At 39.4% G+C, this 230,686-nt stretch carries 205 protein-coding genes, 4 pseudogenes, 1 riboswitch and 1 other annotated feature (1 of these 211 cut by a window edge); of the genes and pseudogenes, 39 read left to right on the top strand and 170 right to left on the bottom strand.

The window, feature by feature from the left end; translation table 11 throughout:
- The 22 genes from trxB to cysK form a co-directional block, all read right to left on the bottom strand.
- Positions 1 to 530: the 5' portion of a thioredoxin-disulfide reductase gene (gene trxB / locus H8700_RS06560; RefSeq protein ID WP_249304453.1), read on the bottom strand. It extends 391 nt beyond the left edge of the window; only the first 530 of its 921 coding nucleotides appear in the window; its start codon is at positions 528 to 530; its stop codon lies beyond the left edge, outside the window.
- A 17-nt stretch (positions 531 to 547) separates the two neighbouring features.
- Entirely contained in the window at positions 548 to 1,858 is a 1,311-nt protein-coding gene (gene hemL, locus H8700_RS06555; RefSeq protein WP_249304450.1) for a glutamate-1-semialdehyde 2,1-aminomutase, read from the bottom strand.
- An 82-nt stretch (positions 1,859 to 1,940) separates the two neighbouring features.
- Entirely contained in the window at positions 1,941 to 2,906 is a 966-nt protein-coding gene (gene hemB / locus H8700_RS06550; protein WP_249304448.1) for a porphobilinogen synthase, read from the bottom strand.
- A 45-nt stretch (positions 2,907 to 2,951) separates the two neighbouring features.
- Positions 2,952 to 4,460 (bottom strand): uroporphyrinogen-III C-methyltransferase, encoded by a 1,509-nt coding sequence (cobA, locus tag H8700_RS06545; protein WP_249304446.1) that lies wholly within the window; start codon positions 4,458 to 4,460, stop codon positions 2,952 to 2,954.
- A 20-nt stretch (positions 4,461 to 4,480) separates the two neighbouring features.
- Complete coding sequence (gene hemC / locus H8700_RS06540; RefSeq protein WP_249304444.1) at positions 4,481 to 5,917, bottom strand: hydroxymethylbilane synthase; 1,437 nt, start codon at positions 5,915 to 5,917, stop codon at positions 4,481 to 4,483.
- Positions 5,918 to 5,919: 2 nt separating this feature from the next.
- The gene (locus H8700_RS06535; protein ID WP_249304442.1) at positions 5,920 to 7,092 is read right to left on the bottom strand and encodes a glutamyl-tRNA reductase; all 1,173 of its coding nucleotides are present in this window, start codon (positions 7,090 to 7,092) and stop codon (positions 5,920 to 5,922) included.
- Positions 7,093 to 7,229: 137 nt separating this feature from the next.
- Entirely contained in the window at positions 7,230 to 7,643 is a 414-nt protein-coding gene (locus H8700_RS06530; protein WP_022141980.1) for a M67 family metallopeptidase, read from the bottom strand.
- Between the two features lie 65 nt (positions 7,644 to 7,708).
- Positions 7,709 to 8,515 carry a thiazole biosynthesis adenylyltransferase ThiF gene (gene thiF / locus H8700_RS06525; protein WP_249304440.1) on the bottom strand — a complete coding sequence of 269 codons (807 nt, stop codon included), beginning with the start codon at positions 8,513 to 8,515 and terminating at the stop codon, positions 7,709 to 7,711.
- Positions 8,515 to 8,724: a sulfur carrier protein ThiS gene (gene thiS / locus H8700_RS06520; RefSeq protein WP_022141978.1), complete on the bottom strand. Its 210-nt coding sequence runs from the start codon at positions 8,722 to 8,724 to the stop codon at positions 8,515 to 8,517. The genes thiF and thiS overlap by 1 nt, the downstream gene beginning before the upstream one ends.
- Before the next feature lie 17 nt (positions 8,725 to 8,741).
- Positions 8,742 to 9,059: a thioredoxin family protein gene (locus tag H8700_RS06515; protein WP_022141977.1), complete on the bottom strand. Its 318-nt coding sequence runs from the start codon at positions 9,057 to 9,059 to the stop codon at positions 8,742 to 8,744.
- A gap of 87 nt (positions 9,060 to 9,146) precedes the next feature.
- Positions 9,147 to 9,392, bottom strand: coding sequence for a sulfurtransferase TusA family protein (locus tag H8700_RS06510; protein ID WP_022141976.1), 246 nt, complete (start codon positions 9,390 to 9,392; stop codon positions 9,147 to 9,149).
- Positions 9,385 to 10,245 carry a ferredoxin-like domain-containing protein gene (locus H8700_RS06505; RefSeq protein ID WP_249304438.1) on the bottom strand — a complete coding sequence of 287 codons (861 nt, stop codon included), beginning with the start codon at positions 10,243 to 10,245 and terminating at the stop codon, positions 9,385 to 9,387. Before H8700_RS06505 ends, H8700_RS06510 begins: the two co-directional genes overlap by 8 nt.
- A gap of 12 nt (positions 10,246 to 10,257) precedes the next feature.
- A complete protein-coding gene (locus tag H8700_RS06500; RefSeq protein WP_249304436.1) occupies positions 10,258 to 11,481 on the bottom strand; it encodes an O-acetylhomoserine aminocarboxypropyltransferase/cysteine synthase family protein in 1,224 nt (407 codons plus the stop codon).
- 14 nt (positions 11,482 to 11,495) lie between these two features.
- Complete coding sequence (locus H8700_RS06495) at positions 11,496 to 13,133, bottom strand: sulfate adenylyltransferase subunit 1 (RefSeq protein ID WP_249304434.1); 1,638 nt, start codon at positions 13,131 to 13,133, stop codon at positions 11,496 to 11,498.
- Between the two features lies 1 nt (position 13,134).
- On the bottom strand, positions 13,135 to 14,034 hold the full coding sequence (cysD, locus tag H8700_RS06490) for a sulfate adenylyltransferase subunit CysD (RefSeq protein ID WP_249304432.1): 900 nt from the start codon (positions 14,032 to 14,034) through the stop codon (positions 13,135 to 13,137).
- 48 nt (positions 14,035 to 14,082) lie between these two features.
- Positions 14,083 to 14,397, bottom strand: coding sequence for a 4Fe-4S dicluster domain-containing protein (locus H8700_RS06485; protein WP_022141971.1), 315 nt, complete (start codon positions 14,395 to 14,397; stop codon positions 14,083 to 14,085).
- Positions 14,381 to 16,081 (bottom strand): adenylyl-sulfate reductase subunit alpha, encoded by a 1,701-nt coding sequence (locus tag H8700_RS06480; protein ID WP_022141970.1) that lies wholly within the window; start codon positions 16,079 to 16,081, stop codon positions 14,381 to 14,383. The genes H8700_RS06485 and H8700_RS06480 overlap by 17 nt, the downstream gene beginning before the upstream one ends.
- Positions 16,082 to 16,175: 94 nt before the next feature.
- Positions 16,176 to 17,240, bottom strand: a complete 1,065-nt coding sequence (locus H8700_RS06475) for a sulfate/molybdate ABC transporter ATP-binding protein (RefSeq protein WP_249304429.1) — start codon at positions 17,238 to 17,240, stop codon at positions 16,176 to 16,178.
- Positions 17,241 to 17,258: 18 nt separating this feature from the next.
- Entirely contained in the window at positions 17,259 to 18,110 is an 852-nt protein-coding gene (locus H8700_RS06470) for a sulfate ABC transporter permease (protein WP_249304427.1), read from the bottom strand.
- Between the two features lie 118 nt (positions 18,111 to 18,228).
- On the bottom strand, positions 18,229 to 19,083 hold the full coding sequence (gene cysT / locus H8700_RS06465; protein ID WP_249304425.1) for a sulfate ABC transporter permease subunit CysT: 855 nt from the start codon (positions 19,081 to 19,083) through the stop codon (positions 18,229 to 18,231).
- Positions 19,084 to 19,104: 21 nt separating this feature from the next.
- Positions 19,105 to 20,112 carry a sulfate ABC transporter substrate-binding protein gene (locus H8700_RS06460; RefSeq protein WP_249304424.1) on the bottom strand — a complete coding sequence of 336 codons (1,008 nt, stop codon included), beginning with the start codon at positions 20,110 to 20,112 and terminating at the stop codon, positions 19,105 to 19,107.
- A gap of 17 nt (positions 20,113 to 20,129) precedes the next feature.
- Positions 20,130 to 21,068, bottom strand: coding sequence for a cysteine synthase A (gene cysK, locus H8700_RS06455; protein WP_249304422.1), 939 nt, complete (start codon positions 21,066 to 21,068; stop codon positions 20,130 to 20,132).
- 546 nt (positions 21,069 to 21,614) lie between these two features.
- Between cysK and H8700_RS06450 the strand changes: the two genes are divergently transcribed.
- Complete coding sequence (locus H8700_RS06450) at positions 21,615 to 22,940, top strand: MATE family efflux transporter (protein ID WP_249304420.1); 1,326 nt, start codon at positions 21,615 to 21,617, stop codon at positions 22,938 to 22,940.
- A gap of 86 nt (positions 22,941 to 23,026) precedes the next feature.
- Here H8700_RS06450 and H8700_RS06445 read toward each other — a convergent pair whose 3' ends face one another.
- The 18 genes from H8700_RS06445 to H8700_RS06360 form a co-directional block, all read right to left on the bottom strand.
- The gene (locus H8700_RS06445; protein WP_249304418.1) at positions 23,027 to 23,554 is read right to left on the bottom strand and encodes a hypothetical protein; all 528 of its coding nucleotides are present in this window, start codon (positions 23,552 to 23,554) and stop codon (positions 23,027 to 23,029) included.
- A 151-nt stretch (positions 23,555 to 23,705) separates the two neighbouring features.
- A complete protein-coding gene (locus H8700_RS06440) occupies positions 23,706 to 24,413 on the bottom strand; it encodes a zinc metallopeptidase (protein ID WP_022142638.1) in 708 nt (235 codons plus the stop codon).
- A 233-nt stretch (positions 24,414 to 24,646) separates the two neighbouring features.
- The gene (locus tag H8700_RS06435) at positions 24,647 to 25,216 is read right to left on the bottom strand and encodes a hypothetical protein (protein WP_249304416.1); all 570 of its coding nucleotides are present in this window, start codon (positions 25,214 to 25,216) and stop codon (positions 24,647 to 24,649) included.
- The gene (locus tag H8700_RS06430; RefSeq protein WP_249304413.1) at positions 25,204 to 25,698 is read right to left on the bottom strand and encodes an RNA polymerase sigma factor; all 495 of its coding nucleotides are present in this window, start codon (positions 25,696 to 25,698) and stop codon (positions 25,204 to 25,206) included. Before H8700_RS06430 ends, H8700_RS06435 begins: the two co-directional genes overlap by 13 nt.
- 492 nt (positions 25,699 to 26,190) lie before the next feature.
- Positions 26,191 to 27,381: an FAD:protein FMN transferase gene (locus H8700_RS06420; protein WP_249304410.1), complete on the bottom strand. Its 1,191-nt coding sequence runs from the start codon at positions 27,379 to 27,381 to the stop codon at positions 26,191 to 26,193.
- A complete protein-coding gene (locus H8700_RS12195; RefSeq protein ID WP_283242216.1) occupies positions 27,378 to 27,509 on the bottom strand; it encodes a hypothetical protein in 132 nt (43 codons plus the stop codon). The genes H8700_RS06420 and H8700_RS12195 overlap by 4 nt, the downstream gene beginning before the upstream one ends.
- A 107-nt stretch (positions 27,510 to 27,616) precedes the next feature.
- Complete coding sequence (gene trmD / locus H8700_RS06415; protein ID WP_249304765.1) at positions 27,617 to 28,372, bottom strand: tRNA (guanosine(37)-N1)-methyltransferase TrmD; 756 nt, start codon at positions 28,370 to 28,372, stop codon at positions 27,617 to 27,619.
- An 88-nt stretch (positions 28,373 to 28,460) separates the two neighbouring features.
- Positions 28,461 to 28,967 carry a ribosome maturation factor RimM gene (rimM, locus tag H8700_RS06410; RefSeq protein ID WP_249304408.1) on the bottom strand — a complete coding sequence of 169 codons (507 nt, stop codon included), beginning with the start codon at positions 28,965 to 28,967 and terminating at the stop codon, positions 28,461 to 28,463.
- A 633-nt stretch (positions 28,968 to 29,600) separates the two neighbouring features.
- A complete protein-coding gene (locus H8700_RS06405; protein WP_022142630.1) occupies positions 29,601 to 29,831 on the bottom strand; it encodes a KH domain-containing protein in 231 nt (76 codons plus the stop codon).
- A gap of 32 nt (positions 29,832 to 29,863) precedes the next feature.
- Complete coding sequence (gene rpsP / locus H8700_RS06400) at positions 29,864 to 30,109, bottom strand: 30S ribosomal protein S16 (RefSeq protein ID WP_022142629.1); 246 nt, start codon at positions 30,107 to 30,109, stop codon at positions 29,864 to 29,866.
- A 97-nt stretch (positions 30,110 to 30,206) separates the two neighbouring features.
- Positions 30,207 to 31,559: a signal recognition particle protein gene (gene ffh / locus H8700_RS06395; RefSeq protein WP_022142628.1), complete on the bottom strand. Its 1,353-nt coding sequence runs from the start codon at positions 31,557 to 31,559 to the stop codon at positions 30,207 to 30,209.
- 284 nt (positions 31,560 to 31,843) lie between these two features.
- Positions 31,844 to 32,212: a YlxM family DNA-binding protein gene (ylxM, locus tag H8700_RS06390; protein ID WP_249304407.1), complete on the bottom strand. Its 369-nt coding sequence runs from the start codon at positions 32,210 to 32,212 to the stop codon at positions 31,844 to 31,846.
- Positions 32,213 to 32,235: 23 nt separating this feature from the next.
- A complete protein-coding gene (locus H8700_RS06385; RefSeq protein ID WP_249304405.1) occupies positions 32,236 to 32,547 on the bottom strand; it encodes a hypothetical protein in 312 nt (103 codons plus the stop codon).
- A 146-nt stretch (positions 32,548 to 32,693) separates the two neighbouring features.
- Entirely contained in the window at positions 32,694 to 34,106 is a 1,413-nt protein-coding gene (locus H8700_RS06380) for an oxaloacetate decarboxylase subunit alpha (RefSeq protein ID WP_022142625.1), read from the bottom strand.
- 115 nt (positions 34,107 to 34,221) lie between these two features.
- On the bottom strand, positions 34,222 to 35,364 hold the full coding sequence (locus H8700_RS06375; protein WP_022142624.1) for a sodium ion-translocating decarboxylase subunit beta: 1,143 nt from the start codon (positions 35,362 to 35,364) through the stop codon (positions 34,222 to 34,224).
- 16 nt (positions 35,365 to 35,380) lie between these two features.
- Complete coding sequence (locus H8700_RS06370) at positions 35,381 to 35,743, bottom strand: biotin/lipoyl-containing protein (protein ID WP_022142623.1); 363 nt, start codon at positions 35,741 to 35,743, stop codon at positions 35,381 to 35,383.
- A gap of 72 nt (positions 35,744 to 35,815) precedes the next feature.
- Positions 35,816 to 36,508, bottom strand: coding sequence for an OadG family protein (locus H8700_RS06365; RefSeq protein ID WP_249304403.1), 693 nt, complete (start codon positions 36,506 to 36,508; stop codon positions 35,816 to 35,818).
- Between the two features lie 14 nt (positions 36,509 to 36,522).
- Entirely contained in the window at positions 36,523 to 37,956 is a 1,434-nt protein-coding gene (locus tag H8700_RS06360) for an acyl-CoA carboxylase subunit beta (RefSeq protein ID WP_249304401.1), read from the bottom strand.
- A 184-nt stretch (positions 37,957 to 38,140) separates the two neighbouring features.
- Here H8700_RS06360 and H8700_RS06355 point away from each other — a divergent pair, with 184 nt between their 5' ends.
- Positions 38,141 to 39,397: a D-alanyl-D-alanine carboxypeptidase family protein gene (locus H8700_RS06355; protein ID WP_249304399.1), complete on the top strand. Its 1,257-nt coding sequence runs from the start codon at positions 38,141 to 38,143 to the stop codon at positions 39,395 to 39,397.
- A 43-nt stretch (positions 39,398 to 39,440) separates the two neighbouring features.
- On the opposite strand, the gene H8700_RS06350 is transcribed toward H8700_RS06355, so the two are convergent.
- The 37 genes from H8700_RS06350 to miaB all read right to left on the bottom strand — a co-directional run bounded on the left by H8700_RS06350 (position 39,441) and on the right by miaB (position 80,478).
- Positions 39,441 to 40,817, bottom strand: coding sequence for an aminopeptidase (locus H8700_RS06350; protein ID WP_249304397.1), 1,377 nt, complete (start codon positions 40,815 to 40,817; stop codon positions 39,441 to 39,443).
- 114 nt (positions 40,818 to 40,931) lie between these two features.
- A complete protein-coding gene (locus tag H8700_RS06345; RefSeq protein WP_249304394.1) occupies positions 40,932 to 41,978 on the bottom strand; it encodes a zinc dependent phospholipase C family protein in 1,047 nt (348 codons plus the stop codon).
- Between the two features lie 106 nt (positions 41,979 to 42,084).
- Positions 42,085 to 43,032: a nucleoside recognition domain-containing protein gene (locus H8700_RS06340; RefSeq protein WP_249304392.1), complete on the bottom strand. Its 948-nt coding sequence runs from the start codon at positions 43,030 to 43,032 to the stop codon at positions 42,085 to 42,087.
- Between the two features lie 94 nt (positions 43,033 to 43,126).
- Positions 43,127 to 44,269, bottom strand: a complete 1,143-nt coding sequence (locus H8700_RS06335; protein ID WP_249304390.1) for a PP-loop family protein — start codon at positions 44,267 to 44,269, stop codon at positions 43,127 to 43,129.
- Between the two features lie 40 nt (positions 44,270 to 44,309).
- Positions 44,310 to 44,879, bottom strand: coding sequence for an NUDIX hydrolase (locus tag H8700_RS06330; RefSeq protein WP_022142616.1), 570 nt, complete (start codon positions 44,877 to 44,879; stop codon positions 44,310 to 44,312).
- A 105-nt stretch (positions 44,880 to 44,984) separates the two neighbouring features.
- Entirely contained in the window at positions 44,985 to 45,935 is a 951-nt protein-coding gene (locus H8700_RS06325) for a DUF5688 family protein (RefSeq protein ID WP_249304388.1), read from the bottom strand.
- Between the two features lie 650 nt (positions 45,936 to 46,585).
- Positions 46,586 to 47,974 (bottom strand): NADPH-dependent glutamate synthase, encoded by a 1,389-nt coding sequence (gene gltA / locus H8700_RS06320; RefSeq protein WP_022142614.1) that lies wholly within the window; start codon positions 47,972 to 47,974, stop codon positions 46,586 to 46,588.
- Positions 47,975 to 48,091: 117 nt separating this feature from the next.
- A complete protein-coding gene (locus tag H8700_RS06315; protein WP_249304386.1) occupies positions 48,092 to 48,976 on the bottom strand; it encodes a sulfide/dihydroorotate dehydrogenase-like FAD/NAD-binding protein in 885 nt (294 codons plus the stop codon).
- Between the two features lie 73 nt (positions 48,977 to 49,049).
- Positions 49,050 to 49,532, bottom strand: a complete 483-nt coding sequence (locus tag H8700_RS06310) for a CYTH domain-containing protein (protein ID WP_249304384.1) — start codon at positions 49,530 to 49,532, stop codon at positions 49,050 to 49,052.
- A gap of 19 nt (positions 49,533 to 49,551) precedes the next feature.
- The gene (locus H8700_RS06305) at positions 49,552 to 49,737 is read right to left on the bottom strand and encodes a hypothetical protein (protein ID WP_249304382.1); all 186 of its coding nucleotides are present in this window, start codon (positions 49,735 to 49,737) and stop codon (positions 49,552 to 49,554) included.
- 47 nt (positions 49,738 to 49,784) lie between these two features.
- Positions 49,785 to 51,047, bottom strand: a complete 1,263-nt coding sequence (gene hisIE / locus H8700_RS06300) for a bifunctional phosphoribosyl-AMP cyclohydrolase/phosphoribosyl-ATP diphosphatase HisIE (protein ID WP_249304380.1) — start codon at positions 51,045 to 51,047, stop codon at positions 49,785 to 49,787.
- A 45-nt stretch (positions 51,048 to 51,092) separates the two neighbouring features.
- Positions 51,093 to 51,686, bottom strand: a complete 594-nt coding sequence (hisB, locus tag H8700_RS06295) for an imidazoleglycerol-phosphate dehydratase HisB (protein WP_249304378.1) — start codon at positions 51,684 to 51,686, stop codon at positions 51,093 to 51,095.
- A gap of 77 nt (positions 51,687 to 51,763) precedes the next feature.
- Entirely contained in the window at positions 51,764 to 53,056 is a 1,293-nt protein-coding gene (hisD, locus tag H8700_RS06290; protein WP_022142608.1) for a histidinol dehydrogenase, read from the bottom strand.
- Positions 53,057 to 53,078: 22 nt separating this feature from the next.
- Positions 53,079 to 53,720 carry an ATP phosphoribosyltransferase gene (gene hisG, locus H8700_RS06285; protein WP_249304376.1) on the bottom strand — a complete coding sequence of 214 codons (642 nt, stop codon included), beginning with the start codon at positions 53,718 to 53,720 and terminating at the stop codon, positions 53,079 to 53,081.
- A 15-nt stretch (positions 53,721 to 53,735) separates the two neighbouring features.
- Positions 53,736 to 55,001: an ATP phosphoribosyltransferase regulatory subunit gene (gene hisZ, locus H8700_RS06280; protein WP_022142606.1), complete on the bottom strand. Its 1,266-nt coding sequence runs from the start codon at positions 54,999 to 55,001 to the stop codon at positions 53,736 to 53,738.
- Positions 55,002 to 55,036: 35 nt separating this feature from the next.
- Entirely contained in the window at positions 55,037 to 56,257 is a 1,221-nt protein-coding gene (gene ilvA / locus H8700_RS06275; protein WP_249304373.1) for a threonine ammonia-lyase, read from the bottom strand.
- Between the two features lie 134 nt (positions 56,258 to 56,391).
- Positions 56,392 to 57,330: a signal recognition particle-docking protein FtsY gene (gene ftsY / locus H8700_RS06270; protein ID WP_249304371.1), complete on the bottom strand. Its 939-nt coding sequence runs from the start codon at positions 57,328 to 57,330 to the stop codon at positions 56,392 to 56,394.
- Between the two features lie 12 nt (positions 57,331 to 57,342).
- Positions 57,343 to 60,906, bottom strand: coding sequence for a chromosome segregation protein SMC (smc, locus tag H8700_RS06265; protein ID WP_249304369.1), 3,564 nt, complete (start codon positions 60,904 to 60,906; stop codon positions 57,343 to 57,345).
- An 18-nt stretch (positions 60,907 to 60,924) separates the two neighbouring features.
- Positions 60,925 to 61,614 (bottom strand): ribonuclease III, encoded by a 690-nt coding sequence (rnc, locus tag H8700_RS06260; protein ID WP_249304367.1) that lies wholly within the window; start codon positions 61,612 to 61,614, stop codon positions 60,925 to 60,927.
- Positions 61,615 to 61,731: 117 nt separating this feature from the next.
- A complete protein-coding gene (locus tag H8700_RS06255; protein WP_022142601.1) occupies positions 61,732 to 61,965 on the bottom strand; it encodes an acyl carrier protein in 234 nt (77 codons plus the stop codon).
- 14 nt (positions 61,966 to 61,979) lie between these two features.
- Positions 61,980 to 62,987: a phosphate acyltransferase PlsX gene (gene plsX, locus H8700_RS06250; protein WP_249304365.1), complete on the bottom strand. Its 1,008-nt coding sequence runs from the start codon at positions 62,985 to 62,987 to the stop codon at positions 61,980 to 61,982.
- A gap of 57 nt (positions 62,988 to 63,044) precedes the next feature.
- Complete coding sequence (locus H8700_RS06245) at positions 63,045 to 63,998, bottom strand: MraY family glycosyltransferase (RefSeq protein ID WP_022142599.1); 954 nt, start codon at positions 63,996 to 63,998, stop codon at positions 63,045 to 63,047.
- Between the two features lie 65 nt (positions 63,999 to 64,063).
- Positions 64,064 to 64,840, bottom strand: a complete 777-nt coding sequence (locus H8700_RS06240; protein ID WP_249304363.1) for a CheR family methyltransferase — start codon at positions 64,838 to 64,840, stop codon at positions 64,064 to 64,066.
- A 115-nt stretch (positions 64,841 to 64,955) separates the two neighbouring features.
- Positions 64,956 to 66,053 carry a 30S ribosomal protein S1 gene (rpsA, locus tag H8700_RS06235; protein WP_022142597.1) on the bottom strand — a complete coding sequence of 366 codons (1,098 nt, stop codon included), beginning with the start codon at positions 66,051 to 66,053 and terminating at the stop codon, positions 64,956 to 64,958.
- On the bottom strand, positions 66,034 to 66,882 hold the full coding sequence (gene ispH / locus H8700_RS06230; protein ID WP_249304362.1) for a 4-hydroxy-3-methylbut-2-enyl diphosphate reductase: 849 nt from the start codon (positions 66,880 to 66,882) through the stop codon (positions 66,034 to 66,036). Before ispH ends, rpsA begins: the two co-directional genes overlap by 20 nt.
- Before the next feature lie 23 nt (positions 66,883 to 66,905).
- Positions 66,906 to 67,574: a (d)CMP kinase gene (cmk, locus tag H8700_RS06225; RefSeq protein ID WP_022142595.1), complete on the bottom strand. Its 669-nt coding sequence runs from the start codon at positions 67,572 to 67,574 to the stop codon at positions 66,906 to 66,908.
- Between the two features lie 21 nt (positions 67,575 to 67,595).
- A complete protein-coding gene (locus H8700_RS06220; protein ID WP_249304360.1) occupies positions 67,596 to 68,831 on the bottom strand; it encodes a BaiN/RdsA family NAD(P)/FAD-dependent oxidoreductase in 1,236 nt (411 codons plus the stop codon).
- The gene (locus H8700_RS06215; RefSeq protein WP_249304358.1) at positions 68,824 to 69,300 is read right to left on the bottom strand and encodes a CinA family protein; all 477 of its coding nucleotides are present in this window, start codon (positions 69,298 to 69,300) and stop codon (positions 68,824 to 68,826) included. Before H8700_RS06215 ends, H8700_RS06220 begins: the two co-directional genes overlap by 8 nt.
- Positions 69,301 to 69,315: 15 nt before the next feature.
- Positions 69,316 to 69,864: a CDP-diacylglycerol--glycerol-3-phosphate 3-phosphatidyltransferase gene (pgsA, locus tag H8700_RS06210; RefSeq protein WP_022142592.1), complete on the bottom strand. Its 549-nt coding sequence runs from the start codon at positions 69,862 to 69,864 to the stop codon at positions 69,316 to 69,318.
- A 1-nt stretch (position 69,865) separates the two neighbouring features.
- On the bottom strand, positions 69,866 to 71,221 hold the full coding sequence (gene rimO, locus H8700_RS06205; protein WP_022142591.1) for a 30S ribosomal protein S12 methylthiotransferase RimO: 1,356 nt from the start codon (positions 71,219 to 71,221) through the stop codon (positions 69,866 to 69,868).
- 25 nt (positions 71,222 to 71,246) lie between these two features.
- Positions 71,247 to 72,092: a bifunctional methylenetetrahydrofolate dehydrogenase/methenyltetrahydrofolate cyclohydrolase FolD gene (folD, locus tag H8700_RS06200; RefSeq protein ID WP_249304356.1), complete on the bottom strand. Its 846-nt coding sequence runs from the start codon at positions 72,090 to 72,092 to the stop codon at positions 71,247 to 71,249.
- A 129-nt stretch (positions 72,093 to 72,221) separates the two neighbouring features.
- Positions 72,222 to 73,883: a nucleoside kinase gene (locus H8700_RS06195; RefSeq protein ID WP_249304355.1), complete on the bottom strand. Its 1,662-nt coding sequence runs from the start codon at positions 73,881 to 73,883 to the stop codon at positions 72,222 to 72,224.
- 39 nt (positions 73,884 to 73,922) lie between these two features.
- A complete protein-coding gene (locus H8700_RS06190; RefSeq protein WP_249304353.1) occupies positions 73,923 to 74,636 on the bottom strand; it encodes a tRNA (adenine(22)-N(1))-methyltransferase in 714 nt (237 codons plus the stop codon).
- On the bottom strand, positions 74,636 to 75,892 hold the full coding sequence (gene rpoD / locus H8700_RS06185) for an RNA polymerase sigma factor RpoD (RefSeq protein ID WP_022142587.1): 1,257 nt from the start codon (positions 75,890 to 75,892) through the stop codon (positions 74,636 to 74,638). The genes H8700_RS06190 and rpoD overlap by 1 nt, the downstream gene beginning before the upstream one ends.
- 80 nt (positions 75,893 to 75,972) lie before the next feature.
- Entirely contained in the window at positions 75,973 to 77,754 is a 1,782-nt protein-coding gene (gene dnaG, locus H8700_RS06180; RefSeq protein WP_249304351.1) for a DNA primase, read from the bottom strand.
- A gap of 140 nt (positions 77,755 to 77,894) precedes the next feature.
- Positions 77,895 to 78,947, bottom strand: coding sequence for a deoxyguanosinetriphosphate triphosphohydrolase (locus H8700_RS06175; protein ID WP_249304349.1), 1,053 nt, complete (start codon positions 78,945 to 78,947; stop codon positions 77,895 to 77,897).
- Positions 78,948 to 79,005: 58 nt separating this feature from the next.
- On the bottom strand, positions 79,006 to 80,478 hold the full coding sequence (gene miaB, locus H8700_RS06170) for a tRNA (N6-isopentenyl adenosine(37)-C2)-methylthiotransferase MiaB (RefSeq protein ID WP_249304347.1): 1,473 nt from the start codon (positions 80,476 to 80,478) through the stop codon (positions 79,006 to 79,008).
- 362 nt (positions 80,479 to 80,840) lie between these two features.
- On the opposite strand from miaB, the gene H8700_RS06165 reads away from it, so the two are divergent.
- Entirely contained in the window at positions 80,841 to 82,250 is a 1,410-nt protein-coding gene (locus tag H8700_RS06165; RefSeq protein WP_249304345.1) for an NCS2 family permease, read from the top strand.
- A gap of 137 nt (positions 82,251 to 82,387) precedes the next feature.
- Here the strand turns inward: H8700_RS06165 and H8700_RS06160 are convergent, their stop codons facing one another.
- The 9 genes from H8700_RS06160 to H8700_RS06120 form a co-directional block, all read right to left on the bottom strand.
- Complete coding sequence (locus H8700_RS06160) at positions 82,388 to 82,675, bottom strand: hypothetical protein (protein ID WP_249304343.1); 288 nt, start codon at positions 82,673 to 82,675, stop codon at positions 82,388 to 82,390.
- Positions 82,676 to 82,714: 39 nt separating this feature from the next.
- Entirely contained in the window at positions 82,715 to 83,812 is a 1,098-nt protein-coding gene (locus H8700_RS06155; protein ID WP_249304340.1) for a glycosyltransferase family 2 protein, read from the bottom strand.
- A gap of 14 nt (positions 83,813 to 83,826) precedes the next feature.
- Positions 83,827 to 85,395, bottom strand: coding sequence for a lipopolysaccharide biosynthesis protein (locus H8700_RS06150; protein ID WP_249304339.1), 1,569 nt, complete (start codon positions 85,393 to 85,395; stop codon positions 83,827 to 83,829).
- A 41-nt stretch (positions 85,396 to 85,436) separates the two neighbouring features.
- Positions 85,437 to 86,411, bottom strand: coding sequence for a glycosyltransferase family 2 protein (locus tag H8700_RS06145; RefSeq protein ID WP_249304337.1), 975 nt, complete (start codon positions 86,409 to 86,411; stop codon positions 85,437 to 85,439).
- A 102-nt stretch (positions 86,412 to 86,513) separates the two neighbouring features.
- Positions 86,514 to 87,089: a xanthine phosphoribosyltransferase gene (locus H8700_RS06140; protein WP_249304335.1), complete on the bottom strand. Its 576-nt coding sequence runs from the start codon at positions 87,087 to 87,089 to the stop codon at positions 86,514 to 86,516.
- Positions 87,090 to 87,319: 230 nt separating this feature from the next.
- On the bottom strand, positions 87,320 to 87,955 hold the full coding sequence (locus H8700_RS06135) for a sugar O-acetyltransferase (RefSeq protein ID WP_249304333.1): 636 nt from the start codon (positions 87,953 to 87,955) through the stop codon (positions 87,320 to 87,322).
- Positions 87,956 to 87,957: 2 nt separating this feature from the next.
- The gene (locus tag H8700_RS06130) at positions 87,958 to 89,139 is read right to left on the bottom strand and encodes an MFS transporter (protein ID WP_249304331.1); all 1,182 of its coding nucleotides are present in this window, start codon (positions 89,137 to 89,139) and stop codon (positions 87,958 to 87,960) included.
- A gap of 718 nt (positions 89,140 to 89,857) precedes the next feature.
- Positions 89,858 to 91,222 (bottom strand): MATE family efflux transporter, encoded by a 1,365-nt coding sequence (locus tag H8700_RS06125; protein WP_249304329.1) that lies wholly within the window; start codon positions 91,220 to 91,222, stop codon positions 89,858 to 89,860.
- A 152-nt stretch (positions 91,223 to 91,374) separates the two neighbouring features.
- The gene (locus H8700_RS06120) at positions 91,375 to 92,730 is read right to left on the bottom strand and encodes an MATE family efflux transporter (protein ID WP_249304327.1); all 1,356 of its coding nucleotides are present in this window, start codon (positions 92,728 to 92,730) and stop codon (positions 91,375 to 91,377) included.
- 370 nt (positions 92,731 to 93,100) lie between these two features.
- Between H8700_RS06120 and H8700_RS12615 the strand changes: the two are divergent.
- A pseudogene (locus H8700_RS12615) lies at positions 93,101 to 94,112 on the top strand (IS110 family transposase).
- A gap of 179 nt (positions 94,113 to 94,291) precedes the next feature.
- Here the strand turns inward: H8700_RS12615 and H8700_RS06110 are convergent.
- The 3 genes from H8700_RS06110 to H8700_RS06105 all read right to left on the bottom strand — a co-directional run bounded on the left by H8700_RS06110 (position 94,292) and on the right by H8700_RS06105 (position 98,941).
- Positions 94,292 to 94,549: a DUF5640 domain-containing protein gene (locus tag H8700_RS06110; protein WP_249304324.1), complete on the bottom strand. Its 258-nt coding sequence runs from the start codon at positions 94,547 to 94,549 to the stop codon at positions 94,292 to 94,294.
- Positions 94,550 to 95,004: 455 nt separating this feature from the next.
- Positions 95,005 to 95,235: an InlB B-repeat-containing protein gene (locus tag H8700_RS12555; RefSeq protein WP_155219561.1), complete on the bottom strand. Its 231-nt coding sequence runs from the start codon at positions 95,233 to 95,235 to the stop codon at positions 95,005 to 95,007.
- Positions 95,216 to 98,941, bottom strand: coding sequence for a M64 family metallopeptidase (locus tag H8700_RS06105; RefSeq protein WP_249304322.1), 3,726 nt, complete (start codon positions 98,939 to 98,941; stop codon positions 95,216 to 95,218). The genes H8700_RS12555 and H8700_RS06105 overlap by 20 nt, the downstream gene beginning before the upstream one ends.
- 194 nt (positions 98,942 to 99,135) lie before the next feature.
- On the opposite strand from H8700_RS06105, the pseudogene H8700_RS06100 reads away from it, so the two are divergent.
- A pseudogene (locus tag H8700_RS06100) lies at positions 99,136 to 100,401 on the top strand (IS110 family RNA-guided transposase).
- Between the two features lie 352 nt (positions 100,402 to 100,753).
- Here the strand turns inward: H8700_RS06100 and H8700_RS12190 are convergent.
- The 14 genes and pseudogenes from H8700_RS12190 to glmM form a co-directional block, all read right to left on the bottom strand.
- Positions 100,754 to 102,475, bottom strand: coding sequence for an ammonium transporter (locus tag H8700_RS12190; protein ID WP_283242214.1), 1,722 nt, complete (start codon positions 102,473 to 102,475; stop codon positions 100,754 to 100,756).
- 456 nt (positions 102,476 to 102,931) lie between these two features.
- Positions 102,932 to 103,708, bottom strand: coding sequence for a hypothetical protein (locus H8700_RS06085; protein WP_249304316.1), 777 nt, complete (start codon positions 103,706 to 103,708; stop codon positions 102,932 to 102,934).
- 151 nt (positions 103,709 to 103,859) lie between these two features.
- Positions 103,860 to 104,192 (bottom strand): DUF6142 family protein, encoded by a 333-nt coding sequence (locus tag H8700_RS06080; protein WP_249304314.1) that lies wholly within the window; start codon positions 104,190 to 104,192, stop codon positions 103,860 to 103,862.
- Positions 104,170 to 104,688: a VanZ family protein gene (locus H8700_RS06075; protein WP_249304311.1), complete on the bottom strand. Its 519-nt coding sequence runs from the start codon at positions 104,686 to 104,688 to the stop codon at positions 104,170 to 104,172. The genes H8700_RS06080 and H8700_RS06075 overlap by 23 nt, the downstream gene beginning before the upstream one ends.
- 165 nt (positions 104,689 to 104,853) lie before the next feature.
- Positions 104,854 to 107,292: a phenylalanine--tRNA ligase subunit beta gene (pheT, locus tag H8700_RS06070; RefSeq protein ID WP_249304309.1), complete on the bottom strand. Its 2,439-nt coding sequence runs from the start codon at positions 107,290 to 107,292 to the stop codon at positions 104,854 to 104,856.
- Between the two features lie 171 nt (positions 107,293 to 107,463).
- Positions 107,464 to 108,483, bottom strand: coding sequence for a phenylalanine--tRNA ligase subunit alpha (gene pheS / locus H8700_RS06065; RefSeq protein ID WP_022142568.1), 1,020 nt, complete (start codon positions 108,481 to 108,483; stop codon positions 107,464 to 107,466).
- Between the two features lie 92 nt (positions 108,484 to 108,575).
- Positions 108,576 to 108,822: a binding site (T-box leader), on the bottom strand.
- 23 nt (positions 108,823 to 108,845) lie between these two features.
- Positions 108,846 to 110,216 (bottom strand): UDP-N-acetylmuramoyl-tripeptide--D-alanyl-D-alanine ligase, encoded by a 1,371-nt coding sequence (locus H8700_RS12450; protein WP_249304760.1) that lies wholly within the window; start codon positions 110,214 to 110,216, stop codon positions 108,846 to 108,848.
- Between the two features lie 93 nt (positions 110,217 to 110,309).
- Positions 110,310 to 111,329: pseudogene (locus tag H8700_RS12445) on the bottom strand (D-alanine--D-alanine ligase family protein); the annotation flags it as partial.
- A gap of 126 nt (positions 111,330 to 111,455) precedes the next feature.
- Positions 111,456 to 113,126, bottom strand: coding sequence for an NlpC/P60 family protein (locus H8700_RS06050; RefSeq protein WP_249304306.1), 1,671 nt, complete (start codon positions 113,124 to 113,126; stop codon positions 111,456 to 111,458).
- 37 nt (positions 113,127 to 113,163) lie between these two features.
- Positions 113,164 to 113,769, bottom strand: coding sequence for a ribosome biogenesis GTP-binding protein YihA/YsxC (yihA, locus tag H8700_RS06045; RefSeq protein ID WP_249304304.1), 606 nt, complete (start codon positions 113,767 to 113,769; stop codon positions 113,164 to 113,166).
- A gap of 128 nt (positions 113,770 to 113,897) precedes the next feature.
- On the bottom strand, positions 113,898 to 115,202 hold the full coding sequence (gene clpX, locus H8700_RS06040; protein WP_249304302.1) for an ATP-dependent Clp protease ATP-binding subunit ClpX: 1,305 nt from the start codon (positions 115,200 to 115,202) through the stop codon (positions 113,898 to 113,900).
- Between the two features lie 19 nt (positions 115,203 to 115,221).
- Positions 115,222 to 115,809, bottom strand: a complete 588-nt coding sequence (gene clpP, locus H8700_RS06035) for an ATP-dependent Clp endopeptidase proteolytic subunit ClpP (RefSeq protein ID WP_249304758.1) — start codon at positions 115,807 to 115,809, stop codon at positions 115,222 to 115,224.
- An 88-nt stretch (positions 115,810 to 115,897) separates the two neighbouring features.
- Positions 115,898 to 117,184, bottom strand: a complete 1,287-nt coding sequence (gene tig / locus H8700_RS06030; protein WP_022142562.1) for a trigger factor — start codon at positions 117,182 to 117,184, stop codon at positions 115,898 to 115,900.
- A gap of 259 nt (positions 117,185 to 117,443) precedes the next feature.
- Entirely contained in the window at positions 117,444 to 118,790 is a 1,347-nt protein-coding gene (gene glmM / locus H8700_RS06025) for a phosphoglucosamine mutase (RefSeq protein WP_249304300.1), read from the bottom strand.
- A gap of 329 nt (positions 118,791 to 119,119) precedes the next feature.
- Between glmM and H8700_RS06020 the strand changes: the two genes are divergently transcribed.
- On the top strand, positions 119,120 to 119,464 hold the full coding sequence (locus H8700_RS06020) for a helix-turn-helix domain-containing protein (RefSeq protein WP_022142560.1): 345 nt from the start codon (positions 119,120 to 119,122) through the stop codon (positions 119,462 to 119,464).
- A gap of 11 nt (positions 119,465 to 119,475) precedes the next feature.
- Here the strand turns inward: H8700_RS06020 and H8700_RS06015 are convergent, their stop codons facing one another.
- Positions 119,476 to 120,240 (bottom strand): polysaccharide deacetylase family protein, encoded by a 765-nt coding sequence (locus H8700_RS06015; RefSeq protein ID WP_249304298.1) that lies wholly within the window; start codon positions 120,238 to 120,240, stop codon positions 119,476 to 119,478.
- A gap of 309 nt (positions 120,241 to 120,549) precedes the next feature.
- Between H8700_RS06015 and H8700_RS06010 the strand changes: the two genes are divergently transcribed.
- From H8700_RS06010 to H8700_RS06000, 3 genes are all read left to right on the top strand, one after another.
- A complete protein-coding gene (locus tag H8700_RS06010) occupies positions 120,550 to 122,991 on the top strand; it encodes a glycoside hydrolase family 94 protein (RefSeq protein WP_249304296.1) in 2,442 nt (813 codons plus the stop codon).
- A 202-nt stretch (positions 122,992 to 123,193) separates the two neighbouring features.
- Positions 123,194 to 124,681 carry a leucine-rich repeat domain-containing protein gene (locus H8700_RS06005; RefSeq protein ID WP_249304293.1) on the top strand — a complete coding sequence of 496 codons (1,488 nt, stop codon included), beginning with the start codon at positions 123,194 to 123,196 and terminating at the stop codon, positions 124,679 to 124,681.
- Positions 124,682 to 124,826: 145 nt separating this feature from the next.
- A complete protein-coding gene (locus H8700_RS06000; protein ID WP_249304291.1) occupies positions 124,827 to 126,341 on the top strand; it encodes a leucine-rich repeat domain-containing protein in 1,515 nt (504 codons plus the stop codon).
- Between the two features lie 75 nt (positions 126,342 to 126,416).
- Here H8700_RS06000 and H8700_RS05995 read toward each other — a convergent pair whose 3' ends face one another.
- The 10 genes from H8700_RS05995 to H8700_RS05950 all read right to left on the bottom strand — a co-directional run bounded on the left by H8700_RS05995 (position 126,417) and on the right by H8700_RS05950 (position 137,127).
- Positions 126,417 to 127,034, bottom strand: coding sequence for a histidine phosphatase family protein (locus H8700_RS05995; RefSeq protein WP_249304289.1), 618 nt, complete (start codon positions 127,032 to 127,034; stop codon positions 126,417 to 126,419).
- Positions 127,035 to 127,144: 110 nt separating this feature from the next.
- The gene (locus H8700_RS05990) at positions 127,145 to 127,654 is read right to left on the bottom strand and encodes a dihydrofolate reductase (protein WP_249304287.1); all 510 of its coding nucleotides are present in this window, start codon (positions 127,652 to 127,654) and stop codon (positions 127,145 to 127,147) included.
- A 169-nt stretch (positions 127,655 to 127,823) separates the two neighbouring features.
- Positions 127,824 to 129,110 carry a GTPase HflX gene (gene hflX / locus H8700_RS05985; protein WP_249304285.1) on the bottom strand — a complete coding sequence of 429 codons (1,287 nt, stop codon included), beginning with the start codon at positions 129,108 to 129,110 and terminating at the stop codon, positions 127,824 to 127,826.
- 15 nt (positions 129,111 to 129,125) lie between these two features.
- Positions 129,126 to 130,307: a tetratricopeptide repeat protein gene (locus H8700_RS05980; RefSeq protein ID WP_249304283.1), complete on the bottom strand. Its 1,182-nt coding sequence runs from the start codon at positions 130,305 to 130,307 to the stop codon at positions 129,126 to 129,128.
- Positions 130,308 to 130,593: 286 nt separating this feature from the next.
- Positions 130,594 to 130,968: a BlaI/MecI/CopY family transcriptional regulator gene (locus H8700_RS05975; protein ID WP_022142552.1), complete on the bottom strand. Its 375-nt coding sequence runs from the start codon at positions 130,966 to 130,968 to the stop codon at positions 130,594 to 130,596.
- A 123-nt stretch (positions 130,969 to 131,091) separates the two neighbouring features.
- Positions 131,092 to 131,526 carry an RrF2 family transcriptional regulator gene (locus tag H8700_RS05970; RefSeq protein ID WP_022142551.1) on the bottom strand — a complete coding sequence of 145 codons (435 nt, stop codon included), beginning with the start codon at positions 131,524 to 131,526 and terminating at the stop codon, positions 131,092 to 131,094.
- A gap of 270 nt (positions 131,527 to 131,796) precedes the next feature.
- Positions 131,797 to 132,531, bottom strand: a complete 735-nt coding sequence (locus H8700_RS05965) for a LytR/AlgR family response regulator transcription factor (RefSeq protein ID WP_249304282.1) — start codon at positions 132,529 to 132,531, stop codon at positions 131,797 to 131,799.
- A gap of 59 nt (positions 132,532 to 132,590) precedes the next feature.
- Positions 132,591 to 133,367, bottom strand: coding sequence for a pyruvate formate-lyase-activating protein (pflA, locus tag H8700_RS05960; protein ID WP_249304280.1), 777 nt, complete (start codon positions 133,365 to 133,367; stop codon positions 132,591 to 132,593).
- A 138-nt stretch (positions 133,368 to 133,505) separates the two neighbouring features.
- Positions 133,506 to 135,734 (bottom strand): formate C-acetyltransferase, encoded by a 2,229-nt coding sequence (pflB, locus tag H8700_RS05955; protein ID WP_249304278.1) that lies wholly within the window; start codon positions 135,732 to 135,734, stop codon positions 133,506 to 133,508.
- Between the two features lie 136 nt (positions 135,735 to 135,870).
- Positions 135,871 to 135,949: riboswitch (ZMP/ZTP riboswitch) on the bottom strand.
- Between the two features lie 86 nt (positions 135,950 to 136,035).
- Complete coding sequence (locus H8700_RS05950) at positions 136,036 to 137,127, bottom strand: GGDEF domain-containing protein (protein WP_249304274.1); 1,092 nt, start codon at positions 137,125 to 137,127, stop codon at positions 136,036 to 136,038.
- A 130-nt stretch (positions 137,128 to 137,257) separates the two neighbouring features.
- On the opposite strand from H8700_RS05950, the gene H8700_RS05945 reads away from it, so the two are divergent.
- On the top strand, positions 137,258 to 138,058 hold the full coding sequence (locus H8700_RS05945; RefSeq protein ID WP_249304269.1) for a hypothetical protein: 801 nt from the start codon (positions 137,258 to 137,260) through the stop codon (positions 138,056 to 138,058).
- A gap of 100 nt (positions 138,059 to 138,158) precedes the next feature.
- Positions 138,159 to 138,758 carry a dipicolinate synthase subunit B gene (locus tag H8700_RS05940; protein WP_022142170.1) on the top strand — a complete coding sequence of 200 codons (600 nt, stop codon included), beginning with the start codon at positions 138,159 to 138,161 and terminating at the stop codon, positions 138,756 to 138,758.
- Positions 138,759 to 138,854: 96 nt separating this feature from the next.
- Here the strand turns inward: H8700_RS05940 and H8700_RS05935 are convergent, their stop codons facing one another.
- From H8700_RS05935 to H8700_RS05920, 4 genes are read right to left on the bottom strand one after another with little or no spacing between them, the layout of a single operon-like run.
- Complete coding sequence (locus tag H8700_RS05935; RefSeq protein ID WP_249304266.1) at positions 138,855 to 140,264, bottom strand: CdaR family protein; 1,410 nt, start codon at positions 140,262 to 140,264, stop codon at positions 138,855 to 138,857.
- Between the two features lie 21 nt (positions 140,265 to 140,285).
- Positions 140,286 to 141,173 (bottom strand): diadenylate cyclase CdaA, encoded by an 888-nt coding sequence (cdaA, locus tag H8700_RS05930; RefSeq protein ID WP_249304264.1) that lies wholly within the window; start codon positions 141,171 to 141,173, stop codon positions 140,286 to 140,288.
- 53 nt (positions 141,174 to 141,226) lie between these two features.
- Positions 141,227 to 142,234, bottom strand: a complete 1,008-nt coding sequence (locus H8700_RS05925) for a hypothetical protein (RefSeq protein ID WP_249304262.1) — start codon at positions 142,232 to 142,234, stop codon at positions 141,227 to 141,229.
- Positions 142,212 to 142,643, bottom strand: a complete 432-nt coding sequence (locus H8700_RS05920; protein WP_249304260.1) for a hypothetical protein — start codon at positions 142,641 to 142,643, stop codon at positions 142,212 to 142,214. Before H8700_RS05920 ends, H8700_RS05925 begins: the two co-directional genes overlap by 23 nt.
- 258 nt (positions 142,644 to 142,901) lie before the next feature.
- On the opposite strand from H8700_RS05920, the gene H8700_RS05915 reads away from it, so the two are divergent.
- Together H8700_RS05915 and H8700_RS05910 are read left to right on the top strand one after the other, a co-directional pair.
- A complete protein-coding gene (locus H8700_RS05915; protein ID WP_249304257.1) occupies positions 142,902 to 144,674 on the top strand; it encodes a peptidase domain-containing ABC transporter in 1,773 nt (590 codons plus the stop codon).
- Between the two features lie 37 nt (positions 144,675 to 144,711).
- Positions 144,712 to 145,902 (top strand): PqqD family protein, encoded by a 1,191-nt coding sequence (locus H8700_RS05910; protein WP_249304254.1) that lies wholly within the window; start codon positions 144,712 to 144,714, stop codon positions 145,900 to 145,902.
- 127 nt (positions 145,903 to 146,029) lie between these two features.
- Here the strand turns inward: H8700_RS05910 and H8700_RS05905 are convergent, their stop codons facing one another.
- From H8700_RS05905 to H8700_RS05820, 18 genes are all read right to left on the bottom strand, one after another.
- Positions 146,030 to 146,413, bottom strand: coding sequence for a hypothetical protein (locus H8700_RS05905; protein ID WP_022142177.1), 384 nt, complete (start codon positions 146,411 to 146,413; stop codon positions 146,030 to 146,032).
- 310 nt (positions 146,414 to 146,723) lie between these two features.
- Complete coding sequence (locus tag H8700_RS05900; protein WP_249304250.1) at positions 146,724 to 148,175, bottom strand: nicotinate phosphoribosyltransferase; 1,452 nt, start codon at positions 148,173 to 148,175, stop codon at positions 146,724 to 146,726.
- Between the two features lie 244 nt (positions 148,176 to 148,419).
- Positions 148,420 to 148,683 (bottom strand): heavy-metal-associated domain-containing protein, encoded by a 264-nt coding sequence (locus H8700_RS05895; RefSeq protein ID WP_249304248.1) that lies wholly within the window; start codon positions 148,681 to 148,683, stop codon positions 148,420 to 148,422.
- Complete coding sequence (locus H8700_RS05890; protein WP_022142180.1) at positions 148,680 to 149,162, bottom strand: hypothetical protein; 483 nt, start codon at positions 149,160 to 149,162, stop codon at positions 148,680 to 148,682. Before H8700_RS05890 ends, H8700_RS05895 begins: the two co-directional genes overlap by 4 nt.
- Positions 149,163 to 149,276: 114 nt before the next feature.
- Positions 149,277 to 151,058 (bottom strand): S8 family peptidase, encoded by a 1,782-nt coding sequence (locus H8700_RS05885; protein ID WP_249304246.1) that lies wholly within the window; start codon positions 151,056 to 151,058, stop codon positions 149,277 to 149,279.
- Positions 151,059 to 151,120: 62 nt separating this feature from the next.
- Complete coding sequence (locus tag H8700_RS05880) at positions 151,121 to 151,408, bottom strand: DUF2325 domain-containing protein (protein ID WP_022142182.1); 288 nt, start codon at positions 151,406 to 151,408, stop codon at positions 151,121 to 151,123.
- A gap of 36 nt (positions 151,409 to 151,444) precedes the next feature.
- The gene (locus tag H8700_RS05875; protein WP_249304243.1) at positions 151,445 to 152,023 is read right to left on the bottom strand and encodes a DUF3793 family protein; all 579 of its coding nucleotides are present in this window, start codon (positions 152,021 to 152,023) and stop codon (positions 151,445 to 151,447) included.
- Positions 152,024 to 152,182: 159 nt separating this feature from the next.
- Complete coding sequence (locus H8700_RS05870) at positions 152,183 to 152,389, bottom strand: hypothetical protein (protein ID WP_249304241.1); 207 nt, start codon at positions 152,387 to 152,389, stop codon at positions 152,183 to 152,185.
- A gap of 102 nt (positions 152,390 to 152,491) precedes the next feature.
- The gene (locus H8700_RS05865) at positions 152,492 to 152,941 is read right to left on the bottom strand and encodes a transcriptional repressor (protein ID WP_249304239.1); all 450 of its coding nucleotides are present in this window, start codon (positions 152,939 to 152,941) and stop codon (positions 152,492 to 152,494) included.
- Positions 152,942 to 152,996: 55 nt separating this feature from the next.
- Positions 152,997 to 153,134 (bottom strand): FeoB-associated Cys-rich membrane protein, encoded by a 138-nt coding sequence (locus tag H8700_RS05860; RefSeq protein ID WP_022142185.1) that lies wholly within the window; start codon positions 153,132 to 153,134, stop codon positions 152,997 to 152,999.
- A 45-nt stretch (positions 153,135 to 153,179) separates the two neighbouring features.
- Positions 153,180 to 155,357: a ferrous iron transport protein B gene (feoB, locus tag H8700_RS05855; protein WP_249304238.1), complete on the bottom strand. Its 2,178-nt coding sequence runs from the start codon at positions 155,355 to 155,357 to the stop codon at positions 153,180 to 153,182.
- A 122-nt stretch (positions 155,358 to 155,479) separates the two neighbouring features.
- On the bottom strand, positions 155,480 to 155,701 hold the full coding sequence (locus tag H8700_RS05850; RefSeq protein ID WP_022142187.1) for a FeoA family protein: 222 nt from the start codon (positions 155,699 to 155,701) through the stop codon (positions 155,480 to 155,482).
- A 21-nt stretch (positions 155,702 to 155,722) separates the two neighbouring features.
- Positions 155,723 to 155,935 (bottom strand): FeoA family protein, encoded by a 213-nt coding sequence (locus tag H8700_RS05845; protein WP_022142188.1) that lies wholly within the window; start codon positions 155,933 to 155,935, stop codon positions 155,723 to 155,725.
- Positions 155,936 to 156,075: 140 nt separating this feature from the next.
- Positions 156,076 to 156,969: a recombinase family protein gene (locus H8700_RS05840; protein WP_249304236.1), complete on the bottom strand. Its 894-nt coding sequence runs from the start codon at positions 156,967 to 156,969 to the stop codon at positions 156,076 to 156,078.
- A 217-nt stretch (positions 156,970 to 157,186) separates the two neighbouring features.
- Positions 157,187 to 157,993: an ABC transporter ATP-binding protein gene (locus H8700_RS05835; RefSeq protein WP_249304232.1), complete on the bottom strand. Its 807-nt coding sequence runs from the start codon at positions 157,991 to 157,993 to the stop codon at positions 157,187 to 157,189.
- Positions 157,993 to 158,964 (bottom strand): ABC transporter permease, encoded by a 972-nt coding sequence (locus H8700_RS05830; protein WP_022142191.1) that lies wholly within the window; start codon positions 158,962 to 158,964, stop codon positions 157,993 to 157,995. Before H8700_RS05830 ends, H8700_RS05835 begins: the two co-directional genes overlap by 1 nt.
- Positions 158,965 to 158,987: 23 nt before the next feature.
- On the bottom strand, positions 158,988 to 160,016 hold the full coding sequence (locus H8700_RS05825; RefSeq protein WP_249304229.1) for an ABC transporter substrate-binding protein: 1,029 nt from the start codon (positions 160,014 to 160,016) through the stop codon (positions 158,988 to 158,990).
- A gap of 156 nt (positions 160,017 to 160,172) precedes the next feature.
- Positions 160,173 to 161,888 carry a type 2 periplasmic-binding domain-containing protein gene (locus H8700_RS05820; protein ID WP_249304227.1) on the bottom strand — a complete coding sequence of 572 codons (1,716 nt, stop codon included), beginning with the start codon at positions 161,886 to 161,888 and terminating at the stop codon, positions 160,173 to 160,175.
- A 259-nt stretch (positions 161,889 to 162,147) separates the two neighbouring features.
- Here H8700_RS05820 and H8700_RS05815 point away from each other — a divergent pair, with 259 nt between their 5' ends.
- The 3 genes from H8700_RS05815 (at position 162,148) to H8700_RS05805 (ending at position 166,380) form a co-directional block, all read left to right on the top strand.
- Entirely contained in the window at positions 162,148 to 163,722 is a 1,575-nt protein-coding gene (locus tag H8700_RS05815) for a glycoside hydrolase family 43 protein (RefSeq protein WP_249304225.1), read from the top strand.
- 46 nt (positions 163,723 to 163,768) lie between these two features.
- Positions 163,769 to 164,632, top strand: coding sequence for an AraC family transcriptional regulator (locus tag H8700_RS05810; protein WP_249304223.1), 864 nt, complete (start codon positions 163,769 to 163,771; stop codon positions 164,630 to 164,632).
- A 215-nt stretch (positions 164,633 to 164,847) separates the two neighbouring features.
- Positions 164,848 to 166,380 (top strand): sodium/proline symporter, encoded by a 1,533-nt coding sequence (locus H8700_RS05805; RefSeq protein ID WP_249304221.1) that lies wholly within the window; start codon positions 164,848 to 164,850, stop codon positions 166,378 to 166,380.
- A 284-nt stretch (positions 166,381 to 166,664) separates the two neighbouring features.
- Here H8700_RS05805 and dusB read toward each other — a convergent pair whose 3' ends face one another.
- The 13 genes and pseudogenes from dusB to rho form a co-directional block, all read right to left on the bottom strand.
- Complete coding sequence (gene dusB / locus H8700_RS05800) at positions 166,665 to 167,684, bottom strand: tRNA dihydrouridine synthase DusB (protein WP_249304218.1); 1,020 nt, start codon at positions 167,682 to 167,684, stop codon at positions 166,665 to 166,667.
- 13 nt (positions 167,685 to 167,697) lie between these two features.
- Positions 167,698 to 168,480: a type III pantothenate kinase gene (locus H8700_RS05795; RefSeq protein WP_249304216.1), complete on the bottom strand. Its 783-nt coding sequence runs from the start codon at positions 168,478 to 168,480 to the stop codon at positions 167,698 to 167,700.
- An 11-nt stretch (positions 168,481 to 168,491) separates the two neighbouring features.
- Positions 168,492 to 168,860, bottom strand: a complete 369-nt coding sequence (locus tag H8700_RS05790) for a DUF6145 family protein (protein WP_249304213.1) — start codon at positions 168,858 to 168,860, stop codon at positions 168,492 to 168,494.
- Positions 168,847 to 169,848 carry a biotin--[acetyl-CoA-carboxylase] ligase gene (locus H8700_RS05785; protein WP_022142202.1) on the bottom strand — a complete coding sequence of 334 codons (1,002 nt, stop codon included), beginning with the start codon at positions 169,846 to 169,848 and terminating at the stop codon, positions 168,847 to 168,849. Before H8700_RS05785 ends, H8700_RS05790 begins: the two co-directional genes overlap by 14 nt.
- A gap of 21 nt (positions 169,849 to 169,869) precedes the next feature.
- Positions 169,870 to 170,862, bottom strand: a complete 993-nt coding sequence (gene argF / locus H8700_RS05780; protein WP_249304210.1) for an ornithine carbamoyltransferase — start codon at positions 170,860 to 170,862, stop codon at positions 169,870 to 169,872.
- A 15-nt stretch (positions 170,863 to 170,877) separates the two neighbouring features.
- Positions 170,878 to 171,798 (bottom strand): SPFH domain-containing protein, encoded by a 921-nt coding sequence (locus tag H8700_RS05775; protein ID WP_022142204.1) that lies wholly within the window; start codon positions 171,796 to 171,798, stop codon positions 170,878 to 170,880.
- Between the two features lie 66 nt (positions 171,799 to 171,864).
- Entirely contained in the window at positions 171,865 to 172,317 is a 453-nt protein-coding gene (locus H8700_RS05770) for an NfeD family protein (RefSeq protein WP_022142205.1), read from the bottom strand.
- A gap of 114 nt (positions 172,318 to 172,431) precedes the next feature.
- A complete protein-coding gene (locus H8700_RS05765; protein ID WP_022142206.1) occupies positions 172,432 to 173,226 on the bottom strand; it encodes a TrmH family RNA methyltransferase in 795 nt (264 codons plus the stop codon).
- 143 nt (positions 173,227 to 173,369) lie between these two features.
- Positions 173,370 to 174,446 (bottom strand): peptide chain release factor 1, encoded by a 1,077-nt coding sequence (gene prfA, locus H8700_RS05760; RefSeq protein ID WP_022142207.1) that lies wholly within the window; start codon positions 174,444 to 174,446, stop codon positions 173,370 to 173,372.
- Between the two features lie 41 nt (positions 174,447 to 174,487).
- Positions 174,488 to 175,339: a peptide chain release factor N(5)-glutamine methyltransferase gene (prmC, locus tag H8700_RS05755; protein ID WP_022142208.1), complete on the bottom strand. Its 852-nt coding sequence runs from the start codon at positions 175,337 to 175,339 to the stop codon at positions 174,488 to 174,490.
- A gap of 316 nt (positions 175,340 to 175,655) precedes the next feature.
- Positions 175,656 to 176,558, bottom strand: a pseudogene (locus H8700_RS05750) (DUF1385 domain-containing protein); the annotation flags it as partial.
- A gap of 151 nt (positions 176,559 to 176,709) precedes the next feature.
- Positions 176,710 to 176,916 carry a 50S ribosomal protein L31 gene (gene rpmE / locus H8700_RS05745; protein WP_022014073.1) on the bottom strand — a complete coding sequence of 69 codons (207 nt, stop codon included), beginning with the start codon at positions 176,914 to 176,916 and terminating at the stop codon, positions 176,710 to 176,712.
- A 136-nt stretch (positions 176,917 to 177,052) separates the two neighbouring features.
- Positions 177,053 to 178,507 carry a transcription termination factor Rho gene (gene rho, locus H8700_RS05740; RefSeq protein WP_249304206.1) on the bottom strand — a complete coding sequence of 485 codons (1,455 nt, stop codon included), beginning with the start codon at positions 178,505 to 178,507 and terminating at the stop codon, positions 177,053 to 177,055.
- A gap of 435 nt (positions 178,508 to 178,942) precedes the next feature.
- On the opposite strand from rho, the gene H8700_RS05735 reads away from it, so the two are divergent.
- Genes H8700_RS05735 through H8700_RS05725 form a run of 3 tightly spaced genes read left to right on the top strand, consistent with a single transcriptional unit; the run spans position 178,943 to position 181,564 of the window.
- A complete protein-coding gene (locus H8700_RS05735; RefSeq protein WP_249304204.1) occupies positions 178,943 to 180,094 on the top strand; it encodes an NAD(P)-dependent malic enzyme in 1,152 nt (383 codons plus the stop codon).
- Positions 180,084 to 181,031: a tRNA modification radical SAM protein MnmL/YtqA gene (mnmL, locus tag H8700_RS05730; RefSeq protein ID WP_249304202.1), complete on the top strand. Its 948-nt coding sequence runs from the start codon at positions 180,084 to 180,086 to the stop codon at positions 181,029 to 181,031. Before H8700_RS05735 ends, mnmL begins: the two co-directional genes overlap by 11 nt.
- An 11-nt stretch (positions 181,032 to 181,042) precedes the next feature.
- On the top strand, positions 181,043 to 181,564 hold the full coding sequence (locus H8700_RS05725) for a DUF4364 family protein (RefSeq protein ID WP_022142213.1): 522 nt from the start codon (positions 181,043 to 181,045) through the stop codon (positions 181,562 to 181,564).
- A 119-nt stretch (positions 181,565 to 181,683) separates the two neighbouring features.
- On the opposite strand, the gene tyrS is transcribed toward H8700_RS05725, so the two are convergent.
- Entirely contained in the window at positions 181,684 to 182,907 is a 1,224-nt protein-coding gene (gene tyrS, locus H8700_RS05720) for a tyrosine--tRNA ligase (protein ID WP_022142214.1), read from the bottom strand.
- Between the two features lie 596 nt (positions 182,908 to 183,503).
- On the opposite strand from tyrS, the gene H8700_RS05715 reads away from it, so the two are divergent.
- The 14 genes from H8700_RS05715 (at position 183,504) to H8700_RS05650 (ending at position 200,831) form a co-directional block, all read left to right on the top strand.
- Positions 183,504 to 185,681 (top strand): NAD-dependent epimerase/dehydratase family protein, encoded by a 2,178-nt coding sequence (locus H8700_RS05715; protein WP_249304201.1) that lies wholly within the window; start codon positions 183,504 to 183,506, stop codon positions 185,679 to 185,681.
- Positions 185,678 to 186,613, top strand: a complete 936-nt coding sequence (locus H8700_RS05710) for a hypothetical protein (protein WP_249304200.1) — start codon at positions 185,678 to 185,680, stop codon at positions 186,611 to 186,613. Before H8700_RS05715 ends, H8700_RS05710 begins: the two co-directional genes overlap by 4 nt.
- 37 nt (positions 186,614 to 186,650) lie before the next feature.
- The gene (locus H8700_RS05705) at positions 186,651 to 189,086 is read left to right on the top strand and encodes a hypothetical protein (protein ID WP_249304199.1); all 2,436 of its coding nucleotides are present in this window, start codon (positions 186,651 to 186,653) and stop codon (positions 189,084 to 189,086) included.
- A gap of 93 nt (positions 189,087 to 189,179) precedes the next feature.
- A complete protein-coding gene (locus tag H8700_RS05700; protein ID WP_249304198.1) occupies positions 189,180 to 190,991 on the top strand; it encodes a DUF2194 domain-containing protein in 1,812 nt (603 codons plus the stop codon).
- Complete coding sequence (pelF, locus tag H8700_RS05695; protein ID WP_249304197.1) at positions 190,988 to 192,427, top strand: GT4 family glycosyltransferase PelF; 1,440 nt, start codon at positions 190,988 to 190,990, stop codon at positions 192,425 to 192,427. The genes H8700_RS05700 and pelF overlap by 4 nt, the downstream gene beginning before the upstream one ends.
- A gap of 11 nt (positions 192,428 to 192,438) precedes the next feature.
- A complete protein-coding gene (pelG, locus tag H8700_RS05690; RefSeq protein WP_249304194.1) occupies positions 192,439 to 193,893 on the top strand; it encodes an exopolysaccharide Pel transporter PelG in 1,455 nt (484 codons plus the stop codon).
- Complete coding sequence (locus H8700_RS05685; RefSeq protein WP_249304192.1) at positions 193,894 to 194,286, top strand: DUF2304 domain-containing protein; 393 nt, start codon at positions 193,894 to 193,896, stop codon at positions 194,284 to 194,286.
- Complete coding sequence (locus tag H8700_RS05680) at positions 194,283 to 195,497, top strand: glycosyltransferase (RefSeq protein ID WP_249304190.1); 1,215 nt, start codon at positions 194,283 to 194,285, stop codon at positions 195,495 to 195,497. The genes H8700_RS05685 and H8700_RS05680 overlap by 4 nt, the downstream gene beginning before the upstream one ends.
- A 77-nt stretch (positions 195,498 to 195,574) precedes the next feature.
- A complete protein-coding gene (locus H8700_RS05675; RefSeq protein WP_249304187.1) occupies positions 195,575 to 196,387 on the top strand; it encodes a glycosyltransferase family 2 protein in 813 nt (270 codons plus the stop codon).
- A gap of 71 nt (positions 196,388 to 196,458) precedes the next feature.
- Positions 196,459 to 197,865, top strand: coding sequence for a DUF4874 domain-containing protein (locus tag H8700_RS05670; protein ID WP_249304184.1), 1,407 nt, complete (start codon positions 196,459 to 196,461; stop codon positions 197,863 to 197,865).
- Positions 197,866 to 197,979: 114 nt separating this feature from the next.
- Positions 197,980 to 198,432 (top strand): S24/S26 family peptidase, encoded by a 453-nt coding sequence (locus H8700_RS05665; RefSeq protein WP_022142225.1) that lies wholly within the window; start codon positions 197,980 to 197,982, stop codon positions 198,430 to 198,432.
- A 6-nt stretch (positions 198,433 to 198,438) separates the two neighbouring features.
- Complete coding sequence (locus H8700_RS05660) at positions 198,439 to 199,251, top strand: glycosyltransferase family A protein (protein ID WP_249304182.1); 813 nt, start codon at positions 198,439 to 198,441, stop codon at positions 199,249 to 199,251.
- Positions 199,248 to 200,489: a nucleotidyltransferase family protein gene (locus H8700_RS05655; RefSeq protein ID WP_249304179.1), complete on the top strand. Its 1,242-nt coding sequence runs from the start codon at positions 199,248 to 199,250 to the stop codon at positions 200,487 to 200,489. The genes H8700_RS05660 and H8700_RS05655 overlap by 4 nt, the downstream gene beginning before the upstream one ends.
- Complete coding sequence (locus tag H8700_RS05650) at positions 200,490 to 200,831, top strand: PqqD family protein (RefSeq protein ID WP_249304177.1); 342 nt, start codon at positions 200,490 to 200,492, stop codon at positions 200,829 to 200,831.
- Here H8700_RS05650 and H8700_RS05645 read toward each other — a convergent pair.
- A complete protein-coding gene (locus tag H8700_RS05645) occupies positions 200,828 to 201,415 on the bottom strand; it encodes a metallophosphoesterase (protein ID WP_249304175.1) in 588 nt (195 codons plus the stop codon). The two genes, H8700_RS05650 and H8700_RS05645, sit on opposite strands and share 4 nt — an antisense overlap.
- Before the next feature lie 431 nt (positions 201,416 to 201,846).
- Between H8700_RS05645 and rfbA the strand changes: the two genes are divergently transcribed.
- Complete coding sequence (gene rfbA, locus H8700_RS05640; RefSeq protein ID WP_249304172.1) at positions 201,847 to 202,722, top strand: glucose-1-phosphate thymidylyltransferase RfbA; 876 nt, start codon at positions 201,847 to 201,849, stop codon at positions 202,720 to 202,722.
- Between the two features lie 15 nt (positions 202,723 to 202,737).
- Positions 202,738 to 203,757, top strand: coding sequence for a dTDP-glucose 4,6-dehydratase (gene rfbB, locus H8700_RS05635; protein WP_022142231.1), 1,020 nt, complete (start codon positions 202,738 to 202,740; stop codon positions 203,755 to 203,757).
- Between the two features lie 96 nt (positions 203,758 to 203,853).
- Here rfbB and H8700_RS05630 read toward each other — a convergent pair whose 3' ends face one another.
- From H8700_RS05630 to H8700_RS05605, 6 genes are all read right to left on the bottom strand, one after another.
- Complete coding sequence (locus H8700_RS05630) at positions 203,854 to 204,570, bottom strand: ABC transporter ATP-binding protein (protein ID WP_249304756.1); 717 nt, start codon at positions 204,568 to 204,570, stop codon at positions 203,854 to 203,856.
- 39 nt (positions 204,571 to 204,609) lie between these two features.
- Positions 204,610 to 205,458, bottom strand: coding sequence for a hypothetical protein (locus H8700_RS05625; protein WP_249304168.1), 849 nt, complete (start codon positions 205,456 to 205,458; stop codon positions 204,610 to 204,612).
- A 14-nt stretch (positions 205,459 to 205,472) separates the two neighbouring features.
- Positions 205,473 to 206,930, bottom strand: coding sequence for an ABC transporter permease (locus tag H8700_RS05620; protein WP_249304166.1), 1,458 nt, complete (start codon positions 206,928 to 206,930; stop codon positions 205,473 to 205,475).
- On the bottom strand, positions 206,927 to 208,708 hold the full coding sequence (locus H8700_RS05615; RefSeq protein WP_249304164.1) for an efflux RND transporter periplasmic adaptor subunit: 1,782 nt from the start codon (positions 208,706 to 208,708) through the stop codon (positions 206,927 to 206,929). The genes H8700_RS05620 and H8700_RS05615 overlap by 4 nt, the downstream gene beginning before the upstream one ends.
- Positions 208,686 to 210,509 (bottom strand): permuted SH3 domain-containing protein, encoded by a 1,824-nt coding sequence (locus H8700_RS05610; RefSeq protein WP_249304162.1) that lies wholly within the window; start codon positions 210,507 to 210,509, stop codon positions 208,686 to 208,688. Before H8700_RS05610 ends, H8700_RS05615 begins: the two co-directional genes overlap by 23 nt.
- A gap of 87 nt (positions 210,510 to 210,596) precedes the next feature.
- On the bottom strand, positions 210,597 to 210,827 hold the full coding sequence (locus H8700_RS05605) for a hypothetical protein (protein WP_249304160.1): 231 nt from the start codon (positions 210,825 to 210,827) through the stop codon (positions 210,597 to 210,599).
- Here H8700_RS05605 and H8700_RS05600 point away from each other — a divergent pair.
- On the top strand, positions 210,813 to 211,460 hold the full coding sequence (locus H8700_RS05600; protein ID WP_249304158.1) for a stage II sporulation protein M: 648 nt from the start codon (positions 210,813 to 210,815) through the stop codon (positions 211,458 to 211,460). The genes H8700_RS05605 and H8700_RS05600 overlap by 15 nt on opposite strands.
- Positions 211,461 to 211,471: 11 nt before the next feature.
- Here H8700_RS05600 and H8700_RS05595 read toward each other — a convergent pair whose 3' ends face one another.
- The 6 genes from H8700_RS05595 to H8700_RS05570 all read right to left on the bottom strand — a co-directional run bounded on the left by H8700_RS05595 (position 211,472) and on the right by H8700_RS05570 (position 222,478).
- Entirely contained in the window at positions 211,472 to 212,839 is a 1,368-nt protein-coding gene (locus H8700_RS05595) for an HD domain-containing phosphohydrolase (RefSeq protein ID WP_249304156.1), read from the bottom strand.
- A complete protein-coding gene (coaE, locus tag H8700_RS05590) occupies positions 212,826 to 213,440 on the bottom strand; it encodes a dephospho-CoA kinase (protein ID WP_249304154.1) in 615 nt (204 codons plus the stop codon). Before coaE ends, H8700_RS05595 begins: the two co-directional genes overlap by 14 nt.
- On the bottom strand, positions 213,440 to 216,343 hold the full coding sequence (gene polA / locus H8700_RS05585) for a DNA polymerase I (RefSeq protein ID WP_249304151.1): 2,904 nt from the start codon (positions 216,341 to 216,343) through the stop codon (positions 213,440 to 213,442). Before polA ends, coaE begins: the two co-directional genes overlap by 1 nt.
- Before the next feature lie 575 nt (positions 216,344 to 216,918).
- A complete protein-coding gene (locus H8700_RS05580) occupies positions 216,919 to 217,242 on the bottom strand; it encodes an anti-sigma factor family protein (RefSeq protein WP_249304150.1) in 324 nt (107 codons plus the stop codon).
- Positions 217,243 to 217,359: 117 nt separating this feature from the next.
- The gene (locus tag H8700_RS05575) at positions 217,360 to 220,734 is read right to left on the bottom strand and encodes an SbcC/MukB-like Walker B domain-containing protein (protein WP_249304148.1); all 3,375 of its coding nucleotides are present in this window, start codon (positions 220,732 to 220,734) and stop codon (positions 217,360 to 217,362) included.
- Positions 220,735 to 221,320: 586 nt separating this feature from the next.
- On the bottom strand, positions 221,321 to 222,478 hold the full coding sequence (locus H8700_RS05570) for an exonuclease SbcCD subunit D (RefSeq protein WP_249304145.1): 1,158 nt from the start codon (positions 222,476 to 222,478) through the stop codon (positions 221,321 to 221,323).
- A gap of 447 nt (positions 222,479 to 222,925) precedes the next feature.
- Between H8700_RS05570 and H8700_RS05565 the strand changes: the two genes are divergently transcribed.
- Positions 222,926 to 223,444 (top strand): FliH/SctL family protein, encoded by a 519-nt coding sequence (locus tag H8700_RS05565; protein WP_249304143.1) that lies wholly within the window; start codon positions 222,926 to 222,928, stop codon positions 223,442 to 223,444.
- A gap of 55 nt (positions 223,445 to 223,499) precedes the next feature.
- On the opposite strand, the gene H8700_RS05560 is transcribed toward H8700_RS05565, so the two are convergent.
- Together H8700_RS05560 and H8700_RS12185 are read right to left on the bottom strand one after the other, a co-directional pair.
- Positions 223,500 to 224,087, bottom strand: a complete 588-nt coding sequence (locus H8700_RS05560) for an HD domain-containing protein (protein ID WP_249304141.1) — start codon at positions 224,085 to 224,087, stop codon at positions 223,500 to 223,502.
- A 16-nt stretch (positions 224,088 to 224,103) separates the two neighbouring features.
- Entirely contained in the window at positions 224,104 to 224,235 is a 132-nt protein-coding gene (locus H8700_RS12185) for an NUDIX hydrolase (RefSeq protein ID WP_283242213.1), read from the bottom strand.
- Positions 224,236 to 224,407: 172 nt separating this feature from the next.
- On the opposite strand from H8700_RS12185, the gene H8700_RS05555 reads away from it, so the two are divergent.
- Complete coding sequence (locus H8700_RS05555) at positions 224,408 to 224,917, top strand: CarD family transcriptional regulator (RefSeq protein WP_249304139.1); 510 nt, start codon at positions 224,408 to 224,410, stop codon at positions 224,915 to 224,917.
- A gap of 39 nt (positions 224,918 to 224,956) precedes the next feature.
- Here H8700_RS05555 and H8700_RS05550 read toward each other — a convergent pair whose 3' ends face one another.
- The 3 genes from H8700_RS05550 to acgA form a co-directional block, all read right to left on the bottom strand.
- On the bottom strand, positions 224,957 to 225,181 hold the full coding sequence (locus tag H8700_RS05550; RefSeq protein ID WP_249304136.1) for a macro domain-containing protein: 225 nt from the start codon (positions 225,179 to 225,181) through the stop codon (positions 224,957 to 224,959).
- Between the two features lie 4 nt (positions 225,182 to 225,185).
- Positions 225,186 to 225,797 carry a 4Fe-4S binding protein gene (locus tag H8700_RS05545; protein ID WP_249304133.1) on the bottom strand — a complete coding sequence of 204 codons (612 nt, stop codon included), beginning with the start codon at positions 225,795 to 225,797 and terminating at the stop codon, positions 225,186 to 225,188.
- Positions 225,798 to 225,955: 158 nt separating this feature from the next.
- The gene (gene acgA, locus H8700_RS05540) at positions 225,956 to 226,099 is read right to left on the bottom strand and encodes an ACGX-repeat peptide (protein WP_249304130.1); all 144 of its coding nucleotides are present in this window, start codon (positions 226,097 to 226,099) and stop codon (positions 225,956 to 225,958) included.
- Between the two features lie 282 nt (positions 226,100 to 226,381).
- On the opposite strand from acgA, the gene H8700_RS05535 reads away from it, so the two are divergent.
- Positions 226,382 to 226,939, top strand: a complete 558-nt coding sequence (locus H8700_RS05535; protein ID WP_249304126.1) for a nitroreductase family protein — start codon at positions 226,382 to 226,384, stop codon at positions 226,937 to 226,939.
- Between the two features lie 179 nt (positions 226,940 to 227,118).
- Here H8700_RS05535 and H8700_RS05530 read toward each other — a convergent pair whose 3' ends face one another.
- Together H8700_RS05530 and H8700_RS05525 are read right to left on the bottom strand one after the other, a co-directional pair.
- A complete protein-coding gene (locus tag H8700_RS05530; protein ID WP_249304123.1) occupies positions 227,119 to 230,310 on the bottom strand; it encodes a type I restriction endonuclease subunit R in 3,192 nt (1,063 codons plus the stop codon).
- Between the two features lie 19 nt (positions 230,311 to 230,329).
- Entirely contained in the window at positions 230,330 to 230,539 is a 210-nt protein-coding gene (locus tag H8700_RS05525) for a hypothetical protein (protein WP_249304121.1), read from the bottom strand.
- Positions 230,540 to 230,686: the final 147 nt, after the last annotated feature.

Raw genomic sequence — 230,686 nt, 5'->3', positions numbered from 1 at the left:
TCTCTTCTATGGATCAGATAAACATTTTTACAAATATTAGAAAGATATAATGCATCTTCTAAGGCGACATCACCGCCTCCGACAACTGCAACAGTCTGGTCTTTAAAGAACGCTCCGTCACAGGTTGCACAATAGGATACACCTGCACCGGTTAATTCTTTTTCCCCTTCTGCCTGAAGCATTTTGTGATGTGCTCCCGTAGCAAGAAGCACGGCTTTTGCTTCGATCACATCTCCGTTTTCCAATACGACTTCTTTTGTCGTTCCATGATTTTCTATCTTCTTTACTGCATCTTCTAAGAAAGGAACTCCTAATGCATCTGCATGTTCACGGAATTTTACCGACAGGTCATAACCATTTTCTCCATATAGTCCGAGATAATTGTCAATCCGGTCTGTTGTAACGATCTGACCGCCACTAAACATTTCTTTCTCGATCACAACCTGATCAAGCATTGCTCTTTGTGCATAAACTGCGGCAGATAATCCTGCCGGTCCACTACCTATGATCACTAAATCTTTTTTCTCCATAATAAACCTCACTTTTTTTAGCGTTTTTGGCTCGCTGCATATTGATCGATCACCTGTATCGTCTTTTCTACATCTTCTTTATGATGTGCCACTGATACAAACATTGCCTCAAATTGCGATGGTGCAAGATGAATTCCACGTTCTAAGAAAAAACAGAAATAATCGGCATATTTCTTCCGGTCTGATGTCTGTCCGCTTGCAAAATCAACAACTTTTTCTTTGGTAAAAAAGACACTCATTAACGAACCGATCTGATTAACACATACCTGATCCTTAAAAGCATTCCGATATGCATCTGCCAATGTCTTTGTAGTCTGTTCGATCTGTGTATAGATCTCAGGATGCTCAAATAAGCGTTTCAATGTGACAAGTCCTGCCGTCATAGCGATCGGATTCCCGGAAAGCGTTCCTGCCTGATAGACATTACCAAGCGGTGCAACACATTCCATGATCTCTTTTCTACCGCCATATGCACCGACAGGCATTCCACCGCCAATGATCTTTCCAAGCGTTGTCAGATCCGGTGTAACACCAAAGAATTGCTGTGCGCCACCTGGAGCTAATCGAAAGCCTGTGATCACTTCATCAAAGATCAATAATGCATCATTTTCTTTTGTAATCTTTCGTAAATATTCCAAAAAACCTTCTTTTGGCTGCACAACACCCATGTTAGCCGCTACCGGTTCCACGACAATGGCTGCGATCTTTCCTTTGTATTCTTCAAAAAGCTTTGCAACCGAATCACAATTGTTATATTCTGCGATCAGGGTATATTGTGTATATCCGCTTGGAACACCGGCACTATCGGGAACTGCCTGCATCAAAACACCGGAACCTGCTTTCACAAGCAATCCATCCGAATGACCATGATAACAGCCACGGAATTTGATGATATAATCTTTTCCGGTAAATCCTCTTGCCACACGGATCGCACTCATGACTGCTTCTGTACCGGAACTTACCATACGTGTCATTTCCATTGATGGCATCATTTGGGCGATCAATTCTGCAATCGCACATTCTTTTCTTGTCGGTGCACCAAAAGTCAAGCCATCCTGACAGGCTTTTTGTACTTCGTTGATCACTTCCTCATCCGCATGTCCTAAAATACCCGGTCCCCAGGAGCAGACATAATCAATATATTCATTTCCATCTTCATCAAAAATATGTGATCCTTTTGCTTTCTTAATAAAAACCGGATTTCTTCCTACTGCCTGATAAGCACGGACCGGAGAGTTTACTCCTCCTGGGATTCTTTTTTTTGATCTTTCAAATAATTCATCGGACTGTGTCATCGTATTCACTCCATTTCCTGTTATTCTATCCATTTTTATAGACTTATTTTATCGTTTTTACCATTCTTTATCCAACCTGATACAAACGATCCGTCAATTGCAATTCAAAACTTTTTTACTCTTCATCAAGCCATTTTGCGACATCCAGTGCATGATAAGTAATAATAATATCCGCACCGGCACGCTTCATCGCAGTCATGTTTTCCATAACGATCCTTTTCTCATCGATCCAGCCATTCTGTGCCGCTGCTTTTACCATCGAATATTCACCGCTGACATTATAAACTGCCAGAGGAAGCGAAAAACGGTCTCTTGCCTGACGGACAATGTCAAGATAAGCAAGTGCCGGTTTGACCATGATCATATCAGCACCCTCTTCGATATCAGCTACGCATTCACGAAGAGCTTCCCTTCCGTTCGCACAATCCATCTGATAGGTTCTGCGGTCACCAAACGAAGGAGCAGAATGCGCTGCATCACGGAATGGTGAATAATATCCTGACGCAAATTTTGCACTATATCCTAAAATGATCGTATCTGTATAACCATTTTCATCAAGGCTCTTACGCAGTATTGCGGTATGACCATCCATCATATCGGACGGTGCGATCATGTCAGCACCGGCCTTTGCCAGAGAAACCGCCATTTTGGCTAATAATGGCAATGTTTCATCGTTTAAGATCTTTCCATCTTCTACCAGACCACAATGACCATGTGATGTATATTCACAAAGGCAGACATCTGCGATCACAATAAGATCAGGTGTCTTTTGCTTGATATAACGAACGGCTCTTTGCGTAATACCGTCTTCATTATAGGCTTCACTGCCACAGGCATCTTTATGCTCCGGGATACCAAAGATCAGAATGGCTTTGACACCGGCTTTTTGAATTCTGTCTAACTCTTCCTCAAAACGATCGATCGTATATTGATAAATACCCGGCATCGAATCCACCGGAATCTTCTGATTCGTTCCTTCCTTTACAAATACAGGATAGACTAAGTCATTTTTCGTCACCACTGTCTCACGGATAAGATCTCTGATCGCATCCTGACTTCTTAATCTTCTTAATCGTTTCATCGAATTCCTCCTATCACACTAATCTGTATATAAACTTTTATTCTGTTATTCATCTTGATTTTCTATCCGATAACATTCTTCTAACGCCTCTGCCATATGAGAAAGGTCACATAGCATTGGCATACATTCTGTCTGTATTCCATATTCCAAAAGCTTTTTGGCTGTCACATGACCGATTGCGGCTATCCTGACTTTCTGTTTCTTTCGTTTGTTTTCCCAATCTGCTATATGCTCTTTTCCAAGTGCATTTACAAAGGCTTCCGCACCGGATGCACTAAAGAATGTGATTACGTCCATATCCTCTAAATACTTCCAGTTTTCGGTCTTTTTTCCTATTACATCATAAATCGCAAGATTTGTTACGTCAATGTTGTTTTCTTCTAAGATAGTAAGCATCTGACTGCTGCCTTTTACGGCACGTGCAAGCAGCAGTTTCTGCGTCGGCTGCATTTGCTGCGAAAGGCCCTCTGCCAGAGCTTTTGTCGTATACTTCTCCGGCATATAGTCTGCAAGAAATCCCATTCTTTCCAACGCTTCTTTTGTACCGCTTCCAACAACCGCAAATCGAACATTTGCTAATCTTCTATGATCGATCTTTAACTGCTTCATCTGCTCAAAAAAAAGTCTGATCGCATTCTGGCTTGTAAAAGCGATCCATTGGTATGTTTCAATTCGTTGCATTTCTTTTTTTAATTCCTGCATCTGTTCTGTAGCAGCAAGCTGCATATGTAACAGGGAATAGACATTTGCACCTTTTTCTTCAAGACAATGCTTTGTTTTTTTTCGCATTATGCTTGTACCGACTATGCCGATCTTCTTTCCTGCTAATACTCCGATCTGATCCGATACAAATGCATACTTTGCATTTTCTCCGATAACAATGATCGCAGGAGAAGAAAGTTTTGCAAGATGTACCTCTTTTACAATCGTTTCTAAAGTAGCCCGTACTACTTTTTGTGATGGCATGGTACCATTTGCGATCACCGCAGCCGGTGTATCCTTTGGCATTCCTTCTAAAAGAAGTTTCTGTGTAATCTCTTCTAAATGCGATAATCCCATTAAGAACACACTTGTTCCGTCTTCTCGATGAATATGCTCTAACGAATCCGCTTCTTTACTGCATGCATGACCGGTAAAGACATGAAAACTTCTGCTGTCTTTCCTGTGTGTGACCGGGATTCCGACAAGCTCCGGTACCGAAACAGCCGACGTAATGCCCGGAACGATCATAAAAGGAATCTTTGCTTCCTGCAAAGCTAACACTTCTTCTCCGCCTCTGCCAAAGACAAAAGGATCGCCTCCTTTGAGCCGTACTACGTTTTTATACTTTCGTGCCGTTTCTATAAGAATCCGGTTGATCTCGTCCTGTTTCTTATAATGATATCCGGCTCTCTTTCCTACATAGATCTTTTTGCAATCTTCTTTTACTTCTTCTAAAAGTTCGCCTGTTCCCAGTCTGTCATAGATCACGGCATCACATTCTTCTAAAAGAGTCTTTCCTTTACAGGTCAAAAGTCCGGGATCACCGGGACCTGCGCCAACCAAATAAACCATCTCTTCTGCCTTTCTGTCTCTTATGCTTTACAAATCTTATTGATCATATCTTCCCATTCTGTTTTCTTTCCTTCCATCTGCCGATAGATCAACTGTTCATTTATTACTGTCATGAGCCGGAGATCTAACGTATCTTCACTTCCCATATCGGCAAGCACTCCGATCGGTTCATGACAGCCTGCTCCAAGTTTTTCTAAAACAGCTCTTTCGATCATAAGCTGTGTAAATGCTTTTTTGTCACTGACTGCCTGTGCCATCGTGTATGCCTTTGTCTGCTCTTTCGTCTCTATTGCAATGATTGCCTGTCCTGCTGCCGGCAGCATTTCGTCGATTGTAAAATAACGATATTCCAGATCCGGTTCCTGTAACAGTCCTTGTCTTTCAAGACCTGCTGCTGCCAGAATGACGGCATCATATTGTCCCTGTCTTAATTTTTCAATTCTTGTTCCTACATTTCCACGCAGATCTTTACAGACAACATTTGGAAAAAGTTTCTCTAATTGCCATTTTCTTCGCAAGCTCCCCGTTCCTGCTACAAAAGTTTCTTCTGTAGCAAACGATCTGCCTTTTTTCGTAACAAGTACATCCTGTATACAGGCTCTTGGTAACGTGCCGGCTATCGTAAGTCCCTCTTTGCATGGATTTGGCATATCTTTTGCACTATGTACTGCCATGTCGATCGTGCCATCTGCAAGCGCCTGCTCAATCTCTTCAACAAAAACAGCTTTTCCACCAAACGATGTGATCGGAACATCTCTTCTTTTATCTCCTTTTGTTGTTAAGACCACCACTTCCCATTGGTAATCGGGAAATGTACTCTTGAGACTCTCGATCACCATATCGGTCTGTTTTCTTGCTAATGCACTTCCTCTTGTTCCGATTCTGATCACTTTTGATCCTAATTTCCGATCCATCATTTTTTCAAAAATCTCCCTGCGTTCTTCTTCCTTTTGCATCAAAACTTTTTGACGTTCTTTTCCCATTTCTTTTGCTATCTGTCCGTAATCTTTTCGAATCGCATCATTGATCTCTTTCTTAATATGAGAAGCTAACAGCGGGCTGTTGCCACCGGTAGAAACTGAGATCACAACATCCTCCTGCCGGATCACTGCTGGAAAATAAAAGTTGCAATCCTCTTTGACATCTACAACATTGACTAAGATCTTTTGTTCTTTACAGACGGTTGCAAATTCAGTATTCACATTCGGATCATTTGTTGCCATGATCACAACATCCCTATCGATAAGGTCGCTTATTTGTATCGTTCTTTTAATAATCTTTAATTTGCTTTCTTTTCCTTCTAATGCTAAAAATTCCTCACAAAACGTCGGAGAGATAACCGTAACAACCGCACCGAAAGAAAGCATCATCTTTACTTTGCGCAGTGCAACTCTGCCTCCTCCTGCGATCAGACAATTCTTATCGTCCATTTGTATCATAAAAGGGAAAAATGCCATATCTAAAGCTCCTTTCGTTCCGTAGACTGTTCCTGTGCCGTACCGATCACATCTAAGATCTGTGCAAAACAGTTATGGTCTACATGGTCTTTTAACCGATATAAAAGCCATGATGCACTTTTGTCCTGTAACCATGCTGTCTGCTCTTTCTTTTTCGCATAGAAATCCCGCATTAACAGCGTTTTTTCCATCTCATCTGTTTTTTCCTGTATATACAATTCCACTTTTTTAGCTTCGGACAGTTTCTTTTGATTGTTATGCTTTGCAAGCGATTCGATATAATCCATGTTTTCTATGACACAATCAGAAAGTGTGCCGATCTCTTCTTCGATATCCCTTGGCACTGCAAGATCCAAGAAAAGACGCATCTTACTCTCTTTAAGATACTTTTGTACTTTTGATGCCACGAACGTATAATGAGGACTGTTTGTCGCACTGATGACCACATCTGCCCAATCGACATAGTCATACCGCTCTTCATAATGCACCCATCTTATCTGCTTAGTATCAGCAAAAGCAAGACCCTGCCTGTGATGTTTTCTGGTTGTTGCAACGATCTGTACGGTCTGGCAGGCATCGACAATGTCTTTCATGATAATGTTTCCCATCTCTCCTCTTGCTCCGACTAACAGAATATGTGGCTCTTTTTTCTCCTGACAAAACGAAAGAACCGCCCCGGTTGTCAACGTACCAACCGATACCGGAAGTTTTGTCAACTGATATTGGCTGGCGATCTCTTTTGCAAGATGTAAAGCCCCCTGAAAAATAATATGAAGCGTGGGATCTAACATATCATGCGCTTTTGAGAAAAGATACGCAGCCTTGATCTGATGAATGATCTCTACTTCGCCAAGTACAGCCGAATCCAGACCACAGATCACACGGTACAAATGGCGGATCGCATTTTCCTTTTCATACCGCATGATATGTTCATAAAACAATTCCTCTTTTCCGGGTTTTTGTGCTAACCATATTCTTTCGATCACAGACATTGTATCTTTTGAACCGGCTGCATAGATCTCACAACGGTTACAGGTCATCAACAGGATCACGCCATCAATAGATACTTCTTTTTGTATCCGGCTAAAAAAAGCTTCCTGCTCTTTTTCCTGCATAGAAAAAGCTTCTCTGCTTTCTGTCTTTAGCTGTTTGTAATTTATGCTGATGCAATACATAACCTGCCTCCGTTGTTTCCTCTTTGCTGTTATTTCAATCCTTTGAACGTTCTTCACTGTCATAGATTCTTACACAATATTTTATTTTATCAAAAATCGAAAAAAAGGGCAAAGCCAATGCTTTGCCCCTCCTGTAATTATTCTATCACCAGTTCTTCTTTCGTTACATTCTTCTCTTCATCGATCCGGAATGCATTGAAAACCGGATTTTCAAGATCCATCAAAGATAAGATCAGATAATTGACTTTTGAATCATATGCCAGTCTTTTATCTTCTTCAGATGGTCTTGATGGTGATTCCGGATGAGAATGAAAGTTGCCAAGAAGTTTTAAACCATTCGCACGCATATCTTTTACCGCTGCAAGCTGTTCTTTCGGATCCATCGAAAAATGTTCGTTGCTCTGGTCAATGTTCGTTAAAAGATATACTTTCTGAATACTTCTTTTGTCGCCTTCTATCGTACCTCCGATCAAACCACATGCCTCATTAGGAAGTCCCTCTTTGCAATGTGCCAAGATCTTTTCATAATCTTCTTTCTTTAAATATAACATGATAACCTCATTTCCAAATCATTCTGTCAAACACGCTGACAGGCCGATCCTGTCTGTGATCCTGTCTATTTGCCATCACATTCTGCCTGCTCATAGTCGATCAGCTCTGTAATGGTAGGATGATCACCACAAACAGCACATTTGCCATTAGCTTTTGGAAGTACAACGGTATGAAATTCCATCTTTAATGCATCGTATGTCAAAAGCTTTCCTGTCAAAAGATCACCGACACCGATCAGATACTTGATCGCTTCCATTGCCTGAAGACTTCCGATCACGCCGCCCATAGCACCGATGACACCAGCCTGCTTACAGGTTGGAACAGCATCCTTCGGAGGTGGATTCTTAAATACACAACGGTAGCATGGTCCTTCTCCCGGTACATAGGTCATAAGCTGGCCTTTGAAACGGATAATACCTGCATGTGAGAATGGTTTCTTTGCCATAACACAGGCATCATTGATCAAAAACTTAGCCGGGAAGTTATCGGTTCCGTCAATAATGAAATCATAATCTTTGATCAGATCCATTACATTTTCTGAAGTTACAAATTCACGGTATGTATTGACTGTTACATCCGGATTCATTGCATTCATTGTCTCTTTTGCTGATTTTACTTTTGCTTTTCCTACATCAGCTGTTCCATGAATGATCTGTCTTTGTAAGTTTGACAGATCGACTTCATCTGCATCAACGATACCGATCGTTCCGACACCTGCTGCTGCAAGATACATCGCAGCAGGAGCACCAAGGCCACCTGCTCCGATAATAAGCACTTTGCCGCTTAAGAGCTTCTTTTGTCCCTTAACACCAACTTCCTGTAAGATGATGTGACGGGAATAACGCTCCATCTGTTCATTCGTAAATGCCATTAAAAAGCGCCTCCTCCCATGAAATACAGAAATTCTACTGTATCATTTTCATTTAACTGTGTTGTTTCAAAATCATCACTTTCCACAAACTCATCATTTACGGTAACTGTGACATATTCCGGGTTTTCTACTTTTTCATCCACAATAAGTTTTGCGATTGTAGTTCCCTGTTCGATTTCTTTTTTCTCACCTGCTACTGTTACTTTCATGATCCTTGTCCTCCTGATTAAATATATTTTTTTACAACTTCTTCTAATGCCGGTCTTTTTACAAGACCTCTGATCCTGTCCACTTCTTTTCCGCTCCGGAAGAAAAGAAGAGTCGGAGAAGCAGCTACTTCATACTTTTGCGCCAGATCGGCATCAAAATTTACATTAACCTTTACGACTTTAAGCTGATCCTCATAGTCATCTTCAATCCCGCCAAGGATTGGTGATAACTGCTTACAAGGAATACAACTGTCGGAATAAAATTCGACTACAACCGGAAGTTCCGATTGCAATACTTCGCTTTCAAATTCTTCTGTATTGACTCTCTTTGCCATACAATTTCCTCCTTGTCTGTCTTTTATTCATCACCGCACCCTGCAGCGAATCTGACAAAATCCATCTTCGATAAGAACGTTTTGTTCTTACTCTTCTACTTTCTTTACGATCAGATCATATGTACCGTTTTCATTGTCGATCAGCTTTAAGATCTGCTGTCCTTCTTCTTTAAAGCTTCTTGGGACATTCTGAACCGGTTCTCCGTCGTTCATGGTAACAGCTAAGATCTGTCCTACTTCAATCTCTTCCATTGCTACTTTTGCTTTTACAAATGTCATCGGGCAGACAACATCGGTAATATCTACTCTCTCATCAATTTCAAAATCAGCCATTATATGCCTCCTTTAATGTTTCTTTAAATTTGTCAATACCTACACGTTCGATCGTATACCGGAATCGTTCGCTTGGATTTGCATGATCATCAAAGAACTGGATCGCTGCATCGGTCACACGGAATAAAGTCTCTTCTGATGTGATCACAGGTAACAGCTCTTCTCCTTTGTGAATGCGGTTTCCAAAAAGTCCGCCAAATGATACCAGATATCCTGTCTGTGTATCCCATGCATCGGTCGGACAGGCTTTGGCACAACGACCACAGTAGTTACATTTGCTTTCTTCTACCGAAACTTTGCCATCCTGAATCGTGATCGCACCGGTACGGCAGGCCTTTTCACAGACACCACACTGGATGCAGGCATCTTCTTTCCAACTAACTGTCATTGCCCCCTTGATTCCTACATCATTTTCTTCCGCTTTCAGACAGTTGTTCTGACAGCCGGTTACACCAAATTTGAATTTATGTGGCAATTCTCTTGCAAAGTAACGCTTATCAAGTTCCTGTGCAATATGATTCGAATCAATGTTACCACTTGGACAGACCTGATTCCCCTGACAAGCTGTTACGGTACGGACACGAGGTCCGCAAACACCCGGCTTACAATCTCCTTTGGCTAACTCTTCCTTCACTTCCTCAATATCATTTAACTTGATAAAAGGAATCTCAATACTCTGACGTGATGTCAGATGCACATGACCATCACCGAATTTTTCTGCAACTTCTGCGATTTTTTGCAGGTTTTTGGATGTTAAGTTTCCACCGACTACTGCTAAACGAAGAGAAAAGTTATTTTTTTGTTTCTGGCGCATAAATCCGCCTTTTTTCAATACTGCATAATCTACTGCCATTGAGGTACCTCCTTATTTTTCCAATGCATTTTTGAAATCTTCTATCAGATCTTCAATATCTTCAATTCCCAGACTGATACGGATCAGATCATCAAATACACCGGCTTCCTCTTTTTCTTTTTCTGTACTATGGGCATTTAATGTTGACTCCGGATGAATGATCAATGTTTTGGTATCACCGATATTGGATACGATCTTTGGAATTGTAAGAGCATTGATCACATCAAATGCTCTTTCTTTGGAACCGACACGGATCGTTAAGATCGCACCATATCCATTCTCTAATACCTCATTGGCGATAGAATGCCACTTGCTGTCAGGAAGTCCCGGATAATTCACTTCTACATCATCATATTGTGCTAAGAACTCTGCTAATGCTTTGGCATTCGAACACGCACGCTCCATACGAAGTCCTAATGTCTCCATACCGAGCATATTATAAAATGCTGTCTGTGGAGCAATGCATGCACCGGTATTACGAAACAGTCCATTTCGAAGCTTAGCCGTATAAGCAAACTTTCCAAACCTGACATATTCTTTCATGCCCGGATAACGTTCCTTATCCCATTTGAACTTTCCACTGTCTGTGATCACACCACTGATTGCATCACTGTTGCCATTGATATACTTCGAAGTTGAATTAACTACCACATCTGCACCAAGTTCGATCGGGCGCACCAGATAAGCTGTCGCTACGGTATTATCCATCACCAGCGGGAGTCCGTGATCGTGTGCAAAATCGGCAAGCTTTTTAATATTTACCACATCTAACTTTGGATTACCGATCGTTTCTGCAAAGATCACTCTGGTATTTTCATTGATGACTTTTTCCATGTCTGCTTCATCTTCGACATCAACAAAATGTGTTGTAATACTAAACGCTTCAAAATCATGAAATACATCGATCGAACCGCCATACAGACTCGAGCTTGCTACAATCTCCTGACCGGCATTGACAATATTAAGAAGTGCATTTGTGATGGCTGCCATACCTGATGCACAGGCGATCGAAGCAATTCCTTTTTCTAATGCTGTCATCTTGTTTTCAAAAGCCACGATCGTCGGATTGTTGATCCTTGTATATGAGAAACCGTTTGCTTTATTATGAAACAGTTTCTCATGCTGCTGTGCATTCGGCTGATAGAACGCACTGGACTGGTAAACCGGGGTTAATGTCGCACCGGTTGCTTCATCTCCCATCTTGCCACTATGTAAAAGTGCTGTATTAAACTTCATCGGTTTCCCCTCCACTAAATATAATCCCGCTCATGCACAAATATATCAGAATATGCTGATTCTTTTGCAATGAATTTTGCAACTTCATTTGCTGCAAGACCGGTCTTGTTCCAATCACTGATATAATGTTCATCCTTATTTGTGATCGTATCTGCCTGTTTTTTATCAACTAACAATAATACAACAAGTCCTGCTCTATGTAAATGTTTGATCACAAGATCAATGTCTTCGTTTGGTGTCGGAGCATACAGATAGGTATGTCTTCCCTGAAGGCTGAGTGCTTTTTCTACATCTTCCACAAAAGCGCGATCAATCGTACCTTCCTTGATAAACTCTACGGTAACTGCCTTTTGTCCTTTCATTGCAGCACGTACCTTGCGGTCGATTCTGCCTTCATATAATCCATGCTCTTTTGTATCAATACTTTCGACAACGCCACATGCAGATGTCATATTGGTAATACGGTCGATTAAGATCAATTCACCTAATGTCTTATGCTTTTTAAACTCATCAACAACGATCTGATCGGCTAATGTGATCTTACATACAGCAATTTCGTTTTTACCGAGTGTGCTGACTTCTTTCTTTGCACCGGTATTGACATCAATCGCATATTCGATACTGCTTACTACAGCAGGGATCATCTTAGTACCAAGCTTAAAGAAGAAGTTCTTTCCGGTTCTCAGTTCTTCGTCATCCATCCATAAAAGAGTGGCTGTGATCGAAGAAGCTGTCAAAAGAGAAGCATCTACTGAAAGAACACATCCTCTGGACACATCCACTTCACGGTCTAACTGGATCGTAACCGGCTGTCCCTTTTTAGCAACTTGACTTTCCTTGTCTCCGACATGAATGCTTTTGACTTTCGCTGTCTCATTGCTTGGAAGCGTTGTCACTTCATCGCCTACATGAATCTGACCATCTTCAATCTGTCCCTGAAAACCACGGAATGTATGATCCGGACGACAAACTCTCTGTACCGGCATATAAAAGCCTTTTTCATGATCATCTTCTGTGATATCAATATTTTCTAAGTAAGAAAGTAACGTTTCTCCCTGATACCATTTGATGTTTTCGGATGGCTTTGTAACATTATCGCCTTCTGTTGCCGATACCGGGATCAGCTTGACATTTGCAAGCTGTAATTCTTTCGTAAGTTCTTCTACCTGCTTTTCAATCTCACGAAAACGTTTCTCATCATATCCGACAAGATCCATTTTATTGATTGCAAAGACAAAATACTTAATTCCCATCAAAGAACAGATTCTTGCATGTCTTCTTGTCTGTACTAAAACGCCCTGTTTGGCATCAATTAAGATAACCGCAAGATCAGCAAATGAAGCGCCCACTGCCATGTTTCTGGTATATTCTTCATGTCCCGGTGTATCGGCTACGATAAAGCTTCTTTTATCTGTTGTAAAATAACGATATGCAACGTCGATCGTAATACCCTGTTCTCTTTCTGCCATCAGACCATCCAATAAAAGAGAATAATCGATCGCACCACCACGGCTTCCTACTTTACTGTCAAGCTCTAATGCTTTTTCCTGATCGGTATATAACAATTTGGAATCATATAAGATATGGCCGATCAAGGTTGATTTTCCATCATCCACGCTTCCGCATGTAATAAATTTTAATAATCCACTCATCTTAGAAATAGCCCTCCCTCTTTCTACGTTCCATACTTCCTGCTGCTTCATTATCAATGACTCGTGTCGTTCTTTCCGAAGAAACCGCACTCAATGTCTCATCAATGATCTCATCTAATGTCGTTGCTGTTGACTCGCATCCTCCGGTCAACGGATAACATCCGAGAGTACGGAAACGTACACTCTTATGTTCTACCTTTTCACCCGGAAGCAGTTTCATACGGTCATCATCTACCATGATAATGTTTCCATCACGGTAAACAACCGGACGGACTTTTGCAAAATAAAGAGAAGGGATCTCAATATTTTCACGACGGATATACTGCCAGATGTCTGTCTCTGTCCAGTTTGAAAGCGGGAACACTCTGACTTCTTCTTTTTTATTGATCTTAGAGTTATAAAGCTTCCACATTTCAGGGCGCTGGTTCTTTGGATCCCATGCATGATGTTCGTTTCTGAAAGAAAAGATTCTTTCTTTGGCTCTTGACTTTTCTTCATCTCGTCTTCCGCCACCGAACGCTGCAGTAAATCCATACTTATCAAGTGCCTGCTTTAATGCCTGCGTTTTCATGATATCGGTATAAGCAGCACCGTGATCAAACGGATTAATTCCCTGCTTTACACCTTCTTCATTGATATATTCCAACATTTCAATGCCAAGCTCTTTGGCTCTGCGGTCACGAAACTCAATCATCTCTTTAAATTTCCATGTTGTGTTGACATGTAAAAATGGAAATGGAGGCTTCTCAGGATAAAATGCTTTCATTGCTAAATGCAACATAACCGAACTGTCTTTTCCGATTGAATACAACATAACCGGCTTTTCACATTCCGCTGCCACTTCGCGAATAATATAAATCGCTTCTGCCTCTAATTCATCCAGATGTGATAATTCACCCATTTTACTTACCATCCTTTCTAAGTTCAAGCATCTGTATCTGCATATGGATCAATATTTATTAGATTCCTTTGTATTGATCACGATCTGCTCTTTTGTATCATCTCTTCTTGCTATATTCCAGATCAACCGGTCTTTCTTTGAATCCACTGTCAGCTTACTTCCCATGCCGCCAATGTCTGCTCCCAAAAAAAATGTGATTGCTCCAAAATGGCATTCCTTAACGCAGGAAGCACATCCCCAGCAGTCTTTAGGATATTTCATATAAGCTTTGCCTTCTGTCGTTTCTTTGATCAGGCTTCCCGGACAGACTGCCATGCACGCTTTACAGCCTTTACAAAGATCTGCATTAATTGCTATGCTCATATTCTTCCTCCCTTCCTACCAGATCACGGAAAATGATCTTTAATTTGCCATCTTCCATTCTGGAATTCACATATTTTAACCAGGCATCACTCTTTTGAGGGTAATCTAAATTTTCGGCAAAACTGTGCCATCTCGTTTCTTTTCTGGCTTTTAGATGCGCGATCACCGACAGACAGACGGTTAATCGTTCTTTCAATTCATAGACAAACATCAATTCATGCATATCTTTCGCTCCGATATCCTGACTCAGTTCGATCAGATGATCGATCTTTTCTTTTGCAAGCGTAAGCTGCTTTTCATTGAATTGATAATGTGTCGAAATACCTCCTGCATATTGATCCATTACTTTTTGCATCGCTTCTTCCAGGCTTTCTACATCAAACAGATCATTTTGCCTTGCAAGATACGCATTATACTGTTCTATCTTTTCTTCAAACAGACAATCTGCTTTTTGCTGATCACAAGGATCATTTCTTTGTTCTTCTTTTAATGTTGCTACAATATGCTTTGCCGCAATCTCGCCTTCTACCATTGCTCCGGTCACATACTTTTGAGGACATCCGCCTGCCACATCACCGGCTGCATATAAACCTTGAATCGTTGTCTGGCGATTCGTATCTACCCAATAACCGCTTGCGGTATGACCACCAACGATATAAGGCTCTGTTCCTTCGATCTCTACATTCTGTTTGCTCGGATCTTTCTTAGCTTCTAACCACTTTAATGTCTGGCTCGGTGCCATGTTTAAGTATGCTTTCTTTAAAGATTCATCCTGTTCTTTACTGATTCCTTCTGTTCTAAGATAGCAAGGACCTCTGCCTTCTAAGTTTTCCATCACGGTTCCATATACTCGTTCCGAAGTTGTTAAACCGTATTTATCTTCATATACTTCACCTTTGGCATTGACCTGTTTTGCTCCAACGCCCTGTGCGATCGTTCCGGTCGGCGCAATCGTATCTTTACAGCGAAGTGCGATAAAGCGCATCTCAAAGGTTGTCATCTCTGCACCGCTTTGGATTCCCATTGCAAAACCCGCTCCGGTGTTAAATGGCGGATACCACATCTTATGACGTGAAAATCCCGGATTGTTTGGTCTGTATAAACCTGCTGCACCACCGGTAGCACAAAGTACCTTTTTGGCTCTGATCTCGTATGCGGTATTGTCTTCGATTGAGAAGCCGACCGCACCTAAGATCTGACCTTCTTCTACGATATAATCGGTAATATTCAAATGATTCAATACTGTCACATCAGGAAGTGCTTCTACTGCTTTTGCAAGTAACGGTTTCATATTTTCACCGTTGATCTTAATATTTCGGTTTCCTCTGGCAACATACTCACCATTTTCATCCTTTAAGATCACAAGTCCGAGGTTTTCCATCTTCTTTGTCACGCGGTTTAAACCTTCTGACATGGTCATTAGCAGATCTTCTCTGACAATATTATCCGCATCTTTCTTCGCGTAATCTACATAGTCTTCCGGCTTGCGTCCCTTGACAATGTATGCATTGATTGCATTGACTCCTGCTGCGAGACAGCCGCTTCTTTTGATATTGGCTTTTTCAGCAATGATCACAGAAAGATCGGACTCTTCTCTGATCGTCAATGCTGCATAACAGCCTGCCGTGCCGCCACCTATGATCAGCACATCTGTGCTTAAAACTTTTCTTTCTTCTATTTGCATGATAACCTCCATTTGAAAGTATCGCCAACTTTCCTCTTAACCGGTAAATTTCAGGAATACGATTTTTCCTGTCCTTTTCATATGATCATAATGATTAAATATAGAATACATCGGATGTTTCCTGCATTTCCATATTTTCTAACAAATACGTCTGATTCGCATCAAAGACATACAACCGGTAGATCAAAACGTGTACGGTCTCACCAACCGATATCAGATCCTTTTCTAATGACCGTTCGCCCACCACATCAATACCATTGATATTGACCGTAACATCTATACGGTTTCCGCGAAAGACAACGTCTGTCACAACGCCTGTCTCAGCAGCACTGATATAGCGGTCTAACTTGCCACTCTTTGATATCTTGATAAATTCCGGTCGGATCACGGCTTTCTTGGCATTTGCAATCCGCTCAAAGCCTTTGAGCTTTTCATATTCTTCGACAACAGAAGATCGTCCGATAAACTTGGCAACAAAAGGCGTTGCCGGTGATTTGTAGATCTCGATCGGTGTTCCTTTCTGTTCGATCGTTCCATGATTGGTAATAATGATCTCGTCTGCCACTTCTACTGCTTCATCCTGGTCATGTGTTACAAAAATACTTGTAATTCCAAGTTTTTCTACCATTTCCCGAAGCCAGTTTCGAAGTTCTGTTCTGACTTTTGCATCAATCGCTGCAAACGGTTCATCGAGTAAAAGCACCTGCGGATTAGGAGCTAACGCTCTTGCAAAAGCGACTCGCTGTCTCTGTCCACCGGAAAGCTGGTTCGGATATCGCTTTTCCATGCCCGATAAGCCGGTTAATTCTAACAGTTCCGTGACTCTTTCCTTGATCTGCTTTTTGGGAACCTTTTGTAAGCGGAGTCCAAATGCTACATTTTCAAAAACAGTCATATAACGAAACAGTGCATAATTTTGAAAAACAAATCCGATCCCTCTTTGAGATGCCGGAATATCATTGACTCTGACTCCGTCAATATAAATATCTCCTGCATTCGGATTTTCCAGTCCTGCGATCATACGAAGAAGTGTGGTCTTACCGCTTCCTGAAGGTCCAAGCAAGGCAACTAATTTTCCTTTTTCTATTCCAAAACTCACATTATCGGAAGCAAGGAAATCGCCATATTTCTTATAGATATTTTTCATTTCAACATACATGATCGAATCCTCCTTCCTCTATTGTTCTATATGTTTTCTTTCTAATATATTTCTGATGATCAATATGATCACGGCAATGATCACTAAGATCGATGATGCGGCAAATGCTGCCGTGATCGACTGATCCGTCCCTGACATATACAATGCATCAATCTCTAATGGTAAGGTAAATGTTTCTCCTCTGGTCTTTGATAACGCATTGACAGCACCAAACTCTCCTAATGCTCTTGCCGTACAAAGGATAATACCATAGAGTAATCCCCATTTCATCTGCGGAAGTGTGATCTTTCGAAAAATCGTAAAACCACTTGCCCCCATCAATGCAGCCGCTTCTTCTTCATCTTTTCCCTGTGCATTCAGCACCGGAATGATCTCTCTGGATACAAACGGAAAAGTAACAAAGATCGTTGCAAGTACCACACCCGGTATTGCAAATGTAATACGGACATTCGTTCCGAAGAACTGATTAAATGCCCGGATCACCGGATAAAACCATCCAAGTCTGCCAAACGTCATCAGGTAGGCAAGACCGACAATAACCGGAGAGATTGAAAACGGAATATCGATCAGGGTTGCTAAGATCTGCTTTCCACGGAATGAAAACTTCGTCAAAAGCCATGCTGCACAAATACCAAAAAAGGTATTGATCACAACTGCAATCACAGTTGCCAGAAAAGTGACACCCAATGCACTTCTGACATACTCTGTCGAGATCGAACGGATATAGAAACCAATTCCTTCTTTTAAAGAATTCACAATCACGGAAACCAAGGGGATGATCAACATACATGTGATAAAGAGAACAGTAATCGTAATACAACACCTTTTCGTTCTCTTTTTCTTTTTCTCAAGTTTCTCCTGTTCTGTCATCGCAATGTCACCTCTTTCTAATTATATAATTCCTATCTAATTAGTCAACTTTTTCCTCAAAAAAAAATTGAATTTTCTTATTTTCAATTGTATTTTGACTGTTTACAGACTCTCTTTTCTATAACAGATTCGTTCTTGCCGATTGTCTTGCCTGTACGATATTGACAAACAAAAGCAATATAAATGAAATAACTAACATGACCAATGCAATCGCTGTCGCACCGGCATAATCAATATAACTTAACTTTTGCATGATCACATAAGAGATTACCTGCGTCTTATCTTTTGCACTGTTACCGGAAATATAAATGACACTGCCATATTCACCGATCCCTCTTGCAAAAGCCAGACCAAAACCGGTTAATAATGCAGGCTTTAGTTCCGGGAAAATAACAAGGAAAAATGTTTTTACCGGACTTGCACCTAACATATAAGCCGCTTCTTCATATTGCTCATCGAGCTTTTCTAACACCGGCTGTACTGCACGGACAACAAATGGAATTCCTACAAATACCAATGCGATCACAAGACCGACCTTTGTATAGGACACTTTCATTCCAAGCAGAGCAAATCCTTTTCCAAAAAATCCGTTTTCGGAATACAGTTTTGAAAGTGTGATACCGGCTACTGCTGTCGGCAGTGCAAAAGGAAGTTCAATAAAACCATCCAAAAGCTTTTTGCACGGAAAGTCATATTTAACTAACGTCCATGCGATCACAAGGCCGAAAACAGCATTGCACACAGCAGCTGCAAAAGAGCAGCCAATACTTGTAAAGAAAGCATTTCTGACATTTGGCTTCCAAAGCAGGGCAAAAAACTCTTTTGGAGAAATCCCAAGAGAATGCACCAGCACCGAAGCTAACGGGATCAAAACGATCAACGAAAGCATTGTAACAACAATGCCCAGTGTCAGATGAAACCCAGGTATCACACGGGCTTTCTTTGCTTTTTTTCTTTTCTTAACCTGATCCATCTTTCTTATCCTCAGTTTCTGTTAATACTCGTAAATTTTATCAAACCATGCTCCATCATCAAAATACTTCTGATACGCTTTGTTCCATCCACCATAATCTTTAATCGTCCAAAGATCTACCGACAGATCAAATTGATTCGAAAAGTTTTGTAACACATCCTGATCCGATGGACGAAAACCACTCTTTCCGATCAATTCCTGTGCTTCTTTGCTATATAAATATTGCAAATATGCTTTGCTCACTTTCTTGGTATGATTTGCCCTTGCATTATCATCAACAACTGCTACACTTGGCTGTGCCAGTATACTGACAGATGGTGTGATCATTTCATACTTTCCGGGATACGAAGCCATGGTTGTGATTGCTTCATTTTCCCATTGGATCAAAACATCGCCTTTTCCATTTTCCACAAAGGTTGTGGTAGAACCTCTTGCGCCGGAATCCATTACTGAAACATTGGCATATAATTTTTTCATAAATGCTTTTTCTTTTGCTTCATTATGTAATTTTGATTTCGCATAACTTAAACCGGCAAGAAAGTTCCAGCATGCACCGCCACTACTCTTTGGGTCCGGTGTGATCACTTCTACACCTTTTTTTGTCAGGTCATCCCAGTCTTTTATCTTTCGGGGATTTCCTTTTCGAACAAGAAAAACGATCGTCGATGTGTATGGTGCACTGGAGCGGGCAAATTCCCTTTCCCAGCCTTTATCGATCAGTCCTGTGTTCTCGATCAATGTAATATCATGTTCCAGCGCAAGCGTGACAACATCGGCATTACATCCTTCGACAACAGATCGTGCCTGACTGCCCGAACCGCCATGTGACTGGATCACTTCTACTTTTTTACCGTATTTCTTCTGATAGAATTTTTCAAACAGTTTGTTGTATTGCTCATAAAATTCCCTCGTCGGATCATAAGACACATTCGTGATCGTTACGGTATCTGACTTTTTCCTGCCACAGCTGCATAAAAACAGAGCTGCAAGCAGGCAAAAAACAAACCAAATTTTCTTTTTTCCAAACATCCGATCAACCTCAAAAATTATTCATCTACAGTAAATAAAGAAGTAGACAGATATCTTTCTCCGGTATCCGGTAATAACACTACAATGTTCTTTCCTTCGTTTTCAGGACGTTTTGCTAACTGTGTTGCTGCATAAAGTGCTGCACCGGCTGAAATACCAACTAAAAGTCCATCACTTTTTGCTACTTTTCTTGATGTCTCAAAGGCATCATCATTTTCTACGGTAATGATCTCATCTAACAGGTCGGTCTGTAAAACATCCGGTACAAACCCGGCTCCAATACCTTGAATCTTATGAGGTCCCGGCTTGCCGCCTGAAAGAACCGGTGAGCTTGCAGGCTCTACGGCAACGATCTTGACATTTGGATTCTTTTCTTTTAATCCAAGACCTGTACCTGTGATCGTTCCACCGGTACCGACAGCAGATACGAAGATATCAACTTCCCCATCGGTATCTTCCCAGATTTCTTTTGCTGTTGTTACTTTATGGATTGCTGGATTTGCTTCATTCTCAAACTGCTGTGGGATGAACGCATTTCCATATTCTTCCTTTAACTCTTCTGCTCTCTTAATCGCACCTTTCATACCATCTCTTCCCGGTGTCAGAACGATCTGTGCACCAAGTGCAGAAACGATCTTACGACGCTCCACGCTCATGGTGTCCGGCATTGTCAAAATAAGATGCAAGCCTTTTGCTGCCGTAACAAATGCAAGACCAATTCCTGTATTTCCACTGGTAGGCTCTATGATAACCGTATCCTGATCGATCGCACCATCTTTGATCCCCTGTTCGATCATAGCATAAGCAACACGATCTTTTACACTGCCTAACGGATTAAAATATTCTAACTTTGCAATGATAGAACTTTTTAAATCATTTTCTTTTTCATAATTTGATAACTCCAATAAAGGAGTATTTCCGATCAACTCTGTCAACTGCTTTGCGATTTTTTTCATAAATACCACCATTCCTTTCTAAATGAATCTTATACTTTGTAAAGCAGAATGTATCTTTCTGCTTTTTTTTAATTTTGATGTTTCAAATAATACCATATAATTCCTACTAGGTCAATAGGTTTATAGGAATATTATAAAAAAAAGTTTTATGACTGAACTGAAAAGTTTCTTTCAGCTTCAGCAAATAGTTGTATTTTCTACCTCGGCAAATAGTTTTATTCCGCTTCGGCAAATAGTTTTATTCCACTTCGGCAAATAGTTTTATTCTTGACATTTTCTTCTAAACTGGTACAATAAGCTCTGAAAATGAGTAGTGGATTTTTCCGGACGAAAGATCAGAATTTTTAACAGACCGATTTTCAAAAATTCTGATGCATTCTATGCAAGTCATCTTTTCGCCACACAACGCTAAGAACAAAGTAACGTTGTGTGGCTTTTTTTAATTCCTGTATCATAGCAAGGCAGCTATAAAAATCCAGACCATTTAAAAAATACACCATTAATAAGAAAGCGGTATCGAAAAAATACCAGATGAGGGATCATGATATGAACGAAAACTTTATGAAAACCAAACCGGTACTTCCATTGCTTTTGTCAATGTCTCTTCCTATGATGTTGTCTATGCTTGTCAATTCTCTTTACAATATCATTGACAGTTTTTTCGTAGCAAAGATCAGCGAAGATGCAATGACAGCACTTTCTTTAGTCTTTCCGGTACAGAACTTTATTAACGCTGTCAGCATCGGCTTTGGTATCGGTATCAATGCTGTAATTGCGATCTGTATGGGAGCAAATGAAGTCAAAAAAGCCCATACTGCCGCAACCATCGGACTTTTTCTTGCGATATGCCATGCGATCGTATTGACTGTCGGAAGTATTTTTCTGATGCCATCTTTTCTAAAAATGTTTACAACCAGCCAGAGTGTGCTTTCGCTTGGCATACAATATTCTAATATTGCGTTTTGCTTTACGATCGTCAGCATGACCGGTATCTCTTTTGAAAAGATCTTTCAGTCGGTCGGTAAAATGACGGTTACAATGATCAGTATGTGCTGTGGCTGTATTACCAATATTATATTAGATCCTTTTATGATCTTTGGACTCGGTCCTTTTCCTGCTATGGGTATCAAAGGTGCTGCCCTGGCAACCGGTATCGGACAGACCGTAACATTAGTGATCTATCTTCTTATCTTTATACTCCGCCCATTGTCTGTCCATATCCATCCAAAATATTGGAAAGCAGATAAAAAAACAATTGGCAAATTATATGCGATCGGTATTCCTGCCACATTAAACATGGCACTGCCTTCGTTATTGATCTCTTTATTAAATGCGATCCTTGCTGCCTATTCCGAGGTTTATATTCTGGTACTCGGAATCTATTATAAATTACAGACTTTTTTATATCTTCCGGCAAACGGGATCATTCAGGGAATGCGCCCTGTGATCGGCTTTAATTATGGAGCAAAAGAGCACAAACGTGTACAGCAGATCTACCGGATCGTTCTGATCATGAATGGTATGATCATGCTTTTTGGTACGGTCATCTGTCTTGTGATTCCGGACCGTCTGATCGGTCTTTTTACAACAAACCCGGATACGATCCGTATCGGGCAGACTGCACTTCGTATCATCAGTCTCGGTTTTCTCTTTTCTACTTTTTCGATCACCGCATCCGGTGCATTAGAAGGATTAGGAAAAGGGATACAATCTCTGATCATATCCCTTTGCCGTTATCTTCTTTTTATCATTCCGGCAGCTTTTATCCTGTCACATCTGTTTGGAGCCGTTGGTGTATGGCATGCGTTCTGGATTGCGGAACTTTTCACTGCATTTGTTGCGATCGCTTTGCGTCATGCGATCCATGAATAAAAATACATCATCCACAATCCTTTTGGAAACATTGCCATGTGATCGTTGCATAGCACATCAAAAGCCCATGCTCCTTTTCCGGCATTCTACACAACGTTTCTATTGATCAATATAAACGCATAAAAAAGTGCAAAGCCAGCGCTTTGCACTCCAAGAATTGCTAAAGCAATTCTTGTTGATATACCACTACTGTACGAGCATTTTCCTATTCCATAAAAAAGTGCAAAGCCAGCGCTTTGCACTCCAAGAATTGCTAAAGCAATTCTTGTTGATATACCGCTACTGTATGAGCATTTTCCTATTCCATAAAAAAGTGCAAAGCCAGCGCTTTGCACTCCAAGAATTGCTAAAGCAATTCTTGTTGATATACCACTACTGTACGAGCATTTTCCTATTCCATAAAAAAGTGCAAAGCCAGCGCTTTGCACTCCAAGAATTGCTAAAGCAATTCTTGTTGATATACCGCTACTGTATGAGCATTTTCCTATTCCATAAAAAAGTGCAAAGCCAGCGCTTTGCACTCCAAGAATTGCTAAAGCAATTCTTGTTGATATACCACTACTGTACGAGCATTTTCCTATTCCATAAAAAAGTGCAAAGCCAGCGCTTTGCACTCCAAGAATTGCTAAAGCAATTCTTGTTGATATACCACTACTGTATGAGCAATTTCCTATTCCATAAAAAAGCCTGTCATATAGAAATCACACAATGTAATTTCTGATATGACAGGCTTTTGTAAGCAGAACATATAACGAATTTTTTCACTTAATCATCATTAGATCTTCTCCCAAATAAAAGTACCAGTCTGAGAAGCTGTAACAATGTTGATACTGCGGCTGAAACATAAGTCATGGCTGCGGCACGCAAAACCTTTCTTGCACCTCTCCACTCTTCTTCATATAATGTACCATTGGACTCTAAGATCCGTAATGCTCTGTGGGAGGCATCAAATTCAACCGGTAATGTAACAATCTGGAACACAAAAGTAAACGCAAATAAAATAATACCGATCTGGATCATCTGAAAAGAACTCAGGATAATACCAAGTAATATCACAGGCCATGACAGTTTAGAACCGATATTCACGATCGGTACGATCGCTGTACGGATCTTGATCGGCACATAACCTTTATGGTGCTGGATCACATGACCACATTCATGTGCGGCAACTCCGACCGCCGCTACAGACGTAGCATCATAGACACTGTCTGACAGGCGGACTACTTTGTTTCTCGGATCGTAATGATCGGTCAGGTTTCCACTGATCCGCTCAATTCGAACATCGGTAATCCCTGCCTGATATAAAATCCGTTCTGCGACTTCTCTTCCTGTAATATGTCCCATTGTCCCCACACGACTGTAGCGTTGAAATGTCCGGTTGACATTTGCGGATGCAAGCATACATAATAATGCACCTGCAATGACTAAAATATACGTTGGATCAATATACGGATAATAATATCCCATTCCCATATTCTCTTCCTCCTTACACTTCTATCTGATACATTTTGATGACATCATAATAATCTTAATACCACTCATTGTATATGCTGCCCTTTCAAAATTCAATACATTCACATAATTTTCATAAAGTCTTTGCATTCCATGTCTGTATCCTGCCTGTATGCTTTCTGGTTATACTCTTTTTTATCCTGCCGGATCGTTTCGTGTATCAGATCGAACAGGGCGATCCGTTTTCTTCTTTTTTATAATTGTTCGATCGTTTGCTGTGTCAGATGCCATCCACCAGAGCGTCTTTCATATTGATAGGAAGTCCGGTCTTCATAAAGACGGATGGAAACCGAACCATATTTACAGATTGTCACAGTCTCGATCGTAATCTTTGCTTTTCTGATTCCGATAACGCTTTTACAAAGAGAACTGCTTGTAGACTTTTTCCCCTTTTGATGCAACTGATCGATCTGCTTTTTAGTCAGTCCCTGCTCCTGCCCGGCATTTTCATATAATTCTTTTTCTTCTGTCGCAGTCATTGTTTCTGTTTGCATATCCTTCTTTTGCTTTTTTTCCTGTTGTATCGTCTGTTCATAAAGCAAAGATGCTGTCGGTCTTGCATATGCGAAATAATACAATCCGGCAAGAAACAGGATCAAAGTCGTCGGAATGGCGATCATAAGAAATGTATGATGATAGACCTTATCTTCATCAAACACTCTTTTTTTCGTCTGCTCGATCAAATATGCATCCGGTACGATCTGCTTTTTTAATTGTTTCATTTCTGCAAAAAGTTTCTCCTCTTCCTTCGTTATCTTTCCCATTGTCCCTCTCCTTTCTGACGAAGCATATCACGTCCTCTTTGCAACCGCTTTCTGACAGTCGATTCTGATATCCTTAGAATGTTAGCGATCTCTTTTGTTGTCATCTCTTCCATATAATATAATACGATCACTTTGCGGTACTTCTCAGAAAGCGTATATAGCATTTCATGCAAATGTTCCGATCCGTTATCGTTTTCCTCTTTTGTTTGTTCTACCAGATAGTCGATCGTTTCTTTCTTCGTTGGCTGGTATTTTTGTTCATGATAATATTTCTTTTTGCATTGGTTTAAGACTACCCGGATCAGCCATGCTTTTAAATGTTCTTCACTTGCAAAGGTCTTCTTCGAACGAACTAACGCTAAAAATGTTTCCTGAAAGACATCTTCCGCATTTTCCTGTACCCGGTTGCAATGAATCCATGCCAGCCGCCATATTGTATCTGCATGTGTTTCTACTGCTTTTTCAACCTCGATCTTATTCAAAATCCTCACCTCACCTGTTTCTTTCTCCCACTGTATATCATTTCTCCGTAACACCCGTATTCATAGTGATAAACAGCGTTTCAAACAATCCTGTCGATGCATCTTCTTTCCCGTTCTATAAAGAACTACTTTTTCTTTGTCTGAATGTGACATTTTATTTTTCTTTTTTTATTTTTTCTGATATTCCTGTCATTTTTTCTTTCTATAATACTCTTTTTCGCATTCTATATAAAACAGAAAAAAGCGTCAAATACTGAGGTGTCCTCTCAAAACGAAATCTGACATCACATCATCCAAGGACAGCACACAATTTCTGACACTTTTTCCTACAGAATTATCCTTTCTATACTTCCCGATAATAAGGGCAGATATCTTCATATTGCCCATTTTCCGGACGGAAACCATTCCTGATCGTACCAAGCTGGATAAAACCAAGTCGTTCATACAAATGTCTTGCATGCACATTGGTTGCACTCTTTTCTTTTTGATCGATCACTTCTGTTTATATAAATATTTTGAAAACCCTTTGCTATAATGCATTTTTTCATCCTTTGTGATAAAAACAGCTTCGACACCATCTATGTTATTGATAAATGCAAGTCCTTCTTTCTTTCCCATTGCAAAGCAGGAAGTCGAAAGTCCATCTCCATCAACTGACTTTTTCGAAAGAATCGTAACCGCCATCAGATCGTTGTCATACGAATAGCCGGTTTTCGGATTCAGGATATGATGATACAAGGTACCATCCTTCGTCTTAAAATATCGTTCGTAAATGCCGGACGAAACAATTGATAATCCATCAACCGAAACCGCAGCAATCGTTTCATTCCGATCGGCAAACGGCTGTTGGATGCCAATATGAAACGGTGTTTTTGGATCTTTCTGCCCGATACATAAGACATTGCCGCCCAGATCGATCACTGCACTTTTGACACCTTTTTTTTCCAGATACGCTTTTAACTCATCCGCAATAAATCCTTTGGCAATACCGCCCAGATCGATTCCCATGCCCGGCATTTGAAAGGTCAGCTTTTGATCGTCTAATGCAATTTTCTGATAATCGACATATGCCAATGCTTTTTCTATTTTCTGTTCGTCAGGAACTGTTGGCTTTTTGACGGTAAAATCCCACAAAGAAGAAACAGGTTCGATCGCAATATCAAACCTGCCATCTGACTTTTTCGAATATTCCAAGCCTTTTTTTACAATACGCTCTAACAATGCCGAAATTTCAAATGTGATCGAACCATCCTGACAAATACTGTATTTTACCGTGTTTTCTTTTGTTTTCTTCTGCTCGATCTGCTTTACGATCGACTCGCATTGCTCTTTTGTATAAGATCGTTTCTTTGTAAAAGAATCTTTTAGATCCATTGCCCGCTCTACTACCGTAAGATATAGAGCTTCTATTTGATTGATCTGATATAATTCACTGTTTTTGGAAGTCCGGCTAAAGACCTGTTCATAATCGGCACATTTTGATACACAGGTATCTAATGTCTTTTGTGTTCCCCCCTGATACACTGTAATCGTATAGGTTGTATTAAAAGCGAATCCGCTGGTTGTAAGAGACGATGTTTCTTTTGCACAACCGGTGAATAACGAAATGATCAGGATACCTATAAGCTGCATACTGACCAGCCGATGTATTATTCTTTTTTTAATATAAAATCTGATTTTCATTTTGCTAATTCCTTTTCCTGTTTATTTCTGTCGCTTTTTCTTTCTAAGACTCCTGAAGAAATTTTTCTTTCCTGTTTATTCCTGTCGCTTTTTCTTTCTAAGACTCCTGAAGAAATTTTTCTTCCCATTTATTTCTGTTGCTTTTTCTTTCTAAGACTCCTGAAGAAATATTTCTTCCCATTTATTTCTGTTGTTTTTTCTTTCTAAGACTCCCTGAAGGAATTTCTCTTCCCATTTATTTCTGTTGCTTTTTGTCTTCTAAGATTTCTTTGACTAATTCCTGCTCTTTTGCTGTCAGATCTGCCTTTTGGATCAGATCCGGTCTTCTTTGCGCTGTTCGTATCACAGACTGCTCACGATACCATTGTGCAAGAAGTTTATGGTTTCCTGACAATAACACAGGAGGCACTTTTTTCCCATTCCATTCTTCCGGTCTGGTATATTGCGGATATTCTAACAGATCATCGGAAAAGGACTCTGTCTGGGCTGAAATATCATTATTTAATACCCCCGGAACAAGACGTGAGATCGTATCCATCATCACCAATGCCGGAAGCTCTCCACCGGTTAATACATAATCTCCGATCGATACATAATCTGTTACAATTTCTTCCAATACACGTTCATCGATTCCCTCATAATGACCACACAAAAAGACCAAATCTTCTTCGTTTGCCAGTTCTTGTGCCATTTTCTGCGAAAATGTTTCTCCCTGCGGAGAAAGATAGATCACTCTTGTCTTCTTTTCTTTCAATACATATTCCTGATCGATCGCCTGATAACAACGATAGACCGGAGCTGCCTGCATCACCATACCTGCACCGCCACCATAAGGATAATCATCTACACGATTATGCTTATTTTGTGCATAGTCCCTGATATTGACTGCATTTAGTGCAATGCGACCTGCCTTGATCGCACGTCCGGTAATGCTTACTTCCATTGCATTTTCTATCATTTCCGGGAAAAGTGTCATTACATGAAATCGCATCATTTTCTCTTTTTCCTTTCCTATGTTATTGCTCTTATACTCTGTTTTCTTCACGGATATCATTTTTATAATAAAAACTTTATCCACATTAATCAAGTAATCCTTTCATAATATGAACAATTACCTTCTTTTCTTCCACATTCACTTCTTTGACGCAGTCATCAATAACCGGAAGCAGCACTTCTTTTCCTTCATGCTGTACACTATAGACCAGATTCGCACCTGTTTCAATCACATCTTCCAGACTACCAAAAAGATTTCCGTCTTCTGTATAAACATTTGCACCGATAATATCTGCAAGATAATATTCTCCTTCTTCCAAAGGAAGTGCATTTTCACGTGTAACTAACAGATCTTTTCCTTTGTATCTCTCTATATCATTAATATTATCAATGCCCTTAAACTTCACGATCACTAAGTTTTTAAAATAACGAACATTAGAAACCTCTACTTTGATCTTCTCTTTTCCGGCATCAATATATGCTTCTTTCAAATAATCAAAACGCTTTACATCATCCGTTGTAGGAAAAATCTTAACCTCTCCACGAATACCATGTGTATTTGCAATCACTCCAACACGAAAAAAATCTTCCATATCCAAACCTCATTTCTATCCTATTCACAACACTTCCTCATTTCCCAATCAATGCCACACATAACTTTCAAGCTTGTTTCTGCTTTATTATGCTGCGTCATAGAGTTACTTCTATGTTCTGCTTCTATTTTTCTTATTGTCTTTTGAAACACTGTTTCGCCCGGTAAGGAAATTTAAGATTTTTTGCTTTTTTGCTATTGATTGTGGGCACTCTCATCTGATATAGGGGCAGGGCCAGTCCTGATGTACATTGCTGTTGGGACTCTCTAAGCCCGTCGCCACTTGCGCAGCAAAAAAAGTTTTACTTTTTGCTGCGCTATGTGTGCGCTACGTGGCTTTGCGAAGCGAGAGCGTGTCCCACACAGTAATGCTACTCAGGCTGAGTCGCCCCTATAGTTATGACCCGTGCCCACTGAGCAAAAAAGCTAAAAAATCAAATTTCCTAACCAGCCGTCGTTTCTGTTCAAAAGACAATAGGAAAATAGAAGCAGAATCGAAAATTTATTTATGGCGCAATATAATAAAACAGAAACAAGTTCATAAAAATAAGGTGCGGCATTGATTGGAAAATGTTTTGTTTTTCTTTAGAAACAAAAACGCCTATGCGTGTGGCACAGGCGTTTTGGACAGTAGCTACTGTCCAATTTCTACAACTACTTTCTTATCAGTTTTAGAAGCAGCTGCTTTTACCATTGCACGAATGGCTTTTGCAATGCGCCCCTGTTTACCGATTACTTTCCCCATATCATCGGGATCTACTTTAAGTTCTAAAATGATTTCGTTGTCTTTGTCAGTCTCTGTAACAGTGACCTCTTCCGGGTGGTCAACAAGCGACTGAGCAAGAACTTCAACTAATTCTTTCATTACCTGAAACCTCCCCACTCACAGATACGAAATTATTTTTCGATACCTGCTTCCTTTAATAATTTGCCAACTGTCTCTGTTGGTTTTGCACCATTAGCTAACCATTTCTTAGCCTTTTCTTCATCAAACTTGAAAACGCTTGGCTCCTGGTTAGGATCGTAAGTACCGATTTCTTCGATGAATCTACCATCTCTAGGTGCTCTAGCATCAGCTACAACTACTCTATAGAAAGGTGCTTTCTTCTTACCCATTCTTCTTAAACGAATCTTTACTGCCATGTCATTTCACCTCCTTAAATCTTTCTGACATCCTATCTATATCGAAATTCTTATCTTTACATTTGTAATGACAGAATCTGATAACAAATTTAAATTTTTAAAACCCAAACGGCATCTTTGGCATAGAAAATCTTCCTTTTTTCTTTCCTTTGCCACCCATCATTCCTGACATCTGCTTCATCATTTTCTTGGACTGTTCATACTGTTTCATCAATTTGTTAACTTCTGAAATATCCACTCCGGCTCCTTTTGCAATACGACGTTTGCGTGACGGATTGATAATCGCAGGATTTCCTCTTTCCTCTAATGTCATGGAATAAATGATTGCTTCGATATTCTTAAAAATACCATCGTCTATTTCTAGATCACTTGGGAGTCCCATGCCCGGAAGCATACTCAAAATACTTTGAATACCGCCAAGTTTTTTCATCTGAGCCATCTGGTCTAAGAAATCATTGAAGTCAAATTCCGCTTTACGGAACTTTTTCTCCATTTCTTTTGCTTTATCCTCATCAATCTCGGCTTCTGCTTTTTCAATCAGCGTAAGCACATCACCCATACCTAAAATACGGGATGCCATACGATCCGGATAAAACTGTTCGAGATCAGATAACTTCTCACCCATACCAATATAAAGAATCGGTCTGCCGGTTACTGCCTTGATTGACAACGCAGCACCACCACGGGTATCACCATCTAACTTCGTCAGAATCACTCCATCAATCCCAATCTTTTCATTGAATGTTGATGCTACATTTACCGCATCCTGACCGGTCATCGCATCTACTACTAAGATACTCTGGTCGATCTCAACATTTGATTTGATTTCCTGAAGTTCTTCCATCATGTCTTCATCTACATGAAGACGACCGGCAGTATCGAGAATAACAACATTATTCTTATTCTTTGCCGCATGCTCGATCGCAGCTTTTGCAATATCAACGGGTTTATGATTTATTCCCATCGAAAAAACTTCAACACCCTGCTTTTCTCCATTGATCTGCAACTGTTCAATTGCAGCCGGACGATAAATATCACAAGCAACCAATAAAGGATTTCTTCCTTTTTTCTTAAGTTTCCCTGCAATCTTTGCTGTCGTTGTTGTTTTACCTGCACCTTGAAGACCACACATTAAAATAACGGAAATCTCATTGGAAGGTTTCAGCGCGATCTCTGTCGTTTCACTTCCCATCAGATGAACCAGCTCTTCATTTACAAGCTTGATCACCATCTGACCCGGTGTCAGACTGTTTAAAACATCCTGACCTACTGCTCTTTCCTGTACTGTCTTAACAAAGTTCTTTACTACTTTAAAGTTTACATCTGCTTCTAAAAGAGCCATTTTCACTTCTTTTAGAGCTGCTTTTACATCATCTTCTGTTAAGCGACCTTTGCTTCGAAGGTTTTTAAAAACATTTTGCAGTTTTTCTGTTAAGTTATCAAATGCCATAAATACCTCCCTGTCTCTTACTGATTGATATACGTTTCATTAAAATACAATCACTTCTGCTTTATAACACAGCGATTTTTATATTCAAAAACGATATTTTAACAGCACAAGTGATAGTATAACGAACCGCCGCCAACTTGTCAAGTGTTTTTCTTGACAAAATTATTTTTTGTGATTTTTCGTGATTTTCCTTATACTTCTTATTGATCTTTAAACATTTTCATAATAGGAAGATTTTTTACAGCTCTATCTTCCTTTTTTATATCCTTTTTTGAAATATTACTTTACTCTTCTAGGATTTTTTGAAGCATTTCATTGATCTTTTCTAAATGATTGTTTTCTTTTTCTAAGGGAAGTTCCTGTAACTGTTGATGAATTTTCTTTGCTAATTTCTTTTGTTTTTCAAACTTTTCTACAAGACCAAGTCTTTCCTCATATTCCCGTAACTGTTTTGTGGATCTGCGGATCGAATCGTATACACCTTGTCGGGAAATTCCTTCTTCCTGAGCAATCTCTGTAAAATTATAATCTTCCAAAATGCATGCCTCAAACATTCTTTGCTGGTTCTCTTTTAAAAGAGCTCCATAGAAATCATATAATATAGATAGTTCTACTCTTTCCTCTATCCGGTCGTCCTTCTTATTCCCATCCATTTTGTTTAATCCTTTTCTGGTATTTAATCATTCGCTTTACGTGGATTGATCTTAAAAGAAAAATCAGGGTCATTGATATTGACACGGATCTCTTTTCCGGTATCGCAGACAATACGTGTAAAATCATTCTCGATCTGGCTGCATTTATAAACCTTACCCTTTGTAAAACCTTCTTCTGAAATATGACTTAATGCATAATTAATAAATGTATTGGATGCGATCAATGTTCCTGTTGCTTTGTTAAAACGGGAACCTTCATTATCTTTCTTAGCTCCCTCACCTGAAACGAATGCATCCGCTAATTCGTTGATCAAATTTTCTTTTATATCTTCCATTGTAATCCTCCCTTTTTTGGTAATTATCTCACTCTTGCTATCTTAACAAACAAAAGAACAGCGTGTCAAACGAAAAAAACATTTTCTGACACGCTGCCAACTTTTTTCATAATTATTCTTTTTTCTTTAGGAATTGTCCTATTTTTTTATACAGGATATGCTTTGCTTTCTGTATCTGCTACGGAAGCATCTACTTTCTGCTGCTGTGCCTCACGGTATTTGAAGAACTCTGTTGCAACCTGTGGGAATAATGCATAAGATAATACATCTTCATCCTGTTGCTTGTACTGAGCCATTTCTTTTTCAATATCAGCAAGCTGTGGCTTGATCAAATCTGCCGGACGACATGTGATTGGCTCTGCATCACCAATACATTTCTTCTGTACTTCCGGATTAAATGGTTTAACAGTCTTTCCGAATTCACCCATCAGGATCTTTTTAGACTCTTTTGTTACCATCTTATATCTCTCACCTGATACCACATTCAATACAGCCTGTGTACCTACGATCTGAGAAGAAGGTGTAACAAGTGGTGGTTCACCAAAGTCTTTACGAACTCTTGGCACTTCCTCTAATACAGCTTCATACTTATCTTCCTGTCCCATTTCCTTTAACTGGGATACAAGGTTACTAAGCATACCGCCCGGTACCTGATAACGTAATGTCTGGATATTTACACCAAGCACTTTTGTATTCATAAGACCTGACTTTAATGCTTCTTCACGCATTGGACGGAAATAATCAGCGATCTCAGCTAATTTAGTCTGATCAAGACCGGTATCATAAGGTGTTCCCTTAAATGCTTCTACCATAACTTCTGTTGCCGGCTGGCTTGTACCCATTGAGAATGGTGACATTGCTGTATCAATGATATCACAACCTGCTTCTACCGCTTTCATATAAGTCATAGAAGCAACACCGGATGTATAGTGTGTATGAAGGTCGATTGGAATATCGCAGGATTCTTTTAATGCCTGTACTAATTCTGTTGCTTTAGCAGGAACTAAAAGACCGGCCATATCTTTGATACAAAGTGACTTTGCACCCATATCTTCGATCTTTTTCGCCATATCTTTCCAATAATCCAATGTATATGCATCGCCCAATGTATAACAAAGAGCAACCTGTGCATGTCCGTTTTCTTTATTTGCAGCATTTACTGCTGTCTCTAAGTTACGGATATCATTTAAACAGTCAAAAATACGGATGATATCAATACCGTTTGCGATAGACTTCTGTACAAAATATTCTACAACATCGTCTGCATAATGGTTATATCCTAAGATATTCTGACCACGGAATAACATCTGTAATTTTGTGTTCTTAAATCCATCTCTTAACTTACGAAGTCTCTCCCATGGATCTTCTTTTAAGAAACGAAGAGAGGCATCAAATGTAGCACCACCCCAGCACTCAACGGCATGGTAACCTACTTTATCCATTTTGTCTACGATTGGAAGCATCTGCTCTGTTGTCATACGTGTAGCAATCAGAGACTGATGCGCATCACGAAGGATTGTCTCCGTGATCTTTAAAGGTTTCTTTTCTATCTCTGCCATGTTTCCTCCATTCTGCTGCCCTATGACAGCATATGATTCACAATTATTTTATTCAGCATTTTCTGCTGTTTTCAAGTACATCGGTATGTATGCTGTATATGCATACTCTTTTCTCTTATACACCAAAGATTGCCATAAATACACCGGCTGCTACTGCTGTACCGATAACACCTGCTACGTTAGGTCCCATAGCATGCATTAACAGGAAGTTGGTTGGATCTGCCTCCGAACCGACTTTCTGTGATACACGTGCTGCCATCGGCACCGCGGATACACCTGCTGAGCCGATTAATGGATTGATCTTTCCTCCGGTTACCTTGCACATAATCTTTCCGAACAGAACACCGGCTGCCGTTCCAACTGCAAAAGCAACTAAACCGAGTGCTACGATCTTTAATGTTGTCATCTTTAAGAATGCTTCTGCACTTGTAGTAGCACCAACTGATGTACCAAGTAAGATAACAACGATGTACATTAATGCATTAGAAGCCGTCTCAGCAAGCTGGTTTACATTACCTGCCTGCTTAAATAAGTTACCAAGCATCAGCATACCAACTAATGGAGCTGTTGTCGGTAAAAGAATGCACACAACAAGAGTTACGATGATAGGGAATAAGATCTTCTCTAACTGTGATACAGGGCGAAGCTGTGCCATCTTGATCTGACGTTCCTCTTTTGTTGTAAACAGTTTCATGATCGGAGGCTGAATAATAGGAACTAATGACATATAAGAATATGCCGCCACCGCAATCGGTCCCATATATTCTGTCTGTCCCAGCTTTCCACATAGGAAGATAGATGTCGGACCGTCCGCACCACCGATAATAGAAATTGCTGCTGCTGCTTTGTCATTGAATCCCATTAAAATGGCAATCAGATAAGCAGTAAAAATACCAAACTGTGCCGCTGCTCCTAAAAGGAAGCTTGCAGGGTTTGCGATCAGCGGACCGAAGTCTGTCAACGCACCTACACCTAAAAAGATCAAAGAAGGCAGGATACTCCATTCGTCCAACTGATAAAAGTAATACAATAATCCACCATTTGCGCCATCCGCAGGCTCTGCTATGATATCAGGATAAATATTTACCAAGATCATACCAAAAGCGATCGGGATAAGAAGCAATGGTTCATAATCTTTTTTAATCGCTAAGTAGAGAAAGATGCAGCCGACAATGATCATAAGATAATTGCCAAGTGTCAGATTTGCAAGAGCTGTCTGACCTGCCAGGTTCTCTAACGTGGTAATAACGTAATCCAAAGTTAGTCCCTCCTAATTAATTTAAAGATGCGAGTACTGCTCCTGCTTCTACAGAATCACCTGCTGCTACATTGATGGATGCAATTGTACCATCCTGAGGTGCAACAACTTCATTTTCCATTTTCATAGCTTCAAGGATCATGATCACATCACCCTTCTTTACAGCCTGTCCTGCACTTGCTTTTACAGATAAGATCTTGCCAGGCATTGGAGCGTTTACGGCAACGCTGCCCTGTGCGCCTGCCGGAGCTGCTGCCTTTGGAGCTGCTGCTTTCGGTGCTGCTGCTTTTGGAGCTGTAGCTGTTGTTGCTGCTCCTGTTCCTTCTTCTACTGTTACATCATATACAGTACCATTTACAGTAATTGTGTAATTTTTCATGATTTTTCCTCCATATACTCATTCATTCGTTGAGAATTTCTTCTCTCTTTGCTACTTTACTTTCCTGTCGTATTAATAACGACGAACAATAGAACGAACTACCAAACCATCTGTAGATTCGTTTTCGCTTGCTGCAGCGATCGCTGCTGTGATAACAGCAACCAGTTCCAGATCATCTGTAAGATTTTCTTCTACAACCGGTGCGGCTGCCACAACAGTTTCAACCGGCTTTTCTTCTTTCTTTTGTGCCTTGCCGATAAACTTAAAGCAACTGATGATCAAAGAAATAAAGATCAGTACCGCAAATACGATTGCCATACTCATTACCGTATTCAATCCTGCTTTACCCATTGTCTCTCCAATGGTCTTATACTCTTCTACTTTCCAGTCGCTGATCTCACCTTTTTCATCATATGTGACAGTGAAAACCAGCTTACTGCCTTTTTCTGTAGAAACAGTCTCTTTTACAGATGCTGAATCAGAAGCTGCTGAGTATTCAGTATCCTCTATCTTCTTAAAAGCACCATGCTTTTTCTGCATCTTTGTATACTCTTTGTATGATGTAACTTCATCCTCTGTCATCTGACTTTCATACTGCTTTACAGTAGATGCAAAGTCATAACCAAACCACTGAGACACAAATGTTTCAGTATTCTTTGTCAAATCAGATTCATTCAGGTTCTTGTTTACTTTTGTCAGACTGCAGCCTGCCAATAAAGCAAGACAAGAGATCATACAAAGCAATAAAGCTATTCTCTTTTTCATATGACTCTCCTTACTTAAATTGTTCCATGTTTCTTGCCAATAGGATATTCACTCTTTGTAAATAACATCTCAAATGCATAAAGAACCTGCTTTCTTGCTGCTTCCGGCTCGATCACAGAATCAATATATCCTCTTGCCGCTGCTGCCTCTGTACCGGACTGGGCTGCAAATTCAGAAGCCTTTTCATTCAGGTTGACATCCTTATCATCTGCATACATGATCTTGGCAGCTACATTGGCATCCATCATTCCGATCTGTGCTGTTGGAAGGGCAAATACCATATCTGCTCCAATATGTTTTGAATTCATTGTGATATAGGCTGAACCATATGCTTTGCCTACGATCAGATTTACTTTTGGCACATCAGCTTCCACAAATGCTGCTGTCAATTTGGCAGCTGCTGTTGCGATTGTTGTTTCTTCTTCCACTGATGTTGCATATCCTTCTACATTTGTCAAAGTAAGTACAGGAATGTTAAATGCATCACATTTCTTTACAAAGTCTGCTGCTTTCTCACAACCGGCTGTTGTAAGACGACCATCAAATTTCTCTACTTCTTTACCATTCTCATCAAAAACAGCAGTACGATTTGCGATCGCTCCAACTGTCATACCGTCAAAACATACAAAACCTGTTACCATTTCTTTTGCATATCCTGCTTTTAATTCTAAGAAGAAATTGTTGTCACTCATATCTTCCAAAGCAAGTGCAGCATCTGCTGCTTCTGCTGCGAAGTCAGGGACAAGACGGTTTAAATCATCCATACATTCATCAGAACCTGCTGTATCATTGTTGTTCTCCGGAAGAATAGAAACCAACTCACGAATCGCATTTAATACTTCTGTCTCACCTTCCAGAATAACATCTACATTTGATGCAGCCTTCTGGAAATCGGCAGATGCAGTATCTAACTTATCTGTATAGTTGCCCTCTAACGTGTTTGGTGAGCTCACAAAAAGCTTACCATTCTGTGCTTCCATAAATGTAAAGTCACTCATTGCTGTCATAACAGCCACTCCGCCACCACAGTTACCAAAAACGGCACTGATCTGTGGAACGATACCGGATGCTTTTGCTTTCATCTTGTAGATTTGTCCAAAACCCGCAAGTGCGTCCGTAGACTCCTGAAGACGCATACCTGCACAATCGATCAGCCCGATAACAGGAACTCCTGTCTTTACAGCCAACTCATATACATGTGCGATCTTCTTTGCATGCATCTCACCAATTGATCCATTCAATGATGATGCATCCTGACTATAAATATAGGCAGGTGTACCTGAAACCAAACCATAGCCGGTAATAACACCGTCTGCAGGTACTGATTTCTCTTGCATGTTGAAATCCGTACTTCTCTTTGTAATTGTTGCACCAATTTCAACAAAACTGTTTTCGTCAACTAAAGACGCAATACGGTCTCTTGCTGACAAAGCATTTGTGTTACTCATGTTCAGCCCTCCAATATAGTAGTATTTATTTGGCATAAGCCAATTTATAAAACAAATTTACACCGAGCTTATTCTATCTCTTTTGAGAAAAAATAGCAATACTTTTCTGAAAAATACTTAGGAATTGTTTTACACAAAATCTCATATACATAATCAAACGCTTTTGCAGAAATGAGGCATTTTTATGCAAAAAATAATAAGTTATTTTTTACTTTTTTTCAGTCTGCTTCTGCTCTTTTTGGTTACAACCCGTTCTCTTAACTCCAGCCTGCGGACATATCCGCCATTTTCTAACACAAAACAGACAAAAGCGATTGCAACAAAAAAAATCTCCGGCTCTTCCTATGTAAAAAAACAGGATATAAAACTTTCCTCCTTAAACGCCAAAGCCTGTTGTCTGATGGATGCGGCTACCGGTCGTGTTTTATACGGCAAACAGGAAGATAAAAAGCTTCCCATGGCAAGCACCACCAAGATCATGACCTGTATCCTTGCTTTGGAAAATGCCGAGAAAAATGACAGGATTCCTGTTTCTTCCTATGCAGCTTCAATGCCGGATGTACAACTCAACATGCAGACCGGTGATACGTTTTATCTAAAAGATCTTCTGTATTCTTTGATGTTAGAATCCCATAACGATACTGCTGTTGCAATCGCAGAAGCCATCGGCGGCTCTGTCAAAGGATTTGCTGCCATGATGAATCAAAAAGCTTCCGAACTCGGCTGTACCCGGACACATTTTGTCACACCAAACGGTTTAGATGACAAACAACATTATACAACTGCCAAAGAATTATGTATGATCGCACGATATGCCATGCAAAACAAACAATTCCTGCAGATCATTCAGGCAAAATCTCACTTGTTCTCTAATTGCAACAACACACGTCAATATCAGGTACATAACCATGACGTTTTTCTTTCTTCCTATGCCGGTGCACTCGGTATCAAAACCGGATTTACCAACCGTGCCGGATATTGCTTTGCCGGTGCTGCAAAAAAAGACGGACATATACTGATATCAAGCGTGCTTGCCTGTGGCTGGCCGCCCCACAAAACGTATAAATGGAATGACACGAAAGTCTTGATGGATTATGGTTTTTCCCACTTTCAAAATGTAACTGTTTCCATTCCATCTTACGATTCTGTCATTCCGATTCAAAACGCTGTTAAGAACACGCTTTCCCTGACCTCTTCGATTCCATCCCAAATAACTTATCCGTTATCCTATGATGATACTTTAACGATTCAGCGACAAATCCCAAAAAATCCTTCTGCTCCGATCCGACAGGGCGATATCATAGGATATGATACGATATCGGTCAACCGGACCATTTTAGAAAAATATCCGATCATTGCAAAAGAGACGATCCGTTCACGTTCTTTTTCTTATTTTGCAAAACTTCTATTACAATGCTTTTTCTTTAACAGTCTAACATAAATGTGCTAAAGCCAAACGGATAGCAGCAAGCTGTCATTATGCATTATGCATTTTGCAGAAAAGCTACATAACATTTCTGTGCTTCATAAACATCTGCTTTGCTCGTTACTTCCCATGGTGCATGCATACTAAGAACAGCAACACCGCAATCAATCACATTCATACCATACAGGGCTGCAATATATGCAATCGTTCCGCCACCGCCTGCATCAACTTTTCCAAGCTCTGCTGTCTGGTAATGTGCATGATTCTGATCAAAAATATTGCGAAGCTGTGCTAAATATTCTGCATTTGCATCATTCGACCCGGATTTTCCACGACTTCCTGTATATTTTGAGATAACCATACCACTTCCACAATAAGAAGCATTCTTCTTATCAAAGGAAGCTGCATATAACGGATCAAATCCGGCATTGACATCAGATGAAAGCATTTTACTGTTCTTTAATGCACGACGAAGTGTCAATTCCTGATATTCCCCGGTCAATGCCATAACTTCTGCCAGGCTGTTCTCAAAAAAACGGGAACGCATTCCGGTAGCACCCACACTTCCGATCTCTTCTTTATCTACCAAAAGACAGCAGGAAGTTCTTTTTGGTGCATCGACAGCTAACATAGCATCTAATGATGTAAATGCACAAACTCTGTCATCCTGTCCATATGACAGGATCATACTGCGGTCAAATCCAAGTTCTCTTGCCTTGCCTGCCGGTACGATTTCTAACTCTGCAGAGATAAAATCTTCCTCTTCCATTCCATATTCTTTTGAAAGGATTGCAAGAACACCTTTTTTTACGGCATCTTTTTCTTCTGATTCTAATGGTATGCTTCCTACTAAAAGATCGAGATTTTCTCCTTCAATCACTTTGCCTGCCTTCTTTTCCATCTGTTCTCCTGCTAAATGGATCAAAAGATCTGATACACAAAATACCGGATCTTCTTCCTTTTCACCGATATGGATCTGCACACTGCTTCCATCTTTTTTGACTACAACTCCGTGGATTGCCAAAGGCAAAGTCACCCATTGGTATTTTTTAATTCCACCATAATAATGTGTATCCAAATATGCCATATCACCATCTTCATACAACGGATTCTGCTTGACATCGAGTCTTGGGGAATCAATATGTGCGCCGAGAATGTTAAGTCCTTTCTCCATCGGTTCTGTACCAATGCAAAAAAGTGCTACTGCTTTTTGCATACATACCGCATAAACCTTATCACCGGATTTTAATCTCTTTTTCTGTTCCATTACTTCTTCTAAACTTTTGTATCCTGCAAGTTTTGCTCTTTGTACGATATCTTTTACGCATTCACGCTCTGTCTTACAGTCAGACAAAAATTGCATATAATCGGCACAAAGCTTTTCTAACTCTTCTTTCTCTTTTTCATTGTAATTCTTCCAAACATTTTCTCTCATAAAAATCCTCCATTCCTGTTATAATGTACTCTCGGTATCTTCTCAAAACGAATCCTTTCGGATGGATTTCCGATGTACTGTTTCCATTTTCTCGTCATATACACCGTATACACACTACAAAATGATCCTATCGACGTTCTTTGGCTGTTCGACAGGCAAACCGCTATGATAGGAATAACAGCCTGTCTTAGCAACACAGTCAACGATCAGATCATGCCATGCTTTTTGATCTGCCTGACCATTATACACCTGTTTGGAATAGTTGTTCATTATTTTTTGCAAGAGTTTTTGAAAATAAGGCTGCCATACCTGTACATAATGATCATATTGCTCTAATGCCTCTTCATATATTTCCCAGACAGATGCTTTCGATACGATATTCAGATTCCATGGATGATACCATGTCGCATTCCTTCCATTCATAATACCATGCTTTCCTACATACGCATCCTCCACAAACAGATTGCTGAAAAGTCCATCCTCCCAGATTGGGAATTCAAACTTCGACAGATATTTTTTCCGTCTGCCTGTCCTGTCAAAAAACTGTGGAACAATATGCTGCATCATAAACATCGAATCCAAAACCGCTTCTTTTTTCAGATTCAGATGATAACAACAACTGACTGACTGTGCAATCATTTCTGCGACAGAAGTCTTTTCTTTTTTTTCTGCGTGCATCGTCTTTTCCGGATAAAATGCACTGGGCATGATTCCAAGCTTTTGCGCGATCAGGTTTGCATCAATGGCTGCTTCGAGCCTGAAATGAATTCCCATTGTAGCTTTTGGTGCATACGGATCAGCAGGATCATATCCTGTTCTGGCATAAACATACGGGTGCAAAGAAGTATCTAACGTATAATGTGCTAACAGTCCCATCAGATAACTCAGTCCGACCTCAACTGCCTCTTTTTCTTCCTGCTGTCTGATCACATCCGCAAGACATGCCATAAAACGTCCGCATTTTTCTACATGCATACGTTCTCCTAAATTCTTATCATATGTACTAAAAAGCATTGCGGGATTATATAAAAAAAGATCCGGTCCCTGACAGCCCATCTCAAAAATCCCCTGATGCTTCCGGCAGACTGACAGCATACCACACTCCTGCCACTTTTTCTTTCCTTCCCATCCAAAAATAATATGCGATGCAAATGCTCCCATAACAGCCTCCCTTTATCTTCTATGTACTCTTAGTATCTTCTCAAAACGAATTTTCTCGAACGTTTTTTTCGTTTAGAAAATTCCGAGAGTATATTTCTTCGGACTGTCAGAGAATGAAAAATAAGATAAGCGCAAGTATACCGGCAATAACTGCCTGACGGAATTTCACATAAAGATAACGTCTGACAGAAAGATCCGTATTGCTGATAACACTTGCTGTCTGTGCTGCACCCGAAAACCCGCCAAAAGCACAAAGACTGACTAACGCTGCATCTTTTATACATTCAGCAAGTGGTGCATGTGCTATCATACTTGCTCCTGTTGTAATCTCTAACAGACCAATCATAATCCATTTTATTATAGCAGAAAACGGTAACCAATCCGCAACGATTTTAGCAAAAATCGAAAATAAAATAATATATCCCCCCACTTTTGTGATCGTAACAAAAGAATCCAGAATACACTCATCCAGTGCTTCCACCAATGATGGGGATTCTTTTTGCTTCTTTTGTTTACCGTCGTTATTATGTCTTGGTATTGCATTTTTTATACTTCTTTTTTTCATGGTATGCCGTTCGATCAGGCTTCCTAAATATCCGGCTGTATAGATCAACACCAAAACCGTGATAGGAAAAGACAGGTGCATACACTCGACTCCGATAAATTCAATCAGAAACATCGGACTTGCATTATTACAAAAACAAAGCAGATATTGTGCTTCTGCTTTATCAAGCTGTTTTTCTTCATACATTTGCGCAACTGTTTTTGCTCCGATCGGATACCCGGAAAGCATACCGATCAAAGCCGGATAAGATGCCGGTCTTGAAATGTGAAACATTTCTGTAAAAAACGGTGCTGCCATTTTATTGATGGAATCCGTGATGTTTTTCTTTACAAAAAAACCGGATACGATCATAAAAGGGAGCAATGCCGGAAGAACGGTCTGAAACCATAACAACAATCCGGTCTTTGCTCCCTGACAAACCGTTTCCGGGGAAAAAACAAAAAACACGATCACTAAATACGCAAAAAGAATTCCTATTTTACGCTTCATAGACGTTACCTGCCATGAACCCTTGCTCTATTTATATGAAAATATCACAAAAAGTATGATCACAAATAATGCCAGGTCACAAAATAACCTGTTCCTATTGATATTCATCCGCAAAGAAATGTTTCACACCGTCTTTCTTATATGCAATGACTGTGCTCAGATTAACATTTTCCACACTCTTAAAAATATTGCTTTCCACATAAGGATTTGTCTTCTTTAACTGCGCGATCAGATTTTTAATCTCCATACGCTTTGAACCGACACTGCCATCCTCACGACAGGTTGTACAGGTATCCGTAAAACGACAGGCACACTGAATAAAATGAAGATCATTGTAATCACGCCATTTTTTAATATCATCCTCCCGGATCAGATACAACGGACGGATCAGCTCCATTCCTTCAAAGTTTGAACTGTGTAACTTCGGCATCATTGTCTGTACCTGACCACCATACAGCATCCCCATTAATATAGTTTCGATCACGTCATCATAATGATGACCGAGTGCGATCTTATTACAACCAAGCTCTTTTGCCTTACTGTAAAGATATCCTCTTCTCATACGTGCACACAGATAGCATGGAGACTTTTCAATCTCATAAACCGCTTCAAAAATATTACTTTCAAAGATTGTAAGCGGAATTCCCATTATTTTTGCGTTGTTTTCGATCATCTGACGGTTCATCGGGCTGTAACCGGGATCCATAACCAAAAAGACAAGTTCAAATTGAAACTTATTATGTCTTTTGATCTCCTGAAATAATTTTGCCATTAGCATCGAATCTTTTCCACCCGAAATACAGACAGCAACTTTATCTCCCTCCTGTAACAGATCGTATGTGTTGATCGCTTTTGCAAATTTACTAAACAATTCTTTATGAAACTTCTTTTGTATGCTTCGTTCAATATCTGCTTTCCGGTCGGTACTGCTTTCTTCTTCCGCCTGCATCATCTCTAACAGATATTTCGAATAGCCGCCTTCGAGTTCATAAGCATCCCGTCCATTTTCGCATAACAATTCCACCGCTTCTTTACTGACCATGCCTCTTTTACAATAAACAGCGATCTTTTGATCCTTGGGAATCTCGTTGATCCGCTCTTCTAACTCTTCCATCGGTATATTAACAGATTTTTTTACATTTCCATATTGAAATGCTGCTTTATCTCTGATATCTAATAAGAAGTATTCCTGTGTTCCATTAAGTTCTTTCCATGTGATCTCTTTGTGTTCTGCCATTTGTGTACCTCAAATCTTTTTAATTTTCCATGATCCATTGCTACGCATTGTCCTGACGACTCCACAGATAACAATATGCCTGTGTTCTGGCAGCAAAAGGCTGTGTTGCGATCAATTGTCTGACCTCTTCTTTTGTATACCAGCGTGCTTCAATCTCTTCAACTGCTGATGTACTTTGATGAAATGCTCCGCTCGCAATACCAACAACACATACATTGGTTTCATTAGAAAAGCCAATCGCGCTATAACTCATCGGAATGATATCACAGACTCTATCTAATGTCAGTCCGGTCTCTTCTCTCAGTTCACGGGCAGCACTCTGCTGTGGTTCTTCCCCCTGATCGATCAACCCGGCCGGAAAGTTATAAACCCATGCACCTGTCGCAAGACGAAATTCTCTGTTCAACAAAATCTTCTCATTCTTTTTATCATGCATAATAATCACAACTGCATCTGGCTTTTTACCTTGTAATTCTTCATGTGTCTGAATGTTTGGATTTCTACTGATCATCTCATAGACTTTCTGACTTCCATCCGAAACCCGGTATGTAATATCATAGCGATGAATAAATTTTCCGGTTAATACTTTTTTTATCGATTCAAATTTCATAATGAGCCTCATTTCTATTTTCATTTCAACTTTTCTCATTATATGACAGCTTTTTTTATACGTCAATCAACAAGTTTGCTATCAATCTACGCTAAGATCACATACTTATCCACAGATTTCCTGTTCGTTAAAACATAATTCTATCTTATGTGCTTTACTGTCATAGCAATAGACTGAACCTGATAAAATTTCTTCTTTGGGTACACAAGTTGCATTGACTTCCCATACCATTTGTGCTAACTCCTCCTGTGACAGATCTTGCTGCATTGGTATTGCTAATACTTCATGAATACTGCTTGGTAAGATATAATAATCACCTTTGAGTCTGTCAGCAATCTTTTCTAATACATTCTGATACAAAATCACTGCAGCACCATTGATCCCCATTGTATTTGTGACAACATAAGGTTCCTGTTTTGCCTCTGTCAGGTTTGGTGTAATAGAAAATCCTTCCCATTCGTTTACATTTTCTTCCATCATTTCTGTCATCATCGCATACATCGTACAGATCTTGACCGGAAACAACCTTGGTGTATTCTGCCTTGCCAATTCAAATAACTGTTCTGTGTCGACATTCCATTTCTTTGCTATTTCTCTGGTAATCCTGACAGACCCCAGTTCTTCTTTTGTCTGCTGCATCACAATATGAAATGTGACCATCATATCCATGAAAGGCAGATATGGTACTTTGGATGCAATGCGTTTATTTCTTGAAAAAGAAACCAGACGAAAAACAATCCTTTCTTTGCATGATGCAAAATCAAGATTAAAATTGATCTTTTCTCTTTCTTCCAGTGATCTGTAATATGCTTCTGCAATTGCAACTACAATCTCTTCGATAGAATCTCCTGTTTTGTAACTTTCATAATATTGCTGTAAATAAAAATTCGGTGATATCTTTTCTCCTTCTACAATAATATTTAAAGCATCATAGACAACTTCATTGTTTTTCACAACCGTATTGACCTGCACGATCGCATCCTGTGCAAATTGTTCTTCTATTCTGTTTACGATAATTTCACAAAAGGCCTGATACGTTTCTCTTTGTTTTCCCATACATTTTTACTCCTTTTCCTTGTTAAATCCCACCCGGATACGCTATGATCCATAAACCAAAGTAATACCTGTAAGAAATTCTTTTCTTTCGTAACAAATAACGTTTCCTTATGAATGTGTCTTATTATTTACGATCATGTTATACAAAACAACTAAATCATTTTGGGGAGAGTTGATCTTTGATCATTGCAAGATATTTGCACGCTTGATTTAGAACAGATAAGCTCCGATAGAACTAATACCTATATAGAATGTAACCGCTCCGGTTACACTATAGAAAAAATAGATCTAATAGATTGCAGACTCTGTATGTATTCTGCATATAAGAATTTCTATGCCAAAAGAATAGCATATCTTTTTCTCTTAAACCAAGAGCAACTTTATACGAATTTAAACAAAGGAAAAAAGCACTATTCACAAAAAAGCACAAGGAAAAGGAGGAATTTTCCAACTTTTTCTTGTGCAATCTTTCTTTTTTCTATACTGTCTTTTGTAGAATCTGTCTATTGACGATTAAGAATTCCAAGGTTTAAAGCCACCCGGAGTATTTCCTCCCGGTCCGTTTCCACCCGGTGTATTGCTACCCGGTCCACCCAAAGAACCATCTGTCATATTTGTACTTGTAAAAGTATCGTCATAACAGTCTTTCTTTACTTACTTAAATATTCATGAATACCTTTGGCTGCTGCTTTTCCTGCACCCATAGCAAGAATAACCGTAGCAGCTCCTGTTACGGCATCTCCACCTGCATATACTTTTGCTTTTGAAGTCTGTCCGTTCTCTTCTTCTGCCACGATACATTTTCTCTTATTGATATCGAGTCCTTTTGTTGTAGAAGAGATCAATGGATTTGGACTTGTACCAAGTGACATGATCACGGTATCTACGTCTAATGTAAATTCAGAGCCTTTTACTTCGATCGGTCTTCTACGTCCTGATTCATCCGGCTCACCGAGTTCCATACGGATGCATGTCATACCTTTTACATTTCCCTCTTCATCTTCTAAGATCTCTACCGGGTTTGATAAAAGATCAAATATGATTCCTTCTTCTTTTGCATGATGTACTTCTTCTACTCTGGCAGGAAGTTCCTCTTCACTACGACGGTATACGATATGAACCTCTGCGCCAAGACGAAGTGCTGTTCTTGCGGCATCCATTGCTACATTACCACCACCGACTACAGCCACTTTCTTTCCTGCGATGATCGGTGTCTCATAAGTATCATCAAACGCTTTCATCAAGTTGCTTCTTGTTAAATATTCATTTGCCGAAAATACACCATTTGCATTTTCACCCGGAATACCCATGAATCTAGGAAGTCCGGCACCGGATCCGATAAAGACTGCATCAAAACCTTCTTCGTCTAAAAGCTCATCAACGGTTGTGGCTTTACCGATCACAACATTTGTCTCAATCTTAACGCCAAGTGATTTGACATTCTCTACTTCTTTATCAACAACTTTGTTCTTTGGAAGACGGAACTCAGGAATTCCGTAAGATAATACACCACCTGCCTTATGTAAGGCTTCAAAAATCGTGACATCATAGCCAAGTTTGGCAAGATCTCCGGCACAGGTAAGACCGGCAGGACCGGATCCGATCACAGCAACCTTTTTGCCATTCATCTTCTCTGCTTTTGTTGGCTTGATACCCATTTCTCTTGCTGTATCTGCTGTAAAACGCTCTAACTTACCGATTGATACAGCATCTCCCTTAATTCCACGAATACATTTTGCTTCACACTGGCTTTCCTGCGGACATACACGACCACATACAGACGGAAGAGCTGAATACTGGCTGATCACCTGATAAGCTCCTTCTACATTTTCTTTTACTAATTCACTAATAAATCCCGGAATATTGATATTAACAGGACATCCTTTTACACATTGTGGATTTTTACACTGTAAACAGCGGGATGCTTCTGCAACTGCTTCTTCTTTATTATAACCCAGGCAGACTTCGTCAAAATTTGTTGCACGAACTTTTGGCTCCTGCTCACGAACAGGCACTCTTTTTAATACATCTACTTCCATGATTTTATCCTTTCTTTCTGATCCGGTTTCTTCTGTAACGTTCGGATACCGGATATAGTTCTTTCTTAATCTACACTTTCTTTTTGACTATTTCCCAGCAAGCTATACTGCATCGTCTTAGCCATTGCAATGACCACATCCGCCATGATGTGTATCGCCTTCTTTGAGTTTTAACATAGCACGGCCTTCTTCTGTTTTATACATTCTCTGGCGCTGCATTGCCTGGTCAAAATCAACTAAATGACCATCAAATTCCGGACCGTCAACACATGCAAATTTAATTTCATCACCAACTTGAAGACGACATGCACCACACATACCGGTACCATCTACCATGATTGGATTCATGCTGACGATTGTTGGAATATTTAACTCTTTTGTCAAAAGACATACGAATTTCATCATGATCATCGGACCAATTGCAACCACTTTTGTATATTCCTTGCCCTGGTTCTTCACAAGTTCATTGATCTGATCACATCCATTTCCTTTGAAACCGTAAGATCCATCATCTGTTGCAATATATAAGTTTGCTGCTACTTCTCTCATAGCATCTTCTAAGATCATAATATCCTTTGTACGGGCACCAATGATAACATCCACATCAACACCATGCTCTTTCATCCATTTTACCTGTGGATATACCGGAGCAGTACCAACACCGCCACAGACGAAAAGAATCTTTTCTTTCTTTAATTCTTCTAATGGCATTTCAATCAGTTCAGAAGGACATCCTAAAGGTCCCACAAAATCCATGAACGACTCACCTACTTCGTATTTTGCCATTTCTGTTGTCGATGCGCCAACTGTCTGGAATACGATGGTTACAGTTCCTTTCTCACGATCATAATCACAGACTGTCAAAGGAATTCTCTCTCCTTTTTCATCCATTTTGACAATAACAAACTGTCCAGGCTGACAGGACTTAGCTACTCTTGGTGCTTCAATATCCATAAGCCAGATATTGTTAGCAAGATACTCTTTTTTTAAAATCTTATACATAATGAGCCTCCATCTTTCTTTTTGTTTCTTCGCAAGCGGATCATTCTATACCCTTGCTTTTCCTTGCGAATTTTTATTGAAATACATCCAGACTATCACATTGTGATAAAAAACTGTTTGTATATCTTTTATCTTTACTTACATTTTCTCCAAACCATGCCGGTGGAATAAAAGAGTCTGCATCCTGTTCACTGGCAAACTCTACTTCAACAAAGCATAAGCCCTCAAGCTTTCCATGAAACCGATCAAGTTCCGCCATATGCCCATCTTCTAAACGGATCAGATATCTTGTCTTTTCGATCAGATTATGATCGATCTTTTCCCTTAAATGGAGATATCCTTCTTTCGTCAGCGAAACTTCCACTTCCCGGTTGATATGCATATCTTTGACTGCTGCCTGTGCCCTTGCTTTATACGTCAAAATATATTCTTCATTGCTTTTGCGTATTCTGACAACCGGATTGATACATAGATATCCCTGTTCAATCTCTTTTTTCGGATATTGTTCTAATTGTTCCGGCAGTCTTTTTATCTGAAATTTCTTTTCAATCTCCATGCTTTCTTGTCCCTGCCTTTTAGGAATCTGCTTTTTCCTGATTGGCAGCTTCTGTCTTTGCAATCTTGTTTTTACGTAATTTAATTCCACATAAAATTGCTACAAAAGCCATAGCGCCAAATATAAGATATTTGATCAGGTACCATAAAAAAGCACCACCAAATGTAAAATCACTGATTCCCTTTGCTAATAAAGCTACTAACATTGCTTCACCCTGCCTTCCCGATCATACACATTATTCCTTTGATCTGCTTAACGTCTGTTTACAAGTTCCTTTGTAATATCATTCCAGTCAAGACCACATTCCGCCATCAGAACCATCATGTGATACAGAAAATCCGCAATTTCATATTTCAACTCTTCTGCATCCGGATTTTTCGCCGCAATAATGATCTCTACTGCTTCCTCGCCGCATTTCTTTAAGATCTTATCAATACCTTTATCAAACAGATAGTTTGTATACGAACCCTCTTTGGGATTGTTCTTACGTGACATGATAATATCATAATCATCCATCAGAACCGTCAAAGGATTGGTAGAAACATAATCCTTTTTTGCAAGTTCTTTAAAGAAACAGCTTCTGTTTCCGGTATGACATGCTGCTCCGATCTGACGGACCTTTGCTAGTATTGTATCATTATCGCAATCGATCATCAAGGACTTTACATACTGGAAATGTCCGGAAGTTTCCCCTTTGAGCCAGAGTTTCTTACGGCTTCTGCTATAATATGTCATTTTCCCGGTATCAATCGTCATCTTATAAGAATCTTCATTCATATAAGCCACCATCAACACTTCGTTTGTGCGGTAATCCTGCACAACCACAGGAATCAGTCCATTATCAAGCAATTTAAAATCAGAAAAATCAATCAGGCTTTCAAATACTTCCACATCCACATTTTTCTTTTTCAACGCTTTTTTTGCTTTATAGATATCTTTATCTTCAAAATAGTTCGTAAGAACCGCACTAACCGTATCATATGATAAGATTTCTGCTAAGTCATTACGTATCAGACCATCACGAACCATGACCCTCATCTTTGTCTGAGCGATCGTATCCGAAAAGCTTGGTGTCGTGTCAATATGCTTTAATACCGCTGTTCCGATTCCGAGTTCATAATACTCATCTAACTGCTCTGCTGTCATAAAGTCAGCACGCATATCCACTTCCAGCGCAAGCTTGTCTTTTGAAAAACGGTCTGTGATCTCTTGAAGCTCTTTGTCAACCGGAAGCAAAGCTTTACGCATCACAACCATAGAAGCACCTGTGTACAGTGCCTTTTTTGCATCCTCAAAGCGCGCCACATAAATTCCGACATAGAACGGAATGTCGATCTTTTTTTCAATCTGACGAACCGTTGCTAAAAATTCTTCGCGTGACTTTTCATCTCCGGTAAAATTATACAGATATAAACCATCTGCCCCTTCACAGGCATAGCGGTCAGCCAGACTGATCACGCTCCCCGGCATCTCGTTTTCCGCATTAATAAATGGGATCAGTTTCTTTTGACTCATACTCTCCTCCATTCTGTGTTTTCCACTGTTTCATTCCTTATGCTTTTAAAGACTGCCTTTTGTAGAAAGGACATCCGAAATACGTTCATCGTATGATGTCGCTTCATCAAGTGCTTTTGCAAACGCTTTAAAAGCAGCTTCAATGATATGGTGATTATTTTGTCCATCTAACATTTTTAAATGTAAATTCATTCCTGCACTATAGCTTACCGCATAGAAGAATTCATGTACCATTTCTGTATCAAACTCCCCAACTTTTGGCACGGTTAAAACAAGGTTTTCCTGTAAATACGGACGACCGGACAGATCCAGTGCACATAAGACCAGTGTCTCATCCATCGGTAAGATAAAGTTTCCAAAACGTCTGATCCCTTTTTTGCCTCCGACAGCCTCTAAGATTGCCTGTCCGAGTACAATGCCGGTATCCTCTATCGTATGGTGCGAATCGACTTCTAAATCTCCTTTTACATCAACTTCCAGATCAAACAGACCATGTCTTGCAAAACTGTTTAACATATGATCAAAAAAGCCAATACCGGTCTGAATCCTTGCTTTTCCCGATCCATCCAGATTTAATTTGATCGTAATATCAGTTTCTCCTGTCTTACGTGTAACTGTCACGCATCTTTTTTCATCCATAATATTCCTCACTTCTAAACTATATTTTACAGTATACTCTATCCGGAGCGTGCTATTCCGACAGCTTTACTTCTGCTTTATTTTTCAAAACGGACAGCGATCGAATTAGCATGTGCTGTCAGCTTTTCTGCTGTCGCAAAATCTTCAATATCCTGATGAATAAGTTCCAATGCTTCTCTCGAATAAGAAATGATACTTGATTTCTTAATAAAGTCATCCACAGAAAGCGGTGAGAAGAATTTTGCGGTACCATTGGTTGGAAGTACATGGTTTGGACCGGCAAAGTAATCGCCAAGCGGTTCACTGCTGTATTCTCCAAGGAAGATTGCACCTGCATTACGGATACGTGTCATCGTATCAAACGGGTTCTTTGTAACGATCTCTAAATGTTCCGATGCAATCTCATTTGCGGTGTCGATCGCTTCTTCCATATCTTTTGCTACTAAAATATAACCATAGGCATCCAATGATTTCTGAATAATCTCACTTCTTGAAAGCACCTTGACAAAGCCGTCCACCTCGTCGGATACCTTCTTTGCGAGTTCTTCGCTTGTTGTAACTAAGATCGCGGATGCCATCTCATCATGCTCTGCCTGTGATAACAGATCGGCTGCAACATAACGCGGATTTGCTGTTTCATCTGCAAGAACTAAAATCTCACTCGGACCTGCGATCGAATCAATGCTGACATGACCATAGACTGCTTTTTTGGCAAGAGCAACAAAAATATTACCCGGTCCTACGATCTTATCTACTTTTTTAATACTCTCTGTACCATATGCCAAAGCACCGATTGCCTGGGCACCACCAACTTTATAGACTTCATCCACTCCAGCTTCATTTGCAGCAACTAAAGTGATCGGATAAACCTTACCGTCTTTTCCGGGCGGTGTTGTCATCACAATGCGGTCAACACCTGCTACTTTTGCCGGAATAATATTCATTAATACAGAAGACGGATAAACTGCTTTTCCACCAGGAACATAGACACCGACACGCTCTAATGCTGTAATCTTCTGACCAAGCAATGTACCGTCAGGCTTACTGTCAAACCAGCTGTAACGAACCTGTTTTTCATGATATGCTTTGATATTAACGATTGCTTTGCGAATCACTTCAATCAAATGCTCATCCACTTTTGTATAAGCTTCTTTAATCTCTTCTTTTGTTACACGGAATGTCTTAGTTGTAATATCAACACCATCAAATTTCTTTGTGTATTCAAACAGTGCCTTGTCTTTATTTTTCTTGACATTTTCTAAGATCTCATTGACCGTTGCTTCAAACTTTCCATACTGGTTTGGACTTCTCTTTAAGAGATTTTCCAAAATACCGGCCTTTTCAGTTTCTGTTAATTTTACAATTCTCATATCCTTTGTTCCCCCTTATCTTCTATTCCGGAATCACTTTCTTTAAGTCTTTCAAAAGCTTTGTGATGCGCTCATGCTGCATCTTCATGCTCACTTCATTAACAACAACTCTTGCAGATAATGGGCAAATTTCTTCTAACACTTCGAGTCCATTCTCTCTTAATGTGGAACCGGTCTCTACAATATCCACGATCACTTCTGAAAGTCCGACGATCGGTGCTAATTCCACAGATCCGTTTAGTTTAATGATCTCGACGGTCTGATGTTTTTTATTATAAAAATAGTCTTTTGCAATGCTTGGATATTTACTTGCCACACGGATCAGTGATCCGTTGTTTAACTGCTCTTTGGCACTTGCCGGCCCTGCTACACACATACGGCACTTTCCACAATTCAGATCCAATACTTCATAAAGCTTTCTTCCGGCTTCTAAGATCGTATCTTTTCCCACGACACCGATATCTGCCGCACCAAGCTCTACATAAGTCGGTACATCACTGGCTTTTGACAAGAAAAACTTAAATCCAAGTTCTTTATTGACAAAGATCAGCTTTCTGGTCTTTTCATCTTTCATTTCTTCACAGGTAATACCGATCTGTTCTAATAATGCAAGCGTCTGCTTTGCTAAACGTCCCTTTGCTAAAGCGAATGTTATATATTTCATACGTAATCTCCATTCTTATTTGTTGCCTTTTATTGTATAGGTCTCCACTTTATTTACCGCTTCCAGATAGATCAATTCTTCCACATCAGCTCTTTTTGCATATTCTAAATATTCTTCTACGCTTTTTGCAGAAGCCTTTCGAAGCATCTGAATGCATCTTCCTTCCTTGCGATATTTCTGTGCAAGTCCGATTGCTTCTTTACGTAACGACTGTGGATACAATAAAATACCGCCTCCAAGCGTGGTATCTTCAAAAAGATTTTGTCTTGTCAACGCTAACATCAACTGATCGATCACGATTGCAAGACCGATTGCCGAAGCTTTTTTACCAAATTGCTGCACCAGTCCGTCATATCGTCCACCGGTTGCCAATGCTTCGCCATTTCCATATGTATATGCTCTAAAGATCACACCGGTATAATAGCTGTACTGGCTTAACATACTAAAGTCAACGGTTACATAATCCAGACAACCATAACAGCCTAAAATTTCTTCTACTTTTTGTAAACGTTCCAACGCCTGTAAAACGCGTTCATTCTTTGTACGTTCCTTGACAAATTGAACACATTCTGTCAAGTCTCCTAACAATTCAGGGAGCTTTTCAAAGATTTCTTTTAAAGAATCAGCGACTTCCAGACGTCCTACAAATTCCTGTGCACCAAAAAAGTTCTTACTTACAATCAGTTCCCGGAGTTCCTGTGCTTCTGACTGTGAAATGCCGGCTTCTTCTACCAGGCCACGGAAAAGATCGGCATGACCGACTTCCAACTGAAATTCTTTTAATCCGCATTGCTTTAAGCACTCCACCGTCATAGCGATCATTTCAGCATCAGTATCCGATGTATCATCATGAAAACATTCTGCACCAACCTGTGTCACTTCCTGAAGCTTTCCCTTATACGGCGGCGTATTAACAAATGTCTTTCCGGTATAACATAAACGGATCGGCATTGTTTCGTCACGCCAGTATTTTGCAACACAGCGTGCAATAGAAGGTGTGACATCCGGTCTTAAAACCAATGTGTTATTGCCACGGTCAAAGAATTTAAACATTTCTCTTGACTGTACTGTACCACGTTCTTTGCTAAAGATATCAAAGTATTCAAAAGCCGGTGTCTCAATATCCTGAAAACCATGTGTCTTTAAGATATGATGGACTTCTTTCTTGACATGCATTTTTCTGGCACATTCTCTTCCATACACATCACGGACCCCACCGGGCGTGTGCAGTAATTCCTGTCCTTCCATGTTTTCCTGAAACTCATCTCTGATCTGATTCATAGTATTTATGCTCCTCCTTTGGATGTATCAACCGGCTATTCATAAATTCCTGTAGGACTTTCCTCCTTCGGAGTATAGCCTTCTTTTTTCAAGCGGTCGATAATCTCTTTTTTGTGATTCTGCCCAAATGCTTCCATTGTAATGCGAAGTTCTACTGCTGCATTTCGGTTAATGCTTACAAACTGGTTATGCTCTAAACGGATCACATTACCTTTCATTTCGGCAATGACATTTGCCACTTTACCTAACTCACCCGGTCTGTCAGGAAGCTGTACCGATACGGTAAAGACTCTTCCTCTCTGGATCAGTCCATGCTGTACAACAGATGATAATGTGATAATGTCCATGTTACCGCCACTTAAGATCGATACAACTTTCTTGTTTTTACAATCCAGATGTTTTAATGCTGCTACAGTCAGCAAACCTGAATTTTCAACTAACATTTTATGATTTTCCATGATATCAAGGAAATTGACGATCAATTCCTGGTCTTCGATCTGAATGATATCATCAATGTTCTTCTGAATATATGGGAACACAATATCTCCCGGTGTTTTTACTGCCGTACCGTCAGCGATTGTATTGACTTCCGGTAAGGTTACAACTTCGCCTTTCTCTAAAGAAGCCTTCATACAGCTTGCTCCTGCCGGTTCTACACCGATCACTTTGATATTCGGATTTAACAGTTTCGCAAGCGTTGACACTCCGGCTGCAAGTCCGCCACCACCGATCGGTACTAAAATAATATCTACTGTCGGCAATTCTTTAAAGATCTCCATTGCGATTGTTCCCTGTCCGGTTGCTACTGTCTCGTCGTTAAACGGATGCACAAAGGTAAGACCTTTTTCTTTTGCAAGTTTTAACGCATACTGGCATGCTTCATCATACACATTGCCATATAAAACCACTTCTGCTCCATAGCTCTTTGTACGGTTTACTTTGATCAAAGGAGTGGTTGTTGGCATAACGATCGTAGCCGGCACACCATAGATCTTTGCTGCGTAAGCAACACCCTGTGCGTGGTTTCCCGCAGATGCTGTGATCAGACCTTTCTTTCTCTCTTCTTCGCTCAATGTGCTGATTTTATAGTAAGCACCTCTTACTTTATAAGCACCTGTATATTGCATATTTTCCGGTTTTAAATATACTTTATTTCCGGTCTGTGCCGAAAAGTATTCACTATAAATAAGATTGGTAGGTAATACCACTTCTTTTACTTTTTCAGAAGCTTCCTCAAATTTTTCTAATGTCAACATATGGTTTCCTCCATTCTGACCATTCTATCATATCTAATATATAGGAAAACAGTGGATCTGTAAACCTGTCCGCTTTCTGATCCTTCCGTCATCCCCTTTTTACCATGTGGTTTTGAAAACAGTTATCTTTTATTTTACTCCATATGCTCTGATGTTGTAAAGAGTGCATCTACAAAAGCATCCGCATCAAATTTTTGCAAATCTTCAATCTTTTCACCGATTCCGATATATTTCACCGGAATATGCATCTCTGACTGAATAGCGATTGCAATGCCGCCTTTGGCTGTTCCATCAAGCTTTGTCAAGATAATACCTGTGATGTCGGCTACTTCACCAAACTGCTTTGCCTGTGCTAAAGCATTCTGTCCTGTTGTACCATCCAAGACAACGAGTGTCTCTCTATGTGCCTCAGGATATTCTCTGTCAATGATCCGGTTGATCTTACGAAGTTCTTCCATCAGATTCTTCTTATTATGAAGTCTTCCCGCTGTGTCACAGATCAATACATCTGCTTTTCTTGCTTTTGCTGCGTTGACTGCATCATAAACAACTGCTGCCGGATCACCGCCTTCCTGTCCTGCAATCAATTCCACATTGGCACGGTTTGACCATTCTGTGAGCTGTTCGATCGCAGCAGCACGGAATGTATCCGCTGCGGCAAGAATAACTTTCTTTCCCTGTGCTTTTAACTGTCCGGCTAACTTGCCAACAGAAGTTGTCTTGCCGACACCATTGACACCAATCAGTAAAACAACTGATTTTTCATGCTCAAACTCATAGGCAGTCTCTTCTACACGCATCTGCTCTTTGATCGAACGGATCAAAAGCTCTCTGCATACGGAAATTTCTTTGATCTTTTGTTCTTTGACCTTTTCTCTCAGATCATCAATGATCTTTTCTGTTGTAGCTACTCCGATATCTGCCATGATCAATACTTCTTCTAATTCTTCATAAAAATCTTCATCAATTTCAGAAAAACCACTGAAAATAGAATCAATTCCTGATTTTAAATTATCTCTTGTCTTAGTCAGGCCACTGATCAGTTTACCCAAAAAACCTTTTTTCTCGCTCATCTCTTTCCTCCTCTAATCGGCAATCTCTTTTTCATCCAACAGATTGACGGATACTAACGTTGATACGCCCTTTTCCTGCATCGTAATACCATAAAGGATATCTGCTGCATTCATCGTACCACGACGATGTGTGATCACAATAAACTGTGTATCTTTTGTAAGTTTATGTAAATATTCCGCATAACGGTCTACATTCGAATCATCCAGTGCTGCCTCAATCTCATCTAACAGACAGAATGGAGAAGGTTTTAAACTTTGTATTGCAAAAAGTAATGCAATCGCTGTCAATGCTTTTTCTCCACCGGAAAGCTGCATCATATTTTGTAATTTCTTTCCGGGCGGCTGTGCTACGATACGGATTCCGGCAGTCAGAATATCTTCTTCCTCCGTTAATTCCAATGTACCGCGGCCACCACCAAAAAGCTCTTTAAACACCTGATCAAATCGTTTACGTATCTCAGCAAATTGTATTTCAAACTGCTTTCGCATCTCCGTATCAAGTTCTTCAATAATACCGACCAATACCTCCGCAGCCTCCACGAGATCATCATGCTGACCATTCAAAAGAGTGTATCGTTCTTCTACCTCTTTAAACTGTTCGATTGCATTGATATTGACATCTCCTAAGGCTTTCATCTGATTTTTTAACCGGCTGATCTGGTTTTTCATTTCCGCAAATGATACATCCACTTTTACCTGAAGCTCTTCTGCCTTATGATAGGTCAGTTCATACTGCTCCCACATATAGTTTGTCCGGCTGTCAAGACGCTCGGCAATCTTTTCTGCCTGGTTATGCAAACGGAAACATTCGCGATCCAATGCACTCTTCTTTTCTGCAAGTTCTTCATGTTTTGCAAAAAATCCTTTATGCAATTCGTTACAGGCATCTCTTTCTTTTGTTACTTCTTCGATCAGAACTTTTAATTTAGAAATCTCTTCCCGTTCGTCTTCCATCTGCTTTTCTTTTGCAAGAATTTCCTGTTCTTTTTGCAGCACCTGTCTGTCAGCATCTTCTCCGTTTCTGGCAACCTCTTCTAATTCCCGGTTCAGTTCTGACATCGAATGTTCCAGACGTTCGATATTATCACACAAGAACCGGCACGACTGCGTCTTTTGGTTCATCGTCAATGTCATAGACGATTTTTTCTGACTTTCTTCCTGCCATAATGCTTTCTTTTGTTCTAACTCCTGATTATATTTTTTATTTTCTTCTTCACAGTGCTGTCGTTCCTGTTCATTCAAATGCATCTTCTGATTGATTGTTTCCATATCCTGATGCAGTGTATTCTTACGTTCTTCTATCCTGTTACTGTCAATCTGGATCAGATCGAGTTTTTCCTGATTTTTCTCCAGATCTTCTTTGGCACGATCATAATGCAATCTGGCTGTATTTTGCTTTAAACTAAGCTCCTGTCTGATATTTCTGTGATCTGCCATCTTCTTTTCGATCTCTTCGGACTGCTTTTCTTTTTGCGTCATATCAAGAGACAATTCTTTTAACGCTTTTTTAAGTTCTTCGGAACGTTTTTCAAGATCTTCCATTTCCCGTCTGCGGCCTAGCAGATTGTTACTGTTACGGAAAGCACCACCGGACATTGAACCGCCGGGATTCAACAGATCTCCTTCTTTTGTCACAATACGGATCGTATGATGATATTTCTTTGCTAATGCAATCGCATGGTCAATATGATCCACAACAACAAATCTTCCAAGCAGATATTCAATCAGATTCGAGAAACGTTCTTCACCGGATACCAAAGTAGATGCCATACCGATCACACCCGGCTCTGCCATCAGATTACCTGACAGATTCACAGGTTTCGCCCGCATATTTGTAAGAGGAAGAAACGTAGCTCGTCCATATTTGTTTTTCTTTAAATGTGCAATCATTGCTTTTGCTGTCTGCTCATTGTCAGTAACAATATTCTGGATACTTCCACCCAATGCAGTCTCAATTGCAAGTTCATATTCTTTCTGTACACGAATGATATCCGCGACAACACCGATAATTCCCGGATATTGCTTTTTTTGCTCCATCACACGCTTAATACTCTGACCAAATCCGTCATAACGCTCGGTTAGGTTTCTCAATGATTCTAAACGGGAATGTTCCATATGATAACGTTGCTGCGTATCACGGTGTTCCCGTCTTAAATTGTCCATTTCTCTGTCTAAATGCTCCTGCTGTCTTTGATGCTCCTGATAAATATTATCCATTTCAGTAAGCTTCTTTGTAACATCATCATAAACGGACTTTTCTTTTTCTAATGTTTCTGTCAAAACAGCCGCTTCTGACTTGTTCTCCAGAATGCGTTTTGTCAATTTCGCTTTTTCTAAATTATTCTGCTCTAAAAGCGTTTTCATACGCTGCTGTTCTGATACTACATTGGTATTATCATTTAAAAATGTGATCTTCTTTTTATTATTTTCTGCAATTTTATCTTCTAAGATTCTAATCTGTTCTGACAGCTCTACTGCTTCTTTTTCCATTGCCTGCTGACTGCTCTGTAATGAGGCGATGCTTTGTTCTAACTCTTCTTTTTGTGCAAGATACTCTTCTTTTTCTTTTCTTGCACGTTCTAATCTCTGATTCAAAGAGTCTACAAGATCATGTGTATGCTCTTTGTTTTGTCTGACTGCATGGATCTGTTCCTGCAACACCTTAATATCACTTTCTGACTGTGTCAGAAGCATCTTATCTGTCGTAAGCTGATCTTTGTGCTGATCGATCTTTCTATTATATTCTTCTAACTTTTCTTCTACTTTGCGGTATTCTTCTTTTGTCTGATCTAACTCTTTTCCGGCATCTTCGAGATCTTTTGCCGCAATTTCCTGTTTCTTTTCGACTTCTTTGATTTCTTCCTGCATACGGTTATATTCTTCTAAATATAAATTGATATCCAGATTACGAAGTTCGTCTCTATAAGCCAGATATTCCTTGGCTTTTTCCGATTGCTCCCTTAACGGATCTACCTGTTTTTCTAATTCGGATAAGATATCCTCGACACGAACAAGATTTTGTCTCTCTTCTTCCAGATTCTTTTCTGCTGCTGCTTTTCTTTTCTTGTATTTTACGATTCCGGCAGCTTCATCAAAAAGCTCACGTCTTTCCTCCGGTTTACCACTTAAAATCTTATCAATCTGTCCCTGTCCGATGATCGAATAGCCCTCTTTACCGATACCGGTATCAAAAAGAAGCTCCTGTACATCTCTCAAGCGGCAGGAAGCACCATTTAACAGATATTCGCTTTCACCGGAACGATATACACGCCGGGCGATCTTGACTTCTTCATATGGCACATTTAATTTATGATCTTCATTGCTGATCGTAATCGCAACATAGGCAAACCCCTGTGGTTTACGAAGCTGTGTTCCGGCAAAAATGACATCTTCCATCTTTGCACCACGAAGCTGCTTGGCACTTTGCTCACCAAGAACCCAGCGGACCGCATCTGCTACGTTACTTTTTCCACTTCCGTTTGGTCCAACGATCGCAGTGATCCCATTATGAAATTCAAACAGCATTTTATTGGCAAATGATTTAAAACCGTGAACCTCCAGACTTTTTAAGTACATCTTTGTTCTCCTCTACTTTTATTTCTTATCCTCCAAAAGCAGAATTGCTTCATAGGCAGCCGCCTGCTCCGCTTTTTTCTTCGTTCGTCCTACAGCAGTAGTAAGCTGTTTTCCATCAATAAGCACACCGACTTCAAAGGATTTATTATGATCCGGGCCCTCTTCTTTCAATAAGACATATTCTAATTTCTTTAAATCCCTTTGCACGATTTCCTGCAAATAAGTCTTGCTGTCATAAAACAGGGACTTCTTTTCAATATCTTTTAAGATAAATTCTTCTACATAACGCTGCGCACTTTCAAAGCCTCCATCCATATAGACCGCTCCGATCGTCGCTTCCATTGCATCTGATAAAATAGAATCTCTTTCTCTTCCGCCCGTCCTGTCTTCGCCCCTGCCTAATTGCAAATAGTCTCCAAGGCAGATTTCTCTTGCACATAACGCAAGTGTCGGCTCACATACATAGCTTGCACGGATACGCGTCAGATCTCCCTCCGGCTGATCCGGGTGATTCCGAAAGATCTGCTCACTAGAGATCAATTCTAAAACTGCATCTCCTAAAAATTCCAGTCGTTCATTACATTCCTGCTTTTTCAATCGTATTTCATTTGAATAAGAACTGTGTGTCAAAGCAGTCACAAGCAGCTCCGGATCTTTAAAAGAATATCCGATTCTTTTTTCAAATTCCATTCTTTTTTCCTGTTTCATAATTCACCTCATATCATGTGTTCTCTATAACGAACAATACCCTGTCTGCGGAACTCAAAACGCATACAGGGCTTGCAAAATACATTTTTTGCTTATCCCATACAATGTAACAAAAGTTTAGATATCTTCACTTTGCCCGATTGCCTGATAAGCCTGCTCAACAGTTTCAATCATTTCTATTGCATTTTCGTCTATGACAACATCAAATTCTTCTTCAATTGCCATAATGATCTGAAAAATTTCAAGTGAGTCTGCACCCAAATCATCAACGAATGACATTTCCGGCAAAACGTCTTCCGCCTGTACCCCCAACACTTCTGATATGATCATTTGCAGCTTTTCAAATCCCATATGCATTCACCTTCTTAATCTGTTATGATATTTTCCTTGATCTTTTCATTGATTTCTTCTTCACTAAACTGAATACACTGAATGATCGCTTTCTTAATATCATCTGCACCAGAGCTTCCATGTGCTTTCACAACAAGACCTTTCAATCCTAATAATGGTGCTCCACCCTGATCTTCGCCGATAAAGCCTTTTACAACCTTCTTTAATGCCGGTTTGATCAAAAGACCACCAATCTTGCTGCGAAGAGACGACATCAAACCTGCTTTAATCTCATGCATCAATGTATTGGAAAGACCTTCATATAATTTCAAAATAACATTTCCGACAAAAGCTTCACAAACAATGACATCTGCATCACCGTTTGGAATATCTCTTGCTTCAATACTGCCTACAAAATTAATATCTGTGCATTCTTTTAATAAAGGATATGTCTCCTTTACTAACATATTCCCTTTTTCTTCTTCTGCGCCAATATTTACAATCGCTACTCTTGGATTTTTAATGCCGACAATATGCTCCATATAGATCGAACCCATTTTTGCAAATTGTACCAAATGAGAAGGACGTGCATCCACATTTGCTCCACAGTCAATCAATAATGAAGGGCCTTTTGCTGTTGGGATCAATGGTGCTAACGGTGCTCTTTCAATTCCTTTGATCCTTCCCACAACAAACTGGCCTCCAACTAAGATTGCACCGGTACTTCCTGCCGATACAAAAGCATCCGCTTCTCCTCGTTTTACGAGATTCAATCCGACAACGATGGAAGAATTTTTCTTCTTACGGATCGCCATAACCGGTGGTTCATCAAAACCGATCACATCATCTGCCTGCACGATTGAAATGCGGCTTTCATCATAAGAATATTTTTGTAATTCTTTTTTGATATCTTCGGTACGTCCGGTCAGGATAATAGAAATTTTATCCGATACCTTTAATGCTTCGACCGCACCTTCTACCGTAACTTCAGGTGCATTGTCTCCTCCCATCGCATCTACTACTACTTTTATATTTTCACTCATGTGTCTAAGCCTCCATTCATATTACATCTCTAAAAAAATATTGTACTAAAAAAATGTTTATCGTGCAACGACCAGATAGGCAAACAATACAAACAGGATCTGAATAATACAGAAACGGAATACAACCTGTGTATCAGACCATCCTTTTCCTTTTCTTGCATGATCATGTAACGGTGTACGAGTATTCTTCAAAACAGCAATTTTCAAAAAGCGGAGCAAAAAGATCTTAATCAGACCAATACCACCATCTACGATCAAAACTGCCGCCAGCAAAATGTAAACAAACGGATGTCCGGTCTTCATTGCGATCACAGCAATATAAAATCCCAATGCTCTGGAACCGGCATCACCCATCAACATACTGCTTGGTTTAGAATTAAAGCACAGATAAGCTAATAAAACAGCTACGAAAATAAATAATGTGGCTGCATATTTTCCTAGAGGTTGTAAAAACAGCAACGCAAACGCTGTCATCGTAACACAACAAAGACTCGCGCAAAGCCCATCCACACCATCGGAACAATTTGTCACATTGATCGATACCCAGATCAATATTACCCCCAATACAAAAAAAACTGCCACGGGAATTTCATATTCAAAACTTCCGATATGTATCTTTGTCGGGTTATAATTGACAAAATTCCACATCGTCAAAAGGGCTAAGACAAGATCGATCGCTCCTTTTTTATAATCACTCCATGGATTCTTAGATGCATCATCGAGATATCCGCTAAGCATCATTGCAAATAACAAGATACAATAAACAACATATTCTCTGTCAACAGGCAGCACCAATAGTGTTACAAGAATAAATACCGCTGTCAGGATCAGTCCGACACCGCGGATCTTTCCTTTTGAAAGTGCACCATTGATCGCATATTCTCTTCCCTGGTCCTTCGGAAGAAAAGAAAACGGAAAACGCAGGCATAAAAATGTTAAAACAAATGCCACAAGCATGCCAATCATTATAACCTGATTGGCTGACATGAAATCAACTAAGAATTGATACATCTTATAATCTCCTTCGTATTACTTTATATATTCTTATTTCTAAAACACATTCAGTCTTTTTACTATTATTCTTTTTTATAGAAGAACGATTTATAGGTTGAGAAGCTGTACGTAGCCGGAGAAATGATCTGTTCGGTACTTCCCACAAAAAGAATACCATCCTTTTTCAATGCATCATTGAATTTCTGATACATTACCTGCTTTGCTTCTTCTGTAAAATAGATCATAACATTACGACATACGATCAGATCACAGCGATCAGGATATTTATCTTTGAGCAGATTATGCTGGCTGAATTTTACACATTTCTTGACTTCATCCTTGATCTGAAACTTCTTATCTGTAATCTTCGTAAAATACTTGTCCTTAAACTCTTCCGGAAGACCTTTCAGGCTTTTTTCATCATAAATGCCAAGCTGTGCTTTTTCTAATACCTGCTTATCAATATCCGTAGCAATAATCTGTATTTTATTCAATGGGATGAATTTTGATAAGACCATAACCAATGTATATGGTTCATCACCTGTCGAACAGGCAGCACTCCATACTTTGATCGTATTGCCAAATTTTTTTAACAGGTAAGGAAAGATATCCGCTTCCAATAACTTCCACTGTTCCGGATTACGATAAAACTCTGAGACATTGATTGTAAGATATGCCACAAATTCTTCTAACATATCTTTGTTCGTCTTTAATACCTGGATATATGCTTCATAAGAAGTAATCTTTGCTTTTGTGATCAAAGCATCGATCCGTCTTTTCATCTGACGCTCTTTATAGCAGCTTAGATCAATTTTTGTCAGTTGAAACACTTTCTCCTTAAATACTTCATAATCTCCCATAAACTTTTCTCCTTTTCCATGAACATAAGCTAAAAAACACGCCAACCTGTATAAACAGATTGGCGTACTTTCACATTGCATCTGCCTGAAATCTTTCCACGCTTTGCAATTTTAATTATTCTTCTGTGTCAGCAACAACTTCTTCTGCTTCATCAGAATCATTTAATAAAGCTTTCATGCTTAAGCTGATCTTATGCTCATCTTTCTTGAAGTCTACAACTTTAGCTTCTACTTCCTGACCAACCTTTAACACATCAGAAGGCTTATCAACATGATCTTTTGAAATCTGTGATACATGAAGTAATGCATCTACACCCGGCTCTAACTCAACGAATGCACCGAAGTCTGCCATTCTTGCCACTTTACCTTTCACAACAGAACCAACGCCATACTTCTCCTCAGCATCTAACCATGGGTTCTGATCTTCGAATTTTAAGCTAAGAGCAATCTTATCATCTTTGATATCTTTAATAAGGACTTTTGTCTTATCTCCAACATTAAATACTTTCTTAGGATTTTCAACACGTCCCCATGACATTTCTGAAATATGAAGAAGACCATCTGCTCCGCCCAAATCAATGAATGCACCAAAGTCAGTAAGATTCTTTACAGTACCTTCTACAACATCACCAACATGGATCTTAGCAAATAATTCTTCCTGAAGTTTCTTCTTCTCAGCAACTAATAACTGCTTTCTGTCACCGATAATTCTTCTCTTCTTAGGATTGAATTCGCTGATCACAAATTCGATTTCCTGTCCGGCATACTTTGTAAGATCCTTTTCATAAGAATCTGAAACAAGACTTGCAGGAATAAATACTTTTGTTTCATCCACAACAACACTTAAACCACCTGATAATACAGCAGAAACAGGAGCTTTTAATACTTCTTTGTTTTCAAAAGCTTCTTTGATACGTTCGTTGCTCTTTTCCATTGCAAGACGTTTGTAAGTAAGGAGAACCTGGCCTTCGCCATCATTTACCTTTAAGACTTTTGCCTTCATCGTATCTCCCTCTTTTACTACAGTAGTAAGATCGATTGGCTGATTGCTGTACTCATTTCTTGTAATGATACCATCAGCTTTGTAACCGATGTTGAGAACGATTTCATCTTCCTTAACGCTGATAACTGTCCCTTCTACAATCTCCCCATTGTGGATTGTTACTAATGATTCTTCCAATAACTGTTCAAATTCATTGTTCATGTCTGACATATGATTGAACCTCCTTAATAATATTATTTGGGGTTGAAGCCCCGGCAGTAATACCCACGCTACGAAAGGACTGAAAAAGATTCAAATCCAGGTCATCAAGTGTCTGTATAAAATGTGTGTTCAAGCACTCCTTTTTGCATATTTCATAAAGCTTCTGGGTGTTCGAACTGTGTTTTCCACCTATCACTATCATCGCGTCGGAGTTCCTCGCAATGGTCCCCGCTTCTGTCTGACGCACTTCGGTAGCGTTGCAAATTGTATTCATAACAAGTATATCATAACTCTTTTTTAATAAAATATCAACTATATCTTCAAATTTCTTGTAATTAAATGTCGTTTGTGCCACAATACAGATTTTTTTCGGTTCTTTCTGTGTATATTTTTGTGCCTCTTCAAGCGTTTCAATCACGCTACAGCAATTATCACACCAACCACAGATTCCCTGTACTTCCGGGTGCTTTGCACTGCCTACTACGATGATCTCATATCCTTCGTTCCACTTTTCATGAACGATATTATGGATCTTTTTTACAAACGGGCAGGTCGCATCCACGATGGAAATTTCTTTTTTTTCTAACGCATCCTGCATCTGTTTTGTGATACCATGCGAACGGATGATCACAACAGCATCTTTTTCTTCTTTCAGCTCATCAATAGAATGAAGCACCTGCACACCTTTCGATTCAAGATCCTGCACAACCTGTTCATTATGAATGATCGGCCCTAATGTGTAGACCTTTGTATTCTTTTTTGCTTCTTCATACACCATATCGACGGCTCTTTTGACTCCAAAACAGAATCCTGCACTTTTTGCAACCGTTACTTCCATTCTTCTATCCTCTTTTATACTTTTTATTTTGCACTTTTTTCTTTATATAGATCCATAAATTTCCGAACCACTTCTTCGATCGTCATATCGGAAGCATCTACTACCACGGCATCATCTGCTTTTTTTAATGGTGCTACTGCACGGTTCATATCCTGCTTGTCACGGGCAATGATATCTTTTTCGATCTGCTCGAAATCACACTCGATCCCTCTTTCCTGCTGCTCTTTATATCTTCTTCTTGCACGTTCTTTAGAGCTTGCAGTCAGATAGATCTTTAACGGTGCATCCGGTAAGACACAGGTTCCGATATCACGTCCATCCATGATCACATTCTGTGTCTTTGCTAAATTTCTTTGAAGATCTAACAATTTTTCACGTACTTTTTTATATTTTGAAGTGTCCGAAGTCATCATGCTGACTTCTTCCGTGCGGATAAATGCGTTGACATTCTCTCCATTTAACAGAACCTGCTGTTCGCCGTTCTCATACGCAAGCGATACATCAATATCTTTGCATGCTTCCCCGATCTTTTCTTCATCGGAAGCGGCAATACCGTTTCTTAAAAAGTAAAGTGCCATAGAGCGATACATTGCTCCGGTATCTACATAGATAAAGCCAAGTCTTTTGGCAACCTCCTTTGCGATCGTACTTTTTCCTGCTCCTGCCGGACCATCAATAGCAATACTAAACATTTTTTCTTCCTTCCTTTTCTTTTATTGTACCGATAAGCCTGCCAGATATCCGGTAGACCATGCGATCTGTAAATTATAACCACCTGTTTTTGCATCCAGGTCTAACACTTCTCCTGCAAAATACAAATTTGCAACTTTCTTTGATTCCATTGTTCCCGGATTGATCTCTTTAATGGAAACTCCCCCTCGTGTAATGATCGCTTCATTATATCCTCTGAGACTTTCGATCGTAAACGGAAATTCTTTGATCAATTGCACAAGTGTTTTTCTTTCTTCTTTTGTGATCTCATTGACTTTCTTATCTTCCGGGATTCCCGATAACAAAACAATGACCGGGATCATTTTTGCCGGAAGAAGCTTTCCTAAACTGTTCTTAAAAAAACTGTTACTTGCATTCTTAAAATCACGCAGGATCCTTTCATCAAGCTGCTGCTTAGATAAAGCCGGTTTCAGATCGATCGATGCCTGATATTGCGACACATCGTTTCCACTGATCAGGCTGCTTGCCGATAACACAATCGGTCCACTCACACCAAAATGCGTAAAAAGCATTTCTCCAAGTTCATCATAAACTGTTTTTTTGCCTTTTTTGATCGTTAATGTTACATTTTTTAAAGCAAGTCCCTGCATTTGCATAATATAATCTTCTTTGACATTAAAAGGGATCAGGGACGGATAGGTTTTCTCAACGATATGTCCGCTTTCTTGTGCAAAACGATACCCATCTCCTGTCGATCCGGTCGATGGATACGAAATGCCGCCTGTTGCCACGATCACAGCATCTGCCAATATTTCTTCCAGCTTATGGTCACGACTGACACATACCCCATAACATGTCCCCTCTTTACACAGGATTTTTTTCACTTCTGTATGTAAATATATAGTAACACCTCTTTTTTTCATTGCGCTGTAAAGCGTTCTGATCACATCGGATGAATGATCGGATGCCGGAAATACACGGTTTCCACGTTCTGTTTTCAAAGACAATCCTTCTTTTTCCAAGAAATCCTGCATTAAAAAGCTGTCCCATGTATAAAAAGCACTATATAAAAACTTCGGATTTCTCGTTACATGGGATAGCAGGCTTTCCACATCACTGTCATTTGTTACATTGCATCTGCCTTTTCCTGTAATATAGATTTTCTTTCCGAGTTTTTCATTTTTTTCAAACAGTGTAACCTTATGCCCTGCCTGTGCTGCACTGATCGCAGCCATCATTCCTGCAGCTCCACCGCCAACAATTACTACTTTACTCACTTTGTGTAATCCTCTCTAATGCAAATCGAATCGCTTCATTTACTGCTTGCATTCTGACATCCTTACGGTCTCCGGTAAAATGAAACTCTTTTACAGCAGGTTCATCCTGATACCAGGTACCGATATAAACCGTTCCGGCTTTTGTTCCGTCTTCTGCATCAAACGGACCCGCATATCCGGTAACAGATATGGTAATTTCTGATTCTGTAACCGTATGCACCCCTTTTGCCATCCATTCTGCTGTCTGTCTGCTGACTGCCGTATGTGCTTTTAACACTTCCCTGGGCACATGCAGTACCTTTTGTTTGACACGGTCAGAATACGTGATATATCCTTCTTCGAACACTTCAGATGCTCCTGATACATCAACGATCGTTGCTGCTACCAGACCGGCTGTACAGGATTCAGCTGTTGAAATATGCATTTTTCTTTTTTTTAGTTCAAAAACAAGAGTTTCTTTTGCATCCATACTTTCCAACCTCTTTTACATATTCCCATCATCTAAGACTTTCCAGTTCTTATACAGATAATCGATCAACGAAACAACCGTTAAAATGATTGCGGCATAGATGAAAACATATTCTACGATATCGATCACAGTTCCCGAAAAATTCAGAATTAATAAAACAGACATCAGCATCTGTACAACTGTCTTGATCTTTCCCCACCAGCTTGCCGCGATCACGACACCGGCATCGGATGCAACCAGACGAAAACCACTGATGATAAAATCACGGCTGATTATAATGATAACGCCCCAGACCGGCATTGGATTGGATGCATCTGCTACAAAACATACTAAAGCAGAGCAGACCAAAAGCTTATCTGCAAGCGGATCCATAAATTTTCCGAAATTCGATACCAATTCATATTTTCTTGCAAGATAACCATCCAATGTATCCGTCAGACTTGCCACAATAAAGATCGCGACTGCGATCACATTCGAATACGGAACAAAATCAGTTAACATAAAAAACACAAAAAAAGGAATCAGGATCACTCTGATCATTGTTATTTTATTTGGTAAATTCATTTTAAGCCTCCACTCCTTCGCTGTCATCCTCAACGACTTTTCCAATTAAATCATACTCGTCTGCACCAATAATTTCAACTGTAATAAAATCACCGGAGATCAGATTCCATTCACTCTCTACAAAAACATATCCGTCAATGTCCGGTGCATCCATATAAGTTCTTGCAATATAGACACCCTCTTCCGGAAGTCTGCCTTCGATCATTACCTCCATTACACGGCCGATCTGCTCTTTACAATATGCAAAAGCAATCTGCTGCTGAATCTCCATGATCTCATTTTTTCTGACTTCTTTGATCTCTTGCGGCACTTGCTGTTCAAATTCTGCTGCCTTTGTGTCTTCTTCCCGTGAATAGGTAAAAACACCCAGACGTTCGAATTTCATTTCCTTTACGAATTCCTTTAAGATATCAAAATCCTGCTGTGTCTCTCCCGGAAATCCGGTGATCAGCGTAGTTCGTAATGCAATATCCGGTATTTCCTCATGCAGTTTTGATACAATTCTTTTTATCTCTGCCTGATCGGTATAGCGTCCCATTCTTTTTAAAATGTGATCGGATCCATGCTGGATCGGTATATCCAGATAATGGCAGACTTTGGGAAGACGTTTGATCGCATCGATCAATTCATCCGTAATCTCTTCCGGATAGCAATACAAAATACGGATCCACTTTAATTCGTCAATTTCTGACAGTTTTTCTAACAATAACGGAAGAGACTTTTCCCCATACAGGTCTTTTCCATATAAGGTTGTCTCCTGTGCAACTAAGATCAATTCTTTCGCACCGTTGTCAACAAGGTGTCGTGCCTGTGCAAGAATATCTTCCATTGCCACACTGCGATATTTTCCACGAACTTTCGGAATGATGCAATAGGTACAACATTTATCACATCCTTCGGCAATCTTTAAATAGGCAAAATATCCCCCCGACATACTGTCTCTGTCATGCAATGGTTTTGGAAGATAATCAATACTTTCTAAGCATTCCTTTGTTTCTCCTTCATGCAAAAGACATTCGTCGATCGCTTCATTTAAAGCTTCATAGCTCATCGTACCAATGATCACATCTACTTCCGGGATCTGTTCACGGATCTCTTTATGATAACGCTGTGCAAGACATCCACAGGCTACTAGCAGCTTGCATTTGCCATACGTTTTGAATTCCCCCATATTGATCAATGTATTAATACTTTCTTCTTTTGCATCTCCGATAAAACAGCAGGTATTTACTACGATAATATCTGCTTCCTGCTCATTATCAATAATGCAATGCCCGGCTTTTCTAAGACCGGTGATCATCATTTCGCTGTCCACCAGATTCTTATCACATCCTAATGATACAAAATAAATATTCAACGCTTTTTTCCTCGCATTCTTTTGTTTAATCATTCCTCTTTGCAGATTCTACGCAATTATGCAATAGCATTGCGATCGTCATAGGTCCTACGCCACCCGGAACCGGTGTGATCGCACTGACTTTATCAAAAACAGCATCATAATCAACATCGCCGCAAAGCTTTCCGTTTTCATCGCGGTCCATCCCGACATCGATCACAACAGCACCGTCTTTAACATATTCTTCATTGACCATCTTTGTCTTACCGATCGCTACAACTAAGATATCTGCTCTTTTAGCTACTTCTTTCAGATTCTTTGTGTGCGAATGTGTTACGGTTACCGTTCCATTCTCACGCAAAAGTAAAAGTGCCATCGGTTTTCCGACAATATTACTTCTGCCAATGATCACGCATTCTTTTCCATCAATTGAAATATCGGAACGCTTTAACAGTTCAATGATTCCTGCCGGTGTGCAGGATACAAAACCTTCCTGTCCGATACTCAGGGCACCGACATTTTCCGGATGGAAACCATCTACATCTTTGCTCGGATCGATCGCTTTAATCACTTTGTCTTCATCAATATGCTTTGGCAATGGAAGCTGAACTAAAATGCCATTGACTTCTTTTTTCTTATTCAGCTCTTCTACAAGAGCAAGTAACTCTTCCTGTGTTGTCTCTTCCGGCAGTTCATAGGAAAATGATTCAATTCCTACATATGCACAGGCTTTCTTTTTATTTCCTACATATACCGTAGAAGCCGGATTGTTTCCGACCTGGATCACTGCTAATGCAATATTTTTTCCTACTTTTTTCATTTCAGCAACCTGCTGTTTGATCTCATCTTTGATTTCCTTAGAAATCTTTTTTCCATCAATTATCTTTGTCATGTTGTTCCTCTTTTCTCTTTGTTGTCTTTCTTTTACCGGATAACAGTAAAAAGCCTGTTACTCTCTTCCCTGCTGTTATGTTCCGGCAATATAGATCTGTTTTTCGTTCCCCTGTAACTTATGCAAATATCATACACGAAACACACTGCCACCGACAAACTCACGCATCAGTGAGTTCTTTGGTATATCTTCACTGCTGATACCGATAAAATAATCTAAGAATTTAAGCAGACGTTTTGCTTCGATATATTCCGGCACATTTTTGGGGATCCCAAAAAGAATAGACTCGGCATACGGCTTTAACACAGCCAGTTCATAGATCAGTGCCGAATTAAACATTACGTCTGCCTCTTCCTGGAACGGGAAGATATATTTGTCTTCTCCACGACGTACCGATGACCACATCGCAATCGTCTTTTCTGCTGTCGTTCCTCTGGTTCTTGCATCACGTACCATACGTCTGATCAATCTTCCGTCTGTCGTTGATATCCTATTGTGTTCATCAATATTGATCTGTGTTAATGCACTGATATAGATTTTAAACTTACTTTCTTTCGGGAGAGAATATGATAACTTATCATTCAAACCATGTATTCCTTCGATAACAAGAATATCATTTGGACCGAGTTTACGATAATCTCCATTATATTCCCTTCTTCCTGCCACAAAATTAAATATAGGAAGTTCTACCCTTTCTCCTGCCAGCAGTCTGGTCATATCTTCATTGAATTGCTCTACATCAATTGCTTCTAAGCACTCGAAATCAAAGTTTCCATTCTCATCAACCGGAGTATCTTTCCTGTCTTTAAAATAGTTATCCAGAGCGATCGGATGCGGATGTAAGCCATGTGTTCGAAGCTGGATCGACAGACGATGGGAGAACGAAGTTTTTCCGGAAGAAGAAGGTCCTGCGATCATAATAAACTTTTTCTTTCCTTCTGTTGCAATCTTTTCTGCAATCTCTGCAATCTTCTTTTCCTGTAGTGCTTCCTGTACTAAGATCAGATCCTGTGCACCACCATGAGCGATCACATCATTTAATGCACCAACCGTATCGACATCTACCATCCTGCCCCAGCATGCTGCTTCCTGCAAGGTTGCAAACAGCTTCGGACGATCGACAAATTCACCTAACCGATCCGGCTGTTTTTTATTTGGAATTTGCAAAAGGAATCCCTTATCATATGGTTTTAAAGCAAAATATTTTAAAATACCACAAGACTGCGGCATATAACCATAATAATAATCTTCAAAACCTTCCAATGTATAAATATTAACCTTTGATACGCGTCTGTATTCAAACAATTTCTTTTTATCATACATTTTGTGACGTTGAAAGAGCTTTAATGCTTCTGAAGTATCGACAGAACGTTTTTCAAAAACAGCATCTCTATCTACCATTTTGTGCATAAACTGTTCCACCCGTCTAAGAAGTTCTTCTGTGATCGTAATACCATCTGCCTCACAATAAATACAATCTCCTAAAGAATGTTTAATAAAAACATTACGAAGCTTAGACGGATCTGCTACCGAATAAAATGCCTTTAGCATCATTAAAGATACACCGCGATCATATGTTTTATGACCGCTTCCGGTTGCAGTTGTCAAAAACTCAATTGTACAGTCTTCTTTGATTTTTTTTGCTAATTCTACTAATCTACCGTCTTTTTGAGCCAAAATAATGTCATATTGATACTGATCGGCAAATTCTTTTGCTATCTCACCATATGTAATCCCAACCGGATATGTATTTGTCTGTTTTCCTACTGTTACATTGACTAACTCTCCCATAATAAACCTCCGTTCCAAAGACAAAACAGCTTTTTACGATCAATCTTTCTTTATACGCTGCTGTACTGTATGGATCTGTTCTAATTCTTTTTTCAGACCGGCATATTGTTTCATGGCATTGGCTGATAGTGTTTTCTGTGCCATTCCCTCTAAGATCCTGCTGACTCTTTTTTCTTCTTTTTTTAGAAATCCGATAAAAAAAGGATCTTTATCTTCTATCAGACAATGCCCATAGATATAATCTTCTTCCCGCTGATATTGTTCTTTTTCCTTTTCTTTAGCTTTTACAGCACGGATAATAACATAATACTTTCCCTGATCCAGTAACATCTCTTCATGAGCAATACAAAAACCCATACCATGTAAGCATTTTCGTACCAGAAAGATTTCAGACTGCGGTGACAAGACAAGCTCTTTTGCACTTTTTGTCACTTCTTCTTTTGCTTCTAAAATCTGACAGATCAAAGCACCACCCATTCCACTGATCAAAAGCGTATCTGCTTCGTCTGCATCCAGCATTTGTAATCCGTCTGACAAACGAAGCTCCATATGCTCTTCTACGCCATAGGACAGCATATGCTCCTTTGCTCTTTCTAAAGGTCCTTCATTAATATCCATTGCTATGGCTTTTGTAACCTTTTTATGACGAATCAGGTAAATCGAAGTAAATCCATGATCGCAGCCGATATCTGCTACCACCCCGCCTGACAGCACATTGTCAGCTACTCTTTGTAAACGTTTTGATAAATGCATTATTCCAGATAATCCTTTAACTTACGACTGCGGCTTGGATGTCTTAACTTACGGAGTGCCTTAGCTTCAATCTGACGGATACGTTCACGCGTAACCTTAAACTCTTTTCCGACTTCCTCTAATGTTCTCGCTCTTCCATCTTCCAGTCCAAAACGAAGTTTTAATACCTTCTGTTCACGTTCTGTCAATGTTCCCAGCACTTCTTCTAACTGCTCTCGAAGCAGTGTAAAGGCCGCTGCATCTGCCGGTACCGGAACATTATCATCCTGAATAAAATCTCCTAAATGACTGTCTTCTTCCTCACCGATCGGAGTTTCTAAAGAAACCGGTTCTAATGAAATCTTTTGGATCTCTCTGACACGTTCTACCGGCATATTCATCTGTTTCGCAATTTCTTCCGGATATGGTTCTCTTCCCAATTCCTGCAAAAGCTGTCTTTGTACACGGACAAATTTGTTGATCGTTTCTACCATATGAACCGGAATACGGATCGTTCTTGCCTGATCTGCAATCGCTCTCGTGATTGCCTGACGGATCCACCATGTAGCATAAGTACTGAATTTATAACCTTTTTTATAATCAAACTTCTCTACTGCTTTGATCAGTCCAAGATTTCCTTCCTGGATCAGATCAAGAAACAACATTCCTCTTCCTACATAACGCTTTGCGATACTGACAACCAATCGAAGGTTTGCCTCAGCTAACTTCTTTTTGGCTTCCATATCGCCCTCTTCCATTCTCTGGGCAAGTTCTACTTCTTCTTCTGCTGTAAGCAACGGAACCTTACCGATCTCTTTTAAATACATACGAACCGGATCTTCAATACTGATTCCTTCCGGTACGGAAAGGTCAATCTTTTCAATCTCTTCATCATCAGGAATATCATCGCTGTTCTCCATCTCTAACATAATATCTTCATCGGTTTCTTTTCCTTCCGGAATACGAAGAACATCTACGCCTTTACTCTCTAAAAAGTCGATCACTTTTTCTGTTTTTTCTTCGTCTAACATCACATCATTAAAGAAATTATTGATCTCAGTTAATTCCAAAACGTTTCTCTTTGACTCAGCTAATTTTTGCAAAGCAACGAGTTTCTTTAAGAATTTTGCTTCTTCATCCTGACTCTTTTCTTCTTTTTTGCCTGACTTCTTATCTGATGTCTTCTTGTCTGATGTTTTCTTTGCAGCAGGCTTTTTTGTTTTTTTCTTTTCTTCTGTCTCTAAAACCTCATCTGTCTGTTTCTTCTCTGTTGCCATACTGTTCCTTCCTTTCCTGTATGTAATCATTTTTTCTTAATTTTTCTATGTCAAAAGCATTGCACACTTTACGCTATACTTTAACCATCTTTCAAGGAAATATGCAATCGTTCTGCATTCTGCCACTTTTTCTTTTCCTGAATAAGTTTTTGCAATTCACTCATGTCGGATAAATTTTTGATCCTATGATCAATACTGTATTCTTTGATCCGGACGATCAATTCATTGAGTGCTTTTTCTTTTTCTTCTTTTGTCATATCTGTTTTGAATTCTGTCTGAAACATATTTGCAACGACATTCTGGCTTTCCACATCCTGAAAATGATTAATGATCTTTGCCGGAACCAGTGCCTTTTCTTCTAACTGCTGATACAAAAGTCTTGCAACCACTAAAAAGTCCTCTTCAAAAAAGTCATCCGGTGTGACAAGCTCTTTGATCTGATCATATAAATCAGGTTCATTGATCAGCCATGTCAAAAACAACCGGTAGGAATAGCGAATCCCGCTTTCCTGTTTTGTCTCTCTTTTCGCAGTTTCATTCTGTCTTGCTGTCTGCGTGCGGTATCCTTCCGGAACACTGTTGCCATATCGTATTACCAGACTCTTTAAATCGTCTCTTCGAATATTATATTTTGCTGCAACCGCTTCTAAATAATTATCACGTTGCACTTTGTCAGAAAAGACTAAAAGTTTTCTTGCAATCTCATGATAAAAAGCTGTCATCTGATCCGGATCGGTCATATCATAATTCTTGCGAAGCACTTCTATTTCAAAGAAAAAACTGTTTTGTGCGTCCTCTATCCTCTTTTCAAACTCATCAGCACCTAATGCTTTGATAAATTCATCGGGATCTTTATAAGGATCCATATGAATGATCTTACACCGAAGACCAACATCCCTAAGAATGGGAATTGCCCGAAGCGCAGCCTTAACTCCGGCACCATCACTGTCGTAAGTTAAAAGTACTTCATCGGTATAACGTCGAAGCAGATTCGCCTGCTGCTGTGTAAAAGCTGTTCCTAATGATGCCACTGCATTTTGAAAACCTGCCTGATGCAATGCGATCACATCCATATATCCTTCACAAAGCAGCATATTACTCTTCTTGCCCTGTTTGGCATAATTAAGTCCGAAAAGATTACGGCTTTTGTCAAATACTCTTGTCTCAGGTGAATTCAGATATTTGGGTTTGGCATCGCCCATGACTCTGCCGCCAAATCCGATCACGTGATTTCCGATATCCATAATCGGAAACATAACTCTGTTCCAAAATTTATCATATACTCCACGCTCGTCCATCTTAAAAAGTCCGGTTTCTTTTAATACCTGATCGGAATATCCTTCTTTTTTCAGATATTGATATAATTCACCGCCACCCTGACCGGCATATCCGAGTCCAAAATGTACGATCGTTTCATCTGAAAGTTCACGTTTTTTCAAATAGTCGTATCCTATTTTTCCCTGTGACGATTTCAATTTTGCAAAAAAGAAACGGGCTGCTTTTGTATTGATTTCTAATAACGTTGTGCGTATACTTTCCTGTCTTCTTTGCTCTGCTGACATCTCCGTTTTAGGAAGTTCTATTCCGGCACGTTCTGCCAGACTTTGCATTGCTTCCGGAAAAGAATAATTTTCATATTCCATTAAAAACGTGATCACATTTCCACCTACACCACAGCCAAAACATTTATACATCTGTCTGGCAGGATTCACGGAAAAAGAAGGAGACTTTTCATTATGAAAAGGGCACAGTCCTACATAACCACTGCCGGAACGTTTTAATTTCACATAGTTTCCTATCACCTCGACAATGTCATTTCGTGATCGTACTTCTTCAATTTTTTCTTCTGAAAACCATGCCATTTCCTTTATTTCCTCCCTGATAAAAGTCTCTAATGTAGTTATTCGACAAGAAAAATCATTTTCCTTTTTTGTTTTTCTTTTATACAAGATTATTTTTATGCTGTATGCCTTACCGGGTCTTCCTGTCATTTTTCGCCACTTTACCGATGTTCTACACTTAGTATACTCCATGATTTCGGTATCATAATTTCCTTATATAAATTAACCGAATAACGGTCACTCATACCGGCGATAAAGTCACATACTACTCTTTGTTCCGCTTCTCCCCTGTCGATCAGAGTCAAAAACTCTTCCGGCAGTTCATTGATATGACCTGAAAAATATTCATAAAGCTGTCCGATCATATGCTCTACTTTCTTTTCTTCTCCTTTTGCAGCCGGATTGGTATATACCCTCTGAAAAAGGAATTGCCTTAATGCATACATTGCATTTTGCATCATATCTGACATCAGGATATCACCCTTTTCTTCACTATGATTGACGATATCGTGCACCAGATTATTTAAACGGCTGTTCGTTGTATTGCCAAGAATACCGGTCAGTTCCCGAGGGATCTCTTTTTCTTTAAGAATACCTGCCCGGATCGCATCATCAATATCCGAATTTATGTAGGCAATCTTATCGGAAAGCCGTACAATCTTGCCTTCTAATGTCATTGGCATACTGTTTGTCTGATGATTTAGAATGCCATCCCGCACTTCTTTTGTCAGATTCAGACCGGCCCCGTCTTTTTCAAGGACTTCGACAACACGCACACTTTGTTCATTGTGATGAAAACCGCCCTGCTCTTTTGTGATCTTATGAAGTGCCCTCTCTCCGGCATGACCAAACGGGGTGTGCCCAAGATCATGACCGAGCGCAATTGCTTCGGTCAGATCTTCATTCAGGTAAAGTGCTCTGGCTATCGTTCTGGCATTCTGGGCAACTTCAAGAGTATGTGTCAGACGGGTTCTGTAATGATCACCTTCCGGTGCTAAGAAAACCTGTGTTTTTTGTTTCAAACGTCGAAATGCTTTACAATGAAGGATGCGATCCCGGTCTCTTTGATAATCGGTACGGATATCACATTGTTCTTCTTTGCGATCTCTTCCAAGAGACTGATCCGCAAAAGATGCATGTGGACTCAAAATACGATGTTCTCTTGCTTCCTGTTTCTGACGCAGATTTTGTCTGCCATGACTCGTCTGACTCATACAAACCTTCCTTTCTGTCAAAACAATGCTTTCGCTATGATACCAACAACGGTTCCATCTATTCTTCTATCCTCTCTCCCATATAATAAAATCCCTTGCTTTCTACCAAACGCACCGATACTAACTTACCGATCAGATCCTTATTACCCGGAAAATGTACCAGATAGTTTCTGCCGGTTCTTCCGGTCATCAGGTTTGCATCATGCTGGTTTTGCTCTTCTACTAAGATCTGCTGAATTGTCCCAACATCTTTTTGTGTCTTTTTTGCTGAAATATCCTGCACCAGTTCAAGCAGACGGTCAAAACGTTCTTTGACGACATTCTGAGGCACCTGATCCTCTTTTGCCGCTGCCGGCGTACCGGTTCTTTTGCTGTAAATAAAGGTAAATGCACTGTCATACTCTACTTTGCGCACAACATCCAATGTTTCTTCAAAGTCCTGCTCTGTCTCTCCGGGATAACCGACAATGATATCTGTCGTAAGCGCAATATCCGGTATCGCACGTCTGATCTTCTCAACCAGGAAAAGATAATCTTCCTTTGTATAATGACGATTCATATCTTTTAAAAGTCTGGTACTTCCTGACTGTAACGGCAGATGAAGCTGTTTACAGATTTTCTGAGACTTTGCCATCACTTCGATCAGTTCATCTGAAAGATCCTTTGGATGGGATGTCATAAAGCGGATTCTTTCTAATCCTTCTATCTTTTCCACTCTTTCTAATAATTGTGCAAAGCTGACAGGATGCTCTAATGTCTTTCCATAGGAATTGACATTCTGACCAAGAAGCATCACTTCTACAACACCATCTTTTACCATGCACTCAATCTCTGCTATGATATCTTCCGGTTCTCTGCTACGTTCTCTGCCTCGAACATAAGGAACAATACAATAACTGCAAAAGTTGTTACAGCCAAACATGATATTGACACCGCTTTTAAACGAATATTTTCGTTCATTAGGCAGATCTTCTACGACTTCAGTTGTTCCATCCCAAATGTCAATGATCATCTTCTTACTTTCCGGTCTGTCAAGAAGCTTTAAAGATAAAAGTTCGGCAAGTTTAAAGATGTTATGCGTTCCAAAGATAATATCTACGTTACGATAGCTTTGCTTAATCTTATCGACAACAACCTTCTCCTGCATCATACAGCCACAAAGAGCAATGACCATATGCGGATTCTTCTTTTTATATTTCTTTAACTGTCCTAATCGTCCATACACTTTCAGATTGGCATTTTCCCTGACCGTACAGGTATTATATAAGACAAAGTCCGCTTCTTCGGAATCTGTCATTTCATATCCGATCATTTCCATGATACCGATAATCTTTTCGGAATCGCGTGCATTCATCTGACAGCCAAACGTTGTAATACAGGCAGTCAGAGGACGGCCTAATTCTTTTTTCTTTTCTTCCATCCAAAGTTGCAATTTCCGTATAAAATAATATTGTCTGTCTGCTTCCGGCTCCGGTGGCGGTAATGTAATATCCATCTTTGCAACTTTTTCTTCTATTTCTAAATAATCCATGTATTTCCTCCGTTATATCTATCTTGTCGTTATCATAAAGGGTTTCAGAATCTTATCCGGCATCCGGCTTTTTACCGGTCATTCGATCGCAACAGACACCTTTCCCATTCTGATCACACTCGTATCTTTAAGTATAACAAATTCCTTAGATAAGGTCAAAATATCGCAACTTGTCATTTCCTTAAAAAACTATAAAATACATTGTATTTTGTCTGTAAATATGATAAAAATTACTTATGTCTTTTTGAATTTTTAAGGTTAACTTAAGATTAAAAGACGCCCTATACTACAGAATGAAAGATGATGTCTGCGTCGCCTGCATGATCTTTCCAACACACAAGCGACGCAGAAAAGAGGAATTTATGGAAAAATTTATGGAAAAATATTTCAAGTTACAGGAACGTGACACGACTGTCAGAACAGAAATATTAGCCGGCCTGACTACTTTCATGGCGATGGCTTATATCCTGATGGTCAACGCAGGAATGTTTAGCGAATTGAAAGTCGTATCGTATAATGCGATCTACATTGCAACTGCAATTTCTGCGGTATTTGGCACTTTATTCATTGGTCTTGTCGCAAACCTTCCATTAGCACAGGCTTCCGGCATGGGCTTAAATGCATTCTTTGTCTACACAGTCTGCTTTGAATTCGGACTGACTTATGCAAATGCATTAACTTTAGTATTACTTGATGGTATTATCTTCATTATCTTAACAGCTACCGGTCTTCGTGAAAAAATCTTTAATTCAATCCCTGATTGTGTAAAGAAAGTAATTCCAGCCGGTATCGGTTTATTTATCGCATTTATCGGGCTTCAGGATGCCGGTCTTGTTGTAGCGAGTGACAGCACTTGTGTATCACTTGCTTCCTTTAATGTATTCAACGGTTCGGCAAAATGGTCAACAATTATGCCATTATTAGTTACTCTGATCACATTATTTATTATTGCGATCTTATCTGTAAATAAAGTAAAAGGAGCTATCCTTTATGGTATTCTCAGCGGAAGTGTAATATATTATATTCTCGGAGCTCCTATTAAAGGATTCTACAGCTCCATCACAAGCAGCTTTAACTTTAACCCGGCTGCATCTTTCCATGACTTTGGAACAGAGGCATTTTGTAAAGTATTTACACAGGGATTTGACTATTCCGGTTATCTCGCAAAACACTCTGTAGCATCTTTAGTGATCCTGATCATCACAACTGCTTTAGCATTCTGCTTAGTTGATATGTTTGATACATTAGGAACATTATACGGTGCATGTTCCCGTGGTAACTTATTAACAAAAGAAGGGAAGATTCCTAACTTTGAAAAGGCAATGTTCTCTGATGCCGTAGCAACAACTGTCGGTGCTGTATGCGGTACTTCTACTGTTACAACTTTCGTAGAGTCTTCTGCCGGTGTAGCAGAAGGTGGACGTACCGGTCTTGCTGCTGTATCTACTGCTGTATTCTTCTTCATTGCAATGTTCTTAAGCCCTGTAGCCCAGTTAATCCCCGGTGCTGCTACAGCTGCCGCATTGATCTATGTCGGTGTATTGATGATGAAATGTGTTGTCGATATCAACTGGCTTGATCCTGCTGTTTCTGTACCGGCTTTCCTTACATTAGCTATGATGCCAATGACATACAATATCAGCTACGGTATTGCTTTTGGTCTGATCGGTTATGTTATCATCTCTGCTTTCACAGGAAAGATCAAAGAAATCAAGGTAGGCACATGGGTTGTCGCAATCTTATTTGCTGTTATGTTCTTATTAACACACTAAGATTAAGATGTTAACTTCATCCTATTTAAGAATATTTTGAGATTAAAAACTCCCTGGTAAAATCTGATCCAGATTTCTACTAGGGAGTTTTTTCATACGCACATCCATTCATATTTTCTGCTCTTTAGGATAACTCATTATTCTTCTTCCTGTTCTAACCCATGCAGATATACCTGATTGATCGCCTGCTGGGCAGTTTCCATTTCATGTTTTTTGATAAGGCGATTCCTGTCTTCTAAAATGGCTAACATTTCATCTACAACCATTTCCTCACACGGCTCTGTCATTCGATAAAGATAGCCAAGCATACGTGTTGCGGTATAGTCGGTTGTCATATATTTATATGCGATTTCTTTGCACAATGCTTCGTCAAAGCCTTTCTTTACTAATTCCCGGTATACGATTTTACTTTTATCTGTTGGCATAGAAATCCCCCTTAGCTTATTTCTTTTTTATGATTGTATTCATTTTTCCTGTTGCGTCTGAATACAAAAGAGATTTTTGAAAAGTATAAGTATTAAACGATCTCTTTTTGATATCTCTTTTCCACTGATCGCAAATGCATACATTTCCAGAAAACATTTTGTAACATATGCCCTGGTCTTTTTCTTTTGTCCGGTCTCTCCTGCTGAAAAATAAAACCGGATCGCATACTTTTCGTAATCGACGGCACAGCGTTTCGCTGCTGCAATGCATTGATTCTGCTGTAAGAAATGAATTCTCTTTCTTTGTACTTTCAGGCTGTCAGTCACTTTTTTAACAGTCAGGCGACTGCCCATAATACTTCCTTTCCTTTGCATATAAAAATATAATTTTTCTGTACATAATACAATCTTTTTCGCTTTTCTAATGGCATAAAGAGAAAATTCCACATCCTCAAAAAGAGTTCCTTCTTCAAATCGCAATAACGGTTCCCCGGCAAAAAGCTCTTTCCGATATAGTTTATTCCAGACAACTGTTTCCGTTTCAAAATTTTTATGATACCAGGCTTCTAACATCTGTTGGCCGGTATATTGTTCTATCATTTTACTATCGTGATGTTTTTTAGTCCGTTCTGTTCTTTCAAATAATTCCTTTTGCTGTCTATATTGCTGCTCCTGCTGCACATATAGACATTCTGCTAAAGGAAACTGCTCTTTCTTTCCATTCCGATGCATCGTAGTTTTTCTTTCATCTAGTTTCTGATATCTGCCAACAGAAATATCTGCCTGATATCGTACTATGTTCTGATAAAGGATTTCTAAAAATCGCGGTCCTACGAAATCATCTGAATCTACAAACGCAATATACTCTCCCGCTGCATTTTCAATTCCAAGATTTCTGGCAGCAGAAAGTCCGTAGTTTCCTTGTTTTTCATAAGAAAGACACTTGATCCTTTTATCTTTTGCCGCTAACTTTTTCCTGATACGATCCGTCTGATCTGTCGAACCGTCATCAACGATCAGAATTTCAATATCAGAATAGGTTTGATCTTGCAGACTTTTGATACAGCGTTCTAAATAATTTTCAACATTATATGCCGGTACGATCACACTGATCAAAGCATTCAACTGATTTTCCATAATAATCTCCTTTTTTATCTCCTTTTCATTTCATCCTGATACTTTTGCTGTCTTTTCTGCTCTAACAGCATTTTCACTTTTTGTATTGCCACCTGAAACGCTTTGCATCTATGATAACATAGTAAAAAGAGCAGATTCGGAACAAGAATACAGATTAGAAAACGTACCAAAAAAGTAACCGCTATCGTTCCATTTCCGGACTTTGATGCCATGTCACATAAAATATGTGTGATCCACCATACAATGGCTGTAATTGCAGCATAGGGAATCATTTTCTGATAATACGTTCTAACCGGCAGATGCAAACGGTAGTGGTACAACACATACGGCTCTACCCAGATTGATACAAAGAGCATACTGACTACTGTACCGGCAAAAACACCCATAACGCCATATTTTTGTACAAGCAGAAGGGATATGATAATATTCAGCACGGCTTCTGCAATTGATTTATACCGGTCAAAATAAAATAATCCCAACGAGTCGTGAAAGACCTGTGTTGCTTTTCGTATGCCAAGCAGATAAAAACGAAGCGATAACAAAAATACAATCGGCATGGCAAAACAATATTCTTTTCCAAAGCTGATCGCAATAAACGGATTGATCACTTCATAAATGCCAATCGTGATCACGCTGCACATCCATTGTCCGATAAAAAGCGTTGTCTCAAACACTTTTCTGACTCTCTTTTCATCCTGTGTCACGCCGAGATTTCCGACGCTTGCTGCAATTCCCTGGAAAACCTGTGTTAAGATCTGGTTTAAGGATTCAATCACTAAAAAATAATTCGAATATTTTCCCACTTGCACAATTCCGACAAATGCAGAGATCAAAAGATTATCCGTATTATTGATCACAACCTCACCAAGCTTGTGCATCATCATTGCTTTGATATTTTGAAAAATTCCTTTTCGATCTTCTTTATTCAGCGGTTTTGTTTCTTTTTCTTTTAAAAACGGGTATAACTTCTCTGCCTTATAACTGATCAAGAGATTGCAAGCAATCGTAACAACTATCTGTACCACCAGATATAAAATAAAATTTCCGGTAAAAATTAAGATCAGGATCTGTAAAAAATCCTGTATGAACCAGGAGATTGTCTGATAGGATACTCCTATATAGATCAACTGATGTGCATCCATCAGCATTTTTTTATAGATCCAAAGATAGGAACAAACTGCATTTGTTACATAGAGCAGGAAAATAGGAACTACATATTGCATCGAACCGTAATCTTTGATCAATGTGCCCAAAAACGGAATTAAGATCATACCAAAACAGGCAACCGCTCCGGCAATTCCAATATAAAAATGGCGGAACAAACGCATCAATGATTTCTGCTTTTCAATATCTCCATCCGCAACCGGTTGATACAATGCAAATGTAATTGCCGTTCCAACCCCCATTTCCGATAATGATAATACCTGAATGATATCAACGAACAGACCATTGATCCCTACATACGTGCTGCTTAACTGATGCGTAAAAACAATACGAAGCACATATCCCATAATAATCGCTAAAATTCTACAAATTACAGATACTGTAGTATTTTTCGCTGAATATTCTGTCCTGCTCTTCATAATGCCTCCCCATCCATCTCTGAAATATACAATTCCCTGGTCTATCGGTTTCTTAAAAAGCAGACAAAGCGATATTCCCATGCATACAAAAGAATGCTGATCGAAGCACTCAAAGTACAGATTTTCATAACGAAAGTTGCTTCTTTTGCCTGCATATATGCCTTTTTATACATGCGTACAATCTGCTGTAGTTCTTTTTGCTTCGAATAAGACTGCTTTCCGCTCTTACTGACCGCAGCTAAAAGTCCGAGAATGTCATACATATAATAACAGGTAAATAAACTTTTTTCATTCGGAAAAGCTGTCATCCACTTGTTATAATACTGCTCAAACATTTTTTGCGCATTCAAATAAGGCTCTATACTTTTTTTTCTGTCACGGACGTAATTTTTTTGTATGTAATGATACATCTTTTTACTGCCACAAACCACATTGTCTGTCTTTTCAAGAACCTTGCATATAAAGTCATAATCTTCTGCAAAATCGAGTTTTTCATCAAAAAAAATGTCAGTAAGCAGTTCCCGTAAGAAAAGCTTATTCCATACATATGCATTCAAAAAACTGCGCCGGTGTAATGTAAGGATGGATTCATTCCGGTCTAGTAAGATCACATCCTTAGGATACACGGCAAGTGCTTTTTCTTTTTTTTCATAGGAAACAAAGCCATTGCACATCGCTATGGATGCATTCTTTTCTTCTAACAAAGAAACCAAATAGGCATACATTTCTTTTTCCATATGATCATCGGCATCACAAAAGCCGATATACTCACCGCCTGCCAGCCGTATCCCTTCATTTCTGGCTGCTGACACACCCTTTTTTTCTGAACGGATCACCTTGATCCGCCGATCTTTTTTTTGTAATTCCTGACATAACCGATAAGAATCATCTGTAGAGTAATTTTCCACAAGAATCACCTCTAAATCAGAATAAGTCTGTGCTAATATGCTGTCTACACACACTGTCAGCGTATCTGCTGCATTATGTACCGGTATAATTATACTGACTTTCTTCATCCTGTCACCCCAATAACCCCATTGTTCTTCCTGTCTTTTTCTATAACATCTGATGCAATCTTAAAATCGCACTTACCCCAAAAACGAACTTACAAAATACTTCTAACGAAATGTTACTGTTCCATTCTTAGCATCCATTTCTTCTACAATCGCTAACGATTCTAATTGATAACCTGCTTCACGGATTTCTTTTCCGCCACGCTGGAATCCTTTTTCAATCGCAATCCCAATACCTGAAACAGTAGCACCTGCATTCTCAATAATAGAGATCAAACCACGCAATGCACATCCATTGGCTAAAAAATCATCAATGATCAGAATATTATCTTCCGGTGAAAGAAAGCGCTTTGATACCAGAACCTGATTAACACATTTATGGGTAAAAGACTCTACCTGAGCTACATACGTTTCCCCATCAATATTGATGCTTTTTGATTTTTTTGCAAATACAACCGGTACATTAAAATGTCTTGCCACAATACAGGCAATTCCAATTCCCGATGCTTCTATTGTAAGTATTTTATTGATCTTTTTACCGGCAAATCTTTTTTTAAATTCTTCACCCATCTGATCAAACAGATTAATATCCATTTGATGATTTAAAAAACTGTCTACCTTTAATACGTTTCCTTCTTTTACCACACCATCTTTTAAAATTCTTTCCTCTAAAAAGTTCATTGTTCCAATCCTCCGCAATCTGTCTAATATACTCTCAGAAGTTTCTGAGTGAATTTTTTCGAGTGTACATGTCTTATATTCTAAAAATCTCTCTGTTTCTTTCCTTCCTATATATCTGATTTCAAGAATATACCTATCAAATTTTAATTATTTTTATCATATCACATGAAAAAACAAATATCCACTCTTCAATAATATAGGACAGAATTCATTTCAATGTATTAAAACTTTTATTTCATATCAATTTTTTCTAAGATAGCATTCCATGCTTCCGTATCTATTTGTTCATCATGGATCAATATTCTTTGATCTTCTTTCGTAATCTTTCGAAGTACACGGCAAGGGTTTCCTACCGCAATTGACCATTCCGGAATATCTTTCGTAACAACACTTCCCGCCCCGATCACAACATTATCACCGATATGCACTCCCGGACAAATTACTGTGCTTCCGCCAATCCATACATTATCACCAATTGAAACTGCTTTTCCATATTCAAATCCTGTATTACGTGTTGTAGGATAAATAGGATGCCCTGCTGTATAAATTGCCACATTTGGTGCCATCATACAATTATCGCCGATCGTTATTTTCGCAACATCGATCATAGTGCAATTGTAATTTGCAAAAAAATTCTTTCCTACTTCAATATTTTTACCATAATCACAATGAAATGGCGGATTTACAAATGTATCCTCATCACATTTTCCAAATAACTCTTCGACAATTCTATGCAAACCACCAAAATCAGAGCAATCGTGCGTATTTAACTTTTGAATTATTTTACGACATTTTTTTTGCTCTTCATATAAACTATCATCACAAATATATGCCTGACCTGCTAAACTTCTTTTCTTATAATCCATATTCATTTATCTCCTTTTTTCATAATTACTAATCCAATTACCAAAAGAATCGGAAAAATGATTGCAGCCAGTATACCGGTTTTTAGATTATCCGAACATGCACTTGATACCATACCAACTAAAGTCGGGCCTCCGGAACAACCTAAATCTCCCGCTAATGCCAACAAGGCAAATAAAGCAGTACCCCCATTTTTTAACAATGCAGCAGCCTTACTAAAACTTCCCGGCCACATAATCCCGACCGATAAGCCGCAAATCGCACAGCTTGCAAGAGAAACAATTGCATTCGGGATCAGTGCAATACACAAATACGATACAACACAAAGAATTCCACTAAATATCATAAAACGATCCAGATCGATCCTGTCACCGAATTTTCCATAAAATGCTCTGGCACTTCCCATTAAAATAGAAAATGCCATCGGACCTGCTAAATCTCCTATGGTCTTACTGACTTTTAGTCCCTGCTCTGCAAAAGTGGATGCCCATTGACTGACTGCCTGTTCACTCGCTCCTGCACAGACCATCAAAAGCATCAGCCCCCAAAAAATTTTATTCTTGCACAGATCTAATATTGTCATTCCCTTCTCACCTTCTTCGATCAAAGGCGCAATCGGAGAACACACAAAAAGAACTATATTGGCGATCGGTACAATTGCCCAGATACAGGCAAGTATCTTCCAGGATGTTATTCCAAATACTCCAAAAAAGATTGTGGAACCAAGTACAACCCCTACTGTTCCCCAGCAATAAAAGGAATGTAATAAACTCATTGCCTTTTCTTTATTTTTCGTTGGACAGCTTTCCATGATCGGACTGATCAAAACTTCGATCAAGCCGCCACCTACCGCATAAAATACCACCGAGATCAGCAAGCCGCTATATGCATCCGGTAAAAGTTCCGGCAGGAACACCAGACCAAACATACCTGCCGCCGCAAACACATGGGCAAGAATAATTGACACTTTATATCCAATCTTATCGACAAATCCTGCCGATAACAGATCTACTAACAGTTGGATCCCAAAATTAATCGTAATCAGCATTGTGATCTTTCCAAGTGGAATATGATAACTCTTTTCAAACGTCAAAAAAAGAAGTGTCACAAAATTATTTACAATAGCCTGTACGATATATCCTATAAAACATGCATACATAGTGTGTTCATATCTTCTTTCGTTCATAACACCCTCCTGTCCTATACTATATCCCCTCAAAGGCATCTTCATTTCTAACAGTATACTGTATCTTTCCTGCCATAACTTGAATTATCATCACCATTTCTAACATTATTTTGACATTTGCTGTCCCTCATTCAAAAAAACAACCATTTACTCCCACTCCATAACCTCTGTTTTTCATCCTAATGTGCCTAAAACTTAATCATGCATCCTATCTGATACATTTCCTTTCCTGTTTCTATTTTATTATTCCCTTTTGGGTTGACACGACGGACGGTTAGAATATCTGATTTTTAAGCTTTTTTGCTGATTGGGCGCGGGTCATAACTATAGGGGCGACTCAGCCTGAGTAGCATTGTTGTTTGGGACACGCTCCCGCTTCGCAAAGCCACGTAGCGCGCACATAGCACGGCAAAAATCGTTCTACTCTTTTTGCCGCGCAAGTGGCGACGGGCTTTGAGATTCCCAAACAGCAATGTACATCAGACCGGTCCTGCCCCTATATCAGATGAGAGCGCCCATAATCAGGGCAAAAAAGCAAAAATCTTAGACATTCTTACCGGGCGAAACAGTGCCCCAAAAGGGAAAATAAATAGAAACGGGAATGCAAAGACCATAGATAGGATGCATTGTAAAACTTCGCAGACACATTAGGATGAAAACAATGCTATGAGTATGGGAGCAAATGGTTGTTTTTATAGACAGACAGCGAATGACAAAATTATACGACGAGATTTGTGATCCATACACCTTTTTTGACGAGGATGTAACCTACGATGACTTTGATCATATCTGCGGATTGTACGATTGCATAAATGGCTAAGATCGGAAGGCCGCTCCATTTACACAGGATAAAGGCCAGGGAGACTGATACAACCCATGTAAAAACGCTGTCAAACAGAAATGTAATTACAGTTCTTCCACCCGAACGAAGGGTAAAGTACAGGACATTTAAGAACCCCTGTAACGGGAAGAATATCGCTGTTATGATGATAAACCATTGTCCGAGATAGCGTACTTCATCGGAAGTATCATACATTTGGGGAAATATACCGGAACAAAGGATCAAAACAACCGTCAAACCAACACACAGAGCAGCCGTAAACCACCTCAGGCTGTTTGATGTTTTCTTTGCCTCCTCAAACTTAGATGCACCAAGATATTGTCCGACAATGATTCCTACTGCATTACCCATTGCGATGAATACAACATTTAACAGGTTACAGATTGCATTGGAAATATTTAATCCGGCAACAATCTGTAACCCCTTCATTGAATAGCATTGCGTTAAGACCGCAATGCCGCCTGACCACAAAAATTCATTAAAAAAGATTGGCAAACCTTTTATAATGATATTTTTCATACTGTGTAAGGGAATGCATATAGTTTTGTATATTCCACGTAAAAATTCATATTTATTGACCGATGCATGCGTCCAGATCACCACGATGAACATTTCAACAAAACGTGCCATAACCGTTGCGATTGCTGCTCCGCGCACTTCAAGTCTTGGAAATCCACACTTGCCATAGATCAACAGATAGTTAAAAACAATATCGACCGCAACAGAAGCAATTCCACCGATCATCGGTTTGATACTTTCTCCCATTTCTCTAAGACTTCCTGCATAGATCTGTGTAATTGCAAAAGGGATCAGACCAATCATCATAATATCCAGATATTGCATCCCATATTGTAATGTCTTTGCCGCATCAATATCTTTTGCCGTGCCATGCAAATACAGGCTGATCATCTGACTTCCCATCGTAAAAAAGGCGAGCAGACCACAAAAAGTAATTACTGCCGTGATCCAGACTTTTAATCGAAAGACATTCTGGTATCCTTCTTTATTTCTCTGCCCATAATATTGTGCTCCATAAATGCCCGGTCCGGAAAGTCCTCCAAAGACAGCCAGGAAAAAGACAAAGATCAATTGTCCTACAATCGACACCGCTGTCATACTTTCCGTCCCAAGACTTCCAACCATCAGATTATCTACCAGACTGACCGCATTGGTAATACCATTTTGTATCATCATAGGCACAGCAAGCAATAGTGCCTTTTTATATACTGATTGTTTTTTCATATCGTTCTTTCTTCCTCTCTTTTCTATCGGACTGTTTCAGACCATGTCTTTCTTCAAAGTACATTGCATCACAGACAACATATGTTTTTCTATTATACTGTCCTACTCTGTTTTTTACAACGTTCTCGGTTTTATGCCTAAAGATCAACAATTTATTGCACATTTTGCTGTTTCATTAACTTTTTCGTTGTTTTATGCACACAATACAGACAGGTTGGAAAAATGTAAAAGCACGCTGACACCCATGCTGTCTGATCTGCAAAGCAGATTGCTGTATAGCCGAAAGAGCCAACAAAGCAAAGGCTCACGATCGAACGTGCAAGCATCTCCGTCACACCGGAAATGACTGCACGCATCGAATGGCCAAGTCCCTGTGTTACCATTCTGCTGACATTTAAGATTCCAAGGCTCCAGTAGAAGAAGCCCATACATCGTAAATATTTTCCCGATGCATCCAATACATCAACTGCTTCTTTGCCCACAAAGATCATGGAAAGCGTTCTTCCGGCAAAGATCATAATCAATCCTGCCACAATGCCATATACAACCGCTACAAGCATACTTTGCCAAAGACCTTTCCGGATACGGTCCGGTTTGGCAGCACCATAATTCTGACTACAGAAAACAGAGGCTGCCGTACCGATCGCATCAAACGGACACATAGTAAACTGTTTGATACGCATACCAGCTGTAAATCCTGATACACAGACACTTCCCAGACCATTGTTTGCCGACTGCATCACCATACTGCCAATCGCTGTGATCGAAAACTGTAATCCCATCGGAAGCCCCATCGAAAGCAGCTCTTTGATAGGAGCAAAGCGTAAGTGGCGGTTCTCTTTTTTCAGGCACAAAAAATCTAAGCGATGTAATATAAAAAGCAGACACAAAATACCGCTGACAGCCTGTGATGTGATCGTCGCGATCGCTGCACCAGCACAGCCCCATTTTAAGACAAGAATACAAAATGCATCCAAAAAAATATTCAAGACAACAGATATTGCTAAAAAAAGAAATGGTGTCTTGCTGTCTCCTACTGATCTTAATACACTAGATAAATAGTTATATAACAATGTAAACGGCATACCTAAGAAAATAATGATCAAATAGGCATATGCATTTTGATAAATATCTTCCGGTACCGATAAAATGTGTAAAATCTGCGGACATAACAAAGAACATGCTGTCGTCAGTATAACAGCGATCACTATCGTCAAAAAAGCACCGTTAAAAATAGAATTACGCATTCTGTCTGAATCATTTGCACCATAATATTTTGCGATTGGTACACCAAACCCTGCACAGCTTCCCATACAGAAACCAAGCACCAGAAATTGGACGCTGCTGCTCGCCCCTACACTTGCCAACGCTTTTGCACCAAGACACTGCCCGACAATTGCAGCATCAATGATATTGTATGTCTGCTGCAACAGATTTCCCAACAATAAAGGAAATGCAAATTGAATCATCAGTTTCAACGGATTTCCACTTGTCATTGATTTTGTCATAAATCATTTCTCCTAGTATAATAATGATGTAGTCAATCAAGACTACTTGGTTAATAAGTTTCTATAAATCAGATAACAGAAGAAGGGGTTCTTCCTTTATCAGATGTTATCCGTAATAATGATCATGTCTGACGGTTCCTGATAGACACCATCGAAAACATAAGGTATTATCTCTTAGGATAGGGCAAAGAATGTATTTCTCCTTGGGACACTGATTATCAGTGGATACCTGTAATTAAGTCAATTAGTCCATTCGACAGGGTTTTATGTTTTAGCTGGTTGGGAGCCGGAAGGCTATACCCGAATAACGTGCTAGGTTGTGTACCTGCCAGGTTGGAAATGGATTCCTATCAGAAAGGAGCTATTGCTCATGTCAAACAAAATTTTCTTTAATCTCGATGATTTATTCATCTCTGTTGGTATTGATGTCGGTGCTGATTTTTCATGGATGTCTATAGCACTTCCAAACCAACAATTCGTAGGAAAACCTTACAAAATCCTACATAACAGTATTGATTCCCTTACAACCGCTGTTTCTAAAATAAAAGAAGCAGAAGAGTTATATTCTTTGGAAAGTCGCATTTTCCTCGAATCCACGGGAATTTATCATTACCCACTCTTCTGCTATCTTCGTGATAAGGGTTTTAACTGCTCGGTTATTAATCCTATCATCACTAAGAATAACACAAACATCAACACACGAAAAGTACATAATGATCGTTTTGATTCTAAAAAAGCTGCTTTAGTTGGCTTGAAACCTGATTTAAAGGTTTCGCTTATGCCATCAGACCTTGCTCTAAACTGCCATAATTCAGGCGGCAACTGATGCAAATCAGTTTGGCTACATCATAGAAAGCAACATCAAGCGTATTCGCCTTTATATCAGCTTCATACGTAAATATGATGAAGAAATCAACGGCATTCTTGAATCGCTCCATAAGCTTGTTGATTCAAATGAAGATAGCAAATTTGTCAGGCAGATTCATTTGATTGAAACATTTAAAGGTGCTGGTTTCTTGTCTGCTGTATCCATTATGGGTGAGATTGGTGACTTTTCAGCATTTTCAAAGCCCAAACAACTTTTCGCTTATTTGGGTCTTGATCCAGCAGTAAAGCAATCCGGTAAATTTGAAGGCACCAAGGTTCAAATGTCTAAGCGTGATTCTGCCATAGCTAGACGTGTGATTCACACATTAACCCTACAAAGCATCAGTATCTCCCGTAATGGAGAAGCTAAAAATCCAGTTCTTCGCGAATACTATCTCAAGAAGTGTGACTCAAAACCAAAGCTCGTAGCAATGGGCGCTGTTTCACATAAGGTATGCAATATGATATTTGCAATACTCAGAGACAACAAACCATTCAAAATCATTGCTCCTTAGGAGCATATCAAACAATACAATGCTGCCAAATGCGACATGACTGCATAAAATACTATGAACCCAATGAATCAATATCTTTCAAAAAACGATATTTTCACCAAGGGGAAAGTCCGCCCTTTTTTAGTCAAAAAACAAAATAATTTTTTTCACATCTAACTATTGACATTTATTAGCTGGACTTAATCATTCGACGATTTCCTATATGAAGAACAAATGGGCATTCTTCTTGATAGCTGATTGTCCTTGATTTCATAGGTAAAATCATAATCTGCAAGGATGAGGAGCATTGCACCGCTGCCTTTGCCATCAAATTCATAGGCAGTAGTCCCATCAAAATCCCATTTGCCGGCAAGCGCATCTGTTCTGCCGGAGCAGCCTTTACAAATCAGCACAATAATCAGAACAACAAAAAGGAGTGCTAATAACGAAACAATCACAGCTCTTTGCCTTTTTCTTCGCTTTATTGCGGTTTTGCGTGTAGGGGAGAGATACCTGCCTTTGCTTGACTGAGCTTGTCTTTTGTATTCTGTTTGATTTGATGTGCGGGCAATCCGTTCGGTGTCAGTTGGTTTTTGGGAAATTTGCCGAGGCTGCTTATTGTTTTGCTATGCTTGATTTTGAACACTATTCTCTGACGAAGGCGAAGGTGCTTTGTCAAATGTTCTGAGTATTTCTTCAATTTCTTTTTCTTGTTCGTCCATTTGATTTCTCCTTGTTCGATTTCTTTCCGAAAATCGGCAAAGCGCTTTTTTTGCCGCCTTTCGGAAAGGGACTTCCGAAGAAATCCTTTTCGTAAGGAAAAGGCGGCAGCGGAAGCTCCGCTACCGCCATCCTTAAATGGTTAGCTATCTGTTATTTCACAGATTTTCTTTTTTAGTATAAACAGTAGTTGTCACAACTCCGAAGCCGCTGACGAACAGCAGAGCGATCCACAGCCACTCATACTGTTGTCGCCGGTCTGCGGATTCTGAACATCATCCGAAGGCTTGGTGGTATCGTCAGACTTGGTAGGAGCGGCAGGTTTGGTTGCCTTCTGACCTTCTTCGATAGTCTGAGTCGTTACTGCAGAGCCACCGGCAGAATCAAAGGTAACGGTATAGTTTTTATTTCTTTGTTGTAACAGTCTTAGCTTTTGACCAGCCTGAATAAATCCTTATGGATTTGCCGTTAATCTTAACTTTCTTATAGGTGCGAACTCTTACATAATACTTTTTCTTGCCCGAAAGCTTTGAAATTTTCTTTGATACTGTTGTATTCTTGCCTACTGTTACGGTCTTAGCCTTGCTGAATTTACTTGAGGCACTGTACTGTACCTGATAGCCTGTTGTCTGTGTAGCCTGCTTCTTCCACTTTACTGTAAACTTCTTTGAACCTGCTTTAAGTGAGGAAATACTTGTTGCCTTTGGCTTGATTGTGAAATAAAGCGTCTTTGTTCCGCTGTATTTACCCTTAAAGGTAATCTTTACTGCGTACTTGCCAACATACTTTCTGCCTTTTGCATAAGACACAGTATAGTCAGTATTCTTAACAAGTGTCTTTCCTGTTCTGTCCTTAACAATAACCTTAGGTGTTCTAACCTTTCCGTTATATGTTAATGATGTTGCTTTAAGCTTTATGCTTGATGCCTTTGGAATTACTGTTGTTGAAAGAGTTTTCTTACATACCGAACAGTAATTTACTATCTTGCCGTTTGCTGTTGGGGTTGCCTTTGTTACGGTTTGCTTTGTGGTGTGGGCAATCTTAGCAATATTGCCCCAAGATGCAAGGTCGGTTATTTCCTTTGTACCGAGTACATCTTCATAGAACTTGCCACAACCTTCGCACTTGTAGTATGCTTCCTTACCGCCCTCTGTGCAGGTGGCAGCTTTCGCAGCAACCAAAGTCAGATTGTGAGTGTGCGGTACAGTTTTGTAATATCCGCAGGTGTCGCAAACATTGTCAGAACCGTAATCGTGAGCCGCTTCGTCCTTTTTGTCGTGGCAACGAGAACATTCATGCCAGTGGTTAGTATCATCAGACTTCCATTCTGTGCCTGCGGTATGTCCGAGAGCCGGAATCTTCACACTGGTTTTATCGGTAATTTCTACCGATCCTGTTGCATCTGCGAACCACTTGTCACAGCCATCGCAGGTGTAGTATGCGGAATTGCCCGCAGTAGTGCAGGTGGCAGCTTTCGCAGCAACCAAAGTCAGATTGTGAGTGTGTTCTTCGTTTTTATTTTTGTAATAATATGTAACAACCGTTCCGTCCGAAACAATAGGCTTATTCAAGCCGTCAACCTTTATAAATTCATAATCATAAAGTGTTTTTGCCGGTGTTAAATCAAGCTTTGTGCCGTATGGCACGGTAAATGTTCCGCCGGCAGTGTTTGGAATTTCAGAGCCGTCCTCAAATTTATACTGAATTGAAACGGTTGTGTAGCGCTGTGTTTCCGTATTGTCGTCTGCAAGCACATTTCCGTTTTCATCGAGCACCTGAAATGCCACGGTATCGCCGCTCTTAAGCTGTGCATCAGACGGAATTTGATAAATAAGCGAGCAACTCTTTAAGCCTGAATTAAAGTCGCTTTTGATGTGATCCAAAGCACCGAGCGGCCAGAAATTTGCCTTATCATTCCAAACAGGAATGTCAAAGGTTTGTACTGTTTGAAGCGGATTCCCCGATGAATCGGTCGCAACGCTTCCGTCGGAGTGCTTAATCCACATTTTGAATTTTAATTGTCGTGCATTTTTATCTGAAATGTTTTGAATAACAGTTCTAAGCTCGATTTTTTTACCGTTCATATTAGTATTAAATCTGCTTTTGCTGTTGCCGCTCAAAAGTCGGTCATTGCGATTATATGTGTAATTATAATATGAACTTGTTTCAAGGTCGGTAAAATCAGACGGCTTTGAATAAGCGCCCGTATATTCCTTAACCTCGGGAGTTGCAACATAAAGGTCTACATCCTTAACAAGCTGAGACATTCGCTTGAAGCCCTGCAAACGGCAAACCTCACAGAATTGATAGTTTGTGTCTCTCATTATGCACTCATAATTTGAAACAAGCATTTTTGAGCCGTAAGCATTGCGGCAGGTATATGTGTTTCTAAAACCTAAAAGCTGTCGCCATTTTATCTTTTCCGGGTCTTCAACCGAGGAAAGATTGAGTGATTTAAGTTCCTTATCGTCAAGCAAATATCCGTTACTGTATTCATCACCGAGACCGAGCAAACCGTGTCCAAACTCGTGTGCAAAAGTTTTTGACGCACGATAACTGTCTGATGGCGAAATGAAATAATGGAAGCCGTATTCACGGTTATTATAAGCACCGCCGAAATCTGATTTTGTGTTTACAACCATAGCGAACTGAGCAATATAATCGTGAACATAATAATAAGGCTCATATTCCGAACCGGACGGAATTGTGTTTGGATCACACTTTTTTTTGATATGAGCATCGTGAATTTTCTCGATAAATTCAGGACCGATACATCTCTCAAAAATATGATTTTTCCACTGACTTCCGTGGAGATTATTAGAAATAACAGGCGAATTATATTTGTCGACTATAACATCAAAGAAGGTGCTTCCACCATTGTCAAAAGTCGATTCGGAAGCTGTGCAAAGAGCGTAAACATTGAATCTGTCGGCATAACTGCGATACGGTTCATATTTCATAGCGTCCTGCCAAAGTCGTTTGACATCATTGATGAATTTGCCCTGCTGACTTTTTGTGTATCCCTCGCCGCAAACGACAACAACCATATTTTCCGTGTCGCTACGTGTTTTTTGGATGGTATAAACAGGGATGGTAGGATTAGAATATTTTCCGTCATTTGAATACCACGGGCCGAGGGTGAGCTGAATGCTTTGCTCGGTGCTGACATTCCAATCGGGATTTGCGTCCTCGGCAGGTTCCGAAATTGTATAATCATCCTCTTGCTTATTTGGAGCAGAGCCGATATAAGGACTGCTTTGTGAGCCGCTGCCGGAAGTTATAACAAAATATTCGGAATCGAGATAAAATGCAGGTCTTACGCCCAAATCGGAATACCGCGGAGCATAACGACCGACCTGACCCGATGAACTGATATAACGCATATCGTGATTGCAATCGGTAACAGGAGTGCGAAGCCAATAAGGCCAAGCCATACCGTCATTATTATACGCAACATAATAACCTTTGAGATTTTTCCACACGGCATTAGCCTGCTTTACATCAAGAAGAAAAACCTTTTCGGTTGTAGTTTCAAAATATGAACTGTCGTAGTTTGCCACCGCTTCCGAAATATCGGTGTAGTATAACAAATCCGAATTTGCGTCTCCATCAACTATGCCCTTGTTGTATTCGGGATGAGAAACGAGAGAACGCTGGGTAACGGTTTTCATTGCCGCAATTTCAGATTTTGAAAAAGCGTTGAGAAAACCCGCTTTTTCGTTGTACGCTCCCACACCGCTTACATATCCGTCTTTCGGAGGGTTGCCGCAAAGCCAATCGACTTTGCCTTCAGCTGCGGTCGAATTTAACCAAGAACGCATATTGCTGTCTTTCCAATAGTTAGAACCGTAATCATCACGCTTATAGCTTCTGCTGTGTGATTTTGAATTGCTGTTGTCATTTGTTTTGGCATCATATGCAAGGGTGTCAACAATTTTGTCTGCAAGCATAAGCGGTCCGTTATTGTCAATGCTTACACATCGCCAAAGAATTGAGGCATTGTTATACGCGCCCATTTTAACATAGTCGCCAACTTTAATATCGGGCTTTGATGCCGCCTGAATGGTCATCGGAAAAACGGAAATTGCCATGCACAATGCCAAGAATATTACGGTTATTTTTTTCGTCATTAAGGAACCTCCTAGTATAATAATGATGTAGTCAATCAAGACTACTTGGTTAATAAGTTTCTATAAATCAGATAACAGAAGAAGGGGTTCTTCCTTTATCAGATGTTATCTTAAATAATTATCTTGTCTGACGGTTCCTGATAGACACCATCGAAAACATAAGGTATTATCTCTTAGGATAGGACAAAGTTGGTATTGATGTCGGTGCTGATTTTTCATAGATGTCTATAGCACTTCCAAATCAACAATTCGTAGGAAAACCTCACAAAATCCTACATAACAGTATTGATTCCCTTACAACCGCTGTTTCTAAAATAAAAGAAGCAGAAGAGTTATATTCTTTGGAAAGTCGCATTTTCCTCGAATCCACGAGAATTTATCATTACCCACTCTTCTGCTATCTTCGTGATAAGGGTTTTAACTGCTCGGTTATTAATCCTATCATCACTAAGAATAGCACAAATATCAACATACGAAAAGTGCATAATGACCGATTTGATTCTAAAAAAGCTGCGTTGGTTGGTTTAAAACCTGATCTAAAGGTTTCTCTTATGCCATCTGATCTTGCCTTAAACTGTCGTAACCTGTGTCGCGAATACTATGATCTAATGGATAACCGCAGTGCTTATGTGAATAAGCTTCAGGGCGAATTACGCATGGCGTTTCCTCAGTATCTTGGCATCTTTTCCAAGGTTACTATCAACACTTCTCTTACATTGTTGGAAACTTATACATCTCCATCAGCTTTTCTTGAAGCAGACAAGCAAGAGATTATTGATATCATCAGATCAACCGCTCGCTTTGGGCTTACATATGCTCAAAATAAGTATAATGCCATAATTCAGGCGGCAACTGATGCAAATCAGTTTGGCTACATCATAGAAAGCAACATCAAGCGTATTCGCCTTTATATCAGCTTCATACGTAAATATGATGAAGAAATCAACAGCATTCTTGAATCGCTCCACGAGCTTGTTGATGCTAATGAAGATGCTGACTTTGTCAAGCAGATTCATTTGATTGAAACATTCAAAGGTGCTGGTTTCTTGTCTGCTGTATCCATTATGGGCGAGATCGGTGACTTTTCAGCATTTTCAAAGCCCAAACAACTTTTCGCTTATTTTGGTCTTGATCCAGCAGTAAAACAATCCGGTAAATTTGAAGGCACCAAGGTTCAAATGTCTAAGCGTGATTCTGCCATAGCTAGACGTGTTATTCACACATTAACCCTACAAAGCATCAGTATCTCCCGTAATGGAGAAGCTAAAAATCCAGTTCTTCGTGAGTACTACCTCAATAAGTGTGGCTCAAAACCAAAGCTCGTAGCAATGGGAGCTGTTTCACATAAGGTATGCAATATGATATTTGCAATACTCAGAGACAACAAACCATTCAAAATCATTGCTCCTCAGGAGCATATCAAACAATACAATGCTGCTAAATGCGACATAGCTGCATAAAATACTATGAACCCAATGAATCAATATCTTTCAAAAAACGATATTTTCACCAAGGGGAAAGTCCGCCCTTTTTTAGTCAGAAAACAAAATAATTTTTTCTCATTTAATTATTGACATTTATTAGCTGGACTTTATTTTTATCCCTACTTCTCATTAAAATTTTTTCTTTTCGGGAAATCTTTTTTACGAAAGCAAAACCCGACAATTCTTTCTGCCGAGTTTGGCGTTAATCAATTATACTCTTTTTCCTTATCATTCACAATAGTTTTTTCGCGAAATCAAAAAAACTCCTATTCACCCGATTGTTTCTATACAACCGGGCAAAAAGGAGTTTTATATTATGCTATGCGTATTAATCATCACCCTGTAAAGCATCAAATCCTACTTCACCGGTACGAACCTTTACAACATCCTCCACATCAAATACGAAGATCTTACCATCACCGATATTACCTGTATAAAGTACTTTCTTCGCTGTCTCAATGACCTCGTCAACAGGAACTGCGCTGACAACAACTTCGATCTTGATCTTAGGAAGTAATACAACATCCAGTTCCGCACCACGATATTTTGTCGTCATACCCTTCTGTGTACCACAGCCAAGTACCTGTGTTACAGTAAGACCACTGACACCGATCTCATTCAATGCATACTTCAGATCATCAAACTTGCTCTGCTTACAAATAATTGTAACCTTAGAAAGTTTAGGTGCATTGGTATCGACTTCGACCGGCTTTTTCGTAGCCGCAGGAGTTGTTCTCTTAACCACTTCTATTGCTTTGTCAACCGGAACATCACCAAGTAATGTCTCAATTGATGTACCTGCTGAGTAGAACATATTGCCGGCTGGCATAAAGTCTGCATAAGCAGAAGATAAACCATGTTCTTTTACATCTAAGCCCATTAATTCTTCTTCTTCTGATACACGAAGGCCTACGGTTGCTTTGATCACTAAGAATACAATTGTGATCGTTACTGCTGTCCATGCTGCTACGGAAAGAATACCAACACACTGAAGTCCTAACTGCTTAAATCCACCGCCATAGAACAGACCATTGATCTCACTGCCCGGAGCAGTCTTTGTTGCGAAAAGACCTGTTGCAAAAGTACCCCAGATACCATTCATCATATGTACGGCAACTGCACCGACCGGATCATCTACTTTCAACTTATAATCTAATAACCATACACCAAATACAACCAAAAGTCCTGCAACTGCACCGATCACGGTTGCGCCCATTGCATCTGTTACATCACAAGGAGCCGTGATTGCTACCAGACCTGCTAAAGAAGCATTCAGACACATTGAAACATCAGGCTTACCATATTTGATCCATGTAAAGATCATACATACTACTGTTGCGATTGCCGGAGCGATCGTTGTTGTTACGAAGATGGATGCCAACTGATCTACAGATGTAGCAGCTGCACCGTTAAATCCATACCAGCCAAGCCAGAGGATAAATACACCAAGTGCACCGATTGTTAAGTTATGACCCGGTATAGCATGTGGCTTTCCTGTTCTCTTACTGAACTTACCAATACGAGGTCCGAGGATTGCTGCACCGATCAATGCTGAGATACCACCTACCATATGGATTGCACATGATCCTGCGAAGTCGTGGAAACCTAACTGGGATAACCAGCCACCGCCCCAGATCCAATGTGCTTCTACCGGATAGATAAATGCGGAAATCACTGCTGAATAAATACAATATGATAAGAATTTTGTTCTTTCTGCCATCGCACCGGATACGATTGTAGCGGTTGTCGCACAGAATACTAAGTTAAATACAAAACTTGACCAGTCAAAATCCTTATAAGAAGTAATAATGTCAAATCCCGGTTTACCGATCAGACCGACAAAATCTTCACCTAATAATAAGCTAAAACCGATAAGAATGAACATTACTGTACCAATACAGAAGTCCATCAGATTCTTCATAATAATGTTACCTGCATTCTTTGCTCTGGTAAAACCAGCTTCCACCATTGCAAATCCTGCCTGCATCCAGAATACCAATGCAGCACCGATCAGGAACCACACACCAAATATTACACTGTTAGCATCCATAATAATTGCCTCCTTCATTATCCACTATCGTTTCATATTTTTCCCAATTAACTCCGGCATTTCGCCAAGATCATTCGGTGTTCCAAAAAGGGACTTTCTGTTCTTTTTCAAGTCTTCCTTTCTGGCTTTTCATAAATTGTTGTCCGGACATATTATGAAAGCTGCGTCATAATCTCATTCTTTTTATCAGTATGAAATTCCAATCGCATATCACGCATCTTTTCAGAGTGCTTTTACTTCAAGTAAAACAGAAAAGGTGCCACGGAACTCCGTGACACCTTTGTCATACTCATTATTATATACAAAAGTTTTCATCTGTCAACAGTTATTTTTTAATTTTTTTGATTTTATTTTACTTAATGATATTAAGAATATCCACAAAAAGCAAAAAAACGGTATCTGACACGCTGTCTTTCTATGCCTGTTTTTTCAATTCAGTAAAAACAATTCAGCCCTTTATTCACTCTTTTTAAAATCCATTTTCTTGTTGTTATCCATCATATATTTTGCAAACTGTGTGGCATATTCGATATGCTTTGTCGATGTTGCGATCCCAAGAACCGGTTTGTCTAACTGACCGCCCATCTGACGATATTTCTGACTGTCACTTAAATAAATACCGCAATTATATTCTGTCTTATCACTGGCTTTTGTATCAGAGGCTTCTGTCTTTGTATTATTCAAAATATCCTCACCGGTGATATATTGCGTCTTGAATTGGTATTTTTCATCATAGTTTTTGTAAAAAGCAACTTTTTTACTTGTATTGGAATCAAAAAAATACTCTGATTCCCCCCACTTTTGGAATGTCTTTTCGTCCGCAATCAAAATATCAGCCGTTCCGGCATAAAAATAGGCCTGAAGCTGCTTATCATCCGGTGAGACATCAATTTTTACAACTTCATCTTTTGGATCCATGCCAAGATATTTGCCGATCGCACTTTCTAAGGCAGGCACATCTTCTTCATTGATAATATCTTTTTGTACCGCAATATAAAGGGAGGTCGCCGCTTTCTTTGTCGCTGCCTGAATCGCCCCTGCTATTAACAAAACCGCAACCACAATGACAACGATCAATCCTTTTAAATAATATTGCTTAAAATATTCCCATTTTCCTTTTTTCGATAAATTTTCCACATCCTCACGATTCGTTTCTTCTGTCCGCTTACGATAAATCTCGGATTTATCATTCTTTAACTTTTCCTGATCTTCTTTGGAAAATTGCATTGCCATATGAGATTCCTCCTTTGCATATTAATGTACTCTCGGAATTTTCTGAACAAAAAATTCGAGAGTACATATTATATTGACCTATGGAAAGAAAGTCTATCGCACCTCTCTTGATTTATCTACCCAAATAATTCGCATTCTTTTCTAATACTTTTTATAGGATCATTCCATAAATATACAGGACAAAATAAAACACAACCGAAAGTCCGTTGACAACCGATGCGATCGTCGGAAACAATGGACGGATATTTTCCTGATGCAGGCTTGCCCATGCCGCTAAAAAACCGATTCCACTAATGATGATACAAATAAAGCCACCGAGACCGATCAACAATCCGGCTTTTCCTTGTTGTGTTCCGGAAAGGATACAAAAGGCGAAAAACAAAACAATAGAAAGAAAGCCAAGCCCGGTAGCAATAATTGCTAACATCGGATGCTTTTTATCTGTAAGATGTAATGATTTTTTATTTCTTCTCTTTTTGCTCATAAAAACCCTCTTTTCCTTTTTTGTGTTGTTTTTTTCTATGTTTTGCATAGATATGATATGCCTTTTTACAGATACAGAACCCTGCATAACCGATCATTCCGCCACAAGTATTCAAAATAATATCATCGACATCACAGGAACCAAGCTTTGATACGAGCTGTACCAGTTCCACGCAAAGCGATGCCAATGCACTGATCAAGGTGATCCGAAAGAAGCCCCATCTATGATTTGATAAGATCGGTAATACAAAGCCTAACGGCATAAAACAGATCACATTGCCTGCAAGATTTAACATAACATACAAAAACCCGATCGTATCTATATAATTCAGATATCTCTTGATCTCAGCAAGCGGGACCAAATTATAATGATATGTCCGGCTTGGTGTTCTGCCAAGCTGCTCGCTGAAAAAAAGAAAATATACCATCATAAATAAATAGATAATAAATCCCATCCAGGACAGAATATGAAGCATTCTTCTATGTTTTTTCTTCATGATAATCCCCGTTTCTATCTTCTTCTATTTCATACTGCCTTTATACAGTTTCCGGCATATACAATGCCGGAAACTGTATAAAGGCAGTGCCAAATGAAATCCAGCACTGCCTACATCTTTTGCTTATTTTGTATTATATACCATTGTCTTAACTTCGTAAAGAGCTTATTTACGCAAAGAAGCTCCCATTTCTTCTAATGTGGTAATGATCTTATTCATAGCATTTGTTACTTCCTCATCTGTTAAAGTACGGTCTTTTGCACGGAATACGATCTTATATGCGAGAGACTTATAACCTTCCTGGATCTGTGCACCTTCATAAACATCAAAAAGTTCATAACTTTCAACTAATGTACCTCCCTTTTTACGGATCACTTCTTCTACCTGACCGGCTAAAAGCTCTTTCTTCATCATCAGACTGATATCACGCGTCATTGCCGGGAATTTAGCAACTCCGGTGTATTTGACAGCTTCTTTTGGCATGGCGATCAATTCAGCAAGATCCACAACCGCAACATATGCTCTCTGACCGATTGCAAAATTCTTTAAGACAGTTGGATGAACTTCACCAAAATATGCGATCTCTTTTCCTTCATATATAACTTTAGCCTGTCTTCCCGGATGTAAAAAGCTCTTCTGTGCTGCAGGATCATATGTTACCGTACCTTTGAGGCTTAAACGTGTTAAAATCTCTTCGATCACACCTTTCATCGCATAGAAATCACCTTCTCCATACATTCCCATAGTAAGCTGAACACGTTCATCCGGAAGTTCTGTTAATGGAAGCTGCTTTGGAAGATAAACATTGGCAAGCTCATACAGACGCACATCTTTATTACGGCGATTATAGTTTGTTGCCAAAGATGTCAGCATGCCTCCTAATGCGGAAGTACGCATCACGCTGTAATCCTCACCAAGCGGATTGTTGATCACAATGCTCTTTCTAAGCACATCATTCTGTGCAAGATTTAACTTATCATATACTTTCGGACTTTCAAAAGAATAGGTCATTCCCTCGCAGAAACCATATGCTTCTACTACATTGCGGACTTTATTTTCAAGGATCAGCTTATCTGACAGTCCACCCATCGTGGCCGAGCTGGAAGGAAGTGTCATCGGGATCTTATCATATCCGTAAAAACGTGCTACTTCTTCCGCAAGATCTGCAAGACGCTCTAAATCCTGTCTCCATGTCGGGATAAATACTTCTTTCTTCTCACGGTCAACCGGAAGATCGATCTTTTCAAAATAACCAACCATTTCATCTTCTGAAATATCTGTACCAAGTAATGCATTGATCTTTTCTACACTATATGGAATTGTAAATGGCTCTTTCTTGACCGGATAATAGTCAATCGCACCACCGACAACAGTTCCTGCACCAAGTTCTTCGATCAACTGACAAGCACGATCCATTGCTTCCATTGCATTGTTTGGATCAAGCCCCTTTTCAAATTTTGCCTGTGCATCGGTACGCATACCAAGTTTTTTACCGGATAGGCGGATATTAGTTCCATCAAAAGTAGCCGCTTCAAAAAGCATGGTCTGAACATCATCTGTGATCATAGAGTTTTCTCCACCCATGATTCCGGCAATACCGATCGGCTTTTTACCGTCACAGATCATCAGCATGGTATCATCTAATACTCTTTCCTGACCATCTAAGGTTGTAAACTTCTCATCTTTTTGTGCTCTGCGCACTACGATCTGGCTGTCTTCAATCTTATCCAGATCATATGCATGCATTGGCTGTGCATATTCTTCCATCACATAGTTGGTAATATCAACGATATTATTGATCGGACGAATGCCAACAGAAGCAAGTCTTCTTTGCATCCATTCCGGAGAAGACGCAAGCTTGATATCTTTTACCACACGGGCTGTATAACGTGAGCAAAGCTTGTTATCTTCTACTTTTACTTTGATATAATCATTGACATCTTCATCATTACCTGTCTTTGTAACAACCGGTGGCACAAAGTCTTTTCCGAAAGTAGCTGCTGCTTCTCTGGCGATACCAAGCATACCAAAGCAGTCTACACGGTTTGATGTGATCTCATATTCAAAAGAAACATCATGTAATCCTAAAAGCTCTATTGCATCGGATCCGACCGGTGCATCCTTATATTCAGGATTATCACTCAGGATGTAAATGCCATCTGCTGCCGCATCAGGATACATATCTGTCGTTGAGCCTAATTCGTCAATCGAACACATCATACCAAAAGAGTCTACTCCACGAAGTTTTCCTTTTTTGATCTTCATTCCATTTTCGGCTGCTCCGTCTTTGTGCGTAGCAGCAACACGACCGCCATCTAATACAACAGGCACTTTGTCTCCTTCTTTGACATTCGGTGCTCCGGTAACGATCTGTACTTCATTTCCTTCTTCATCAATCTGTACCTGGCAGATCACAAGTTTATCTGCATCAGGATGTTTCTCAATCTTATTGATCTTTCCAACAATGATCTTGTCTAAGTTTTTATCAAATTCCGTAAATCCTTCTACCTTTGTTCCTGAAAGTGTCATCGCATCTGTATATTCCTGTGCTGTGCAATCCAGGTCCGGTACATATGCTTTAATCCATGATAACGATGTATCCATAATTTCCTCCGTTCTGAAATGTGTTCCATTCTGCTTTCTTTTCTCTATACGCCTTACGCTAATACAATCAGCATACTGCATTTTTACCGATCCTGTTCTAAATTACTTTGTCAATCGCTTTAGCAAACGGAACCATTTTCCTATTCATTTATACTGTCTTTTCTGTCTTTATTAGAACTGTTTTAAGAATCTTGTATCATTTTCATATAACAGTCTCATATCATCAATTTCATAATTAAACAAAGCAATACGCTCTAAGCCGATACCAAAAGCAAAGCCGGTATATTTCTCCGGGTCGATCCCGCTCATTTCTAAAACATGAGGATGAACCATACCACATCCTAATATCTCAACCCAACCGGATCCTTTACAGAAACGACATCCTTTTCCACCACACTTAAAGCATGTAACATCCATTTCTGCACTAGGCTCTGTAAACTGGAAATGATGTGGACGGAATTTAACTTTTGTGCCTTCACCAAAGAGACGGACCGCAAATTCCTGTAACGTTCCTTTTAAGTCAGCAAATGTGATATTCTTATCAATAACAAGTCCTTCTACCTGATGGAATGTCGGTGAATGTGTTGCATCAACTTCATCCGAACGGAATACGCGTCCCGGTGCGATCATACGGATCGGAAGCTTTCCTTTCTCCATTTCATGTACCTGAACCGAAGAAGTCTGGGAACGAAGCAGAATATCTTTAGTGATATAGAATGTATCCTGCTCATCTTTTGCCGGATGGTTTGCCGGAATATTCAATGCTTCAAAGTTATAGTAATCATATTCTACTTCCGGTCCTTCCACAACCTGATACCCCATTCCTACGAAGATATCTTCTACTTCTTCTAATGTGATCGTATTCGGATGACGGTGTCCCTGTGATAATTTCTTACCCGGAAGGGTTACGTCGATCGTTTCACTCTTTAACTTTTCTTCTAATAATTTCTTTTCAAAAGTTTCTTTCTTCTCTTCTAATTTTGCTTCAATCTTAGTACGTGCTTCATTGACTAACTGACCGACTTTCGGTCTGTCTTCCGGAGCAACATCCTTCATTCCTTTTAAAACAGATGTCAATTCTCCTTTTTTCCCAAGAAAAGCAACACGGATATCATTTAACTTTTCTAACTCTCCTGAAGCTTCAATCTGCGATAACGCTTCATCCATAATCTTTGATAATTTTTCTTTCATGATCATATATCCTTTCATTTGATTTTCCCACAAAAAAAGGCTGGCTGCTTCAGGCAGCCAACCTTTCTTTGCGATACGCTACAGCCTGTGCCGGCAGGGACGAATTTCTCCGCGGTACCACCCTGCTTCTTATGTGTACGATCGTATGATCGTGAATCATCATAAACTCTTCTTTACAGATAACGTTCTGTCTACGGCATCTCCTACACAGATTTCCTTCAAAGATGCGGCTTGCATGGGAATTTCATTTTATCCGGGAACACAAGAATGCTTTCAGCCGATGACATTCTCTCTCTTCATGAATCGGATCAAACTACTATACATGTTCATAGCCGTTGACTTATTTACATTTCATTACTTTATCACATTTCTTTTAACATTGCAACAATCTTTTCAAAATGCATTCCGTGAGAAGCCTTCACTAAGATCGTATCTCCTTCTTTGACAAGTGAAGGCAGCATTTCCATCGCTTCTTCCTTTTGTGCAAAATAAAAGACACTTGTCTCTTTACCTGCTTTTTCTAATGCATTTGCAATCTCTTTTGCTAAAGAACCGACGCATATAAACAGATCAATACCTTTTTGTACAGCATATTCTCCTACTTCATAATGCATTTTTCTCTCTTTTGTGCCGAGTTCAAACATATCACCAAGAATGGCAACTTTTCTTCCGGAAGCATCGGATAAGACATCAATCCCTGCTTTCATCGAAACGGGATTGGCATTATAGCAATCATCGATCAACGTAAAATGTGCTGTTTCTTCAATACTGCTATGTCCTCCTACCGGGCGGAATGCACGAATGCCCTTTGCGATCTCTTCTGTTGTCATTCCCATATCCAGGCCGATCGCAATCGCTGCTAATGCATTAAGCACCATATGCTTTCCCGGTACCGGTACAGTCACTTCAAACTGTTCGTCCGGCGTAACAACCATCATTTTTGTTCCTTTTAGTCCAAGATTTTCAACCTTTTCGGCACGCACACAGTTGTCTTTCCCATTGCCAAAGAATGTGATCTGTCTTTTTCCATCACTCTGAACCGTGATCAGTTTATCATCGTCACCATTCAGATAAATATGACCATTCGGATTCATATGAGTAAAGATCTCTGTCTTTGCTTTTAAGACACCATCCCTGTCATGCAGGTTTTCCAGATGACACTGTCCGATGTTTGTGATCACACAACTGTCCGGCTGCACCATCTTTGTCAATCGTGTCATTTCGCCAAAATCACTGATTCCCATTTCAACAATTGCGATCTCATGCTCTTTTCTCAAACGAAAAAGAGTTAAAGGTACACCAACTTCATTATTAAAGTTACCTTTCGTCTTTAGCACATGAAAATGCTGTGATAAAACTGAGGCGATCATTTCTTTTGTCGTTGTCTTGCCCACACTTCCGGTAATACCGACCACTTTTACCGGGCACAAGGTCCTATACAGTTCAGCCATGTCTTTTAATGCCTGATAGCAGGAATCCACAACAATATAAGGACGTGTCTTGTCTTCTGGTTCTTCTTCCGACATACAGCATAATGCACCATCTGCATACGCACCATCAACAAAGGTATTGCCATCGACACGTTCTCCTTTGATCGCTACAAAAAGGCTGTTTCTTTCCACGGTTCTGCTATCAATCGTTACCATGGATATTTCTTCGCTTTTTGCACTTTCATTTCCAAAGTATCTGCCATGACACACTTTTGCAATCTTTTCTAATGTCATTTTCTGCATCGGAGAAGTCCAGACAGGGAGCATATCACTCTGTGAATATTGCCCGCTCTTATTTATTGTTTTTTTTTTGCCTTCGTACTTTTTTAAAGCAATTCCAATGATCTGTTCACAAAGTTCTCCGTATTCCACACCTACTGCCTTTGCTTCCTGTGGCAGAAGACTTGTCGGTGTCATACCCGGAAGAGTATTTGCTTCAAGACAATACATGTTGTCATTTGCATCTAATAAAAAATCAATACGGGCATAGACTTCCAGCTTGAGGATATGATATACCGCAACTGCATACTCCTGCATTTTCTTTGTCAATTCTTCTGACAATTCTGCCGGGCAGACATCATTTGCCATACCGGACTGGTATTTTGTCTTATAATCATACCAGCCTGTCTTCGGAATGATCTCAATGATCGGAAGACTTTTCCCAGCGATCACACCAACCGAAAATTCACGGCCTTTGATAAACTCTTCTACCACCAGCTCTTCTTCATAAGCAAAGCCAACTTCTAATGCTTTCTGATACTCTTCTTCATTATGGGCAATACTTACACCAACGCTTGATCCGCCACAGCAAGGCTTGACAATGCATGGATATCCGATTCCCGCCGGGACTGTTGTTTCCTGACCTTTTGTAACACTAAATCCTTTTGGTGTCGGAATCTGTCCTGTCATAAAAATTTTCTTTGCCATTCCTTTATCCATCGCAAGAGCACTGCCAAGATAACCGGAACCGGTATAACGGATTCCTAACACATCAAATGCCGCCTGTACTTTACCATTCTCTCCATCTGCACCATGCAGTCCCATATAGACAATGTCTGCTGCTTTACAGATTTCTATTACATTTGGTCCAAAAAAGCAACTGATATCATCGGTACGCAGCTTCTTGATCTTTTCAATATCAGGATCTTCCGCCTGAATCGCGGCTTCACCCGGAATCAAGGAGTCTTTTTTATCAAAAATCGTATGAATGTCATATTCCTTCGGATAGCCTAAAAAAACATCCAGCAAAATCGCCTTGTGTCCTCTGGCACGGAGTGCTTCACACACTTTTGTACCGGATATAATAGAAACATCTCTTTCTGTACTTAATCCACCGGCTAATACTACAACTTTCATAATCATCCTCATTTCTCATTTTATTTTATAAGCATTCCTTTACATTAAACCCGCTCTCGAGTCCTAAAAGGTAAATGTAAAGTTCTCTGTCACTTACCTTTCTTTCGGACTCATTATATCTTACCACTACTTGCATGGTCGTGCAATCAGAACGGTACAGCTTGTATGATAATCGTAGTGTACAACTCTTCCATAACTGCTGCTTGCAGATACATTCTTGCCATTTCCGACATACATTTCAATATGACTGATATTACGATATCTTCCATTTTTTTCATACGAATAAAATATCAGGTCACCCGGAAGCAGTGTTTTATATGATGCTGCCTTTTTAAATAATACCTTTTTATGGTTGGTACACCAGTAACCAATGCCTGCTGCTACCGGCGACCATCCTCTTCTCTGTCCGAAATACTGTCCGTATTGACGATACACTCTTGATACCAATGAACTACAATCATAATACTTCTTTGACATTCTTCTTGCCTGGCTGTATGTTGTCTTTCGCTTTGATATCTGAATTGCCTTTCTCGTTGCCTGATATGCCTTTTTCTTGGCGATCTGTACAAGGACACGGAATGTCTTTCCATCCGAAGTCACCTCAATATAACCATATCCGACTTTTTTGGCCTTGATCTTTCCGCTTTTACTGATCGTCATTAATTTTTTATTCAGAGAACGGAATGAAATCTTACTATACCCTTTTTGTAAACCTGCAATTGACAGATTCTTTGATGCACCTTTGTACATCGCAACCGCATTTTGTGTAAATCTTGGGTTTGATACGATTACATCAATCTCTACCTGCTTTCCGTCTACAACAAGATAAAGCTTAACAATACCTGCTGCCTTCGCATAGATTGTATTATTATTTTTAAAATATGCTTTTGTTCCTTTTGGCTGTGTATTCTCTATTGTACTGTATGCACTGCACCCACGCAGCGATACCTGTTTGGAAAGTCCTTTTGCCAGAATCACTCTTTTTTGTGTAAAAGAAGGATTTGTTACAATAAATTGCATAGGAAGATCTGCCGTATCATCATTTGCAGCAGTAAAACGTACTGTGATATTGCAAGTGCCGACTTTCTTTGGAACTACTGCTTCTGCAGCATCCGCTATTGCTGTATTGTCAGAAATATAAGAAATTTTTTCCGAACCCAGTGCGGTATATCCAAGCACTTCTGTCTGATATGGTGTGGTATTGACTGCTCGTGCAACAACCGCATTCTTTAAAGACAATGCTTCCACCGTGATCTGAGCAACCAAAAATGTCTTATTATTTTTTGTTACATGGACATCAACCGTTTTCAGACCTCTTACTACAACCTGATAGTCCTGATTAAATACCGCTCCCTGATTGGAAAACGTATATTTCTCCTGATAAGGATTGTAATAATCAAATGCGGCAAGACGAGTAGCGGAACCATATGCCATGGTCAGCTTTTCCACTTCATGAACAATGATCATAACCTGACAATCCAGCGTTTCTTCTTCATTTTTTATTGAAACAAGTGTGATCTGTGCAGTTGTGGTACCGGCATTCTTTGCCTCTAGAATATGTTTGTTACTAACTACAATGCTGTTGCTGTTTTCCGGTGTCACGATCGTTATTTTTTGAATCCGGTAGGTTGGATCAGAAATCTCTTCGTCCATATCTACGCTTGCACCGGCATACATATGAAGTGTTTCATGTGCCAGAACACCCTGTGCTGCACTTACTTTTGCTGTCCCGCTAAATCCAAGAACAAAAAATATTCCAAGCAGTATACATAAAAATCCTTTTGTTTTTTGATACATTTTTCTCTTCCTCCTGTTATGGTAAATTTAATAGTTATTACATTTGTTCTTCTGTAAATGCCTCATACACCATATCAATATATTCCCAAATATCATCACGCCCGCTTTTGCTGACTGCCGAAAAAGGAATGACCGGTGTTCCCTCGATCACACCTAATGCATTCTTGATTTCTTTGATCAGATTTGCTTTCTGGGATCTTTTTACTTTATCTTCTTTTGTTGCGATAATGATTGGATTAAATCCATAGTTGATACACCAGTCATACATCTGTTTGTCATTTTTATTTGGCTTGTGACGGATATCTACCAATAGAAAAACCAAGCGGAGTACTTTTGAGTTTTCCAGATAGCCATCTATCATCTTTCCCCATTTTTTTACCATTTCCGGCGATACTTTTGCATAGCCATATCCCGGCAGATCCACAAAATAAAGCTGTTCATTAATATTATAAAAATTGATCGTCTGTGTCTTGCCCGGCTGTTGTGATGTTCTTGCATAGGACTTTCTGTTCATTAATGCATTGATCAAAGAAGACTTTCCTACATTCGATCTTCCTGCAAAAGCAACTTCTAACATTTTGTTGTCCGGTATCTTGCTGGTAATACCGCACACTGTCTCTAAATTTACGCTTGTTACCTGCATTCTGTTCTCTCCTTTTCCTGATAAACCTAAAAAGAGGGAGCTGATTGCTCCCTCTTTTATTGAATAGGATAATATTCATACTGTAGCGGGATATCAGCAGAAAATTGCACTATATGACTGATACACTTTTATGCAATCTCATCTTTCTTATCTGATTCTTTCTTTCCCTTTTTCTTTGGAAGCATCTTGACTTCATCATCCTGTGTGATCAGTTTTGGCTGTTCCTCTCCATCCACAGATTCTTTTGTAATAATGCACTCCTTTACATTATCATCCGATGGCACCTCAAACATTGCATCCATCATAACAGATTCCATGATCGCACGAAGTCCACGTGCCCCGGTTTTACGTTCAAAAGACTTTTTAGCAACTTCTTTGATCGCATCTTCTTCAAATGTCAGTTTAACATCATCCATTTCAAAAAGTTTTTCATACTGCTTTGTGATCGCATTCTTTGGTTCTACTAAGATCTTACGCAAAGCTTCTTCGTCCAAAAGATCGAGTGATACTGTAACCGGTACTCGTCCGATCAACTCCGGAATCAGTCCAAACTTCACAAGATCTTCCGGAAGAACCTGTTTGAAAAGCTCTCCTACATTATCATCAACATGCTCAGAAAGTTCTGCATTAAAACCGATTGATTTCTTACCGATTCGTGTGCTGATGATATTATCCAGACCATCAAATGCACCGCCGCAGATAAACAAGATATTCGTCGTATCCAACTGGAAAAATTCCTGATGCGGATGCTTTCTGCCACCCTGTGGCGGAACGCTTGCAACCGTACCTTCTAAAATCTTTAACAATGCCTGCTGTACGCCTTCACCGGATACATCACGCGTGATAGAAACATTTTCCCCTTTACGTGTGATCTTATCGATCTCATCAATATAAATAATACCATGCTCGGCACGCTGCATATCATAATCTGCTGCCTGAATGATCTTTAACAGAATATTTTCAACATCTTCACCTACATATCCGGCTTCTGTCAATGCGGTAGCATCTGCGATCGCAAATGGGACATTTAAAATCTTTGCTAATGTCTGTGCTAAGAAAGTCTTTCCGGAACCGGTTGGTCCAAGCATGATAATATTACTCTTTTGTAACTCTACATCCATACTTTTTTGTGACATAACTCGCTTATAATGATTATAAACGGCTACGGACAGCACTTTCTTTGCTTCATCCTGTCCGATCACATATTCATCCAGGAATTCTTTGATCTCACGAGGCTTTAAAAGATTGATATCAGAATCAACATCAAAGTCACTCTCATTTGTACCAAACTCTTCTTCTAAAATTTCTGAGCATAATTCGATACATTGGTCACAAATATATACCCCCTGACCGGCAATCAGCTTGTGAACCTGATTCTGTGTCTTTCCGCAAAAAGAACACTTCAGAGTGGTTTCTTCTTTTTTCCCTGCCATTCTTACCTCCGTATAGAAACTATTTTCTATTTGTTACAATTTCATCGATCAGACCATATTCTTTTGCTTCCTGTGCTGTCATATAGTTATCGCGCTCTGTATCTGCTGCGATAACATCTAATGGCTTTCCTGTGTTTTCTGCAAGAATACGGTTTAACTGATCTCTTGTTTTTAAAATCTGCTCTGCTACAATACGGATCTCGGTTTCCTGTCCCTTTGCTCCGCCTGATGGCTGATGGATCATGATCTCAGCATTTGGAAGTGCAAGACGTTTTCCTTTCGCACCGCCTGCTAACAGAAATGCCCCCATACTGGCTGCCATTCCCATACAGATTGTAGAAACATCACATTTTACATAATTCATTGTGTCATAAATTGCAAAACCGGCACTGACACTTCCTCCCGGACTGTTAATATATAAATGAATATCCTTTGTAGGATCCTGAGATTCCAAAAATAATAACTGTGATACAATCAAACTGGCTATATCATCATTTACTTCATTTGAAAGCATGATAATTCTATCCTGTAATAATCTGGAATAAATATCATACGAACGTTCTCCACCACTTGTTTTTTCGATAACATATGGAATACTATATGCCATATCCGACACCCCTTTCAAATTAAATTCAATAAAAACGCCAATCATAAATCGAACTTCCGACACTTATGACTGGCGCACTACTTACAAATTATTTTTCGACTGCTGCGTCAACAACAAATTCAACTGCCTTTTGTACAGCCATATCTAAAGCAATCTGCTTCTTTTCTTCTTCGCCAACAAGCTCTTTTAACTTATCAGCTTCCATCTGGTACATCTTAGCCATGTTCTCGATCTCTTTCTCGATATCTTCTTGCGTTGCTTCAATCTTTTCAGCTTCCACAACAGCTTCTAATACAAGACGGCTCTGGATACGTTTTAAAGCCTGTGGCTTTAATTCTTCCTGCATCTTCTGTGGAGTAAGACCTGTAAACTGCATATACTGCTCTAAAGAAAGACCCTGTGACTGAAGACGCTGTGCAAATTCCTGTGTCATCTGACGTGTCTGTGCATCTACCATCTGCTCAGGAATTTCCATTGTTGCGTTCTCGATAATCTTTTCGATGACCGCATCTTCTTTTTCTCTCTTGATATCATCTTCTTTTGTCTTAACTAATTTTGACTTTACTTCTTCTTTGTATGCATCTAATGTATCGCACTCTGATACATCCTGTGCAAAGTCATCATCTAACTCAGGAAGCTCTTTTACTTTGATCTCTTTAATCTTTACTTTGAATAATGCAGGCTTACCCTGAAGTTCTTCTGCCTGATACTGCTCTGGGAATGTCACATTAACTTCTACATCATCGCCAATGTTCTTTCCGACTAACTGATCTTCAAAGTTATCAATGAAAGAATGAGAACCTAATACTAATGTGTAGTCCTCAGCTTTTCCGCCTTCAAACTGCTCACCGTCTACATAACCGTCAAAGTCGATCACAACAGTATCTCCGTCCTGTGTCGCTCTGTCATCAATTGTGATCATGCGGGCATTTGACTCTCTTACTCTGTCGATCTCAGCACTGATCTCATCTTCTGAAACTTCTGCTTCTTTCTTTTCTACTTCAATCCCTTTATAGTCACCAAGTGTAACATCCGGCTTAATTGCAACTGTTGCTGTGAAAATGAAAGGCTTTCCTTTTTCAGCCTGCTCTACAGCGATCTCCGGCTGAGCTACGATCTCTAATTCACTTTCCTTTGCTGCTGATTCATAAGCATCAGGGATAATGATGTTTGCTGCATCTTCTACGAAGATTCCCGCACCATACATTTTCTCGATCATGGCACGAGGAGCTTTACCCTTACGGAATCCCGGCAAGTTGATCTTATTCTTACTCTTCTGATATGCTTTGTTGAGTGCTGCTTCAAATTCATCCGCAGCTACTTCAATTGTAAGCTTAGCCATACTCTTTTCTAAGTTTTCTACCTGTACACTCATTCTTATATTTCCTCCTTAATATCTCCACGGGACTTGCCCGTAACTAACAAAATAAACATAGCATCTTCGATGCATGAAGCTGCTTCGCAACTTCCGTTTTAAAACACAGACTCGAAAAACAAAACATTGTTTTTCTCGTTAAGCTATCACACCTTCGGCGTTGCATCTTCGATGCATGAAGCTGCTTCGCAACTTCCGATAGCTTATAATATAGCATGATATACACTATAAAAGCAAGGGATTTTTGGAAAAATTGTCGCTACTTTTCTACAACATGTCCCTTTTCTTCTAAGACTTTGATCACCTCATCCACATATCGGTTGCAAAGCTCTTCGGTATCGGCTTCTACCATAACTCGGATCACAGGTTCGGTTCCGCTCTCACGAAGCAAGATACGCCCGTTATCCCCAAGTGCTTCTTCAACTTTCTTTGTCGCAGCGATCACGTCTGCATCATTTCTTGCGGCCGGCTTATCTGCCACACGTACATTTTTTAATACCTGCGGATATGCCTTTAAATCTTTTCTAAGTTCTGAAAGCTTTGCTTTCTTTTCAAGCATTACTTCCATTAACATTAATGAAGTAAGAACACCATCTCCGGTGACTGCATATTTACTGAAAATAATATGACCGGATTGTTCACCGCCAAGAGAATACCCATGCTCTGTCATATTTGCATTAACATATTTATCACCGACTGCTGTCTTTTCATATTTGATATTCTGTCGATCTAATGCTTTATATAAACCAAGGTTGGACATGATCGTTGTAACAATTGTATTTTCATTTAACTCGCCCTTTTCTTTCAGATAGCAGCCGCACAAATACAGAATCGCATCACCATCTATCACTTCACCCTTATCATCTACAGCCAGACAACGATCAGCATCGCCATCATAAGCAAAACCGACATCCAGATTATTTTCTCTGACATATTTTTGAAGATTTTCAATATGTGTCGAACCGCAATCACGATTGATATTCGTTCCATCCGGATTCATTCCGATCGCAAAGGTTGTCGCACCTAATGCATCAAATACACCTTTTGCTACCGAATAAGAAGAACCGTTCGCACAATCTAAACCCACTTTTACATTCTTAAACGATCTGGTTGCCAATGACATCAGATAACCGATATATCTGTGTCGACCTACTGCATAATCTACCGTACAGCCGATTGCATCCTTTGTTGCAAACGGAATCGTATCCTCCTTACTGTCAATATATGCCTCTATCTTTTCTTCAATCTCTGCTTCTAGCTTATGTCCTTTTCCGTTAATGACTTTCAAGCCATTATCATAATAAGGATTGTGGCTTGCCGAGATCATGATTCCACAGTCAAACTGCTCTGTACGCACCACATAAGATACACTTGGTGTTGGTGTAACATGAAGCAGATACACATCTGCACCGCTTGCTGTCAATCCTGACGATAAAGCGTCTTCAAACATATAGCTGGAACGTCTGGTATCTTTACCGATCACGATTTTTGCCTTATGCTCCTGTCCATAGTACCATCCTAAAAAACGTCCTACTTTATATGCATGTACTACATTCAGATCTACATTTGCTTCACCACGGAAGCCATCTGTTCCAAAATATTTCATTACTGTTCCCCCCTGTAATTTATTTTCCGAAATCCGTTTTTGATTCCTTTTATTCTTTCTACTAAAAAAGCAACAATTTATTGTATCATATTCTTTATACGAAAGCAAATTTTCCTCTTTTATCAGTTCTATCCTTTTTTTTGTTAATTTTTAAATTAAAAATTTTCCTCTTGCATATTCTATGCTGCCTTATGTGCTTTCAACACATACCACATATAACATGGCATATTATATTATTTCAACCTGTTTATTGTGGTACATTTTCTTTCGATACTTGCTAAAATTTCTATAAAACATTAAATACAGTCAACACAAAAGAGGAATGATCCATGAATAAAAAATATCAATTAACCTGCAAGGAGTTTGGTCTCCGCCTCGCTAAGATCCGGGAAAGCCGTAGTGTCAGTGCCCGTCAGATGAGCCTTGATATCGGTCAGAACAAAAATTATATCAATTCTATCGAATCAGGAAAAAATTATCCAAGCATGGTACATTTTTTTGATATTTGTGAATATCTGCATATTACACCACAGGCTTTCTTTGATACAGGGAATGAACAAACATTTTCTGTAACAACAGAAGATTTTTTGCATGCTATTTCCCATCTGTCACCCCAGAAGTACCATCACCTTTATCTGCTGGCATGCGATCTTTGTGAAGAAGATTCTGAATGAACATTCCGTTGTTAATATTCACCAAAATGGCAATTCTTCTTCCGGTTTGATATCACATCAAAAGAATAACCGTTCTGTTTCAGCTCCGTAATGATCACCGGCAATGCCAGCATAGTTGCCTTACAACTTGCTGCATCATGCAATAAAATAACCGGATCATCATACTTTTTATAGTCTTTTCGAAACTGGCACAAAATACTTTCTACCGACGGACATCCGACACAATCTTCCCCGCTTACATTCCAGTCGACATATCCGATCCCCTCTCCTTCCATTCTTGCAATCAGGTTTTTCTTAAATCCCTGTACATATGCATTGGCACTCCCCCATGGAAAACGAAAATATTTCGGAGTATATCCCAGTTTCTTTTTGATCTCTTCTTTAGTCTGCTTTAAATCCCTATAATAACTTTCCTCTGACTGATAAATCTTATCGGCATCGTGCGAATAGGTATGCATTCCTATTTCGTTTCCGTTTTGGATCGCTTTTTTTGTCACCTGTACCAGATCGCCGTCTAACTGTTCCCCGATTACAAAAAAGGTAGCCACTGCATGATTCTTTTCTAAAATCTCCAGATAGTTTTCTGTCAAAACACTGGGACCATCATCAAAAGTAAGATACGCAGTCTTTTTTTCAATCGGTGCTTTCGTCACCTGTGCCATAGTCTTTTGGGGTGTATGCTGTCTGGTCAGCAAAATGCCCAAAAGCATACAGGCAGCCCCCATCCACACAACTGCCATCAGGATAAAAAAAAGATATCTACCTTTTGATCTCATATCGTTTTGCCTCCCTTGTGTACTTTTGCTCCATTCCTGCCACTCTTAATAAAGATATGTCCTTTTTAACAAAATAGAACATTTCTTATATTTTCGTACTTTTTTGCCAAACTGCTTTTGCAAAACTTTCCAAAGCGAAATTTTCGTTTGCACAATAAATAATTTTCGTTGTGAAAACGTCCGTTTTTCCTTGCTTTTTCCTATCATTTCATATATAATTTTAGGCGAATATTGCGTCATTACAGAATGACATCCAGTCAGAATTCACAAAAATATATATTGCCTTATGGGGCGGAATGGAGGATATTTATGAAATTCGGTTATTTCGATGACCCAAATAAGGAGTATGTCATTACAACTCCTAAGACACCACTTCCATGGATCAATTACTTAGGAAGCAGCAACTTCTTTTCTTTGATCTCTAATACCTGTGGTGGATACAGCTTTTACAAGGATGCGAAACTTCTTCGCCTGACACGTTATCGCTACAATAATGTTCCAACAGATGAGGGTGGACGTTATTACTACATAAAAGATGGCGATACCGTATGGAATCCGGGATGGCAGCCTGTAAAGACAGAGCTGGATTCGTATGAATGCCGTCATGGTATGGGTTACAGCCGTTATACATCAGAAAAGAATGGTTTAGAGGCATCGTTACTCGCATTCGTTCCTGTAGATGAAAATTGTGAAGTCAACCAGCTTACTTTTACAAACAAATCAGACAAAGCAAAGGAATTCAGCGTATTTTCATATATTGAATTCTGTCTTTGGAATGCAATGGATGATATGACAAACTTCCAGCGTAATTTAAATATCGGTGAAGTCGAAGTAGTCGGATCTACGATCTACCATAAGACAGAATACCGTGAGCGTCGTAATCATTTCGCTGTATTTTCCGTAAACGCTCCTATCGATGGTTTCGATACAAGCCGTGATGAGTTCCTTGGTGCTTATCGTGGTGTTAATGATCCTCAGGTTGTTGCCGAAGGAAAATCACATAATTCGATCGCAAGCGGCTGGTCTCCGATCGCTTCCCAGCAGATCAACGTAACATTACAGCCGGGTGAATCTAAGAGCTTTATCTATGTATTAGGTTATTGCGAGAATCTGGAAGACGAAAAATTCGTTGCTCCTAATGTGATCAATAAAAAACCTGCTGACGAACTTCTTGCCAAGTTCCAGACAAATGAGCAGGTAGAAGCTTCTCTTGCTGCATTAAAAGCAAACTGGGAAGATCTTCTTTCTAAATTCACAGTACATTCTGATGAAGAAAAGTTAGACCGTATGGTAAATATCTGGAATCAGTATCAGTGTATGGTTACATTTAACATGTCACGTTCTGCTTCATATTATGAATCAGGTATCGGCCGTGGAATGGGCTTTAGAGATTCCTGCCAGGATCTTCTCGGTTTCGTTCATCTGATCCCGGAAAGAGCGCGTCAGAGAATCATTGATATTGCTTCTACCCAGTTTGAAGACGGAAGTGCTTATCATCAGTATCAGCCATTAACAAAGAAAGGTAATGCCGATATCGGTTCCGGCTTTAATGACGATCCGCTCTGGCTAATCGCAGGTACTTCAGCTTACATCCGTGAAACAGGTGATACCAGCATCTTAGAAGAAATGGTTCCGTTTGATAATGACGAAAGCAAAGCTGTTACATTAATGGAACATTTAAAACGTTCTTTTGATTATATCGTAAATCATAAAGGTCCACACAACCTTCCATTGATCGGTCGTGCTGACTGGAATGACTGCTTAAACTTAAACTGCTTCTCAGAGCATCCGGGTGAATCCTTCCAGACATTCGGTCCTAGTGAGGGTCCTGTAGCAGAATCTGTATTTATCGGTGGCATGTTCGTTATGTATGGTAAAGAATATGCAGATCTTTGTGCTTACACAGGCGATCAGGCCGAAGCAGACCGCGCTATGAAGGAAGTAGCAGCTATGAACGATGCCGTATTAGATGGCGGCTGGGATGGTGACTGGTTCGTTCGTGCTTATGATGCACAGAGCAATCCAATCGGATCTAAGAGTTGTGAAGAAGGTCAGATCTATATTGAGCCACAGGGCTTCTGTGTTCTTGCCGGTATCGGTGTAGAAACCGGAGAAGCAAAGAAAGCTTTAGATTCTGTAAAAGAAAAACTCGATACAAAATATGGTATCGTACTTCTTCAGCCACCTTATACCAGATATCATGTTGAACTTGGTGAGATTTCTTCTTATCCACCTGGATATAAAGAGAATGCCGGTATCTTCTGCCACAACAACCCATGGATCTCTTGTGCAGAGACTGTGATCGGTCGTGGTAACCGTGCATTTGAAATCTACAAAAAGACCTGCCCTGCATACATTGAGGATATCAGCGAAATTCATTGCACAGAGCCTTATGTATACTCTCAGATGATCGCAGGTAAAGATGCTCACTTCTTTGGACAGGCTAAAAACAGTTGGCTTACCGGTACTGCTGCATGGACTTTCGTCAATGTATCACAGTACATCTTAGGTGTGGTTCCTACTTTAAACGGTCTTAGCATTAACCCTTGTATCCCTTCCGAAATGGGTACGAAATTCACAATGACACGTAAATACCGTGAAGGTGTTTACAATATCACTGTAGAGAATCTAAACAAAGTGGAAAAAGGTGTTACAAAACTGATCGTAGATGGCAAAGAGCTTACAAACACAACTGTTGTTCCTTATGAAAAGGGCAAAGCAGAATATAACGTAACAGTTGTTATGGGATAAAAATTCTCCTAATAAATCATAAACTTTATTTCATCATAGAGTGGTACTTAAAAAGCAGATCAAAATAGAAATGTTTTGGTCTGCTTTTTCGTATCACATTGTTTCTTTTATTTATTTTATTGTGCATTTCCTCCTTCTGTTATATACTAAGAATAACAATATTTTACATATTTAGCTGATACACAGCAGAATGGAGGGGCTTATGAAAAAGAAATTCTATTCTATTATTGTAACACTTTTAATGTTACTTTTTGTTCCTGTTACGATACAGTCTACCACAGCAAAAGCCAAAACTTTTTCTGGGAAATGCGGTCAAAATGCTTCTTGGAGTTATGACACCAAAAAATACATTTTGACCATTCACGGAAAAGGAACTGTCAATCAGGCAATTGAATTACCCCCGGATGAAGAATATCCGGATACTATTGTCATTCAAAAAGGAATCACCTCCCTAAAATGCACAAAAGATGGGATTTCTCCATTGCTTACCTGCCGTGTAATAGAATGTCCGTCCTCTTTGACCTCTATTTCTTTTGGCGCATTTAATAAAATATCCGTAAGCGAAATTTACCTTTCTAAAAATCTCAAAGGTATTGGTAATGGTGCATTCTTCGGTATTGAAAATTGTGAATCCATCTCTATGCCAAAATCAAATCCTTACTATTGCTGTAAAAATAATATCCTTTTTTCAAAAGATCTAAAAAGGCTGATCTATTATCCAACCGGACTTGAACATAAAAAATATACTATTCCACAAAAAGTCATAAAAATCATGCCTTTAGCTTTTGCACAAAATACAAATCTGAAAGAAATTGTTCTGCCAAAGAATCTTCGATCCATCGGTGGAGGTGCATTCTTTCATTGTACACGTCTTCAGAAAATCAATCTTACTGCAAAAACAAACATAGATGCACTTCCTGATTTTGATGCCTCCAAATATATTGCAAAAAATAATATTATCTTAGACTGTCATGATGAAACACTGATTAAGTATTTGGAATATTCTTCTGATCCACGCAAAAACAGAAGCTGTTATCTTGGAGTCTTTGAAGGAACCTCCATCCAAAAAATCACTATTCCTGATAAAGTAACTTTCCTGCCTTCCAATACATTCCTTCCACTTTCGGCAGAAGATGCGGATGATATCCTAACCAAACCACTGCAGGAAATAACATTGGGAAAATCTTTTACAGGAAGGATCAATACCGGTGGAACTCCTTATAGTAAAAAATCTCTTATGCTGTATGACCTTCCGCTCAAAAAAGTTCACATTGCAAAAGAGAATAAAAAATATATTGTAAAAAACAATATCCTGTACAGTAAAAACAGCAAAACTCTGTATCAGGTTTTAAGAAGTTATAACAAAGATAAGCTGATCATTCCTGCAAAGGTACAACGAATTGCCAAAGGTGCTTTTATGAATTCTCCTTTTTCCTTAGAAACCATTTCTATCAAAGGAAATTTGCAATCCATCGATGCCTTTGCTTTTGCAGATTGTAAAGCATCACGATTAACTGTCAAAAAAAATATTCAGACCATCGGACGGGCTGCTTTCGCTAGTACAAATATCGAAACCTTTCAATGTAAAGGCAAAATTCAAACCATAAAAAAAGACGCATTTGCTGCCTTAAAGAATCAGGATGTTCTATATCCTAAAAGTGTGCAAAACTACATAAAAAAATCATACTAAAGGATTCTGCTATATAATTCATATCTCATAAATAATATATAGCATATTTTTATCTTTTTCATAACATTATCATTATCTACAATTTATGGTATAATTCAGCAAACTATTAAATATTAATTTATTACTTCACTGAATGGAGGAGCCTATGAAAAAATATTATTTTCTGATGATTACATTATTGATTATTTTTCTGCCTGCAAGTACAGCTCATGCAAAAACATTATCCGGGAAATGCGGTAAGCAGGCACGATGGGTATATAATACCAAAACAAAAAATCTTACCATAAAAGGAAAAGGGTGCATTGATAAAAAGATCATAATAAAAGATCCTGCTTCCAAAAGAACCTCCTTTGAGACAAATGTCATTAAAATCCATAAGGGTATTACCGACATAAACTCCAATCAGCCTTTTTCTAAAGTTGTCTGCCGTGACAGTGTCTGGCTTCCTAAAACCATAAAAAAGCTTCGCACGGGCTCACTATGTTTTGCAAGCTCCTATCTTAGCGCAGTCATTCTTCCCAAAAACATAAAAAAGATTGAGACGGGAGCCTTCTTTTCACCTGATGGTTTTTCCAGAGTTTATCTGGATTCCAAAAATAAATATTACTGCGTCAAGGAACATGTTTTATACACAAAAAATAAAAAAGAGCTTGTTTATTATCCAAGCAGCAAACAAAACACAACCTTTCGGATCCCCAAAAGTGTTACCATCATTCGACCTCTTGCTTTTGCCGGAAATCTCTCCTTAAAAAAAGTCATTCTACCTAAAAAGATAAAAAAAATCGGCGGTGGTGCTTTCTTTTATTGCAAAAACCTGTCTTACATTAATCTGAAAAGTGATACGAAAATCAAATCACTGCCAGACTATGATGCAACTAAAAATGATCTTTTGCACTCTTACGATGATTCTGCAGAAGATGTTTCTAAAACCACTTCCAAAAAAGAATCCCATTATTATCATTATGGTGTTTTTGAATACACAGCATTAAAATCAATTGTTATACCGGACAGTATTACTACTCTTCCACCAGACACATTTAATATGAATCAGACTTATGCCAAACATCCCAATGATGGTCCCGGCATTCCGGAAGATGGAGTTCAGATTCCTGCTCCTATTCAAAGTATTACAATTGGAAAAAATTTCACAGGTGAGATCAATAGCGATGACCTTTCTTATTCTTCCAATTCCCTGGTGCTTTATCCTATTCTCATCAAAAAAATCATTGTAAACAAAGCTAATCCGAAATACTGCTCCACAGATAACACGCTTTTTAGCAAAGATATGACAACACTTTATCAAATAGCAGCAGATAATCAGACCTGCGACTATATTGTTCCACAAAATGTCAAACGGATTGCGCATGGTGCTTTTATGAGGCACACCCTTACGACACAGGAATATTTTAATGTAACGATCAACCATGATATGGAGTCTATTGGTGATGCTGCGTTTTATAAATCTGATATAGGCTCAATTACAATAAATAGTCATATAAAACGAATCGGTAAATATGCTTTTAGTCAAACGCAATTATATGAGTTCATTTGTAATGGTACCATCGATTCCCTTGAATCCCATGCACTTCCCTATAAAAAAATTCTAACAAAACTGGTTCTTCCCGATTCTTTCCGGCTTGATCCTTCTGTTTTTAGTTAATAATAATACCCCCCTCCTGCAAAGCAAATCCATCTTCAATCCTTTTGCTTTGCAGGAGGGGGCTTTTCTTCTTTCTTACTCTGCATCTTTTGCATAGATCTTATCTTTTTCAACAACCGTTCCAATGCCATTCGTCACATCTACAATGCTGACAGAACAGTTTGGTGGCACACATCCGCGCCAGATGTCTTCCTTATCTTCATAAAAATGACTCAAAAGGCATCGTGAAGCTGCTCCATGTGTCGATACTAATATATTGAGTTTATCATAACTTCCATCTTTCACCAATGATTCAAAGAAAGCTCCGGTTCTTTTGACCACATCGGGGAAGGTTTCTCCATGTGGCGGTCTGATACAATGCATCGGATCATGATAGAATTTGTCGATAAATTCCTGTGGCACTACTTTACTGTCACGGATCGATTCTCCTTCCCAGTCACCAAAGGACATTTCCTGAATCCTCTCGTCAGTAATGATCGGAACGGCACGATTTGCAAGAACAAGCTGTGCTGTCTGCTTTGCCCGAAGCAGTGGACTGCTGATTGCTATGTCAATCGGAACATCCTGCATACCTTTTCCGGTCAGTGCAGCTAACCGGATTCCTTCCTGATCTAACATAATATCTCTTTGTCCCTGCATTCTTTTTTCTTTATTCCATTCAGTTTCTCCATGACGGATAATATATAATCTCATGTGTATCCTCTTTTCTGTCAAGTCAATTCCTATGATTCATTTAACAATTTTTACGAAATATTTTTCTAACAGTCTGATTATAATATCTGTTTTTCTTCATTCAGCTACTACTAACTATGGTTAGGAAGTGAATCCTTTCTTTGATAGATCGTAAAATAATATTCCAGATCGTAATACGTCTGTTCATCGGAATCATGTGTCATAACCCAGTCATCGTCTTCATCCAGATTCGGAAAGAACACATCTGCTTCATAACGATAATCTACTTTTGTAACATATGCTTTCTTACAATATGGCAAAAAATCACGGTAGACTTTCTCACCACCGATAATAAAGATATCTTCATCGTTATATTCTTTCAAACGCTCTAATGCTTCTTCCTTGCTATGCACGATAATCGCATCACCAAAGGTATAATCTTTTTGGTGTGTCAAAACAATATTGGTACGGCCTTTCAATGTAGTACCGCCGGGCAGTCCTTCCATTGTCTTTCTGCCGCCTAAGACTACTTTTCCTGTCGTATTTTCCTTAAACATCCGTTTGTCACCGGGAATGCTGACTAAAAGTTCCCCCTTGTTGCCAATTCCCCAATGTGCATCCACACAAACGATTAAATTCATCTCTGTTCACCATCCTATCTGCTGTTACCTTGCTATCTCTCTTCTAACTACCCACCAAAAATCTCCATACAAAAAAGCACTTTTTGAACTGTCTTTCTATAAAGGAAATCTCCTTAGGAAAGTTCCTTAGGAAATCTTCTTAGGTAGTCTCCTCAAGCTGTCTTACTTCTTACTCTTCCCAAGGTTCTTTTGTGCGTTCCTTTGGTTCTTCAAAAAGATAGAGGTATTCCCGGTCAATATATGCTTTCATATAAACACCCTCATTTTGATATTCTTCTTCAAGAACCTGTCCATATTTACGAAGAAGATTTGGTTTCTCACCCTCTTCATAAGAAAATACCTTTTCTAACAACACTTTGTTCGCTTTTAAAACATTACTGATGCTTTCTAACATTTCTTCGATTCCCTGTCCGTATTTGGCAGAGATCCGTACTGTCTTATCGGCATGAAGATCTTTTAAACTTTCGGATGCTTCATAACGATCGATCTTATTAAATGCCGTCACGATCGGCTTATCGCCGACTTCTAACCGGTTTAATGTATCATAGACCGTATGCATCTGTGCATCCATATCAGGATTTGAACAATCCACCACATGCAATATCGCATCCGCATACTTTGCTTCTTCTAATGTCGAACGGAACGCCTGTATCAGATGATGTGGGAGCTTTCTTATAAAACCTACGGTATCCGTAAAGAGCATTTCTTCTCCGTTTTCCAGTGAAAACTTTCTTGTCGTCGGATCTAATGTAGCAAAAAGCTTATCTTCCGAAAGGACACCTGCACCGGTCAGATGGTTGAGTAACGTAGACTTCCCGGCATTGGTATATCCTACGATCGCTACGACCGGAATCGGATTTTCCTGTCTTTTCTTTCTGGTAACTTCACGATTCTTTTGTACCTGTGCCAGCTCTTTTCGTACAAACGTGATCCGTTCACGGATCAATCGACGATCCATCTCTAATTTCTGCTCACCGGGGCCTCTGGTTCCGATACCACCGCCAAGTCTTGAAAGTTCGGATCTGCCTCCGACTAAGTGGGAAGCACGATAACGAAGCTGTGCTAATTCTACCTGAAGTTTACCTTCACTGGTTGACGCTCTTTTTGCAAAGATATCCAGGATCATAACGGTTCGATCAATGACTTTGACACCGATCTCTTCCTGTAAGTTGTTATATTGTGCCGGTGTCAGTTCATCGTCACAGACAACACAGTCTGCATCATATTTTTCAACTAACTCTTTTACTTCCTGTATCTTTCCTTTTCCAATATAAGTTGCTGAATGGACCTTTTCGCGGTTCTGGATCACTTTTGCTAATGTGACAGCTCCGGCAGTCTGTCCGAGTTCTTCTAATTCATCCAGTGACTGTTCTGTATCATCATTTTCTGCCGTCGCAACACCGACTAAGATGATCTTTTCTTCCTGCTCGGCTGTATCATGCATCATATCGCCCATAGGATCCCTCCTTTTTTATTTTAAGGTAATAAAACGAAGTTCTTTTTGCATTCCGGTATCGTTCGGATACAGCTTCATATATTCTTTGGCTGCTTTTTTGGCTTCTGTTCTCTTCTTTTGACGCTCATATAAAAGCACCTGATTCTTCTTTAACATCTGGCTGGCATCGGTACTTCCATAAGAAACCCCCTTATCCAATGCCTGCTGTGCTTTCTCATATTCTCCCTGTTCCACATAAACAGATGCTAACCGGTTATAGACATCAACTGTAAGATCCTGTTTTTTTTCTTTGATATACTTTTCAAATGTCTTTACCGCTTTATCATATTCTTTTGCTTCTTTTTGCAAAATACCAAGATAATACAGGCTTTCCTTGCAATTTGCATCATAAGACATACTATAATATTCCTGTGCCTTTTTTGAATTTCCTTCATAATAATAAGCACGTCCGATCACAAGCAGATTTTCTGCCTTTTTAGATGAAATGCCAATCAGACCATCCAGCACTTCTTTTGCTGCATCGGTCTGGCCTTTTTCTTCATAGACAGAGTACAATGCAAAAGAAACCTCATATGCTGTCTTATCTGCCTCTAATGCTTCCTGATACACTTCTATCGCCTGATCATAATCTTTTGTGCTAAGATAGACATTTGCCAGTCCCATATATGCATCCGTATCTTTTTTATCTGACTGAATGATCTTCTTATAATCTGCTTCGGCTTTTTTCGTATCATTCAGATAGTTTGCAGCTAATGCCTGCGTATATAAAATGTCATTATTCATATCATCAAAATATGTGATCTCTAATGCTTTATCGCAATATTCCACGACACTCTTATAATTTCCAAGACCATACTCGGCAACAGCAATCCCATAATAAAGCTGCTTGTTGTTCTCTTTTGAAATCTTATTGTCTGTATCCTGTACAACCTTTGTCAATGTTTTCTTCGCTTCTTTGAAACGTCCCAGATGATTTAAGGACATTCCATATCCAATATAATAATCCATCTGTTCATCATTGGCTTTGATCGCCTTTTCAAAATAAGGAAGTGCCTTTTCGTATTTGCCGGCACTGGCAAGATCCATCGCATCCTGATAAGCACTGTCTGCCTTTCCACAGCCGGTTAAAGCAAGTACCAGTCCGAATGCTAATACTGCTTTTTTTATCGTTCCTTTTTCTATGTTATTTCTTTTCATTGTTACCCTCGTTTCCATGATTTGCTAAAATACACACTCCAAATAATCATATCATATTTCCGAACAAAAAAAAAGCTGTTACACAACGATCCTTCCGTTCTCCGACAGCAATGCATTCTCGCCTGCACTTACCTGTCAAAAAGATTCATCCGTCTCTCTTTGTCTAACAGCTTTCCTGTTTTTTTACATTTTATGAAGCCTTAACAAAATCACTTAACCGGGACATTTTTTCTCTCCAGCCATCCCATTACAGCCAGATCAATTTTTCCGAATGATCCTGTCAGCCTTATTTATTCTGAATGGCATCCACTAAGGCTCTTCTTTCTGTCGGTGTAAATGTACTTGGATCTAACAGCTCATCAACAAACTCATTAACATCTCCATCATCCCAGAAACGCATTTCCTGTGCAAGTTCCTGACAACGATATTCTTTTTTGCTGATCAGGATACGATAGCAATAATATCTTCCGTCTCTATACTGCTCTAAGTAACCTTTTAATACAAGTTTTCCCAAGAAAGTAGAAACCGTCTGTGATTTCCATTCTTTCCCATATCGTCCGTTTGCTTCTGCCAGTATATGTGCCAGTCTTGTGCCGTCTCCAAGATTCCAGACACATTTCATTGTAATTTTTTCGCTTTCTGTTAAACCTTTTACTTTCATCTTTAAATCCTCCAATCATTTGTTCTTTTTCTATTTTTATACCTTCCATAGAATGCACATATCGTCTATAAATCATAGCAAAACAAATTGGATTTTTCAATGTGATTCACAGAATTTTAACAACTATATTGAATAATTATCACCTGCGCTACACTGCCATTCCACAAGATCTGCCAACGTAACATTATCAACTACACTCTTAATCGCATCGTTGAGTCGGGTCCATAGGATTAAGGTAGCACAACTTGACTGTCTTTCGCAATCATTTTCCTCATAGTCCAGACAAGATACAGGAGCAAGGCTTCCTTCTGTTAAACGAAGAATCATGCCAACAGTGTATTCTTTCGGTTTTTTTACCAAAAGGTATCCCCCCTGCGGTCCACGAATACTACGCACATAACCTGCCTTATGCAGAACCGATATGATCTGCTCTAAATATTTGTCTGAAATCCCCTGTCTCGATGATATATCCTTGATCCTTACCGGACCGGCTTCATTATGCATTGCAATATCGATCATCAGACGCAAAGCATATCTTCCTTTCGTTGAAATCTTCATATAAATCTCTCCATTTCCTATTTCTTTTCTCAATCTCTATAATATTAGTATGAAATATATGATAACTGTTTTTATCTATATTGTCAACTAAGAAAAGCCAATGCATATATCTCCGATCAACCATCTGTAAAATGCAAAAAATAAAAAAATGCAAAGCCAGCGCTTTACTATATATACCACTACTGTACGATCAGTTTTCTATTCCATAAAAAACCTGCCCCTTTTCATATCCGTTCCGATATGGTAGGGGCAGGTTATATCCGTATATTGCTATTTATCATTCTCTTTTTGCAAAGAATCCTTTAGGTATTCTTCGTATTTCTTTACGATCAGTTTACGGCCGCTCTTACGGATAGGAATCATATTATCATTTAGCATGATAAAGTCCGAGTCAATCAGTCCTGCAACATATTGTAAATTTACGAGATAACTTTGATGGCAGCGTAAAAAGCGTTCATCTTTGATTTCTTCTTCAAAAGCGTCTAATTTACTGTAAACTTTTACAGCGCCCTGCGTTGTTGTATGAATATATACGACTTTATTGTCCGATTCCATATAAATAATATCTTTATAAGGGATCACAACAAGTTTACGCTTTGATTTTACTTCAATAAAATTCTGATTCTTCTGTGGATGCTTCTGGATATAATAATCAATCATTGCCCCGATCCGTCCGGATTCATATGGTTTTAACAGATATCCCATCGCATGTATCTCGTATGCTGCAATCGCAAAATCCTTGCTGGATGTACAATATACAATCTCTGACTTCGTATCCACTGCACGAATCCGTCTTCCTGCTTCAATTCCATCAATCTCATCCATCATAATATCGAGAAAGATCAGATCATATGGATGGTTACTATATCCTTCTACTAATGTTTCGGCGTTTTCATATGTGTCTACCTGAAAATCAAGCCCCCTGTCTGTCATCAGAAAGCAGACAATCTCTTTTAACATCTTACAATCCAGTCTGCTATCCTCACATATCGCTGCTTTTATCATTTTTCGTACCTCTTCTTAAAGTCCTTAAAGTCAAGTATATAGTATCAGACAGCGTATGGTCAAGCTCTTTTTATGCTTTCTGCCTTTTTTGCATTACAAGCCTGCATGACAATATTGTATGCTTCTTTTGCTTCCTCTTTTGTAAGCTGGCGAAGGTCTCCTAACGGATAGGAAATTCCTAATGCATCGTATTTTACTTTACCCATGGAATGGTACGGAAGCATCTCTACTTTTTCTACATGGGATAATTGTGCCAAAAAAGATCCCAATGCTTCTAATTCTTCTTTCCGGTCAGTAATTCCCGGTACGACTACATGACGGATCCAGATTGGGATTTCTTTTTGATCCAGATATTTTGCAAAAGACTGACTATGCTTTGCACTGTGCGTAGTCAGCTTCTTATGTGCCTCTTCTTCCATATGCTTGATATCCAGCATGACTAAATCTGTTACAGAAAGAAGAGTATCTATCTTTTCCATCTGCTGCCCTGTCTTCTCATTTTCTTTAACCGGAAACATAATGCCGGAAGTATCTAAGCAGGTGTGAATTCCTTTTTCTTTTGCTTTATAAAAAAGCTCCGTCAAAAAATCAATCTGCAGCATCGGTTCTCCACCGGTTGCCGTAATCCCTCCGGTCTTATAAAAACTTTTGTTTCTCTCAACTCTGTCAATAATCTCATCTGCTGTCATGGTATGAGCTGCATCCTGCATATTCCAGGTGTCCGGATTATGACAATACTGACAACGCATCGGACATCCCTGAAAAAAGACAACAAAACGCACGCCCGGACCATCTACTGTACCAAATGATTCTAATGAATGAATATATCCTTCCATCTCATTTTCCTTTCCGTACTGACCAATCAATCTGTAAAGAAAACCAGACAACAAAAAATTGTCTGGCTTTCTGCTTTTTATTTCTCCACAAAGTAACTATAACCATGCATACGACAGCAATTTTTTGATTATAATTCTTTACATACGCTCATGGAATGTTCTTGCGATCACTTCATCCTGCTGTTCTTTTGTCAACTTAATAAAGTTTACGGCATATCCTGATACACGGATCGTAAGCTGCGGATAGTTTTCAGGATGTTTCTGTGCATCTAACAGGGTATCACGATTTAATACATTGACATTCAAATGATGACCGCCCTTGTGTGCATAACCATCCAATAATGCTACTAAGTTATCTTTTGCATTTTCTTCATCTTTTCCTAATGCATCCGGTACGATCGAGAACGTATCAGAAATACCATCCTGCGAATCCATAAACGGAATCTTAGCAACACTGGCAAGTGCAGCGACAGCACCATGTGTATCTCGTCCATGCATTGGATTTGCACCCGGTGCAAATGGCTCTCCTGCTTTTCTTCCATCCGGCGTAGCACCTGTATTTTTACCATAAGATACGTTCGATGTGATCGTTAAGATTGAAGTTGTCTGAATACCACCACGATAAGTATGATTTCCTCTTACATACTGAATAAATGTGTGCAGAACTTCTTTTGCGATATCATCGACTCTGTCATCATCATTTCCATACTTAGGAAAATCACCTTCTACTTCATAATCAACAACTAATCCGTCTTCATTACGGATCGGCTTTACTTTCGCATATTTGATCGCAGATAAAGAATCGGCTACAACGGAGAATCCGGCAATGCCTGTTGCAAACCAGCGTTTTACATGCTTGTCATGCAAAGACATCTGTAATCTCTCATAGCAGTATTTATCATGCATATAATGAATTACATTTAATGCATTAACATAGACACTTGCAAGCCATTTCATCATATCCTTGTATGCATCCCATACTTTATCATAATCAAGATATTCATCTGTGATCGGACGATATTTTGGTCCTACCTGCTTGCCACTGATCTCATCCACACCACCATTGATCGCATATAATAAGCATTTTGCAAGGTTAGCACGTGCACCAAAGAACTGCATCTCTTTACCGATACGCATAGAAGATACACAGCATGCGATACCATAATCATCACCATGTACGACACGCATCAAATCATCATTTTCATACTGGATTGCAGAATGCTTAATCGAAATATCGGCACAGAATTTCTTGAAAGCGTCCGGAAGCTGCTCTGACCAAAGTACCGTAAGGTTTGGTTCAGGTGCGGCACCAATATTGTTCAATGTGTTCAAATAGCGGTAAGACATCTTCGTCACCATATGACGGCCGTCAATACCGACACCCGCGATAGATTCAGTAACCCATGTAGGATCACCTGCAAAAATGGAATTATACTCTGGTGTACGTGCAAATTTGATCATACGCAATTTCATGATGAACTGATCCACAATCTCCTGGATCTCTTTTTCTGTATATGTTCCCTCTGCAAGATCACGCTCTGCATAGATATCTAAGAATGTCGATGTTCTTCCCAGACTCATTGCTGCACCATTCTGCTCTTTTACTGCCGCAAGATAAGCAAAATAAACAGCCTGTGTTGCTTCTAATATATCATTTGCCGGCTGTGAAATATCGCAGCCGTATATCTTAGCAAGCTCTTTTAACATACCTAATGCACGAATCTGCTCCGATAATTCCTCGCGCTCACGGATCACATCAGAATACATAATCGTTCTTGTAGAATTTAATTGTTCCTTTTTATCTTCAATCAGACGGTCAACACCATATAAAGCTACACGACGATAATCACCGATAATACGTCCACGTCCATATGCATCCGGCAGACCTGTGATGATATGAGCACTTCTGCACGCTCTCATCTCCGGTGTATATGCATCAAAAACACCCGCATTATGTGTTTTGCGATGTGTTGTAAAATATTCTACTACTTCCGGATCTACTTTATATCCATTGTCTTCACAAGCTTTGATTGCCATGCGGATACCGCCATATGGCTGAAGAGAACGCTTGAATGGCTTTTCTGTTTGAAAACCAACAATCTTTTCTTTGGATTTGTCTAAATATCCCGGTCCATGTGATGTAATTGTAGAAATCACCGATGTATCCATATCCAATACGCCACCGGCCTCTCTTTCTTTCTTCGAAAGTTCCAGTACCTCGTCCCACAGATCAAGCGTATCCTGTGTCGGTCCTTCCAAAAATGCTTCATCGCCATCATATGGGTGATAGTTTTTCTGAATGAAATTACGGACATTGACTTCTGTCTGCCAAGCTCCTCCTTCAAAATTTCTCCACTGATTTTCCATAATTTGTAACCTCCTACTCTATGCTGTATTATGTGCATTATCCAGATACAATGAGAATCCGGTCCTGTTAGGATAAAATACTCTCATCTGATAACGGATTACGTTATACGCCGAAAAAAAAAAACGACTATCTGGACTAAATCGCCCAGACGGTCGGCATCTTCTCGTTATACTTCATGTGGTATACTCCACTTCCGTCAGTCATATAACATGCTTTGATAATACTAATCTTTACTTCTTTTGTCAATCTTTTTTTACCGGAAATATTTGAGAAAAAAACTCATAGAATTATATGAGAAAATTAGTCATGATCAACAATACAATTCTTTCCGGAACGTTTGCCAAGATACAATCGCCTGTCAGCAACACGGAAAGAATGCATGAACTGCTCTCCTTCTGTGGAATCCGCGAGTCCCATTGTAATCGTAATCGTTACTTTCTCACCCTTTGTACTCTCTATTTCGGCTGTTTGAACTTCTTCTAACAACTGTATACCAACTCTTTTTGCCTGTTTCTTGGTACAGACCGGCATCAGGATCAGAATTTCTTCTCCTCCCCAGCGACAGACAAAATCACTGCCCCGTACAAATTCTTTGAAAATTTTAGAAACAGCTACCAAGACTTTATCTCCAGTCTCATGACCATATGTATCATTTACTTTTTTAAAGTCATCAATATCTGCAATGATCACGGAATATACTTCTTCTTTCGCATCAAGTTCTGTATATTTATTTCGCAAATAACGACGATTGACAAGACCTGTCAGTGCATCACGCATAGACATTTTCTTAAACTCTATGTTCTGGCTTTTCAGACGATTCTCTAACACATTGATCCTTGACATAAAAGTAGCTGAAAAAAGAACCAATGCACAGGCACAGGTGACAAAATTAAGCCAGTTGATCAATTCATAAGAAAAGTCTCTGTCTGTTCCAAGGATCGGATCATGAAAACTTGATATCAGCACAGATACAAGAAATGCAGCAAGTATAATTGCCAGAAAGCGAATGATCGCAATCTGCTTTTTCTCCGTAGAAAAAATATACGATGCAAAATAACTTGCAGCAAGCAGACCGATCAGATACAGATTAAATCCATATCCGAGTCCAAATATATAAGTAGCTGCCACATAATATCCTACCACTTCACCAAAACAAAGATAATACGCCATATCATATTTTTTCTTTTTTGCACTAAAATAACACAAAAAATAAATCAATACGCTCAGAATATTAACCATACTCATCGGGTTCATTCCAAATAGGGTAAAATACAGCGCAATCATGACAAAATGATATAAACCAAGTAAAAAAATCATAAAATATTGAATCTGCTGTGTTTTTAAATCAACACGATAATTTCCTGATAAAAAAGATTTTATTCCCCGAAACATTTTTTCTCCATTTCATTCCAATTTTAATCATACAATATCATTATATTATAGCAATTTTCCTTTTTCTTTGCAACATTCCTCCCCTTTTTCATATATTATCCATAACAATACCTATATCAAGGAGCCTTCCATGAACCACTCTTTTTCCTGTCATTGTGCACAAGATGAAAGACAGCGTTTTTTGCAGGATATCCTGCTCCAAAAAGGGTATCATGCTGTTGCTGCAGAACTCGCAAGCGAACAGGAATTAGCCTGCAATGAAGTATTATCCTGTAAAAAGATCATTCTGCTTCCTGTGCCGGTATCAGAAGTAATGTTAAAAAAAATGATTCCTTTCTTTTCAAAAAAACATATCATTCTCGGAGGAAATCTTCCCAAAAATTTTGTCACCTATTGCAATGAACATGAGATTGCCTGTCTGGACTATATGAAAATTCCTGAAATTGCGATTGAAAACGCAGTTGCAACAGCCGAAGGAGCTATCTTTCATGCGATACAGATCAGCAAATACACATTACACCAGAGTAACTGTCTTGTCATTGGATTTGGAAAATGTGGTGAGATTCTTGCCGATCGACTATATGGATTAAAAGCAGATGTTACGGTTTCCACACGCGACGGCAGGCATAAAGCAAAAGCTCGTTCGTATGGATATGATGTCCCGGAAGTGATCCCATATGAAACTTTTGCCTTTCTATTTAATACCGCTCCGGCAAAAGTGATCACCCCTTCTGTGATCGACCGATTATCTCCCGACACAGTTATCATCGACATTGCATCACATCCCGGCGGTGTGGATTATAATTACTGTATCAAAAAAGACATTGAAGCCAGACATTGTCCCGGTCTTCCGGGGAAGCTTTCTCCAAAAACTTCTGCCGAGATCATTTATAAAAATATATGTGACCTGCTTCAAAATATGACAAGGTAAGATTTAAAAAAAGACTGTCTGCTATTGCGCACCCGGCAGACAATCTGCAAAATTTCATTTTATGATAAAAACAGTGCGCAGAAATGAGGATAATTTAATCATGACAGATACAGCATCTACACCAAAAATTACATTAGGATTTGCCATTTCCGGTTCTTTTTGTACGTACCAGAAAATCCTGACCATATTAGATTCTCTTCGAGAAATGCCATGGGATATCATCCCGATTTTTTCCGAAAAAAGTGCAACCTTAGATACCCGGTTTCAAACAGCCACATCATTTGTTAATCAGGTTGAAAAGCTCACCGGACACAAAGGGATCTTTACTATACAGGAAGCAGAACCGATCGGTCCAAAAGGATATCTGGATGCTTTGATCATCGCTCCCTGTACCGGTAACACACTTGCGAAACTTTGCACCGGCATTACGGATTCTACCGTTTTAATGGCAGCCAAAGCACATCTTCGCAATGAAAAGCCCCTGATCATCTCAATCTCTACAAATGATGCCTTAGGCATTAATTTTCAAAATATCGGAAAGCTTTTTACATCAAAAAACATTTTCTTTGTACCTTTTGGGCAGGATAATTACCGCAAAAAAAGCCATTCCATGATCGCACATACCGAATTGATACCCGATACGATCTTAGAAGCATTAAACGGACACCAGATCCAGCCGGTGATCCGATCCCCCTTTTAGGAGTCATATATGACTAGATCCTATCCGAGAAAAAAGGCAAAGTGTATGACTGTATCAAACACTTTGCCTTTTTCATAGGGCACAAAACTGCACCATTTATTCGCTTTTATCCTCCTGGGGAGTTTGCGTTGGTTTCTCTGTCTTTGCCGGTTCTTTTGTCTTTGACGGTTCTTTCGTCGCTTTGGCAGATGGCTTTTTCGTTGGTGTTGGTGTTGCTGTCACTTCTGCATTTGATTTGTTCTTGATCAAAACATGAACATAAACTTCTTCTACGATCTCACAGTCTTTTAAACCGGAAAAATCAACTGGAAGTTGGTATGTCCCGGCTCCTAAAGCACCACAATCGACAGAAGCGGTAATATCATCTGCCTCCAGACCTTTTACATAAGATTCCTTTCCGGAAACCACAATTTCGATATTGCCGGATGGGTCATATGCTTCCCCTTCATAGGCTGCATCCAGATTCTTTAACATAATACTACTCGTTGGAATCTTGATCTTTTTTTCTTTTTTCTTTTCGACATCAATCTTAACTGATATCTTTTGATATTCTTCCGGTATGGTAATTCCATCCGGCAGATAATTGACAACTTCAATATCTCTTTCCAAATCCGATGAATCAGAAGTTAAACCGGTCACATCAATCGGTATATCCAGTCTGGATATACTTGCTAACTTTCTTGCACTTCCGGCGATCTCAATCTCTTCCGGTACACAGGTCGCATCCACATATTCATAACCGTTTGCTACTTTACCTTTTATATGAATCTTAACCGGTATTGTTTTATTTTGCAACAGACGTGCTTTTACCCGTATGGTTTTCTTTTCAAAAGACAGAGTGGATGAAATAATCTTGTTCCCTTTTTTATCATATGCCGCCGGCTCTAAATTCTTTAAAAAGCTGTCACTTGCTCCATTGACATTCAATGTCACTTTCACCGTTGCAATCCTGTCGATTACAGATTCTCCGCCGGATACTTCAATCACATTTGGCTTTGCATTACACGAACCCACAGTATATCCTTCTGCCGGTGTTCCCTCTGTCTCAACCGTAACTTTGACCTGCTTTGTCTCCATATCTTCCAGAGACACTTTTAATACCTGTGTACATTCCAGTTCTACATCCGAAGAAGTTGCAATCTTTAAAGACGGCTTGATATCCACGGAATTAACTGCGGAAAGTTCTGACAGATCGGCTGTTGCCTTGATATCCGAAGCATCGAGATTATCTACAACACTTCTTCTTCCACGGACACGGACGGTAGCCGTTCCTCCTTCTACGATTTCATAAACTTTATGCACCGAACGTAATGCATCTTCATTCGTCAGATCAACATGCACCATATAACTTTTCGTCTTGTAGGGATCATCAATATTCACAATAAAAAGCCATACCAGTAAGGCTCCCAAAAACGATAAGATCTTAATGGACAGATTATGAAAAAGCACTTTTTTCCAGAATGCTGCAATATCTTTTTTCTTTTCCTGATTATTTTTTGGCTCCACGATAATCCCTCCTGACTCTTCTTAATCTTGCTGTGATCTGCTCTTACGAACTGTTCGACGGATACGAAAGCGCTTTTTGCCTCCCTCTTGCTCCTGCTTTCCTTGCATTTCACCTAATTTCTTTTTCAAAAGCTCACCATCAATATTTCGTAAAAGTTTCCCATGAATCGCTATCGAAATCTTACCTGTCTCTTCTGAAACAATAATCGTAAGGCTGTCACTTACTTCACTTATACCGACACCGGCACGATGTCTTGTACCAAGTTCTTTTGATAAACCTAAATTATCTGATAACGGAAGGTAACAGGTAGCCGATACAATCCTGTCATCCCGAAGAATTACTGCGCCGTCATGAAGAGGTGTATTATGTTCAAAAATATTGATCAACAACTGACTGCTGATTGCTGAATCAATCGTAATACCGGTTCTCTCATATTCTGCCAGACTGATATCCTGCTCCAAAATGATCAATGCACCTGTCTTTGCTTTTGCTAACTCTACAGTTGCTTTTACGATCTCCGTGATCGTCTTGTCCGAAAAGCGATCCTTTTTGTCTTTCGAATCATCAAACGGAATGATTGAAGTCACAATATTTTTCCTTCCAAGTTCTTCCAAAGCTTTTCGAAGCTCCGGCTGAAAAACAACTGCCAAAGCAGTAAGACCAATCGCAAGTCCTTTATTAAAAAGCCAGATAATCACACTCATATCAAGGAAATAGGCTACCAGATAAATCAGACTTAATACAACAATTCCCTTGAGTAGTGTCCATGCTCTTGTTTTCTTTACCCAGAATATAATATGGTATAAAGAAAAAGCAATAATAAATATTTCCACAATATCAATAAATGTCATCTTCGGCAGTGCTAATAAAGAAAATGTATCTTTTAAAATTTGTATAACCGAATCCATGCTTTCCTCCTTACCATATCCTGTGGACTGTTACTATCAATCTTCTTTGCCTTTTATTTTTCATCATGTTTTTCAGGGAAAATGATATCTTCATCAAAATCCTCTTCAACCGGCTCTGTTTTTCCGGTATCCGTATCTGTGTCTCTATCAACGGTATTAAAACGCTTGACTCGTTTATTTGGTGCAGCAACGCTCATCTTGGGAACAGCACGAACATAATAATAATATTCATCATCTTCAAATTGCAAATTCTCTACTCCGGCATAATTAAGTGCCAGACGCATAAACTGTATCATCCACACAAGCACAACCGATAACGCTGTACCTGCTAAAAGAGCAAACATCTTTGTATCGATCTTTACAAAATAATTCGTAAGCAATAGCAAAATAACGTTTAAGATTCCACCGGTCAGGATAGCAATCTCAAATGCGTAATCCATTTCTTTGCTGCGGATAATATTAACTGTTACTGCCACAACACAAAATACAAGAATCATCACATACATTTCTTTGTTATCCAGAAACTGCTGTAATGCGACATGATACAAATTAATATTCGTATCTGTTGACGTACTGACAACGGTTACAACAGTCTGTAACAGATAATACATGCTCACACTGCATATAATCGGCACAACGGCGATCGGTCCCATGATCAGTCCTAAAAATATCGGTATCGCATATGCCATATGAAACGGAAAGGCTATAAAAAATGCCAGAAAAATATACGCATGCTCCGGCACAAACTTAATATATACATAATACAGAATCACAAAAACAGTGCCTACAACCAATGCCAATACCGGTGATACATAAAAGATATGCGCAACTACAAACACTGCCGCCGCAACGACCAAAGCCCCTCCGGGCATCACAATACCAAATACTGCCAGTATCAGAACAATATACCAATGATTTAATGCCGGATTATAACCGATCACCTCATTTGCTGCTAAAAATGTCAAAAGTCCGGCAGCAAAACGAAACAGCGAATCTAAAAACCGGGAATATTTCTGATAAATGTTTTTTAAATGTTCTCTAAGAACTAATAGATGTATCATCCCCATTTTCCTCCCCGTTTTCATTTTGCTGATAAAATGCTCCCAGTACCTCTATATGCTCCAGATAAGACCGGACCAGATCCTGGCTGACTGTATATTGTTTCAAATAATAAAAATAGGAGAAAAAAACAGTACCGGTCAGAAGGATAAAATATCCTCCCCCTATCATAATGCCCAGTTGTAAGTAATTCAAACGAACAACATTAACAAAAAGATAATCAGAAAAATAAAGTGCGATCAGAAACAAGACCAGTAAATAACTGACAGTTATGTTCCATACTGCTGAAATAGTATGTGAACGGATATAATCAGACTTATAATATCCGCCTTCATGTAACTGGTCTTTGCATTTTTTTGTCTCATCAAGTGCAATCTGTGTCATGATATGCACTTTTTCTTCATTTACCATACAGCTCTCCTACTCACTATCATTTTATCATCTTTCATTGTACCACATCCTCTTATCCTTTTCTAGCATTCCCATAAAGAAATTCTTACCGAATTTCCGCATTGCCGATCTGCTTTTTTTATGCAAAAGATCTCTCTGCATGACATACCAAAACGTTTCTGGTACAAATCCGAAAAATTTGATACAATAAAAAGAAACGATCAAAGCATTTCTCTTTTGATATGACTTTGGCTCATTTTGCAAAAAGGAACTGATTTTATGATAGCAAAATTACAATTTTATTTAAAGCGGATACAGGATGGACGTTTAAAAGAAATGTGGACTCAAACTTTATGGCTGTATTCGTATGTCCGCAAATACTGGTTTTCGATTGTACTCTATACTCTGATCGGTCTTGGCGGCACCGGAATATCACTGATCACAAGCCTGCTTTCGCGCGATCTGGTAGATATTGTTACCGGACATAAAAGCAATGAACTTTTAAAAACCTTTATTATGTATATCAGCTTTACACTTGCTAATGTGATCCTTTCAAAGATTCTAGATTATATTGCAACGATCATTTCATTAAAAATAGATAATGCGATCAAAGCAGATATCTTTGAAAAAATGCTGTTGACACGTTTAGAACCTTTGATGTCATATCATACCGGCGATCTTTTAACACGCTGGAGTTCTGATGCTTCTGTAATTTCAGACGGCGTTTTAAACTGGCTCCCCGACCTGCTGATCGCAATTGTGCGTTTTTTATCAGCACTCGGTATCGTACTGTATTATGATCCGCTCTTTGCATTGCTTGCGATCGCCGGAATGCCGGTAAGCCTTTTGATGTCGAAAACATTGCTGTCACGTATGCAGTCACGTAACTTAGAAAGTGCTGCTTTGAACGCAAAAATGATGGGCTTTCATCAGGAATCCTTTTCTAATATACAGACGATCAAAGCTTTTGATCTGATCCCGCTTTATGTTAAAAAGCTGCATGAATACCAGAAGGAATATTTGCAATTACAGAAAAAATATCAAAAGCTCGGTATTCTTTCTTCTGTATTTCTTTCCTTTATAGGACTCCTCGTATCTTATAGCTGCTATGGACTTGGTATTTACCGGGTATGGAGCGGTACGATCTCTTATGGTACCATGACACTTTTTCTGTCTTTATCCGGTACTTTAACCGGTACGCTAAACACTTTAGTCGGCATGGTTCCAAGTGCGATCAATATCACAACTTCTTCCGGTCGTCTGATGGACATCATCAAAATGCCCAGAGAAGATCATAGTGCCGCCCCAAAGATCGATGCTTTTTATCAAAAAAACAAGCAAGACGGTCTTTCCATTTCACTACAGGATATTCAATATGCGTATGCACACGGTGATACTGTTTTCGAGCATACCGATCTGGTGATCGAACCGGATCAGATCATTGCTCTGATAGGACCATCCGGTGAGGGCAAGACAACAATGCTTCGTATCCTGCTGGCTTTGTTAGAACCACAATCCGGCAGTCTAAGCATACAAAACGCAAAGGATACATCCGTTTTTGTTGATTATTCTCCTGCAATACGTCGGCTGTTTTCCTATGTTCCACAAGGAAATGCGATGTTTTCCGGTACAATTGCACAAAATATGCGTAATGTCAAACCCGATGCCACGGATGAAGAGATCATTACCTGCTTAAAAACTGCCTGTGCCTGGGATTTTGTCCATAAGCTCCCTGATGGTATCTACAGTACAATTGGAGAAAGAGGACGCGGTTTTTCAGAAGGTCAGGTACAAAGACTTTCCATCGCTCGTGCTCTGTTAAAGAAAGCACCGTTTTTATTATTGGATGAAGCAACATCCGCTCTTGATACCGTCACAGAACATCGTCTGTTACAAAATATCATGCAAAAAAGGGCAGCCGGGAGCTGTATCGTAACCACACACCGTCCTACTGTATTGACCATCTGTGATAAAGTCTATGCAATCCGTGAAAAGCACTGCGAACTGTTATCTTCGGAAGATGTAGATAAAATACTCTCCAATCAACAATAATAAAGGCAACGTACAATATAATAGAAAGGAGTTTTCCATGATACAATGCAATTCATTTGAACTAGTCTATCTGCGAAAGATCCCTTATCTGATCCCCTACGGACAGCAAACGGCAAATTTGCAAAAAAGTGTCCGTTTAAACGAAACCGGTGTTTTGATATGGAACGGATTATCACAAAAAAAGCCTCTTGACCGGATTTTACAGGATATCTTAAATACTTATGAGCTCTCTGAAAGTGACCGTCCTTTTGTACAGGAGGATCTTTATGAAACGATCGCACAACTGGAATCTTTACATGTCATAAGAAATTCCGATGAATCCGATCTGAAATCTGATTTGACTAAAAAGCGGACAAATGACAAAGAAAAATACTTTTCTTTTTGTATCGGTCCTCTTACGATTCGCTGTGAAGGACAAAATATTTCTCCGCTATCGATATTTTTCAAAGATTTCTTATATCCCGATCAGAATCAAAAAATCATGCAGCATATCATAATCAAAGATTGGAAACCGGAAACGATCCACAATAGCTCCGTTTTAGTCAGCCGTGCAGATATTCTGATCAAGGAAACTTCTTACTGTTATTGCATCTGCCTTCCTGATCAGACAGATTTTTATGAAATGCGGATTGCAAAAGATGCCTCTTTTGTGGAAATCTTTTGTACTCATACCATCGAGCCGGAATTTTTATTTCATATAATACGCTTTCCTGTTTTACTGCTTGCACAGATAAAGAAATGTTTTTTCCTGCATTCTGCTTCTATTCTTTTTCAAGAAAAAGCATGGCTGTTCTCCGGCAGTTCCGGTACAGGCAAATCAACACATACCAGACTTTGGCATACTTTTTTAGACGCACCGTACCTCAATGGCGATCTGAATATGATTGGTATGAAAAACGACCACTATATCGTCTATGGACAGCCATGGTGTGGTACTTCTAAAATTTATACGACTGCAGATCACCCTCTTGGCGGCATTGTCTTTTTAAAACAGTCTGATAAGAACCATTGGCAAAGCATGACTTCAGATCAGAAAGTATTGCAATTACTCTATCGTCTGATATCACCCAGCTGGACAAAAGACATGCTGCATAAAAACATGCATTTTTCTAAAATGCTCAGCCGGAAAGTTCCTCTTTTTTCTTTGGAATGTACTGCCACCAAAGAAGCTTGCTATACAGCAAAAGATGGCATCCTTTTTTATCAGAAAAATCCTATCAGAGAATAACTGACAAAGAGCCAAAAATATAAAAGCCGGAAAGCTTTCATCCTGTTTTCTTCCGATGAAAGCTTTCCGGCTTTTACTACTATATTGAACTAATGCATATAAGCCAAATAAAACCGATGCAAAGAAATCAATACCCGTCAGAAATACTTACGCTACTGATCGCAAGTCCGGCATCTGCTTTTACACAAAGATCACCAAGACCAATATTATCATTTGGATTCTGATGATATGTGTAGCTGATTGCTAAAGTAGTAGAACCATTGCCTGATTTTAATCTTCCGCCACTTGAAACGTATTCTACCGGCATATTAAATGATATATATAATGTCTGCTTATCATTGGAATGCGTTGCTCTATGCTTGCCATCAACCTGAATACGGTAATCTCCACGACCGGTCTGTGGTCTCTGGTGAATACGTGCCGTTGTGGTATAACATCCACTTGCCATATAAACACCTTCCATTACTCCTTCTTCCTCTGTTACAACCGGCTTAACATATGTCTTTTTCATCCGCTTGTCCTCCTTTCCCTCTATTAAAACTTATCTTAACAGTACAATATATGATATCCGAAATATTCTCATTACATATATCGGATCATTTCACTTTTTTATTATAGTTTTACAAAGGGTTTATAACATACTTTTTTCTATCATAAAAATATATTATCTATGACCTTTCTCTATAATTATTATACACTAACCTTCTTAAGAATGCAATTCTTTTACAGTAATTGTCAAAAAATCTTTGCATTTTTAAGAATAATATAAATATTTTCTGCTTGTATTGCTATTGTGTCAGGGTGTTCCAGCCTATATAGAACTATTCTTTCATTGAATCATGTAATAAACCCATTTTTAATTCATAATACTCAGGGGTCATATCCAGATAGTGCTTATGCGGATTTTCAAAACGCTGTTCCTCCTGCCAGATTTCATATTCTAACTGTTTTGCAACATATTCCCGTATTTCCCGAATAGGTTGTTGTTCTAAGATACGATTTCCATTTTCGATAACTTTTTTCTGTAATGCTTTTGCCGTGCAATTTGTAAAATAACGGTTTTCCCAAGGCTTTTGCGGATCAACATAACGAAACGGGGCAGACATGTCGATTGGCTGGTCAGCTTTTGCGATCAGATCTGCTACACTATGGCCATCTGCATCATAAATACGATACACCTTTTTTAATCCCGGATTTGTAATCTTTTCTATATTTTCAGAAATCTTGATACGTGGTGCAAATGTACCATTTTCCTCTACTGCAGCGATCTTATAAACTGCACCAAAGACCGGCTCTGATTTTGCAGTGATCAACCGCTCACCAACTCCAAAACTGTCAATACACCCACCCTGTTGCAGGATCGATGTGATCGTAAATTCATCCAGACTGTTTGATACTGTGATCTTACAGTCATTCAGTCCCGCATCGTCTAACATTTTTCTGACTTTCTTAGATAAATAAGCAAGATCACCGCTATCAATACGAACACCTTTTAATCTTTTTCCAATAGGCTCTAACACCTCTTTTGCTACACGTATCGCATTGGGCACACCGGATTTTACAACATCATATGTGTCAATTAAAAGGACGGTTTCATCCGGGTAATTCTTTGCATAATTTTTAAATGCTTCATACTCATCCTGATAATACATTACCCAGCTATGTGCCATTGTTCCGCCAACCGGAATTCCAAACATCTTTCCGGCAAGAACGGTAGCTGTACCATCTGCACCTCCAATATATGCTGCTCTTGCCCCATATACAGCAGCATCCATATTATGTGCACGTCTGGCTCCAAAATCCGATACAACTCTTTTCCCTGCTGCCTTCCGTATTCTTCTTGTCTTTGTTGCGATCAAAGACTGGTGATTAAATTCTGCTAAGATCGCTGTTTCTACAAGCTGTGCATCAATCAGTGGTGCAACGACTGTTACGACCGGTTCATTCGGATACATGATCGTTCCTTCTGCAAATGCATAGACATCACCACGAAAATGAAAATCTTTTAAATAATCCAAAAAAGCATCATTAAAAAGATGCAGGGAACGAAAATAAGCAATGTCTTCTTCATCAAAATGAAGATGTTCAATATATTCTATAATCTGTTCCAGACCCGCAAATATTGCGAATCCGCCTTTGTCAGGATTCCTACGATAAAAAACATCAAATACAACTTTCGTATCTTTATCTTTATCATTGAAATAACCATATGCCATTGTCATCTCATACAGATCCATTACCATTGTGATATTTCTTTGATCAAACTGTGTCATATTCTTCCTCTTTTCTTACTGCTTGTCGTTTTTATTCCAGTATTTATCAATCTCACTATATAAAATATCTGTTACAAATTTCCATTATATATTTGCATATTTTGTCAATTCATTTGGATATTCATCACTGTCCCTATATTCTTTTCCTATTTTATTTTACATTTTTTAAAGCTTTTGAATACACCTATACGGATGATACCTTAGCAATTCTTGCAAAACACCGGCTTTCTATTTTTATTTTTCTCTATTTTTTTGAAAAGAAACCGGAAAAGAAACCTTTTTTCTGATAAGGTTCTGAACGGATTCTTCCGACTTCATAACCGGTTTGACCGATCGCATCCTTTAATTTTTCCTGGTCTAATGCTTCTTCTGAAAGAATTTCTGTCTTTCCTTTCGTATGGGATGACTGTACTTTTTTGACCGTAAAGTTCTTTCTGACTGCTTCATTAACATGTGATTCACACATTCCACACATCATACCATTTACTTCTACTGTCGTCTTTATCATAATAATCCTCCTTTTTTGCAAAGCATATGCATCGAACCAAGCTCAGACAGGCAATTTTGTAAAATCGTCTCCTCCAGATCATAACTGATCATACATAATACTTTATGAAAATAAAAACATACTTCTTTGGGTACCTGCTGCCATACTGTATCATCCATCTTAGCTGCAAGACTTAAAATACCATCTAAAAGAGCAAATTTGACGGAACGGACCGGTTCTTCTTCCTGATACAGCTGATTCAGATCATAATCACTTGTATTACCACAGGGTGAAGCACAATGCTCACAATCCGGAACGATCCGGTACTTTTCTTTTTGCACTTCCCGTACCATTTCTTCTAACACATTCTGTTTCTGGCAGGCCGCTGTTGCTGCAAGAAAAAGTCCCTTCACAAAAAATTCGTTCGTATGCACCGTCTTTTCTTTATTCTCACATGCTCTTGCCATTCCAATCAATGTTCCGATCAGTTTATCACGCATCCAAAATTCCTCCTGCTATTCTCCTCAAACATCCATATTATAGTTTATAATCAGACCAAGAGCAACCTGCATTCCCCTGATCCTGATGAAATTTTGCTCTGATAATGAATTTTCTCACCATGGCAGGCTGTCATACAGACAAAGAGCTCCCCAGCCTGCCTGCGGATTTGGCCACTTCGTAAAGCCCGGAAGTCTTCTGGCACCCTTGATCAGGTATGCTTTTACTTTCTCTCCATATAAATACGCATCATTTCCATGCACAATACCCCACTCCATAAGAAGAGCGGCTGATCCGGTCACAAACGGTGCTGCGATCGAAGTTCCGCTTCTGGCTGCATAATTACCGCCCGGTATAGCAGTTACCACATCAACTCCCGGAGCAACAAGAATCGGTGCCTGCCTGCCATCTGCGGTATTTCCTCTGCCACTAAAAGCTGCCATACTGTCATTATCCGCCCGGTATGCACCAACAGATAGAATCTTTTCAGAAGTTGATGGATTTGTGAGCGTGCTATCTGCTTCCGGATACAAAAAACCGCTTGTCAAACCGATTGCCTCCGTAGTCATCATCCAGATAGATACAAAACCGTCTTTGATCTCCTCCGGAGTAAAATGTAATTTCCAGATACCGGATGGAACGAATCCATTCCGTCCGGTCAGCCATTCCAAATACAATTCCTGTTGTGTACTATAAGGTGACGGATCTCCTGCATAAAAAAAGACCTGAGATGATCCCATGTCATATATCTGTCCTTTTGTAATTGTCTGTTGCAATACGATTCTTTCTCCGGATGGCGTTTCTAATTCTAGTTGAAATGTATCGAAATATTCTTTCCATATCCAAAGTGTCATATTTCTTTCCTGATCTCCGATCACAAATGGTACTTCTATGCTTTCTCCTCTCTCTGTCATCTGAATAGTGCTGTGATGTCTCGCATCCCCTTCGTTTCCGGTTGCGATCACGATCACGTTTTTCCATACACCGTTTAAACTTGCTATATAATCCTCAAACAAAGAATTTCCTGCATGCGCACCTGTATTGTTGCCAAAACTCAGATTGATAGCAATCGGCTTTTGCATCAGGAGTGCTTTTCGCAAAACATAATCAATTCCTTCCATAACTTCTGTGGATCCGGCATAATCCCGGTCCTGTCTGCCGAGCTTTACAACAAGAATCTCACTTTCTGTCGCAACGCCCCGATACTTTCTTCCGACAGAACCGGCCCCATTGCCTGCTGCAATACCTGCTACAGAAGTTCCATGTCCACTCAGGCTTTCTAATGCAGGAGTCTGTTCCCTGTTTCCGTTCTCTCTTGCCTGCAATAAGATACGGTCGATTGCTTCCCTGTCATACTCCGTCCCATATCCATATTCTGCAGCAATCTGATCATTCTCTTTTGCTTGTGCACTCTGATCCCATAACCATGCGATTCTTGTACTTCCATCGTCATTTTGAAAGGCAGGATGGTAAATATCAATCCCGGAATCCACGATTCCGATATATACACCGTTACCGGTCAGATTTCTGCCTGATATGCTGTTTCCTAATGCATTCTGTTTCTGTACTCTGCTGATACAGGAGATTTCTTTACTAAAATCCAAATTGTAATATAGTTTTTTCGGTTTTTCCATATATTCTGTTTCCGGCATCCTTGCAATCTCGGTCAAATATCGGGCATTTGTTGTTACGATTGCATATTGATTAAAAAGAAGCACTACTTTCGTGTCAGGATACCATTCTTCTATCTTTTTAATGTCCCCATTGTATTTTATGATCACACGGAAACTTTCACTTTCCGGATCATATCCATACAACAGATCTCGATTGGTATTCATCCCTTCCTGTAGTGCTTCTAATGCGATCTGTAAAGATGTATCAAGTTTTTCTTCCTGCATAGACTTTGCTCTGCTTTCTTATTCTTTTGCTCTATTCTATGCAATATGATCCTGTTTGCTTCTTATGCGCTGCAGCATGCATTTTTTAAAATTTCATGTAAAGCACTCGAACTGCTGGTATGGCAGCGTACTACATCTGCTTTACCTTTGTTTGCCTCTGCTAATGCACAATGTACCATCTTATGGGATACGGTATTCGTAAAAAGGATCACAAGATCCGGTCTGCCGATCTGATTGCTCATATTGGCACACATATGTGTAAACACTTTTGCTTTACAATGATATTCTTTACATATTTTCTTATACTGTGTCACCATTCTGTCATGTCCACCTACTATTACAACACTCATGTGTACTTAAAACCTCCTTTATTTTCTTCCCGTTCTCTAATTGCAAAACTCTTCTATTCTCCCACCGTTTGAGACAAATGTGATCATTGTCTCTCTTGCATTCTCAAATTTCTCAAAAAGTGATATCTTGGCTTTTCGATTGGCATATACTTTCCAATATCCTGCATATAAAAAGTTTCTGCCCCCATTGACAATAAAACCTTCTACATCTTCTTTTGGATAGCCAAGGAAAAATCCCATCTCATGAGGAAAGTCTGTCTGTCCTGCCTGATATGCCTGATATCTCTGACTAAAACGCTCCAGCTTGCTCTCAAGACTTCCTTCATATCCCATGCCCTGAAGTCTTGTATATACGGCTTCACTGTTTAGATATTGCTTCAATTCTTCTTCCCGGTACAAAAGAATCGTTGCTTTTTCTTTCCACATAGAAACAACATGCCATGAAATTACCGCACTTTTTAAGATCTGTCTGACTTTACAAATATCTTTTTTTGCAACGATCAGCAAATTTGACATTTTTAAACCTGCAAAGACAGGCGCGCATTGTATCGCCATCTGCGTTTCCACGCTATGCAAATTCATTTTTTGCATCATTTCAAAAACATCCTGACTCATAGTTACAGCCTTTCTATCACTTTTAAGTTAGCCTTTGCTAACTATTATTAAGTTTATCTAATCCGAGTTCTATTGTCAATCAATCAATTGATAAAAAATATCAGAAAGCTTGAATGTTCATATAACAATCCTGTAACCTTTCATTTTGAAAACACTGTCTCAGCCGAAAAAATTTCCACAAAAATGTGCAAAGCCAGCGCTTTGCACTCCAAGAATTGCTTTAGCAATTCTTGTTGGTGTACCGCTACTGTACGAGCATTTTCCTATTCCATAAAAAAGTGCAAAGCCAGCGCTTTGCACTCCAAGAATTGCTTTAGCAATTCTTGTTGGTGTACCGCTACTGTACGAGCATTTTCCTATTCCCAAAAAAGACTGCCACACAAAGTTGTGTGACAGCCTTTTTGCTATACTATGACTATTCTTTTTTTAAACATCTTAAAAATTCCAGACAGGCATTGGTGAAACCCGCTATTCTTTTGCAAGACGTATATTACGTATATTCTGATTTTTTGAATAACCACATGCACGCAGACCGGAACAAATGATCTTATGCAGTTTGTCTGTTGATACTTCCAAAGAAGTATTGTCGTCAAATTCAATACAGCAGGACTCAAGGAAAGAACAATCCCTGTCGCATTCCACACGATACATGTTTTTGCGGCTGATCGCCCCAAGATCTTCCAAAGTATTGACCATTCGATAAACTGTTGCCGCACCGATCTTTTTGTCTATTTTACTTGCCTGAAAATAGATTTCTTTACAGCAGGAACAATCTTCACCCAGAATAATATCTAATATGATCTTTCTTTGTTTGGTAATTCGCAATCCTTTGGCACGTAACGCATCAAGAATTGCTTCTTTTTGCATCTGCGTTCTCTGATAGCGTTCATCCCGACGCACATTTGTTCTTTCTATCATGAGTAACCACCATCCTACTTTAGCCACTTCCAAAAGGAAATCAAATATCTGCTTCTTAATGACAATGTCCACTACAGTGCTTGCAATCGCATCCGCATTGAAGGGATTTACCATTCTTCTTATCACGGATCATACTGCGGATCACTTGTGAAACTACTATTATTAACAATAAACCTACAACTGCTGTACCCATAACGGCACCTCCATTCTGCAGACATGAAGTCTAAAACAAACTATCTTATACTGCTGTTTCTAATGTACCAACCTCTTTTGCCGGTCTGAAAAGAAGATATAAGAATCCGACTACAAGGATAAATGCTGCAACTGTACCTACGCCAAATGCACCTGCCGTAATCAGCATGCCGATCTGATAAATGCAAAGCGCTACAACATAAGCAAGAATACATTGATATCCGATTGCAAACCAGAACCATTTTGCGTTGTTCATTTCTCTCTTGATCGCACCCATTGCAGCAAAGCAAGGAGCGCAAAGAAGGTTAAATACTAAGAAACCATATGCTGCAACCTGAGGCAGACTGTCTGCTAACTGTCCCCAGATTTCTTTACCATCTTCTGCTACTTCAGCAAAACCAAAGAGCATACCAAATGTACCTACTACGTTTTCTTTTGCGATCAGTCCGGTTACGGCTGCAACTGCCATTTCCCAGCCATTACCATTCTGGTTCCATCCAAGCGGTGCAAAGATTGGAGCAATGACTTTACCGATAGCAGCAAGAATACTGCTGTTTAACTGTTCTGCGTCCAAGGCACCGAATTTGCCTTTCACCCATCCATAGCTCATTAAGAACCAAAGAACGATTGTTGACATTAAGATGATTGTACCGGCCTTCTTAATAAATGACCATCCACGCTCCCACATACTACGAAGGATCGTACCGATCGTTGGTAAATGATATGCAGGAAGTTCCATAACGAATGGGGCAGGATCTCCGGCAAACATCTTTGTTTTCTTTAAAATAATACCTGAGCAGATAATTGCTGCCACACCTACAAAGTAAGCACTCGGCGCAACCCATGATGCACCATCAAACAAAGCACCTGCAATCAATGCTATAATTGGAAGTTTTGCACTACAAGGTACAAATGTTGTTGTCATGATCGTCATTTTACGGTCTCTGTCATTTTCAATTGTTCTTGATGCCATAACACCAGGAACACCGCATCCACTACCGATCAGCATTGGAATAAATGATTTACCGGAAAGACCGAACTTGCGAAAAATTCTATCCATGATAAATGCAACTCGTGACATATATCCACATCCCTCTAAGAAAGCAAGGAAGATGAATAAGATCAAAATCTGTGGTACAAAACCAAGAACCGCACCAACACCGGCTACGACACCGTCTAAAATCAGGCTGCTGAGCCAGTCTGCACAATGGATCGCCTTCAAACCATTTTCTACTAATACCGGAATCCCCGGAACATCTACCAGTCCAAACAATGACCATCCATCGCCGAATACGCCTTCATTCGCCCAATCAGTAGCCTTGCCGCCAACTGTTGTTACGGATATATAATACACCAGCCACATAACTGCTGCAAAGATCGGAAGTGCTAAGAAACGATTTGTTACAACACGGTCAATCTTATCTGACAACGTTAATTTTTCTTTATTCTTTTTCTTATAGCAGCCTTTGATGACTTCTGATATGTATTGATAACGTTCATTGGTAATAATACTTTCTGTATCATCATCAAACTTATCTTCAAGTCTCTTGATCTGAGCCGATACATCAGGTACATTTTCTAACTGCTCATGGATCTTATCGTCTTTCTCTAAAAGCTTCACAGCGAAGAAACGTTTTGCGCCTTCTGTAATGTTACCGCTTAACATGTCTTCTACTTCTGTGATCGCATTTTCAAGATCGTCGTGAAATTCATGTACAGCCTGTGTCTCTTTATTCGATTTTGCAATTTCTACAACCTTTGCTGCCGCATCTTTAATACCTGTTCCCTTTAATGCTGAAATTTCTACAACTTCACAGCCAAGTTTCTTGCCAAGACTTTTCACATCGATCTGGTCACCATTCTTCTTTACAATATCCATCATATTGACAGCCATGACAACCGGAATTCCAAGTTCCATCAACTGTGTTGATAAATACAAGTTTCTTTCCAGGTTTGTACCGTCAATGATATTTAAGATTGCATCCGGCTTATCTGTGATCAGATAATTTCTGGCTACTACTTCTTCCAATGTATACGGAGAAAGAGAATAAATACCCGGCAAATCCATTAAAATGACATCTTTATGTCCTTTTAATTTACCTTCCTTCTTCTCCACAGTTACGCCTGGCCAGTTTCCAACAAACTGGTTAGAACCTGTCAGCGCATTAAATAATGTTGTCTTACCGCAGTTTGGATTACCTGCTAATGCAATTTTAATTGACATTTCTTTTTCTCCTCTTCTTTTATCCTTAATAACAATATTTTTATTCCATACAAACTTTTAACAGTTATATCTCACGTATATTAGTTTCAACTAACCTATGAGTAAAAAAATAAAAATATACGCTATTCTACCTGAATCATTTCTGCATCCGCTTTTCTTAATGAAAGTTCGTAACCACGTACTGTAACTTCCACAGGATCACCAAGAGGTGCTACTTTTCTTACAAAAACTTCCACACCTTTTGTAATGCCCATATCCATGATACGACGCTTTACAGGACCTTCTCCTGTAATTTTTTTCACAGTGACTGTCTTTCCACATGCTACTTCTTTCAATGTCTTCATTTTCTTTTCCTGCCTTTCATCCTAGACCATAATTTTATTTGCCATATCTTTTCCAATTGCTACTCTGGAATTTTTGATATTAACAATCATATTACCTTGTGCTTCTGATACAACAGTTACCGTACTTCCTACAACAAACCCCAGGTTTTCTAAGAAGCGACGAGTATCCTCTTTGCCCCCCACTCTCTTTACTACATTCTGTTCTCCAGTATTTGCTAATGATAACGGCATCATATCAACCTCTCTTCTTTCCGCGCTCTTTCCATAATAGAAACACTTTTTGGACTATGTACTCCTTGTATTGAGAATTTTATTCATCAAATCTTCTTACGTTCGTTAGTTTACACTAACAGAAATAAACTGTCAATAACTTTTTATAGCTTTTTAAAACTTTTAGTATTTTGAACAAACTTTTTGTTGTCTCGTGAAACTTTTTGTAGTTTCTGCCAAGTCTTTAGGAAAACAGTTTCAGATATGATCGCTTCATGCGTTCCCTTCTGAACCTTCCACTCATCTCTTGGTAAAGTTATATTTTTGTTGGGTATATATTCCGACATCCTGTTTTTATTCCATATAAAATATCCACAATACACCGGATCATGTAAAATGCGGTGTACTTTAACCGGATAAATTGTAAAGCCTCTTGTGCTTTCTTCTAATGCAATCTCTTTCTGACTGTCCCCTCTTAAAAAAGACGCATAGATCCTTCGTATACACTCTGCTTCTTTGGGTTCTGTTCTCCATATTCCTTTGTGTTCCCGTCTGTATCCAAATGGCGGTCTGGCAACTGCATATTCACCATTTTCTTTTTTACTTCGCAAAGCATTTCGGACTTTGTAAGAAATGTCTTTGCTGTAACATTCATAAAAAAGTGCTCTCAGGCGTGTCGCAGTCTGAACAAATTGCTCTTTTCTGCTGTCATAACCATCTCCAACGGCAATGAGATCAACTTGATATGTCGGACAGAACTTTTCCATAAATCCTGCAAGGAAGACATGATTTCTTGAAAGTCTTGACAGATCCTTTACAAAGACTGCTACTACTTTTTTTTGCCGAATCTTTTGCATCATTGTACAAAGAGCCGGTCTGTCTTGTTGTAAGCCACTATAACCATCATCAATATAAGCAGTGATCGGATATTCCCCAAAAGAAGCATCTTCTCTGATTGCTTTATACAATAATGCTCTCTGGTTTTGAATGCTCTGGCTTTCTCTTGTTCTTTCTTTGTCTGCTTTGGATAAACGTAGATAGATTGCAATTTCTTTCATTGTTCTCCTTATAAAACGGATTCTCCTTGATTATTATTTTGTATGACGGCTCCTTGATTTTATGACAATATCCTTTGATTTTTGCCCATTCATTTTGTTCGTCACGATCTTTTCTGTATCATTCATCGTGCATTCGTTAAAATGCAAAAATACCGTATCGGATCACATATTCTGTCATATGCTTTCTGATACGGTACTATTTCTTTTTTGATCTTACTTAAGAATTCGACAAGAGAATGCGGTCATTGTCTAACTGCTTTCCGACATTATCTTTGAATTTTTCTAACAGATCATCTACTGTCAGTTTTGCTCTTTGCTCACCTGATACATCAAAAACAACATGACCGGAATCCATCATCAACGTGCGGTTTCCGAGTTCTAATGCCTGATGCATATTATGCGTAACCATAAGACAAGTAATCTTACGCTCTGCAACGATCTTTCTGGTCAATGCAAGCACTTTGTCTGCCGTAGCAGGATCCAGTGCCGCAGTATGTTCATCTAAAAGCAACAGCTTTGGCGTAACCATCGTTGCCATTAGAAGCGTCAAAGCCTGACGTTGTCCGCCCGATAAGAGACCAACCGGATTTTTCATGCGATCTTCCAGTCCCATATCCAGCAAAGAAAGCTGCTCTCTGAAAAAATCTCTTTCTTTCTTGCGGCTGCGTCCCCAGAAGCTGTGTCTGCTGTTAGAGGCACGCAGATATGCAAGTGACATATTCTCTTCTATTGTCATATGTGGCGCTGTACCAAGCAAAGGATCCTGAAACAAATGCCCGATGCTTCTGCTGCGTAAATGCTCCTGCTTATATGTAATGTTTTCATGATCCAAAACGATCTCACCTTCATCAACATAAAAAGCACCTGTGATGGCATTAAACATCGTAGACTTTCCGGCACCGTTGCTCCCTACGATCGTAGCAAAATCACCATCTTTTAAAGATACATTCAGGTCGATCAATGCTTTTTTTTCGTTGATCGTACCCGGATTAAATGTTTTGCTGACATGTTCGATCTGTAACATTAGCAGGCACCCCCTTTTCTTTGTCTGATACGTTCTTTGCTATACTTTTGTTTTGCAAATACAGCATTTTTCTTCAGATACGGAAATGCGATCGCTACAGCTACTATCAATGCAGATACCAGCTTTAAACATTCTGCCGGCACATTGACACGGATCGCTACTGCTACGATAAAACGATACAGACAACTGCCGAAGATCACGCCCAAGATCCTGCGAAACATCGTTCCTTTTCCGACTAATGTTTCACCAATGATCAGACTGGCAAGTGCGATCGTTACCATTCCGGTACCAAGGTTGATATCGCAGGACTTCTGATACTGTGCTAACAGTCCACCCGACAAGGCTGTTAATGCACTTGATACACAAAGACCTACCGTGATCGTATATTTCGGATTAATGCTCGAAGCTTTTACCATTGCTGCATTATCTCCTGTCGCACGAATAGAAAGTCCCAGACGTGTTCCTAAAAATATACTGAGGATCACACCTATAATGATCACAATGACTGCAACTTCGATCAGACGATACCAGCCATCGGTAACGAGAAAGGTAAACATACTCTGACTCATATGTTTCTCAATAAAATCACGCACAACCGTAAAGACCGTATCGCATTTGAACAGGTTTACATTGGAAGAAAAGCCCATAACGGCAATGTTGATCGTATATAAACCTGTATTGACAATAATACCGGCAAGGATCGATTCGACACCCATCCTTGTCTGTAAAAAAGCTGTAATAAATCCTGAAAGCACACCTGCTCCGACTGCGCATAACAGTGCCAACAACGGGTGCCCGGAAAGAGTCACCGTTGCTGCCACGGCACATCCAAGAGTAAAACATCCATCCGTAGACAGATCAGCAATATTTAAAATAGTAAATGAAATAAATAATGCCAATACAACAAGGGAATAGATAAAACCTAATTCCAATGCACTTTGCAAGATTGAAATGGTAAAAATTGAAGACATCTCTTTTTTCTTCCTCCAAAAAATTACTGGTCAAATTCTTCTGCTGTTTTTGTCTCTTTTACCTGCTCACACAAATCCTTAAATGAACTGTAATCCAAACCGATTGCTGAAGCAGTTTCGGTATTGACGGTTGCGATACCATTCGCTAAACTGGCAACTGCCATATCCGCAGGCTTTTTGCCATTTACAAGGATATCCACTACCATCTTGCCTGTCTGTGTACCAAGTTCCTCATAGTTAACACCATATCCGCAGAATGCACCATTTAACGCAAAAGAATCTGCTCCGCCATAATGAGGAATCTTAGCTTTTATAAACTTCTCATAAATTGCAAGCTCGGCTAACATAACCGTATTATCCGTTGGCGTAAAGACGGCATTTACCTTTGCTGCGATCAATGCATCTGCTGCCAGACTGATCTCATCGTTTGTTGTACCGGTCTTTTCTACTACTTCAATACCATTTTTCTTGCAATAAGCTTTTGCATCTTTGATCGCTTTGGTAGAAGAATCCTGGCTCTTGTCATATAAAAAACCAATCTTTTTAACTGTTTTGGCTGTTGTGATCATTTTCATAAATGCATCTGTATTTAATGCATCGCTGACACCTGTTATATTCGAACCAGGCTTATCCATCGACTTAACAAGACCTGCTGTTACAGGATCAGATACTGCCGAAAATACAACAGGGATCTGATTATCTTCTGTTGCAGACTGTGCCACAACCGCAGTTGGTGTTGCGATTGGAACGATGATATCTACCTGATCGGCAACAAGGTCTGCCATTATCTGGTTTAATGTGCTCTGATCTGCCTGACCATTAAAAGTATAATCTTTATAATCAAATTTCACATTTAATTTTTTCCCCTGTGTGTCTAATTCTGTCTGCACTGCCTTCTGGATCTGATTCAAAGAAGCATCATCTACATACTGTACAATACCGACTTTGTAGGTTTTCTTGGAATTTTTTGCACCATCCGAAGACTTTCCACAGCCAAACAGACAGATTGCTGCCATCATCATTGCTGTTAATAAAACTAGTTTTCTTTTCATAGCATACCTCCTGGTTTTTATAGGATAAAAAAATACCCCTAATCTAACTAAGTAAAGCACGATTAGGGGTGATTGTCAAGTTTTACAGCCTGTATGACCGGTCTGTTCTTTATGTTGTCAAATCATTTTCGACAGGCTTGTAAAAACGATGCATTCTTATTTCTGAGTTGCTTCTAACTCAAGCGCTCTTCTCTTGGCAGCTTCGTCTTTTGACCATTTCAGGCACTTATCATAGCCATATTTCTTTGTAGTTCTTATCATCTTTGATACGATCTCATCATAAGCTTTGTTTGTCTTAGCATATATTGCTTTCCATGAATCGGCCTTGATGTTATCGGTCACCTGTCCCCAGGTTGTTTTTAATTCATCGGACTTGCTTTCTGCGGAATAGCTTGTTCCCGGTGCTACTGTATACTTTCCTTGTTCCATATACTCGTTTACTGTCTTTGCACCTGTCTTATCACGCCAATCCTGTTCAACATCACAGGATGCTTTTTCATTATTGCTCTTCCATGATTCACAGTTATAGGTTTCTCCTTTGACAGACTCAGGATTTTCTGCATCGATCGACCAGGTTGTGTTGTTGATCTGGATCGTACCGTCCTGATATTTTCCTTTATGCTTAGAACCCATCTTAGTATTGGCATTGCCATGGCATTTCTTTCCTAAATCAGTAAAATATGTATTGCCATTCTTATCGTAATTCCAGCATTCGCCTTTTGGTCCATATTGCATATCCATATAGCCTTCCGGTGTTGATAAGAAATTGATAACCTCCATCGCAAGCTCCGGATATTCTGACTTTGCTCCGATCGACCAAATATGATCTCCGCCCTGCATATTCATACCATATACAATAGGAGAAGCTTCCGTTGGTTTTAAGCTGCACATCATCTTTCCTGCTGACTGGTGTTCCTGTGAGTTATATACCAGAGAACCTGCATAATTAAAGATAGAGAAGAACACGCCGCCATTACGGACCTTTTCTCCGACCTGATCAACAGTCTGTGTCATAGAATCCGGATCAATCAGTCCATCCTGATATAAACGGTTAAAGAATTTTAACATTGTAAGATATGGACCATTCTCTTCTAAAGCGTCATGATATTCGCCTGTATTTGAATCATATAATCCAATGCCTAATTCATCATATCCAAAATATGCTGTTGCTGCTGCTTTTACATACATCACCATTGCGTCATCCCAGTCCGGCCACATAGAAAGTCCATATGTCTTATTACCGGAATCATCTTTTGGACAGAGCTTTTGCATATCTTTTAAAAGCTGCTCTAAATCATCGAGATTCTTTACCTTCGGATAACCAAGCTGTTTATAAAGATCCCAGCGGATATCCCATGTATAGATAAAGGACTGGTGATCGTCATTGGTTGCTGCCGCATTGCCTCCGAATCCATATAATGCATCACTCTTTCCTTTTGTGATCTGCTTTGTCAGATTCTTGTTTTTCTTTAAAGCAGCTGAAAGATGTTTCTTAATATAAGGACCATAATCCTTCAAAAGATTATCTTCTTCCCAGTTATATAACGCTTTGTTATTGACGGCCTGTACATATTCGTTGTTATCGTTGCCAAAAACAACAATATCTCCAAGGTCTCCTGTCTCCATACGCGTATCAAATGTTCCTGAATCAGACTGTACATAATTTAACTTGACATTGAACTTCTGTTTTAAAAGGTCTGCGCCCCATCCGGACTGGATACCGGAATAATTTGCAAGCATACTGTAAACATCTAATGTGACCGTACCGTTTTTTTTGCTTCCACAGCCGGAAAGTGTACTTGTCATCCCAACAACAAGGCTGCCTGCCAATGCCATGGAAAGTAGTTTTTTCGAAAAATTCTTTTTTCTCATAATATCCTCCATTCTCAAATACATCCCATATGTATTTTTCTTTGTTTTGTAAACACCAATGATCAAGAATTTTTGATTTACTCAAAGTGTAACACGCTCTTTTTAATCTCTCCATAACTATCAAGACAGTAACTAGCATTATTGTGCCACGATTATCTTGTTGTCCTTTTTCTGCTAATCGAAGTCCTTTTTCTGCTTGTGAAATTTCTAAAATATACCTATAATAGCATCAATAACAGGCATAATAAAGGAGGAGCTTATGAAATACAACAATCCTATTTTACCCGGTTTTCATCCCGATCCAAGTATTTGTCGTGCTGGAAATGATTATTATCTGGTCACATCATCTTTTGAATATTTTCCATCAATCCCGGTCTTTCATTCGAAAGATCTGATCCATTGGGAACAATACGGTCATTGTATTACAAACGAAGATGATCTGTGCTTGCGAAAAGGCTTTCCAAGCCGGACCGGAATCTATGCACCTACGATCCGTTATCATAAAGGAACATTCTATGTGGTATTTACGAATGTTGCTTATGGCGGTAAAGATGATGGAAACTTCTTTGTTCATACAACAGATCCAAAGAAAGGATGGTCAAAACCGATTCCGATCGATACGCCGGGAATCGATCCTTCTTTCTTCTTTGATGAAGATGACAATGTATATTACACCGGAGCATCCGACGGAAAGATCTTCATGCAGCAGATTGATATTACTACCGGAAAAAGTATCGGTCAGATGCAATTTATCTGGGGCGGCACCGGTGGAAATGATCCGGAAGGTCCGCATCTTTATAAGAAAGATGGTTGGTACTATCTTTTGATCTCGGAAGGCGGTACCGAACTTGGACATATGATCACGATGGCAAGAAGCCGTCAGATCACCGGTCCTTATATGGCATATGAAAAAAATCCTGTTCTGACAAACCGCAGTCACTCTATGGAATTAAAAGCGGTCGGACATGCTGATCTGATACAGGATCAAAATGATAACTGGTGGGCAGTCTGCCTCGGTATCCGAACGATCTCATATCCGTACCGTCATAATCTCGGTCGTGAAACCATGCTTGTTCCGGTAGTCTGGGAAAAAGATTGTTTTCCGGTTTTTGCAAACAACGGGCTGTTAGAGAATGTGATCGAAACTGACAAACTGCCTCTTTCTTTAGAGCCTTTTGAACCGGACAGCCAAAATCTTGTCGGTTCTTTCCATTATTATGATGATTTTTCTGCTGACGTGCTAAATTCCTGCTGGAATACGATCTATAACCCGGACAAAAGCTTATATGTACTTGCAACAGACCGGACTGATAAATCAGCTTCAGGTATCACATTATATGGTAGTGTTCATGCAATCGGAAGTGTCGATTCAATCACATGGCTTGGGCGCAGGCAGGAACATCACTTCTTTGACGCAGTCACAAAGCTGACATTTGATCCTGTAGCTAACGGAGATGAGGCAGGTCTTACAATCTATCTGAATAATAAACACCACTATGAAATTGCACTTGCGATGCTGCATAACAAAAAATGCTTACTCTTCCGCAGACAGATTGGATCACTTTTCAAGATTGAACAATGTATCGAATATACCGATAACAGTGTTTATCTGAAATTACAGGCTACGATGCAGGAATACAGCTTTTCTTACAGCTTAGATGGAAAAAACTATCTTCCGTTTGGCAAAGGAGAATGTGCTTATCTGACTACAGAAGTGGGCGGCTGCTTTACCGGAAACTATATCGCACTATATTGTACGAATACAGATCCTTCGGTACAAAAAGGTGCATTCTATCACTTCTACGATTATCAGGCTTACTTACCTCCACAATAAGTAAACACAATGCCGACACTTTAAAATACTATAAGGAGAATTGCTTATGGGACCAATGTATTTACACTATTTTACACAGGATGCTTCTTTTCCGTTTTATATTCAATATGGATATCATAAAGAAGATGTTGAGATGCATCTGCATGCCGATTTTTCTGAATTAGTCATTGTAATGAACGGAACTGCGATGCACCATGTCAATAATGAAGCGTTCTTTATCAAGAAGGGTGATGTCTTTGTATTAAACGAAGGAATCTCACATGGTTATTTTGATGTGAATCATTTAGAGATATGCAATATTATGTTCCATCCGCAGATCTTCCGTTCTTTGGATTCTGATATCCGTACGTTGACCGGTTTTCATGCTCTTTTTGTGATTGAGCCTTATCTGACACAAAATAAAAGTTTTGAGAGCCACTTACGTCTTTCACTCGATTCTTTTGAGGCGATCCACAACTTAACCGATATCATCATCGAAGAATATGATAAGAAACGTCCCGGACGCAAAACGATCCTAAATGCTTATTTTTATATTTTAATTACAACTCTGTCGAGATTATATACACTTCCTGTCAATACCGAGGAAAATACGATCATCAATATTGCCCGTTCTGTTTCTTACATAGAAAGTCATTTTACCGAACCGATTTCGATCGCACAATTAGCGGAGATCTCCAACATGTCTACACGTCACTTTTCAAGAATATTCTCTGCTTCTTACCATATGACACCGGGCAATTATATTCTTTCTTTGCGTATGCAGCATGCTTGTGTTCTTCTAAAGACAACAAAAGATACGATTTCTGAGATTGCCTATCGTTCGGGTTTTAATGATAGCAACTACTTTTCGAGACAATTTCAAAAAATGTATCATATCTCTCCGCGTGATTACCGCAAACAAAAAGTATGATACTCTGCTTATTTTCACAGTGATCAAAATGAAAGCTCCTGTCTGCGGCTTATATGAAATCTCCTGTCTGCGGATCGTTGTTGTCGTTCTCTTCTTTTTTTGCTATAATAGAAAGGATTGTACTTCCAAAGTGACATACTTTATAATGTTTTTACACAAAAACTATGCTACTACAACATTATGACCGGAAGATGCAACGAAGAAAGGAGACATTTATGGAACTAAAAACAATTGGCATGCTTGCCGTCATTGCAATCTATCTGATCATGATGGTTGTGATCGGTGTGATCTATTCAAAAAAGAACAATGATGTCAGCGACTTTTACCTCGGTGGAAGAAAACTCGGTCCATTGGTAACTGCGATGAGTGCAGAAGCTTCTGATATGAGTAGCTGGCTTTTAATGGGACTGCCCGGAGTCGCATATTTATCCGGTGTGGCAGATGCCGGCTGGACTGCGATCGGCCTTGGTATCGGTACCTATCTGAACTGGCTCTTTGTCGCAAAAAGACTTCGTCGCTATAGTGTAAAAGCAGGCAACGCCATTACGATCCCTGAATTTTTTTCAAATCGTTTTCGCGATAACAGTCATCTTTTATTGGCAATTTCCGCTATCTGGATCGTTATCTTTTTCGTACCATATACAGCATCCGGATTTGCTGCCTGTGGAAAATTATTCAGTACCTTATTTAACATCCCATATCTTCCTGCCATGATCGTCAGTGCGATCGTTATTGTAGTATATACAGCACTCGGAGGATTCTTAGCAGCCAGTACAACCGATCTGATCCAGAGTATCGTTATGACGATCGCACTTGTGATCGTTGTGTTCTTCGGCGTGTCCATGGCCGGCGGCTTAGACGTGGTAATAAACAATGCAAAGGGATTAGCCGGATATTTAAGTCTGACACAGATCCATGACCAGGCAACCGGTACAGCTTCTTCCTATGGCTTTTTAACAATTCTTTCTACTCTTGCATGGGGACTTGGTTACTTTGGTATGCCTCATATCCTTCTTCGTTTCATGGGTACGGAAGATGAAAACAAATTAAAGCTTTCAAGAAGAATCGCTACGATCTGGGTTATCATCTCTATGTTTATCGCAATCTTTATCGGTATTATAGGTTACAGTATCTCTAAAGCCGGACATATCCCTGCTTTTACAGATTCTTCCCAGTCAGAGACTTTGATCATTAAAATTGCCATGCTGCTTAGCAACCATGGTGTAATTGCGATTATCTTTGCCGGAATCATTCTTGCCGGAATCTTAGCATGTACAATGTCTACATCTGATTCCCAGCTTTTAGCAGCATCTTCAAGCGTTTCACATAACTTATTACATGATGTATTACATATTGAACTTTCTGAAAAAGCTTCTATGTTAGTTGCACGTATTACCGTTATCTGCATCGCTGTGATCGGTGTATTTATTGCCAGAGATCCTGAAAGCTCTGTCTTTGCGATCGTATCCTTTGCATGGGCAGGTTTTGGTGCATCCTTCGGTCCGATCATGCTGTTCTCTCTTTTCTGGAAACGTACCAATCGAAATGGTGCTTTAGCCGGCATGTTAGTCGGCGGTATCATGGTATTTGTCTGGAAATACCTGATCAAGCCACTTGGCGGCATATGGGGCATTTATGAACTGCTTCCTGCTTTCCTATGTGCATGTATCGCCATCGTTGTTGTCAGTCTTCTGACAGCACCACCTTCCAAGGAGATCATTGAAGAATTTGAATCCGTAGGAAAATAAACAATGAACAGCAGATATAATGCAAAAAATATATATCCGCAAAAAGCAGATAATGTAATGATATATATCAATAAAAGGCATAGAAAGCAAACGATATATTAATAAAAGGTATATATAAAACATAAGCAGATAAAAAGGCATATGTTGTTATGTCAGAACATTCCTATAGGGATTTTCCCGAATGTTTCCAAACATACACATATGCCTTTTTATCTGCTCTTTTAAATGGTTACTGTTATTTGTTATTGTACCTGCTATGCACTTTTATTCCTGTCTGATCTATCCTACTTATCACAATCACGAATGTCCGGAGCAATCCCCGTCCAGCCTTCTTTCCGGCTTGCGATTGCTCTTTGCAAAAGCTTCTCTAAATCTGCATAGCATTCCACCAAATTCACTTCCCGCCTCATCTGTGCAGAATGCTTATAGCCTGCCGTATACCATGCCACATGCTTTCGCATCTCTCGAATCCCCATATATTCTTCTTTAAAATCACATAACATTTTTGCATGACGCAAGATCATTGCACAGACCTCTTCAAAAGAAGGTTTCTCTTCTAATATACCACTTTCCTGATACATTTTGATCTGATGAAACAACCATGGATTTCCACGGACACCTCTTCCTAACATCAGACCATCACAACCTGTCTCTTTTTCACAACGCAGTGCATCCTGCGGACTGAAGATATCACCACTGGCGATAACCGGGATTGATACGGCTTCTTTGACTTTTGCAATAATCTCCCAGTCTGCTTTGCCGCTATAATATTCTTCTCTGGTACGTCCATGTACCGCAACTGCGGCTGCTCCGTTTTCTTCCATATATTTTGCAAATTCTACTGCATTGATCTGCCCATCATTAAAACCTTTTCGGAATTTTACGGTAACCGGCTTCTGGATCCGATCCGAGATTGCTTTTACAATCTGTCCTGCAAGCTTCGGATCTTTCATTAATGCAGAGCCTTCTCCATTGTTGACGACCTTAGGGACCGGACAACCCATATTAATATCAAGAATATCAAAATTACGGTGTTCGATCTTAGCTGCCATCTCCGACATGATCTTTGGATCCGATCCAAAAAGCTGTAACGATACCGGTCTTTCTTTCTCATCGATCTCCCATAACTTCGCTGTATTTTTGTTATTATAATAAATTCCTTTCGCACTGATCATCTCTGTATAAACAAGGTCTGCTCCCTGCTCCTTACAAAGAAGACGAAATGGCAGGTCTGTTACTCCTGCCATCGGTGCTAATATAAGATTTCCTTTTAATGTAATATTTCCAATCGTTAGATTTCTCATACTTGTTCCATTCTTACTTATGTGTTCCGTTTTTCTGCTTCTGGTAAATATATAACAAACCTTTTAATGTCAAATCTCCATCATATACATCGATCGAATCCGTGTTTTCAGATACAACTTTACCAAGGCCACCGGTTGCGATCACCTTCACATCGGTTAAACCGGCATCTTCTTTGATCTTATTGATAATATATTCCGTCTGGCCAAGTGTTCCAAAGAACAAACCTGCCTGCATTGCACTGACCGTCTCTTTTGCGATCGCGCTTGCCGGACATTTAATCTCGATCTCAGGGAGATTGGCTGTGTTTTTCCAAAGAGCATTTGCTGAAATACGGATACCCGGACTGATCACACCACCCTGAAAAGCTCCTTCTTTGGTAACCAGATCATATGTTGTAGCCGTACCAAAGTCAACTACGATCACAGGACCGCCATATTGCTCATATGCACTGACAGCATCTACGATACGATCCGGTCCGATTTCTTTCGGATTGATCGTATCGATACGAATGCCTGTCTTTGTTCCTGCACCAACTACTGTCGGATGACAATGAAGATATTTGATAATGCCGCTTGTAAAAGAATACATCATTTGAGGAACGACGGATGCAATGATCACTTCATCAATATCATCCGGTGAAAATCCTTTCTGCTCTAAAATATTGCATAATAATTCACCATACTCATCCGATGTTCTCGGAACTTTCACGGTGAAACGAAAACGTGTGATCAGTTCCTCCTCCTTAAACACGCCAAAGGTTACATCGGTATTCCCTACATCTACTGCTAATAACATGTCATTTCCTCTCAATCTTCTAATAGTTCGCTTATATCCTCGTGCAGAAAAATAGCACGATAATACATTTCCAATGCTTCTAACAGCTCTCTTTTATCTGCCTGTATCTGCTTAATCTTCAACACACTTCCGATCTCATCAAAAAGCAGATCATTTTCCCGTGCTGTTACATGCATCAGCAGATTCCCTTTTTCATCAAAATGCAAGACTAAAATGCCTCCGATATCTGCTGTATACAAGACACATAAAATCTTTAGCTCATCCTGTATAGATGGTGGCACATTGGCAAATTCCTGATTAAAATAATATTTCTCTTCATATGCACTCGAAGCACATAGAATCACACCTTGTACTTCCGGCATTTCATTAAACATATCCATATAATCCCCTTACTGAAACTTCACCGGATACAACTCTTTTTGTCTGACCGTCAACTTCTACTAACAAAGCCCCGGTCTTATCAATTCCTTTTGCAACTCCGGTTTCTATATCTTCTTTGGAACACTTTTCCACCATGCCATGATAAATCCGTACTTCACGTTCTTTGTTGGCAAGCTTTTCATTATATTCATCAATAAAAGAAGTCAGATCGCCTTCTTTTTCAAAACGTTCATAGTAAGCACACAGTCTTTGCGTGATCATAGCTGTCAGTTCTGCACGGTCAACTTTTTTACCGGTCTGTAGAAAAAGTGATGTTGCAGTCTCTTTTATCTCATCCGGGAAAGAAAGCGTATTCGCATTGATGCCCATGCCTACTACAACATAATGAATATAGTTTTCTTCTGTGCTCATCTCCGTAAGTATACCACAAATTTTCTTTTTGGCAACCACTACATCATTTGGCCATTTGATCTGACAGGGAAGCTTACACAACTTTTCTACTGCTCCTGCGATTGCAAGTGCCGCTAACAAAGTCAGACCGGAAATCTGCTCTGTCGGAAGCGTTGGACGAAGTAACAGGGACATCCAGATTCCGATACCCGGCTCTGACTTCCATACTCTTCCTCGTCTTCCTTTTCCACCGGTCTGCTCTTCGGCTACTACCAAAAGCCCTTCCTTTGCACCCGCTTCCGCAAGCTGCTTTACTTTTGTATTTGTAGAATCAATACATTCAAAACTTTCCACCTGTTTACACAAACAGTCTTTATCAATCCTGCTTAAAATGTCCGGCCCATACATTTTATCCGGCTCCGAAAGCAGACGGTATCCTTTGCTTGCAACCGATTCAACCTGATAACCATTTTCTTTTAGTGCGGCAATATTTTTCCATACTGCCTGACGTGAAATGCCTAAAAGACTGCATAACGCCGTTCCTGACACATAACCATCGCCTGCTTTCCGAAGTTCCGTTAGAATCTTTTCTTTCATTCCGTCAACGACCTCACTGTTCTACTGCTCACCTAATGTTGCTACCATAACAGCTTTGATCGTATGCATACGATTCTCTGCCTCATCAAATACAACAGACTGCTTAGATTCAAAAACTTCATCGGTTACTTCTAATTCTTTCATACCAAACTTCTCATATACTTCTTTACCGATCTTTGTCTTTAGATCATGAAAAGCCGGCAGACAATGCATAAAGATTGCACTGTCTTTGGCATTATCCATTACTTTTTTATTCACCTGATAAGGAGAAAGCACCTTGATACGTTCTGCCCATACTTCATCCGGTTCCCCCATGGATACCCAGACATCTGTATAGATCACATCCGCATCCTTTGTACCGCTTTCTACATCTTCCGTCAATGCGACCGAACCACCGGAAGCTTTTGCATATTCTTCACACTGTGCCACGAGCTCTTTTGAAGGGAAATATTCTTTTGACGTACATGCTACAAAATGCATGCCCATCTTAGCACAGGCGATCATCAAAGAATTTCCCATGTTATAACGTGCATCACCCATATAGACGAATTTCAATCCTTTGTAATCTCCTAAATGCTCACGGATCGTCAAAAGATCGGCAAGCATCTGTGTCGGATGATACTCATTGGTAAGACCATTCCACACCGGTACACCTGCATATTTTGCAAGCTCTTCTACAATTTCCTGACCATAGCCACGGTATTCGATTCCATCATACATACGCCCTAATACCCTTGCCGTATCAGGAATGCTTTCTTTCTTACCGATCTGAGAACCGGATGGATCTAAGTAAGTCGTTCCCATCCCCATATCATGCGCTGCCACTTCAAACGAACAGCGTGTACGTGTACTTGTTTTTTCAAAGATCAATGCTACATTTTTTCCTACATAATGATTGACCGGTATTCCTTTTTTCTTCTTATCTTTTAAATCAGCCGCAAGATCGATCAGATAAGTTATTTCTTCCGGTGAAAAGTCCTTTAATGTTAAAAAATTTCTTCCTTTTAAGTTCATGTTAAAACCTCGTTTCTAGTCTTCTTTTGCTATTTCTTTTACGGATGTTACCAGACCTGCTAATGATTGTAACTCAGATGGAATAATGATTTTTGTTGCCTTTCCGTCTGCTACTTTTGTAAAGGTCTCTAAACTCTTTAATTGAATGACTTTATCTGTTGCACCGGCTTCGTTTAGCATACGGATACCATCTGCATTGGCTTTTTGTACGGCTAAGATTGCCTGTGCTCTACCTTCTGCTTCACGGATTGTTGCTTCTTTGGCTGCCTCTGCCTTTAAGATTGCTGCCTGTTTGTCTGCTTCTGCATCCAGAATGGCTGCTTCTTTATTACCCTGTGCAACTAAGATTGCCGACTCTTTTTCACCCTGTGAACGAAGGATTGATTCACGCTTTTCACGTTCTGCTTTCATCTGTTTTTCCATTGCCTCCTGAATGGCTGCAGGAGGAATGATGTTTTTCAATTCGACACGATTAACTTTAATCCCCCACGGATCGGTTGCCGTATCTAACGAAGCTCTCATCTTAGTATTGATCGTCTCACGCGATGTCAATGTCTCATCCAGTTCCAAATCACCAATGATATTTCGAAGCGTTGTTGCCGTCAGGTTTTCAATCGCTAAGATTGGATTTTCCACACCGTATGCATAAAGCTTTGGATCTGTGATCTGGAAAAAGATAACGGTATCAATTCGCATCGTAACATTATCTGCCGTAATAACCGGCTGTGGTGCAAAATCAACAACCTGTTCTTTTAAGATCACTCTTTTGGCTACACGGTCGATGATCGGAAGTTTAAAATGTACACCAACACCCCATGTTGCCTGATAACCACCTAATCTTTCCACAACATATGCTTTCGCCTGTGGTACTACATTAATACATGAAAGTACAATGATCAATACGATCACGCAAATGATAATTGCTATAAGACTCATATTTTTTTCTCCTTTTCTTTGCCTGATTAAATTTCTTTCCCTATTTTGTTTCCTATGTTCTTCGCTTTATGCGGAATGGTTTTCTTCTTCCTGTGCTTTCTTAACAACCAGATGTGCACCCTCTACCCGAACAACAACCACTTCGGTATCAACAGGCAGGATATCTTCCGGCTGCTTGCTGACTGCAGACCACTCCATTCCATTCAATAATACTTTTCCGGTCTGTAAAAAACCGTTGATCTCTTCTAACACTCTTCCCTGCTGTCCGCTCAGACTGTCTACATTCGTCTTTTCACGATTTTTATTAAAATATTTTTCTGCGATCGGACGTGTAAAGACCAAAAGTATGATCGATACGACCAAGAAACAGATGATCTGCACCGGAACAGAAGCATGGCACAAGCTCGCAAGAAAAGCAACAAAAGCACCTCCTGCAAACCATATCGTTGTCAGACCCAATGTCAGCATTTCAAGAACCAGCAAAACACCAACTGCAAGCAGCCAATATAATGGACTCAAATTACCCCCTCCTTTTCCATAATAAAACGGAACGTTATCAATATTATAATGAATATTATGCTATTTGTTCGCATTATAAGCCATATTTATGAAAATGACAAGGCAGACGCAGCGTCAATCACTTTTTGTTCTTTTTTGTCTGGCTGTTTCATACATCAAAATTGCGGCTGCTACCGCAGCATTAAGTGATTCTAAACTGCCATCCATCGGAATACGCACGCCTTTTGTCAGATGAGCAGTCACTTTCTCCGATATTCCGTTCGCTTCATTACCGATCACGATTGCTGCACCATTTGTATAGTCGAGTGCATCATAGACTTCACTGCCCTGCATCATCGTACCATAAACAGGTATTTGCTTTGCTTTTAGCCGTTCTATGACCTCAATCAGATCATCGGCATAATAAAACGGAACACGAAAGATTGCTCCCATCGTAGCACGCACTACTTTAGGATTAAAAAGATCCACACTCTCCCGGCTTAAGATCACACCGGACATACCGGCTCCTTCTGCGGTTCTCATGATTGTTCCTAAATTACCGGGATCACGAAGATCGTCTAACAAAAGAAAACTTCTTTTCGGATCACAAAGCAACGTATCAACAGAATATTCCGGCACTTCTACTAATGCTAACATTCCCTGTGGTGTAACGGTCTGTGCTGCCTGACGAAAAATCTTTGTATCGACGACTTCATAATCCTGCTTTGCCAAAAAATCATCCAACTCCCGCTCTCTATGTTCATAGACATCCTGTGCGATATAGATTTTTTTTAATTTTCCATGAAAAGCCGCTTCTTTTGTTAATTTCATTCCTTCTGCAACAAACAGCTTTTTCTTTTTACGCTCTCTTGCATTTTTTTGTAACTTGATCAATTCTTTGATCTGTACATTGGATTCACTCTGTATCATCCTGCACCTCATTTCTTCCTTTTATTGTTACGAAAACAGAAAAGACGGGCAATAACTTATGTCAAAGACCGTCTTTTCGTAACTGATCGAACTGTTTCTTTATAAAATTCTATCTCTTTGCATTAGAAAACAAAACGAACATTTTATGCACTTTCATTCATTTTTTCGAGTTTTGCAGTCTGATCCGCCATAATGATATTTTGTAATAATTCATTGATATCGCCTTCTAAGATTTCATTCAGACGATGACTTGTAAACTTGATACGATGATCTGTTACACGTCCCTGCGGGAAATTATAAGTACGGATCTTTTCAGAACGGTCACCGGTTCCGACCTGACTTCTACGCTCTGCTGCCTGCTCACTGTTTGCCTTTTCCTGTTCCATGTCGTAAATGCGGGAACGAAGTACTTTCATTGCTTTATCTTTGTTTTTAAGCTGTGATTTCTCATCCTGACAGGTTACGACAATACCGGTTGGAATATGTGTAATACGTACGGCAGAGTCCGTTGTATTGACACACTGACCACCATTGCCGGATGCACGATATACATCAATCTTACAATCGTTAGGATCCACATATACTTCTACATCTTCTACTTCCGGCATAATTGCCACGGTTGCTGTTGATGTATGGATTCGTCCACCGGATTCCGTCGAAGGGATACGCTGTACACGATGTACACCGCTTTCATATTTTAATTTAGAGTATGCTCCCTGACCGATCACCATAAATACAATTTCTTTAAAACCACCGATTCCATTTTCGTTAGCACTCATGACTTCGACTTTCCAGTGATTTCTTTCTGCAAACTTTGAATACATACGGAACAGATCTGCTGCAAAAAGAGCGGCTTCATCACCGCCTGCACCGCCACGGATCTCGACAATGACATTTTTATCATCGTTAGGATCTTTCGGAAGCATCAGAATCTTTAATTCCTGCTCACATTGCTCTACAGTCTGCTTGCATTCATTTAACTCTTCTTTTGCAAGCTCACGCATCTCTTCATCATTTTCTTCTTCCAAAAGAGCCAAACTGTCTTCGACACCCTCTTTTGCTTTCTTATATTCCAAATATTTCTCTACAATTGGTGTGAGTTCGTTCTGCTCTTTCATTAGCTGGCGATACTTTTCCTGATTATTGATCGTATCAGGATCGGTCAATTCAATGTTTAACTCTTCTAATCGTCTTACTAAGTCTTCTAATCTCTCAAACATTTTGTTCCTCCATTCTGAAACAGACTGTCACTAATGATACTCTAACGATGTCCATAAACAACTCTGTCATTGCCTGCATAATCTTTCTGGCAGTTTACTTCATAATATCCTGACATACGCATCAGATCCATAACATCTTTTGCCTGTTCGCATCCGATTTCAAAAAAAAGCCAGCCACCGACATTCAAATGCTTAACACCTTCTACTATGATACTACGGTAAAAATCGAGTCCATCTTTACCTCCGTCAAGTGCCATGCGTGGCTCGTGCTCCCGCACTTCTTCCATCAGGCCTTCGATCACATCCTGTGGAATATACGGTGGATTTGACACAATAATATCATATGTATCATCAATCTTTTCAAATAGATCGCTTTGTACATATTTTACATCTGCCCGGTTGATCCTTGCATTTTTTTTTGCAACTTCGAGTGCAGCATCCGAAAGATCTACTGCTGTACATTCTTTTGCTTTTCCAAGTACAGCAAGCGAAATTGCTATGCATCCTGATCCGGTACACATATCCAGTATTTTTTTGTTTTCCGTAATCGGCAGTACCATTTCAACTAAGCACTCCGTATCCTGTCTTGGTACTAAAACATGCTCATTCACATAAAAAGACAACCCCATAAACTCCTGCACACCGGTAAGATGCTGCAGCGGAATATGCCTGGCACGTTTCTTGATCAGATCGGTATATGCAGCAATTTCCTTTTGTTCTGCTGATTCCGAACCATGTAAAAATAACCATCCATTGTTCTGCCCCGTCACATACTCTAAAAGATAGCGGCTGTCTAATGCTGCATCCAGAATATTCATTTTTTCCAGATGCGATCTTCCAACCTGCAACAGATTCTGGTATGTGATCGGCTCTGATATATTACATTCCATCATCTTATTTTTCTTTTCCTTTATCTTCATCGTCAAAAAAATGATCCAGATGATCTAATGTATCATCATTTTCCTGCTCTTTTAACATTTCTTCTCTTCTGGAAGAACGCTTTTCTTTTGCATCCTGTGCCAGCTTCTCTAACTCTGCTTCACGCCGTTCTCTTTCCATGATGTATTTGGCCCGTTCGTTCGCACGCTGTGCACGTTCTGCTTCTCTGCGTTTGATCTCTTCTGCGATCTCGGCTCGCGATTTATGTTTTTTGTCCGTGCTGTGCATTTCTTTTAATTTTGCACGGCTCTTAACAGCAGCGATGCATCGTCTCTGGTATTCTCTCCAGTCAAAAACTTCTTCTACCGATGCGATCGCCACTTCGATCATCTTGTTATCCGGCTCCCTTGTTGTAAGCATCTGAAGTAACATTCCGGGTTTACAAAGCATACTGACAAATTTATTTTCACTATTTCCGGCAAATCGGATGAATTCATAAGATACTCCGGCAATCACAGGTACTAACACGATTCTTGAGATAATCCTGAGCCACATATTATCAAAATGCAAAAACATAAAGAAAATAATGCTCAAAAAAATAACAATAAACAAGAAGTTTGTTCCACATCTTTTATGATATCTGGATTGTCTTCGTACATTTTCCGGTGTCAGTTCCAGACCATTTTCAATACAATTGATTGCTTTGTGTTCTGCACCATGATACATAAAAGTACGGTTAATATCCCTCATATAGGATATTGCGATCACATATCCCACAAAAAGTACAATACGAATCAATCCTTCGATCAGCCCTAATACGGCAAAAGACGAGATTCTGCTGCTAAGCATCTGTGACAATCCATACGGAAGCACGACAAATGCTAACAACGCGATCACAACGGATAATGCAACGGTAAGTCCCATCTGCACCGCTTCCTTGCGTTCGTCTTTCGCATCTTCCTTCTTAGAGACAATCTTTTCTTCCTCTTCTTCATAAAAGCTTGCAGAATACGTGAGTGTACGCATTCCAAGCACTAATGACTCTACAAATGTCACAATTCCACGGACAATAGGAAGCCGAAAGAAAATAGAGCGGTCTGCAAGACTTTTTGTTTTGCCATGTGTTACCGCAATCTCTCCATCCGGTTTTCTGACAGCAACAGCGTATTTTGACTTGTTGCGCATCATGACACCTTCTAAAACAGCCTGTCCGCCAATCCCTGATGACTTCATAATCCACCTCGATTCTGCATCTTATGATGCAATTTATAATCAAATCATACTTTCTTCTGATAGCCACATCTTTATAGCAGAAATGGTCACAACACCTGCAAAATAGGTATTGTGACCATTGGTAAGGCCAGTAAACTGACCAGATATTTCGCTAGTTAGCCTGCATACCGTACTTACGATTGAACTTATCGATCGCACCGCGAGCCTTAACAGCCTTCTGCTGACCTGTATAGAATGAATGACATTTTGAACAGATTTCTACATGGATCTCTTCCTTTGTAGAACCGGTTACAAACTCATTTCCACAGTTACACACAACCTTAGCCTGATAATAATTAGGATGAATTCCTTCTCTCATGATTTACCTCCATTCCGCCATCCTTGTGATAGCAACTACATATACGAAAGAGCCTGAAACTCTTCGATTACAAATTAAACACAACTATTTTAGTATAGCATAGTAAAAAGTGAATTGCAATATCTTTTTTCTTGATTTATACAATTTTTGTCTTTTTGACAACCTGCACAAATTCTGCATTATTTTTCGTCTTTCTGAACAATTCAATAATACGCTCTACCGCTTCTTCTGATTTGCGGCTGTTAAATGCCCGACGCATCAAAAAGCTTGCTTCTAATTCTTCTTTTGACAGCAAAAGATCATCCCGCCGTGTACTCGAGCGTGGCAGATCGATTGCCGGAAAAACCCTTCTTTCCGATAAAGAACGATCTAATACAAGTTCCATGTTACCGGTTCCTTTAAACTCTTCAAACACAACATCATCCATCTTGCTTCCGGTATCTACCAATGCAGTAGCAAGAATCGTTAAACTGCCGCCCTCTCTCATGTTACGGGCTGCACCAAAAAACCGCTTTGGCATATGCAAAGCTGCCGGATCAAGGCCACCGGAAAGAGTGCGCCCACTTGGCTGTACCGTCAGATTATATGCCCTGGCAAGACGCGTAATGCTGTCTAACAGGATCATCACATCTTCACCATGTTCCACGAGACGTTTTGCACGCTCGATCACCATTTCCGATACACGTTTATGGTTGTCCGGCAACTCGTCAAAAGTAGAGTAGATTACTTCTACATTGCTTCCCTGAATTGACTCTTTAATATCTGTCACTTCCTCCGGTCTTTCATCGATCAGCAGTACTATGATATGCATCTTTGGATGATTTGTCTTAACTGCTTTTGCTACCTGCTTTAACAGCGTTGTCTTACCGGTCTTAGGCTGTGATACGATCATACCGCGCTGTCCTTTTCCAATCGGCGAGATCAGATCCATCATGCGCATCGAAATCCCGCTTCCCGGTGTTTCTAACCGTATTCTTTCATTTGGAAAAATCGGTGTCAGATGTTCAAATTTCTTGCGTCGTGCCAGCTCTGCCACCGGATGACCATTGACATCGGCAATATATAAAAGTGCACCGAACTTTTCATTCTGGCTTTTTTGTCTTGCAACGCCTGTCAGAATATCGCCTGTACGAAGCTGGTATTTTCGGATCAATGCCGGTGACACATACACATCATCTTCGCCCGGCAGAAAGTTTTCACATCGTATAAAACCATATCCTTCCTGTAATACTTCCAAAATACCACTACGCTGTGTGTGTGCTTCTGTATCATGAGACACATTTCTTGTTTTACCTGATTCCGTCTCGGCAGATGCATTGTTATTATAATGTGCTTTTACTTTCTGATTATACTCTCTTCGAAACTCCCGGCCGTCTCTGCGTGGTGCCGTTTCATTCTGTCGTCGTTCTTTTTTCTCATCATGTGACTGCTTTTCAATGGAAGCAGCTGCCTCTGACATGGTGTGTTTTTGCTGCTCTTGTGACAAACGCTGTGCGAGTTCTTTTTTTCGCAATGTGCTGACACCTTTCATGCCCAGTTTTTTTGCATAAGCCCGAAGATCTGCCAGTGATAAGTTTTCTAAATTCTCCATTCTGCTCTCCATTTCTTTTATGTATTGTTATCCTGTATTCATTGTATCTTTCTTACTTTATGTTTTGGATTTTCATTAATATGATACTGTCCGCAGCCGGTACAAAACACCGGGAGCATTCATCCTCAGGGAATTTCATTATGATGATCAATGTATTAAAAGTTCATTTTCATGATAGAGATACCATATCTGTCCTAATGAAAAAACAGTTCTTTTTCCTATTCTGACATCGTTCTCTTTATACTAGAAGTTTTAATAATAGAATATATCTGTACATCTTTTTATTATACATAACGCAGCAGAATCTGTAAAGTCCATTCTTGCCTGATCCCTTATTATATGATAAAATATTTAATCAGAGTTTATAAGCTGCATACAATTATAAATTTTGTCTGCAATAATAACAGAGAAACAGATATGGAGGATAAGGACATTATGAACACCAACGAAAAAGCACTTGCATTACATGAAGAATGGAACGGTAAGATCACAACAGAACCAAAATGTCATGTCAGAACAAGAGAAGATTTAGCTCTTGCCTATACACCGGGTGTAGCAGAGCCTTGCAAAAAGATCGCCAAAAACAAAGACGATGTTTATCGTTACACGATCAAATCCAATACGATCGCTGTTGTTTCTGACGGAAGCGCCGTACTTGGTCTTGGTAATATCGGTCCGGAAGCTGCCATGCCTGTCATGGAAGGAAAAGCAGTTCTTTTCAAGGAATTTGGTAATGTCAATGCGTTTCCAATCTGCTTAGATACACAGGATACCGAGGAAATTATCGAGACTGTGATCCGTATTGCGCCTGCATTCGGCGGTATCAATCTCGAAGATATCTCTGCACCGCGTTGTTTTGAGATCGAAGCACGTTTAAAAGAAGCCTTATCGATCCCGGTCTTTCATGATGACCAGCACGGAACAGCTATCGTTGTACTTGCAGGTATTATCAATGCTTTGAAGATCGTTGGCAAGAAAAAAGAAAACTGTAATGTTGTTGTCAACGGAGACGGTTCTGCAGGCATTGCAATCACAAAACTTTTGCTTTTATATGGTTTTAAGCATGTTACGATCTGCGGAATCAATGGTATCCTTTCAAAGTCTTCACCGGATCTGAACTGGATGCAAAAAGAAATGATGGAAGTAACCAACTTAGAGCAGAAAACAGGACTTCTTTCCGATGCAATGAAAGGTGCTGATATTTTCATTGGCGTTTCTGCACCAAATATCGTATCCGAAGAAATGGTTGCTTCGATGAATCAGGATGCAATCCTTTTTGCCATGGCGAATCCGGTACCGGAGATCATGCCGGACGTTGCAAAGAAAGCCGGGGCACGTATTGTCGGAACAGGCCGTTCTGATTTTCCGAATCAGGTCAACAATGTCGTTGCATTTCCGGGTATCTTCAAAGGAGCATTAGAAAGCCGAGCTTCCCAGATCACAGATGAGATGAAGCTTGCTGCTGCCAATGCAATCGCTAATCTCGTAGATGAAAAAGACTTAAATGACGAAAACATTCTTCCGGAAGCTTTCGATCCCCGTGTTGCCGATGTCGTTGCTAATGCCGTAAAAGCATATGTCAGATAATACAATACAACGTTGGGGAGAAAAACCATACTATTCTCTGGATTTTTATTTAAAAGAAACCTTCGGGCAAAAGATATATAAACTTGCCTTAGACGCAGGAATGACCTGTCCGAACCGTGATGGCACACTTGATACAAGAGGCTGCATTTTTTGCAGCAAAGGCGGTTCGGGTGATTTTGCCACAAAACAGGCACACTCTGTCACACAACAGATCGATGATGCGATCACTTTCTTGCAAACACACGATAAAAAGACCGGACAGAAATACATTGCTTATTTTCAATCCTATAGCAATACCTATGCTCCGGTCAAAAAACTGCGTGCATGTTATATTCCGGCTTTACAGGATGAACGGATCTGTGCTCTTTCGATTGCAACAAGACCGGATTGTTTTTCGGAAAGCATCTACGATCTTCTTAGCGAATGCAATCAGATCAAGCCGGTCTGGGTGGAACTTGGTTTACAAACAATCCACGAAAAAACTGCGCTCAAGATCCGACGCGGATATCCGTTATCCTGTTTTGAACAAACTGTCAAAGAATTGCAAAAAAGAAACATTCCTGTTATTGTACATATCATCCTTGGTCTTCCCGGCGAAAGCACAAAAGAGGTCTTAGAAACGATCGAATATCTGAATGCACTAGGCATTCAGGGAATCAAGCTGCAACTTCTTCATATTTTAAAGGATACGGATCTTGCAAAAGAACTTCCTACACTTTCTCTGCTTTCAGAAGAAGAATATATTGCTCTTTTACTACAATGCATTGCCCATCTTTCACCGGATATCGTGATCCACCGTCTGACCGGAGACGGACCAAAAGAACTGCTGCTTGCACCTTTATGGAGTTTGCACAAAAGACATGTCTTAAACCGGATCGCCCATCAGTTAAAAGAAGAGCAGGTCTATCAGGGCATGGATTATCAAAAGAAGAAATAAGGAGGGATGTTATGACATCAGAATCGCTGAAATTATATAAATTGATCATTCTTTATTTTTTAAGTAAGACCAATCAGGATATCACGAATGCGATCCTTTCTGATTTCATTTTAGAGCACGGCTATACTGATTATTTTTCGATTCAGGAAACCTTAGTTGCTCTTACCGAAGATAATATGATCAAAGCGCATCAGACGCATACTACTTCTTATTATACGATCACAGATAAAGGACATGAGACATTAAATTATTTTGTATCACAGCTTCCTTCCGATACCATTCAGGAAATCGAGGCTTATCTTGCAAAAAACCGGATTCAGATTGTGGATGACACCTCGATCCGGAGTGATTATACAAAGATTTCTTCAACCGAATATCTGGCACGCTGTACTGTTGTTGAGCGTGGCAGTACGATCGTGGAAGTAGCGATCAATGTTCCATCCGAAGAAGATGCGATCGATGCATGCAAACGTTTTAAAGAAAAAAGCGAAGAGATCTATAGCTTTTTATTCCGCACAATGGCAACGGATTAAAAATGCGAAGTAACAAAAAAGCATCTCGCAAAATGCCCTCCACTCAGGAGACATTTTTGCTAAGATGCTTTTCTTTTTGTTTAAGATAGTTTTTTGCTTTTCGTTCAAAGAATTTCTTCTTATCCTAACACAATCTTCATAAATTTCTTTTTGCCTCGTTTCAGGACAACACCATCACCTGCAAACGTATCTTTTGTAAGCTGTGCTTTTGGATCGGTCACTTTCTCACCGTCCACGGAAACACCGCCCTGTTCTACATTACGACGTGCTTCTCCATTCGAAGGTGCTAATCCTGCTTTTACGAGAAGTCTTAAAATACCGATGCTTCCTTCTTCAAAATCATCGTCTGTCAACACAACTTCCGGCATATCAGCAGCGTTTCCGCTTGCAAATAATGCTTTTGCACTATCCTGCGCTTTCTTGGCTTCTTCTTCGCCATGAACTAATTTGGTAAGTTCATAAGCCAAGATCTCTTTTGCCTGATTCAACTGGCTTCCTTCCCATGTATCCATCTCATCGATCTGCTCTAATGGAAGGAATGTCAGCATACGCAGACATTTTAATACATCATCATCCGCTACGTTTCTCCAATACTGGTAGAAGTCAAACGGACTTGTCTTTTCCGGATCAAGCCATACTGCACCGGACTGCGTCTTACCCATTTTCTTACCTTCTGAGTTTAATAAAAGATTGATCGTCATAGCATAGGCATCTTTGCCGAGTTTGTAATGGATCAGACGTGTTCCGCCAAGCATATTACTCCACTGGTCATCTCCGCCAAATTGCATATTACAGCCATACTTCTGGAACAATGCATAGAAATCATAACTCTGCATGATCATGTAGTTAAACTCTAAGAAGCTTAATCCCTTTTCCATACGCTGCTTATAACATTCTGCATTTAACATACGGTTAATTGAAAAATGCGGACCGACTTCACGAAGTAATTCTACATAATTCAGATCCATAAGCCAGTCTGCGTTATTTACCAAAAGAGCTTTGTCTTCACCAAAATCAATAAAACGGCTCATCTGCTTTTTAAAGCATTCTACATTATGTGCGATCGTTTCTTTTGTCATCATCTGACGCATATCGGTTCTGCCGGAAGGATCACCGATCATCGCTGTACCACCTCCGATCAGAGCAATTGGCTTATTTCCTGCCATCTGTAAACGTTTCATCAGGCAGAGTGCCATAAAATGTCCTACATGAAGACTGTCTGCTGTCGGATCAAATCCGATATAAAAAACCGCCTTTCCTTCGTTGATCAATTTTTTGATCTCTTCTTCATCTGTCACCTGTGCGATCAGACCACGTGCTACTAACTCATCATAAACTGTCATCTGTTATAACCTCCGTTTTTCATAAAAAGTGTAGCAGCATCCTGCTGCTATGTATACCGCTGCTACATAGGTATTTTCACATAAAAAGTGCAAAGCAGACTTTGTGCTATATACACTATTACCGTAAAGGTATTTTTCCTATACAGTAAAAAAGTCCTTTTGCAATTATGCAAAAGGACGAATCATCAATCGTGTTACCACCTTTATTTACACCCTGCTCACACAGAATGCCTTTGTAAGATACCTATGATATCTTTGCACGCTAACGGGTGCAGCACCGTCAAGACTTACTCTTTCGTTCAGTCTGCTACTCCGAGATGTATTCATATGCACGTTTGTCCTGCTCCTCTCATCTTCCGGCTGCTTTCTTTTGGCTTCCCATGCTACTACTTCTTCTCTTCCTCGTATTATCAGTTGCTATGGTATCGAACTTTTCTTTTTTTGTCAAGCGAAAAGTAATTTCCTGCAGGGGTAGTTCCATTTTTCTTTTATAAAACTTCCTTGTATGCAAGATTTATGTTATACTATTCTAAAAGATGGATCGGGAGCAAACGCAAACCATGGATATATAAAGGGGAACAGAGGTAATAACAGGTATGAAAGTTTTTATTGCAGGAAGCTATAATGCATTTACAAATGAATTGATCAAAAAATTTCATAAAGAAAACGACAAAGTCTATGTACTGACCGGCGAGCAATACCATGGCAATAAGCCGCACAATGTCTTTGAACAATATACATTTCCATATACCGGTGACAGTATTATTGAAGTTTTAGACAGTGTACAGCCGGATATCATTCTGTTTACCGGAGCATATGATACGAATTTCAAATGGCAGAATATGCGTAGTGAATCCATGCACTATATGTCCGGTCTGATCAATATATTGATGTCTGCAAATGTACAGCATACAAAGCAATTCATCTATCTGTCTTCATCAGAGGTTTTTTCCGATCCACAGGAAGAATTTATCAAAGCCGACACGCCAACCTCTGCCATGGATTATAAAGGAATTGCAATTACACAGGGTGAGGAACTCTGCCGCCATTTTCGTGCAACAACCGGCTTAAATGTATCGGTACTTCGTATCGATCATATGTATAAAGAACCGTTAGATATAGAAGATTGTACCGATCCGTTAAGTCATGTCTGTAAAGAGGCCTTAAACACCGGCACCGTCACAGTCAATGATAATATCCATTTTTCCATGATCCATGTATCGGATGTTGTCTTTGGCATTTACCAGTTCGTACAGGAAAAGAAACACAAAAAAGATCTCTATCACATCTCCTCGCAAAAACTTCTTTCTGACTTTGATATTGCAAAACTGATCCATTCCGTTGATGATTCGATCATAATTGAGGACAACACGACAGGAACACCGGTCAGTCTGGCATTAGATAATTCGGAATTTTGCGAAGAATACCACTTTTCTGTGTTTAACTCTTATGAGAAAACCATTCCTGCAATCTATAAAAAAATGCGCAAAAGAAGAAAAGATTTTCTTGATCAAACAAATAAGAATACTTCCAAAAATCGGATCATTCAACGCATCAAGACCTTATTTGCCGCAATGCTGCCATTTATCGAAAACCTTGTGATCTTCATTCCTGTCTTTATGATCAATAACCGTGCTGTCGGTTCAGGGTATTTTGACAAACTTGATTTTTTTCTGCTTTATGTTCTTTTGTTTGCAGGTATTTACGGTACAAAACAGGCAGTTTTTTCAGCAGCATTAAGTGTGATCGGTTATTGTTTCCGACAGCTTTACTTCCGAACCGGGATTGAGCTTCTGATCGATTACAATACCTATCTGTGGATCGCACAGTTATTTATTGTAGCGATGGCTGTCGGTCGTCTGCGTGACAGCACAAAAAATATCACTTATGAAAAAGAGGAAGAGATCGCTTTTTTAAGTTCACAGCTTCAGGATCTGGTGCATATCAATGACAGTAATAACCGTATCAAAAACATCTACCAGAATCGTATTATTGATTATGATGACAGCTTAGTAAAGATCTACAGTATCACTTCCCAGCTTGACTCGGTAGAAGAAGGTGCGATCCTATTCTATGCAGCTGACATTATCAGCCGAATTTTAAAAACACCGGATGTCGCAATCTATCAGGTTGCCAATGCCGACTACTGCCGTCTCTTTTCGGCTACCTCTGATCAGGCAAAAGTTCTTGGCAAATCCGTAAAATATTCTGAAATGACAGATATGACAGATATGTTAAATAACAAACAAGTCTATATCAATAAGACCATGAATGAAGATTATCCTTTGATGGCAAGTGCGATCTATCGAAATGACAAGCCTTTGGAAATCATTATGATCTGGGGGCTCTCCTTTGAAAAAATGACACAATATCAGGCAAACCTGCTTACCGTTTTAGGCTTTATGATCTACAACTCGGTAGACCGAGCCGAGCGTTATCTGGATGCACTTGCCAATACGCGTTTTATCAAAGATACACGTCTTTTGACCGCAGACGCTTTTATGGAGCTTTGCCATATTTATCAGGATGCAATGGATAAACATCTGACCGAATATACCGTATTGCAAGTTGCTTCACAAAAAGAAATGTCCTATACCGAATGGAGTACACTCCTGTCTTCTAAATTGCGTTTCTCCGATTATATCGGTCTGGATAACCAGAACCGAATCTGTATTTTGTTGACAAACTCTAATACCGGTGATGCACAGTTTATCATTACCAGAATGCAGGAATTAGGTCTTTCCTGCGTTCCAAAAAAGGAGGTTGTATCATGACTATCACACCAAAGCAGGAAGTCATCTTTTTAGCCGTCATCCTTACAATTAATACTATGATTGCTGCCGGCTATCTGATTTATGGCCTTGCTTTCAGAGTCAAAAAAGAGAAAGACGAAAAAGATCCTGTCAGATATGTGATCCTGTCCTTATTTATGCTTTTATGTCCTGTGATCGGTCCTGCTTTTTTAGGATTTGGTAATCTCTTTTACCATCTCTTTTTTGATACCAGCATTGATCTGGCTGCAATCACATTCTCGAAAAAACGTGTTGATGTCGTAGAACGTCCTGATGAATCCGATGAGATCAATCTGATCCCAATGGAAGAAGCCATTATGATCAATGATAAAGAAAATCTGCGTAATCTGCTTTTAACAGTTCTTCGCGGTGATGTCAAAAAATCAATTAACGCCGTTACAAAAGCCCTAAACAGTTCTGATTCCGAAGCTTCTCATTATGCGGCGTCTGCGATCATGGACATTATGAATGAATTTCAAAAGACATTGCAAAAGTTTTATGCACAGATGGATGCAGATCCGGATGACACGGAAGTTATGGTATTGTATATCAACTACCTGTGTGAGATGCTTGGTGCAGGCTTTTTATCTGAACTGGAAGAAAAGACCTATATCTATTCGTTACAAAAAGTCTGCGAACGTCTTTTCCATGCTGATCCGACACAATTAAAACCAATGCATTACACCGCATTGATCTCACTTTTAACAAAGATCAATGATCTGCAAAGCAGTGAACTCTGGATTCAGCGTTTTACAACAAATTATCCTGATCATATCGAAATGTATCGTTGTGCTTTGCATCACTACTTTTCGGTCAAAGACAAGATTCATTTCTTTGAATATATGAATCGGCTCAAACATTCCAATATCCCGATTGATAATGACATGTTAGAACTGATCCGTACATTCAGTTAATTTTTCTGAAAGAATAAAGAATAAAGAAGGTGCAACCATGGCATTAGAAATACAAACTATCATTGATATTATTCTCGTAACGCTTGCTTACTGTGTAAGCGTTCTTGTTGTACCTAATATTGTATTTCATGAAATGCTGCGCGAAAAAAGCCTGACACACCGTTTTATTGTCTGTACAGTGTTAGGCAATGTTTATCTGGTCAATATCGTCTTTTTGATCTTTTTGCTGCATATTCCCGGAAAACTTTCTTTATACCTGTTTACGATCATTCCGCTTTTTTTCCTTTGGACGCGGATCAACCGTCCTGGAATCCGACGTTTCTTTCAGATCCTTTTTATGAGTATCTCACGTTTTTTTCTGGGTGAAGCTAAGTTTAAAACAATCATTTCAACACTCTCACAGCGTCCTAAGCAATATGTAGCCGCTCTGATCAGATCCATATTTTCCCATTTTATTCATCACATTCCAGAATGGCTGTCTTTAATCTCCATATTTGCTTTTAATGCATGGTATTACGGCTATTCCACCGTAACCAGATATGCCTACGGTACATCCGATCTCGTCGTACACCAGAAATGGATCAATGTAATGGATCAGGGTACGATTTTTTATGACGGAATCTATCCTTTCGGTTTTCATAATGTTCTGTATTTTCTGCATACCTTTTTCGGATTCAGTACAACAACGCTGCTTCGTACATTTAATGTAACACAAATGTTTTTTATATATACGATGATCTATGTTGTATTAAAAAAAATCTGCCGCTCCCGTTTCATACCGATTATTGGTGTCTACATTTTTTCTGTACCGGATCTGTTTAATTATATGGAAACCATGCGTTACCAATGGACACTTCCACAGGAATTCGGCATGATCTTTCTTTATCCATGTGCTTATTTCCTACTTTCTTTTTTCGAACAGAAAAAAAATGAATACCGGGAAGAACAAAAATACCGGAAACAGAACCGACTGTATTGTTATCTGGCACAATACCATATCCAGCCTTCCACGATCAGCCTTGTTTTATTTGCATTTAGCTTTTCCTTAACACTCGCAATCCATTTTTATATCACGATCATTGCATTTATACTCTGCCTTGCAATTGCTGTTGCTTATTTCCCGATTATTTTGTATAAACGTCATCTGATTCCAATTCTGATCAGCGGAATATGCAGTCTCTTTCTTGCAATTGCACCGATGGGAATCGCTTTTGTACAGGGAACACCACTACAGGGATCGCTTGGCTGGGCTTTAGGTATGATGTCTACCGGAGAAGAATCCGATGACACAGTAACCGACAGCACAATTGATACACAGCAAACGCAGGATACGAACCTTTCCGATACAACAGATGGTCAAAGTACAACCGGTACTTCCGATACAACTTCTGTTCAAAAGAGTAAAAACACACCACAAAAGGTTACATTTATACAAAAATTACAAAAGGTTCCACAAAAAGTCCTTCTGGTGCTAAACAAAGTCAAGCAGGAAATTAAACATGTAAACTTTGTTGCATCTTTCCTTTTTGAGGGCTGTTATAACGGAAAGAAAACAATTCCTTTGATCATATATGGTTCCGAGATTCTGACGGTCTGTGCATTCCTGCTTTTGTTATTGCGGTCTGTCACACATATCGGGTCCCATGTTATATCTCATATGATCCCATCTTTTTATTACCGGAATGTATTATGTACCGGAATATACTATATTTTTATGATGTTACTGTTGTGTGCGGACTATCTGCCATTGCCAACATTGATGGACTATACACGCGGTCGTATTTTTTTAGCATACGCAACTCCGCTATTTATTACTTGTGCAATTGATCTTATCTACGTGATACTGATGCGCCCTTTACGCTATCATTTTGTCAGTGAGATTGTACCAATCGGACTAAGTATTATACTTGTCTGTCTGACCATAACAAACAATGCCGTGAAACCATTGAATTACATTTTCACCTTGCAAAATCCGAGCGAAGTAAAATGTAATTACCAGATTATGAAAGAATATCCTGATTATGAATATACAATTGTCACCACAACAAATTCTCTTGAAATGATCAAGGATCATGCACGGCATTACGAAATGGCTACGTTTATTAAAAAGATGGATCATTTCACAACAACCAAAAAGATTACGATTCCTACGAAATATGTATTTTTCTATATTGAAAAAAAGCCTTTAAACTACAACTTCTTTGGACCTCTCAAGAATGGCATGAATAATCTCGGTTATATTTCAAGAGACGCTGCCGCTAAGCAGCCGAACTATAAAGGAATTTATATTTATTTTGAAGAAAACCGATATATCTTAGAAAGCCGCTTTTTCTACTGGGCAAAAGCCTTTGAGCAGAAATATCCACAGGAATTCCAGGTATATTATGAAGATGACGGTTTTATATGCTATCGTGTTGTTCAAAATGAATCTCAGCTTTATAACTTTGCAATTGATTATGGCTATAATAAATAACACACAAAATTTGCAATTTTCGTTACAGATAATTAATTTTATAAAAAAATTGATTCTTACCGAAATGTATTTAGCAAAAAAGGGGGCATTTTTGTGACTATATCAAAATCAAATTTTATTGTAATATCTGTTGTACTTGCTGCAGTTCTCTTTTTGTTTCAATTTTCAAATATTTCCGCACAGTACACATCTCAGGCAACAAAAAATAAAAATGCCGAACCAAGTATACAGATTCAGGCAGATTCTACACTACTTGCAAATAAACTTGAAAATAAAACCGATTACTCTACAGCGATCATTCAAAACGAAATTTTCTCTGAAAGTATAATAATCAAAGAATGGTGTACTTATACCAAACGCAGCTATCGTGTTTTCCAAGATTTAGAAAGCTTTTACGAAGATCTTTCGAGAAGCTGTAAGTTATTGATCTTAAATGGAAAAAATGTTACAGAGCAAAAAGAAATCGACACACTCGTATCGATTGCCGAGCGTGGAATTCATATTATTTTTACTGCTCTTCCTAATACAGCAGTCATTGAAAGTTCCACAGATCTTTGTACTCTGCTCGGAATCGAATATACCAAAGATGCTTCTTTTCGCACAAATGGTATGATTTTATATGAAGGTTTTCTTCTTGGCGGTGAAAAGACTTATAAACATCTGAAAAAAACGATTCCCTATTTTCATTTGCAAACAGGTACCAAAAAATATATGGTCGGTACGATCAAAGACCAGAAGAAAAAAAAGATCAAAAACGAAGATCTTCCTCCTGTAATCTGGCGAAATGCATACAAAAACAGCTTTGTCTTTGCAATCAATTCCGATCTTTGCACTGATCATACACTGCTCGGATTCCTGACAGCCATGTGGTCAGAAACTTCATCTTATTATATGTATCCGGTGATCAATGCACAAAGTGTTGTTTTTGACAATTTTCCATATCTTGCTAATGAAAATAAGCGAGCGATCCAGAAACAATATTATTATAAACCAAGAAGTCTCTTTACCGATGTGATCTGGCCTGACGTAACCTCTATCTTAAATGCTACAAAAGATACATTTACCGGCATGATCGCGCCACAGTTGGAATACAAAAAAAATGCCGATCCGATCAGCAAAGATACAATTGATTATTATTTCAAGCAGACAGAACGTATTTCCGGTGAGCTTGGACTTTCCGGTTCTATGCTTGCAAAAAAAGATACCGATTTTGAGCAAAAGATCCAAAAAGACACACAATTAATGGAACAGTATGTACCTGATTACAAATATACGATCTTTGCTCCGGGCAATATGCCGGAAAATGTATATAATAACTATATTGGAGACAGCTCAAAGGAATCTGTACTATCAACAATCCATACTTTAGTCATGCCAAAAGAAAAAACAGACAATCTGGTCCATTTTTATAATAATGATATTCTGAGCCTGTCAAATACGATTGATGGTTTTTCCCATACCGATAAACAGGATCTTTATATGCGAAGCATTGAAACGGCCCTTGGCTATTCCTGTATCAACGTTGATATGCAGCGTGTCTTATATCCGACCTCTGATAAGGATGACTGGACCAAATTATCCAAGAAGCTTTCGAGCTACTTAAATACTTACTGGGCTGTTTATCGCAATGCATTTGATCAGACAGATATCTCCCATACTGATATCCGTGCAAGACAATTTCTGTCTGTCAATTATAAAGTTTACCGTTATAATGATACGATCAACCTTTCTGTGACGAATTTACATGGAAGTGCTTCTTTTGTACTAAACCTTTCGAACGAAAAGATCACTGCGATCACCGGAGGTACTTTCCAAAAAATCGAGCATAATCGTTACCGGATCACCGTCACAGATCCTGATGTGATCATTGACGTGTCATCTGACACAGATTGGAGGGACAAATGAGAGTATGTATTATCGTGGAAGGTTGTTACCCTTATGTCGTAGGTGGTGTGTCGAGCTGGGTACACAGCCTGATCAAACAATTTCCGCATATTGAATTTGTGATCCAGACAATTGCCGCTGACCGCTCGATCCGCGGTAAATATGTCTATGAGCTTCCAACAAACGTAATAGAAGTCAGGGAAACTTATGTACAGGATGATGACTGGGTAACTTCCAAAAGAACACATAAATTGCATTTGAATCAAAAAGAGTTTCAGGCATTTCAAAGTATGCTGTTGAACAAAGATATCGACTGGGATACGATTTTTTATTTCTTTGCAAACAAAAAATTTTCCGTAAATGATCTTTTAATGGGAAATGACTTTTTATTAATGGCGCAGGAACTTTATATTCAAAAATATGAAAATATCACTTTTTCTGACTTCTTGTGGTCATTGCGTTCGATGTATCTGCCTTTGTTTCTCTGTCTGCGGACACCAATGCCAAAGGCAGACCTGTATCATTGTGTGGCTACAGGATATGCCGGGATGATGGGATGTATGGCAAAGAGTATTCACGGCGGTACGCTGCTGATCTCGGAGCATGGTATTTATTCCAGAGAACGAGAAGAAGATATTATCAAAGCAAACTGGGTACAGGGAATCTATAAGTCGGTCTGGATTGAGCATTTTAAGAAATTGTCTCTTTGCGCATATCAAAATGCCAATAAAGTGACGGCACTTTTTGAATATGCACGCAGCTTACAGCTTGAACTGGGATGTCCCGAAGAAAAAACTCTGGTTGTTCCAAATGGGATTGATGGTTCCCGTTTTGAAAATATCCCCGGAAAGACCGAGGAAGACAAAGCATTCTTTAATATCGGTGCCGTACTCCGTATTGCTCCGATCAAAGATGTCAAGACATTATTAAATGCTTTTTATTATGCCAAGCAAAGAGAGTCAAGCCTGAAGCTTTGGATCATGGGGCCTTGGGAAGAAGATGATCCCTATGCAAAAGAAGTCTTTGCACTTGCTAAGTCTTTAGAAGTACCTGACGTGATCTTTACCGGAAGGATTCAGGTAACCGATTATCTTGGCAGAATGGATGCAACGATCCTTTCAAGTATAAGTGAAGGACAGCCTTTGACGATCCTGGAAGGTTTTGCAGCAAAATGTCCTGCAATCGCAACCAATGTCGGTAACTGTGAAGGACTGATCTATGGTGAAGGAAATGACACACTCGGAGATGCCGGAATCGTCACCGATACGATGTCGGTAAGCGGACTTGCCGATGCGATGGTCAAGCTGGCACGTAATCGTGATCTGGCAGAACACATGGGCAATGTCGGTTACCGGCGTTTCTTACAAAAGTACCAGCTAAAACATATGAAAGACAGTTATAAAAATCTTTATCATGAAATGGCACAGATCGCACATTGCGAATGGATTGAAGATTAGGAGGGAATATCATGGCAAGCCTTGGAAATTCGATCAAACATTCCTTTGAAAAGAAAACCATATCTTCTACTGCATTAGGCGTATTAATGAGTACCTTTACAACAGTAGCACCTATGTTTTTCATTATTGGAGGAATTCTTTTTCTATACCGGATTTTAGACTACAGCTCGGTGATCTATTCACAAAGAGTCCTTTTTTCGTGCAGTATATTATATATTTTCATTTTTTCTCTTTTATGTACCGCACCTTTTAACTCTGTGATCTCACGTTATATCACAGACCGAATCTTTGAAGAAAAATATGATGCGATCCTCCCCTGCTTTTATGGCGGACTTTTCTTAAACCTGACAGTATGCTGTCTTTTTGGAATTCCTTTTTACTTATATGCACATTTTGTCGGAAAGATCAGCCTGCTCTACGTTTTTATCTGCTTTATGGCATTTATTGCATTAAGCCTGACTTTTTATTCGATGCTTTATCTTTCGATAACAAAAGACTACGGAAAAATTTCCCTTTTCTTTGCGATCGGTGTGATTACAATGGTGCTTTCCTCTCTTTTGTTTGTAAAAGTATTGCATCTGTCCGTAACAGTCGGAATGCTTTTATCACTCACCTTTGCTTTCTGGGTGATTGCCGTTTGTGAGTTTTCTTATATCAAAGGCTATTTTCATAATAGTAACCGCCGATATTTTGATTTTATGCAGTATTTCAAAAAATACTGGCAATTAGGACTGACAAACTTTATCTATACACTTGCACTCTACACTCACAACTTTGTCTTTTGGACAAAGACAGACCATATCGTGGTACAAAAAACCTATATCTGTTATCCGCCTTATGATATGGCAACCTGTATTGCAATGCTTACAAATATATCAGCAAGTGTCATTCTGATCACACAGATCGAATTGCATTTCCATGAACGTTATAAAGCTTACTCAGAAGCTGTCATCGGTGGCAGGCTTCGTGATATTATAAAAGCAAAGAACCGAATGTTTTCTCTTTTATCCTATCAGTTGATGGATGTTGTCCGAAACCAGTTTATCATTTCCGTTATCCTCTATCTGATCTGTGTTGTCTTTCTACCACAATTCGGATTTGCAGGTACCGTTATGGAAATCTATCCTTGTCTGGCTGCAGGATATTTCGTGATCTTTCTTTTATATTCCTGCATCATTTTCCTATACTACTTTAATGATGCAGTCGGATCTCTTCTGACAGCCTCCACGTTCATGCTTTTATCCACATTGATCAGTGTATTTGCCACTAAACTTCCTGCCATCTGGTATGGTATCGGTACTTTTATCGGTGCTTTTGCCGGCTGGTGTATCGCATATGCAAGACTGCGATGGATCGAACGTAATCTGGATGAGCATATCTTCTGCCAGGGAGATATCATTCCACGAAAGGTTCAGACCATGCCGACAAGCATCACATATCAGAAAAAGACAAAGGAGGACGATTAAATGACTTTATCCGTACAAATTACAATCATCGGCTTAGGAATGCTTTTACTGGCCGCCGTGATTCTTGCAGCCATTCAAAAGAAGATTTCAGAATCCCATGCTTTACTTTGGATCGTTCCCTGTATTCTGATCATACTTGGTGGTATCTTCCCGCAAATGACATATCTGCTGTCTTCTTTTTTCCAGACAGAATATCCACCGGCTATCATTTTTGCTTTTGCGATCATCATCTTATATCTGATCCTTTTTCAATGCTTTAAAACATTGTCTGTACTTACGATCAAGAACAAAGAACTTGCATCGCAATGTGCCATTTTGACAAAAGAAGTAAAAAAATTAAAAGAAACAATTCAAGAATTACAACAGGAAAAAGAGGATGAAAAAAACGTATGAAAAAGATATTATTTGTCATGAATACCATGGGACGTGCCGGTGCAGAACGCGCCCTGCTCGCTTTGATCAAAAATCTTCCAAAAGAAGAATTTGATATTTCTTTATACGTATTGATCAACCGTGGAGAACTTTTTGATGAAGTTCCGGACCATGTGCATATTTTAAACAAAAAGCCGGATAACCGCTCTGTCCTTTCCTTTGGTGGACGACTTGCGATCATCCATACTGTTTTACGATGTTTTTTTCGTCATGCAAGCGGCTTTCGGCTGATCGGCTACTTTTTAAAGAATTTAAAGATCCAGCTTTGTGCACACCGCCTGTTACCTGATAAACTCCTTTGGCGTACCATTGCAAACGGCAGTGTAAAATTACAGGATACCTACGATCTGGCAGTCGCTTACCTCGAAGGTGCAAGTACCTATTATATTGCTGAACGCATACAGGCAAAGAAAAAGGCAGCTTTTGTCCATATTGACTATCAAAAAGCCGGTTATAATAAAACAGTAGATCTGGATGCCTATCAAAAAATTGACCGGGTGTTTGCAGTATCAAAAGAAGCAAGAGAAAGCTTTTTACGGGTCTATCCGGAATATAACAAAAAGACGTTCCTTTTTCGAAACCTGCATGATACCAACCGGATCGCATCACTTGCAAAAAAACCGCTACCGGATAACTCTGCATTTGTAAAAAGTTCTGCCTGCTATAAACTTTTAACCGTTGGCAGATTAAATTATCAAAAAGCATATGATATAGCGATTGATGCACTGGCTATCTTACGGAAAAGAAATATTGACGCAGACTGGTTTGTACTCGGAGAAGGCTCCTTGCAAAAAGAGCTGACCAGACAAATAGCAAAAAAAGGACTATCGGACCACTTTTTCCTGCTGGGGAGTACCAACAATCCATATCCTTATTATCGGGCTGCTACGATCTATGTACATGCAACACGCTTTGAAGGCAAAAGCATAGCCATTGAAGAAGCACAACTGCTTTCCAAGGCAATCGTCGCATCGGACTGTACCGGTAACCGTGAACAGATACAATCCGGTACAAACGGCATTCTGGTCACACTGACTCCGGAAGCTGTCGCAAATGGCATTGAAACACTCTTAGCCAATCCATCTTTGATACAAAAATATGAACAGGCGGGCAGACAGACCATGCTTACCCATCCAAAAGATATGGATGCATTTTTAGAACTATTAGAATAGTATATGCAACCGGCAAGATACCTATATGGTACCATCCGCCTCTTTTGCTCTACCACGATTCTATCAGGGGGATTTGTATGAAAAAAGAAAACACAAACAAAGAATTATTGATCATTATTCCTGCTTATAACGAAGAAGCCTCGATCTCTGGTTTTTTATCAAAACTGCTTGCAGACGAATCACATACTTATGCGGATATTCTTGTAATCAATGATGCATCTACAGATAATACATTATCGATCGTACAGGAATTAAATATACCGGTGATCAGTCATCCGTATAATTTAGGATACGGAACCGCTTTGCAAACCGGTTATAAATATGCTGTTATAAACGGATATCAATATATTATCCAGATCGACAGTGATGGACAGCATGATGTGTGCAATATTCAGCGAATTTATGAGTTACTGACTTCCAAAGAAAAACCTGATCTTGTCATTGGGTCACGCTTTTTAAAAGGCAGCCAGAGTTTTCCAATCTCTCTGACCAAAAAAATTGCGATTGCATTTTTCAGTATAGTAATCCGGCTGACAAGCCGCCAAAAGATCACTGATCCTACTTCCGGCTTGCAGGGACTAAACCGCAAAGTCTTCGGATATTATGCACGCTTTGGCAACTTTGATAACAGTTATCCCGATGCAAATATGTTAGTTCAGATGACTCTTCTTGGCTATAGAGTGCAGGAATGTCCTGCTATCATGCACCGCAGGGAAGCCGGAAAAAGTATGCACTTTGGTATTATTGAACCGATCTTGTATATGTTTATCATGGTATTTAGTACACTAAATGTCTTTATCCGTCATAAATGGCATCTGCTTGCCAAACCGACTACTCTGCCTGAAAAGACAGAAAATGTAAAACCAACAAAAGGTGGAATCAAACATTGAAACAAAGAAAAAAAACAGTACCCTTCCTTTTATGCATTATGATCCTATTTTTCTTATCAGGAGGACTTGCCTTGTACTACTATCATACACATCATATTACTGCTGTATTCACAAAACAGGAACAAAAAGAAATTGCTGTCAACAAAAGCAGACCGGAATGTGGATGGTTTCAACTTTATTCTTATTACCTGAAACCACAGACCAACTTAACTGCCGATGAATTATATTATGAAGTCTCTGACAAAGATAACTATGAATATCGTTTGTCCCTGGTAGAATTTAACCTTGCCGAGTATGCTTCTTCTTCCCTGGATCTTGCTGCTGTCAAAAATATCCAAACCGTATTAACACAGTTTCAAAAGACACGCTCGAAAGTAATCGTCCGCTTTCTATACGACTGGGACGGAAACGGAGAGGCAAAGGAACCGAAACAATTAACAATCATCTTAAAGCATATGAAAACAGTTGCACCTTTGTTAAATGAATACAAAGACATCATCTATACCACACAGGGAATTTTTGTCGGAAGCTGGGGAGAGATGCATGATTCGAAGTTTTTAAACAATCAGGATATGACAACTCTTCTACTGTATTATGCCAGTCTGACAGACTCTTCGATCTATCTGTCTGTCCGCACGCCTGAACAATATCAGACAATTTTTTCTGAATGGGAAAAACATAAAGACCGCTACAAGAAATATGCGATCACAAAAAAAGAACTGACAAAACGTCTTGGACTTTTTAATGATGGAATCCTTGGCTCTATATCCGATCTTGGCTCATATCGGGATGCCGATGATACCACAAAGACAGCGCAGGAGCGTCTGGATGCCAGAAAGAAAGCTCTGTCTTTTCAGGACACACTATGCCTTCACGTGCCAAATGGCGGAGAGGTGATCCAAAGTACGGATTCATCACTTTCTACAACAAAAGATGCGATCACAACATTGCAACAGATGCATGTTTCCTATCTGAACCAATTATATGACAAAGATGCCATCACACTTTGGAAAAAAGCAGTTTATCATCAAAAGAACAGTCCGTATGATGGAAGCACGCTGTATGATTATATTACAAACCATCTCGGAGCACGTCCTGTCTTAACAGACAGTTCTGTTTCGTATCATCCGTTCCAAAAAGGAGATGCAAAAGGAACAATAACAGTTGAAAATACCGGCTTTTCGAATTATTATCATAAGAAAGACTTTCAACTGGTATGCATCAATAAAGAAACAAAAAAAGAAACAACTTTGGTATCTTCTGACCGGTTAAAAAATGCCAATCCGCTTTATTGGGACAGCAGGAAAAAGACTGTCATCTCCTACCGCTTTTCACCATTTTCTTTTGAAGATGGTGCGTATCTGCTGCTTGCACGTTTGTCTGATCCAATTACCAGGGAAGAGCTTTTCTTTGCAAATGACAGTTACGATAAACAGTACAGAGGATATGTGCTTGGAACCCTTCAGATCAAACGCTGAGAAGTATACTTTGTCCGGTCAAAAAATGCTTATAAAACCTTTATAAAATGTACTCTCAGAATCTTCTAAGCGAAAAATTTCGAGAGTGCATAAAAAAGGAAGGAGGCAGTCAGAATGGATGTAGAAAAATCAAAACAGGCTTATGCTTTCATTCAAAAAGAAATGCAATTGCATCAGAAAGTCTGTATCCATCCTCAGGGATATAGTATGTGGCCTTTTCTAAAAGAAGGCAGGGACAGTGTGATCGTAAAGCCACTACCTGTTTCGAGTATGCATCGTGGTGATATTATCTTATATCGTCGAAACGATCAGATCTTAGTCTTACATCGCCTCCATCATAAAAATAAAAAGGACTTTTTCCTGACAGGTGACAACCAGACAAAGATAGAGGGTCCTGTCCGACAAAAAGAGATCCTTGGTGTGGTAACGACGATCCGGCGAAAAAAACATACTTTTTCAAGATTTCATCCACTTTGGCTGCTTACAAGCCATCTATGGCTGCTTTTTCGTCCGATAAAGCCCTATATAGCTCACCTATATCATAAAATCTACAACAAAGGAGAATGACAGGCTATGACAGCAAAAAAAACCGTAAGTGTTGTAATCCTGACGCGCAACACCCCTCTGATCCTATTAAAAAAATGCATTGATTCTGTAAAATCACAAACCTATCCAGCGCTTGAAATTCTCCTTATGGATGCAAATGATCCATCCAGCACCTATAAAGAAGCGATACAGAGTGATACAGAATTACAAAACGGTCTGATCTATTTAGAACACCCTGATCACAATGAATGTATCCATGCGGTCAATGAAGCGACAGCTCAGGCAACCGGACATTTTCTGGTATTGATTACGTCTCAGGATATCATGCCAAAGGAACGGATCGAATGCTGCATGGATTTCTTTGAAAAGAACCCTTCTTGCAACGTTCTTGCTACAAATGTGGCCATACAGCAAAATACGATTTCGGAAAATGATGATCTGTCTTTGACTTCCGCAAAGCTTTCGTATGTATCACAATTGATCTTTTGTCGCTATTGCTTTGATATGGTAAGCGGCTTTGATGCCGGTCTCGTTGCTCATGCCGATGAAGACTTTATCTTCAAGCTGTATCAAAACAATACGATCAGCCATATCAATACAGAGCAGACCACTATTTATTGTAATTCCGACCACTCTTTAACCGATTCTGATAAACGTTGTGCAATCGGATACCGCCAGCTTCTTGTAAAATATGCTGTTTATTTGCAAAAGAGAACAGACCTGAAAAAAGATTTACTCTTTTCCATTGCAAACAGCTATAGGCAGGAACATTTTTATTTGCGCTATCTACAATTTTACTGGAAGGCAAAACTTACAAAAAGAAAGAAGGAGCGATCATGAATACAGAAATCACCTGCTTTTATAAGCTTCTTTCCTATGCCTTACACTCGGATCATTCCGACATGATCACACAGACACAAAAGGAGCAGATCAGGCAGAAGCTTCCGGACTTATTACAGCTTGCCAGACAGCATAATGTTTCTCTTTTTGTTTACGATGCACTCTGTCAATGTGACATTGACGATCCTTTGTTACAAGAGACAACTTTTCAAAGAGAAATGCTTTTTGAATGCTATCATAATTACGATATGCTCTTTTTTGCAAAGAAGATCCTTGCTTTATTAGAAGAACATTCCGTTTCCTACTGTCTGTTAAAAGGTGTATCGCTGCTTGCCAATTATCCCAAACCGGAATGCCGCAGCGCAAGCGATATGGACATATTAGTCAGTGATCCGAAAGAATATACGCGTACCAGAGATCTTCTTTTATCTTATGGCTTTTGCGTGGCAAATGGTATGACAGATCACCATGAAGAACTTCTTTATTATGAAAACGACAAGACCTATCTGTTAGAATTACACAATAAATTGATCAACAACTCCGGTAATGTACGTGATGAAACAATAAAGGCATTATTTAAGCAAACGATCCCTGTTAAAAAAAAGCTTTCTTTTGCTGCACTCTCCTATCAATGCCTGAACACAGAACAAAATCTGCTTTATCTTTTATTGCATATGTTACAGCACTTTACAAGTCTCGGATTTGGAGCAAAACTTTTATGTGACTGGACGGTTTTCTTAGAACACCATGCCCATGAGATCGACTTTATGGCGTTTCAGACCATGCTTGAGGATTTAGGACTTGTTCCCTTTTGTGAAGTAATGACAGAATTATGCATCCGCTATCTGGGATTACCTCGTGAAATATTAGAAAAAAATCATTGTACATTTCTTGCTGCCACTATTGATCCGGCTCTGCTGCAACGTGTTCTTGATGACATCCATACTGCCGGTGAATTTGGGAAAGAGAATCACACCCGCGTTCTGATCGCACACCAAAACAACTTTTCTTCTACGATTGCACAGGGACACCGGCAAATGAAGATCTATTTTCCTAAATTGTCACACTGCTTTCTTTTCTGGCCGGTTCTCTGGAGTATTACGTTATATCGTTTTCTCTGTAACAACCGCCGTTTACGCAAGATCGATACAAAAACAATCTTAGAAAACACACGGCAAAGACAAGAACTTTTTAAAGCACTTTCGCTTGACTCTGACGCAAAACGAAAGGAGAATTAAATGCGGCTTCACACAGATTATCAATTACGCAATATTGGTACTTTTTACTTTCTCGTTCCGTTAAAAAGTGATCATCCGGTAATCGACCAGATTCTTACCCTAAATGAAACCGGTGCATTTTTATGGAACAGCTTACAAAAGGTTCTGCAAAAACAACATACCGTACAGCCAAAGAAAGCAACTGCCGACAATGCTCCCCTGCCGGACAATGACGAATTGATGCAGCTGCTCTGTCATGCCTTGCAAGCAGAATATGATGTAACAAAAGACGAAGTACTTCCTGATGTCAAGACATTTTTAAATTCCTTAACCCAAAAAGGAATTCTTACCCTGAAAGATTAAGAATACTCTTCTTCCATCTTTATCCATTGGTCTAAGGTGCATGGTGCAAAATCAGAAAAGCCGGCAAAGCAATTGATCAGATTGCATGACAGACTTTTTTGCTCACTTCCGTAAACACATTGTCTGCTTTCCCGTACAAAACGGCGAACGTTTTTATAGTCCATTGTATCATGAACATGACCATATAGCATATAACTGATATCTCCCAAATACTGTCCATGATAACAAATGATCGGATAATGGCTTAATACAACTTTCCGGTTGTTATCATGGATCTCTGCATAGGATTTGATCCATTGAAACAAAGATGCATCAAATTGTTTATCACGCAGGAAACGCTGGTCATGATTTCCTGTGATCAGATATTTCTTTCCACGCAGCATGCTAAGGACCTCATTCGTCTGATCTCCTTTTCCAATACAAAAATCACCTAAGATATATACTTCATCCCGGTTCTTTTTTACAACACGGTTCCATTGTTCTATCATATATGTATCCATTTGCTCTACTGTTTCAAATGGCCTTTGATCTAATTGTCTTACTTTTTCATGCCCGAAATGACAGTCTGCAATATAATATTTCATGTAGTTCTTTCACTTTCCTGCTTTTGTATTAAAAGCAAACCTGTTATCCTCTTACTAAAAAGCTATTATACAAAACACATCCGCTACTGACAAGCAGACGATAAACTCCATTGATATTTCACAAGGTACAGACGGAAAGCCGGTCCATATTTTTTAAGGTATAGACATAAAACCGGTCCATATCCATAACTGATGTAATGAAAGACACAGGCTAAAATATCAGTTAATAGAAGATATTTTCTAAAAAATGGGATAAAAGTTGCCTTTTTTTATATTTGTATGCTATAATAAAATGGTTTGAATTATTTTTACAATATTGATCGGGAATTCTTTCATTTCCTGAAAATCCCTGATCACCTATGAGAATATATTCTCGGTATCTTCTCAAAACAACTCCGAGAATACATAAGAAAACAAAATGGAGGCTAAATATGAAAGGAATTATTCTTGCCGGTGGATCCGGAACCCGTTTGTATCCACTGACTATGGTAACATCAAAACAGCTACTTCCTGTTTATGATAAACCAATGATTTATTATCCATTATCGACATTGATGTTGGCCGGAATTCAGGATATATTGATCATCTCCACTCCAACGGATCTGCCAAACTTTGAGCGTTTACTTGGGGATGGAAGCAATTTTGGTATTCATCTGTCTTATAAAGAACAACCGTCTCCTGACGGACTGGCACAGGCATTTCTGATTGGTGCTGATTTTATCGGTGACGATTCCTGTGCAATGGTTTTGGGAGATAATATTTTCTATGGGAACGGACTTTCTCCTATGTTAAAGAAAGCGGCTTCTAAGCAGGAAGGTGCAACCGTATTCGGTTATTATGTAGATGACCCGGAACGCTTTGGTATCGTTGAATTTGATAAAAACGGAAAAGCAATTTCCATTGAAGAAAAGCCGGAACATCCAAAGTCAAACTACTGTGTAACCGGCTTGTATTTCTATGATAAGCATGTCGTAGAAATGGCTCGTAAAGTAAAACCATCTGCCAGAGGAGAGTTAGAGATCACAGACTTAAACCGCATGTATCTTGAGCAGGGCAGCTTAGACGTTGTCACACTCGGTCGTGGTTATGCCTGGTTAGATACCGGAACAACCGATGCCCTTGCCGAAGCTTCTGAATTTGTCCGCGTGATCGAGAACCGTCAGGGCGTACAAATCTCCGCTGTTGAAGAAATCGCTTATCGCAACGGCTGGATTGGCAAAGAAAAATTATTAGAATCAGCTGAGCAATATGGAAAATCTTCTTATGGTAAGCACTTAAAACAGGTTGCTGAAGGAAAGATTTTTTAAGAATGGAGGACTATTATGAAAATTATCGTAACCGGTGGTGCCGGATTTATCGGTGGTAATTTCTGCCACTATATGACAAATAAGTATCCCGAAGACACCATCCTTTGTATTGACAAATTAACTTATGCCGGAAACATGGAAACACTGGCTCCGATCATGGATAAGGAAAATTTCAAATTTTTTAAAGCAGATATCGCAGATCGTGATGCGATTTATAAGATCTTTGAAGAAGAAAAGCCTGACATCGTAGTCAACTTTGCAGCAGAAAGCCATGTTGACCGTTCGATCACAGATCCTGAGATCTTCCTTCGTACCAATATCATTGGTACAAGCGTTATGTTAGATGCCTGCCGTAAATATGGTATCAAACGTTATCATCAGGTATCAACTGACGAAGTATATGGCGATCTTCCACTTGACCGTCCGGATCTTTTCTTTACAGAAGAAACTCCGATCCATACTTCCAGCCCATATTCAGCATCAAAAGCATCTGCTGATCTTTTGGTCCAGGCTTATGCACGTACTTATAAGATGCCATGTACGATCTCAAGATGTTCTAACAACTATGGACCTTACCATTTCCCTGAGAAGCTGATTCCTTTGATCATTGCCAATGCATTGAACGATAAAGAGCTTCCTGTCTATGGAAAAGGCGAAAACGTCCGTGACTGGCTTTATGTTGAAGATCATTGTATCGCGATCGATCTGATCATCCGCAAAGGTACGCCGGGTGAAGTATATAATATCGGTGGACATAATGAAAAGACAAATCTTGAAGTAGTTAAGACAGTGCTTGCGCAGCTTCATAAATCAGAAGATCTGATCACTTATGTAACAGACCGTCCCGGTCATGACCGTCGTTATGCGATCGATCCTACAAAGATCCATAATGAACTTGGTTGGCTTCCAGCTACTCCATTTGATGAAGGTATCAAAAAAACGATCGCCTGGTATTTAGACAATCGTGAGTGGTGGGAAAATATCATTTCCGGTGAATATGCAAATTATTATGATAAGATGTATGGTAACCGCTAATCCTTTGACTTTTGTCAAAAATTAGGATGAAGCTTATATTATAATAATCAGCTCTTTGTCAGGAGTTGGAGAAAAAAGAAGAACAGGAAGCAGCCATTAACCGGTTGCTTCCTGTTCTTCTTTATGATACAATTTTCCATCTACGATCCGCACAACTCTTTGTGCTGCTTTTGCTACTTCCAGATCATGTGTGATCATCACAATTGTATTGCCCATGGCATTTAACTCTCCAAACAAACGAAGTACCTCTTTTCCCATCTTACTGTCTAATGCACCCGATGGTTCATCTGCAAGCAGGATGGCAGGCTTTCCGACTAATGCTCTTGCGATCGCAACACGCTGTTTTTGTCCACCGGATAATTCATTTGGTTTATGGTGTAACCGTTCACCAAGTCCGAGAAGCCTTATCGTATCCATACACATGTCTTCGGCTGTCTTATGATCGATACCACGCATTAAAAGCGGCATAATGACATTTTGTAATACTGTATATGCCGGAATCAGATGATAATTCTGAAAAACAAAACCGATCTTTTCATTGCGGATCTGTGTCAGTTCTTTTCCGTTTAACGCATGCACCGGCATACCATCCAGATAATATTCTCCTGTGTCCCATTGGTCCATACAGCCGATCACATTCATCAATGTAGATTTACCAGAGCCGGACGGTCCGAGTATGGCGACAAATTCGCCCTCGTCTACCGTAAAATTAATATCTTTTAAGACATGTAATGACTGCTCTCCCATCTGATAACTTTTGTTTAACATACGAATATCAATCTTATGATCTGTTTCCTGTAATTGTCTGATCATTTCTCTTTTCTTTTTTTTTGCAAACATACTGCTCCTCCTTTACACCATCCAGATTCCTACGATTACTTTGTTTCCATCCTGATCCGTCTCAACGATCATCTTTATCACGTCTCCATTTGACAAACGCGAAAAGGTGGTCTTGTTGCCAAGAGAAGTGATCACGTCTGTTCCAATCGGAATGGTCATCGTTGCTGACTTGTTTGTAGAAGTATACATGGTCATACCCTTCTTTTTGCTGTTTGTGTTCGATTTGCTTTTCGAAGTGGATTTGCTTTTGCTGCTGTCCGATCCTGTGCTACTATCGGAGGTGCTATTTTGCTGATCTTGCATGCCATTGGCATCCGGTGGGTTTCCTGGTGCATCGCCCTGTCCTCCTGATGGCATCTGTCCCTGACTGCTGCTTCCGTTTTGCATTGCCGGCATTCCACCAAAGTCATTATTACTTCCTTTTGTGTCGGATGAACTGCTACTGCTGCTGTTTCCATTCTTACTTTGACCGGATGTATTGCCCGAATTATTGCTATCATTACCGTTACTGCCTTGATCCGATGCATTGCCCGAATTACTGCTGTCATTGCTACTACTGCTTTGATCCGGTGTATTTCCTGCATTACTGCTGTCATTGCTATTACTGCTTTGATCCGGTGCATTGCCCGAATTGCCACTCTTACTCTGGTCAGAGGAACTGCTCTTTGCAGACACTTTCTTTAGGATCGTATAGGTCATCTCATTGCCTGCTATTTCCGTAATCTTACCGATCACGATCTTTTGGTTGCTTTTCAATTCGACAGAAGAAATATCTGTTGCATCAGAAGCATCATTTTTTCCACATCCGCTAAACAGAAGACCGGCGATCAAAAACAGCATTGTTATTTTTCTTTTTTTCATATAAGCCTCCATTTCTAATCTTCGTTTAATGCTTCTACCGGTACTAGATTCGATGCTTTCAATGCCGGATAGAATCCAAATACCGTTCCTGTCACAAGAGCAAAAACAACGGCTAAGACGGCTACTAAGACCGATAGTTCAACCCGGACACCAAAATGCTCTAAGATCGGTGTCAGACCAAGTCCGGCTAACACACCTGCGATACCGCCAAATATACTGATAAAACTTGCTTCTAACAAAAATTCCAATAAAATATCTCTTTTCGTACAACCGATTGCTTTTAAGATTCCAATTTCTTTTGTTCGTTCTTTGACAGAGACAAACAACACATTCATAATGCCGATACCACCAACGATAAAAACGATCACAGCCATAGAGATCAATAAAGTTGTAAGAGTATCATTTGACGCAGAAGCAGCTTCCATCTTGCTTCCGGCATCTGTGATCGTAAATTCCGCATTCGGATACGAGTCAGATAAGATTGTCTGGATATTTTCCATGGCAGCATCTACTTCGTCCACATCTTCTATGATCACCGTGATTGTCGGAGAAACACTGCTTCCGACAATGTATTTAACACCGGTACTGTATGGTAAAAAGATCGAATCATCCGGGCTGATCCCAGAAGATACCGTTCCCATTTCTGCAAGAACTCCATTGACAACATATGCCCTGCTGTCAATATAGATTGTACTGTCGTAAGCTTCTTCAACACTGCCAAAGATCTCTTTTGCCACTGAATAACCAAGCACACAGACTTTTTCTTTATTTTCCTCATCCGAGGAAGAAATAAAATCACCAACTGCCATCGAAAGATTACTCATCGATGCATAATTGTGCTTGACTCCGGCAATTGTATAACCGGTCGCGTCATCGAGATCACCACCCTCTACATCGGATTTGGTATTATAAGAGATCGTGATCTTTGAAATTCCCGGTAAAAAGGTCTTTAGGTCGTCGACATCATCTTCTGATAATGTGATCTTTTCCTGATTCATTCTTGACGAATCATCGCCATTGCTGCCACCCATGATCATGTCGCCACCCGGACCGCCACCATTACCCGATCCACCCGGACCGCCTTGTGAACTGCCACCGAAATTGCTGCCATTTGCATTGCCTGCTCCACCGTTACCTCCTCCCGGCATACCGCCACCGGAAGATCCTTTTTGTGTTGAGGAACCACTCTTTTTGGAACTGCTTCCAAAATTCTGAAAACCACGCCCACCGGAAGTCTTTACAGAATCCATCAGACTGCTTAATTCACTTGACATTTCATAGGAAATATCAATCGCGCCTGCATTTAAGTTTTTAAATTGTTCTTCTACTTCCTTTTGTCCTCCACGGCCGATCGCAATGACCATCATAATCGTTGCCGCACCAACTACAATACCGATCGAAGTTAAGATCACTTTGAATTTATTCTGGATCAGATTGATCCATACCAATCGAAGAATCTCATTTACTTTCATTGGCTCACCTGACTTTCTATCAAAACAGTATCACCCTTTTTGAGACCGCTTTTGATCTCAACATTATGACCATCGGAAAAGCCTGTCACAACTTTGGTCTTTTTCGTTGTACCATCTGCTTTCTTTAACGTAACATACGACTTTGTTCCTTCTGTTGTGATTGCTTTGTTTGATACATAAGTCACATCTTTTACTTCCTTTGATACAAATGTAACTTCGCTGCTCATGCCATCATATACTTTCGACACATCTCCGCTTAATGTTACCACAACCGGATAACTGACTGTCGTGTCTCCTGTGGAAGAAGATGAAATAGAAGTTACCGTTCCTTCAAAAAGTTCATCTTCATATGCCGACAGATAAATATTGACATTATCTCCTACTTTAATATTCGAAACATCATCCTGTGCTACCGATACGGTAATATTGACTCCATCCGTATCCACATAAGCAGCGATCGCTGTTGAACTGTTTAAACTGTCCCCCTTGCTATAACCAACTGATGTCAGCTTACCGGTATATTTTGCTGTTACCTCGTTATTTTTTGTAAATGCGTTGAATGCTTCTAACTCTTCTTTTGTCTGGTCATAGGTTTCTTTTGCTGCGTCCACATCATCATTGACACTGCTTAATGCAACCGTATATAACGCTTTTGCATTCTTTGCTTCGATCCTGCTTTCCTCATATGTCTGCTTTGCCGTGATCTTTCCTGTTTTTAATGCTTTCTTAGCAGAAGTATATTGTGACTTTAAGCTGTTTAGGTTCGAACGGTATTCGCTTAATTGTGTCTGAAGCTGTGTCAATTCCTGCGTTAACTGCGTGATGGTTGAAGAAGACTGTGTAGAAGATGTAGTATTTGTTCCTGTTGTCGTATTGGAACTGCTTTGTTGTGTAGTATTGTTTACACTATCCATTACACCGGATGCACTCTTGGCTTTTGCAATCTTCTTTTTTAAACTTGCAATCTGTGTTGGAAGTGTTTTGATCCCGTTTTGTGCTTTCTGATATGCCGCTTTTGTACTGCTTACATTAGCTTCTAAGCTTGCTACCGTTGCCTTATAGGTTGCTAATGCACTCTTTCCTGTTGCAATTCTTTGTTTGTATTCATATTCTGCGGACACTTTTGCTGCATCTCTTGTTGTCTTGGCTTCGTTATAAGCGATTCTTGCTGCGTCATAATTTTCCTGATAGCTTTTTTTCGCACTCTCTACACTGCTTTTGGTCAAAGTCAAAAGAGTATCTCCTTTTTTGACGTTCTGTCCGGTCGAAACACATACTTTCTTTACTACAAGTTCTTCCTCGGAAGAAGCAGAAGAATTCTGTGTCGATGAATATGCTGTACTCTGTGTCGAAGAATCTGCTGTACTCTGTGTCGAAGAGTCTGCTGTACTCTGTATCGAAGAAGCACTGTTTTTTGTACTGCTGCTTTGTTCTAAAGAGGCATTATCTGCTGACTTCGTACTATCCGAAGAACCAGACTTGGTTGTCGTAGCACTTGATGTTGAGCCGGATGAAGAAGTTGATGTCGAACTTACGGAAGTCCGGCTTAAAGAATACGATTGTGTCAATGTGTCGATCGCAACGTTACCACTCTCTGTAATGCCGACTGTCAGATTGCCTGATTTGACTTCTGTTTCTTTTGTCACTACTTTTGCATCACTCTTTTTTCCTTTTTGTACCTGATAATATCCAAAACCTGCTACAATCGAAAGAATCAGCAGACATACTATTCCAATGGTTATCTTCTTTTTTCCTTTAATTTTTGAAATCAACGACATAAGTATCTCCTTCCTTTAAACCACTCTTTAACTCTATGAATTGTCCGTTATCTTCACCGGTCTTTACTTCTACCTGTCTGGTATTTCCATCTGTCAGTTTAGCTGTCACATAACTCTTTCCGCCTTTTTCCGTGACTGCTGAGACCGGAACATATAAAACATCTTTTAATGTATACTTTGTAAAGGATATAGATGCTGTATCATCACTCCTGATCGAACCGGATGCATTGTCTACTGTCACATTGACGATATATGTTACACTGGATACGCTTTCGGAAGAAGAAGTTGTTTCCATCGAAGCAACCGTTCCGGTTAATGGTTCGCGTGATGAAGATAAAGAAACGGAAACCGAATCTCCGACTGCAATATATTGCATATCTGCCTGATCGACTGTTACCGGGATCGTAATACTGCTGCTATCACTATAAGTAGCGATCGATGTTGTTGTAGATAATGTATCACCGGCACTATATCCGACCGCTGTTATTGTGCCATCCTGCATAGCTTTGATCGTATTGCCGGTAATCATCTTTTCAAAAGCTTTCTTTCTTGCCTTTGCCGATGAAGCATTGTCTTTTGCACTTTGTAACGTATCTTTTGCACTTTGTAATGCCGCTTCATAGATCGAGCTGGCATTCTGATAGGTACTCATGCTCTGTGCATAAGTCTCTTTTGCACTGACTTTTCCTTTTGTCTGTGCTGCTTTTGCTTCATAATAGGCTGCCTGATACGATTTTAAGTTTTGTTTTGCTTCCGATAATGTGGTTTTGGATTCTGTCACTTTCTGCTTAAAGCTACTCAGACTTCCTTTTGCTTTTGTCTGCTCTTCCTGTGTTTTTGCCTTTTTTTTCTGAAGCTCTTCATAAGATTTCTTTACTTTTTCATATGCTGTTTTTGCACTTGCTAACGCTGTTTTTTCTCCTGTATGCTGTGATGTAATCTCTTTTTTTGCTTCTGCGACATTTGACTTTCCATTATAACTTTCTAAATACTTTGCTATCGTATCCAGATTTTCATATTCTTTTTGTAATTTGTCATATGCTGCTTTTTTGCTTTCATATGTTTTCTTTGCTGTTGCTTCTTTCTTTGCAATGGTTTCTATGTTTTGCTGATACGATGTGATCTTCTTTTTTAATGTCTTAATCTTTTTTTGATACGATGTAATGGTTTCAGGCATTTCACTGATCGTCTTTTGGGCTGCTGTCAGATCTTTTTTGGCACTTTTTTCTGCTGCCTCATAGGTATCTAAACTATTTTGATAATCCAATGCTGCTGTTGACAGCAAGGACAGGTTCGTCCTGTAATCGGACTTTGCCTGTGCCACAGCTTCTTCATAATCTACTTTTGCCTGTACCAGATCGGTCTGATAGCTTTCTACAGCACTTTCTAAGATCTGTCTGGTCTGATCGACACTGCTTTGTGTTAAAGTAAGAACCGTACTGCCTTTCTTTACGATATCTCCTTCTGATACATTGACCTTTGATACGACCAGACTGCCGCTTTCTGACTCGCCGGTAAGGTTTAAATCATATAACTGATACGTTGCTCCATTTGTTGTCGTACCACTGACCGTTGTTGTCATTTCTATATTTCCTTTACTGACATAACCTTCCATTGTCCGGCTCTCTTCCTGTGTGTCTTTTGCAAACCATGTCGGGTAGATCACAAGCTTTGTTAAAACACCTCCTGACACCAGAAAAAGTACGAGCACGATCGCAAGGATTCCTTTCCTTTTAGCTGACCATTTCTTTTTTATTTTCTTTTTTTCATCGGATGCATGTTTCTTCCTGTGAAACCACATATTGACCTCCTTTGCGCCATCTGTCTTTTATTCGATTTCTTTCATTTCTAAATGTCTGTGCGCAGATATACCATATCTGTCTGTTTATCATTTGACTATATTTATCATACGATCCGGCTGTGAAAAACCTTTGAGTGAAATGTGTGCATTTTGTGTTTTCCGGTCATTTTGCCGATATTCCTTTCCATCACTATAACCGTTCTCTGATTCACAAGTTGGCATTTCGCATAATTTTGTCTGTTCTGCCATATGGTATATAAGAACAATGAAACAAACCGCACCAAACGAAAGGCAGGATATACTATGACGATCTTTCACAAAGACAGATATTCCTCTTACCGCCCTGTGCATCATTTTCATCTGTCTCGTTTCCACTACATTACATTGCTTCTTTTTTTGTTTTCTTTTCTATGTGGAAGCTTTGCTGCCAATTTATTTAAAGAAACACTTTGTAATGATATCCTGCACCTGTTTACGTCTTCCTTTGAAAAGCTCCATTCTTATGAGATCAAAAAAGATGCTCTTTTTTATTTCAGCATAAAAGAACATCTTAAATTTTATATTCTGATCGTTTTCTTTGCTTTTACGAATGTCTGGCATTTCTATTATGCACTTGCCATTTTGTATACCGGTTTTTCTAATGGTATGCTTTTTTTGTTCTGTACATTTGTCAAGGGCTGTTCAGGTGTATTATATTATCTGGGAATCCTTTTCCCACAATGTCTGCTCTTTGTCCCTTTTTATCTCTATGCATTGCATCATCTTGATCTGTTACATATCGAATGGTTTGAAGACAATACGCAAAAAAACACCCGTACTTCTTTTGTTGCAAACAAAAAAGGACAGTTGCTGCTTATACAACTGCCTCTTTTTCTCCTGGGTATTCTGTTGTTACTTCTTGGTTCGTTTCTTGAAAGTTATATCAATCCGTTAGTTATACTACATATGTAGAAAGATTATCTCTATTCTTGTTCTGTTCTTTCTGACTGTGCTGTTTTGATGATCACGGCACGCATTTCTTCTTTGCCCAGTTCAAAGCAGTCTAAAAGCTTAGGATTAAAGCATCCACACTGCCCGTCTAAGATCATCTTTTCTGCATTGACCTGTGAATAGGCATCACGATAACTTCCTTTTCGTAACAATGCTGCATACGCTTCGGCTACTGATACGATCTGAGCCGCGATCGGAATCTCATCTCCTGCCAATCCATACGGATAACCGTTTCCATCATAGCGTTCATGGTGATACAGACAAATATCACTTGCATATGTTAATGTATCGGAATCTGCGATTACATCTAAATACTTTAACACCTCCACACCTTTTTTTGTATGCTCTTCCATGACAGCCCGCTCTTTTTTCGTTAATTTACCCGGTTTCTTTAATATATCATCTCCGATCATGAACATACCCACATCATAAAAAACAGAGTCTTCAATAATCTTTACTACAATCTGTCTTGTCAGATGATATTCCGGATATTCCTGCATCACATATTTACACAAAATTTCTGTAAATGCTTTGACACGTAAAAGACAATTTTCATTACCGGTTTTTCTTGATAGGATCAAACAGAAACGTTCGCTTGCATCCTTATATTTTTGTACCAGATCATGAAATTTGGTCCGTTCTTTTAAGATCGTCTGTTCTGATCTGGTATAACGATCACCTAACTGCGTGCATTTTTGCTCTAACTCCTTATATGCTTTTTCTAATTGTGCATACTGCTCTTTTGATTTCTGATTTTCCTTTTCTAATAATGCATATCGGTCTTTTAATTCCAGATTTTCGCTTTCTAAACGAATCTTTTCTGTCGCCTCAAAACAAGGTTTCTCAGATATTGTATTCTGTTTTTCTTCCATTGCCAACTGCCCGGTCGTTTGGAATGTTTTTGTAGCATTTCCCGCTTTCTGTGTCTTCTGCTCTTTTTCGAGTTCTCTTCTTTTGCTTTCATACAATTCAATCGTATGATATACTCTGCGTCTTGTAATCTGGATATCAAAAGGTTTCATCACAACTTCTGCAATATGGGACTGGTATTCTTTTAACTCTGCGATTGTTTCGATATCACCTGTTATCAAAATAACAGGAATGTTTTCATCAATAGATGCATTTTCCATAAAATGAAGGACATCATATCCATTCATGTTTGGCATAATAATGTCTAACATGATCAAAGCTAATTCTTTTTCATGCCCATTGATCTGCTCGATCGCTTCTAAGCCGTCCTCTGCCTCTAAGATGATAAACTGGTCTTCTAACAGTCGATGAAGTATCGCCCGGTTTGTCTCCTGATCATCTACAATTAAAATAGTATTACGCTCCTGCATGTTTCCTTCCTCTTTGTATCAATTCATATTCTTTTATTAAATTCTGCTTTAACTGTTCAAGACTTCCATTATTATCAATTACCTTATCACATCTTTGGTAAAAAAAAGCATCACTTTGCTGTCTTTCCATAATTGCCCGGCTTTTTTCATCCGAATATCCTCTGTTTTGACGCAAACGTTTTTTTCGTGCATCTGCTGAGACAGCAATATACCAGATCTCATCACAAAATGCATCACAACCTGTCTCAAACAAAATAGCATTTTCCAGTATCAAAACGCCTTCTTGGTCTTTCCTGTCATCTATATATTGACGGATATACGCTTTTACTTTCGGATGAATGATCCCATTAAGCAAAGCAAGCCTTTCTTTATCATGAAATACTTTTTCTGCCATCACGGTTCTGCTGATCTGACCATCTGCATCCAGAATATCTGTACCAAACGATTCTATGATCTCATCATATCCGTCTGTGCCTTTTTCCATCGCTACATGTCCTAATTCGTCGGCAATTAAAAGTTCGGCACTTGCAATCTCTTTTAATAAGCAGGCTGCCTGTGTCTTACCACTGCCAACTCCTCCTGTCATACCGATCACATACATTAGTGTGCCTCCTTCCAGTCTTTTCCGCTAAGCACTTCAACTTCTAACGGAACGGATAATTCTACCGCACGAGGCATCTCTTCTTCTAATATCGTTTGAACCGCCTCAACCTCTTCTTCCGGCACTTCGACAAGCAATTCATCATGAACCTGTAAAACAATACGAGCCTTTCTTTGCTCTTTCTTTAACCGGTCTGCCACACGGATCATCGCAAGCTTAATAATATCGGCTGCTGTTCCCTGGATCGGTGAATTCATTGCAATTCGTTCTCCAAACGAACGCTGCATAAAATTATTCGAAGCCAGTTCCGGTACCGGTCTTCTTCTGCCAAACATTGTACCGGCATATCCCTTTTCTTTTGCTGTTGCAACCAGAGAATCAATGAATTCCTTGACTGCCGGATACGTTGCAAAATACTGGTCGATATACGCCTGTGCTTCTTTCTTTGATACATTCAGATCCTGACTAAGACCAAATGAACTGATTCCGTATACAATACCAAAGTTGACTGCTTTTGCATTTCTTCTTTGCAAATCGGTTACCTGATCAAACGGAGTATGGAATACTTTCGATGCGGTACTTCTGTGAATATCCTGATTATGACGGTATGCATCGATCAGCTCCTGATCACCTGACATATGCGCAAGCACCCTGAGTTCGATCTGCGAATAATCGGCATCTAAGAAAATACAACCCTCTTTTGGCTTAAAAGCTTTCCTGATCTCTCTGCCAAGCTCCATGCGGATCGGAATATTTTGCAAATTCGGATCGGTACTGCTGATACGTCCTGTCGCTGTAATCGTCTGGTTGAACTTTCCGTGAATCCTCTGATCCGGTTCGATAAAAACGACAAGCCCATCGGCATAGGTAGATTTTAATTTGCTGACCTGACGATATTCTAAGATCTTATCAATGATCGGATCTTCTTTTCGCAATTTTTCCAAAATATCAGCAGACGTCGAATAACCGGTCTTTGTCTTTTTTGCAAACGGAAGCTTCATTTTCTCAAACAGGATCACCCCTAACTGCTTGGGTGAATTGATATTAAATTCTTCTCCTGCAATATCATAAATATCCGTTTCTAATGCAAGCACTCTGCTTTCTAATAATTTCGAAATATTCGAAAGCTCTTCTTTATCCACATGGACACCTTCTCGTTCCATCTGGTACAGATAATATGAAGTCGGTATCTCAATTTTTTCAAAGATTCCATACATTCCGGTTTCTTCTAATTCTTTTTGAATGGCATCCTGTGCAAGCAATGGAATATAAGACAAATTGGCAACATATGGGATCAGCTTCTTTCCAATCTCGGAATCTTTATCCTCTTTTACTAAAAACTCCTGCCATACTTCTTCCTGCATTGTTTCATCGATTCTTTTCTTTCCAAAGCAATCCGCATACGAAAGGATCGTCTTACCAAGATAATCTCTTGCAATATCATCTACCTGATACGAATCTCTCATCGGATTGAGCAGATAACCGCCTAACGATACATCAAATATTTTCGTAAAAAGAAGCTGTGTCTTCTCATAATCACGATCATCAAATGCCTGTTGCATCGGAGCGGTTTTCTCCGGCGACAACTGCTCTACAGGAGTAGTTAAATGCATGATATTTTTCCAGTTCAATAAAATAATCTTCTTTGCATTCTGTTCCATTTCACAAAATGCCTCTAACAATATCTGCGACTCTAACGCTTCTGTCACAAAAGCAACTGCCGTACAGATTTCTTCGTTCTTACGATATGACAGGCTGATCGCCTGAAACGGATAATCATATCCGCTTTCTTCTTCCTGCTGTCCGATTGAAAGATCCATGCTGTCCTGATCAAAGACAAGCTGAAGCTGTCCTGCCGCTTTTTTCTTTGCTTTCTTTTTAACGGCACCGGTATTCGTCCATTCATCTCCTAAGAAACCGACCGCAAAGACTTTTTGCTTACTTTTTCGAAATGTATCCACAAAATGTCTGAGATCTTTCTTTTCTTTTAACAATGTAACATCCATTTCCACATTGACTGCTTCTGATATAACGGACGGATCAAATCTTTTTTCTAAAGAACGTAGTTCTAATCTTTTGATCCATTCAAACGCTTCTTTCGTAAAGATATTCTCGTATTTTGCATCTTCAAAAGAAAAGTCGATCTCACAGTCGGTTTTGATCGTTGCAAGTTCTTTGCTTAACATTGCAAGCTCTTTATTTGCACGAAGAAGCTCTCTTGCTCTCTTTGGCTCGACTTCTTCGATATGCTCATAGGCTTCTTCAACAGACGGAAACGCAGCAAGTATCTTTCCTGCTGTTTTTTCACCGATTCCCGGAACCCCCGGTATATTATCTGCACTGTCTCCCATCAGACCTTTCATGTCGATGACCTGCTTTGGAGTGATCCCATACCGATCGATCACATCCTGCGTATGGTAGTTTTCAATCTCCGTACCACCACGTTTTGTCTTTGGAATGCGGATCAGTATATGCTCAGAAGCTAATTGCAAAAGATCTCTGTCACCGGATACTAACGAAACTTCTTTTCCTTCTTTTTCGGCTCTGGTTGCGATCGTTCCTAAGATATCATCTGCTTCATATCCTCCCTGCATGATCACAGGGATTTGCATTGCTTTTAGCACTTCCTGAATCACAGGGACCTGCTCGGATAACTCCGTCGGCATCGGTTTTCGCGTGCCTTTGTACTCTGTATACATCTTGTGACGAAATGTCGGCTCTTTTACATCAAATGCCACGGTCAGATAATCAGGCTTTTCTTCTTCTAATATCTTTAACATAATATTGATGAAACCATAGACCGCATTTGTATGAAGACCTTCTGCATTTGTCAGCTCCGGCACACCATAAAATGCTCTGTTTAAAATACTATGCCCATCAATTAAGACTAATTTTTCACTCATTGTTTTCCTCATTTCCTCTATTTAATCACACCATTTCCAACACACATCACACTCCGCCAAAACTATCCTCACAAAACAAAATCTTCAAATGCGTCATGTCTTTATGTCTTGCATTGTATTTCTATTTTTCTTACATTTTGGGGCACTGTTTCACCTGATAAGAATTTCTAAGATTTTTTGCTTTTTTTGCTTTGATTATGGGCGCTCTCATCTGATATAGGGGGCAAGGCCGGTCTGATGTACATTGCTGTTTGGGAATCTCAAAGGCCGTCGCCACTTGCATTGCAAAAATGATTGTTTTTTGCAATGCTATGTGTGCGCTACGTGGCTTTGCGAAGCGGAAGCGTGTCCCAAACAACAATGCTACTCAGACTGAGTCGCCCCTATAGTTATGACCCGCGCCCAATCAGCAAAAAAGCTAAAAAATCAGAAAATCTAATCAGCTGGCGTGTCCTGCCAAAATGTAAGAAAAAATAGAAATACAATTCACAACCATTGTTCATGACGCATGCAACCATATTATCGTGAGGATAGTTTTGGAACATAGATCCTGTTTTGCAAATGGATGTCTGTTCTTATTGAATCAGCAAAATTACGGCTATGCATAAAATGACCAGTAATAACAGTTTCTGAACACGCATGATCCGGAAATGCCGTAAATATTCCTGTGCATACCGGAGTTTCTCATCTGAGCTTACCCAGTCGCTGCTTTTGCGGTTATCTTCTTCGAGATAACGCATTCCCATGATCATTGTATAATAAATGTCATATTCTTCTTTGCAATCCGGACATTCTTCCATATGATGCAAAAATGCATCCAGTTCCCTCTTGCTTAGTTTATCATCAATAAAGGGGATATATTTTTGCTGAATTTCTTTGCATTCCATCAAAACCGCCATGCCTTTCTCTCTTGTATTTTTCTTTGATCATATTCAAATCCCATGATTAAAGTACGTTTCTTTTTGTCTGTCATTCTACTCACATATTGTATCATATTCTTTGCATGAAAGATATAATTATTCCTGATTCCAGCATACTTTACTTCCATGATTTCCTTTTGTTACGAGCAATTTTGTCGGGATCTGTTCTTTTAATTCCGTAACGTGAGAGATCACACCGATCAGACGATGATCGCCGGCTAATTCCAACAGCACACGCACCGCAGTATTTCGTACTTCTTCACTCAAAGCACCAAATCCTTCATCAATAAACATGGTATCGAGTCTGGTCTGTCCTGTTGTACTTTGCACAATGTCTGCCATTCCCAATGCCATCGAAAGTGAAGCAAGAAATGTCTCTCCACCCGAAAGCGTATGTGCATCCCGGACCTTCTGCGTCAATGGGTTGATCACATCCAGATCAAGTCCGACTTCTCCCTGTCCGCTGTTACTGATCTCACGGCATTTTAATAAAAATCGGTTTGACGTCATTCTGGCTAAACGACGGTTCGCAGCCTGAATGATCTGCTTAAAATACTGCCTTTGAATATAGGTCTGAAAATGGATCTTTCCATTTGCTACATCCTGTAAAGACTGCATGACCTGTCTGTCTTTTAAATATTGTTCCTGTCCCTGTAAGAGCGTTGTCAGACGTTTTTTGATATCATCATGTACCTGATATTGTTTTTGCCATTTTTCATATACTTCCTGCTTTTGTCTTTGCAGCTCTTTTGTATGCAACATTTTTTCATATGCTTCTTCTTTCGAACGCTGCTCTTTTCCTGCAAGGTTCTTTTCTAAGATTTCTTTTGTCGAACAGCATTTTTCAAGATGCATCTCATATTGGCGGATCTCGTTTTGTAATTCTTCCATTTGAGGAATCTGCTGACAGGCTGTACGATATTCTGTCACGGTATCAAACTGCTCTGTTTGTAATACCTCTTCCCACAAATGTTTTGCCTGACTTTTATCTTTTGCAAGCTTAGCAAGACGTTTGTCATTTTCCTCGGTCTTTCCCTGTAAAGTATCAAAGTTTTTCTTTTCGGTCTCCCAGACAGCTTTTGCATTCTTTCTTTGCTGATCAAGGATTCTTTGCTCTTTTTGCAAGGTCAGGATTTTTTCTTCTCCCTGACTGACCGATACTAATGTGATCTTCTGTTCTTTTTCATGCATCTGTGCTAAAAGCGCTTGCAGGGCAACTTCTGTGTCATGTAACCGGTCTCTGATAGCTTTCTCCTGTTCGATGGAGTGCTGTTCTTCTTTTTCTAATTCTGCCTCTCTAAGCAACAGCTTTTCTTTCTTTTGAACTCGCTGTTCTAATGCATTGCTCTTTTCTTTTTGTATCCGGATCTGCTCTGTCAGTTGTTCTCTGACTGCTATGATATGCCAAAAGATTGTCTTTTCTTTTTCCCGTGCTTCTTTTGTGACAGAGGATTGTTCCTTAGATAATGCTTCGTCTGGCTGATCCTTAGATACTGTTCTTTCCGGCTGTCCTTGCTGAAAGACTTCCTTTCGCTGCTTTGAAGATTGTTTGTCTTTTTGCTTTTCATATGCATGCACTTCCTTGACAAAAAGATTGTCCTGATCGGATACTGACATATCCTGATAAGCTTTTTGGTAAGCCAAAAGCCATGCACTGTCAGGATCCCATATCTCGATCTGTTCAAGAAGTAAGCTAATACGGTTCTTACAATCCTGTAAAGCTGCCACATAGGCTTTATTACATTGATCTTCCTGTTCTTTTGCCTGTCTTTCCTTTTCTTCTGCCTGCTCTAAACTCTCTTTGGTCACATTTTCTTTTGATAACACAGCAATGTGGGGATGAACAGTCGAACCACATACCGGACAAGGCATATCATCTTTTAAATCCTTTGCAAGCCATGCCGCCTGTGATTCAAAATACGTCATAAAGATTCTGTCATATACATCATGCTGCTCTTTCCAATATTGTAATGCCTTTTGATATTTTCTTTCGGATTCATATGCCTTTTGATAGGCACAAAGAAACTCCTGATATGCCTTTTGGTATTGCTTTTCCTGCTGCCATTTTATGTTAAGCTGTTCTTCGATTGTCTTTGCCTGATATCTTTCTTCCTCTAAAGATTGGTGTTTTTTCAGCCAGACTTTGATCTCTTCTCTTTCCTTTTTAATCGTTTCTTCTTTTTTAGTCCATTGCGCATATGCAATTTCCTTTTGCTCTTTCTCTTTTTGCAAAGCTTCTTTCTTGTCTTGCAATGCGAGCAGACTTTTTAAAACATCCATCTGCTCTCTGACTGTCTGCTCTTCTTTCATTAATACAGGCTGTCTGCTTTCATATTCTTTTTCGCTTTGCTGATATGCTTCTGCACTTTTTGCAAGCAGATTCCGGCTCTTTTTTCTTTCTATACAATATTGCTCTTTTTTCTTTTGTTCTTCCCATTCTTCTTGTTGATAACGTAAAAATATATCTTCTTTTTCCTGACATTTCTTTGCTTTTTGTGCCTGACAAACAATGTCTCTTTTTTGACCGAACTGCTCTTTTTTGCTATCAAGTTCCTGTAGCTTCTTTTTTACTTCTTCATATTGTTCTAACATCTCATTGACCTGACAGATTTCTTTATAAATAAGTTCGGTTTCCTGCAATTTTTGATTGGTCTGGTCTGCTTCCTTTTTGGCATTACTATAATATATCTTTAACTCTTTTGTATATTCTTCTAAGAATACTTCCATACGCTGTGGTTCTGTATCGGCAAAAGCAGATATCTGCTCCCACTTTTCTTTATATGCACTCATCTCTTCGACAAAAGAAACACCACTGACTGCTTCTTTGATCTTTGTAATATGCTCTTTTAATGCTCCGATCGTCCTTTTATATTCTTCCCATATCTTTTTTTCCACTTTTTCATAAATTTCCGTAGAAAAGATCTGCTGAAAGATTTCTTTTCTCTTTCCTGTCTTATCCATGATCAGCTCCTGAAATTCTCCCTGTGCGATCATGGCGATCTTACTAAACTGTTCTGCAGTCAGACCGATGATCTGACGGATCTTTTCATTGGTCTGTGCTGCTTTTCCCTGATATTCTTTTCCATCCGGCAGGATCAAAGAGACCTTGCCTCCCTGCCTTGTCGTATTGTAACTGCCCTGCTTATTCTTTCGTCTGGCTTTGCGGTAATATGTCGGTGAGCGTTTGATCGTATACAACTCTTCCTGCCCTTCGATCCCATAGGAAAAGGTATACTCTACATACGTTTCTGTCTCGTCATTTGCATACTCGCTGCGCATCATATTGCCCTTACGTTCTTTTCCACTCATTGTATCATACAAGGCAAACATGATTGCATCAAAAATCGTGGACTTTCCTGCTCCGGTATCACCGGATATCAGAAAAAGCCCATTTGTCACCTTACTAAAATCAATTACTTCCTTTCCGCCATACGAACCAAAAGCGGACATCACCAACCTCACCGGCTTCATATCTACTCCTCCTCACTTCGCATGATCCATCCTGCCTGCCCCCACACCAAATATACTATCTCCTTACGCTGCCCTGGATTTTTAACCTGCGTCATTTTCAAAACATTGCATTCGTGTTTCAATTTATTTTGGCTTTTGGGGCACTGTTTCGCCTGCTAAGGATATCTAAGATTTTTCGCTTTTTTGCCCTGATTATGGGCGCTCTCATCTGATATAGGGGCAGGACCTGTCTGATGTACATTGCTGTTTGGGAATCTCAAAGACCGTCGCCACTTGCGCTGCAAAAAGTGTCTTACCTTTTTGCAACGCTATGTGTGCGCTACGTGGCTTTGCGAAGCGGGAGCGTGTCCCACACAGCAATGCTACTCAGGCTGAGTCGCCCCTATAATTATGACCCGCGCCCAATCAGCAAAAAAGCGTTAAAAATCAGATATCCTAACCAGCCGTCGTGTCAACCCAAAAGACAAAACAAAATTGAAACCACGAAAATAAACTGTATAAAATGACGCAGTTTTAAAGATTATTGTGCGACAGGAGATCTGTCAATACTGCTGGTGGATGGCAGGAGGATGGATCATGCGAATTGTTATAATGTTTCTATGATCTGTGCGAACTTTTTTTGTTCGTCTTCATTCATTGGTCTGCCTGTAGACTCTTTAAAGAATGTCATAAAGGCTCCTTCTAATGACATTTCTTTTAGTGCAGGAATTTCTTCTTCCATGATCTGTCTGGTTCTTGTATTGTCGATCTGGATCTCTAAGATATGATCATAATATTTTTCCAGATAGTCTCTTGGCTGCTGCACTGCTTCTTCATCTGTCAGGACAATGCTGACATAGTCATGGCATGGAATTTCGGTGCATTGTGCTGCTAACTCTTCCATTTTTCCACGCAAAGCACGTACATCATGTAACGGATGGATAGGAAGATAATGATATGAAATCTCACCTTTTTTGCCCATTTCCACAACAGTAATGCTTTTGTTTTGATCTGCCTCACTGACAGAATATTTTAACGGTGTTCCGGCATATCGGATATGCGGATCACCAAGATTTTGCGGACTGTGAATATGACCGAGTGCAACATAATCAAATTTGTCTACAAATGTAGTAGCTATGCTGTCAAGACCACCTACGCTAAACGATGGTGTCTCGGAATCACATAATACTGTATCTTCATTGGCATGAAGATAAAACTGGTGCGAAAGCAAAACATTACGTTCATTCCAGTCAATTTGCTCACGTTCCAGCAGAAATTTTACGGCATCCTGTGTATTGGCAAGTTCTTCCTGTTCTACCCAGTGACGGATCATACCGGGCTTTGTATACGGTAACAGATAAAAATGAACTACTCCCTCCTGATCGGTTAATGTAACCTGTTCTAAATAAGCATCCTCCTGCTGTGGCGGCATGACCGCAATATGAATATGATGTCTTTTCATAAAACTGCTTCCATATTGCAATCGTTTTGCCGCATCATGATTTCCTGCGATCAATATGATCTCTACTGCTTTTTGCTCTTTTGCAAGTTCATCTGCCTGTATAAAAAATTGCTCCAGAAGCTGCATGGCTGTTCCTGACGGTACTGCCCGGTCATAAATATCTCCTGCGATCAATACGGCGTCCGGCTGTTCTTTTTTAATATAAGAAAGCAATTCCTCTAACATATGTTCCTGATCTTTTATCAGATCATAGCCATGAAGCTGCTTACCTAAATGCAGATCCCCAACATGAAAAAATTTCATTTTCTCTTCCCTTTCTTTATGACAGACATCGTCATTTTGCTTTCTGTAACTGCTACACATTTTGTTTTATTATAACGATATTTTGATAGGGTGACAAGTTTTGACATACAATGCATACAAAGTATATACTGCTTATCAGAACTACTTTGTATTCATAGATTACTTTCATCAGATGATACATTTTAGATACATAAAAAAGTAATTTCTTTCTAAAATGTGATGCAATTCTTTGTTTTAATAAGAGAAACGAAACATCTTTTTTATTATAGTTTTCCATCTTACAAATACAAAGAAAGGCATGGTGATCCATTTGATACCAACCAAAAACAAAAATTCTTACTTCTTTTTTTCTGTTCTTTTGTCTGGTGATCGCACTCTTTCTAGGTGCCCTGCTGCTACAAAAGCCTCTTCCGGTCTTTTGTCATTTGGTTCAAAACCAGACAGATCATGGAAAACTACCGGACATTGAAAGAGTATAGCATTTATGTAGAACGAGTCAGAAAATATCGTGCAGTCATGCCGATCGAGCAGGCGGTAGAAAAAGCAGTCACAGAATGTATTCGTGAAAATATATTAGCAGACTTTCTAAAAAAGCAAAGAGCAGAGGTGATAGCAATGTCTATACTGGAATATAATGAAGAAGAAGAGATCAAAAAGATCCGGGCAAGCGAGAGGCGCGGAGGCTATGATGACGGCTGGAATGCAGGAAGGATCGAAGGAGAAGCTGCTGGAAAGATAGCAGGAAGGATCGAAGGAGAAGCAGTAGGAAAAAAAGCAGGAAGAATCGAAGGAAAAAAAGAAGCATTACTGGAGATTTTGGAAGAAAAAGGAGCGGTAACAGAATCGCTGAAAAAGAAGATTCAGAACCAAAACGATATGACAATCTTAAAAAGCTGGATTCAAAGAGCCTGTACGATTGATTCTGTTGCAAAATTTGAAAATGATATCTCCGGGTTTGTCAAGTAAAGTGTGTAAGTTACCGGCAACAAACTTACGCACTTTATATTACACTCTCGCACCTTTATTTTTGAATATTGCCTTTTTCAATGTTTTTTTGAATCAGCCGGTCTGTTATTTCATATAACTTCTCCGAACCAAGTTTTGTCTTTTCCTGTCTGCCGTATACCTGCTTTGCACAGACTCCATGTGCTTTCCAGTCTGCACCGCCATTGCTGTCATTTAACAGTAGTGGTTGCAGATTGTCCATCGTATGTGCAAATTTTGATTCTGCGGATTCAAACGCTTCAAACTCATCAAATAGTGCGATCAATTCTTCTTTCTGCTCGTTTGGAAGAAGAGAAAAAATTCGTTCCTTCGCTGCATCTTCTCTTGCCTTTTGCGTTTTTAATCCCTCTGCATCATATGCATAAGTATCTCCGGCATCAATTTCTACAATATCATGGATCAGACACATCAACATCACTTTTGCAATGTCAACCTCTTCATTGGCATATTCTTTTAACAGATATGCCATGATCGCCATATGCCATGCATGTTCTGCATCATTTTCCCGTCTTCCATGTCCGGATAAATGTGTCTGCCTTAAAATGTTCTTTTCTTTATCAATCTCTAATGCAAATGCAAGCTGCTTTTGTAATCTTTCATCCATCTTACTTTCCTCCTAGTCAAATACGACTTCCCCATTCTGTGATTCCATTGCCTGAAAGCACATCCAGACCTACTTCTTCTTTTATTATATTTTCTTTTACGGAACAGTCAACCTCACACCAGCTACACGGAAGGGAAAAACAAATCAAAATCAAAATTTCCCCAAAAATGCTTACAAATTTTTTCAAAAAATGATAAACTAAATACTAGAAACTGTGTACAATTTTCATGAAAAGGGCTATTTCATTCAAATGTTACCGAGTGAAGCAGTCCTTTTCTCTTTTTGATTTACTTTATAAAAAAGAAAGGAAAGGAAAAGTTATGTATAAAAAAGGAGACTATGTAGTAAAAATGCCGGAGGGTATTTGTAAAATTGAAAATGTTGGCCATCCCGACACAACCGGAATGAATAAAACTAAAGAATACTATATATTAGTACCAATAAATGAAAAAACATCTAAGATATATCTGCCTGTCGATTACGTCGATGGAAGGATCAGAAATATGATCAGCAAAGAAGAAGCCATTCAGTTGATAAAATCAATTCATAATATCACGGAAACAGAAATTCATAATGAAAAGATGCGTGAACAGGAATATAAAGCAACAATATTAAGCGGTGATAACAAAAAAATTGTAAGCATTATAAAGTTAATCTATACTCGCAAACAAGAACGCATCAAACAAGGAAAAAAAAGCACAGCGACCGATGACAAATATTTTAAACAGGCAGAGGATGTACTCTTTTCCGAACTTTCTTTTGTACTGGATGTACCAAAAGAAAATATGGTGCAATTCATCGAAGATATGATCAAAGCATATCTTTTATGACCCTGCCACAATCCGCTTTGATACAGACAGACTGCTTTTTTATCGAATCCATACAAAATGCTTCTTTAAGATGAACCGATGCAAATAAGAATCCTGTACGGTTAGAAAATCCTGACTGACTGCATGAGTCTGACGAATATTCGTCAGACTTCTTAACAACTTCTTTTGTTCTTCCTCATCATCCGGAATCGGTATGGTACGATATTCTTTTTTTTCATTTAATAATTGCTGTATCAAATATACTCTTTTTTCTCTCTGATCCATAGTCTCATCTTCTTTCAATCGCTTTTACCGGACAGTGTTCATAACAGCTTCCGCAATGCAGACAATGTTCCTGCTGTATCACAAACGGTTTGCCTTCTGTTATACATTTTTGCGGACAGACTGTCTGACATTTCTTACAGCCAACACATTTGTCTGTAATATCATATCCTTTTTCTTTTACTATAACATTCCCTAATGCATAAGTCTCCCGAAAAATAGGATTTACACCCAGATTAAAATATTCCACCTGTGCGTGATCAATGCAAAAAATAATTCCGATCTCTTTCGTGTCTTTCGGATAGACATTTTCTAAATTCGGCTGTTCCTGAAAGATCCTGTCTCTCCATTTGATCTGCTCATCCTCATCTACTGCATATGCCTTACCAGATAAACGGATCATTTCTTTATATCGTGTATAACATAAGATCTGTACTCTTCCGTCTGCTAAAAGTTCCTTACAGAAATTCTTTCCTCTTGCCGTAAAGAAATAAAGTGCATCCGGCTCATAATAAATCGCACTGATGTTTCTGATCTGAGGTGCTCCTTCTTCATCTACGGTTGCAAAGGCTAATACCCCAACCAGTTCCATTTTCCTTAAACATGTATTCAAATCCATATTTTTACACCTCCTGTCATTTCATTCTTCGTCTTCTACCATATATTTAGATCTTATCTTTCTACACCTGTAGTATGCTGTATTCTTACCGTAACTTAGAAATATAGGGGCAACGCTGACCACGTCACCCCCTATATCCCATCACACTACAATTTGCTCTACTTGTCTGCTGCTCCGCACGCTGTTCCACATGCTGCTGTTTTTGTCTCTTCTTTGTCTGCCGCTCCGCATGCTGTTCCACATGCTGTACTTTGCTGCTTACTTTCTTTTTTGCTCCATCCAAATATGTTTGCTAATGCCATCTTTGTTACCTCCTGTCATTTTTTCTTATTTTTTTTGTAATATGGCTTTCGCCTGTTGCATCCTTATCATAGCAAGGAAGATCATGCTGTAAAAGTACGCACTTTTTTATTACATAGTTACCTGAAAGTAACTTTTGTGCATTTCATTGCACTTGTTACTAATCTTCGAGAATGCTACAATAGAAAAAGAAGATCTCTTTGTGCTCAGAAATCCAGCCGAAAGGATTCGTTTTGAAAAGATACCGAAAGTACATTTTTATAAAAAAGGAGGACCTACAAAATATGAATGAAATCATAAAAGCAATGAAAGAACGACGCAGCATCCGCAAATTCAAACCGGATATGCCTTCAAAAGAAGATTTAAACCAGATCATAGAAGCAGGATTATATGCTGCAAATGGCATGGGACAACAAGCAGTAATCACAATCGCTGTAACCAAAAAAGAGCTTCGTGACAAAATAGCTAAGATCAATGCCAAAATTGGTGGATGGGATGAAAACTTCGATCCATTTTATGGTGCACCGGCTATTCTCATTGTTTTAGCAGACAAAGATCGTCCTACTCACGTTTATGACGGAAGTCTTGTACTCGGAAATATGATGCTAGCTGCTCACTCCTTAAACCTTGGAAGCATCTGGATCCATAGAGCAAAAGAAGAATTCGAACTTCCTGAATATCAGGAATTATTAAAAGAACTTGGTATCACAGGCGAATGGGAAGGAATCGGTCACTGTGCTATCGGTTACATAGATGGTGATTTACCGGAAGCAGCCAAACGAAAAGATGGCAGAGTATTCTGGATTGATGAAAAGTCCCACCCTATGCAGAGTATGCATTAAGCGATATCGGTGAATTCATGCCGCCCAATCCTCGATGCGATGAAAGACCGGGGAATCCGGTATAAGAAAACTTTTGAATAATACTTAGAGCCAAAAAGCCCATTTCAAGTTTGGTTGTAAGCTTGAAACGGGCTTTATTTGACAAGATATATAGAGACTACACCGTGGTAATATAGCTTCTATTTTTTTACATAAGGCTCAGGTTCTTCCGCCACTTTGCCCAATTCCGGACTTAATGGATATGGATGCACATTTGAAGATTTTTGCAATAATTCCATATCATTATTATCTGTCCATAATTCACATTGTGTCATAACCGTCTGAACTGCATTATCCATACCTTCCGGTGGATATCTATGTTTTTTCAAAAGCCTTTTTATCATTATCCGCATCCTTGCTCTCGCAGAATCACGTTTTTGCCAGTCAATCGTCCTATTTTTTCTAAGAGTGTCCGCAAGTTCTTTTGTAATAGCAATCAATTCTTCATTTTCATAAAAATCTTTGATTGCCTGCGGTTTTGTCAGTGCATCATAAAATGCCAGCTCATCCGCAGTCAATCCCAACTGATCACCTTCTTTGTGAGCCGCTGCAATTTGTTTTGCCAGGTTTAGCAGTTCTTCAATAACCTGCTCATTAGTCAACATACCATTTAAATAGGCATTCATCGTTCGTTGAATAATTTCACTGAATTTTTCAGACTTCACGACATTGGTATGTCGATATATTTTTACCTGTTCTGCAATCAGTTTTTTCAGCAACTCAACTGCTAGGTTTCTCTCTTTCATTTTTGAAACTTCTTCAAGAAATTTAGGAGCGAAAAGCGAAAACTCCTTGTCCATATCTGAAAAAAGATTAATTACGCCATCACTTTGTATACTTGCTTTCAAAAGATTGTTAACTCTGGCATTCATCTCTGGTAAAGAAATTTTCTTTCCTTCACCTTGATTCATCAATCGAGTTACAAGCACCCGGACAGACTCAAAAAAAGCAGATTCTACACGCAAATCACGTTCAACCAAAGATGCACACAGAGAAAGTGCCTGTTTTAAAAGCAATCCCTCTTTTAAAAACGCTTCCCGATCCTCTGCCTTCTCAACTGCCACAATAAAGTTCACAGCACCACTAATCGCTTTGGAACGCTCCAAATCTGTGCCATTCATAAATTTTGAATAATCATATCCATGAAATAAATCTCGGCAAACAGATAATTTTTCAAGGAATTTAGGATATGCTACTTTTGCAACATCTGTATCGCCATAATTTTTCTTATCTCTGGCTGTATAATCATTCATTGCCTGTTTCAATGCTGCGGCAATGCCTACATAGTCAACTACAAGACCACCTTCTTTATCTCCAAATACCCTATTTACTCTGGCAATCGCTTGCATCAAGTTATACCCTTGCATCGGCTTATATATATACATAGTTGCCAACGACGGAACATCAAATCCTGTCAACCACATATCAACCACAATCGCTATCTTCAAAGGGCTGTCGTTATCTTTAAATTTCTTTGCCAATTCATCTTTATGCCGTTTATTCCCGATAATTTTATTCCATTCTTCCGGATCTTTATTGCTGCCAGTCATTACAACAGCTACTTTTTCTGTCCACGACGGGCGAAGTTGTAAAATGCGTTCATAAATTTTCATTGCAATCGAACGCGAATATGCCACAATCATTGCTTTTCCGGTAAGTAAATTTTCACGATAATTCTCATAATGATCCAGTATATCATCAACCAGAGAATTAATAGTTTTATCATTTCCAAGAATTGCTTCCATCTGTCCAAGCTGCTTTTTGCTCTTCGCAATTACCTCTGGATCAGCATTATTTGCCATAATGTCATACTCTTGGTCAATCAATTTCAAAGTATGCTCATCCAACTTTAATTTAATCACACGGCTCTCATAATAAACAGGTCTGGTTGCACCATCCTTAACAGCCTGAGTCATATCGTAAATATCTATGTAATCGCCAAATACTTCCCGGGTATTGCGATCTTTCATGGAAATCGGAGTTCCGGTAAATCCAATATAGGTTGCATTTGGCAGAGCATTACGAATAATACGGGCAGTACCAATTTTAATTTCGCCTGTCTTAGCATCAACTTTTTCTTTCAAACCATATTGTCCACGATGGGCTTCATCTGCCATAACAATAATGTTTCTGCGTTCCGAAAGGCATTCAAATGATTCTTCAAACTTTTGCATTGTAGTAAAAATAATACCATTGGCTTTTCTATCATTTAACCAATCCATAAGACCAATAATTGGTTTTTCACCTTTTCTTAAATGTGCATTACGTTCTTTATCTTCATCAGACAGTTTCCTCTTATCCGCATGAACAGGTTCTTGTCGTAAAAATTTACTACATTTTGCAAACTGTCCGTAAAGCTGATTATCCAAATCATTACGGTCCGTGATTACGACAATTGTCGGACTATCTAACGCATCTTGTAAACAATGAGCATAAAATACCATTGACAATGATTTTCCACTTCCCTGTGTATGCCAGAACACACCACCTTTACCATCCGTTTCTGTTGCATGTTTTGTTGATAGAATTGCTTTATTTACTGCGAAATACTGATGATACCCTGCTAAAATCTTAATCTGTTTCGAGCCTTCATTGGAAAAGCAGATAAAGTTCTTGATAATATCAAGCAAACGCTCTTTTACAAACATTCCTTCAAAAAATGTATCGAATTGGGCATACTGTGTGTTCTCATTGTTTCCATCTTTTGTCTTCCATTCCATGAAACGATCTTCACCTGAAGTAATTGTGCCAGCTTTAGAAGTTAAATGATCACTCATGACGCAAATACAATTATAAATAAACATAGATGGAATCTCATGCATATAATTTCTGATTTGCGTGTAAGCTTCTGATGCATCTGTTTCTTCTCGTGATGGTGACTTCAATTCTATAAGTACAACCGGCATACCATTCAAAAACAGTAATATATCCGGACGCTTGTTGCTATTCTCAACAAATGTCCACTGATTCGCAACAACAAAGGAATTATTGCCAGGATTTTTATAATCTACCAGATAAACCAATCCTGAACGTTCCTCACCTTTGACAAAATAACGTACTTCGATTCCATGCTGAATATAATCCATAAAAAGAGCATTTTTCAAAACTAACTCTGCATTTTCAAAGTTCTTTAATTTATATAAAGCGTCTGTAATTGCATCATCCGGCATATCCGGATTAATTCGCCGAATAGAATTATCCAATTCTTCTTCATACAACGGACTACGAAAATCTCGCTCCAAATCCGGTGCATAAACATAGCGATAATCCATATTCTGAAACAATTCAATGACTGATTTTTCATAATTTGCTTCCGTATAAAAATCTGACATATTTTGTCGCCTCCTTATATCAGTTTAAATTCAGATGTATTTTCTCTGATAACCACATATAACAGTCCTTGCAACGAGAAATAATTCCATCCGCCAACATATATACTTTTAATCTACGATCAAATAAGTGCTGCTTATTGCTAAGCCCTATCTGATGAACAGACAAGCCTAATGCCAGTACAGCAGTTAAAGCTGTAAGTATAGAACACCAAAAATTCCAATCTTTCAATATATAACTTCCTCCTTTTACAAATGGTAAACGATAATTTAGAGCAGCAAGCACGGGCAATTTATCAGCAGATGTTTATCGACAATCCTGACCCTGATTGGATTGAAGGCTCTCTAAGCGACATCGCTAATATTACTATGGGGCAAT

Origin of the sequence: Jutongia hominis (assembly GCF_014384965.1) — a bacterium.
In the GTDB taxonomy this organism is placed as follows: Bacteria; Bacillota; Clostridia; order Lachnospirales; family Lachnospiraceae; genus Butyribacter; species Butyribacter hominis.
Note: the sequence above shows the minus strand (reverse complement) of the source record. Positions and strands in the feature narration are given on the sequence as shown.

Coding starts and splice junctions, on each gene's coding strand:
- hemL (WP_249304450.1), bottom strand. CDS start 1,858: ATGGATAGAATAACAGGAAATGGAGTGAATACGATGACACAGTCCGAT.
- hemB (WP_249304448.1), bottom strand. CDS start 2,906: ATGAAACGATTAAGAAGATTAAGAAGTCAGGATGCGATCAGAGATCTT.
- cobA (WP_249304446.1), bottom strand. CDS start 4,460: ATGGTTTATTTGGTTGGCGCAGGTCCCGGTGATCCCGGACTTTTGACC.
- hemC (WP_249304444.1), bottom strand. CDS start 5,917: ATGGCATTTTTCCCTTTTATGATACAAATGGACGATAAGAATTGTCTG.
- H8700_RS06535 (WP_249304442.1), bottom strand. CDS start 7,092: ATGTATTGCATCAGCATAAATTACAAACAGCTAAAGACAGAAAGCAGA.
- H8700_RS06530 (WP_022141980.1), bottom strand. CDS start 7,643: ATGTTATATTTAAAGAAAGAAGATTATGAAAAGATCTTGGCACATTGC.
- thiF (WP_249304440.1), bottom strand. CDS start 8,515: ATGGCATTTACGAATGAACAGATGGAGCGTTATTCCCGTCACATCATC.
- thiS (WP_022141978.1), bottom strand. CDS start 8,724: ATGAAAGTAACAGTAGCAGGTGAGAAAAAAGAAATCGAACAGGGAACT.
- H8700_RS06515 (WP_022141977.1), bottom strand. CDS start 9,059: ATGGCAAAGAGAGTCAATACAGAAGAATTTGAAAGCGAAGTATTGCAA.
- H8700_RS06510 (WP_022141976.1), bottom strand. CDS start 9,392: ATGGCTGATTTTGAAATTGATGAGAGAGTAGATATTACCGATGTTGTC.
- H8700_RS06505 (WP_249304438.1), bottom strand. CDS start 10,245: ATGGCAGTAGATTATGCAGTATTGAAAAAAGGCGGATTTATGCGCCAG.
- H8700_RS06500 (WP_249304436.1), bottom strand. CDS start 11,481: ATGAAGTTTAATACAGCACTTTTACATAGTGGCAAGATGGGAGATGAA.
- H8700_RS06495 (WP_249304434.1), bottom strand. CDS start 13,133: ATGAGTGGATTATTAAAATTTATTACATGCGGAAGCGTGGATGATGGA.
- cysD (WP_249304432.1), bottom strand. CDS start 14,034: ATGGGTGAATTATCACATCTGGATGAATTAGAGGCAGAAGCGATTTAT.
- H8700_RS06485 (WP_022141971.1), bottom strand. CDS start 14,397: ATGAGCATAGCAATTAATGCAGATCTTTGTAAAGGCTGTAAAGCGTGC.
- H8700_RS06480 (WP_022141970.1), bottom strand. CDS start 16,081: ATGCAAATAGAAGAAAGAAAAGTTTTAAGCACAGATGTGCTGATCATA.
- H8700_RS06475 (WP_249304429.1), bottom strand. CDS start 17,240: ATGTATGTTGAAATGAAAAATATCTATAAGAAATATGGCGATTTCCTT.
- H8700_RS06470 (WP_249304427.1), bottom strand. CDS start 18,110: ATGACAGAACAGGAGAAACTTGAGAAAAAGAAAAAGAGAACGAAAAGG.
- cysT (WP_249304425.1), bottom strand. CDS start 19,083: ATGGATCAGGTTAAGAAAAGAAAAAAAGCAAAGAAAGCCCGTGTGATA.
- H8700_RS06460 (WP_249304424.1), bottom strand. CDS start 20,112: ATGTTTGGAAAAAAGAAAATTTGGTTTGTTTTTTGCCTGCTTGCAGCT.
- cysK (WP_249304422.1), bottom strand. CDS start 21,068: ATGAAAAAAATCGCAAAGCAGTTGACAGAGTTGATCGGAAATACTCCT.
- H8700_RS06450 (WP_249304420.1), top strand. CDS start 21,615: ATGAACGAAAACTTTATGAAAACCAAACCGGTACTTCCATTGCTTTTG.
- H8700_RS06440 (WP_022142638.1), bottom strand. CDS start 24,413: ATGGGAATGGGATATTATTATCCGTATATTGATCCAACGTATATTTTA.
- H8700_RS06435 (WP_249304416.1), bottom strand. CDS start 25,216: ATGGGAAAGATAACGAAGGAAGAGGAGAAACTTTTTGCAGAAATGAAA.
- H8700_RS06420 (WP_249304410.1), bottom strand. CDS start 27,381: ATGAAAATCAGATTTTATATTAAAAAAAGAATAATACATCGGCTGGTC.
- H8700_RS12195 (WP_283242216.1), bottom strand. CDS start 27,509: ATGGGAAGAAAAATTTCTTCAGGAGTCTTAGAAAGAAAAAGCGACAGG.
- trmD (WP_249304765.1), bottom strand. CDS start 28,372: ATGCGATTTCATGTAATGACACTTTTCCCGGAAATGATAGAAAATGCA.
- rimM (WP_249304408.1), bottom strand. CDS start 28,967: ATGGAAGATTTTTTTCGTGTTGGAGTGATTGCAAATACACATGGTATT.
- H8700_RS06405 (WP_022142630.1), bottom strand. CDS start 29,831: ATGAAAGAATTAGTTGAAGTTCTTGCTCAGTCGCTTGTTGACCACCCG.
- rpsP (WP_022142629.1), bottom strand. CDS start 30,109: ATGGCAGTAAAGATTCGTTTAAGAAGAATGGGTAAGAAGAAAGCACCT.
- ffh (WP_022142628.1), bottom strand. CDS start 31,559: ATGGCATTTGATAACTTAACAGAAAAACTGCAAAATGTTTTTAAAAAC.
- ylxM (WP_249304407.1), bottom strand. CDS start 32,212: ATGGATGGGAATAAGAAGGACGACCGGATAGAGGAAAGAGTAGAACTA.
- H8700_RS06385 (WP_249304405.1), bottom strand. CDS start 32,547: ATGGAAGATATAAAAGAAAATTTGATCAACGAATTAGCGGATGCATTC.
- H8700_RS06380 (WP_022142625.1), bottom strand. CDS start 34,106: ATGGCAGAGATAGAAAAGAAACCTTTAAAGATCACGGAGACAATCCTT.
- H8700_RS06370 (WP_022142623.1), bottom strand. CDS start 35,743: ATGAAAAATTACACAATTACTGTAAATGGTACTGTATATGATGTAACA.
- H8700_RS06365 (WP_249304403.1), bottom strand. CDS start 36,508: ATGAAAAAGAGAATAGCTTTATTGCTTTGTATGATCTCTTGTCTTGCT.
- H8700_RS06360 (WP_249304401.1), bottom strand. CDS start 37,956: ATGAGTAACACAAATGCTTTGTCAGCAAGAGACCGTATTGCGTCTTTA.
- H8700_RS06355 (WP_249304399.1), top strand. CDS start 38,141: ATGCAAAAAATAATAAGTTATTTTTTACTTTTTTTCAGTCTGCTTCTG.
- H8700_RS06350 (WP_249304397.1), bottom strand. CDS start 40,817: ATGAGAGAAAATGTTTGGAAGAATTACAATGAAAAAGAGAAAGAAGAG.
- H8700_RS06345 (WP_249304394.1), bottom strand. CDS start 41,978: ATGGGAGCATTTGCATCGCATATTATTTTTGGATGGGAAGGAAAGAAA.
- H8700_RS06340 (WP_249304392.1), bottom strand. CDS start 43,032: ATGAAGCGTAAAATAGGAATTCTTTTTGCGTATTTAGTGATCGTGTTT.
- H8700_RS06335 (WP_249304390.1), bottom strand. CDS start 44,269: ATGGCAGAACACAAAGAGATCACATGGAAAGAACTTAATGGAACACAG.
- H8700_RS06330 (WP_022142616.1), bottom strand. CDS start 44,879: ATGAAATTTGAATCGATAAAAAAAGTATTAACCGGAAAATTTATTCAT.
- H8700_RS06325 (WP_249304388.1), bottom strand. CDS start 45,935: ATGGGAAAACAAAGAGAAACGTATCAGGCCTTTTGTGAAATTATCGTA.
- gltA (WP_022142614.1), bottom strand. CDS start 47,974: ATGGAAGTAGATGTATTAAAAAGAGTGCCTGTTCGTGAGCAGGAGCCA.
- H8700_RS06315 (WP_249304386.1), bottom strand. CDS start 48,976: ATGTATAAGATTTTAAAAAAAGAGTATCTTGCTAACAATATCTGGCTT.
- H8700_RS06310 (WP_249304384.1), bottom strand. CDS start 49,532: ATGGAGATTGAAAAGAAATTTCAGATAAAAAGACTGCCGGAACAATTA.
- H8700_RS06305 (WP_249304382.1), bottom strand. CDS start 49,737: ATGTTAGTAGCTTTATTAGCAAAGGGAATCAGTGATTTTACATTTGGT.
- hisIE (WP_249304380.1), bottom strand. CDS start 51,047: ATGAGTCAAAAGAAACTGATCCCATTTATTAATGCGGAAAACGAGATG.
- hisB (WP_249304378.1), bottom strand. CDS start 51,686: ATGGATGAAAAAAGATGCGTGACAGTTACACGTAAGACAGGAGAAACT.
- hisD (WP_022142608.1), bottom strand. CDS start 53,056: ATGAGAATTGTAAAATTAACAGAAACTGAAAAGGCCGGTATTTTGGAA.
- hisG (WP_249304376.1), bottom strand. CDS start 53,720: ATGAAATATATAACATTCGCTTTAGCAAAGGGACGTTTAGCAAAGCAG.
- hisZ (WP_022142606.1), bottom strand. CDS start 55,001: ATGAATCAGATCAGAGATGAGTTTCAGGAAAACATGGAAGGACAGGAA.
- ilvA (WP_249304373.1), bottom strand. CDS start 56,257: ATGTTGACATTAGAAAAATTTGAGGAAGCTTCTGAAAAAGTAAAAGAA.
- ftsY (WP_249304371.1), bottom strand. CDS start 57,330: ATGAGCGAGAAAAAAGGTTTTTTGGGTAAACTGATCAGTGGCCTGACT.
- smc (WP_249304369.1), bottom strand. CDS start 60,906: ATGTACTTAAAAAGTCTGGAGGTTCACGGTTTTAAATCATTTGCCAAT.
- rnc (WP_249304367.1), bottom strand. CDS start 61,614: ATGAAACAGGAAAAAAGAATGGAATTTGAAAAAAGAATCGGATATTCT.
- H8700_RS06255 (WP_022142601.1), bottom strand. CDS start 61,965: ATGGGATTTGAAAAGCTGCAAATGATCATATCAGAAGTGTTGGGGGTA.
- plsX (WP_249304365.1), bottom strand. CDS start 62,987: ATGAGTGAAAATATAAAAGTAGTAGTAGATGCGATGGGAGGAGACAAT.
- H8700_RS06245 (WP_022142599.1), bottom strand. CDS start 63,998: ATGTATCAATTCTTAGTTGATTTCATGTCAGCCAATCAGGTTATAATG.
- H8700_RS06240 (WP_249304363.1), bottom strand. CDS start 64,840: ATGGGAGATTATGAAGTATTTAAGGAGAAAGTGTTTCAACTGACAAAA.
- rpsA (WP_022142597.1), bottom strand. CDS start 66,053: ATGTCAGACATGAACAATGAATTTGAACAGTTATTGGAAGAATCATTA.
- ispH (WP_249304362.1), bottom strand. CDS start 66,882: ATGGAAGTAACGGTTGCAAAAAGTGCAGGATTCTGTTTTGGAGTCAAA.
- cmk (WP_022142595.1), bottom strand. CDS start 67,574: ATGTTTAGTATTGCTATTGATGGTCCGGCAGGAGCAGGAAAAAGTACG.
- H8700_RS06215 (WP_249304358.1), bottom strand. CDS start 69,300: ATGGATGCAAAAGAAACTCTTGTTTTTGAACTAAAAAAAAGAAAAATG.
- pgsA (WP_022142592.1), bottom strand. CDS start 69,864: ATGAATTTACCAAATAAAATAACAATGATCAGAGTGATCCTGATTCCT.
- folD (WP_249304356.1), bottom strand. CDS start 72,092: ATGACAAAGATAATTGATGGAAAAAAGATTTCTAAGGAAATCAAAGAT.
- H8700_RS06195 (WP_249304355.1), bottom strand. CDS start 73,883: ATGGGAGAGTTAGTCAATGTAACAGTAGGAAAACAGACAAATACATAT.
- H8700_RS06190 (WP_249304353.1), bottom strand. CDS start 74,636: ATGCATTTATCAAAACGTTTACAAAGAGTAGCTGACAATGTGCTGTCA.
- rpoD (WP_022142587.1), bottom strand. CDS start 75,892: ATGGCAACAGAGAAGAAACAGACAGATGAGGTTTTAGAGACAGAAGAA.
- dnaG (WP_249304351.1), bottom strand. CDS start 77,754: ATGGCATGGTTTTCAGAAGAAAAAATTGAAGAAGTACGATCACGAAAT.
- H8700_RS06175 (WP_249304349.1), bottom strand. CDS start 78,947: ATGAGTCAGACGAGTCATGGCAGACAAAATCTGCGTCAGAAACAGGAA.
- miaB (WP_249304347.1), bottom strand. CDS start 80,478: ATGGATTATTTAGAAATAGAAGAAAAAGTTGCAAAGATGGATATTACA.
- H8700_RS06165 (WP_249304345.1), top strand. CDS start 80,841: ATGGAAAAATTTATGGAAAAATATTTCAAGTTACAGGAACGTGACACG.
- H8700_RS06160 (WP_249304343.1), bottom strand. CDS start 82,675: ATGCCAACAGATAAAAGTAAAATCGTATACCGGGAATTAGTAAAGAAA.
- H8700_RS06155 (WP_249304340.1), bottom strand. CDS start 83,812: ATGGAAAATCAGTTGAATGCTTTGATCAGTGTGATCGTACCGGCATAT.
- H8700_RS06150 (WP_249304339.1), bottom strand. CDS start 85,395: ATGAAGAGCAGGACAGAATATTCAGCGAAAAATACTACAGTATCTGTA.
- H8700_RS06145 (WP_249304337.1), bottom strand. CDS start 86,411: ATGAAGAAAGTCAGTATAATTATACCGGTACATAATGCAGCAGATACG.
- H8700_RS06140 (WP_249304335.1), bottom strand. CDS start 87,089: ATGAACTTTTTAGAGGAAAGAATTTTAAAAGATGGTGTGGTAAAAGAA.
- H8700_RS06135 (WP_249304333.1), bottom strand. CDS start 87,955: ATGGATTATAAGAAAAGAAGTTTAGCAGGTCAGGCATATATTTGTGAT.
- H8700_RS06130 (WP_249304331.1), bottom strand. CDS start 89,139: ATGAACGAAAGAAGATATGAACACACTATGTATGCATGTTTTATAGGA.
- H8700_RS06125 (WP_249304329.1), bottom strand. CDS start 91,222: ATGAAAAAACAATCAGTATATAAAAAGGCACTATTGCTTGCTGTGCCT.
- H8700_RS06120 (WP_249304327.1), bottom strand. CDS start 92,730: ATGACAAAATCAATGACAAGTGGAAATCCGTTGAAACTGATGATTCAA.
- H8700_RS06105 (WP_249304322.1), bottom strand. CDS start 98,941: ATGACGAAAAAAATAACCGTAATATTCTTGGCATTGTGCATGGCAATT.
- H8700_RS12190 (WP_283242214.1), bottom strand. CDS start 102,475: ATGGATGCTAACAGTGTAATATTTGGTGTGTGGTTCCTGATCGGTGCT.
- H8700_RS06085 (WP_249304316.1), bottom strand. CDS start 103,708: ATGGCAATGCAATTTTCCAAAGAAGATCAGGAAAAGTTAAAGAATGAT.
- H8700_RS06080 (WP_249304314.1), bottom strand. CDS start 104,192: ATGAGCAAAAAGAGAAGAAATAAAAAATCATTACATCTTACAGATAAA.
- H8700_RS06075 (WP_249304311.1), bottom strand. CDS start 104,688: ATGAAGAAAAAACATAGAAGAATGCTTCATATTCTGTCCTGGATGGGA.
- pheT (WP_249304309.1), bottom strand. CDS start 107,292: ATGGATACATCGTTATCATGGATTAAAGCATATGTACCGGACCTGGAT.
- pheS (WP_022142568.1), bottom strand. CDS start 108,483: ATGAAAGAAAAATTATCAAAGATTATGGATGAAGCGTTATCGCAGATT.
- H8700_RS12450 (WP_249304760.1), bottom strand. CDS start 110,216: ATGCAGAAAATGACATTAGAAAAGATTGCAAAAGTGTGTCATGGCAGA.
- H8700_RS06050 (WP_249304306.1), bottom strand. CDS start 113,126: ATGTATCAAAAAACAAAAGGATTTTTATGTATACTGCTTGGAATATTT.
- yihA (WP_249304304.1), bottom strand. CDS start 113,769: ATGCAGGTAACAAGCGTAAATTTAGAGACAGTGTGCGGTATTACCAGC.
- clpX (WP_249304302.1), bottom strand. CDS start 115,202: ATGGCAGGGAAAAAAGAAGAAACCACTCTGAAGTGTTCTTTTTGCGGA.
- clpP (WP_249304758.1), bottom strand. CDS start 115,809: ATGGCATATAGTATTCCATATGTTATCGAAAAAACAAGTGGTGGAGAA.
- tig (WP_022142562.1), bottom strand. CDS start 117,184: ATGAGTGTACAGGTAGAAAACTTAGAAAAGAGTATGGCTAAGCTTACA.
- glmM (WP_249304300.1), bottom strand. CDS start 118,790: ATGAAATATTTTGGAACAGATGGCTTCCGTGGTGAAGCAAATGTAGAT.
- H8700_RS06020 (WP_022142560.1), top strand. CDS start 119,120: ATGAATAAAAAATATCAATTAACCTGCAAGGAGTTTGGTCTCCGCCTC.
- H8700_RS06015 (WP_249304298.1), bottom strand. CDS start 120,240: ATGAGATCAAAAGGTAGATATCTTTTTTTTATCCTGATGGCAGTTGTG.
- H8700_RS06010 (WP_249304296.1), top strand. CDS start 120,550: ATGAAATTCGGTTATTTCGATGACCCAAATAAGGAGTATGTCATTACA.
- H8700_RS06005 (WP_249304293.1), top strand. CDS start 123,194: ATGAAAAAGAAATTCTATTCTATTATTGTAACACTTTTAATGTTACTT.
- H8700_RS06000 (WP_249304291.1), top strand. CDS start 124,827: ATGAAAAAATATTATTTTCTGATGATTACATTATTGATTATTTTTCTG.
- H8700_RS05995 (WP_249304289.1), bottom strand. CDS start 127,034: ATGAGATTATATATTATCCGTCATGGAGAAACTGAATGGAATAAAGAA.
- H8700_RS05990 (WP_249304287.1), bottom strand. CDS start 127,654: ATGAATTTAATCGTTTGTGTGGATGCACATTGGGGAATTGGCAACAAG.
- hflX (WP_249304285.1), bottom strand. CDS start 129,110: ATGGGCGATATGATGCATGATACAGCCGAGCAGGAAGAAAAGATCATC.
- H8700_RS05980 (WP_249304283.1), bottom strand. CDS start 130,307: ATGAAAAGAAATAACATAGAAAAAGGAACGATAAAAAAAGCAGTATTA.
- H8700_RS05975 (WP_022142552.1), bottom strand. CDS start 130,968: ATGAAAGTAAAAGGTTTAACAGAAAGCGAAAAAATTACAATGAAATGT.
- H8700_RS05970 (WP_022142551.1), bottom strand. CDS start 131,526: ATGAAGATTTCAACGAAAGGAAGATATGCTTTGCGTCTGATGATCGAT.
- H8700_RS05965 (WP_249304282.1), bottom strand. CDS start 132,531: ATGATAAAAGCAGCGATATGTGAGGATAGCAGACTGGATTGTAAGATG.
- pflA (WP_249304280.1), bottom strand. CDS start 133,367: ATGGAAGGATATATTCATTCATTAGAATCATTTGGTACAGTAGATGGT.
- pflB (WP_249304278.1), bottom strand. CDS start 135,734: ATGGAAAATCAGTGGAGAAATTTTGAAGGAGGAGCTTGGCAGACAGAA.
- H8700_RS05950 (WP_249304274.1), bottom strand. CDS start 137,127: ATGTTTCGGGGAATAAAATCTTTTTTATCAGGAAATTATCGTGTTGAT.
- H8700_RS05945 (WP_249304269.1), top strand. CDS start 137,258: ATGAACCACTCTTTTTCCTGTCATTGTGCACAAGATGAAAGACAGCGT.
- H8700_RS05940 (WP_022142170.1), top strand. CDS start 138,159: ATGACAGATACAGCATCTACACCAAAAATTACATTAGGATTTGCCATT.
- cdaA (WP_249304264.1), bottom strand. CDS start 141,173: ATGGATTCGGTTATACAAATTTTAAAAGATACATTTTCTTTATTAGCA.
- H8700_RS05925 (WP_249304262.1), bottom strand. CDS start 142,234: ATGATACATCTATTAGTTCTTAGAGAACATTTAAAAAACATTTATCAG.
- H8700_RS05920 (WP_249304260.1), bottom strand. CDS start 142,643: ATGGTAAATGAAGAAAAAGTGCATATCATGACACAGATTGCACTTGAT.
- H8700_RS05915 (WP_249304257.1), top strand. CDS start 142,902: ATGATAGCAAAATTACAATTTTATTTAAAGCGGATACAGGATGGACGT.
- H8700_RS05910 (WP_249304254.1), top strand. CDS start 144,712: ATGATACAATGCAATTCATTTGAACTAGTCTATCTGCGAAAGATCCCT.
- H8700_RS05905 (WP_022142177.1), bottom strand. CDS start 146,413: ATGAAAAAGACATATGTTAAGCCGGTTGTAACAGAGGAAGAAGGAGTA.
- H8700_RS05900 (WP_249304250.1), bottom strand. CDS start 148,175: ATGACACAGTTTGATCAAAGAAATATCACAATGGTAATGGATCTGTAT.
- H8700_RS05895 (WP_249304248.1), bottom strand. CDS start 148,683: ATGATAAAGACGACAGTAGAAGTAAATGGTATGATGTGTGGAATGTGT.
- H8700_RS05890 (WP_022142180.1), bottom strand. CDS start 149,162: ATGCGTGATAAACTGATCGGAACATTGATTGGAATGGCAAGAGCATGT.
- H8700_RS05885 (WP_249304246.1), bottom strand. CDS start 151,058: ATGCAGGAAGAAAAACTTGATACATCTTTACAGATCGCATTAGAAGCA.
- H8700_RS05880 (WP_022142182.1), bottom strand. CDS start 151,408: ATGAGTGTTGTAATAGTAGGTGGACATGACAGAATGGTGACACAGTAT.
- H8700_RS05875 (WP_249304243.1), bottom strand. CDS start 152,023: ATGAGTCAGGATGTTTTTGAAATGATGCAAAAAATGAATTTGCATAGC.
- H8700_RS05865 (WP_249304239.1), bottom strand. CDS start 152,941: ATGATAGAAAGAACAAATGTGCGTCGGGATGAACGCTATCAGAGAACG.
- H8700_RS05860 (WP_022142185.1), bottom strand. CDS start 153,134: ATGGGTACAGCAGTTGTAGGTTTATTGTTAATAATAGTAGTTTCACAA.
- feoB (WP_249304238.1), bottom strand. CDS start 155,357: ATGTCAATTAAAATTGCATTAGCAGGTAATCCAAACTGCGGTAAGACA.
- H8700_RS05850 (WP_022142187.1), bottom strand. CDS start 155,701: ATGAAGACATTGAAAGAAGTAGCATGTGGAAAGACAGTCACTGTGAAA.
- H8700_RS05845 (WP_022142188.1), bottom strand. CDS start 155,935: ATGATGCCGTTATCATTAGCAAATACTGGAGAACAGAATGTAGTAAAG.
- H8700_RS05840 (WP_249304236.1), bottom strand. CDS start 156,969: ATGAAAGAAATTGCAATCTATCTACGTTTATCCAAAGCAGACAAAGAA.
- H8700_RS05835 (WP_249304232.1), bottom strand. CDS start 157,993: ATGTTACAGATCGAACATGTCAGCAAAACATTTAATCCGGGTACGATC.
- H8700_RS05830 (WP_022142191.1), bottom strand. CDS start 158,964: ATGTCTTCAATTTTTACCATTTCAATCTTGCAAAGTGCATTGGAATTA.
- H8700_RS05825 (WP_249304229.1), bottom strand. CDS start 160,016: ATGAAAAGAAAACTAGTTTTATTAACAGCAATGATGATGGCAGCAATC.
- H8700_RS05820 (WP_249304227.1), bottom strand. CDS start 161,888: ATGAGAAAAAAGAATTTTTCGAAAAAACTACTTTCCATGGCATTGGCA.
- H8700_RS05815 (WP_249304225.1), top strand. CDS start 162,148: ATGAAATACAACAATCCTATTTTACCCGGTTTTCATCCCGATCCAAGT.
- H8700_RS05810 (WP_249304223.1), top strand. CDS start 163,769: ATGGGACCAATGTATTTACACTATTTTACACAGGATGCTTCTTTTCCG.
- H8700_RS05805 (WP_249304221.1), top strand. CDS start 164,848: ATGGAACTAAAAACAATTGGCATGCTTGCCGTCATTGCAATCTATCTG.
- dusB (WP_249304218.1), bottom strand. CDS start 167,684: ATGAGAAATCTAACGATTGGAAATATTACATTAAAAGGAAATCTTATA.
- H8700_RS05795 (WP_249304216.1), bottom strand. CDS start 168,480: ATGTTATTAGCAGTAGATGTAGGGAATACCGATGTAACCTTTGGCGTG.
- H8700_RS05790 (WP_249304213.1), bottom strand. CDS start 168,860: ATGGATATGTTTAATGAAATGCCGGAAGTACAAGGTGTGATTCTATGT.
- H8700_RS05785 (WP_022142202.1), bottom strand. CDS start 169,848: ATGAAAGAAAAGATTCTAACGGAACTTCGGAAAGCAGGCGATGGTTAT.
- argF (WP_249304210.1), bottom strand. CDS start 170,862: ATGAACTTAAAAGGAAGAAATTTTTTAACATTAAAGGACTTTTCACCG.
- H8700_RS05775 (WP_022142204.1), bottom strand. CDS start 171,798: ATGAGTCTTATAGCAATTATCATTTGCGTGATCGTATTGATCATTGTA.
- H8700_RS05765 (WP_022142206.1), bottom strand. CDS start 173,226: ATGATACAGAGTGAATCCAATGTACAGATCAAAGAATTGATCAAGTTA.
- prfA (WP_022142207.1), bottom strand. CDS start 174,446: ATGTTTGAGAGATTAGAAGACTTAGTAAGACGATTAGAAGAGTTAAAC.
- prmC (WP_022142208.1), bottom strand. CDS start 175,339: ATGATGGAATGTAATATATCAGAGCCGATCACATACCAGAATCTGTTG.
- rpmE (WP_022014073.1), bottom strand. CDS start 176,916: ATGAGAGAAGGAATTCATCCTAATTATTATCAGGCTAAGGTTGTGTGT.
- rho (WP_249304206.1), bottom strand. CDS start 178,507: ATGGAGAATTTAGAAAACTTATCACTGGCAGATCTTCGGGCTTATGCA.
- H8700_RS05735 (WP_249304204.1), top strand. CDS start 178,943: ATGAACACCAACGAAAAAGCACTTGCATTACATGAAGAATGGAACGGT.
- mnmL (WP_249304202.1), top strand. CDS start 180,084: ATGTCAGATAATACAATACAACGTTGGGGAGAAAAACCATACTATTCT.
- H8700_RS05725 (WP_022142213.1), top strand. CDS start 181,043: ATGACATCAGAATCGCTGAAATTATATAAATTGATCATTCTTTATTTT.
- tyrS (WP_022142214.1), bottom strand. CDS start 182,907: ATGACAGTTTATGATGAGTTAGTAGCACGTGGTCTGATCGCACAGGTG.
- H8700_RS05715 (WP_249304201.1), top strand. CDS start 183,504: ATGAAAGTTTTTATTGCAGGAAGCTATAATGCATTTACAAATGAATTG.
- H8700_RS05710 (WP_249304200.1), top strand. CDS start 185,678: ATGACTATCACACCAAAGCAGGAAGTCATCTTTTTAGCCGTCATCCTT.
- H8700_RS05705 (WP_249304199.1), top strand. CDS start 186,651: ATGGCATTAGAAATACAAACTATCATTGATATTATTCTCGTAACGCTT.
- pelF (WP_249304197.1), top strand. CDS start 190,988: ATGAGAGTATGTATTATCGTGGAAGGTTGTTACCCTTATGTCGTAGGT.
- pelG (WP_249304194.1), top strand. CDS start 192,439: ATGGCAAGCCTTGGAAATTCGATCAAACATTCCTTTGAAAAGAAAACC.
- H8700_RS05685 (WP_249304192.1), top strand. CDS start 193,894: ATGACTTTATCCGTACAAATTACAATCATCGGCTTAGGAATGCTTTTA.
- H8700_RS05680 (WP_249304190.1), top strand. CDS start 194,283: ATGAAAAAGATATTATTTGTCATGAATACCATGGGACGTGCCGGTGCA.
- H8700_RS05675 (WP_249304187.1), top strand. CDS start 195,575: ATGAAAAAAGAAAACACAAACAAAGAATTATTGATCATTATTCCTGCT.
- H8700_RS05665 (WP_022142225.1), top strand. CDS start 197,980: ATGGATGTAGAAAAATCAAAACAGGCTTATGCTTTCATTCAAAAAGAA.
- H8700_RS05660 (WP_249304182.1), top strand. CDS start 198,439: ATGACAGCAAAAAAAACCGTAAGTGTTGTAATCCTGACGCGCAACACC.
- H8700_RS05655 (WP_249304179.1), top strand. CDS start 199,248: ATGAATACAGAAATCACCTGCTTTTATAAGCTTCTTTCCTATGCCTTA.
- H8700_RS05650 (WP_249304177.1), top strand. CDS start 200,490: ATGCGGCTTCACACAGATTATCAATTACGCAATATTGGTACTTTTTAC.
- H8700_RS05645 (WP_249304175.1), bottom strand. CDS start 201,415: ATGAAATATTATATTGCAGACTGTCATTTCGGGCATGAAAAAGTAAGA.
- rfbA (WP_249304172.1), top strand. CDS start 201,847: ATGAAAGGAATTATTCTTGCCGGTGGATCCGGAACCCGTTTGTATCCA.
- rfbB (WP_022142231.1), top strand. CDS start 202,738: ATGAAAATTATCGTAACCGGTGGTGCCGGATTTATCGGTGGTAATTTC.
- H8700_RS05630 (WP_249304756.1), bottom strand. CDS start 204,570: ATGATCAGACAATTACAGGAAACAGATCATAAGATTGATATTCGTATG.
- H8700_RS05625 (WP_249304168.1), bottom strand. CDS start 205,458: ATGAAAAAAAGAAAAATAACAATGCTGTTTTTGATCGCCGGTCTTCTG.
- H8700_RS05620 (WP_249304166.1), bottom strand. CDS start 206,930: ATGAAAGTAAATGAGATTCTTCGATTGGTATGGATCAATCTGATCCAG.
- H8700_RS05615 (WP_249304164.1), bottom strand. CDS start 208,708: ATGTCGTTGATTTCAAAAATTAAAGGAAAAAAGAAGATAACCATTGGA.
- H8700_RS05610 (WP_249304162.1), bottom strand. CDS start 210,509: ATGTGGTTTCACAGGAAGAAACATGCATCCGATGAAAAAAAGAAAATA.
- H8700_RS05600 (WP_249304158.1), top strand. CDS start 210,813: ATGACGATCTTTCACAAAGACAGATATTCCTCTTACCGCCCTGTGCAT.
- H8700_RS05595 (WP_249304156.1), bottom strand. CDS start 212,839: ATGCAGGAGCGTAATACTATTTTAATTGTAGATGATCAGGAGACAAAC.
- coaE (WP_249304154.1), bottom strand. CDS start 213,440: ATGTATGTGATCGGTATGACAGGAGGAGTTGGCAGTGGTAAGACACAG.
- polA (WP_249304151.1), bottom strand. CDS start 216,343: ATGAGTGAAAAATTAGTCTTAATTGATGGGCATAGTATTTTAAACAGA.
- H8700_RS05580 (WP_249304150.1), bottom strand. CDS start 217,242: ATGGCGGTTTTGATGGAATGCAAAGAAATTCAGCAAAAATATATCCCC.
- H8700_RS05575 (WP_249304148.1), bottom strand. CDS start 220,734: ATGAAGCCGGTGAGGTTGGTGATGTCCGCTTTTGGTTCGTATGGCGGA.
- H8700_RS05570 (WP_249304145.1), bottom strand. CDS start 222,478: ATGAAATTTTTTCATGTTGGGGATCTGCATTTAGGTAAGCAGCTTCAT.
- H8700_RS05565 (WP_249304143.1), top strand. CDS start 222,926: ATGGAAAACTACCGGACATTGAAAGAGTATAGCATTTATGTAGAACGA.
- H8700_RS05560 (WP_249304141.1), bottom strand. CDS start 224,087: ATGGATGAAAGATTACAAAAGCAGCTTGCATTTGCATTAGAGATTGAT.
- H8700_RS05555 (WP_249304139.1), top strand. CDS start 224,408: ATGTATAAAAAAGGAGACTATGTAGTAAAAATGCCGGAGGGTATTTGT.
- H8700_RS05550 (WP_249304136.1), bottom strand. CDS start 225,181: ATGGATCAGAGAGAAAAAAGAGTATATTTGATACAGCAATTATTAAAT.
- H8700_RS05545 (WP_249304133.1), bottom strand. CDS start 225,797: ATGGATTTGAATACATGTTTAAGGAAAATGGAACTGGTTGGGGTATTA.
- acgA (WP_249304130.1), bottom strand. CDS start 226,099: ATGGCATTAGCAAACATATTTGGATGGAGCAAAAAAGAAAGTAAGCAG.
- H8700_RS05535 (WP_249304126.1), top strand. CDS start 226,382: ATGAATGAAATCATAAAAGCAATGAAAGAACGACGCAGCATCCGCAAA.
- H8700_RS05530 (WP_249304123.1), bottom strand. CDS start 230,310: ATGTCAGATTTTTATACGGAAGCAAATTATGAAAAATCAGTCATTGAA.